Annotated in this window: 183 protein-coding genes and 2 tRNA genes (2 of these 185 running past the window's edge); 125 read left to right on the top strand and 60 right to left on the bottom strand. The window is 71.5% G+C overall.

Features of this window, described 5'->3' with window-relative positions:
* The 14 genes from D458_RS0113625 to D458_RS34850 form a co-directional block, all read left to right on the top strand.
* Positions 1-899, top strand: partial view of a UDP-N-acetylmuramoyl-tripeptide--D-alanyl-D-alanine ligase gene (locus tag D458_RS0113625; protein ID WP_017587308.1) — the 3' portion only. Its footprint begins 550 nt before the window's first position; only the last 899 of its 1,449 coding nucleotides appear in the window; the start codon falls outside the window, past its left edge; its stop codon occupies positions 897-899.
* The gene (gene mraY / locus D458_RS0113620; protein ID WP_017587307.1) at positions 896-1,969 is read left to right on the top strand and encodes a phospho-N-acetylmuramoyl-pentapeptide-transferase; all 1,074 of its coding nucleotides are present in this window, start codon (positions 896-898) and stop codon (positions 1,967-1,969) included. The genes D458_RS0113625 and mraY overlap by 4 nt, the downstream gene beginning before the upstream one ends.
* Before the next feature lie 4 nt (positions 1,970-1,973).
* Positions 1,974-3,443, top strand: a complete 1,470-nt coding sequence (murD, locus tag D458_RS0113615) for a UDP-N-acetylmuramoyl-L-alanine--D-glutamate ligase (RefSeq protein ID WP_017587306.1) — start codon at positions 1,974-1,976, stop codon at positions 3,441-3,443.
* 227 nt (positions 3,444-3,670) lie between these two features.
* Entirely contained in the window at positions 3,671-5,113 is a 1,443-nt protein-coding gene (gene ftsW, locus D458_RS0113610) for a putative lipid II flippase FtsW (protein ID WP_026119278.1), read from the top strand.
* Entirely contained in the window at positions 5,110-6,270 is a 1,161-nt protein-coding gene (gene murG / locus D458_RS0113605) for an undecaprenyldiphospho-muramoylpentapeptide beta-N-acetylglucosaminyltransferase (protein WP_017587304.1), read from the top strand. Before ftsW ends, murG begins: the two co-directional genes overlap by 4 nt.
* The gene (murC, locus tag D458_RS0113600) at positions 6,267-7,730 is read left to right on the top strand and encodes a UDP-N-acetylmuramate--L-alanine ligase (RefSeq protein WP_017587303.1); all 1,464 of its coding nucleotides are present in this window, start codon (positions 6,267-6,269) and stop codon (positions 7,728-7,730) included. Before murG ends, murC begins: the two co-directional genes overlap by 4 nt.
* A gap of 12 nt (positions 7,731-7,742) precedes the next feature.
* Positions 7,743-8,495, top strand: coding sequence for a cell division protein FtsQ/DivIB (locus D458_RS0113595; protein WP_017587302.1), 753 nt, complete (start codon positions 7,743-7,745; stop codon positions 8,493-8,495).
* 497 nt (positions 8,496-8,992) lie between these two features.
* Complete coding sequence (gene ftsZ, locus D458_RS0113590; RefSeq protein ID WP_017587301.1) at positions 8,993-10,474, top strand: cell division protein FtsZ; 1,482 nt, start codon at positions 8,993-8,995, stop codon at positions 10,472-10,474.
* A gap of 139 nt (positions 10,475-10,613) precedes the next feature.
* Positions 10,614-11,333: a peptidoglycan editing factor PgeF gene (gene pgeF, locus D458_RS0113585; protein WP_017587300.1), complete on the top strand. Its 720-nt coding sequence runs from the start codon at positions 10,614-10,616 to the stop codon at positions 11,331-11,333.
* A gap of 128 nt (positions 11,334-11,461) precedes the next feature.
* The gene (locus D458_RS0113580) at positions 11,462-12,190 is read left to right on the top strand and encodes a YggS family pyridoxal phosphate-dependent enzyme (protein WP_017587299.1); all 729 of its coding nucleotides are present in this window, start codon (positions 11,462-11,464) and stop codon (positions 12,188-12,190) included.
* Positions 12,191-12,325: 135 nt separating this feature from the next.
* Positions 12,326-12,853: a cell division protein SepF gene (locus D458_RS0113575; protein WP_017544502.1), complete on the top strand. Its 528-nt coding sequence runs from the start codon at positions 12,326-12,328 to the stop codon at positions 12,851-12,853.
* Between the two features lie 39 nt (positions 12,854-12,892).
* Positions 12,893-13,192, top strand: a complete 300-nt coding sequence (locus D458_RS0113570) for a YggT family protein (protein ID WP_017587297.1) — start codon at positions 12,893-12,895, stop codon at positions 13,190-13,192.
* A gap of 128 nt (positions 13,193-13,320) precedes the next feature.
* Complete coding sequence (locus D458_RS0113565; RefSeq protein WP_017587296.1) at positions 13,321-14,208, top strand: DivIVA domain-containing protein; 888 nt, start codon at positions 13,321-13,323, stop codon at positions 14,206-14,208.
* A 72-nt stretch (positions 14,209-14,280) separates the two neighbouring features.
* Positions 14,281-15,645: a hypothetical protein gene (locus D458_RS34850; protein ID WP_152521128.1), complete on the top strand. Its 1,365-nt coding sequence runs from the start codon at positions 14,281-14,283 to the stop codon at positions 15,643-15,645.
* An 84-nt stretch (positions 15,646-15,729) separates the two neighbouring features.
* On the opposite strand, the gene ileS is transcribed toward D458_RS34850, so the two are convergent.
* Positions 15,730-18,930 (bottom strand): isoleucine--tRNA ligase, encoded by a 3,201-nt coding sequence (gene ileS, locus D458_RS0113555; RefSeq protein WP_026119277.1) that lies wholly within the window; start codon positions 18,928-18,930, stop codon positions 15,730-15,732.
* A 367-nt stretch (positions 18,931-19,297) separates the two neighbouring features.
* On the opposite strand from ileS, the gene D458_RS0113550 reads away from it, so the two are divergent.
* The 5 genes from D458_RS0113550 to D458_RS0113530 all read left to right on the top strand — a co-directional run bounded on the left by D458_RS0113550 (position 19,298) and on the right by D458_RS0113530 (position 22,340).
* Positions 19,298-19,558, top strand: coding sequence for a divalent-cation tolerance protein CutA (locus D458_RS0113550; protein WP_017579795.1), 261 nt, complete (start codon positions 19,298-19,300; stop codon positions 19,556-19,558).
* A gap of 75 nt (positions 19,559-19,633) precedes the next feature.
* The gene (locus D458_RS0113545) at positions 19,634-20,158 is read left to right on the top strand and encodes a GNAT family N-acetyltransferase (protein ID WP_017587294.1); all 525 of its coding nucleotides are present in this window, start codon (positions 19,634-19,636) and stop codon (positions 20,156-20,158) included.
* 144 nt (positions 20,159-20,302) lie between these two features.
* Entirely contained in the window at positions 20,303-20,713 is a 411-nt protein-coding gene (locus D458_RS0113540) for a TraR/DksA family transcriptional regulator (protein ID WP_017587293.1), read from the top strand.
* A gap of 29 nt (positions 20,714-20,742) precedes the next feature.
* A complete protein-coding gene (lspA, locus tag D458_RS0113535; protein WP_017587292.1) occupies positions 20,743-21,417 on the top strand; it encodes a signal peptidase II in 675 nt (224 codons plus the stop codon).
* Positions 21,414-22,340, top strand: a complete 927-nt coding sequence (locus D458_RS0113530; RefSeq protein ID WP_017587291.1) for an RluA family pseudouridine synthase — start codon at positions 21,414-21,416, stop codon at positions 22,338-22,340. The genes lspA and D458_RS0113530 overlap by 4 nt, the downstream gene beginning before the upstream one ends.
* On the opposite strand, the gene D458_RS0113525 is transcribed toward D458_RS0113530, so the two are convergent.
* Positions 22,337-23,374 carry a DMT family transporter gene (locus D458_RS0113525; RefSeq protein ID WP_017587290.1) on the bottom strand — a complete coding sequence of 346 codons (1,038 nt, stop codon included), beginning with the start codon at positions 23,372-23,374 and terminating at the stop codon, positions 22,337-22,339. The genes D458_RS0113530 and D458_RS0113525 overlap by 4 nt on opposite strands.
* A 73-nt stretch (positions 23,375-23,447) precedes the next feature.
* Between D458_RS0113525 and D458_RS0113520 the strand changes: the two genes are divergently transcribed.
* Positions 23,448-24,368 (top strand): LysR family transcriptional regulator, encoded by a 921-nt coding sequence (locus D458_RS0113520; RefSeq protein ID WP_017587289.1) that lies wholly within the window; start codon positions 23,448-23,450, stop codon positions 24,366-24,368.
* Between the two features lie 100 nt (positions 24,369-24,468).
* Here D458_RS0113520 and D458_RS0113515 read toward each other — a convergent pair whose 3' ends face one another.
* Both D458_RS0113515 and D458_RS0113510 read right to left on the bottom strand, forming a co-directional pair.
* Entirely contained in the window at positions 24,469-26,151 is a 1,683-nt protein-coding gene (locus tag D458_RS0113515) for a thiamine pyrophosphate-dependent enzyme (RefSeq protein ID WP_017587288.1), read from the bottom strand.
* A 201-nt stretch (positions 26,152-26,352) separates the two neighbouring features.
* Positions 26,353-27,318 carry a LysR family transcriptional regulator gene (locus tag D458_RS0113510; protein WP_017587287.1) on the bottom strand — a complete coding sequence of 322 codons (966 nt, stop codon included), beginning with the start codon at positions 27,316-27,318 and terminating at the stop codon, positions 26,353-26,355.
* Between the two features lie 86 nt (positions 27,319-27,404).
* Between D458_RS0113510 and tdh the strand changes: the two genes are divergently transcribed.
* Together tdh and D458_RS0113500 are read left to right on the top strand one after the other, a co-directional pair.
* Positions 27,405-28,475, top strand: coding sequence for an L-threonine 3-dehydrogenase (tdh, locus tag D458_RS33470; RefSeq protein WP_040702439.1), 1,071 nt, complete (start codon positions 27,405-27,407; stop codon positions 28,473-28,475).
* 28 nt (positions 28,476-28,503) lie between these two features.
* Positions 28,504-29,685 (top strand): glycine C-acetyltransferase, encoded by a 1,182-nt coding sequence (locus tag D458_RS0113500; protein ID WP_017587285.1) that lies wholly within the window; start codon positions 28,504-28,506, stop codon positions 29,683-29,685.
* Here the strand turns inward: D458_RS0113500 and D458_RS0113495 are convergent.
* From D458_RS0113495 to D458_RS0113485, 3 genes are all read right to left on the bottom strand, one after another.
* A complete protein-coding gene (locus D458_RS0113495; protein ID WP_017587284.1) occupies positions 29,682-29,996 on the bottom strand; it encodes an AzlD domain-containing protein in 315 nt (104 codons plus the stop codon). The two genes, D458_RS0113500 and D458_RS0113495, sit on opposite strands and share 4 nt — an antisense overlap.
* The gene (locus tag D458_RS0113490; protein WP_017587283.1) at positions 29,993-30,730 is read right to left on the bottom strand and encodes an AzlC family ABC transporter permease; all 738 of its coding nucleotides are present in this window, start codon (positions 30,728-30,730) and stop codon (positions 29,993-29,995) included. Before D458_RS0113490 ends, D458_RS0113495 begins: the two co-directional genes overlap by 4 nt.
* A 75-nt stretch (positions 30,731-30,805) precedes the next feature.
* A complete protein-coding gene (locus D458_RS0113485; protein ID WP_017587282.1) occupies positions 30,806-31,663 on the bottom strand; it encodes an AraC family transcriptional regulator in 858 nt (285 codons plus the stop codon).
* Between the two features lie 96 nt (positions 31,664-31,759).
* On the opposite strand from D458_RS0113485, the gene D458_RS0113480 reads away from it, so the two are divergent.
* From D458_RS0113480 to D458_RS0113470, 3 genes are all read left to right on the top strand, one after another.
* A complete protein-coding gene (locus tag D458_RS0113480) occupies positions 31,760-32,197 on the top strand; it encodes a GNAT family N-acetyltransferase (RefSeq protein ID WP_017587281.1) in 438 nt (145 codons plus the stop codon).
* Positions 32,198-32,370: 173 nt separating this feature from the next.
* Positions 32,371-33,033, top strand: a complete 663-nt coding sequence (locus D458_RS0113475; RefSeq protein ID WP_017587280.1) for a PaaI family thioesterase — start codon at positions 32,371-32,373, stop codon at positions 33,031-33,033.
* Between the two features lie 251 nt (positions 33,034-33,284).
* Positions 33,285-33,608: a chorismate mutase gene (locus D458_RS0113470; protein ID WP_017587279.1), complete on the top strand. Its 324-nt coding sequence runs from the start codon at positions 33,285-33,287 to the stop codon at positions 33,606-33,608.
* A 118-nt stretch (positions 33,609-33,726) separates the two neighbouring features.
* On the opposite strand, the gene D458_RS0113465 is transcribed toward D458_RS0113470, so the two are convergent.
* Positions 33,727-34,920, bottom strand: a complete 1,194-nt coding sequence (locus tag D458_RS0113465; RefSeq protein WP_169556874.1) for an endonuclease/exonuclease/phosphatase family protein — start codon at positions 34,918-34,920, stop codon at positions 33,727-33,729.
* Between the two features lie 204 nt (positions 34,921-35,124).
* On the opposite strand from D458_RS0113465, the gene D458_RS0113460 reads away from it, so the two are divergent.
* From D458_RS0113460 to D458_RS0113450, 3 genes are all read left to right on the top strand, one after another.
* Complete coding sequence (locus D458_RS0113460) at positions 35,125-36,000, top strand: hypothetical protein (protein ID WP_017587277.1); 876 nt, start codon at positions 35,125-35,127, stop codon at positions 35,998-36,000.
* 200 nt (positions 36,001-36,200) lie between these two features.
* Positions 36,201-39,764: a DNA polymerase III subunit alpha gene (gene dnaE, locus D458_RS0113455; protein ID WP_017587276.1), complete on the top strand. Its 3,564-nt coding sequence runs from the start codon at positions 36,201-36,203 to the stop codon at positions 39,762-39,764.
* Between the two features lie 168 nt (positions 39,765-39,932).
* On the top strand, positions 39,933-40,829 hold the full coding sequence (locus D458_RS0113450; RefSeq protein WP_017587275.1) for a PadR family transcriptional regulator: 897 nt from the start codon (positions 39,933-39,935) through the stop codon (positions 40,827-40,829).
* Positions 40,830-40,931: 102 nt separating this feature from the next.
* Here D458_RS0113450 and D458_RS0113445 read toward each other — a convergent pair whose 3' ends face one another.
* Complete coding sequence (locus D458_RS0113445; protein WP_017587274.1) at positions 40,932-41,465, bottom strand: DinB family protein; 534 nt, start codon at positions 41,463-41,465, stop codon at positions 40,932-40,934.
* A gap of 78 nt (positions 41,466-41,543) precedes the next feature.
* On the opposite strand from D458_RS0113445, the gene D458_RS0113440 reads away from it, so the two are divergent.
* The gene (locus D458_RS0113440; RefSeq protein WP_017587273.1) at positions 41,544-42,308 is read left to right on the top strand and encodes a hypothetical protein; all 765 of its coding nucleotides are present in this window, start codon (positions 41,544-41,546) and stop codon (positions 42,306-42,308) included.
* Between the two features lie 9 nt (positions 42,309-42,317).
* Here D458_RS0113440 and D458_RS0113435 read toward each other — a convergent pair whose 3' ends face one another.
* From D458_RS0113435 to D458_RS0113420, 4 genes are all read right to left on the bottom strand, one after another.
* Positions 42,318-44,186 carry an AMP-dependent synthetase/ligase gene (locus D458_RS0113435; RefSeq protein ID WP_026119274.1) on the bottom strand — a complete coding sequence of 623 codons (1,869 nt, stop codon included), beginning with the start codon at positions 44,184-44,186 and terminating at the stop codon, positions 42,318-42,320.
* Between the two features lie 145 nt (positions 44,187-44,331).
* Positions 44,332-44,814, bottom strand: coding sequence for a Cys-tRNA(Pro) deacylase (ybaK, locus tag D458_RS0113430; protein WP_193374613.1), 483 nt, complete (start codon positions 44,812-44,814; stop codon positions 44,332-44,334).
* Between the two features lie 93 nt (positions 44,815-44,907).
* Positions 44,908-45,690, bottom strand: a complete 783-nt coding sequence (locus tag D458_RS0113425; RefSeq protein WP_017587270.1) for an LON peptidase substrate-binding domain-containing protein — start codon at positions 45,688-45,690, stop codon at positions 44,908-44,910.
* A gap of 67 nt (positions 45,691-45,757) precedes the next feature.
* Positions 45,758-46,318: a ferritin gene (locus tag D458_RS0113420; protein ID WP_017587269.1), complete on the bottom strand. Its 561-nt coding sequence runs from the start codon at positions 46,316-46,318 to the stop codon at positions 45,758-45,760.
* A 250-nt stretch (positions 46,319-46,568) separates the two neighbouring features.
* Here D458_RS0113420 and hisD point away from each other — a divergent pair, with 250 nt between their 5' ends.
* The 10 genes from hisD to D458_RS0113370 all read left to right on the top strand — a co-directional run bounded on the left by hisD (position 46,569) and on the right by D458_RS0113370 (position 57,676).
* Positions 46,569-47,882 carry a histidinol dehydrogenase gene (hisD, locus tag D458_RS0113415; RefSeq protein ID WP_152521127.1) on the top strand — a complete coding sequence of 438 codons (1,314 nt, stop codon included), beginning with the start codon at positions 46,569-46,571 and terminating at the stop codon, positions 47,880-47,882.
* 266 nt (positions 47,883-48,148) lie between these two features.
* Entirely contained in the window at positions 48,149-49,231 is a 1,083-nt protein-coding gene (locus D458_RS0113410) for a histidinol-phosphate transaminase (RefSeq protein ID WP_017587267.1), read from the top strand.
* A gap of 43 nt (positions 49,232-49,274) precedes the next feature.
* Positions 49,275-49,868: an imidazoleglycerol-phosphate dehydratase HisB gene (hisB, locus tag D458_RS0113405; protein WP_017587266.1), complete on the top strand. Its 594-nt coding sequence runs from the start codon at positions 49,275-49,277 to the stop codon at positions 49,866-49,868.
* Positions 49,869-50,030 (top strand): hypothetical protein, encoded by a 162-nt coding sequence (locus D458_RS36980; RefSeq protein ID WP_017587265.1) that lies wholly within the window; start codon positions 49,869-49,871, stop codon positions 50,028-50,030.
* Positions 50,031-50,065: 35 nt separating this feature from the next.
* Positions 50,066-50,719 carry an imidazole glycerol phosphate synthase subunit HisH gene (gene hisH, locus D458_RS0113395; protein ID WP_040702385.1) on the top strand — a complete coding sequence of 218 codons (654 nt, stop codon included), beginning with the start codon at positions 50,066-50,068 and terminating at the stop codon, positions 50,717-50,719.
* A 258-nt stretch (positions 50,720-50,977) separates the two neighbouring features.
* Positions 50,978-51,736: a bifunctional 1-(5-phosphoribosyl)-5-((5-phosphoribosylamino)methylideneamino)imidazole-4-carboxamide isomerase/phosphoribosylanthranilate isomerase PriA gene (priA, locus tag D458_RS0113390; protein ID WP_017587263.1), complete on the top strand. Its 759-nt coding sequence runs from the start codon at positions 50,978-50,980 to the stop codon at positions 51,734-51,736.
* Positions 51,733-52,506 carry an imidazole glycerol phosphate synthase subunit HisF gene (gene hisF / locus D458_RS0113385; RefSeq protein ID WP_017587262.1) on the top strand — a complete coding sequence of 258 codons (774 nt, stop codon included), beginning with the start codon at positions 51,733-51,735 and terminating at the stop codon, positions 52,504-52,506. The genes priA and hisF overlap by 4 nt, the downstream gene beginning before the upstream one ends.
* A 198-nt stretch (positions 52,507-52,704) precedes the next feature.
* Positions 52,705-53,514, top strand: coding sequence for a peptidoglycan-binding protein (locus D458_RS0113380; protein WP_017587261.1), 810 nt, complete (start codon positions 52,705-52,707; stop codon positions 53,512-53,514).
* A 293-nt stretch (positions 53,515-53,807) separates the two neighbouring features.
* Entirely contained in the window at positions 53,808-55,829 is a 2,022-nt protein-coding gene (locus D458_RS0113375) for an ABC transporter ATP-binding protein (RefSeq protein ID WP_017587260.1), read from the top strand.
* Positions 55,826-57,676, top strand: coding sequence for an ABC transporter ATP-binding protein (locus tag D458_RS0113370; protein WP_017587259.1), 1,851 nt, complete (start codon positions 55,826-55,828; stop codon positions 57,674-57,676). Before D458_RS0113375 ends, D458_RS0113370 begins: the two co-directional genes overlap by 4 nt.
* Positions 57,677-57,692: 16 nt before the next feature.
* Here D458_RS0113370 and D458_RS0113365 read toward each other — a convergent pair whose 3' ends face one another.
* Positions 57,693-58,694: a hypothetical protein gene (locus D458_RS0113365; protein ID WP_017587258.1), complete on the bottom strand. Its 1,002-nt coding sequence runs from the start codon at positions 58,692-58,694 to the stop codon at positions 57,693-57,695.
* A gap of 123 nt (positions 58,695-58,817) precedes the next feature.
* On the opposite strand from D458_RS0113365, the gene hisI reads away from it, so the two are divergent.
* The 15 genes from hisI to D458_RS0113290 all read left to right on the top strand — a co-directional run bounded on the left by hisI (position 58,818) and on the right by D458_RS0113290 (position 71,710).
* On the top strand, positions 58,818-59,162 hold the full coding sequence (gene hisI / locus D458_RS0113360) for a phosphoribosyl-AMP cyclohydrolase (protein WP_017587257.1): 345 nt from the start codon (positions 58,818-58,820) through the stop codon (positions 59,160-59,162).
* 86 nt (positions 59,163-59,248) lie between these two features.
* A complete protein-coding gene (locus D458_RS0113355; protein ID WP_051049686.1) occupies positions 59,249-59,917 on the top strand; it encodes a Trp biosynthesis-associated membrane protein in 669 nt (222 codons plus the stop codon).
* On the top strand, positions 59,917-60,204 hold the full coding sequence (locus D458_RS0113350) for an HGxxPAAW family protein (RefSeq protein WP_017587255.1): 288 nt from the start codon (positions 59,917-59,919) through the stop codon (positions 60,202-60,204). Before D458_RS0113355 ends, D458_RS0113350 begins: the two co-directional genes overlap by 1 nt.
* Before the next feature lie 266 nt (positions 60,205-60,470).
* Positions 60,471-60,893 (top strand): CD225/dispanin family protein, encoded by a 423-nt coding sequence (locus tag D458_RS0113345; RefSeq protein ID WP_017587254.1) that lies wholly within the window; start codon positions 60,471-60,473, stop codon positions 60,891-60,893.
* Positions 60,894-61,037: 144 nt separating this feature from the next.
* Positions 61,038-61,541, top strand: coding sequence for a DUF2752 domain-containing protein (locus tag D458_RS0113340; RefSeq protein WP_017587253.1), 504 nt, complete (start codon positions 61,038-61,040; stop codon positions 61,539-61,541).
* Positions 61,542-61,603: 62 nt separating this feature from the next.
* The gene (locus D458_RS0113335; protein ID WP_017587252.1) at positions 61,604-62,080 is read left to right on the top strand and encodes a CD225/dispanin family protein; all 477 of its coding nucleotides are present in this window, start codon (positions 61,604-61,606) and stop codon (positions 62,078-62,080) included.
* Positions 62,081-62,197: 117 nt separating this feature from the next.
* A complete protein-coding gene (locus tag D458_RS0113330; protein WP_017587251.1) occupies positions 62,198-62,710 on the top strand; it encodes a DUF2752 domain-containing protein in 513 nt (170 codons plus the stop codon).
* 173 nt (positions 62,711-62,883) lie between these two features.
* Complete coding sequence (trpC, locus tag D458_RS0113325) at positions 62,884-63,690, top strand: indole-3-glycerol phosphate synthase TrpC (RefSeq protein ID WP_017587250.1); 807 nt, start codon at positions 62,884-62,886, stop codon at positions 63,688-63,690.
* A gap of 454 nt (positions 63,691-64,144) precedes the next feature.
* Positions 64,145-65,362, top strand: a complete 1,218-nt coding sequence (trpB, locus tag D458_RS0113320; RefSeq protein WP_017587249.1) for a tryptophan synthase subunit beta — start codon at positions 64,145-64,147, stop codon at positions 65,360-65,362.
* Positions 65,362-66,174, top strand: coding sequence for a tryptophan synthase subunit alpha (gene trpA, locus D458_RS0113315; RefSeq protein ID WP_017587248.1), 813 nt, complete (start codon positions 65,362-65,364; stop codon positions 66,172-66,174). The genes trpB and trpA overlap by 1 nt, the downstream gene beginning before the upstream one ends.
* Before the next feature lie 330 nt (positions 66,175-66,504).
* Positions 66,505-67,020, top strand: coding sequence for a MauE/DoxX family redox-associated membrane protein (locus D458_RS0113310; RefSeq protein WP_017587247.1), 516 nt, complete (start codon positions 66,505-66,507; stop codon positions 67,018-67,020).
* Between the two features lie 59 nt (positions 67,021-67,079).
* On the top strand, positions 67,080-68,063 hold the full coding sequence (locus D458_RS0113305) for a DsbA family protein (protein WP_017587246.1): 984 nt from the start codon (positions 67,080-67,082) through the stop codon (positions 68,061-68,063).
* Positions 68,064-68,118: 55 nt separating this feature from the next.
* Entirely contained in the window at positions 68,119-69,231 is a 1,113-nt protein-coding gene (gene lgt / locus D458_RS0113300) for a prolipoprotein diacylglyceryl transferase (protein WP_017587245.1), read from the top strand.
* Between the two features lie 105 nt (positions 69,232-69,336).
* On the top strand, positions 69,337-70,518 hold the full coding sequence (locus D458_RS0113295) for a hypothetical protein (protein ID WP_017587244.1): 1,182 nt from the start codon (positions 69,337-69,339) through the stop codon (positions 70,516-70,518).
* 355 nt (positions 70,519-70,873) lie between these two features.
* Positions 70,874-71,710 carry a hypothetical protein gene (locus tag D458_RS0113290; RefSeq protein ID WP_017587243.1) on the top strand — a complete coding sequence of 279 codons (837 nt, stop codon included), beginning with the start codon at positions 70,874-70,876 and terminating at the stop codon, positions 71,708-71,710.
* A 131-nt stretch (positions 71,711-71,841) separates the two neighbouring features.
* On the opposite strand, the gene D458_RS0113285 is transcribed toward D458_RS0113290, so the two are convergent.
* A complete protein-coding gene (locus D458_RS0113285) occupies positions 71,842-73,719 on the bottom strand; it encodes a bis-aminopropyl spermidine synthase family protein (RefSeq protein ID WP_017587242.1) in 1,878 nt (625 codons plus the stop codon).
* Positions 73,720-74,298: 579 nt separating this feature from the next.
* Between D458_RS0113285 and gltB the strand changes: the two genes are divergently transcribed.
* The 4 genes from gltB to D458_RS0113265 all read left to right on the top strand — a co-directional run bounded on the left by gltB (position 74,299) and on the right by D458_RS0113265 (position 82,002).
* Positions 74,299-78,855, top strand: coding sequence for a glutamate synthase large subunit (gene gltB / locus D458_RS0113280; protein WP_040702382.1), 4,557 nt, complete (start codon positions 74,299-74,301; stop codon positions 78,853-78,855).
* A gap of 27 nt (positions 78,856-78,882) precedes the next feature.
* Positions 78,883-80,337 carry a glutamate synthase subunit beta gene (locus D458_RS0113275; RefSeq protein ID WP_017587240.1) on the top strand — a complete coding sequence of 485 codons (1,455 nt, stop codon included), beginning with the start codon at positions 78,883-78,885 and terminating at the stop codon, positions 80,335-80,337.
* A 258-nt stretch (positions 80,338-80,595) separates the two neighbouring features.
* Positions 80,596-80,979, top strand: a complete 384-nt coding sequence (locus D458_RS0113270; protein ID WP_017587239.1) for a DUF2784 domain-containing protein — start codon at positions 80,596-80,598, stop codon at positions 80,977-80,979.
* 129 nt (positions 80,980-81,108) lie between these two features.
* Complete coding sequence (locus D458_RS0113265; protein WP_017587238.1) at positions 81,109-82,002, top strand: hypothetical protein; 894 nt, start codon at positions 81,109-81,111, stop codon at positions 82,000-82,002.
* Positions 82,003-82,222: 220 nt separating this feature from the next.
* On the opposite strand, the gene D458_RS0113260 is transcribed toward D458_RS0113265, so the two are convergent.
* Positions 82,223-82,927 carry a maleylpyruvate isomerase N-terminal domain-containing protein gene (locus D458_RS0113260; RefSeq protein ID WP_017587237.1) on the bottom strand — a complete coding sequence of 235 codons (705 nt, stop codon included), beginning with the start codon at positions 82,925-82,927 and terminating at the stop codon, positions 82,223-82,225.
* Between the two features lie 163 nt (positions 82,928-83,090).
* Here D458_RS0113260 and pyk point away from each other — a divergent pair, with 163 nt between their 5' ends.
* Positions 83,091-84,524, top strand: coding sequence for a pyruvate kinase (pyk, locus tag D458_RS0113255; protein WP_026119273.1), 1,434 nt, complete (start codon positions 83,091-83,093; stop codon positions 84,522-84,524).
* A 211-nt stretch (positions 84,525-84,735) separates the two neighbouring features.
* On the opposite strand, the gene D458_RS0113250 is transcribed toward pyk, so the two are convergent.
* The 3 genes from D458_RS0113250 to bla (D458_RS0113240) all read right to left on the bottom strand — a co-directional run bounded on the left by D458_RS0113250 (position 84,736) and on the right by bla (D458_RS0113240) (position 88,223).
* Positions 84,736-85,707 carry a DUF1266 domain-containing protein gene (locus D458_RS0113250; RefSeq protein ID WP_026119272.1) on the bottom strand — a complete coding sequence of 324 codons (972 nt, stop codon included), beginning with the start codon at positions 85,705-85,707 and terminating at the stop codon, positions 84,736-84,738.
* Between the two features lie 256 nt (positions 85,708-85,963).
* On the bottom strand, positions 85,964-86,878 hold the full coding sequence (bla, locus tag D458_RS0113245) for a class A beta-lactamase (protein ID WP_239647952.1): 915 nt from the start codon (positions 86,876-86,878) through the stop codon (positions 85,964-85,966).
* Between the two features lie 448 nt (positions 86,879-87,326).
* Positions 87,327-88,223: a class A beta-lactamase gene (gene bla / locus D458_RS0113240; RefSeq protein WP_040702380.1), complete on the bottom strand. Its 897-nt coding sequence runs from the start codon at positions 88,221-88,223 to the stop codon at positions 87,327-87,329.
* Between the two features lie 137 nt (positions 88,224-88,360).
* On the opposite strand from bla (D458_RS0113240), the gene D458_RS0113235 reads away from it, so the two are divergent.
* The 4 genes from D458_RS0113235 (at position 88,361) to D458_RS0113220 (ending at position 91,802) form a co-directional block, all read left to right on the top strand.
* Positions 88,361-89,227, top strand: a complete 867-nt coding sequence (locus D458_RS0113235) for a LysR family transcriptional regulator (RefSeq protein WP_017587232.1) — start codon at positions 88,361-88,363, stop codon at positions 89,225-89,227.
* Positions 89,224-90,111 (top strand): serine hydrolase, encoded by an 888-nt coding sequence (locus D458_RS0113230; protein ID WP_017587231.1) that lies wholly within the window; start codon positions 89,224-89,226, stop codon positions 90,109-90,111. The genes D458_RS0113235 and D458_RS0113230 overlap by 4 nt, the downstream gene beginning before the upstream one ends.
* A 147-nt stretch (positions 90,112-90,258) precedes the next feature.
* The gene (locus tag D458_RS0113225; protein WP_017587230.1) at positions 90,259-90,834 is read left to right on the top strand and encodes a DUF3887 domain-containing protein; all 576 of its coding nucleotides are present in this window, start codon (positions 90,259-90,261) and stop codon (positions 90,832-90,834) included.
* A gap of 38 nt (positions 90,835-90,872) precedes the next feature.
* A complete protein-coding gene (locus tag D458_RS0113220) occupies positions 90,873-91,802 on the top strand; it encodes a CPBP family intramembrane glutamic endopeptidase (protein WP_026119269.1) in 930 nt (309 codons plus the stop codon).
* Between the two features lie 87 nt (positions 91,803-91,889).
* On the opposite strand, the gene D458_RS0113215 is transcribed toward D458_RS0113220, so the two are convergent.
* Both D458_RS0113215 and D458_RS0113210 read right to left on the bottom strand, forming a co-directional pair.
* A complete protein-coding gene (locus tag D458_RS0113215) occupies positions 91,890-92,696 on the bottom strand; it encodes an LAGLIDADG family homing endonuclease (protein ID WP_026119268.1) in 807 nt (268 codons plus the stop codon).
* Between the two features lie 94 nt (positions 92,697-92,790).
* Positions 92,791-92,866: transfer RNA gene (locus D458_RS0113210), tRNA-Leu, on the bottom strand.
* Positions 92,867-93,027: 161 nt separating this feature from the next.
* Between D458_RS0113210 and D458_RS0113205 the strand changes: the two genes are divergently transcribed.
* The 5 genes from D458_RS0113205 to D458_RS0113185 all read left to right on the top strand — a co-directional run bounded on the left by D458_RS0113205 (position 93,028) and on the right by D458_RS0113185 (position 98,215).
* On the top strand, positions 93,028-93,591 hold the full coding sequence (locus D458_RS0113205) for an ANTAR domain-containing response regulator (RefSeq protein WP_017587227.1): 564 nt from the start codon (positions 93,028-93,030) through the stop codon (positions 93,589-93,591).
* Positions 93,592-93,926: 335 nt separating this feature from the next.
* Positions 93,927-95,486, top strand: a complete 1,560-nt coding sequence (locus D458_RS0113200; RefSeq protein WP_017587226.1) for a branched-chain amino acid ABC transporter permease — start codon at positions 93,927-93,929, stop codon at positions 95,484-95,486.
* A gap of 12 nt (positions 95,487-95,498) precedes the next feature.
* The gene (locus tag D458_RS0113195) at positions 95,499-96,491 is read left to right on the top strand and encodes a branched-chain amino acid ABC transporter permease (protein WP_026119267.1); all 993 of its coding nucleotides are present in this window, start codon (positions 95,499-95,501) and stop codon (positions 96,489-96,491) included.
* The gene (locus D458_RS0113190) at positions 96,481-97,362 is read left to right on the top strand and encodes an ABC transporter ATP-binding protein (protein WP_026119266.1); all 882 of its coding nucleotides are present in this window, start codon (positions 96,481-96,483) and stop codon (positions 97,360-97,362) included. The genes D458_RS0113195 and D458_RS0113190 overlap by 11 nt, the downstream gene beginning before the upstream one ends.
* Positions 97,355-98,215, top strand: coding sequence for an ABC transporter ATP-binding protein (locus D458_RS0113185; RefSeq protein ID WP_017587223.1), 861 nt, complete (start codon positions 97,355-97,357; stop codon positions 98,213-98,215). Before D458_RS0113190 ends, D458_RS0113185 begins: the two co-directional genes overlap by 8 nt.
* 108 nt (positions 98,216-98,323) lie before the next feature.
* Here D458_RS0113185 and D458_RS0113180 read toward each other — a convergent pair whose 3' ends face one another.
* From D458_RS0113180 to D458_RS0113170, 3 genes are all read right to left on the bottom strand, one after another.
* Entirely contained in the window at positions 98,324-99,565 is a 1,242-nt protein-coding gene (locus D458_RS0113180) for an ABC transporter substrate-binding protein (protein WP_017587222.1), read from the bottom strand.
* 333 nt (positions 99,566-99,898) lie between these two features.
* On the bottom strand, positions 99,899-101,155 hold the full coding sequence (locus tag D458_RS0113175) for an ABC transporter substrate-binding protein (protein ID WP_040702379.1): 1,257 nt from the start codon (positions 101,153-101,155) through the stop codon (positions 99,899-99,901).
* Between the two features lie 395 nt (positions 101,156-101,550).
* The gene (locus tag D458_RS0113170) at positions 101,551-101,976 is read right to left on the bottom strand and encodes a PaaI family thioesterase (protein ID WP_026119264.1); all 426 of its coding nucleotides are present in this window, start codon (positions 101,974-101,976) and stop codon (positions 101,551-101,553) included.
* Between the two features lie 117 nt (positions 101,977-102,093).
* Here D458_RS0113170 and polA point away from each other — a divergent pair, with 117 nt between their 5' ends.
* The 5 genes from polA (at position 102,094) to coaE (ending at position 108,680) form a co-directional block, all read left to right on the top strand.
* Positions 102,094-104,856 carry a DNA polymerase I gene (gene polA / locus D458_RS0113165; protein WP_017587218.1) on the top strand — a complete coding sequence of 921 codons (2,763 nt, stop codon included), beginning with the start codon at positions 102,094-102,096 and terminating at the stop codon, positions 104,854-104,856.
* A gap of 44 nt (positions 104,857-104,900) precedes the next feature.
* Positions 104,901-105,344, top strand: a complete 444-nt coding sequence (gene arfB / locus D458_RS0113160) for an alternative ribosome rescue aminoacyl-tRNA hydrolase ArfB (RefSeq protein ID WP_017587217.1) — start codon at positions 104,901-104,903, stop codon at positions 105,342-105,344.
* Positions 105,345-105,788: 444 nt separating this feature from the next.
* Positions 105,789-107,288 (top strand): 30S ribosomal protein S1, encoded by a 1,500-nt coding sequence (gene rpsA, locus D458_RS0113155; protein WP_017587216.1) that lies wholly within the window; start codon positions 105,789-105,791, stop codon positions 107,286-107,288.
* 258 nt (positions 107,289-107,546) lie between these two features.
* A complete protein-coding gene (locus D458_RS0113150) occupies positions 107,547-108,044 on the top strand; it encodes a GNAT family N-acetyltransferase (RefSeq protein WP_017587215.1) in 498 nt (165 codons plus the stop codon).
* Between the two features lie 33 nt (positions 108,045-108,077).
* Entirely contained in the window at positions 108,078-108,680 is a 603-nt protein-coding gene (coaE, locus tag D458_RS0113145; RefSeq protein ID WP_026119263.1) for a dephospho-CoA kinase, read from the top strand.
* Between the two features lie 44 nt (positions 108,681-108,724).
* Here coaE and D458_RS0113140 read toward each other — a convergent pair whose 3' ends face one another.
* The gene (locus tag D458_RS0113140) at positions 108,725-109,081 is read right to left on the bottom strand and encodes a hypothetical protein (RefSeq protein WP_017587213.1); all 357 of its coding nucleotides are present in this window, start codon (positions 109,079-109,081) and stop codon (positions 108,725-108,727) included.
* 130 nt (positions 109,082-109,211) lie between these two features.
* On the opposite strand from D458_RS0113140, the gene D458_RS0113135 reads away from it, so the two are divergent.
* From D458_RS0113135 to der, 17 genes are all read left to right on the top strand, one after another.
* The gene (locus tag D458_RS0113135) at positions 109,212-109,652 is read left to right on the top strand and encodes a MarR family winged helix-turn-helix transcriptional regulator (protein ID WP_017587212.1); all 441 of its coding nucleotides are present in this window, start codon (positions 109,212-109,214) and stop codon (positions 109,650-109,652) included.
* A 187-nt stretch (positions 109,653-109,839) separates the two neighbouring features.
* The gene (gene uvrB, locus D458_RS0113130) at positions 109,840-111,933 is read left to right on the top strand and encodes an excinuclease ABC subunit UvrB (protein WP_017587211.1); all 2,094 of its coding nucleotides are present in this window, start codon (positions 109,840-109,842) and stop codon (positions 111,931-111,933) included.
* Between the two features lie 157 nt (positions 111,934-112,090).
* On the top strand, positions 112,091-112,567 hold the full coding sequence (locus D458_RS0113125; RefSeq protein ID WP_239647951.1) for a DUF3060 domain-containing protein: 477 nt from the start codon (positions 112,091-112,093) through the stop codon (positions 112,565-112,567).
* A gap of 403 nt (positions 112,568-112,970) precedes the next feature.
* Positions 112,971-113,966 (top strand): GNAT family N-acetyltransferase, encoded by a 996-nt coding sequence (locus D458_RS0113120; RefSeq protein ID WP_026119261.1) that lies wholly within the window; start codon positions 112,971-112,973, stop codon positions 113,964-113,966.
* 151 nt (positions 113,967-114,117) lie between these two features.
* Complete coding sequence (locus tag D458_RS0113115) at positions 114,118-115,041, top strand: hydroxymethylglutaryl-CoA lyase (protein WP_017587208.1); 924 nt, start codon at positions 114,118-114,120, stop codon at positions 115,039-115,041.
* Between the two features lie 343 nt (positions 115,042-115,384).
* A complete protein-coding gene (locus D458_RS0113110; protein ID WP_083936300.1) occupies positions 115,385-117,025 on the top strand; it encodes a CTP synthase in 1,641 nt (546 codons plus the stop codon).
* 44 nt (positions 117,026-117,069) lie between these two features.
* On the top strand, positions 117,070-117,738 hold the full coding sequence (locus D458_RS0113105) for an NUDIX domain-containing protein (protein ID WP_017587206.1): 669 nt from the start codon (positions 117,070-117,072) through the stop codon (positions 117,736-117,738).
* A gap of 7 nt (positions 117,739-117,745) precedes the next feature.
* Complete coding sequence (locus D458_RS0113100; RefSeq protein ID WP_083936299.1) at positions 117,746-118,792, top strand: site-specific tyrosine recombinase XerD; 1,047 nt, start codon at positions 117,746-117,748, stop codon at positions 118,790-118,792.
* 291 nt (positions 118,793-119,083) lie between these two features.
* Positions 119,084-120,043 carry a ParA family protein gene (locus D458_RS0113095; protein WP_017587204.1) on the top strand — a complete coding sequence of 320 codons (960 nt, stop codon included), beginning with the start codon at positions 119,084-119,086 and terminating at the stop codon, positions 120,041-120,043.
* Entirely contained in the window at positions 120,040-120,441 is a 402-nt protein-coding gene (locus D458_RS0113090) for a hypothetical protein (RefSeq protein WP_017587203.1), read from the top strand. Before D458_RS0113095 ends, D458_RS0113090 begins: the two co-directional genes overlap by 4 nt.
* Positions 120,442-120,559: 118 nt before the next feature.
* A complete protein-coding gene (locus D458_RS0113085; RefSeq protein WP_017587202.1) occupies positions 120,560-121,429 on the top strand; it encodes a segregation and condensation protein A in 870 nt (289 codons plus the stop codon).
* Positions 121,426-122,016 carry an SMC-Scp complex subunit ScpB gene (gene scpB / locus D458_RS0113080; RefSeq protein WP_017587201.1) on the top strand — a complete coding sequence of 197 codons (591 nt, stop codon included), beginning with the start codon at positions 121,426-121,428 and terminating at the stop codon, positions 122,014-122,016. Before D458_RS0113085 ends, scpB begins: the two co-directional genes overlap by 4 nt.
* A gap of 1,054 nt (positions 122,017-123,070) precedes the next feature.
* Positions 123,071-124,072 (top strand): pseudouridine synthase, encoded by a 1,002-nt coding sequence (locus D458_RS38085; RefSeq protein WP_338036992.1) that lies wholly within the window; start codon positions 123,071-123,073, stop codon positions 124,070-124,072.
* A 115-nt stretch (positions 124,073-124,187) separates the two neighbouring features.
* Positions 124,188-124,550, top strand: a complete 363-nt coding sequence (gene aroH, locus D458_RS0113065) for a chorismate mutase (RefSeq protein ID WP_026119259.1) — start codon at positions 124,188-124,190, stop codon at positions 124,548-124,550.
* A gap of 226 nt (positions 124,551-124,776) precedes the next feature.
* Positions 124,777-125,946: a prephenate dehydrogenase gene (locus D458_RS0113060; RefSeq protein ID WP_017587197.1), complete on the top strand. Its 1,170-nt coding sequence runs from the start codon at positions 124,777-124,779 to the stop codon at positions 125,944-125,946.
* 154 nt (positions 125,947-126,100) lie between these two features.
* Positions 126,101-126,796: a (d)CMP kinase gene (gene cmk / locus D458_RS0113055; protein WP_017587196.1), complete on the top strand. Its 696-nt coding sequence runs from the start codon at positions 126,101-126,103 to the stop codon at positions 126,794-126,796.
* Positions 126,797-127,035: 239 nt separating this feature from the next.
* Positions 127,036-128,478, top strand: coding sequence for a ribosome biogenesis GTPase Der (gene der, locus D458_RS0113050; protein ID WP_017587195.1), 1,443 nt, complete (start codon positions 127,036-127,038; stop codon positions 128,476-128,478).
* Between the two features lie 102 nt (positions 128,479-128,580).
* Here der and D458_RS0113045 read toward each other — a convergent pair whose 3' ends face one another.
* Positions 128,581-129,768, bottom strand: coding sequence for a DUF418 domain-containing protein (locus tag D458_RS0113045; protein ID WP_017587194.1), 1,188 nt, complete (start codon positions 129,766-129,768; stop codon positions 128,581-128,583).
* 135 nt (positions 129,769-129,903) lie between these two features.
* On the opposite strand from D458_RS0113045, the gene D458_RS0113040 reads away from it, so the two are divergent.
* Complete coding sequence (locus D458_RS0113040; RefSeq protein WP_017587193.1) at positions 129,904-130,200, top strand: AbrB/MazE/SpoVT family DNA-binding domain-containing protein; 297 nt, start codon at positions 129,904-129,906, stop codon at positions 130,198-130,200.
* Positions 130,201-130,285: 85 nt separating this feature from the next.
* Here the strand turns inward: D458_RS0113040 and D458_RS0113035 are convergent, their stop codons facing one another.
* On the bottom strand, positions 130,286-131,731 hold the full coding sequence (locus D458_RS0113035) for an MFS transporter (RefSeq protein WP_017587192.1): 1,446 nt from the start codon (positions 131,729-131,731) through the stop codon (positions 130,286-130,288).
* Between the two features lie 98 nt (positions 131,732-131,829).
* On the opposite strand from D458_RS0113035, the gene D458_RS0113030 reads away from it, so the two are divergent.
* Positions 131,830-132,348 carry a DUF523 domain-containing protein gene (locus tag D458_RS0113030; RefSeq protein WP_026119258.1) on the top strand — a complete coding sequence of 173 codons (519 nt, stop codon included), beginning with the start codon at positions 131,830-131,832 and terminating at the stop codon, positions 132,346-132,348.
* Between the two features lie 127 nt (positions 132,349-132,475).
* Here the strand turns inward: D458_RS0113030 and D458_RS0113025 are convergent, their stop codons facing one another.
* The 4 genes from D458_RS0113025 to D458_RS0113010 form a co-directional block, all read right to left on the bottom strand.
* Positions 132,476-133,024 (bottom strand): dihydrofolate reductase family protein, encoded by a 549-nt coding sequence (locus D458_RS0113025; protein WP_017587190.1) that lies wholly within the window; start codon positions 133,022-133,024, stop codon positions 132,476-132,478.
* Complete coding sequence (locus D458_RS0113020; protein WP_017587189.1) at positions 133,021-133,992, bottom strand: helix-turn-helix domain-containing protein; 972 nt, start codon at positions 133,990-133,992, stop codon at positions 133,021-133,023. The genes D458_RS0113025 and D458_RS0113020 overlap by 4 nt, the downstream gene beginning before the upstream one ends.
* Positions 133,989-135,203, bottom strand: a complete 1,215-nt coding sequence (locus tag D458_RS33465) for an MFS transporter (RefSeq protein WP_017587188.1) — start codon at positions 135,201-135,203, stop codon at positions 133,989-133,991. The genes D458_RS0113020 and D458_RS33465 overlap by 4 nt, the downstream gene beginning before the upstream one ends.
* 141 nt (positions 135,204-135,344) lie before the next feature.
* Positions 135,345-135,941 carry a TetR/AcrR family transcriptional regulator gene (locus D458_RS0113010; protein WP_026119257.1) on the bottom strand — a complete coding sequence of 199 codons (597 nt, stop codon included), beginning with the start codon at positions 135,939-135,941 and terminating at the stop codon, positions 135,345-135,347.
* A gap of 203 nt (positions 135,942-136,144) precedes the next feature.
* Here D458_RS0113010 and D458_RS0113005 point away from each other — a divergent pair, with 203 nt between their 5' ends.
* Entirely contained in the window at positions 136,145-137,392 is a 1,248-nt protein-coding gene (locus D458_RS0113005; RefSeq protein ID WP_017587186.1) for an MFS transporter, read from the top strand.
* Between the two features lie 210 nt (positions 137,393-137,602).
* Positions 137,603-137,676 (top strand) — tRNA-Pro (locus tag D458_RS0113000).
* A 335-nt stretch (positions 137,677-138,011) separates the two neighbouring features.
* On the opposite strand, the gene D458_RS0112995 is transcribed toward D458_RS0113000, so the two are convergent.
* The 15 genes from D458_RS0112995 to eccD all read right to left on the bottom strand — a co-directional run bounded on the left by D458_RS0112995 (position 138,012) and on the right by eccD (position 159,552).
* On the bottom strand, positions 138,012-138,698 hold the full coding sequence (locus D458_RS0112995; RefSeq protein ID WP_083936297.1) for a class F sortase: 687 nt from the start codon (positions 138,696-138,698) through the stop codon (positions 138,012-138,014).
* 35 nt (positions 138,699-138,733) lie between these two features.
* Positions 138,734-139,501: a hypothetical protein gene (locus D458_RS0112990; protein ID WP_017587184.1), complete on the bottom strand. Its 768-nt coding sequence runs from the start codon at positions 139,499-139,501 to the stop codon at positions 138,734-138,736.
* A gap of 632 nt (positions 139,502-140,133) precedes the next feature.
* On the bottom strand, positions 140,134-141,354 hold the full coding sequence (locus tag D458_RS0112985; protein ID WP_026119255.1) for a cation:proton antiporter: 1,221 nt from the start codon (positions 141,352-141,354) through the stop codon (positions 140,134-140,136).
* A gap of 138 nt (positions 141,355-141,492) precedes the next feature.
* Positions 141,493-142,560, bottom strand: a complete 1,068-nt coding sequence (locus D458_RS0112980) for a DUF2157 domain-containing protein (protein ID WP_017587182.1) — start codon at positions 142,558-142,560, stop codon at positions 141,493-141,495.
* Positions 142,561-142,838: 278 nt separating this feature from the next.
* Positions 142,839-143,324, bottom strand: coding sequence for an SRPBCC domain-containing protein (locus tag D458_RS0112975; protein WP_017587181.1), 486 nt, complete (start codon positions 143,322-143,324; stop codon positions 142,839-142,841).
* Positions 143,325-143,471: 147 nt separating this feature from the next.
* Positions 143,472-146,771: a right-handed parallel beta-helix repeat-containing protein gene (locus tag D458_RS0112970; RefSeq protein WP_017587180.1), complete on the bottom strand. Its 3,300-nt coding sequence runs from the start codon at positions 146,769-146,771 to the stop codon at positions 143,472-143,474.
* A gap of 86 nt (positions 146,772-146,857) precedes the next feature.
* On the bottom strand, positions 146,858-148,510 hold the full coding sequence (locus tag D458_RS0112965; protein WP_026119254.1) for a hypothetical protein: 1,653 nt from the start codon (positions 148,508-148,510) through the stop codon (positions 146,858-146,860).
* The gene (locus tag D458_RS33460; protein ID WP_063825718.1) at positions 148,507-148,863 is read right to left on the bottom strand and encodes a hypothetical protein; all 357 of its coding nucleotides are present in this window, start codon (positions 148,861-148,863) and stop codon (positions 148,507-148,509) included. Before D458_RS33460 ends, D458_RS0112965 begins: the two co-directional genes overlap by 4 nt.
* Positions 148,864-148,905: 42 nt before the next feature.
* The gene (locus D458_RS0112955) at positions 148,906-149,241 is read right to left on the bottom strand and encodes a YbaB/EbfC family nucleoid-associated protein (RefSeq protein ID WP_239647950.1); all 336 of its coding nucleotides are present in this window, start codon (positions 149,239-149,241) and stop codon (positions 148,906-148,908) included.
* On the bottom strand, positions 149,132-152,893 hold the full coding sequence (locus tag D458_RS37565; RefSeq protein ID WP_026119253.1) for a hypothetical protein: 3,762 nt from the start codon (positions 152,891-152,893) through the stop codon (positions 149,132-149,134). The genes D458_RS0112955 and D458_RS37565 overlap by 110 nt, the downstream gene beginning before the upstream one ends.
* Positions 152,894-152,937: 44 nt before the next feature.
* The gene (locus D458_RS36740; RefSeq protein WP_017587177.1) at positions 152,938-155,730 is read right to left on the bottom strand and encodes a prolipoprotein diacylglyceryl transferase; all 2,793 of its coding nucleotides are present in this window, start codon (positions 155,728-155,730) and stop codon (positions 152,938-152,940) included.
* Between the two features lie 209 nt (positions 155,731-155,939).
* Positions 155,940-156,236 carry a WXG100 family type VII secretion target gene (locus D458_RS0112940; protein ID WP_017587176.1) on the bottom strand — a complete coding sequence of 99 codons (297 nt, stop codon included), beginning with the start codon at positions 156,234-156,236 and terminating at the stop codon, positions 155,940-155,942.
* 117 nt (positions 156,237-156,353) lie between these two features.
* Positions 156,354-156,677 carry a hypothetical protein gene (locus D458_RS0112935; protein WP_017587175.1) on the bottom strand — a complete coding sequence of 108 codons (324 nt, stop codon included), beginning with the start codon at positions 156,675-156,677 and terminating at the stop codon, positions 156,354-156,356.
* 24 nt (positions 156,678-156,701) lie between these two features.
* Entirely contained in the window at positions 156,702-158,150 is a 1,449-nt protein-coding gene (eccB, locus tag D458_RS0112930) for a type VII secretion protein EccB (RefSeq protein ID WP_017587174.1), read from the bottom strand.
* Position 158,151: 1 nt separating this feature from the next.
* Entirely contained in the window at positions 158,152-159,552 is a 1,401-nt protein-coding gene (gene eccD / locus D458_RS0112925) for a type VII secretion integral membrane protein EccD (protein WP_017587173.1), read from the bottom strand.
* A 212-nt stretch (positions 159,553-159,764) separates the two neighbouring features.
* Between eccD and D458_RS0112920 the strand changes: the two genes are divergently transcribed.
* Positions 159,765-163,736: a type VII secretion protein EccC gene (locus tag D458_RS0112920; RefSeq protein ID WP_017587172.1), complete on the top strand. Its 3,972-nt coding sequence runs from the start codon at positions 159,765-159,767 to the stop codon at positions 163,734-163,736.
* On the opposite strand, the gene D458_RS0112915 is transcribed toward D458_RS0112920, so the two are convergent.
* Together D458_RS0112915 and D458_RS0112910 are read right to left on the bottom strand one after the other, a co-directional pair.
* A complete protein-coding gene (locus D458_RS0112915; RefSeq protein WP_017587171.1) occupies positions 163,729-165,072 on the bottom strand; it encodes a S8 family serine peptidase in 1,344 nt (447 codons plus the stop codon). The genes D458_RS0112920 and D458_RS0112915 overlap by 8 nt on opposite strands.
* A 253-nt stretch (positions 165,073-165,325) precedes the next feature.
* The gene (locus D458_RS0112910; protein ID WP_152521126.1) at positions 165,326-176,386 is read right to left on the bottom strand and encodes a hypothetical protein; all 11,061 of its coding nucleotides are present in this window, start codon (positions 176,384-176,386) and stop codon (positions 165,326-165,328) included.
* A 641-nt stretch (positions 176,387-177,027) separates the two neighbouring features.
* On the opposite strand from D458_RS0112910, the gene D458_RS0112905 reads away from it, so the two are divergent.
* From D458_RS0112905 to D458_RS0112850, 12 genes are read left to right on the top strand one after another with little or no spacing between them, the layout of a single operon-like run.
* Entirely contained in the window at positions 177,028-177,540 is a 513-nt protein-coding gene (locus D458_RS0112905) for a hypothetical protein (protein ID WP_017587170.1), read from the top strand.
* Positions 177,534-178,412: a hypothetical protein gene (locus tag D458_RS0112900; RefSeq protein WP_017587169.1), complete on the top strand. Its 879-nt coding sequence runs from the start codon at positions 177,534-177,536 to the stop codon at positions 178,410-178,412. The genes D458_RS0112905 and D458_RS0112900 overlap by 7 nt, the downstream gene beginning before the upstream one ends.
* A 26-nt stretch (positions 178,413-178,438) precedes the next feature.
* On the top strand, positions 178,439-179,107 hold the full coding sequence (locus tag D458_RS0112895; protein WP_239647949.1) for an SAF domain-containing protein: 669 nt from the start codon (positions 178,439-178,441) through the stop codon (positions 179,105-179,107).
* Positions 179,107-179,874 carry a hypothetical protein gene (locus D458_RS0112890; protein WP_017587167.1) on the top strand — a complete coding sequence of 256 codons (768 nt, stop codon included), beginning with the start codon at positions 179,107-179,109 and terminating at the stop codon, positions 179,872-179,874. Before D458_RS0112895 ends, D458_RS0112890 begins: the two co-directional genes overlap by 1 nt.
* The gene (locus D458_RS0112885) at positions 179,871-181,229 is read left to right on the top strand and encodes a CpaF family protein (RefSeq protein WP_017587166.1); all 1,359 of its coding nucleotides are present in this window, start codon (positions 179,871-179,873) and stop codon (positions 181,227-181,229) included. Before D458_RS0112890 ends, D458_RS0112885 begins: the two co-directional genes overlap by 4 nt.
* Complete coding sequence (locus D458_RS0112880) at positions 181,217-182,074, top strand: type II secretion system F family protein (protein ID WP_017587165.1); 858 nt, start codon at positions 181,217-181,219, stop codon at positions 182,072-182,074. The genes D458_RS0112885 and D458_RS0112880 overlap by 13 nt, the downstream gene beginning before the upstream one ends.
* Positions 182,071-182,964, top strand: a complete 894-nt coding sequence (locus D458_RS33445) for a type II secretion system F family protein (protein ID WP_017587164.1) — start codon at positions 182,071-182,073, stop codon at positions 182,962-182,964. The genes D458_RS0112880 and D458_RS33445 overlap by 4 nt, the downstream gene beginning before the upstream one ends.
* A 21-nt stretch (positions 182,965-182,985) precedes the next feature.
* Positions 182,986-183,159 carry a hypothetical protein gene (locus D458_RS36975; protein WP_017587163.1) on the top strand — a complete coding sequence of 58 codons (174 nt, stop codon included), beginning with the start codon at positions 182,986-182,988 and terminating at the stop codon, positions 183,157-183,159.
* 9 nt (positions 183,160-183,168) lie between these two features.
* Positions 183,169-183,531 carry a TadE/TadG family type IV pilus assembly protein gene (locus tag D458_RS0112865; RefSeq protein ID WP_017587162.1) on the top strand — a complete coding sequence of 121 codons (363 nt, stop codon included), beginning with the start codon at positions 183,169-183,171 and terminating at the stop codon, positions 183,529-183,531.
* On the top strand, positions 183,528-183,938 hold the full coding sequence (locus D458_RS0112860) for a TadE/TadG family type IV pilus assembly protein (protein ID WP_017587161.1): 411 nt from the start codon (positions 183,528-183,530) through the stop codon (positions 183,936-183,938). The genes D458_RS0112865 and D458_RS0112860 overlap by 4 nt, the downstream gene beginning before the upstream one ends.
* Positions 183,935-184,345 carry a pilus assembly protein TadG-related protein gene (locus D458_RS0112855; protein WP_017587160.1) on the top strand — a complete coding sequence of 137 codons (411 nt, stop codon included), beginning with the start codon at positions 183,935-183,937 and terminating at the stop codon, positions 184,343-184,345. The genes D458_RS0112860 and D458_RS0112855 overlap by 4 nt, the downstream gene beginning before the upstream one ends.
* Positions 184,346-184,376: 31 nt before the next feature.
* A complete protein-coding gene (locus tag D458_RS0112850) occupies positions 184,377-187,391 on the top strand; it encodes an OmpA family protein (RefSeq protein ID WP_051049668.1) in 3,015 nt (1,004 codons plus the stop codon).
* A gap of 111 nt (positions 187,392-187,502) precedes the next feature.
* On the opposite strand, the gene D458_RS0112845 is transcribed toward D458_RS0112850, so the two are convergent.
* Positions 187,503-187,853 (bottom strand): hypothetical protein, encoded by a 351-nt coding sequence (locus D458_RS0112845; RefSeq protein WP_017587159.1) that lies wholly within the window; start codon positions 187,851-187,853, stop codon positions 187,503-187,505.
* A gap of 137 nt (positions 187,854-187,990) precedes the next feature.
* The gene (locus D458_RS0112840; RefSeq protein WP_020480266.1) at positions 187,991-199,708 is read right to left on the bottom strand and encodes a WXG100-like domain-containing protein; all 11,718 of its coding nucleotides are present in this window, start codon (positions 199,706-199,708) and stop codon (positions 187,991-187,993) included.
* Positions 199,709-200,027: 319 nt separating this feature from the next.
* Here D458_RS0112840 and D458_RS0112835 point away from each other — a divergent pair, with 319 nt between their 5' ends.
* On the top strand, positions 200,028-201,116 hold the full coding sequence (locus D458_RS0112835; protein WP_051049667.1) for an FAD-dependent oxidoreductase: 1,089 nt from the start codon (positions 200,028-200,030) through the stop codon (positions 201,114-201,116).
* Between the two features lie 80 nt (positions 201,117-201,196).
* Positions 201,197-201,580, top strand: a complete 384-nt coding sequence (locus D458_RS0112830) for an Imm32 family immunity protein (RefSeq protein ID WP_017587157.1) — start codon at positions 201,197-201,199, stop codon at positions 201,578-201,580.
* Between the two features lie 25 nt (positions 201,581-201,605).
* Here the strand turns inward: D458_RS0112830 and D458_RS0112825 are convergent, their stop codons facing one another.
* From D458_RS0112825 to D458_RS0112815, 3 genes are all read right to left on the bottom strand, one after another.
* Positions 201,606-202,286, bottom strand: coding sequence for a GyrI-like domain-containing protein (locus D458_RS0112825; protein WP_017587156.1), 681 nt, complete (start codon positions 202,284-202,286; stop codon positions 201,606-201,608).
* The gene (locus D458_RS0112820) at positions 202,270-202,803 is read right to left on the bottom strand and encodes a PadR family transcriptional regulator (RefSeq protein ID WP_026119249.1); all 534 of its coding nucleotides are present in this window, start codon (positions 202,801-202,803) and stop codon (positions 202,270-202,272) included. Before D458_RS0112820 ends, D458_RS0112825 begins: the two co-directional genes overlap by 17 nt.
* A 71-nt stretch (positions 202,804-202,874) precedes the next feature.
* The gene (locus D458_RS0112815) at positions 202,875-203,876 is read right to left on the bottom strand and encodes an ArsR/SmtB family transcription factor (protein ID WP_017587154.1); all 1,002 of its coding nucleotides are present in this window, start codon (positions 203,874-203,876) and stop codon (positions 202,875-202,877) included.
* Between the two features lie 151 nt (positions 203,877-204,027).
* Between D458_RS0112815 and D458_RS0112810 the strand changes: the two genes are divergently transcribed.
* The 3 genes from D458_RS0112810 (at position 204,028) to D458_RS0112800 (ending at position 206,728) form a co-directional block, all read left to right on the top strand.
* The gene (locus D458_RS0112810) at positions 204,028-204,384 is read left to right on the top strand and encodes a cupin domain-containing protein (RefSeq protein WP_017587153.1); all 357 of its coding nucleotides are present in this window, start codon (positions 204,028-204,030) and stop codon (positions 204,382-204,384) included.
* Between the two features lie 252 nt (positions 204,385-204,636).
* Positions 204,637-205,575 (top strand): class I SAM-dependent methyltransferase, encoded by a 939-nt coding sequence (locus tag D458_RS0112805; protein WP_017587152.1) that lies wholly within the window; start codon positions 204,637-204,639, stop codon positions 205,573-205,575.
* Positions 205,576-205,663: 88 nt separating this feature from the next.
* Positions 205,664-206,728 carry a glutathione S-transferase family protein gene (locus D458_RS0112800; RefSeq protein WP_017587151.1) on the top strand — a complete coding sequence of 355 codons (1,065 nt, stop codon included), beginning with the start codon at positions 205,664-205,666 and terminating at the stop codon, positions 206,726-206,728.
* Between the two features lie 126 nt (positions 206,729-206,854).
* On the opposite strand, the gene D458_RS0112795 is transcribed toward D458_RS0112800, so the two are convergent.
* Positions 206,855-207,265 (bottom strand): arsenate reductase ArsC, encoded by a 411-nt coding sequence (locus D458_RS0112795; RefSeq protein ID WP_017587150.1) that lies wholly within the window; start codon positions 207,263-207,265, stop codon positions 206,855-206,857.
* 279 nt (positions 207,266-207,544) lie between these two features.
* Here D458_RS0112795 and D458_RS0112790 point away from each other — a divergent pair, with 279 nt between their 5' ends.
* The 3 genes from D458_RS0112790 (at position 207,545) to D458_RS0112780 (ending at position 210,106) form a co-directional block, all read left to right on the top strand.
* On the top strand, positions 207,545-207,829 hold the full coding sequence (locus D458_RS0112790) for an ArsR/SmtB family transcription factor (protein ID WP_017587149.1): 285 nt from the start codon (positions 207,545-207,547) through the stop codon (positions 207,827-207,829).
* On the top strand, positions 207,829-208,911 hold the full coding sequence (arsB, locus tag D458_RS0112785; RefSeq protein WP_017587148.1) for an ACR3 family arsenite efflux transporter: 1,083 nt from the start codon (positions 207,829-207,831) through the stop codon (positions 208,909-208,911). Before D458_RS0112790 ends, arsB begins: the two co-directional genes overlap by 1 nt.
* Before the next feature lie 109 nt (positions 208,912-209,020).
* Entirely contained in the window at positions 209,021-210,106 is a 1,086-nt protein-coding gene (locus D458_RS0112780; protein WP_017587147.1) for an ArsO family NAD(P)H-dependent flavin-containing monooxygenase, read from the top strand.
* A 24-nt stretch (positions 210,107-210,130) separates the two neighbouring features.
* On the opposite strand, the gene D458_RS0112775 is transcribed toward D458_RS0112780, so the two are convergent.
* The 3 genes from D458_RS0112775 to D458_RS0112765 all read right to left on the bottom strand — a co-directional run bounded on the left by D458_RS0112775 (position 210,131) and on the right by D458_RS0112765 (position 214,029).
* Positions 210,131-211,180: a flavin-containing monooxygenase gene (locus D458_RS0112775; RefSeq protein WP_017587146.1), complete on the bottom strand. Its 1,050-nt coding sequence runs from the start codon at positions 211,178-211,180 to the stop codon at positions 210,131-210,133.
* Between the two features lie 123 nt (positions 211,181-211,303).
* Positions 211,304-212,536 carry an MFS transporter gene (locus D458_RS0112770; RefSeq protein ID WP_017587145.1) on the bottom strand — a complete coding sequence of 411 codons (1,233 nt, stop codon included), beginning with the start codon at positions 212,534-212,536 and terminating at the stop codon, positions 211,304-211,306.
* Between the two features lie 5 nt (positions 212,537-212,541).
* Complete coding sequence (locus tag D458_RS0112765) at positions 212,542-214,029, bottom strand: NAD(P)-binding domain-containing protein (protein WP_017587144.1); 1,488 nt, start codon at positions 214,027-214,029, stop codon at positions 212,542-212,544.
* A 94-nt stretch (positions 214,030-214,123) separates the two neighbouring features.
* On the opposite strand from D458_RS0112765, the gene D458_RS0112760 reads away from it, so the two are divergent.
* The gene (locus tag D458_RS0112760; RefSeq protein WP_017587143.1) at positions 214,124-215,020 is read left to right on the top strand and encodes a helix-turn-helix domain-containing GNAT family N-acetyltransferase; all 897 of its coding nucleotides are present in this window, start codon (positions 214,124-214,126) and stop codon (positions 215,018-215,020) included.
* A gap of 69 nt (positions 215,021-215,089) precedes the next feature.
* Here the strand turns inward: D458_RS0112760 and D458_RS0112755 are convergent, their stop codons facing one another.
* The gene (locus D458_RS0112755; RefSeq protein WP_017587142.1) at positions 215,090-216,016 is read right to left on the bottom strand and encodes a LysR family transcriptional regulator; all 927 of its coding nucleotides are present in this window, start codon (positions 216,014-216,016) and stop codon (positions 215,090-215,092) included.
* 126 nt (positions 216,017-216,142) lie between these two features.
* Between D458_RS0112755 and D458_RS0112750 the strand changes: the two genes are divergently transcribed.
* Complete coding sequence (locus tag D458_RS0112750) at positions 216,143-217,051, top strand: EamA family transporter (protein WP_040702424.1); 909 nt, start codon at positions 216,143-216,145, stop codon at positions 217,049-217,051.
* Between the two features lie 61 nt (positions 217,052-217,112).
* Here the strand turns inward: D458_RS0112750 and D458_RS0112745 are convergent, their stop codons facing one another.
* Both D458_RS0112745 and eat read right to left on the bottom strand, forming a co-directional pair.
* Complete coding sequence (locus tag D458_RS0112745) at positions 217,113-217,856, bottom strand: FadR/GntR family transcriptional regulator (protein ID WP_017587140.1); 744 nt, start codon at positions 217,854-217,856, stop codon at positions 217,113-217,115.
* A 97-nt stretch (positions 217,857-217,953) separates the two neighbouring features.
* On the bottom strand, positions 217,954-219,411 hold the full coding sequence (gene eat, locus D458_RS0112740; protein ID WP_017587139.1) for an ethanolamine permease: 1,458 nt from the start codon (positions 219,409-219,411) through the stop codon (positions 217,954-217,956).
* 233 nt (positions 219,412-219,644) lie between these two features.
* Here eat and D458_RS0112730 point away from each other — a divergent pair, with 233 nt between their 5' ends.
* The 8 genes from D458_RS0112730 to D458_RS0112695 all read left to right on the top strand — a co-directional run.
* Positions 219,645-221,063, top strand: a complete 1,419-nt coding sequence (locus D458_RS0112730) for a glutamine synthetase family protein (RefSeq protein WP_017587137.1) — start codon at positions 219,645-219,647, stop codon at positions 221,061-221,063.
* A 93-nt stretch (positions 221,064-221,156) separates the two neighbouring features.
* Complete coding sequence (locus tag D458_RS0112725) at positions 221,157-222,557, top strand: aldehyde dehydrogenase family protein (protein WP_017587136.1); 1,401 nt, start codon at positions 221,157-221,159, stop codon at positions 222,555-222,557.
* Positions 222,558-222,571: 14 nt separating this feature from the next.
* Positions 222,572-223,336, top strand: a complete 765-nt coding sequence (locus tag D458_RS0112720) for a 3-oxoacyl-ACP reductase (protein ID WP_017587135.1) — start codon at positions 222,572-222,574, stop codon at positions 223,334-223,336.
* A 72-nt stretch (positions 223,337-223,408) separates the two neighbouring features.
* Positions 223,409-224,107: a gamma-glutamyl-gamma-aminobutyrate hydrolase family protein gene (locus tag D458_RS0112715; RefSeq protein ID WP_017587134.1), complete on the top strand. Its 699-nt coding sequence runs from the start codon at positions 223,409-223,411 to the stop codon at positions 224,105-224,107.
* 142 nt (positions 224,108-224,249) lie between these two features.
* A complete protein-coding gene (locus D458_RS0112710) occupies positions 224,250-225,968 on the top strand; it encodes a hypothetical protein (RefSeq protein WP_152521125.1) in 1,719 nt (572 codons plus the stop codon).
* A gap of 168 nt (positions 225,969-226,136) precedes the next feature.
* Positions 226,137-227,837 (top strand): hypothetical protein, encoded by a 1,701-nt coding sequence (locus D458_RS0112705; RefSeq protein ID WP_239647948.1) that lies wholly within the window; start codon positions 226,137-226,139, stop codon positions 227,835-227,837.
* Between the two features lie 90 nt (positions 227,838-227,927).
* Positions 227,928-229,805 carry a hypothetical protein gene (locus D458_RS0112700; RefSeq protein WP_017587131.1) on the top strand — a complete coding sequence of 626 codons (1,878 nt, stop codon included), beginning with the start codon at positions 227,928-227,930 and terminating at the stop codon, positions 229,803-229,805.
* A protein-coding gene (locus D458_RS0112695; RefSeq protein WP_017587130.1) for a PQQ-binding-like beta-propeller repeat protein crosses the window boundary here: on the top strand, positions 229,805-230,686 show its start. The gene runs 882 nt beyond the window's last position; only the first 882 of its 1,764 coding nucleotides appear in the window; the start codon lies at positions 229,805-229,807; its stop codon lies off the right edge, out of view. The genes D458_RS0112700 and D458_RS0112695 overlap by 1 nt, the downstream gene beginning before the upstream one ends.

Genomic DNA, 230,686 nt, shown 5'->3' with positions numbered 1-230,686 from the left:
TGTGCCGCGTGGCCCCGCCCCGGATCGGTGTCGTCCTCAACGTCGGCAGCGCCCACATGGGTGAGTTCGGCGGCCGGGAAGCCATCGCCAGGGCCAAGGGCGAGCTCGTCGAGTCCCTGCCGTCCGGCAGTGACCGGCGCGGCGAGGGCGGCGTGGCCGTCCTGAACGCCGACGACCCGCTCGTGCGTGCCATGAACTCCCGCACCGACGCCCGTGTGGTGCTCTACGGCACCGCCGAGGACGCTCAGGTGCGTGCCACCGACGTCGTCCTGGAGACCGACGGCGCTCCGTCCTTCACCCTGAACCTGCGCGGCCGCACGGCCCGGGTCCGGCTGGGGTTGGTCGGAGCCCACCAGGTCAGCAACGCGCTGGCGGCCGCGGCCGTCGCCGACGACCTCGGCATGGACATCGAAGACATCGCCGCGGCCCTCGGCGCGGCGACCCCGGTCAGCCGTTGGCGGATGGAGGTCACCGAACACCTCGGTGTCACCTTCGTCAACGACGCCTACAACGCCAACCCCGAGTCGGTGCGGGCGGCGCTGACCACCCTGGGCGCGCTCGCCCGGGACCGTCGGTCCATCGCCGTGCTGGCCCACATGGCCGAGCTCGGCGACGACGGCCACGCCGAACACGAGAGCGTGGGTGAGCTGGCCGCCGAGACGGGTGTGGCCCACCTGGTCGTGGTCGGCCCGGCGGCCGAGGGAATCGCCGTCGGCGCCGAACGCGCCGCCCAGCAGGGGCGGTGGCGCGGTGAGAGCATCCGGGTTCCCGACGCGGAGGCGGCAGCCGACGCGGTGCGCGAACGGATGCGCACAGGAGACGTTGTCATTGTGAAGGGATCGCGCGTGGCTGCGCTCGAAAGGGTTATCGACCTCATCACCAAGGGTGATGTCCAGTGATCGGCATCACCATAGCGGCGGCGTTCTCGCTGATCATCTCGATGGTGCTGATGCCGCCGCTCATCAAGCTCCTGTACCGGTTCAAGTTCGGCCAGGAGGTCCGCGACGACGGCCCCGAGGGCCACAAGACCAAGCAGGGCACGCCCACCATGGGCGGCATCGTCATCATCCTCGGCGCGGTGGTCGGCTACTTCGCCTCCCACCTGGTGCTGTGGCTGATCCAGCCGACCGCCTCCGGGCCCACGGCCTCCGGCCTGCTGGTGATGTTCCTGTTCGTCGGCATGGGCTGTGTCGGCTTCCTCGACGACTTCATCAAGATCTACAAGCGCCGCAGCCTGGGCCTGCGCAGCGGCGCGAAGATGGTCGGCCAGGCCGTCGTCGGCGTCGGCTTCGCCTACGGCGTCACCCAGTTCCCCAACGGGTACGGCTACACCCCGGCAGCCCCCCAGCTGTCCTTCCTCCGTGACTTCGGGCCGCCGCTGATGATCGGCGTGTTCGTCATCTGGGCGCTCTTCCTCATCGTCGGCTTCTCCAACGCGGTCAACCTCACCGACGGCCTGGACGGCCTCGCCACCGGCGCGGTCATCCTGTCGCTGGCCGCCTACGTGATCATCGGCAACTGGCAGCTGCGCCAGTCCTGCGTGGAGGCCCTCACCTCCAGCTGCTACACGGTCCGCGACCCCCTGGACCTGGCCGTGGTGGCCTCCGCGGTGCTCGGCTCGTGCATCGGCTTCCTGTGGTTCAACGCCCCGCCCGCGAAGATCTTCATGGGCGACACCGGTTCGCTGGCCCTGGGCGGCCTCATCGTGGGCCTGGCCATCACCACCCGCACCCAGCTCCTGCTGCTGATCATCGGTGGTCTGTTCGTCATCATCACCCTGTCCGTGATGATCCAGATCACCTCGTTCCGCCTCACCGGCAAACGGGTGTTCCGCATGGCACCGCTCCAGCACCACTTCGAACTCAAGGGCTGGGCCGAGACCACCATCGTCATCCGGTTCTGGATCATCCAGGGCCTGTTCATGGCGGTCGCCATCGGACTCTTCTACCTGGAATGGATGCCAAGCTAGAGGCATGCCGCACCACCATCCTTCCGACAGGTCCCACGCCGCCGCGCCCGCAGGGGACGACAACCCCTTCGCGGGCGCGCTGGTCTGCGTCGCCGGTCTGGGTGTCTCCGGGCCCCCCGTCGCCAGGGCTCTCCTGGCCCGGGGTGCCCGGGTGGTCGTCGTCGACGGACGCGACGACGACACCACCCGTCCGGTGGCCGCCGCCCTGACCGAGGCCGGAGCCGAGGTCGTCCTGGGCGACACCCCGCTGCCCGAGGACTGCGACCTCGTGGTCACCTCACCCGGCTGGCGCCCCGACTCCCCGCTCCTGGTCCGCGCCGCGGAGGCCGGGGTCGAGGTCATCGGAGACGTGGAGCTGGCCTGGCGGCTCAAACCCGCCGACCAGGTGTGGCTCGCCATCACCGGTACCAACGGCAAGACCACCACCGTGCGCATGCTGGAGTCCATCCTGCTCGCGGACGGCCGTGACGCGCTCGCCGTCGGCAACGTCGGCACCCCGATCGTGGACGCCGTCCTCCCCGACGCCGACGGCCACGTCCACGACATCCTGGCCGTGGAGCTCTCCAGCTTCCAGCTGCACTGGTCCAGCAGCGTCCGCCCGCACGCCGCCACCGTCCTCAACATCGCCTCGGACCACCTGGACTGGCACGGCGGGCTGGAGCCCTACGCCCGCGCCAAGGGCCGCGTGTTCGCCCGCGGCACCATCCGCGTGGTCAACACCGCCGACGCCTGGTCCACCCGCCTGGCCGAGGAGGAGGGCGACCCGCACACCCCCGTGGTGGGTCTGCGCCTGGACACGCCCCGCGCCGGTGAGTTCGGTGTGGTCGAGGACCTGCTGGTGGACCGGGCCTTCGTGGCCGAGCCGCACAGCAGCGCCGAGGAGCTCGCCACGCTGGGCGACGTGCGCCCGGCGGCGCCGCACAACGTCGCCAACGCCCTGGCCGCCGCCGCCCTGGCCCGCTCCGTGGGGGTCGCCCCGGCCTCGGTCAAGGCCGGCCTGGCCGCCTTCGTGCCCGAACCCCACCGCATCGCGCACGTGGCCTCGGTCGCGGGCGTGGACTACGTGGACGACTCCAAGGCCACCAACCCGCACGCCGCGGCGGCCTCCCTGAACTCCTACGCCTCGGTGGTGTGGATCGCGGGCGGCCTGCTCAAGGGCGCCGAGGTCGACGACCTCGTGGCCGGTGCGGCCCGCCGCCTGCGCGGCGCGGTGCTGATCGGCGCCGACCGGGAGCGCATCCGCGAGGCCCTGGCCGAGCACGCCCCGGAGGTCCCGGTGGTGGAGGTCGAGGGCCCCGAGCCCGACGCCCCCGCCGGGCACACCGTCATGGACGCGGTGGTCTCCCGGGCGGCGGCCCTGGCCGAGGAGGGCGACACGGTGCTGCTGGCCCCGGCCGCCGCCTCCATGGACATGTTCACGAACTACCCCGAGCGGGGCCGCCTCTTCGCCGACGCGGTCCACCGCCTGGGCTGAGCGGACACGGGGAGCCGCCGTTCTCCCGAACGGCCGGCTCCGCCGGACCGCCGACCCCTTCTGGTCACCAAGGGTCGTCCGCACGTCACCAAGGGTGTGCGGGCGGCCCTTCTTGTGCGGTGCGACACCCCGTGTGACGCCAAAGATGGCCAACACGCGGGAAATGTCCACGGTTCCCGACCCGCCGGTACGCAAGTATTGAGGCGCGAATCGTGCGGAGGGTGTGGATGGCGGCGACGACAACGGTTCCCGGGGTGCCCCGTTCCCGGGCACGCACGGCGGCTGGCGGGCGCGAAAGAGCGCTCTGGCGTGAGTGGGCCCGGTCCCTGGACCGACCCCTCACCTCCTACTACCTGATCCTCAGTACCGGGGTGATGCTCATCGCCCTGGGACTGGTGATGGTGCTGTCCTCGACGATGGTCAACTCCATCACCGAGACCGGCTCGGCCTTCTCCGTGTTCCAGCGCCAGCTGGTCTCGGCGGTGATCGGTCTGCCGCTCATGGTGATCGCCTCCCAGACGCCGCTGTGGGTCTTCCGCATGGTCGGCTACCCGGCGATGATCCTCTCCGTGGCGCTGCTGCTGCTCACGGCCTTCCAGGGCACCGAGGTCAACGGCGCGATCCGCTGGCTGGAGATCGGCGGTCTGCGCATCCAGCCCTCCGAGCCCGCCAAGATCGCCTTCGCCCTGTGGGGCGCCAACATCCTGGCCCGCAAGGAGGAGCTCAAGGAGCTCACCGAGTGGCGGCACCTGCTCATCCCGCTGCTGCCCGGTTGCGGTCTGCTCGTGCTGCTCGTCCTGCTGGGCTCGGACCTGTCCACCACCCTGGTCCTGCTGCTGGTCTTCCTCGGCCTGCTGTGGGTCGCGGGCGCTCCCGGGCGGCTCTTCGTGGCCATGTTCGGCCTGGTCCTGGGTCTGGCCGCGATCGTCATCGCGATCGAGCCCTTCCGTATGGCCCGCATCACCGCCTTCCTGGACCCCGGTGCGGACCCGTCCGGCTCCGGCTTCCAGTCCCTGCACGGCCTCTACGCCCTGGGCACCGGCGGGATCTTCGGGGTCGGCATCGGCGCCAGCCGGGAGAAGTGGGGGTTCCTCCCCTTCGCCGAGTCCGACTTCATCTTCGCCATCATCGGCGAGGAGTTCGGTCTCATCGGCACCCTGCTGGTGCTCGGCCTGTTCGGCATGCTCGGCTACGCCGGGCTGCGCGTCGCCTTCCGCGTCAAGGACCCCTTCTCGCGGCTGGCCGCCTTCGCCATCGTGACCTGGATCATCGGCCAGTCCATGATCAACATCGCCGCCGTCATCGGTCTGGTGCCGGTCACCGGTATCCCGCTGCCGCTCGTCTCCTACGGCGGGTCGGCGCTCATCCCCACGATGATCGCGCTCGGGGTGCTGCTCGCCATCGCCCGCAGCGAGCCCCAGGCACAGAAGGCCCTGGCCGCTCGGGGTCCCAGTTGGGCCCAAAGGGCTCTAAGCTGGCTTGGCCTGGAGAACATCGTCGCTTCCGTCCGGAATCGGAGCGGTTCGACGGCCTCCAAGCGCACCACCACGCCGCGCGCTCCGCGCAAGTCGGAGAACCGCGGCGCCAAGGCGGGTGTCAAGACCACGGCCAAGAACAAGAGCGGACCGGTACCGGCTGGTGACCGGCCAAGGAGGAATAGGCGACGATGAGGGTAGCCCTAGCCGGAGGCGGCACGGCCGGGCATATCGAGCCCGCACTCTCCCTTGCGGACGCGCTCCGGCGCATCGACCCCAACACGGAGATCCTCTGCCTGGGAACGGAACGCGGCCTGGAAACCCGGCTCGTCCCCATGCGCGGCTACGAACTGGGCCTGATCCCGGCGGTTCCCCTGCCGCGCCGGCTCACTCCGCAGCTGCTCACGGTCCCCGGCAAGCTCGCGAGCGCGCTCAGCGCCGCGGGTGAACACCTGGACAAGCTCCAGGCCGACGTCATCGTCGGCTTCGGCGGCTACGTGGCCACCCCCGGCTACCTCGCGGCCCGGCGGCGCAAGATCCCCATCGTGGTGCACGAGGCCAACCCCCTCCCGGGACTGGCCAACCGACTCGGCGCGCGGATGACCCCGCACGTGTTCACCGGCCACCCCCACGCCCAGATCCGCAACGGCCGCTTCATCGGCATCCCCCTGCGCCAGCAGATCACCTCGCTGGACCGGCTGGCCATGGGAGACAAGGCCCGCGCCTACTTCGGCCTGCGCCCCGACCTGCCGACCCTGCTGATCTTCGGCGGCTCCCAGGGCGCCCAGCGCCTCAACGAGACCGCCTTCAACGCCGCCGCGGCCTTCCGTGACGCGGGTGTGCAGGTCCTGCACGTCGTCGGCCCCAAGAACGCCGACGAACCCCAGGACCTCACCCAGGACGGCATCCCCTACGTCGCGGTCCCCTACGTGGACCGCATGGACATGGCCTACGCCGCCGCCGACGTGGCGATGTGCCGCTCCGGGGCGATGACCTGCGCCGAACTCACCGCGGTGGGCCTGCCCGGCGCCTTCGTGCCGCTGGCCATCGGCAACGGCGAGCAGTCCCTGAACGCCCAGCCGATCGTCCAGGCGGGCGGCGGCCTGATGGTCAACAACGCCGACGTCTCGGTCGAGTGGATCACCGGCCAGCTCATCCCGCTGCTCACCGACACCGACCGTGTCGTGTCCATGTCGGAGGCGGCCGCCCGGATGGGCCGCCGCGACGCCGACGCCGAGCTGGCCCGCGAGGTCATGGCGATCGCCCGGGGCGACAAGCCCACCCCTGAACTACCCCTGCCCGACGACGACCACGACGACGCTTTCTACGACGACGGGAAGGACGCACGATGAGCCTGGTCCAGCCGACCGACCCGGTCCCCGTCGACGAACTCGGCCGCACCCACTTCATCGGCCTGGGCGGGGCCGGCATGTCCGGTATCGCCCGTGTGCTGCTGCAGTCCGGTGCCGAGGTCTCCGGCAGTGACGCCCGCGACAGCGACACCCTGCGCGAACTCGAGCAGATGGGCGCGCAGGTCTTCGTCGGCCACGCCGCCGAGAACCTGGGCAAGGCCGAGACGCTCGTGGTCTCCTCCGCGATCCGCGAGGACAACCCCGAGCTCGTCGAGGCCCGCGCCCGCGGCATCCGCATCCTGCCCCGCGCCGCCGCCCTGGGCGCCCTCCTGCTGGGCCGCGAGGGCATCGCGGTCTCCGGAACCCACGGCAAGACCACCACGACCTCCATGGTCACCGTGGTCCTGCAGCACCTGGGCGTCGACCCCGGCTACGTGATCGGCGGCAAGCTGGTCACCACCGGCCTGGGCGCCGACGCCGGGATCGGCGAGGTCATCGCGGTGGAGGCGGACGAGAGCGACGGGTCCTTCCTGATGCTCTCGCCCAAGATCGCCGTGGTCACCAACGTCGAGGCCGACCACCTCGACAACTACAGCGGCATCGACGAGATCCACGCCAACTTCGCGGACTTCGTCGACCGGGTCGAGCGCACCCTGATCGTCGGGATCGACGACCCCGGTGCCCGCACCGTCGCCGAACTCGCCCGTGAGCGCGGCAAGAAGGTGCTCACCTACGGCGAGGCCGAGGACGCCGACTACCGGATCACCCGGGTCCGCGCCCGCGGCTTCACCACCGAGTTCACGCTCACCACCGCCGCTGGAGAGCCGATCGACGGCACCCTGGCCGTCCCCGGCCGCCACAACGTCCTGAACGCCGCCGCCGCGGTCGCGGTCGCCGACGAGCTCGGCCACGACCTGGAGGTCGCGGTGGAGGGCATCGCGGACTTCGCCGGGGCCGCCCGCCGCTTCGAGCTCAAGGGCGAGGGCAACGGGGTGGGTGTCTACGACAGCTACGCTCACCACCCCACCGAGATCGACGCCGACCTGCGCGCCACGCGCGCCGCGTTGCGCTCCTTCTCCGAGGACGCGGCGGATAATGGGGAGGAGATCCCCGAAGGGCGGGTCGTCGCCCTGTTCCAGCCGCACCTGTACAGCAGGACCCGCATCTTCGCCGAGGAGTTCGCGACCGCCCTGAGCCTGGCCGACGAGGTCGTGGTGATGGCGGTCTACGCGGCCCGGGAGGACCCCGAGCCCGGGGTCACCGGAGAGCTCATCACCTCCAAGGTCTCCCACGACCGGGTCCGGTACGTACCGGACCGCGAGGAGGCCGTGCACCGGGTGGCGGAGCTGGCCCGCCCCGGGGACATCGTTCTCACCATGGGCGCCGGTGACATCACCGAGCTGGGACCGCTGATCGTGGAGGAGCTGGCGCGGGCCGCCGACGCCGCACACACCAGCTAGAGAGGCACACACGTGGCCGCTGACCGGCACAGGGCGAAGACCACGACGGGGGGCGGGCCGGGGGCCGCGACCGCGGCACGCGCCGGCTCGGACCCCTGGAAGGTCGCCTTCGCGGTTCTGCTCGTCGTCTCACTGGTCTGCGTGGTCACGTGGGTGCTGCTCGGCTCCCGCCTGCTCGTGGTGCGCGACGTCGCCGTGACCGGTCTGGACCGGGTGTCGCAGGAGGAGGTCGTCGCGGCCGTGGCCGTGGACACGGGTACCCCGTTGATACGGGTGGACCTGGACCACAGCCGCGACCGCGCCGAGAGCCTCGACCTGGTCGAGTCCGCGAAGGTGACCCGCGGCTGGCCCGCCACCCTCAGGGTGGAGGTGGTCGAGCGGCGTCCCCTGCTCGCCATCCGGGTGGGGGAGGAGTACCGGCTCGTCGACGGGGACGGAGTGCGGATCGAGGACTCCCCGACCCGGCCCGGCACACATCCGCTGGTCCGGGTCACCGGGGAGATCGAGGGCAACGGGGCGGTCCGGGCCGCGGCGGACATCGTCGAGGAGGCCCCGGACTCCCTCATCGCCCAGATACAGCTCATCGACGCCACCGACACCGAAGAGATCACCGTCGAACTCGGTGACGGCTCCTTCGTGGAGTGGGGCGACGCGCACAACACGGCTGACAAGAGCGACGTCCTGCGCGTGCTGATGCGCGAGCATCCGCCCGAGGAGGGGCGCGTCTACGACGTCGGATCCCCCGACTTGGCCATCGTCAGGTGAAGGGCGCGCCAAGGAACGGGCTGCGGGCGGAAGAGGTGGGGCAAGGGCCTCTTCCGGGTACAAGTGGGTCCGGAGCTCCCCGAACCGATGCACCGCGAGGACATTCCAGACGCGACGCGCCGAGTGCGCACTTCGCTTCCTTGCGTTATACGCCGTTAGGCTGAAGCTGTCATCGGTTGCTCGTACCCGGCGGTCCGCTTACTGTCGGGAAGCACAACCACCGTCAACAACGCAGTAAAACACGCTTTCAGGGGTACGCAGGAACTGTTTTTCCCGCTTCGCGGAGCGGGTCGAGGCCGACCCGAGGGTCGGCCCGGCAAACGGAGAACGGTATTCGGCCGCCCCGGGTCCCCCACAGACAGCCCCGCACGGGCGCTGGTCGGGAACACCCGAAACGCACACTGTAGAACCGGATGCCGGACCGCCGGCGCACCTGCTGGCCACAGCCAGCACACGCGAAGACGGAACGGCGTATGCGAGCGGAAAGGCCCCTCGTCGTGGCAGCACCGCAGAACTACCTCGCGGTCATCAAAGTCGTCGGCATCGGCGGCGGCGGTGTCAACGCCGTCAACCGAATGATCGAAGAGGGGCTCAAGGGCGTCGAGTTCATCGCGATCAACACCGACGCCCAAGCGCTGCTGATGAGCGACGCGGACGTCAAGCTCGACGTCGGCCGCGAGCTCACCCGTGGCCTTGGCGCAGGCGCCAACCCCGATGTCGGCCGAAAGGCCGCCGAAGACCACCGTGAGGAGATCGAGGAGGTCCTCAAGGGGGCCGACATGGTCTTCGTCACGGCCGGAGAGGGCGGCGGCACCGGCACCGGAGGAGCCCCGGTCGTCGCCAACATCGCCCGCTCCCTCGGGGCGCTCACCATCGGTGTGGTCACCCGTCCCTTCGGTTTCGAGGGCAAACGGCGGGCGACCCAGGCCGAGTCGGGGATAGCGATGCTCCGCGAGGAGGTCGACACCCTCATCGTCATCCCCAACGACCGCCTGCTGTCCATCTCGGACCGCCAGGTCAGTGTGCTGGACGCCTTCAAGGCGGCCGACCAGGTCCTGCTCTCCGGTGTTCAGGGCATCACCGACCTGATCACCACGCCGGGCCTGATCAACCTGGACTTCGCCGACGTCAAGTCGGTCATGTCCGGGGCGGGATCGGCGCTGATGGGGATCGGATCGGCACGAGGGGACGACAGGGCCGTGGCAGCGGCCGAACTGGCGATCTCCTCGCCACTGCTCGAAGCCAGTATCGACGGTGCGCACGGAGTGCTGCTGTCCATCCAGGGCGGCTCCGACCTCGGACTGTTCGAGATCAACGAGGCGGCGCAGCTGGTCGCCAACTCCGCGGCGCCCGAGGCCAACATCATCTTCGGTGCCGTCATCGACGACGCCCTGGGCGACGAGGTGCGGGTCACCGTGATCGCGGCCGGCTTCGACGAACCGGAGGTCACCGGCCCGGTGGTGCGGGAGCGCCAGCCGGTGGACCCTCCTGAGGCCGTCGCCCCCACGGCAGGCATCACGTCCGGCAGGGAGGGTTCGCCGGCCAAGGCGACGCCGTCCGCCGCGGACGCGAGCGGGGCGCCGGCCACCAGCATGCCGTGGATCGCTCCGTCCCGTCCGGCCGAGCCCGTCCAGGAGGCGCCCCGGCCCACCATGCCGCCGGTCCAGCCCGCGGTGACCCAGGAACCGGTCCGCCAGGAGCCCCAGCAGGTCCAGGCCACGGCCCAGAACGGCCAGGTCGAGGGCAACGGCTACCCGGTCTCCCACAGCGAGCCCGAGCCGGTCGCCCAGGAGCCGCAGCAGCAGGCGGCCCCGGTCGAGGAGCACGCGCCCGAGCCCGAGCCGGAGCAGGAAGCCCAGCCGAGTCACATCCACGCGGTCTCGGACGCCTCGGACCGCCGGGGTGAGGTTCCCACGCCCCGCCGCCGGGTCATCTTCGACGACCCCGACGACCTGGACGTGCCGGAGTTCCTGAAGTAGTCCCTCACCATCCCGGTACCATCGACGTGTCAGCGGCCCCGACCCTTGTGGCGGGGCCGTCGCCGCCCCCGGAGGAGCAGCCCGGCAGACCAGCCGTCCGGTGCTCCCACGGGGCAGAGGGAAGGTCCGCGTCGCGCCGATGGGCAACATCATCGACCTGGGGCACGGTGTCCGTGCCGCCGTCACCGAACGCAAGGGCGGCGTGAGCCGGTCGCCGTTCGACTCGCTCAACCTCGGGTTGGGGACGGGTGACACCCGCGAGGCGGTCACCGCCAACCGCGTACGCGCGGCCCAGGAACTCGGGTTCGACGTCGAGAAGGTCGTGTGGATGAACCAGGTCCACAGCGCCGACGTGCTCGTGGCCACCGAGCCCGGCGGGGTCGGCACCTGCGACGGGGTGGTCACCACCCGGCCGGACCTGGTCCTGGCCTCGATGGCCGCGGACTGCCTGCCCGTGCTGGCCGCCGACTCCGGAGCCGGTGTGCTGGGAGCGGCCCACTCGGGACGTCTGGGCACCGCGCACGGGGTGGCCGCCAACCTGGTCGACACGATGGTCGCCCAGGGCGCCCGCCCCGACCGCATCACCGTCTTCCTCGGCCCGGCCATCTGCGGCGGATGCTACGAGGTCCCGCCGCGGCTGCAGGCCGAGACGGCCGAGCGCACCCCCGAAGCGGCCTCCACCACCCGGCAGGGCACCACCGGCGTGGACATGGTCGCCGCGGTCACGGCCCAGCTGCGCCGTTCCGGAGTCACCGACATCACCGCTGACGGCCGCTGCACCCTGGAGAGCCCCGAGCTCTTCTCCCACCGCGGGGACGCGCCCACGGGACGGTTCGCCTCCTTCCTCTGGCGCGTGTGACCCCGGAGCACCTCGACTCCGGAGCCCTCGGAACCTCCGGGGCCACTTCCGGTCACGTGTGTCCCCCTGGCGGCCCCCGCCGTGCCGCACCTCAGATCCACAGCAGTCCCACAGCAGAAGGAACACCCGTGTCACAGACCGACCCCGCGCGCACCGAGCAGATCCGCGCCAACCTGACGGCCGCGCGGGCCAGGATCGAGGCGGCCTGCGCCAGGGCCGACCGCGATCCCTCGGAGGTGTCACTGATCGGAGTGACCAAGACCTATCCGGCCAGTGATGTGCGCATTCTCGCCTCTCTCGGTGTCACCGACGTCGGCGAGAACCGCGACCAGGAGGCGGCGCCGAAGGCAGCGGAAACCTCTGACATCGCTTTGACCTGGCACTTCGTCGGTCAGCTCCAGACCAACAAGGCCCGTTCGGTGGCCTCCTACGCGGACGTGGTGCACTCGGTCGACCGTGCCAAACTGGCGCGGGCGCTGGGGGACCGGGCCGCCGCGGCGGGCAGGCGTCTGACCTGTCTGGTACAGGTCAACCTGGACACCGACTCGAGGGCCGGGGTCATCGGACCGCGCGGCGGCGTGGATCCCGGCGACGCACCCGGGCTCGCCGAGCGCATCGCCGAACACGAGGCGCTCACACTCGGCGGTGTCATGGCGGTAGCCCCCCTCGGGGGCGACCCGGACGCGGCCTTCGCCCGGCTTTACCAGGTGGCGGGGCGGATCCGGGATCGCTACCCTCAGGCAACAGTGATCTCCGCGGGGATGAGCGGGGACCTCGAAGCCGCGGTCGGGCGAGGCGCGACACACCTGCGACTCGGTACGGCGTTGCTCGGCGCTCGGGGACCGATCGTGGGGTAATGTCCCCACATAGACCTTGGGGCCTGTCTGTGGCGTTCGCCCGAATGGACGAACACCCCGCGTACGCGGGGCACAGGGGCCGAAGACGGAGGAGTCGGCTGCGGTGAAGACCGCGGGGACGACGGAGGACATGAGATGGCCGGCGCAATGCGCAAGATGGCGGTCTACCTCGGCCTCGTGGAGGACGACCGTTACGATCACCGCTATGCGGACGAATATGATGAGTTCGACGATTTCGACGAGGGCGTGGAAGAGCAGCGTGACCGCGACGCTGACACCCCGCGAGGCGAGGAAACACGAGGCGACGCTGTGACGGACACCGGCGACTACCTGGGAACGGGTGAGCGACGCGGTGGTACGACCACGACTGCCTCAACCGCCGACCTGGCTCGGATCACCACGCTCCATCCACGTACCTACAACGAGGCGCGTACGATCGGAGAGCACTTCCGGGAAGGTACACCGGTGATCATGAACCTGACCGAGATGGTCGACAGCGACGCCAAGCGTCTGGTCGACTTCGCGGCTGGTCTGATCTTCGGTCTCCATGGCAGTATCGAACGCGTGACCAACAAGGTGTTCCTGCTGTCCCCGGCCAACGTCGAGGTGACCGCCGAAGACAAGGCGCGGATCGCCGAGCGAGGGTTCTTCAATCAGAGCTAGATCATCACATTTGTCCAGAGATTGGGTCGGGGAACGACCGTGAGTATCGTCCTGTACGTGCTGTCACTTCTGCTGCAGCTGTTTGTCTTCGTGCTGATAGCGAGGGTGGTTCTGGAGATGGTTCAGTCCTTCTCCCGGACCTGGCGGCCCACCGGGTTCGTGCTTGTGCTCGCTGAGATCGTGTACACGATCACCGACCCGCCACTGAGGTTCCTGCGCAGGTTCATCAAGCCGATCCGGCTGGGGAGCATCGCACTCGATCTGAGTGTGCTGATCCTCTTCTTCGCCGTGATCATCCTCCAGAGCATTCTGGGAAGCCTGATGCTGAGCGTGGGATAAGAGGAGCAGAGGCAGAAAAGACAGCCCCTGATTCCGATATGTGGTCTTGGTCATGATCTGGATTGCCGTAAGGTCACGATCAGGTAGCGTCCCTACGGACAGACTCCAAGCGCGCCAAGGAGACGAACATGCCGCTGACACCCGCCGATGTGCGGAACAAGCAGTTCAGCACCACCCGGCTCCGACCCGGGTACGACGAAGAAGAGGTCGACGCCTTTCTCGACGAGGTCGAGTCTGAGCTGGACCGACTGATCCAGGAGAACGAGGAACTGCGCGGCAAGCTTGCCGAGTGCCTGCGGGGCAAGGTCCCCAACGCCGGCATGCAGGACTTCCAGCAGCAGGAGCAGGCTCCCGAGGCCCCGCAGCAGATGGAGCAGATGCGCCCGGAGCCCGTCCAGGCGCAGCAGCCCGTCGAGCCGCCGCAGCCGCCTGCCCAGCAGCCGCAGATGGGCATGACCGGTGCCAACATGGCCATGGGTGGCGAGGAGAACATGGACACGGCCGCCCGTGTCCTGGCGCTCGCCCAGCAGACCGCCGACCAGGCGATCTCCGACGCCCGCCGCGAGGCGGACGAGACCCTCGGCCGCGCCCGCCACGAGTCCGAGGACATCCTCGGCAAGGCGCGCCGCCAGGCCGACCAGATCATCGGTGAGGCCCGGGCCCGCTCCGAGAACCTCGACCGTGACGCCCAGGAGCGCCACCGTCAGGTCATGGGCAGCCTGGTCCAGCAGCGCGAGGAGCTCGAGCACAAGGTCAACGTGCTCAAGGACTTCGAGCGTGAGTACCGCAGCCGCCTGAAGGACTACTTCGAGCGTCAGCTGCGCGAGCTCAACGAGGAGGGCAAGTCCATCGAGCCCAACCCGAACACCACGGGCGGTTTCCAGACGATGGCCCCCCAGTCCGGCGGAACCCCCGCGCTCCAGCAGCACGGTCCCGGCGGCAACCCGTTCGGTCAGCCCGAGCCCGCCCAGCACGGTGGTTTCCACCCGGGTGAGGCCCCGCACGAGCGTCGCTGATCTCATCGCGGCAGTGCGGCTCCGAACAACTGAAGACTCCGGCTCCACACGTGTAAAGGCCCTGGTCGACCCGTGATCCTTAGCCTCCTCGCCACTGTGGCGGTGTTGGCGGCCCTTGCCGCCATCGCTGCTGCCCTGGTGCTCGCCGAACCCGCCCTGGTGTACATCGCCCTGGGGCTCGGCGGGCTGAGCGTCCTCCTCCTGCTGGGCGCGATCATCCAGGGACGGTTCAGCGGAGGCAGAGCGGATACGGAACGGACGGACGGTTTGGGGAAGTCGTCCGTCCCCGTGGCGGCCGCCGCAACCGCGGCCGGCACGGTACCGGCCCCACCGTGGGTACCGGAGGAGTCTCGGCGCGTGCCCGCACCGGCTGAACAGCCGGTGCGGGAATCCGCTGTTTCGGGGCACCACCCCGTACCCCTGGAGCACCCGGTCGGAGAGCCGCAGCCGACGGCCGCCGACGAGAGCGAAGAGGAACCGGAGTTCGAGGTTCCCCGCTGGCAGACCCCCACCGTGGGAAGTTGGCCGGAACCGGTCGCCGAGCCGGACGAGGCGGCCGTGGCCCCCGAACCCGTCGCGGATCCTGTCGAGGAGCGCGCCGCGGAGCCGGTCGAAGAAGAGCCTGTGGAAGAGGCCCGCGAGGAGGAGGCTCCCGCGGAGCAGCCCGTGGCGGCGGAGCCCGCAGAGGAGCCCGTCCAGGCTGAGCCCGCGGAGCAGCCTGCAGAGGCTGACACAGAGCCCGCGGAAGAGCCCTGGGCACCGGAGCCCGTCCAGGCTGAGGTTGAGCCCGCAGAGGAGCCCGTGCAGGCTGAGGCAGAGCGGCCCGCGGAGGCGTTCGCCTACCGGATCCCCACGCTGACCACTCGCGAGGACCGCGAGGAGACACCCGACGAGGACGCGCCCCGCCGCGAAGCCCCCCACGAGGAGGCGGAGCCCGCGGAGGAAGCCCTCGCCGAGAAGCCCGCAGAGGACGCCGCGGAGGACGCCGCGGGGCCCGGGGCCGAGGACACGGTTCCCGAGAAGGGATCCGCCGAGGAGCCGTTCGAAGCCGCCTCCGTCCAGGAGGAGACCTCCGAGGACGGTCCGGGCGAGACGGAACCCGTCATCGCGGAGGAAGAGGCCCGGGAAGCCCCCGAGGACGACAACGCGGCCCCCGCCGAGGAGCAGGATTCGGAGAGCGAACGCCCGGAGGCCGGACCCGAGGGCGACGAAGCGTCCGCAGCAGGGGCCGAGGACTCGGCCCTGGCCTACGCCGCCCTCCTCGACACCGACACAGAACCCGACACCGAACCCGATGCCGGAACCGGAACCGGCTCCGATGCCGAGACGGAACCGTCGGAGGGACCGGAGGACTCGGAGGAGTCCGCAGGGCCGGACGACGGTGAGGCCTCCGCGGAGGACCGCACGAAGCAGCCGGACTCCTCCTACTCCGGCTGACCCGCGCACGCAGGCACCGCACAGACACCACGAAGGGCCCCGCTCCGAGGAGCGGGGCCCTTCGTCGCGCTGACGCGCTGAGAATCAGGCGCGGCGGAAGCTGAAGGCCACGCCGAACTCCTCCGACTCGGCGGAGTGCGGGGCGTCCTCGCCCGGACCGGCCACGAAGGCGTCGGCGAGCACCTCACCGGCGATCATCCGGCCGTGCTCGGACAGGGCCCTGCGCACGGACTCGTCCTCGGTGGTCCACCACACGTGGATGCGGTCCGACACGTCCAGGCCGCTGTTCTTACGGGCCTCCTGGAGCATCCGGACCATCTCGCGGGCCAGACCGGCGCGGCGCAGCTCCGGGGTCAGCTCCAGGTCCAGAGCCACCGTCTCACCGGCCTCGGAGGCCACCGCCCAGCCCTCACGGGGCTGCTCGGTCACCAGCACCTCGTCGGCGTTGACCTCGACCGGCTCGTCCTCGACCCGCACCTGGGCCCAGCCGGTCTCCCGGACCTGCTCGACCAGGGCGGCCGGGTCGGCGGCCTGGATGGCCTTGGCCACCAGCGGCGTGCGCTTGGCGAACCGCTTGCCCAGAGCGCGGAAGTTCGGCTTGACCACGTAGTCCACGAGGTCGCCGCCGACCGACGAGAGCGCGTCCAGACCGGCCACGTTGAGCTCGTCGGCCACCTGCGCGCGCAGCTGCTCCGGCAGGTCCGCGAAGCCCGGGGCGCCCACCAGCGCGCGGGCCAGCGGCTGGCGGGTGCGCATGGCGGAGTCCACCCGGGCGGACCGGCCCAGCTCCACCAGGCGGCGGGTCAGCGCCATGTTCTTCGACAGCTCGGGGTCGATCAGATCCTCGTCCACCTGGGGCCAGGACGCCAGGTGCACCGAGTCCGCCGCGTCCGGACGGCGCAGCGCGGACCACACGTGGTCGGTCAGGAACGGGACGACGGGCGCCATCAGCAGGGTGACGGTCTCCAGCGCCTCGAACAGCGTCGCGAAGGCGGCCGCGCCCTCGGGGGTGTCCGCCCCGCCCCAGAACCGGCGGCGGGAACGGCGCACGTACCAGTTGGACACGTCGTCGACGAAGGCGGTCAGGCGGCGTCCGGCCCCGGTCGTGTCGAAGGTCTCCATGGCCGTGGTGACGTCGCGGACGACCTCGTTGAGCTCGGACAGCAGCCACCGGTCCAGCATCGGGCGGTCCTGCGGAGCGGGCGCGTCGGCCAGCTTCGAGTGGTCCCAACCGTTCCCGGCGTTGGCGTACAGGGTGAAGAACGACGTGGTGCTGTAGTAGGTCAGCAGCACCTTGCGGACGATCTCCTCCAGGGCGGCGTGGCCGACCCGTCGGGCGGTCCACGGCGAACCGCTGGCCAGCATGAACCAGCGCAGGGCGTCGGCGCCGTGCCGGTCCATCACCGCGATGGGCTCCATGACGTTGCCCAGGTGCTTGCTCATCTTGCGGCCGTCCTCGGCGAGGATGTGGCCGAGCACGACCACGTTCTCGAACGAGTTGCGGCCGAACACCAGGGTGCTCACCGCGAGCAGCGAGTAGAACCAGCCGCGGGTCTGGTCGATGGCCTCGGAGATGTACTGCGCGGGGAAGTTCTCCTCGAACGTCTCCTTGTTCTGGTGCGGCGCGCCCCACTGGGCGAACGGCATGGAACCGGAGTCGAACCAGGCGTCGATGACCTCGGGCACGCGGCGGGCGACCCGCTGGTCCTCGGGCAGCGACGGGTCGGCGTCGGGGTCGGGGATGACGACGTCGTCGACGTAGGGGCGGTGCGGGTCCAGGTTGGACAGGTCCTGGCCGCTGAGCTCGCTCAGCTCCTCCAGGGACCCCACGCAGATCTGGCGGCCGTCGGGGAACTCCCAGATCGGCAGCGGGGTGCCCCAGTAGCGGTTGCGGGACAGCGCCCAGTCGACGTTGCCGCGCAGCCACTCGCCGAAGCGGCCCTCCTTGACGTTCTCCGGCACCCAGTTGGTGACGTCGTTCTGCGCGAGCAGCTCGTCCTTGACCGCGGTGGTGCGGATGTACCAGGACGGGACCGCGTAGTAGAGCAGCGCGGTGTGGCAGCGCCAGCAGTGCGGGTAGGAGTGCTCGTAGTTCAGGTGGCGGAAGAGCAGGCCGCGGTCCTTGAGGTCGCGGACCAGCGTCTTGTCGGCCTCCTTGAAGAAGACCCCGCCCACGAGCGGGAGTTCGGCCTCGAAGGTGCCGTCCGGACGGACCGGGTTGACCACGGGCAGGCCGTAGGCGCGGCAGACCGTCATGTCGTCGGCGCCGAAGGCGGGGGACTGGTGGACCAGGCCCGTACCGTCCTCGACCGTCACGTAGTCGGCGAGGACCACGTAGTGCGCGGGCTCGTCGAAGGGCACCAGGTCGAAGGGGCGCTGGTAGGTCCAGCGCTCCATCTCGTCGCCCTCGTAGCTCTCGCCGGTGAGCTCCCAGCCCTCGCCGAGGACCTTCTCGAACAGGGGCTCGGCGACCACGAGGCGCTCGTCGCCGTCGGTGGCCACCACGTACTTCACGTCCGGGTGCACGGCCACCGCGGTGTTGGACACCAGGGTCCACGGGGTGGTCGTCCACACCAGCAGCGAGGTGGGGTGATCGGGCGAGGCCAGCGGGCCGGAGGTGACCGGGAACCGCACGTACACCGAGGGGTCGGTGACGGTCTCGTAGCCCTGGGCCAGCTCGTGGTCGGACAGAGTGGTGCCGCAGCGCGGGCAGTACGGGCTGATCCGGTAGTCGCGGACGAGCAGGTCCTTGTCCCAGATCTGCTTGAGCGCCCACCACACGGACTCCACGTACTGCGGGTCCATGGTGCGGTAGGCGTCGTCCATGTTCACCCAGTAGCCCATGCGCTCGGTCATGGAGGTGAACGCGTCCACGTTGCGCAGGACGGACTCGCGGCAGCGGTCGTTGAACTCGGCGATGCCGAAGGCCTCGATGTCCTTCTTGCCGCTCAGGCCGAGTTCCTTCTCCACGGCGACCTCGACGGGCAGGCCGTGGCAGTCCCAGCCGGCCTTGCGGTCCACGTGGTAGCCGCGCATGGTGCGGAACCGGGGGAAGACGTCCTTGAAGGCGCGGGCCTCGACGTGGTGCACGCCGGGCTGGCCGTTCGCGGTGGGCGGGCCCTCGTAGAACACCCAGTTCTCGTTGCCGCGGGTCTGGTCGAGCGACCGCTGGAAGACGTTCTCCTTCGACCAGCGGCCGAGGATCTCGCGCTCCGTCGCGGGCAGGTCGATCTGAGCGGGCAGCTGGGGCAGCGCGCGGGATTCGGGCCGGGGGTCGTCGGTCACCGTCGTACCTTTCTCCATCAGGGGTGTTCCTGACGGAGGGACGAGGCGAAGCCCCGCGGTACCACCCTCCTTGGAGCCGCGTCCCGAGTCCGCTGGGCGGTCGGTGGCGGGTCCCACTTCGTTGCGTTCGTGCCGGTTCTACTGGGGTGCGCAGCGATGCGCGCGACCTGTTCTTCCGACGGCTCCGGGGTGATCTTCGCGCTGGTCGTTGCCCCCGGGCTCCCACCGTCCCCGGGTCGCTTGGGCGGTCCAGCCCCCTCTAGGCTGTCTCCGTCCGGTCGGGGCCAGCGTTACTCGTCCCCATCGACACGACTTCAGGATAACGCAGTGCGGCCAGGCGTGCCGCGTATTGAGTGAGGGGGCGGCCGTGGCGGAACAGACGCGGGGCGCGGTCCTGGTGACCCTGCCCGACCGCGAGGACGCGGACGAGCTCGCCGAGCAGCTCCTGGAGCAGGGGTACGAGCCCTGCCGGGTGTACCGGGACATGCTCGCCGGCGAGGACGACGCCGAGGACGTGGACTGGGTGATCGAGGTGCTGACCGGACCGCACGGCGGCCCGGCCACCTTCGACGAGCCCCACCTGCTGCTGCTCGCCGAGGACTACGGCGGCTTCGCCGTGGCGGAGTGAGCCGGGGCGCTCGCTCGGGGCGGACCGGCTCCGCCCCCTGGCCCCGGGCGGCCACGGCGGCCAGGATGGGTCTCCATGACGATCCGTGAGGCACGACCCGATGACGCTCCGGCCATCGCCGGGGTGCACGTCCGCTCCTGGCAGGCCGCCTACCGCGGCATGATCCCCGACTACGCGCTGGAGAACCTGGATCCGGAGCGCTTGTCCGGGGTCTGGGCCGGGCGGCTCACCGGTGACCTCACCGCACCCGGGGCAGGGGTGCTGGTCGCGGAGGAGGACGGCGCCGTGGTGGCTTTCGCGGGTTTCGCGCCGGGCCCCGACCCCGAGGACGAGAGCCGTTCGGTGGTGGACCTGGAGACCTTCTACTCCGTGCCCGAGGTGTGGGGGTCGGGCACCAACCAGGAGCTGGCCCGGACGCTGCACGAGGCGATGGCCGACGGTAGGGCCGACCAGGCCGTCCTGCGGGTCCTGGCCGCCAACACCCGCGCCCGGCGCTTCTACGAGGGTCAGGGCTGGTGGGACACCGGTACCGTCACCGAGGAGGCGATCCTGCGCGGGACCCTCGTGGTGCCCACGGCCCTGTACCGGCGCTCCCTCTGACCGGTCCGGCACCGCACCGCCCCGATCATTGCCTTGGGGCGGTGGATTGCCTAGGCTCGCGGCACCACTCACAGCCTTCTCGAAGGGGAGATCCCGCAGTTCACGCGGGGTAGGGGGCCGTGGGACGCTTGGAGGGGGAGTGCGATGAAGGCCACCGAGACGGCGGCGCTGCCGGTCCTTCCGGGGGAGGAACCCTGGACCCAGGAGGAGCTCGCGCAGGTCCGGAACCAGCTGGAGACCGAGATCGAGGCGCAGCGCGAGGAGCTCCGCGAGAACGAGATCGAACTCGCCGAACGGCTCACCGACCCGGTCGAGGGGGCGGGGGACGACCCCGCGGACGCCGGAGCGAAGACCTTCCAGCGCGAACACGATCTGGCGTTGGCCTACAATACTCGTGACCTGCTCGCCAAGAACGAGCGGGCGATCGAACGGATGGACGCGGGGACCTACGGGGTCTGTGAGTCATGCGGCCAGGCCATCGGGAAGGCGCGTCTGGAGGCCTTTCCGCGTGCCACCCTGTGCGTCACCTGCAAACAGCGCGAGGAGCGTCGCTGACTGAGGTAGAGCCCTCCGGGGACAGCAACATGACCACGACCGACAACACCGTTGCCCGGCCGCGCAGGTACGCACTCCTGTTGCTGGTCGCGCTCGCCGCGATCGTCGCCGACTTCCTGACCAAGGAGTGGGTGCTGGCGGTCTTCTCCCAGGGCGAGCGCCTCGATGTCATCGGCAGCCTCGTCCAGTTCACGCTGGTGTACAACACCGGTGCGGCGTTCTCGCTCGGCACCGGGTACACCTGGGTGTTCACCGCCATCGCCACCGTCGTCGTCTTCGCCATCGGCTACATCGGTTGGCGGGTGCGCAGCCTGTGGTGGGGCGTCACGCTCGGCCTGATGATGGGCGGCGCCGCCGGCAACCTCGTCGACCGCTACTTCCGGGGCGAGACGCCCGGGCACGGCGCGGTCGTCGACTTCATCAGCGTCGGGACCTTCCCGGTCTTCAACATCGCCGACTCCTGTGTGGTGGTCGGGGCCTGCCTGGTGGTGGCACTCACCTTCAAGGGCCTCAACCTGGACGGGACGATGGTCGCGGACGAGGCGCCCGAGCGGGAGAAGGGCGCCGACACCGGCGCCGACGACTCCGCCGCCGGCGCGAGCACCGCCGACACCGCCGACACCGGTGACAGGAATGACACCGGAGCCACCGGCGACGCCGCCGACAAAGACGGCGGCGAGAACGACAAGGGGAACGGCGCATGAGCGACACAAGGAGCCTCCCCGTCCCTGACGGACTGGAGGGCGACCGGCTCGACTCCGCGATCGCGCGGATGTTCGGGCTCTCCCGGACCAGGGCCGCCGAGCTGATCGGGGACGGCAGCGTCCTCCTCGACGGCGCCGAGGCGGGCAAGTCCGACCGGGTGCAGGCCGGCGCCTGGCTGGAGGTCACCCTCCCGCCGCCGCCCACCGCCCCGGTCCCGAGGGCCGAGGCCGTCCCGGGCATGCGGATCGTGCACGAGGACGCCGACATCATCGTGGTGGACAAGCCGGTCGGCGTGGTCGCGCACCCCACGGTCGGCTGGACCGGCCCCAGCGTGCTGGAGGGCCTGCTGGCCTCCGGCGTGCAGCTGGCCACCAGCGGTGCCGCCGAGCGGCAGGGCATCGTGCACCGCCTGGACGCCAACACCACCGGCCTGATGGTGGTCGCCAAGAGCGAGACCGCCTACAGCGTGCTCAAGCGGGCGTTCAAGGAACGCACCGTGGACAAGCGCTACCACACGCTGGTCCAGGGCCACCCGGATCCGTTCCGGGGCACCGTCGACGCCCCGATCGACCGCCACCCCGCGGGTGACGGCCGCTGGGCCGTGGTCGCGGGCGGACGCCCCTCGGTGACGCACTACGACACCCAGGAGGCCTTCCGGGCCGCCAGCCTGCTGGAGATCAAGCTGGAGACGGGCCGCACCCACCAGATCCGGGTGCACATGTCCGCGCTGCGCCACCCCTGCGTGGGCGACCACCTCTACGGCGCCGACCCCACCCTCGCCGAGCGGCTGGGTATCAGGCGCCAGTGGCTGCACGCGGTGCGGCTGGGTTTCGAGCACCCCACCGAGCACCGTCCGGTGGAGTTCTCGAGCCCCTACCCCGAGGACCTGGAAGCCGTCATGGAGAAGCTCCGCGAGGACTAGCCCCGCGCGCCGCTCCCGCGCCGCCTCGAAGACCTCTCCGCCGTCCTGCCCCCGTTCGGGGCCGGGCGGCGGACGCGTAGGATCCCCTGGCACAGGGCGGCGCCCAGGATGATGACGAGCGCCCCCAGCGGCTGGTTCCAGCTCAGTGTCTCGCCGAGCAGGACGACCCCCGCGGTGACCGCGACCACCGGAACCACGTAGGTGACCGTGGTGGCCACGGTCGCGCCCGCGGCCCGGACGATCGCGTAGTTGAGGATGTAGGCGAACCCGGTACCGAAGACGCCCAGCACGGTCACCGCCAGGGCGGCCTTCCAGGTCAGTTCGGTGGGCGCGCCGGTGAGCAGCGGGGCCAGCACCAGCAGGGGCAGGGTGCCGAGCAGCATCTGCAGGGCGCTCAGCTCCAGGGCCGTGTGCGGGCTGCCCGCGACGAAGCGCCGCAGGTAGGGCGTGCCGATCCCGTAGCAGGCGGTGGCCGCCACGACCAGCAGCATCCCCAGGAGCGCGTCGGTGTCGCTGACGTTCACCTCGCCGAGCGAGTTCCACACTCCGAAGACGGTGAGGACGCCGAGGAAGCCGATGCCCAGCCCGAGGACCCGGGTCCGGTCCGGACGCTCGTCGGACAGGATCAGCATCGCGAACACCACCCCGAACAGCGGGGTCGAGGCGTTGACGATCCCCATCAGCGCGGACGGGATGAGCTGGCCGGCGTACCCGAACAGGGTGAAGGGCACGGTGTTCAGCAGCAGGGCGGCCACGAACACGTGCCCCCACAGGCGGGGCGAGGACGGCAGGCGTCCGCCGCTCAGGAACAGGACCGCGAGCAGGGGCAGGGCGCCGGTGGCCATGCGGCCCAGGGCGAGCTGGAGCGGGGCCAGGACCTCGGCACCGATCCTGATGAGGACGAAGCTCATGCCCCAGATGAGCGCGAGGAGCACGAACTTGGCGCGCCAGCCCAGGAGCGGGGTTCGGGCGGGTGCCGGGGCGGGCGCGGGTACCGGGGCGGAGGGCGCCGCGGCGATGGAAGGAGTGGACATGGGATGTTTCTATCCGTGCACGATCCCTTAGGTCTACTTCGTATTTCTTAAACCATCCCTTAGCGTTGCTTACATGCTCAGTGTCGACAGGCTCCGTGTCCTCCACGCCATCGCCGCACACGGCTCCCTCAGCGCCGCCTCCCAGGCCCTGCACGTCACCAACTCCGCCGTCTCCCAACAGCTGACCAAGCTCGAACGCGAGGTCGGCCAACCCCTGGTCGAACGCAACGGACGCGGCGTACGCCTCACCGACGCCGCCGAACTCCTCGTCGAGCACACCTCGCGGATCCTCTCCCTGGTCCACCGCGCGGAGGCCGACCTGGAGGCCCACCGGGGCGACGTCACCGGCCACCTGCGCCTGTCCGCCACCCCCACAGCGGTGCGCGGGCTCCTGCCTTCCGCCCTGCCCGCCCTGCGCGAGGCCCACCCGGCCCTGCGGGTCGAACTCCTGGAGGAGGAACCCCAGGAGAGCGTCTCCGCCATGGCACGCGGCGACGCCGACCTGGCCCTGGTCGTGGACTGGATGGGCGCGCCGCTGGAACTGCCCCCGGGGATGACGCGCGCCTCGCTGATGGAGGACATAGGGGACATCGCCCTGCCCGCCGACCACCCCCTGGCCCACCGGGAGATCCTGGAGCTCGACGAGATCCTGGACCTGCCCTGGATCAGCTGGACCAAGGGGTCCATCTGCGACGACTGGCTGAACGCCATCATCCGCGGCCGGGGCGCCGAACCCGAGATCATCCACTCCGTGGAGGAACACCAGACCAAGCTGGCCCTCATCGCGGCCGGGATCGGCGCGGCCGTCATGCCCCGCCTGGGCCGCGGCCCCCTGCCCGAGGGGGTCCACGTGGTCCCGGTCCAACCCGCGCTGATCCGCCAGGTCTACGTGTTCTGGCGCACCGACGCCTCCCGACGCCCGGCCCTGCGCGCCGTCGTGCGCGCGCTGCGCGAGGCCGCCTCCGCCTACACGGACGGCCCCGGGCCGGTCTGAGGCCCGCCCCGAAGCGCTCCGCCGCCACGGGCACGCCGGGCACGGCCCGGTGCCCGCGGCGGGCACCGGGCCGTGCCCGGCCGGGGCCGCCCCGGCCGGGTCAGGCCCGGCCGAGCAGGTCCGTCATGGTGGCGGTCGGGCTGATCACCTCCGGATCGGTGCGCACGTCCACCAGGGTGGGCAGGTCGGCCCCCACCGCCTCGGCCAGCGCCTTCTCCAGCTCCTCGCGGGTGTGCACGGTGGCACCGCGCGCCCCCAGGGAGCGCGCGTAGCCCGCCAGGTCCAGGGGCCCGCTGATCTCGGTCCCCGCGATCCTGCCCAGCTCGCGGGCCTGGTGCATGGCGATCGTTCCGTAGAGACCGTTCTGGAACACCACGACGGTGATCGCCGCGCCGTGGCGCACCGCCGTCTCCAGCTCCTGACCGGTCATCAGCGCTCCGCCGTCACCGGCCACCGCCACCACCGTCCGCTCCGGGGCGGCGATCTTCGCGGCCACCGCGGCGGGCACGGCGTAACCCATGGCCCCGCTGGTCGGCGCCAGTTGGGTGTCGGGGTGGCGGAACCACCAGCCGCGGTGCAGGAAGGACGCGAAGTTGCCCGCGTCGTTGGTGATCAGGGTGTCCTCGGGCAGGGCCTCGCGCATCCCGGCGATCACCGACCACGGGTGCATGCGGTTCCCCCGGTGCCCTTCGGCCTCGGGCGGAACGGCCGTGCTCTCCACCCAGGCCCGGCGGGCCCCGCTCCAGTCCCGGTAGGGCACCTTGACCGGCGCCCCGGCCAGTGCGCGCAGGGCCTTCCCGGCATCGGCCACCGCACCGAGCCACACGTCCTTGGTGGCGCCCACCTGTTCGGGGTCGATGTCGATCTGCGCCACCCGGGTGCGCCCGTCGGACTCGGGCAGCCGGTACCCCTGGGTGGTGGTCTCGCTCATCCGGCACCCCACCACCAGGACCGCGTCCGCGTCGGCCAGGGCGCCCAGCACCGCGGTCGGCGCGCCCAGTCCCAGGTGCCCGAGGTAGAGCGGGTGGTCGTTGGGGAACACGTCCTGTCGGCGCCAGGCGGCGTACACCCCGGTGCTGTACTGCTCGGCCACGCGCACCAGGTCCTCGCGTGCGGCCCGGGCCCCGCCGCCGGCGATGATCACCGGACGCACCGCTCTGGCCAGCCAGTCGGCCAGCCGGTCCCGCTCGTCCCCGCCCAACGAGGGCCGGGGGACCACCGCGGGGCGCGGCCTCGGCCGGGGGCCGACCCGTCGGCCGAACAGGTCGCCCGGCACCGCGATCGCCACCGGGCCCGGCCGGCCGGTGGTGGCGATCCGGATCGCCCGCGCGGTGACCTCAGCCAGCCGGTCGGCCCGGTGCACCGTGGTGGACCACTTGGTGATGGGCGCGTAGAAGGCGGTCAGGTCCACCTCCTGGAAGGCCTCGCGGCCCAGGTGCTCGGTCTCGGCCTGGCCGAGGAAGACGATCATCGGGGTGGAGTCCTGCATGGCGGTGTGCACGCCCACCGCGAGGTTGGCCGCGCCGGGGCCTCGGGTGGCCGCGGCCACGGCGGGGACACCGGTGAGCTTGGCCTCGGCCTCGGCCATGAAGGCGGCGCCGCCCTCGTGCCGTGTGGAGACCAGGGCCATCTCCGGATGCTGGTCGACGGCGTCGGCCAGTTCGAGGAAGCTCTCGCCGGGGACGGTGTAGCACCGTCTGATCCCGGCGGCGGCCAGGACCTCCACCACCGCGTGTGCGGCGGTGTCGGTGGGGGGTTGGGGCCGTTGTGCGGCAGGGGCCATGGAGGCGGGTCCTTCCATCGTCGCAAGGTCCACTCGGTGCGCGCCGGAGTCGGGGTGTGCCCCGGAGCACATGCGGCTGACTCTCGCAGGCGGCCCAGGGCCGGTCAAGGCCGGACGCGACGGCCTGTGGACAACCCCGCCCAACCCGTACCGAACCCTCGCCCGGGTGCCGTGTGCCCGGCCCCGCCCGGCCCCGAGCGGTCAGTCGGAGTCCTCGTCCCCGTGCTTCCGGTGCGGCACCGCCGGCCGTCTCCGCAGCGGCTCGAGGGCGCGGGCGTGGTCGTGCAGAGCGTTGAGCACGGCGTTCACCAGAGGGTGCCCCTCGGTGCCGTGGCGAACGGAGACGAACACGTGCCTTCTCGGGGGTCGCCCCCGCAGCGGAACGACGCTGACGCGCGGCAGGTCGACGGCGGCGATCGCCGACCGCGGAGCGAGGGCGATCCCGACACCGGCGCCGACGAGCGCGCTGACGGCGCGGAAGTCGTTCGAGACCGACTCCACGCGCGGCTGGAAGCCCGCCTGCTGGCACGCGAGGAGCGTCAGGTCGTGGATCGGGTTCCCCGGAAGCGGGGTGACCCACGCTTCACCGGCCAGCCGGGACAGCGACAGCTGGGCGCTGGCCGCGAGGTCGCTGTCCGAGGGAACGAGCACGTCCAACGGCTCCGAGTACAGGCGGGCGTGACTGAACGCCTGGGCGGTCGGGACCGTGGCCTGGGGGTAGTCCACGGACACGGAGACGTCCACGTGGCCCTCTGCCAGGAGCCGTTGCGCGGCGGCGCCCTCCGCGTCGGTGACGTGCGCGCGCAGGTGCGGTGCCGACGTGCGGAGCGTGCGGAGGGCGGGAGCCACGACCTCGGTGATCGCCGACGGGAAGGCGGCGATGCCCACAGTGCCCACCTCACCGAGCGCCGACGCGGCCAGGTCGGCCTCCGCCTGCTCGAGGATCGCGGACACCTGCACGGCGTACCCGGCGAGCACGGTCCCCGATGCGGTGAGCCGGATGTTGCGTCCGTGGCGTTCGAAGAGGTCGAGTCCCACCTCCCGCTCCAGAGCCGACAGCTGCTGGGAGACCGCGGACGGGGACAGGTAGAGGGACCGGGCTGCGGCAGTGACCGTGCCGTGGAGCGCGACGGCCTGGAGTACGCGCAGGCGGCGTGGGTCGATCACACGATCCCCTTTTAAGTAGAACTGGAAGCTTCTCTGCAGGTCTTCGTGATGGACTTAATGATATCCAGTGCGTGATGATCGGGGGCATGAAGGCTCTTTCCAAACTCCGGGGCGAACCCGGGTTGACCCTGGCCGAGGTCAAGGACCCGGTGATGGGCCGCGACGAGGTGCTCATCAAGGTCCTCCGCACCGGTATCTGCGGAACCGACCTGCACATCAGCGCCTGGGACCACTGGGCGCAGACCGTGATCCAGCCGCCGCTCGTCCTCGGGCACGAGTTCGTCGGTGAGGTCGTGGACGTCGGCGGGGGCGTCACCGACGTCAAGGCCGGCGACCTGGTGAGCGGTGAGGGCCACCTGGTCTGCGGCAAGTGCCGGAACTGTATGGCCGGCCGCCGTCACCTGTGCATCCGGACGATCGGCCTGGGGGTGAACACCGACGGCGCGTTCGCCGACTACGTCGTGCTCCCCGAGGAGAACGTCTGGGTGCACCGCATCCCGATCGACCTCGACGTCGCCGCCATCTTCGACCCCTTCGGCAACGCCGTGCACACGGCCCTGTCCTTCCCCGTCATGAACGAGGACGTCCTGGTCACCGGAGCCGGGCCCATCGGAGTCATGGCCGCTGCGACCGCGCGCCACGCGGGCGCGCGCAGCGTCGTCGTGACCGACCTGAGCCCGTACCGGCTCGAGCTCGCACGGAAGATGGGTGCGACGATCGCCGTGGACGTGTCCCAGGAGGACCTGACCGATGTCATGACGGCGAACCACATGAAGGAGGGCTTCGACGTCGCGTTCGAGATGTCGGGGCAGGCCAAGGCCCTCGCCTCGGCGATCTCGACCATGAGCCCCGGGGGCCGCATCGCGATCCTCGGCCTGCCGTCCGACGACGTCTCGGTCGATCTCGCGACCGTGGTGACCCGCATGCTCACGCTCAAGGGGATCTACGGGCGGGAGATGTTCGACACCTGGTACGCGATGTCCGTGCTGCTCGAGAACGGCCTCGACATCAGCCCGATCATCACCCACCGGTTCGGCTACGAACAGCACGAGGAGGCCTTCGCGGTGGCTGCCTCCGGCCGGTGCGGGAAGGTCGTGCTCGACTGGACCACGCCGACGATCCCGCAGGACCAGACCGTCCAGACGACCAGCGAATAGTTAGTAGGAGACCGACGTGTACGCAGCGATGCGCGACCATCTCGCGCAGGAACTCGAGGGCATCCGCGAGGCGGGGCTGTTCAAGGACCAGCGGCTGATCAGCGGCCCCCAGTCGGCACGGATCAGCGTCGGTGACGACACCGTCCTCAATTTCTGTGCGAACAACTACCTGGGCCTCGCCGACCACCCCGACCTGATCGAGGCCGCCAAGCGCACCCTCGACGAGGCGGGCTTCGGGATGGCCTCGGTGCGGTTCATCTGCGGAACCCAGGACCTGCACGCGCAGCTGGAGCGCCGGCTCTCGGAGTTCCTCCAGGTCGACGACACCATCCTCTACAGCTCCTGCTTCGACGCGAACGGCGGAGTCTTCGAGACGCTTCTCGGACCCGAGGACGCGGTGATCTCGGACGAGCTGAACCACGCGAGCATCATCGACGGGATCCGGCTCAGCAAGGCGGCCAGGTTCCGGTACAAGAACCGCGACATGGCCGACCTGGAGAAGCAGCTCGTCGCCGCCGCGGACGCCCGCCACCGGCTGATCGTCACCGACGGCGTCTTCTCGATGGACGGATACCTCGCCCCGCTGGACGAGATCTGCGACCTGGCGGAGCGGCACGACGCGCTCGTCATGGTGGACGACTCCCACGCCGTCGGTTTCGTCGGGCCGAACGGGCGGGGAACCCCCGAGCTGTTCGGCGTCCAGGACCGGGTGGACATCCTGACCGGAACGCTCGGCAAGGCGCTCGGCGGAGCCAGCGGCGGATACGTGTCCGCACACGCCGAGATCGTGGAGATCCTCCGGCAGCGGTCGCGGCCCTACCTCTTCTCGAACTCGCTCGCCCCGATGATCGTCGGAGCCTCCCTGCGGGTGCTCGACATGCTCTCCGAGGCCGACGACCTCAGGACGAGGCTGAAGCGGAACGCGGAACTGTTCCGGGAGTCGATCACGTCCGCGGGCTTCGACGTCCTGGACGGGGAGCACCCGATCGTGCCGGTGATGATCGGGGACGCGGCCGAGGCGGCCCGGATGGCGTCCGCCCTCCTGGAGAAGGGCGTGTACGTGACGGCGTTCTCCTACCCCGTGGTCCCCATGGGGCGGGCACGCATCCGGGTCCAGCTCTCGGCGGCGCACAGCGAGGACGACATCCGCGAGGCGGTGGCGGCGTTCGCGCAGGTCCGGGACGAGCTCCGGGAAGGCAGCGCCTCCTAGGCGATTCCGATGGCGCGCAGGGCGGCGGTGGTTCCGGCGGCGGCGACCACCACCACCAGGAACGGGGCCCGCAGTACCAGTGCGAGCAGGGCCGCACCCACCCCGGCCATGCGGGCGGTGTCCCAGCTCAGGGACTGTCCGTCGCCCAGCGCCTGCACGGCGATCAGCGCGGCCAGCAGGGCGAGCGGGACAGCCGTGGCGAACCGCTGCAGCCAGGGGTTGTCCAGCAGCCGCCGTGGGGCCGCCAGACCCGCGTACTTGAGCAGGTAGCACCCGGCGGTGGTGGCGATCAGCGCGATCCACAGAGTCATGACCGGATCCCCTCGGCCTCGTTGGAGCCGGCGGCCCCGTCGGCCGGCTCCACCGGCCGGTCAGCGGTGCCGAAGAACGACAGCAGCGCGGCCGAGGCGGCCAGCAGCACCGGCACCCCCGGCGGCAGGAACGGGGTCGCGGCCAGTGCCAGCCCCGCGCCCAGCCCCGCGATCAGCCAGGTCCGCGGGCCGCCCTCGCGCAACCGGGGCCACAGCAGTCCCAGGAAGATGGCCGGGCCCACCGCGTCCAGCCCGAACGCGTCGATGTCGCTCACCCGGTCGGTGGCCAGCGCGCCAGCCAGGGTCGTGGCCACCCAGAAACCGCCCAGGACCACGTAGGTCGTCATGAACGCGGTACGGGCGGACTCCTTGTCCGGCTGGACGAGTGTCACGGCCGTGGTCTCGTCGATCACCCCGTGCGCGGCCAGCGCACGGCGGGCACCGCGGTACCCCAGCACATCGGCCAACCGCAGCCCGTACAGGGTGTTGCGGGCGCCCAGGAGCAGGGCGCCCAGCGCCCCCGCGACGAGGCTCCCGCCGCCCGCGATCACCCCGACCAGGGCGAACTGGGAGGCGCCGGTGAACATGAACAGGCTCAGGAAGAGGGCTTGGGCGGGGGACAGCCCGGCGGCCACGGCCGCGGTCCCGAAGGCCAGGCCGGCGGCGCCCACGGCGACACCGATCCCCAGGCTGTCCCGTACCGCCGGTGAGCGGAGTGCGGAGAAGGTCTTCACGTTCGCCCACGTTAGGCGGGTCCGGACGGGCCGTCTTGTACGTTCTTGCACGGGGCCGCGGGACCGGAGGGCGGGTCAGGAGGCGTGCAGGGCGCGCTGGTAGGCGACCGGCGGCACACCCAGGTGGCGCCGGAAGTGGCGGGTCAGGTGGGGCTGGTCGGCGAAGCCCACCTCCACGGCGACCTCGCTCGCCCGCCGCCCCTGGAGCAGCAGGGCCCGGGCGCGGTCCACCCGCATCTGGTTCAGGTAGGCGTGCGGGGGCAGGCCGTAGGCGGCCCGGAAGGCCCGTGCCAGGGCGAAGGGGCCGATCCCCGCGTAGGCCGCGAGTTCCTCCAGGGTCGGCGGGTCCACCAGGCGTTCGGCCAACAGCTCCCGCGCCCGGACCACCTCCGGCCGCGCCGCGTGCTCGGCGCCCTCTGCCCCGCGCTCCCTGCCGTGCGACCGCAACAGCATCGCGATGCCCTGCCTGGCCAGCGAGGACGCCGCCAGGCGTTCCCCCCGCTCGGCCGCCGTGTGCGCGCTCACCAGCACGCGTGAGACCTCGGGGGCGTGGATCCCGGAGTCGGTGAACCACGGGGTGCCGCGCATGCCGAGTTCGCGGCCGATGCCCTCCACCACCTCGGGCGCCGGGTAGAACACCCGGTACCCCCACCCCTCGGGGATCCCCGCGTGCCCGGTGTGCACCTCGCCCGGACCGACCACGGCCAGTCCGCCCGGCCCCACCCGTGAGCGCCCGCCCGGGTGGGAGTACTCCTCCACCCCGGCAGTGATCATGCCGATGGTGTAGGTGGGGTGCGTGTGGCGGGTGAAGGCGGTGGTGACGAACCGGGCGGTGAGGAGCTCGGTGTCGGGCAGCCCGGAGAAGCGCCAGTACCGCGCGCGCTCCACGCGCGGGTCCTCGACGGTGGGGTGGATCTCGCTGGGCAGTTCCATACGTCCAGGTTAGGGCGCCTGGAGAAGGGCGGGCGGCCAGGGGCAGAGGCCGGGGCCGGGTGGGGGTGAGCGGGTTCACGCAGATAGTCTGCGCGGATGAGCAAGCCACAGATTCGCCGGGTCCTGGACGAGCGGGACCGCGCGGCCGTCTTCGTCATCCGGGGCGCCGTGTTCGTCGCCGAGCAGCAGGTGCCCATCGAGGAGGAGTGGGACGAGCGGGACAGCACCGCGTCCTTCCTCCTCGCCCTCGTGGACGGGGTGCCGGTGGGCACGGTCCGCCTCGTGGACCAGGGTGACGGTGCCGGACTCCTGGGCCGGATGGCCGTCCTGCCCTCCGGCCGGGACAAGGGGACCGGGGCCGCCCTGGTCCGCGCCGCCGAGGAACTGGCGCGGGAGTCCGGGCTCGACCGGGTGGAGCTGCACGCGCAGACCCACGCACTGGGCTTCTACGAGCGGCTCGGCTACACCGCCCACGGCGAGGAGTTCATGGACGCGGGCATTCCCCACCTGCACATGGAGCACAAACTCGGCTGACCCGGCCCCCGACGACCGTGGCTCCCCGTTCAGTGTGACGGGGAGCGCACCTCCCGGCACCGTTCCGCCGGAATACTACCGAGTACGATTCGGTTTTGACGTTGGCGTCCCCCCGGCGCGCGCCGTGCGCGCACCAGCCGACCGAGAACGAACACCGATCCGACGAGGAACACATGACGGTCAACACGCAGCCGGTCACCGAGAGCCCCGACGACCCCCGAGCCTACGGGCTCCCCCTCGTCGACGCCCACTCGATCCCCGCCGAACTGCGCACGTTGGTCTCCCGCGTCCACGACCTCGTCGACGCCGTCGCCAACACCGAGGTCGACACCGACACACTGGCCGAGACCGCCGCCACCGTCGAGGAGCTGACCGGCCGGCTCAACGTCGCCCGCCGCCAGATCGGCACCATGGTCCGCCGCGAACTCGGTGACGGCACCACCCTGGTCGGCACCATCACCAACATCGTCGAGGGTGAGACCAACCCCGCCGCCCCGCAGCTCTTCCTCGACCGCACGGACGAGGGCCTGCGCGCCGAGGTCACCCTCAACACCGTCTACCAGGGCCCTCCCGGCCTGGTGCACGGCGGCTGGATCGCGGCCATGCTCGACCAGGCCGTCGGCAGCGTCTCCGCGGTCGAGACCAGCCCCGGCCTGACCGCCAACCTGGAGATCAACTACCGACGCCCCACCCCGCTGTTCACCCCGCTGGAGATCACCTCCTGGGTGGAGCGGGTCGAGGGGCGCAAGGTCTTCGTCGCCGGTCGGATCCGCGCGCACGGCAAGGTCACCGCCGAGGCCACCGGGCTCATGATCCAGGTCGAGGCCGCGGAGTGACCCGGGCACGGCCCTTCGCCGTGTAGTACCATCACCACCGTGACCCACCGCTATTTCGTGTTTAGCCAGCCGACGCACCCGTCGGCCGCTTTCACGTAGGCGGAAACGGGAACGTCGGCAACAGAGCACTCGGGCAGCAGCCCGGTGCTCTTTCGTCTTTTCGGGCGGCCGACGCCCCAGCACAGGGTCCCCTGACGGGACGTACGGCCGCGCCGCATCCGCGAACGCATCCACACCCGAGAGGGACCACCGTGCACGACCGCCACAGCGACACCGCGCCCGCCACCGAACCGCGGACCGCCGAGCAGATCCTCCACCTGCGCGGACGCATCGACCAGATGGACGCCGAGCTCGCCGAACTCCTCGAACGCCGCGCCCTGGTCGCCGCCCGGGTCCAGCGGCTCAAGCCGGTCGGTTACTTCGCCGGACGCGACATGGGCCGCGAGCGCGAACTGGTCGAACGCATGGCCGAGCACGCGCCCCGCCTGGGCGCCGACCGCCTCGCCGCCATCATGGACCGCGTGATCAGCGCGGGACTGGACGCCGCCCAGGAGGAGGCGGCCCGCGTCAGCTGACCGCTCCCGGCCGGGCGGACCGTGCCACGCGGCCGCTCCGGCTCCCGGCGCCTCCCGGACACGGCGGACCGGGACCCCCGCCCCCGGGCGGCGCCGGCAGCGGCGGGGAGCCCGCCGCCTACGGCCGCACCACGTCCACCCACACCATGCGGTGGTCCGAGCTCGGGAAGGGGTAGTCGCCGGTCAGCCGGAACAGCGGGTCGTCCGCGGTCGGCCAGAACACGCCCGAACCCCGCGCGGGCAGCGAGCGCGAGGGCAGTACGTAGTCCACCCGCAGGTTGCCCGGGCCGGGCTCGTCGGCGAAGTCGGCGCTGTCCCACTCCGGTGCGCCCGAGTGCTCCTCGTTGGCTCCGCCCTGGCGCTGGGCCGCGCCGCGTCCGCCCTGGCTGGAGGGGCGCACGTCCACCACGTGCCGGTGGTTCAGCAGCTGGGTCACGGCCTCGGGGTGCCCGTCGCCGTCGTTGGGGTCGGCGTTGAGGTCACCCGCGATCACGAACGGCGATCCGGGGGCGAGCCCGCCCCGACCGCCCTGGTCGTCGTAGACGTACGAACCCGCGCGCGGACTCACGTAGTCGGCCCAGAAGCGGATCTCGTCGTGGTTGCGCGCCACGTTGCGCTTCTCCGGACCGTCGAAGGTCGGCGGCGTCGGGTGGCTGGCCAGCAGGTGCACCGGGCGGCCGCGGCCGGTGTCGATCGGGATGTCCCAGTGGCTCTTGGAGGACAGCCGCAGCACCTCCAGGGCCTCCTCGGAGTAGTACGGCTCACCGGTTCCGGGATCGGTGGGCAGCATCGCGTCGGGCATGTCGGCCCAGAGGAAGTTCTGGAAGGTACGCACCTCGTCGGTGACGATCGGGTACCGCGAGTACACGACCATCCCGTACTGGCCGGGGAAGAGCCCGTAACCGAAGGCGTCCTCCGCGTACCCGGGGCTGCCCGGCTCGGTCACGGCCTCGCCGTCGCCGTTCAGGTCCACCCCCGAGGCCACCCCCGTGTTGACCGGCGCGGTGTACACGTACGGGTAGTCGATCGGCTCGGCGCCGTTCTGCCCCACGGACAGGTAGTTGTCCTGGAACCGCCGCGCGCCCACGCCCTCCTCGTCGTGGTCGAACTCGTTCACCAGCAGCACGTCGGGCCGCACGTGCTGGATGATCTCGGCGACGTTGCGGGCCTGCTCGCTCCCTGCCGTGGCCAGCTCCTCGGCCAGGGCGCCCTGCTCCGGGCGCTCCAGAGCGGTGTTGAAGGTCGCGAAGCGGACCTCGTGCGCGCCCGGCGGGGCGGGGACCGACGGGGACTCCGAGGCGGAGGCGGGCATCGCCACCAGCGCGGAGGCGGCCAGGACGAGAGTGGCGGTGGAGGCGATCCGACGGGGTGCGGTGGTCACGGAGGTGGTCCTCTCAGCGGGGGTTCACGCGCCGGAGATTAACAGGGGAGCGTGTCCGAACGGTGTACCGCCGCTGTCCGAACAGCACCGAAATTCCCTTGGCGGGGCCTCCCTGCCTTGTTTGACTGGGTTCCTATGGCACACAAGGAACCCAACCTCCCCTTCCGATGGGACATCCCCGGCGGAGACCGGACCGGCTCCCTCACCGAGGGCGTCGACCACGACTGCTCCTACGCCGACGTGCTCGCCGAGTGCGCGGCCAAGGTCCTGGCCCGAAGCGCCGACGGCGACCTGTACTTCGTGGGCCGCTCCCCGGACAGCGTGTACGACCTGCTCAGCGGGGTGCTCGCCGACACCTCCCACCACACGCGGCTGCACCGCCTCCCGCTGTCCCTCTACGGCCTCGACGGTGAGGGCCTGACCCCCGACGAACGCGCCCAGCTGCGCGCCAACCTCGCCGCGACCGGCATCAGCCCCCGGACCCTGGCCGCCCGCGAGCGCCCCGTGGTCTTCGCCGACCTGGTCCTGCACGGTTCCACCTTCGGCAACCTGCACCACCACCTGCGCGCATGGATCGACGACGAACGCGCCGCCTGGAACGTGATCCGCCGCAGGGTCCGCTACCTCGGCATCACCGCCCGGGAGAAGACCAGCCCCAACACCTGGCGCTGGCAACAGCACGCCGCGTGGACGGACGACCTGCCGCCCAGCGCCGTGCGCAACGTCTCCGTCGACGGCTTCGTCTGGAGTCGCCTGGGCAACTCCCAACCCAAGACCGAGCACTCCTTCCGGCGCACCCGCTGGGCCGATCCCTCCGTCACCCGCCCCCGCCACGACAAGGAGGCCCGCCAGGGGCTCGCCGAGGCCCTGAGCTTCCACGAACACGGCCGCACCCTGCGGATCCGATCCCTCGTCCACCGCGTCCTGACCGGTGAGCCGGCCTTCCGCGACCCCTGGCTCCGCACCCTCGCCCACGACCTCCGCGCCTCCGGCGGAACCTCCCCGGCCTGACCCGCGCCGACGGTCGCCGCACGACGCGCCGCGTGTGGGGTCTCACGCCGGATCGGCGAACCCCGAACCCGCCTGCGTAGCCCGGGTTCTCCCCGCGTCGGGTGCCCCGAGTTGTGCACAGGCGTCTCCGAGAGTCACAGGAAAGTCGTAGTCTCAGGAGTCACCACCCGTCCGTCTACCCGCCTGGGGGCACCCGCGTCATGGCCGACTCCTTCGCTCATCTGCACGTCCACACCGAGTACTCGATGCTCGACGGGGCGGCGAAGTTGAAGCCCTTGTTCAAGGAAGCCGCGCGGCTGGAGATGCCGGCCGTGGCCATGACCGACCACGGCAACATGTTCGGGGCCTACGAGTTCTACCAGCAGTCCAAGGGCTCGGGCGTGACCCCCATCATCGGTATCGAGGCCTACGTCGCGCCGGAGTCGCGCTTCCACAAGAAACGCGTCTTCTGGGGGCGGTCCAACACCTCCGACGACGCCTCGGCCGAGGGCGGCAAGGACATCTCGGGCGGCGGCCGCTACCTGCACATGACCATGCTCGCCCAGAACGCCCAGGGTCTGCGCAACCTCTTCCGGATGTCCTCCCTGGCCTCCGCCGAGGGCTACTACATGAAGCCCCGGATGGACCTGGAGCTGATGCAGCAGTACAACGAGGGCATCATCGTCTCCACCGGCTGCCCGTCCGGCGGTGTGCAGACCCGCCTGCGGCTGGGCCAGGAGAAGGAGGCGATCGAGTACGCCGCCGGTCTGCAGGACATCTTCGGCAGGGAGAACGTCTTCCTGGAGCTGATGGACCACGGCGTGCCGATCGAGAAGGAGGTCCGCGACGGCCTGCTCAAGGTCGGCCGTGAGCTGGACATCCCGCCGCTGGTCACGAACGACTCCCACTACGTGTACGAGTCCCAGGCCTCGGCGCACGACGCCCTGCTGGCCGTGGGCGTGGGCAAGAACCTGGACGACCCGACCCGGTTCCGGTTCAACGGATCGGGCTACTACCTCAAGACCGCGGACGAGATGCGCGGGCTGCTCAACTTCGACGAGTGGGCCGAGGGCTGCAAGAACACCCTGCTCGTCGCGGAGCGGATCGACCCCCACGCCTACGACGAGGTCTTCGCCCACCGCGACCTGATGCCGGAGTTCCCCATCCCGGAGGGCGAGACGCAGGCCTCCTGGCTGGCCAAGGAGGTCGAGCGCCTCCTCCCCACCCGCTACCCGGACGGGACGAGCGACGAGGTCCGCCGGCGGGTGGAGTTCGAACTCGGCATCATCAACGAGATGGGCTTCCCCGCCTACTTCCTCGTGACCGCCGACATCTGCCAGTACGCCCGCAAGAGCGGGATCGCGCTGGGCCCGGGCCGCGGTTCGGCGGCGGGGTCGATGATCGCCTACGTCCTGGGCATCACCGACCTGGACCCGCTGGAGCACGGTCTGCTGTTCGAGCGGTTCCTCAACCCCGAACGCGTGTCCATGCCCGATGTCGACCTCGACTTCGACGAGCGCAGGCGCGGCGAGATGATCGAGTACGTCACCCGCCTGTACGGCGAGGAGCGGGTGGCGCAGATCCTCACCTTCGGCACCATCAAGGCCAAGGCCGCGGTGAAGGACTCCACCCGCATCCTGGGCATGCCCTACTCGGTGGGCGACCAGATCACCAAGGCCTTCCCGGCGGCGGTCGGCGGCAAGGAGATCCCGCTCGACGCGGTGTTCAACACCGAGAACGAGCGCTACGGCGAGACCACCGAGCTGCGCAGTCTGGTCGACAACGACCCCCAGGTCGCCAAGGTCATGGAGACCGCGCGCGGTATCGAGGGCCTGACCCGCGGCACCGGTGTGCACGCGGCGGGCGTCATCCTGTCCAAGGAACCCCTGCTCGACGTCATCCCGCTGCACAAGCGCGACTCCGACGGCGCCATCATCACCGGCTTTCCCTATCCTCAGTGCGAGGAGATGGGTCTGCTCAAGATGGACTTCCTGGGCCTGCGCAACCTGACGATCATGGATGACGCGGTCAAGAGCATCAAGGAGGCCGAGGGGACCGACATCGACCTCGCGAAGCTCCCGCTCGACGACAAGAAGACCTACCAGCTGCTCTCCAGGGGCGACACCCTGGGCGTGTTCCAGCTGGACGGCGGCGCCATGCGCAACCTGCTCAAGCGGATGGAACCGAAGAAGTTCGGTGACATCGCGGCCGTCCTGTCGCTGTACCGTCCCGGCCCGATGGCGGCCAACGCGCACAACGACTACGCCGACCGCTCGAACGGGCGCCAGGAGGTCACCCCGATCCACCCCGAGCTCAAGGACGCTCTGGAACCGATCCTGGGGGAGACCTTCCACCTGCTCGTGTACCAGGAGCAGATCATGGCCATCGCCCAGCAGCTGGCCGGGTACACGCTGGGCGGCGCCGACCTGATGCGGCGCGCGATGGGCAAGAAGAAGAAGGAGGCCCTGGAGGAGGAGGAGGCCAAGTTCTTCCCCGGCGCGATGAAGCGCGGCTTCTCCAAGGAGGCCGTCCAGGCCCTGTGGGACGTCATGCTCCCGTTCGCGGGCTACGCGTTCAACAAGTCGCACGCAGCCGGGTACGCGCTGGTCTCCTACTGGACCGCCTACCTCAAGGCCAACTACCCGGCCGCCTACATGGCCGCGCTGCTGACCTCGGTCAGTGACGACAAGGACAAGATGGCGGTCTACCTGGCCGAGTGCCGGACCCAGGGCATCAAGGTGCTGCCGCCGGACGTCAACGAGTCCGGTCTGCGCTTCACCCCGGTCGGCAAGGACATCCGCTTCGGCATGGGCGCGGTGCGCAACGTGGGCGCCAACGTCGTGAACTCGGTCGTCAAGACCCGCACGGAGAAGGGCAAGTACACCTCCTTCACCGACTTCCTCTCCAAGATCGAGCTGGCGGCCTGCAACAAGCGGGTGATCGAGTCGCTGGTCAAGGCGGGCGGGTTCGACTCGCTGGGCCAGCCCCGGCGGGAGCTCTACCGCCACCACGAGACCGCGGTCGAGGGCATGATCAGCTCGAAGAAGCAGGAGGCCAACGGCCAGTTCGACCTGTTCGGAGGCGGGGACGACGACGGCGACTCGACCCCCATCGGCCTCAACATCCAGTGGGGTGACGAGGAGTGGGACCGCAAGACCAAGCTGGCCTTCGAGCGGGAGATGCTGGGCCTGTACGTGTCCAGCCACCCCCTGGCCGGCGCCGAGCGGGTCCTGGCCCGCTCCCGGGACACCTCGATCGCGCAGATCGTGGCCGGCGACCTGGCCCGCGAGCGCGGGGAGGTGCGCATCTCCGGTCTGATCTCCAAGGTGGACAAGCGCACCAACAAGGCGGGCAACCAGTGGGCGATCGCCACGGTGGAGGACCTGGACGCCTCCATGGAGGTCCTGTTCTTCCCCAAGACCTATCCGCTGTACGTGGAGGCCCTGCTCGAGGACACCGCGGTCACGGTCAAGGGGCGGCTCAACGACCGGGACGGGACCTTCTCGATGTTCGCCTCGGAGATGTCGATCCTGGACATCTCGCACATCACCGAGGGCGAGCCGCCGGTGCTGCTGTCGGTCGCGGAGGAGCGCCTGAACCCCGAGCTCATCGACGACCTGCGCCAGGTGCTGAGCACCCACAAGGGCGACACCCCCGTGCGCATCCGGGTGGACAACCCGGTGCGCTCCCGGATCTACGCGGTGGACCGCTACTCGGTGCGGATCTCGCCGGAGTTCAACGGTGAGATGAAGAGTCTGCTGGGGGCGTACGCGGTCGACTACTGATCCTCTGACCTCCGGAAATCCCCGTGTGCGGCACCGCGCACGGGGATTTTTCCGTCTCCGCCCTTGTCGAGACCAAGTTAGCGATATATCTTTGAGCTATCGGTTCACGAGATGACAGTCGTGAACTATCGGTATCACTGGATATCGATCGATGCGAAGGAGAACGACATGACCGCGATGGCACTTCCCGGCCCCTGGCCCTGGGGCGGGCGGCGCACCGAGCGCCCCCGACCGCCCTGGTCCTGGCGGCCCACCGACACCCCCGACGCACACCGGGGCCCGCGGCACGGGCACGACGACCACGACCGGCAGGGACCCCGGTGGGACGGCTTCAGCCCTCCGCCGCCCCCGCCGCCCCCGCCGCCCCCACCCGGGCAGGGGCCGCCCCGGCCGCCGTGGGAGGGGGACGACGGCCTCTTCGGGCAGGACGGGCCGTTCGGTCCCGGAGGGCCGATGGGCCCCGGAGGCCCGTTCGGCCCCGGAGGCCCCTTCGGGCCGGGTGGCCCCTTCGGGGGCGGGCACGGCCGGCGCGGACACCGGCGCGGCGGCACCCGGGCCCGGCGCGGTGACGTGCGCACCGGGATCCTCATGCTCCTGGCCGAGGAACCGCGCAGCGGCTACGAGATCATCCGCGAGGGCCGCGAGCGCAGCGGCGGGGCCTGGCGCCCCAGCCCCGGCTCCGTCTACCCCATGCTCCAGCAGCTGGAGGACGAGGGCCTGGTCGCCCAGATCGAGGGGGAGGGGCGCCGCCGTCCCTACCAGCTCACCGACGAGGGCATCGCCTACCTCGAGGAGAACGGCGCGGACCTCACCCCGCCGTGGGAGGCGGGCGCCGACGCCTACGCCGACGCCAGGTCCCGCTACGAGGAGATCAGCACCCTGGCCTACCAGCTCTCGGCCGCCGCGTCCCAGGTCGCCCAGGCCGGGACCCCGGAGCAGCTGGAGCGGGCCAAGCGCCTCCTGGCCGAGACCAGGCGGGGGCTCTACCTGATCCTCGCCGATGAAGGCGCCGAGGGCACCGGTGTCCCCGACGCCGAAGCGGAGGCGGACGCCGACGAGGACTGAGCGGCCGGGCCGCGCAGGCAGATCCGGACAGCACGGGGGCCCGGGACGGACACACGCCGTCCCGGGCCCTCGTGCTCCGGAAGAGCCGGTGTTCGCGGCCGGCTACTCGCCGGTCACGCCGTCCGCGAGCTCCCGGAGGACGTCCAGGTGCCCGTTGTGCCGGGCGGTCTCCTCGACCATGTGCATCAGGACCCAGCGCAGGGTCGTCCGCCCCCGGTGGTCCGGGATCCTGCGCGAGGAGTTGCCCAGCTCCAGGTGGGAGGTGATCTCCCGGGAGCGTTCGCACTGGGCGGCGTACTCGGCGAGGAGCTCGTCCAGGGGGCGCTGCGCCCCGAGCCTGAACTCCGCGTCGGGGTCCTCGGCCGAATAGGGCGCCACGTCGGGCTGGTTGAGCATCACCACCTCGAACCAGAACGCCTCCACCCAGCGCAGGTGGGACACGATCCCGCCGATGGTGGACATCGGTGACGACGGCAGCGGCGCGGTCGAGGCGAGGTCGGCGGCCAGACCGGCGCATTTGCTGTGCACCGTGGCCCGGTGCCAGTCCAGCCAGGCCAGGAGCATCGTGCGCTCGTCGGCGGCCATGGGAGGATCGACACGCTCGGACCGGGTCAGGGAACTGCTCTTGTCGCTCATGGCGGTATTCTCCTTCGGGTCATGTCCGGTATCCACTGGTTTTCGGCAGGTCCGGGCGGCGACGAGAAGGAGCGGTCGATGGCGGAGCAGAGCGACACGGGTGCGTCGGGAGCGGGGCGCGGCCTCGCTGTGGGCGCGGCCTTCCTCGGGGGAGTGGTCCTGCTGGGCGCCCTCCTGGGGCCGCTGTGGTGGTGGCTCGCCCCGCGACCCGAGGTGGTGGTCCTGCCCGACGGGGGTGTGTTCACCGGGGCCTCCGAGACCGTCTTCGCGGGCGAGGGCTACTTCGCGGTGATCACCGCGGTGGCCGGTCTGGTCACCGGATACGTCACCTACATGGTGCAGTTCTCCCTGGCCCGGCGCCGCTTCGAGGACCTGCGCCTGGTCGGCCTGGTCGCGGGGGCGCTGGGTTCGGCCGCGGCCTCCGTCCTGCTCTGGCGGATCGGCGTCGCCCTGGACGCGTCGGCCCGGGAGACGGTTCTGGCCGCCGACGCCGGTGACACCGTGGTCGCTGCCCTCCAGCTCCAGGCCACCGCTTTCCTGGTCGTGTGGCCCTTCGTGCACATCCTCCAGTACGGGCTGCTGGACGCCTTCAGCCTGCTGCGCGGCGACCAGCCCGGTGTCCCCGAACCCGTCCGCGCCGAGGCGCCCGCCCCAGGCGTCCCGGTCACCGGAACACCGGTTTCCGGTGACCCGGTCCCCGGGGCTCCCGCCTCCGGTCCCCACACGGGTGATGCCTCAGCGCCCGCTTCCCACGGCACGGCGGCGACCCCCGACCCGGAGGGGTGGGAGCCGCCGGTCGCGGCGGAGGGGGAGCGCCCCGGCCCGGAGGGGCCGCGGGGCTGACCCCGCCCCTCACAGGGACTGGATGGAGTCCTTGTACATGCCCTCGAGCAGGTCGCTGTACCGTTCCTCCACCGCCCTGCGGCGCATCTTCAGGCTCGGCGTGATCTCACCCTGCTCCACCGTCAGCTCGCTCGGCAGGATGGCGAAGTCCTTGACGGTCTCGTGCCTGGGCAGGTCCTTGTTGAGTTCGTCGATGGCCTCCTGGACCATCGCCCGGACCTTGGGCTCCTTGGTCAGGCCGCCGTAGTTCAGCGCGCCCAGGCCGTTGGCCTCGGCCCAGACCTCGATCGCCTCGGGGTCCAGGGTGACCAGGGCCACGCAGTAGGGCCGGCGGTCGCCGTGCACCACCAGGTTGCCCACGTAGGGGCAGAGCGACTTGAAGCGGCTCTCGATCCCCTGCGGCGCCACGTACTTGCCGCTCGCGGTCTTGATCAGTTCCTTCTTGCGGTCGGTGATCCGCAGGCGGCCGTGTTCCAGGACACCGATGTCGCCGGTGGCGAACCAGCCCTCCTCGTCGAGCACGGCCTCGGTGGCGCCGGACAGATTGTGGTAACCGCTCATGACGCTGCCGCCGCGCAGCAGGACCTCGCCGTCCTCGGCGATCCTGACCTCGGTCCCGGGCAGGGGCAGACCGACGCTGCCGAAGCGGACGTCGCCGGGCCGGTTGAGGAAGGCGCCGGCGGAGGTCTCGGTCAGACCGTAGCCCTCCAGGATGGTGATCCCGGCGCCGTAGAAGAACCGGCCGATCTCGGGGGCCAGGGGAGCGCTGCCGGACACGAAGAACTTCAGCCGGTCACCGAAGCGGGCGCGCAGCTTTCCGAACACCAGCCGGTCGGCGACCCTGTACTGGGCGGCCAGCACACCGCGGGGCTCCTTGCCGTCCTCCTTCAGCCGGGCCACCCTGTCGCCCACGCCGACGGCCCACCTGAAGATCCGGTACTTGGCCGGGCCGCCCTCCTTGGCCTGCATGACGACCTTGTTGTACACCTTCTCGAAGATCCGCGGGGCGGCCGCCATGAAGGTCGGCCGCACGACGGCCAGGTTGTCCACGATCCTGTCGACGCGGCCGTCGATGGCGGTCTCGAAGCCCATGCGCAACTGGGCGACCTGCATGACCTTGCCGAAGCTGTGGGCCAGCGGCAGCCACAGGTACTGCACGTCGTGCTCGTCGAGCATCTCCCAGCCCTGGGCGCGCATCTCGTCCCCCATGACCTTGAGCGCCTCGGCCTCGTAGAGCCAGTTGGCGTGGTCCAGGCGCACGCCCTTGGGGCGGCCGGTGGTGCCGGAGGTGTAGATCAGCGTGGCCAGGTGCTCGGCCCTGACCGAGGAGACCAGCTCGTCGAACAGCTCCGGTTTCTCGGCGTGCAGCTCGGCGCCGAGCGCCTCGAGTTCGGCCAGGCCCATGACCCAGTCGTCGTCACCCCCGGCCCCGCCCTCGAAGGCGATGACCCTGGAGAGCCCGGGCATGGCGCCGCGCTGCTCGACGAGCTTGGCGACCTGCTCGTCGTTCTCGGCGAAGGCCACCATGCTGCCGGAGTCCGAGACGATGAAGGCGCAGTCGGGAGGCGTGGAGGTGGGGTAGATCGTGGTGGAGGCCCCGCCCGCGCACAGGATCGCGAGGTCGGCCAGAACCCACTCGATGCGGGTGCTGGAGGCGATCGCGCAGCGGGCCTGGGAGGTCACTCCCAGCGAGTGGAGGCCCAGCGCCAGGTCGCGTACGCGATCACGGGTCCGGTTCCAGGTGAGGCTCTCCCACTTCTCGCTGCCTCCGGTGGGGGAGGGGACCGGATAGGTGAACGCTTCCCGCTCGCCGGATTCGGCGACGCGGGAAGCGAACATGTCGGGAACGGACTTAAAGGGGGATGAAGTGTTGCCCATGTCACAAAGCTACCCCTGGGTAGTGGGGGCGGCAACACTCCGTGGGCGAATGTGTGGAGGTCCACCGACCCCTGTGGCGCAGGGGACTCCGGGTCCGAGGAGCGGACGACCGGATCTCCCCCCGCGCCTCCGGGGCGGGGCCGACTCAGTCCGCCCCGATGGGAGCGGTGACCGCCTCGGTCAGCGCGATCAGGTCCTTGGGAGTCAGCTCCATCTGGAGGCCCCGGCGCCCGGCGGAGACGTAGACCGAACGCAGCCCGGTGACGGAGGAGTCGATCACCGTGCGTAGTCGCTTGCGCTGTCCCAGCGGGCTGATGCCGCCGCGGACGTACCCGGTGATCTTCTCGGCCCTGGCCGGGTCGGCCATCGTCGCGCGCTTGCCGCCGACCGCCGCCGCCAGCGCCTTGAGGTCGAGCGACGCGCTGACCGGGACCACTCCGACGGTGAACACGCCGTCCACCTCGGCCACCAGCGTCTTGAACACCTGCTCGCGGGGCACCCCGATCGCGTCGGCGGCGTCGGTCCCGTAGGAGTGGCCGTCACCACCCTCCACCTCGTAGGGATGCAGGGTGTAGGTGGTCTTGGTGCGGCCGGCGGCCACGGTCGCGGGCGTGGCTTTTCCACTCATGCGTTACCTGGGCTTTCCACTTCGCTGCTTCCAACCTTCCGGGCAGGCTACTCCCACCGTCCCGGGAGGCGCGCCCAGCCGTGCGGGGAGTGCCTAGTTGAAGGAGACACCGTTGTTGAGGAAGGGGCCCGCGGGGAGGTTGGGCAGGTCCGGGGCGGCCACGATGCGGTTCTCCCTGCGCAGGAAGCGGGCGGCCACGGCCAGCCGGGTCGCGGCGTCCTCGGCCTCCAGCAGCCGCTGCTTCTCCGCCGAGTCCAGCACGATCGATGCCGCCACCGCGTGCGACAGGCCGACCGGGTCGCGGGGCAGGTCCCGCGAGGTCTCCGGGGCCATCCCGATCGAGGAGAGCCGCTGCCGGTACACCTCGTACAGGTCACGCACCCGCTCGGCGTGTTCCTTGGCGTCCGGGCCCAGGGCCTCGGGCAGGAGGGAGGCCGACGCGGTGGAGTAGTCGTCGGGGGAGGAGGGGTCCACCTCGGTCAGATCGGTGATCGTGAACCGGGTACCGCCCTCGACCACCAGGTCGTACCGGCCGTCCTCGTAGGTGCGCACGTCCCGCACCACGGCCGTGCACCCGGTCGCGCTGACCAGGGGCAGGGAGGGGCGGGTGCCGGAGCCGGTGGTGCTGGGCACCCCGGTGTCCGTGCCGCCCGCGCCCTGGCCGGACTCGCTGGCCACCTCGTGCCCCAGTTCGATCCACACGACACCGAACCGGGCGGGTCCGCGGTCCCGGCCGCCCGCCTCACCTCCGGCGAGGGTCGGTCCGAGCAGCTCGGAGACCAGCCGACGGTACCTCTGCTCGAACACGTGGAGAGGGATCGTCATGCCGGGGAACAACACGGTGTTCAGCGGGAAGATCGGCAGTGCCTCTGGCATGGTCCCAGTATGCCTCGCGGCCCGGGGGCGCGTACGCCGCCGGGCCGCGGGATGGATCGTGCGGGTGTCAGGACACCGCGGGGCCGGCCGTGCCGGGCGCGCCCTGGCTGCCGTCGCCCTCGCTGGGCATGTCGCGGGCGACGAAGGTCTCCACGTCGAACAGGTTGCCGTTGGCGCGGTCCACGACGTTGAGGAGGGTCGACATCTTGGCGACCTCCTCCACCTGCTCCTGGATGAACCACTGGAGGAACTGCTCGCCGGTGTAGTCGTCCTCGTCGCGGGCGACCCTGGCCAGGCGCTGGAACTGGTCGCTCACCTCGCGCTCCTGGCGCAGGGCCAGGGCGACCAGGTCGCGGGGGACGGCGAAGTCGGTCTCGATCTCGTCCACGCCCGGAAGGGCGAACGTGATGTCGCTGTCGAGCAGGTACCGCACGATCATCATCGCGTGGTCGCGCTCCTCGAGCGACTGCTCGTAGAAGACCCGGGCCAGCTGCGGCAGGTCCTGGTCGTCGAACCAGGCCGCGATCGCCACGTACTGGTGCGAGGCAGTGAACTCGTGCCGTACCTGGTCGACCAGGAGGCGGTGGAACTTGGAAAGGCTGCTATCGCTGGTCTTGTTCGAAGTCATGTCACCACAATAACGCATTCAAAAGCATATTGCGAAACGCCACTAAAGGCTCTTGAATTTGTTAGGCAAGCCTTTCATTGGCTTCATTAGGTTAGGTGTTCCAAACTTAGGTGACGCTTATGCCGGGTATTTGTGGGGGAGTGTGCGCACATGCCTGCCGAGGCGGGGTTCACGCCGGTCGCACGGGTGTGGTGTCCATCATCCGGACGTCACTGCCCATGGATGGGGTGTCGCCCCCTAGACTGGGTCCGTGATCAGTCGAATCGACCTCCGAGGCTCCTCAGGCGACCCGCGCGACGCTCTTCCGCGCGCCGAAATCGATGTGGCGGACGCCACCGAACGCGTCCGGCCGCTCTGCGAGGACGTGCGCCATCGCGGAACCGAGGCCCTGGTCGAACTCACCGAGCGCTTCGACGGTGTGCGGCTCACCGACATCCGCGTCCCCAAGGACGCCATCGACACCGCGCTCGCCGAGCTGGCCCCCGCCGTGCGCGCCGCGCTGGAGGAGTCCATCCGCCGCGCCCGCAAGGTCCACCGCGAGCAGCGGCGCCGGACCCACACCACCCAGGTCGTGCCCGGCGGCACCGTCACCGAGAAGTGGATCCCGGTCAACCGCGTCGGCCTGTACGTGCCGGGCGGCCGCGCCGTCTACCCCTCCAGCGTCATCATGAACGTCGTCCCCGCCCAGGAGGCGGGCGTGTCCTCCCTCGCGGTCACCTCGCCGCCCCAGAAGGACTTCGGCGGTCTGCCGCACCCGACCATCCTCGCCGCCTGCGCCCTGCTCGGCGTCGACGAGGTCTACGCGGTCGGCGGCGCCCAGGCCGTGGCGATGTTCGCCTACGGCACGGACGACTGCGAACGCGTGGACATGGTCACCGGTCCCGGCAACATCTGGGTCGCCGCCGCCAAGCGCCTGCTCAAGGGGGTCATCGGCATCGACGCCGAGGCCGGCCCCACCGAGATCGCGATCCTCGCCGACTCCACCGCGAACCCCGACTACGTCGCCGCCGACCTCATCAGCCAGGCCGAGCACGACGTCGTCGCCGCCTCCGTCCTGGTCACCCCGGACGAGGCGCTGGCCGAAGCCGTCACCGAACGCCTCACCGCGCGCGTCGCCGCCACCAAGCACAGCGAGCGCGTCCGACAGGCACTGTCCGGTCCGCAGTCCGGCATCGTCCTGGTCGACGACCTCGAACAGGGCCTGGCCGTCGTCGACGCCTACGCGGCCGAACACCTGGAGATCATGACGGCCGACGCCCCGGCCCGGGCCGCGCGCGTGCGCAACGCCGGAGCGATCTTCGTCGGTGACCACTCCCCGGTCTCCCTCGGCGACTACGCCGCGGGGTCCAACCACGTGCTGCCCACCGGCGGCTGCGCCTGCCACAGCGGCGGCCTGAGCGTGCAGACCTTCCTGCGCGGGGTGCACATCGTGGAGTACGACCGTGACGCGCTGGCCGACGTCGCCCATCACGTCATCACCCTGGCCGAGGCCGAGGACCTGCCCGCGCACGGCGAAGCCGTCGCCGCCCGCTCGGGCCATGCTGAAGAAGAGGCCAAACCTTAGCCAGAGGGGGTTGCCGTGAGGGCGCCGGCAGGGTTCTGGAGGTGCCGGAGGTGGGATTGCGAGGCACGAGCCATCACACCGTAGGCGCCGAAGGTTCCTGCCCTTCTTGGCGCCCGAACACTGGCCGAAGCGAAGCGGAGGCCACAGATCAACACAGCCGAAGGCCGACCGCCCGCGGGGCAGGTGTCCGGGGCACTCTGTGACCACGGTGGTCACAGGGGTCCCGCACGTACGCCCCGCCACAACCGACCACGAGTGTGAAACCAGTGAGCTTCACTCTGAACGACCTGCCCCTGCGCGACGATCTGCGCGGGCGCGCGCCCTACGGCGCACCCCAGCTGGACGTGCCGGTGGTCCTCAACACCAACGAGAACCCGCACGCCCCCTCGCCGCGCCTGGCCGAGGCGCTGGCCGAGGCGGTCGCCCAGACCGCCCTGGGCCTCAACCGCTACCCCGACCGCGACGCGGTCCGCCTGCGTGAGGGGCTGGCCGCCTACCTCGGCCACGACCTGACCTCGTCCCACATCTGGGCGGCCAACGGGTCCAACGAGATCCTCCAGCAGCTGCTCCAGGCCTTCGGCGGTCCCGGCCGCACGGCGATGGGCTTCGAACCGTCCTACTCCATGCACCCGATCATCTCCCGGGGCACCGGAACGGGTTGGGTGTCCGTGCCGCGCGACGCCGACTTCCGTGTCGACGTCGACGCCGCGCTCGCCGCCATCGCCGAGCACCGGCCCAGCGTCATCTTCCTGACCTCGCCCAACAACCCCACCGGCACCGCCCTGGAGATCGCCGACATCGAGCGCATCGCCCGCGCCGCCCCCGGCGTGGTGGTCGTGGACGAGGCCTACGCCGAGTTCCGCCGCGAGGGCACTCCCAGCGCCCTGACCCTGCTCTCGGATCACCCCCGGCTGATCGTCTCGCGCACCATGTCCAAGGCCTTCGCCCTGGCCGGCGCGCGCGTGGGCTACCTCGCCGCGCACCCCGCCGTGGTCGATGCCCTCCAACTGGTCCGGCTGCCGTACCACCTGTCCGCCGTCACCCAGACGGTCGCCCTCACCGCCCTGGACCACGCCGACGAACTCCTCGCGGCCGTCGACGACCTGCGCGACGAACGCGACTCCCTCGTCAGCTGGCTGCGCGAGCAGGGCCTGTCCGTCGCCGACTCCGACGCCAACTTCGTCCTGTTCGGTGAGTTCGAGGACCGCAGCAGGGTCTGGCAGGACGTGCTCGACCAGCAGGTCCTCATCCGCGAGGTCGGTCCGCCCGGATGGCTGCGCGTCACCGTCGGCACCCCCGAGGAGATGGCCGCCTTCCGTACGGCGCTCCTCAAGGCCATCGGCCGGTAACCACCACAGATCCACCACCGCACCACCGAGAAGGACTGGCACCATGAGCCGCACCGGGCGCGTCGAACGCGCAACCAAGGAAACCAAGGTCCTGGTCGAGGTCGACCTGGACGGCACCGGCGTCGCCGACGTCTCCACCGGGGTCGGCTTCTTCGACCACATGCTCGACCAGCTCGCCAAGCACGGGCTGTTCGACCTCACCGTGCGCACCGAGGGCGACCTGCACATCGACTCGCACCACACCATGGAGGACACCGCCCTGGCCCTGGGCGCCGCCTTCCGCGAGGCGCTCGGCGACCGGGCGGGCATCCGCCGCTTCGCCGACGCCAAGGTGCCCCTCGACGAGGCCCTCGCCGAGGTCACCGTCGACGTCTCCGGCCGCCCCTACCTGGTGCACACCGAGCCCGAGGGCATGGCCCCGATCATCGGTCGCGACTACGACACCACGATGACCCGCCACATCTTCGAGTCCTTCGTGGCCCAGGCCCGCGTGGCCCTGCACATCCACGTGCCCTACGGCCGCAACGCCCACCACATCGTCGAGGCCCAGTTCAAGGCGTTCGCCCGCGCCCTGCGCGCGGCCACCGAGAGCGACCCGCGCGTCACGGGGGTTCCCTCGACCAAGGGTGTCCTGTAGATGGACACCGACCTGTGGGGCCTGCTCCTCCTCGTGCTCGGAGGCTTCCTCGCCGGAGGCGTCTACGCGCTGTGGAAGATCAACCGGGCCCTGGCCGCCGCCCTGGGCGCGTGTGTGGCCCTCGCCGTGGTCTCCGGTGTCATGCGCCTGGGTTACTTCTAACCCGGCTACTCCTAGTCTGGAAGGGACGGACCCGAATGCCGTCACGAGTGGTCGTCTTCGACTACGGGTCGGGCAACCTCCGCTCGGCCCAACGCGCCATGGAGCGCACCGGCGCCGACGTCACGGTCACCTCCGACCCGCACGCCGCGCTCGACGCCGACGGACTCGTCGTCCCCGGCGTGGGCGCCTTCAGCGCCTGCATGGCCAGCCTCAAGGCCGCGGGCGGCGACCGGATCATCGGCCGCCGCGTGGCCGGGGGACGCCCGGTCCTGGGGATCTGCGTGGGCATGCAGGTCCTCTTCGACCGGGGTATCGAGCAGGCCGACGTCCACTCCCAGGACCGCGCCACCGAGGGCTGCGGCGAGTGGCCCGGCACCGTCGAGCGCCTCCAGGCCCCCGTCGTGCCCCACATGGGCTGGAACACCGTCACCCCGCCCGAGGACTCGCGCCTCTTCGAGGGTGTGGGACCGCAGGACCGCTTCTACTTCGTGCACTCCTACGCGGTCCGCCGCTGGGAGTTCGTCAGCGGCAGTGAGCGCATCCGCGGCCCGCAGGTGACCTGGTCCGAGCACGGTGAGCCGTTCGTGGCCGCCGTGGAGAACGGGCCGCTCAGCGCCACCCAGTTCCACCCGGAGAAGTCCGGGGACACCGGCGCCCGCGTCCTGGCCAACTGGGTCGCCACCCTTTAGGAGGTGTTTGTTTTGGGCCTCCGCTTCGCTTTGGCCCACCCGTCGCCCGCCACCGCCCTCAACGGACGCGCTGGCACGCGACGGTTCCTTCTGTGTTCGTGCGCCCAGAAGGGGAGGAACCTTCGGCGCCTATGGTGTGATGGCTCGTTCCTCGCGATCCCACCTTCGGCACCTCCAGAACCCTCCCGGCGCCCGAACGACGCGAGTCTCCGCGTTCCCACACCCGAATCCGTACCGAACCGAGAACGAGTAGGCACCATGACCGGCGAGCACACCCCGTCGACCCCCGCACTCGAACTGCTTCCCGCCGTGGACGTGGCGGGCGGGCAGGCCGTCCAGCTCGTCCAGGGCAAGGCCGGCTCCGGCGGGCAGTACGGCGACCCGTTCGAAGCGGCCACGGCCTGGCAGAACGCCGGTGCCGAGTGGATCCACCTGGTGGACCTCGACGCGGCCTTCGGTCGCGGACACAACCGCGACCTGCTGCGCGACATCGTCGGCCGCCTCGACGTGAAGGTCGAGATGTCCGGCGGCATCCGCGACGACGAGTCGCTCGCGGCGGCCCTGGCCACCGGCTGCACCCGCGTCAACATCGGCACCGCCGCCCTGGAGAACCCGGAGTGGTGCGCCAAGATCATCGTCGAGCACGGCGACAAGATCGCCATCGGCCTGGACGTGCGCGGCACCACCCTGGCCGCCCGCGGCTGGACCCGGGACGGAGGCGACCTGCTCCAGACCCTGGAGCGCCTGGAGTCCGAGGGCTGCGCCCGCTACGTGGTCACCGACGTCAACAAGGACGGCACCCTCAAGGGCCCCAACCTGGACCTGCTGCGCACCGTGTGCGAGCGCACCGACAAGCCGGTGGTCGCCAGTGGCGGCGTGTCCAGCCTCGCCGACCTGGAGGCCATCTCCACCCTGGTCCCGCTGGGCGTGGAGGGCGCCATCATGGGCACCGCCCTGTACGAGGGCGCCTTCACCCTCGAGGACGCCCTGGCCACGGTGCGGAGGGCCGACCGGTGAGCCTGGCCATCCGCGTCATCCCCTGCCTTGACGTCGACGCCGGACGCGTCGTCAAGGGCGTCAACTTCGAGAACCTGCGTGACGCCGGCGACCCCGTCGAACTCGCGGGCACCTACGACGGCGGCGGCGCCGACGAACTCACCTTCCTCGACGTCACCGCCTCCAGCGGGGACCGGGAGACCACCTACGACGTGGTGCGCCGCACCGCCGACCAGGTGTTCATCCCGCTGACCGTCGGGGGAGGGGTCCGCTCCACCGACGACGTGGACCGGCTGCTGCGCGCCGGCGCCGACAAGGTCGGGGTGAACACCGCGGCCATCGCCCGACCTGAGCTCATCGAGGAGATCGCCGAGCGCTTCGGCCGCCAGGTCCTGGTGCTCTCCGCGGACGTGCGCCGGGTGCGCGAGGGCGGCGAGCCCACTCCGAGCGGGTTCGAGGTCACCACGCACGGCGGGCGCAGGAGCACCGGCATCGACGCCCTGGAGTGGTGCGAGCGCGCTGCGGAGCTGGGCGCCGGGGAGATCCTGCTGAACTCCATGGACGCCGACGGCACCAAGGCCGGGTTCGACCTGGAGCTCATCCGGGGCGTGCGCGCCCGGGTGGACGTCCCGTTGATCGCCTCCGGCGGCGCGGGCGCGGTGGAGCACTTCGTCCCGGCCGTGGCGGCGGGCGCGGACGCGGTCCTGGCCGCGACCGTCTTCCACTTCGGGGAGTTCACCATCGCCGACGTCAAGAAGAGCCTGAGCGAGGCCGGATACGCCGTCCGCTAGCGGTCACCCGGCACAGGAACACGACGCGGAAACCGGCCCCGGCAGCCTCTGGAACACAGGCGCTGTCGGGGCCAGCGGCGCGTGAACTCACCAATGATTACTGTAAGTATCCAAAGCGTGTCACTGGGTTAACAGAATCATGATCCGTGTGAGCATGATGCGGTCTCACCCGCCACGACAGGGAGATCTTCGCCCATCATGTCTCAGCAGCTCATCACCGGCTTCTCTCGCCGGATCGCCTCCTTCGCCACGGCCGGTGCCATCGCCCTCGGAGGGGTGGCCCTCATGGCACCGTCCGCGTCCGCCGACGACTACGAGCGCACCCCGAGCGAGGTGATCGAGCGGATCGAGGCCCAGTCCTGGCCGGTCTACTCGGTGGACCAGCCCGGCCCGAGCGTCGACATCGAGTTCGCCCAGCACTTCATGAGCCAGCTCGGGTACCTCACCCCGGACCCGGGCCGTGAGTTCACCGAGGACGTCGAGGCGAAGGTCGTCGAGTTCGAGGAGGGCGTGGAGACCATCTCGGTCAACGGCGTCCTCGAGTCGGAGACCTGGATCAAGATCCGGAACATGAACTTCCCGGGCCAGTTCGACTCCTACCAGCGGGGCGACCGCGGCCACGCGGTCCTCGGCATCAAGGCGATCCTCAACGAGAAGTTCGGGGCGGAACTCGACGAGGAGAACACCCTCTACGACGCGGCCACGGTCGAAGCGGTCAAGGCGGCCCAGAGCGAGCTCGGACTCGCGCCCGACGGCGCCTTCGGCCGCCTGAGCTACAAGGGCATCATCACCTATCAGGAGGGCGAGAGCGCGGCCGCCGACGTTCAGGCCCCGGTCGAGAAGGCCCCCGCCGAGGAGGCTCCCGCAGAGGAGGCGCCCGTCGAGGAGGCTCCTGCCGAGGAGGCACCCGTCGAACAGGCCCCGGCCGAGGACGCCGAAGGCAGCGGGGAGGCCGCCGACGCCGAGCGCGCCGAGGAGCTCGAAGGGACGCACGGCTACCAGTACTAGGGTCCGCCGACTTCTGACACGAGCCCCGACCCCGCCGTAACAGTATTCCGGGCCCGGTACGCCGCCCAGGGCGTCCCGGGCCCGACCCGTGCACACCCTGACCTCCCAGGCAAGTTCCAGTTGTACGGAATAGCACGGATGAGTCCCGCGCTGAAACAATCCGGTGGAAGCTGTCGGTGCCGCTGGATAGGTTGGCCCGACACGCGCCCCGTGTTCTTCGGCATGCCCGGGACCGGACGGGGCGCTGTCTGCCGGGGCCGGAGCGACCGGCCGAGGAGAGGAAGCGGGGGCGTATGGCGCAGGGCACCACGACGGCTGACCAGGGAACGCGGGGGGAGGCCTCAGCCGGCGGTCCGGCCGCCGAGAAGCCCCCGTCCCCACCAACGGACGCCCAGTACAAGGGCGTCTTCACCCGAGGGGTGCGCGTCCTCACGGTCGCCGCCCGCACCGAACCGTGGATCTTCCTGGCGGCCGTCTCCGGAGCCATGCTGCACGCCGCCGTCACCGTCGGCTCCGCGTCCGTGCTCGGACACCTCACCGACAACACCATCCTCCCGGCCTTCGACTCCGGCCAGACCACCACGGCCGCCCTCCTCGCCGCGGCCGCCCTGCTCATGGCCGTCGGCCTCGGCAAGGCCGTCGGACTGGCCGTGCGACGCCTCCTCGCCGGACTCATGCAGTTCCGCATGCAGGCCCGCTACCGCCGGGCCGTCGCCCGCAAGTACCTCGAACTGCCCCTGTCCTGGCACCACCGGCACCCCACCGGACAGCTCCTGTCCAACGCCAACGCCGACGTCGAGGCCGCCTGGCAGCCCCTCGCCCCGCTGCCGATGTTCGTCGGCAGCGTGTTCATGCTGGTCATCGCCTCCATCGCCATGATCGTCACCGACCCGGTCCTGGCCCTGGTCGCCTTCGTCGTCTTCCCCGCCCTGGCCGCCGCCAACGTCATCTTCCAGCGCCGCGTCTCCCCGATGGCCTCCCGCGCCCAGGCCCTGCGCGCCGAGGTCAGCGGGGTCGCCCACGAGTCCTTCGACGGCGCCCTCGTCGTCAAGACCCTCGGCCGCGAGGACACCGAGACCGAGCGCTTCACCCAGGCCGCACACCGCCTGCGCGACGCCCTCATCCAGGTCGGCCGCATGCGCTCCATGTTCGACCCCTTCATGGAGGCCCTGCCCAACTTCGGCGTCCTCGCCGTCCTCCTCGTGGGCATGTGGCGCCTGTCCACCGGCGCCATCGAACCCGGTGAACTCGTCCAGATCGCCTTCCTCTTCACCCTCCTGGCCATGCCCATCCGCTCCTTCGGCTGGCTCCTGGGCGACCTGCCCCGCAGCGTCGTCGGCTGGGACCGCGTCCAGTCCGTCCTCAACTCCGGCGGCGCCATGGAACACGGCGACCGGACCCTCGAGGACTCCCCCCGCGGCCTCGCCCTGAGCGTGCGGGACGTCACCTTCTCCTACGCCGACGCCTACGACGCCGACGGCGGAGGCCGCGACCTCATGGACGACACCGTCTCCGGGGTCCGCACCACCGTCCTGAACGGGGTCGACCTCGACATCGAGCCGGGACGCACCGTCGCCCTCGTCGGCCCCACCGGATCCGGCAAGTCCACACTCACCACCGTCCTGATGCGCCTGGTCGACCCCGACACCGGCACCGTCACCTACGACGGCGTGGACCTGCGCGACCTCGCCCGCGACCAGATCCCGCGCCACGCGGCGCTCGTACCCCAGGGCACCTTCGTCTTCGAGGACTCCGTCCGCGACAACATCACCCTGGGCACCGCCGGCATCGACGACGAGCAGGTCTGGGCCGCCCTGCGCCTGGCCCGCGCCGACGGCTTCATCGCCGAACTCGACGGCGGGCTCGACGCCAGGCTCGGCGAGAAGGGCACCACCCTCTCCGGCGGCCAGCGCCAGCGCCTGGCCCTGGCCCGCGCCGTCGTCCGCCGCCCCCGGTTGCTGATCATGGACGACGCCACCTCGGCCGTGGACCCGCAGATCGAGGCCCAGATCCTCGCCGGGCTCCGCGAACGCGACGACGCCGCGACCGTGGTCGTGGTCGCCTACCGTCGCGCCACCATCGAACTCGCGGACGAGGTTCTCTACCTGGAGGGCGGCCGGGTCCTGGCCCGCGGCACCCACACCGAACTCCTGGCCTCCTCACCCGGCTACAACCGCCTCGTCACCGCCTACGAACGCGCCTCGGCCGAGACCGAGGCCGAGCGCGAACCCATCCCGGAGGAGCCCGGACCCGCGGAACCGCACCGCCCCGCAGGAGGACACGGAACCGACGCCACCGAGGAGAGCAGCCGATGAGCGCACCGACCCAGGACCGCACCGACGACAGGTCGGAACAGGCGGTCGGCGGGGGGCGCCCCGAACGTGATCCGGTCCTCTCCCTGCACCGCAACGAGGACTCCGCGCTCGACACCGTCAAGCGCGGCCTGCGCCTGTCCCCGGAGTTCGCCAAGGGGCTCTGGCTCACCCTGGCCTTCGCCGTGGTCGCCACCGCGGGCAAGGTCATCGTCCCCATCGCCGTCCAGCAGATCATCGACAACGGCCTCACCGGTGAGGGCGGACCCGACCTGGGCTTCGTCGCCCGCATGGTGTTCGTCTGCGCCGGGCTGCTCGCGGTGACGATGGTCTGCTCGTACCTGATGAACCTGCGCCTGTACCGGGCCACCGAGTCCGGCCTGGCCACCCTGCGCCGCAAGGCCTTCCGGCACGTCCACGACCTGTCCGTGCTCACCCAGAACAGCGAGCGCAAGGGCGCCCTGGTCTCCCGCGTCACCGGCGACGTCGACCAGATCAGCACCTTCATGCAGTGGGGCGGCCTGCTCCTGCTGGTCAGCACCGGCCAGCTCCTGGTCGCCACCACCCTCATGGCGGTCTACTCCTGGCAGCTCGCCATCGTCGTGTGGGTCTGCGTCCTGCCGCTGCTCTTCGGCGTCCGCTGGCTGCAGAAGCTCCTCTCCAAGGCCTACCTCAAGGTCCGCGAGCGCACCGGCGAGATGCTCGGCGCGATCGGCGAGACCGTCATGGGCGCCGCCGTCATCCGCGCCCACGGCACGGAGGAGCGCACCGCCCAGCGCATCGACACCACGGTCCTCGCCACCCGCAAGGCCCAGGTCCGCGCCCAGCGCCTGTCCATGGCCGTCTCGCCCTTCGCCGAGATCGTCGCGGCCGTCGGCAACGTCGCCGTCGTCCTGGTCGGCGTCTGGCTGGGCATCGGCGGCGACCTCACCGCCGGCCAGCTCATCGCCTTCCTGTTCCTCATGACCCTCTTCATCCAGCCGATGATGCTGGCCACGGAGATCTTCAACGAGGCCCAGAACGCCATCGCGGGCTGGCGGCGCGTGCTCGGGGTCCTGGACACCGCCCCCGACATCTCCGACCCCGGGGAGGCCGGGCGGGTGCTGCCGCGCGGACCGGTCCGGGTCGGGTTCGACAACGTCACCTACTCCTACCCGGAGGGCCCGGTCGTCCTGGACGACGTCGACGTGGAGATCACCCCCGGCACCCGGGTCGCCGTCGTCGGCGAGACCGGGTCGGGCAAGACCACCTTCGTCAAGCTCCTCACCCGCCTGATGGACCCCGCCGCCGGAACCGTCCGCCTGGACGGGGTCGACCTGCGCGAGGTGGCCTTCTCCTCACTGAGGGGCCGGGTCGTCATGGTGCCCCAGGAGGGTTTCCTGTTCGACAGCTCCCTGGGCGACAACATCCGCTTCGCCCGCCCGGAGAGCACCGACGCCCAGCTGGAGACGGCCATCACCGAACTCGGCCTGTCCGACTGGCTGGGCAGTCTCGCCCACGGCCTCGACACCCCGGTGGGCCAGCGGGGCGAGTCCCTGTCGGCGGGGGAGCGCCAGCTCGTCGCCCTCGTGCGCGCCTACATCGCCGACCCGGACCTGCTGGTCCTGGACGAGGCCACCTCGGCGGTGGACCCGCACACCGAGGTCCGTATCCAACGGGCCCTGGACCGGCTGACCCGCGGCCGCACCTCGGTCGCGATCGCCCACCGCCTGTCCACCGCCGAGGCCGCCGACCGGGTCCTGGTCTTCGACAACGGCCGGATCGTGCAGAGCGGCTCCCACAGCGAGCTCGTGGACGAGCCCGGCGTGTACGCGAACCTGTACGCCTCCTGGGTGCGCTCCTCCGCCTGACGAGCCGTCCGGGTCGTCAGCGGCTCGTTTCCTTCCACCAGTGGGCGGCCAGGAGCTCCGCCACCAGCGGTTCGGTCAGCAGGCTCACGTCCGGGTCACCGTCACCCGGGTAGCGCACGGTCAGCGCCGCCCCCGGCACGCGTTCGCGTCCGGGGGTGGGGCCCACCGCCACGAACGCGCCCCGCAGCTGCACCAGGTGCTCGGCGAACCGCTGGTCGTAGCTCGAGCCGGCGAACAACAGGGCCCGGTAGTCCGTGACCGCGGCCAGGTACCGGTCCGTGTGCGACCACTCACCGGTCTCCGCGGCGTGCGCGACACGGATCGGTCCACGGCGCAGCACCTGAACCCCCTGCTCGGCCGAGGCCGTGCGCTCGGCCGGAGCCACCAGGTGCACCCCGTTCGGGGAGTCCAGCACCTTCGCCGCCTCGGGCACCCAGTCCGGGGCGCTCTCCAGCAGCGCCCGCGAGGCGTTGGCGGCCCTGCGGACCAGCCCGGGGAAGTTGGCGCTGCTCCCCGAGGGCGGCGCACCCAACCGGTGCCCCAGCAGCAGGAGCAGTGCCAGGGCGTGCTGGTAGGCGCGACACCTCAGGCCCGCGCGTTCCTCACCGGCCCGCAGCGGGACCAGCAGGTCCGCGTACCGCCCCACCACCGCGTCCTGGTCGGGCGCCAGCACGATCACCGGAGAGCGCCCCACGTAACGGTCCAGGACCGCGTGCAGCTCCCGCTGTCCGTCGCCCAGGCTCACGGCCACCACCAGCGTCTCCGGGCCCGAGGGCGGCTCCTCTGCGGAGGAGGAGAAGTCGGCGTGGGCCGCGATGCCCGCGCGCCGGAGCCGGGCCGCGGCCACCGCACAGGCGTGCCGCGCCGCGCCCAGGCCGAGGAACCGCACCGACGCGGGTTCGTCCTCCAGCAGCGCGGGCAGCGCGGCGTAGGGGTCCCAGCGCGGGAAGCGCTGGGCGAGCTCGGTCAACGCGGCGGGTTTCCCCGCCAGGTCGGCGGCCAGGTACTCGGCGGTCACGAGAAAGCTCCCAAGCAGGCAGAACCGTCGGAACGGCGACGTCACGGACGCACGAACTCTAGCCCTCCCGCAAACCCTCCACCCGGTGACCGGAGCCCCGGCGGCGGCCATAACCTGGAGAGCATGAGCGTCACCAACCTCGACCCGGCCATCGCCGCACGTCTGAAGCGCAACGCGGACGGCCTCGTCCCCGCCGTCGTACAGCAGCACGACACCGGGGAGGTGCTCATGATGGCCTGGATGGACGACGAGGCCCTGCACCGCACCCTCACCACCCGCGACGCCACCTACTGGTCCCGCAGCCGCGGCGAGTACTGGGTCAAGGGCGCCACGTCCGGCCACACCCAGCGTGTGGTGTCCGTCGCACTCGACTGCGACGGCGACACCCTCCTGGTCCGAGTCGACCAGACCGGCGCCGCCTGCCACACCGGCGACCACACGTGCTTCGACGCGGGGCGGCTGCTGTGAGCCCCGCCGAGCCCTCCGTCCCCCCGGCCCCGGGCGGGGCCGCCGCCAAGGCCGCCTCGCGGGTCCGCCGGGAGTACGGCGTGAGCATGCTCGCCATGGGCGGGGGAGCCGCACTCATGCTGGCCGCCTCCGGCCGGGTCTGGGTGAGCGGTCAGCTGAGCTCGCCGGGTCCGGTGGCCTCCGTCACCGTCGACCTCACCGGCTCCGACCTCACCGGAGCCCTCAGCGGCCTCGGCCTGGCCGGTCTCGCCGGGATCGTCGGCCTGTACGCGGCCCGGTCCTGGGCGCGCCGTGCCGTCGGCCTCCTGGTCGCGGCCTGCGGTGTGTTCGCGCTCACCGCACTGTGGTCGGCCACCCGTCCCGGCGCCCTGACCGACGCCGTCGTGGAGCTGGCCACCGACACCGCCGGAGCCGCGGAGGGCGTGGGCACCCCCGGACTCCACGCTCTGGGCCCCGTCATGGGCGCGGCCGGAGCGGTCCTGCTGGTCCTGACGGGCCTGGTCGCGGTACTGCGTGCCCCTGCCTGGCCCGGCATGGGAAACCGGTACGATCGGGACGCCGCACCGCGTCCGCGCCAGGCGGAGACACCTGCCGACCTGTGGAAATCGCTGGACGCCGGTGACGACCCCACACTTGGCGCCCCGGATGACGGCGGGCCGCCGGAACCGAATCGGCGGACCCGTACCGAACCCGGTGACGACACCGAACCCGCACAGCTGGCCGAGCGGTCAGCCCAACCCAAGGAGAGTCCCTGATGGCCGACGCTCACCACGAGGAACACGACGACCACGGCAACACCCTGTCCGCCTGGTTCCTCACCCTTTCCTGGATCATCGCCTGGACCGTGGCCGCCGTCGCCATCATCTTCGGTGGTGACCTCGTGACCTGGACCGTCATCGCACTGATCGCCAGCATCGCGCTCGCCGTCGTCGCCGGTGTGATGAAGAAGATCGGCCTGGGCCGCAAGGAGCCGCGCCCGATTCCCCCGACCCGCGAGCAGTGGGAAGCGGACCGTAAGGCCGGCGCTGCGGGCGGTAAGTAGCCGAAAGCCCGGTTCGGATGCGAAAAACGCAGCTCACAACGGGTCAGTAACGAGAAATGGACGAAGGTCCCATAGGACGGGTACATTCTCCACACCGGTTCAGTTGCCGTCTTGAGCCGGTTCGGCGCTGTCTCGCCGAACCGGGGTCATTCTCATCCGGCCGCCCGTAGGCCCGGTTCGATCCCTCCCTGCCCCCGTCGGGCACGCGTGTGCTTCGGTCGTGCCGGGCCAAACCCCTTGTCCTCTTCTGGAAAGACTCTCCACTCATGAGCTATGGTCCCCCGCCCCCCGGCAACCCCGGCCCGCCTCACGGAGGCGGCTACGGTCCGCCCACCGGTGGCTACGGTCCGCCCCCCGGCGGTCCCGGCGGCTACGGGCCTCCCAGCGGCGGTCAGCCCGGCTTCGGCGGCCAGCCGCCCTCGACCGAGCCGCCCAAGAACTACCTGTGGATGAACGTCATCGGCATCTTCGGATGCACGATCGCGGGCATCATCGGCCTGATCTTCGCCCTCCAGGTCTCCAGCAAGTGGCAGATGGGCGACTACGCGGGGGCCGAGTCCTCCGCCAAGACGGCCAAGATCTGCGGCATCATCGGTCTGGTGGGCGCGGCTCTCTGGATCCTCTACATCATCTTCCTCATCATCGTGACGGTCGTGGCCGTGAACTCCGGCCCGACCTACTACCCGTAGCCGGGCCCGCGCCTAACCGGCGCACAGACGCACCCCGAGGCCGGTGCGGTGACCGTGGCACTGCCGACGGCCACCGCACCGGCCCCGCTGTTCTCCAGGGCCGCTGTTCTCCAGGCCCGGCCCACGCCGAGTAGGCTCGCAACCGTGCAGCACGAAGACACCCCCGCGACGGCGCCCCCGCGCCCCACCCTGGCCGACCGGGTCGGGGCCCTCGGCGCGCGCGTACACCCGGCCGTCTGGCCCGTGTCCCTGGGCGCCCTCGGGCTGGCCGGTGCCGTGCTGCTCCACTTCGTGGACCCCAACGAGTCGGGCAGCCCGTACCCCACCTGCCCCTGGCTGATGGTCACCGGCACCTTCTGCCCCGGCTGCGGCACCACCCGCGCCCTGGCCGCCCTGACCCACCTGGACGTGGCGGGAGCGGCGAGCATGAACCTGCTGCTCCTCGCCTGCCTGCCCTTCCTCGCCTACGCCTACCTGTCCTGGCTGAACCGCACCCTGCGCACCGCACCGGCGCGAAGACGTGTCCTCGTGGTCCGCCCCTGGCTCGCCCGGACCATCGTGGGCGGCTTCTTCCTCTTCTGGGTGCTGCGCAACCTGCCCTGGTTCTCCTTCCTCGCCCCCGGCACCCCGCTCCTCCCGGGCGGGTGACCCGCCCCGCCGCGGGCCCCGCCGAGTCAGACCCCCGTCCCCTTCCAGAAGGAAACGCACGCGTGAGCTACGGACCTCCACCCCCAGGCAACCCCGAAGGCCCTCCGCCCGGCGGAGGCCACGACCACGCCACGGGCGGATACAGCCCGCCCGCCGGAGGCTACGGCCAGCAGTCGGCTCCCTACGAACCCGGCGCCTACGGCCACCCCCAGGCCCCCTACGGCCAGCCGCCCGTCCCCTACGGGCACGGCGCCTACGGCACGCAGCCGCCCGCGTCCGAGCCGCCCAAGAACTACCTGGCGTTCAACATCCTGGGCATCTTCGGGTGCATCAGCGTCGTCGGGATCATCGGCCTGATCTTCGCCCTCCAGGTCTCCAGCAAGTGGCAGATGGGCGACTACGCCGGCGCCGAGTCCGCGGCCGGCACCGCCAAGATCCTCGGCATCATCGGCCTGGTCGGCTTCGTGATCATGGCGGCCTTCGTCGTCTTCTACATCCTCATCTTCCTCGGTGCGGGCCTCATGGCGGTCACCATGTAGCACCGGACCTCCAGGGCTGAGGGCCCTGGAACCGGGACCCACGGCCCCGACCCCGGCGCGGGTCGGGGCCGCCCGCGTCCCGCCCCGCGGAGGGACCGCCGACAGTAGGCTGACAGCGTGCAGCACGACGACGAACCCGCCGCCCCCGCCGCAACGGGAGAGCCCCCGGCACCCACCCTGGCCGACCGGATCGAGGCGCTCAGCGCGCGCGTCCACCCCGTCACCTGGCCGCTCGGACTGGCGGCCGTCGCCCTGGCGGGAGCCACCCTCCTCCACTTCGTGGACCCGGGCGAGGCGGACAACCCGTACCCCACCTGCCCCTGGCTGATGCTCACCGGAACTTTCTGCCCCGGCTGCGGCACCATGCGCGCCGTAGCGCTCCTCACCCGCCTGGACGTCGTCGGCGCCCTGGGCATGAACCCGCTCCTCATGCTGATGCTGCCCTACCTCGCCTACAGCTACGTCACCTGGCTGGTCGGCACCCTGCGGCCGAGAAGGCGCCCGCCCAGGCCCACCCCCACCTGGTTCGTCCTGGCGATCCTCGCCTCCTTCGTCGTCTTCTGGATCGTCCGCAACCTGCCCTGGTTCTCCTTCCTCGCACCGGGAACCCCGCTCCTGCCCACCTGGTGACACGGATTCGCCCGGCGTGGTGACATGGGGGCGGCGGCCCCCCGGTCCCCAAGGGTGGATACGATGACCAGCACACGGTGTGACAGCCGAGCGGCCGAGTACGCTCGGCGCCACAGGGTCCGATCCGGGCCGGCCGCCGTGAACCGAAACCATGGACGAGGGAGCTAGAACTGGTGAGCGTGCTCGACGAGATCCTCGACGGAGTACGCGCTGACCTGGCGCAGCGACAGGCGGAACTCCCCTTGGACCGCCTCAAGGCCCAAGCCGAGTCGGTGCCCGTCCCCAAGGACGCCGAAGCCGCCCTGCGCCGCCCCGGAGTCCACGTCATTGCCGAGGTCAAGCGGGCCAGCCCCTCCAAGGGGCCGCTCGCCTCCATCACCGACCCCGCGGCCCTGGCCCGTGACTACGAGGCCGGCGGCGCCACCCTGATCAGCGTGCTCACCGAGCAGCGCCGGTTCAACGGCAGCCTCGACGACCTGCGCGCCGTCCACGAAGCAGTGGAGACCCCGCTGCTGCGCAAGGACTTCGTCGTCAGCTCCTACCAGCTGTGGGAGGCCCGCGTCTTCGGCGCCTCCGCGATCCTGCTCATCGTCGCGGCCCTGCCCCAGGAGGCCCTGGTCTCCCTGGTCGAACGGGCCCGCTCGCTGGACCTGACCCCGCTGGTCGAGGTCCACGACGAGGAGGAGGTCGCCCGCGCCCTGGACGCCGGAGCGACCGTCATCGGCGTCAACGCGCGCAACCTCAAGACCCTGGAGGTCGACCGGGACACCTTCGCCCGGCTCGCCCCCCTCATCCCGGCCGACCGCGTCAGAATCGCGGAGTCCGGGATCCGCGGCCCGCACGACCTGCTGGCCTACGCCGGAGCCGGAGCCGGAGCCGTCCTGGTGGGCGAGAGCCTCGTCCGCGGACGCAACCCGCGCGAGGCCGTCGCCGACCTGGTGACCGCCGGTGCCCACCCCGCACTGCGCGACCGGAACTGACGGGGAAACACACGATGGGAACGACGAAGGCGCACACGGAGCGCACAGGGCGCGCGGGATCGACCGCCGCGTACCCGCTCCGGCGTCGATGGCGATGGCTCTAGGCCCTGTTTTTCTGGATGCTTTCGCTCGTGTCGGCGGAGCCGACATCGATGCGAGCGGCCGTCCAGGCAATCTCTCGCCAGACGATGAGCGAAGGTCAGCCCGGGTTCGGCTGTCCGAGCGACATCGGCGCAGCGAGAGGCCGCCTGGTGGCCGCGAGCGCGGAATGATCCAAAAAGCAGGGCCGAGGGAGCCCGTAGGCACAGCCCACGGGTTCCCGTCGCCGCGTTGACCCGAACCAACTCACGCCGCCGGAGCCAGGCGGCGCACAGCCGGTCGGCGCGCGGCCCCCCGCGGCGCGACGCCCCGGGGGACTCCGCGGTCGACCTCTTCTTTCCCAGGAGAACTTCCCATGAGCCACGCCCAACCGGTGCCCGACGACCGAGGGCACTACGGCCGCTTCGGTGGCCGGTTCGCCCCCGAGGCCCTCATCGCCGCCCTCGACGAGGTCGAGGCCGAGTGGGCCAAGGCCAAGGACGACCCCGCCTTCCACGCGGAGTTCGACGAGCTCCTCAAGAGCTACGCGGGCCGTCCCAGTCTGCTGACCGAGGCCCGCAACTTCTCCCAGCACGCGGGCGGCGCCCGGATCCTCCTCAAGCGCGAGGACCTCAACCACACCGGCTCGCACAAGATCAACAACGTGCTGGGCCAGGCGCTGCTCACCAAGCGCATGGGCAAGACCCGCGTCATCGCCGAGACCGGGGCCGGCCAGCACGGTGTGGCCACCGCCACCGCCTGCGCCCTGATGGGCCTGGACTGCCGCATCTACATGGGGGAGGAGGACACCAAGCGCCAGGCGCTCAACGTCGCTCGCATGGAGCTGCTCGGCGCCGAGGTCGTCCCGGTCACCATCGGCAGCCGCACCCTCAAGGACGCGATCAACGAGACCTTCCGCGACTGGGTGGCCAACGTCGACCACACCCACTACCTCTTCGGGACCGCGGCCGGACCGCACCCCTTCCCCAAGCTCGTGCGCGACCTGCACTTCACCGTGGGCGCCGAGGCCCGCGAGCAGGTCCTCGAACTCACCGGGAAGCTTCCCGACGCGGTCGCCGCCTGCGTCGGCGGCGGATCCAACGCCATCGCGATCTTCGCCGCCTTCATCCCCGACGAGAGCGTCGCCCTGTACGGCTTCGAGGCCGGGGGAGAGGGCGCCGACACCGGCCGCACCGCGGCCTCCATCACCGCGGGCAGCCACGGCGTCTTCCACGGGGCCCGTACCTTCGTCCTCCAGGACGAGTACGGCCAGACCCTGCCCAGCCACTCCATCTCCGCCGGGCTCGACTACCCGGCGGTGGGCCCCGAGCACGCCCACCTGGCCGACACGGGCCGCGCGTCCTACGAGGCCGTCACCGACGCCGAGGCCATGGAGGCCTTCCGCCTGCTCTGCCGAACCGAGGGCATCATCCCCGCGATCGAGAGCGCCCACGCACTGGCCGGAGCGCTCAAGCTCGGCCTGCGCCTGGGGCCCGACGCCGTCATCCTGGTGAACCTCTCCGGGCGCGGCGACAAGGACGTCAACACCGCGGCCGCGTACTTCGGCCTCGTCGACTCGGAGGGACAGGCGTAATGGCCGCGACCACACTCCAGACCAAACTCGCGGAGGCCCGCGAGGCCGACCGCGCCGCGCTCGTCGGCTACCTGCCCGCCGGGTTCCCCGACGTGGAGTCCTCGATCCGGGTCATCCAGGCCATGGTCGAGGGCGGCTGCGACGTCATCGAGGTCGGTCTGCCCTACTCCGACCCCATGATGGACGGCCCCACCATCCAGCGCGCCGCCGACCAGGCGCTGGCCTCGGGCACCACCACCGACGACGTCTTCCGGGTGGTGGAGGCCACGGCCGCCACCGGGGCTGCCGCCCTGGTCATGTCCTACTGGAACCCGATCGAGCGCTTCGGTGTGGAGCGCTTCGCCACCGAGCTGGCCAAGGCGGGCGGGGCCGGGGTCATCACGCCCGACCTCATCCCCGAGGAGGCCGACGAGTGGTTCGCCGCCTCCGACCAGGCCGGACTGGACCGCATCTTCCTCGTGGCGCCCTCCTCCACGGATCGCCGCCTGGAGCTCACCACCCGCGCCTCCAGCGGGTTCGTGTACGCGGCCTCCCTCATGGGGGTGACCGGCACCCGCACCCAGGTCGCCGACACCGCCGCGACCCTGGTGCGCCGCACCCGTGAGGTCACCGCCGAGTCCGGCCTGCCGATCTGCGTGGGCCTGGGCATCTCCACGGCCTCCCAGGCCGCCGAGGTCGCCGCCTACGCGGACGGCGTCATCGTGGGCGCCGGGTTCTGCCAGCGGATCCTGGACGCCCCGGACCTGGAGACCGGACTCATCGCGGTCCGCTCCTTCGCCGAGGAGCTCGCCGGGGGCGTCCGGTCCCGGTAGTGCTCGTTCCGGGCCCTCGGGCCGGCGGGGGGGCACACCTCCGGGGCGGCCCGCCGCTTCTGTGTGCCTGGTCAAGCACACGGTTAAGAGAGTGAGAATCGGGTGAGAGCACCCCCCGAAACCCCCTGAACCGGCCACGGAGCCGACGATTCGGTGGTGTGATGGCAGTGCTCCGACCGCCCGGGGGTGCCCTGGCTCCGCCCGGATTCGCCTCCCCGTGTCACAAGGTCACTACACACAGTAGGCTTTGTTCCGATACCCAGAGCGACGGCAGGCGCACCCAGCGCCATGCTCGCGGATGACCGACCCCCTCTCCCGAAGGCCACACAGATGACGGACACCAACGACGGCTACCCCGCCCCGGCCCCCCAGCCGCCCACCCGCTGGGAGACGGTCCAACCCTGGATCACCCTCGCCTGCCGGGTCGGCCTCGCCGCCGTCCTCATCACCGCCGCCGTCACCAAGTTCCCACCCGCCCTCTCCGTCCAGGCGGTCGAGGCCTACGACCTCTTCCCCACCGAGGTCGCCCAACTCATCGGCTACACCCTCCCCCTCTTCGAGCTCGCCCTCGCCCTGCTGCTCCTCGCCGGACTGGCCACCCGCTACGTCGGCGCCGCCAGCGCCCTCCTCATGGTCGTCTTCATCGCCGGAATCGTCTCCGCGATGGTCCGCGGCCTGAACATCGACTGCGGCTGCTTCGGCGGCGGCGGCCAGGTCGATCCGGGGGAGACCACCTACGGGCTCTCCATCGCGCGCGACATCGCCTTCGCCGCCATGGGCGCCTTCGCCGCGATCTGGCCCCGTTCCCCCTTCGCCCTCGACCGCGCCCTCGGGCTCTTCCGGTGACCTCCGGGCCCGGGGCGACGACCGACCACCTCCAGTAAAGTCAGAAACAGAGGAAAGCCATGGGGAGTGAAGCGCGCAAGCGCTCCCGCGAAAAGCTCAGGGAACAGCGGGAGAAGGAGAAGCGGGCCGCCAAACGCAACCGGACCCTGATCGTCGTCGGCGCCGCCGTGGCCGTGGTCGTGCTCGTCGTCGGCATCGGCTACGCGATCCTCAACTCCGACCGCAGTGACGGCTACGACGGTCCGATCGCCGCCCAGACCCTCCAGGACGACGGCAGCGTCGTGATGGCTGAGGAGGGCGTCTCCGCTCCCGTCGTCGAGGTCTACGCCGACTACCAGTGCCCGGCCTGCCGCCAGTTCGAGCTCCTCAACGGAGACGTCCTCAAGGAGCAGGCCGCCGAGGGCAACGCCGTCGTCCACTTCCGTCCGGTGAGCATCTTCGCCCAGCAGCCCACGCCCATCAGCTCGAACTCACTCCGCGCCGGGGCCGCCGCCCGCGCCGCCGCCGACCATGGTGTCTTCGTCGACTACAACGACACCCTCTTCGAGAACCAGCCCGCCGAGGGGCGCGAGGGCTTCAGCGTCAGCGACCTCAAGGAGTGGTTCCGCGAGACCGACGCCACCGATGACCAGGCCGGCGAGTTCGACGAGCGGATCGACGCCGAGGACGCCGTCGTCACCGAGTTCACCGAGGATTTCCTGCCCGCTCTCACCGCTGACGCCACCGAGCAGATCGGCGAGGCCAACATCGGCACCATGGTCCTGACCGACCTCATCGCCTGGGGAGCCGACAACGGGCACGACCCCTCCTTCCTCGAAGGCACCTACACGGGCGAGATCATCGACGCCACCGGGACGGCCTACACTCGCTACAGCGGAGAGAACGAGTTCCGCGGCACACCCTCCGTCTACATCAACGGCGAGTTGCTCGACAACAACACCGCCATGACCGCCAGGGGCCTGACCGAGGCGATCGCCTCCGCGGGCGACGGCGAGGTCGACACCCGGCCCATGGGTGAAGACGACGGGGGTGAAGCGGAGTAGAACCCCTGAACAGACCCCCCGCGTGCGGGGCGAACCCGAGAGCAGAGCAGTGACATTGTCGTCGACAGCTTCCGAGGGTGCGGCCGAGTTCGGTCGCGCCCTCGCGGCCATTCCCAGCCCCGAGATCAACGCGATCCCCATCGGGCCGTTCCAGATCCACTTCTACGCCCTGTGCATCCTGGCCGGGGTCATCGTCGCGGTCTTCTGGAGCGAGCGCCGCTGGAAGGCGATGGGGGGCGAGCCCGGCACGATCATGGACATGGCGGTCTGGGCCGTGATCCTGGGCCTGATCGGCGGCCGTCTGTACCACGTCATCAGTGACGCGCAACTGTACTTCGGCGAGGGCAAGGAACCCATCCAGGCCCTCTACATCTGGAACGGCGGCCTGGGTATCTGGGGTGCCGTCCCCCTCGGCGCCGTCGGCGTGTGGCTGGTCGCCCGCAAGCGCGGACTGTCGATGTCCAAGCTCTCCTTCGCGATCGCCCCCACGATCCCCCTCGCCCAGGGCATCGGCCGCTGGGGCAACTACTTCAACCAGGAACTCTTCGGCCGCCCCACCGACCTGCCCTGGGCCCTCGAGATCTACCCCACCCCCGAAGGCCACATGCGGGCGGGCATGGAGGTCGGCGTCACCACCTACCACCCGACCTTCCTCTACGAGTCCCTGTGGTGCGTGGCCCTGGCCGTCCTCCTGGCCTATCTCGGGCGCCGCTTCGAGAACTCCCTCCAGGGCGGCCGCCTCTTCGCCCTCTACGTCATGGGCTACTGCGTCGGCCGGTTCTGGATCGAGTACCTGCGCGTCGACCCGGCCAACGACTTCTTCGGCCTGCGCCTGAACAACTGGACCTCCGTCGCCGTCTTCGTCGGCGCTCTGGCCTACTTCGTCTGGGCCGGCCGCCGCATCGACTCCTTCTCCACCGCCGTCGTCCCCCACGGTCACGACGCCGGAACCCAGGTGTTCGGAGACACAACCGACGGCGCGACCACCGAGGAAGGCACTGTCTACAGCGCGGTTGACACCGACGACTCGGTGTTCGACCAGGCCACGGGCTCTTCCGAGGGCGCCGGCACGGAATACCACCCGAGCCCTGAGCGATCTAGTAGCGAGGGCTCGACGGAGGACGACGCCGACAAGGGCGGGGACAACTCCGGGTCGAAGCCCGAGTAGAGCGGGACAACACCGAACCGAGGCGCACCGGCCCGTGGCCGACCGCGCCGTACGGCTTTTCCCGCACCAGTCGAGCAGACCACGGGTTGACGATTGAGAAAGACCGTGAGCAGAGCCGAGTCCGGATACGGACGCAGACGTCGGCGCGGCGGATCCCGCCGCGCCGCCAGCGCCCGCACCGAGGAGCACGTCGACGACTACGGCCCCGAGGACGGGTACGAGGACCAGTACGACCCGGAGGAGGACTTCTCCGCCGAGTACGGTCACGCCCCGGCCCGGGCCGAGGCCGACCACGACGGCTATGACGACGACCCCGACTCCGGGTACGGGGACGACCAGGACACCGAGGAGGACCGGGCCCACGAGTCCGGCCGTGCCGCGGGCCGCCAGGGGCGGCGCAAGGGCAAGGACAGGAAGGGCGTGGGACGCGTCTCCGCCTTCTCCGCGTCCGCGATCAAGAAGGTGTCGGTCCTGGGTGAGCGGCCCAACCAGATCGTCTACACCCTCGCCGAACAGAGCAAGCGCAAGCGCGGCACCGCCGTGCTGGGCGTGCTGCTGGGCGCCTTCGGTATCGCTCTGGTCGCCCTCCTGGGCGTGCTGACCTACCAGCTCGTCACCGGGACCGGCGGCAACACCGCCGGAGGCGAGGACAGCGTCGTCGCCCCGCCCGAAGGGCACAGCACCATCACACCGGAGCTCTACCTGTTCGAGCCCGACCGCCCCGACGTGTTCGGCTCCATCGACCAGCGTCCCGACGACGTCGAACCCATGACCCAGGAGGCCGTGTTCGGTCCGGTCGAGGAGCTCGACATGGCCGGGATGGACCTGCAGCTGCGCGACTCCGAGGTCACGGACTCCTGCACCTCCCTGGTGTGGGGCGAGGAGCTGGGACAGAGCCTCCTGGACGCCAACTGCCTCAACGCGGCCTCCGGTGTCTACACCGACTCCGATGAGGAGTACGTCGCCCAGGTGACCCTGTTCGACCTCTCCGACAGCGAGAGCGCCACCGAGGTGGCCGCCGCCATCGACCCCGCCAACACCGAGACCGGGCCCGGGTTCCTGCTGCCCCGCGAGGTCGAGGGCGTCGAAGGGCTCCAGGACGGCTACAGCCAGGCCACCACCCAGGTCATGGGCCACTACCTGGCCGTGTACTGGGTCGCGGCCGCGGACGGCTCCCCGCCCGGGGACGACGCCGGCATCGCCACCGCGAGCGTGGTCTCCCAGAGCGCGTTCTCCTTCGTCTACGACGAGGTCGTCGCGCACAACCCCGAGGACGAGGGGGAGTAGGAACGGAACTGTCCGGCCCTGTCGGGCGCCCCGATAGGATCTCGGACAGATCGACCCGCCCGCTAGGGTGTGTTCCGCGGATGCTCCAGGAGCACGGCCCTGGGTCGTGACGAGGCGGGAGACATCCCCCTCGACTCCCGAGCGCAACCGGGCCGGTCACCTCGCGTGACCGGCCCGCATCCACGGAAAGGTCCTTTGGGTGTCCCCTTCTGAACCGCCGACGCCTGGCAGGCCGGGCCGCCGGAGGAAAAGCAGCGAGTCCGACGAGCTCCCAGCCCCGTCCACCGACAGCCGGGCGGGTGGGCGCCGCAAGAACGGCGGCCGACGCAAGAAGGAGCCCCGGCGCTTCGGCCGGATGCTGCCCCTCCTGATCGGCGCGCTGGTCGTGGCGCTCATCGCCCTTGGCACGGTGCTGTACTTCCAACTCTCCGGAGACGACGCCGGGGAGCAGGCCGCCCAGGAGACCCGCCCGGCCCTGTACAAGGTCCAGGACTCCCAGGACAGCAACATGAACACGGTGCTGGCCTCCCGGGAGGACGACTCCCGCCCCCTGAACGAGGGCGAGCTGTTCGAGCGGCACAACTCCGAGATCTCCGGCCAGAGCCTCGACTTCACCATGCGTGAATCGGAGCTGACCGAGGACTGCTCGGCCGCGGTCTGGGGCGAGCAGGTCCAGCAGGCCCTGGCCGACGCGGACTGCACCCAGGCGGGACGCGCCACCTACCTCTCGGACGACGACGTCTTCGGTGTGGTCGCGGTGTTCAACCTGGCCGACATCGAGGCCAGCCGCGCCGTGGCCCGTGCCATGGAGCTGCCCGAGACCGAGGAGGGCGAGGAGCCGGTCGACCCGGGCTTCGTCCTCTCACCCACGGGCAACGACCCCTTCGACCGCCTCGGCAGCGGTTACAGCGCCGCCGACGCGATCATCACCGGCCACTACCTCGTGGTGATCTGGGTCCAGCCCACCGACTCCGAATCGGTCGAGGAGCGGGTCAGCCTGGTCACCCCCCTGGTGACCCTGGCCAACTTCCGCAACCCCTTCTTCCGGCGCCTGGGCGAGCTCGACAACGGCGAGCCGACCGAGACCGGCACGGAGGAGGGCACCGAGGAGGGACTGGTCGAGGACCCGCCCCTGGAGGACCAGCCCCCGGCCGACGACCAGGTCGAGGCCCCGGTCGGCCCGGGTGAATAAGGGCCTGGCTGGATGAGGGCGCAGGTGGACAAGGGCCCAGCCGGATAGCTGGGCGCGGATACGGAAGCGGGGCCCGGGGGACACACGTCCCGCCGGGCCCCGCTTCCGTGCACGGGCCCTGCGCCCAGGCCCTAGGTCCGGCTCTCCGCCTGGATCTCCTCCACCCGCGCCACCAGTTCCGAGGCCAGGACCCGCAGCTCCGAGAAGCGGTGCTCGGGCAGGTCCAACAGGCTGTGCCCGGCCACCCAGTCCGGAGCCGACGCCACCGCGTGCCGGGCCGTACGCTTGTTGGCCGGTCGCCCCCGCCAGGCCGACACCTCCACCAGACCCGTCCGCAGCGTCGTGGTCAGCGTGCCGTGCGCGCTGCCCTGCACGTGGGCCAGCAACCGGCCGGTGCTCCCGCCCGGCTCCGGGTTGCGCGTCAACCGGATCGCGGTCAGGTCCGGGGCGCCCAGCCCCCGCAGGAACCGCACCCGCCTCCCGGGCTCGACCATGGCGCGGAACGCGCGCTGGCCCGCCTCGTCGCGCACCCAACGCGAGGACGAGGGCACCAGCACGAAGGTGTCGTCGGTGGTCGCGGCCAGCGCCGCCCGGGCGGCCAACCGCTCCCACCCGCCGGTGAGGTTGACCACCGCGCACGTCCCGACGGCGGTGGGGGAGTTCATCCACGTGGAAAGGCGTACCCGCACCTCCTTGGTGACCTCCCGCGGCCAGTCGCCGACCAGGGCGGGGACAACGCCCTCGTCAGGCCCGGCGCTCTCGACGGCCTCGGCGCTTCCGTCCCCCGAAGGGCCCTCTGCGCCCTGCGCGCCCCGGGCGCGCACCAGCTCGGTGACCCGGTCCAGTACCGCCGAGGCCCGCTCCACGTCCAGCCCGCCCCGCGCCTCCTTGGCGTTGACCCCCTGGCTGTACACCCGGGAGGCGTCGCCGCCGGGGGAGGGCAGGGTGCGTGCGAGCGGCCGCAGCACGTACAGGTCGCTGGCGGCGCCGATCGACTCCGCGCCCAGGTACCGGTTGAAGTCCGGCCACACCGCCTCCATGAGCAGCCCCGACCGCACGAGTCGCGCCTGGGTCGCGGCGGCCAGCTTCGGGGTGGTCTCACTGGCCCCGTAGGCCACCAGCACCCGGCTGCGCTTGGGGTCGGACAGACCCTCCACCCCGCGCCGTACGAACAGCTCCACCCCGTCGGGGGTGTAGGGCGGGTCGGTGAACACCAGGTCGGAGCTCTCCCTCAGCACCGGGGGCAGCCCCAGCCGCAGGTCGGCGCTGTGCGTGCGCACCGCCAGCCCCAGCCGGTCGGCCACCGCGTCGATGTGGGCCAGCACCCGCTCGTCCAGGTCCACGACCTCCACCCGCGCCCCGGGCTCCACCAGGGTCAGGGCCACCGACGTCAGGTCGTGGTCGCCCACGCACAGGACCGTGCGCTGGCGCAGGTCGAACCGGGTGGCCAGGAACAGCGCCCGGCGAAGGGCGGTCTCGGCGGTCGCGGACACGTGGTCCAGGTCCAGGTCCGAGGAAGGTCCTTCGGCGACCGCCCGCACGAGTTCCGCGGCTGCCCGGGGATGGTCCGAGAGCAGGTGGGCCACCGGGTCGGCGAGCACCGGGGCCGTCGCCCCCGTGTAGTGGCCGGGGCGGGCCAGCCGGCACCGGTCGCCGCCGGGTTCGCGCACCAGCTCCCCGGCGGCCTCCAGCTCCTTGAGCAGGGAGGACACCACGGCGTACGCGACACCGCCCGCGCGCACCAGGTCGTTGGCGCTCCACCACCGCCCGTCGGAGAGCAGCGACAGGATCAGCCTGGGCCGCGGGGCGTCGGGGCCGTGCGCGCGCAGGAAGTCCTGCGCCGCCTCGGGGAGGGGCGGGTGGGGAGGGCCGGATAGCCGGGACGGGCGTTCGTCGGGCCGAAGGGCCGCGGGTGTCTCCAGAACCGGGACTCCGGGTACGCGGGTGGCTTCGTTCGGGGTGTCGGCTCCGGACTCGTCCGGGCCGGGGGAAGTCGGGTGTCCTGCCATTCCGCGATCCTCCCACGCCTCGCGGGCCACACCGGTGACGCAGGTCAGGGTGGTTCGTCGCGGATGAGGGAGATATCACTCCTCGCGTCACTTCCTCCCCCCTTGGGCGCGGCGTTAACGCCGGGGTAATGTGGGTGAGCGGCGCGCTTCGCCGTGCTGCCCGGGGTGAAGAACCGACCTCCAGTCGGGGTTTTACCCACTTTGGGAGGTTTAGCAGGGTTCCCTCGTGGAAAAACCGGCTAGGCCAGCTCTCATCGGACCTGAATCCGAGAGGGACGCGTGTCACCTTCCACAGATCGGGCACGCAAGAAGCGACGGCGCACCGCGGCGCCACCTGGTCTAGACCTTCGATTCGCATCGGGGCTGGACCAGCATGTATAAGAGAACCTGCCCGCAGCGGGCAGCCCGACCACCACCGGCGACACGAAGACGTGCACGCAACACGGTGAACCGGACCGGGCACCCCGCACAGCCGGGAACCCCGCCCCAGGCGGACACAACAGCATCACGCACGCAGCAGGGCCAACGTCGTCCCGGATGCGCTTTTCACGAAGCCGATCTAAGACGACAGGAGGGTAGATGCCTGCTGGAAACGTGCGGCGTTCGTCCGTCCGAACGAACGCGACCGCCACACCCCAGGGCCTGTACGACCCCACCTTCGAGCACGACGCCTGCGGAGTGGGCTTCGTCGCCGACCTGACTGGACGTCGCAGCCACGACATCGTGCAGAAGGCGCTCACCGTACTGCGCAACCTGGACCACCGCGGAGCCTCCGGCGCCGACCCCGACGACGGCGACGGCGCGGGCATCCTCACCCAGGTTCCGCACGAGCTCTACACCGAGGTCTGCGACTTCCCGCTCCCCGACGCCGGCGCCTACGCCACCGGCATCGGCTTCCTCCCCTCCGACGCCGCCGAGCGCGCCGCCGCCGTGGAGAAGATCAACGCCATCGTCACCGACGAGGGCCTGACCCTCCTCGGCTGGCGCGAGGTCCCCTTCGAGCCCCAGTACAGCGGGCCCGCCGCCCGCGAGGTCATGCCCTACTTCGGGCAGATCTTCATCGCCGGCACCGAGGGCACCCCCACCGAGGGCCTCACCGGAATCGCCCTCGAGCGCCACGCCTACTGCGTCCGCAAGCGCGCCGAGCACGAGACCGACGTCTACTTCCCGAGCCTGTCCCCGCGCACCATCGCCTACAAGGGCATGCTCACCACCCCGCAGCTGGAGCCGTTCTTCCCGGACCTGTCCGACCGCCGCTACAGCTCCGGCCTGGCCCTGGTCCACTCCCGGTTCTCCACCAACACGTTCCCGTCCTGGCCGCTCGCCCACCCGTTCCGCTTCGTGGCGCACAACGGCGAGATCAACACGGTCAAGGGCAACCGGAACATGATGCGGTCCCGCGAGGCCAAGCTCGCCACCGACCTCATCCCCGGCGACCTCGACCGCATCTTCCCCATCGTCGACCCCGACGACTCCGACACCGCGTCCTTCGACGACGCCCTGGAGCTGCTCCACCTCGGCGGCCGCTCCCTGCCCCACGCCGTCCTGATGATGATCCCGGAGCCCTGGGAGAACCACACCGAGATGGACCCGGCCGTACGGGCCTTCTACGAGTACCACTCCACGCTCATGGAGCCCTGGGACGGCCCCGCCTCGGTGTCCTTCACCGACGGCACCCTCGTCGGCTCCGTCCTGGACCGCAACGGACTGCGCCCCGGCCGCTACTGGGTCACCGACGACGGCCTCGTCGTCCTGGCCTCCGAAGCCGGCGTCCTCGACATCGACCCCGCCACCGTCGTCCGCAAGGGCCGGCTCCAGCCCGGCCGCATCTTCGTCGTCGACACCGCCCAGGGGCGGATCATCGAGGACGAGGAGATCAAGGCCGAACTCGCCGCCGAACACCCCTACCAGGAGTGGATCGACTCCGGCATCCTGCGCCTGGCCGACCTCCCCGAGGCCGAGCCCACCCCGGTCACCGACCTCAACCGCGCCCAGCAGGTGTTCGGCTACACCGAGGAAGAGCTCCGCGTCATCCTCACCCCCACGGCCCGCACCGGCGCCGAGCCGATCGGCTCCATGGGCACCGACACCCCCGTGGCGGCCCTGTCCGACCGCTCGCGCCAGCTCTTCGACTACTTCTCGCAGAACTTCGCGCAGGTCACCAACCCGCCGCTGGACGCCATCCGCGAGGAGATGGTCACCAGCCTCTCCACGCTCCTCGGCGCCGAGCACAACATCCTCGACGCGGCACCCGGCGACACCCAGCGCCTCGTCCTGCCCACCCCGGTCGTCGACCAGGCCCAGCTGGCCTCCATCGTCGCCGCGGGGCGGACCAACCCGGCACTGAAGACCTACACCGTCGACGGCACCTACCCCGTCGACGGCGGCGGCGACGCCCTCTCCGCCCGCCTGGACGAGATCAACACCGAGGTCTCCGCGGCCATCGCCGACGGCGCCCACATCCTCGTCCTCAGCGACCGCCGCGCCGACGCCGAGCGCGCCCCCGTCCCGTCACTGCTCCTGACCGGCAACGTCCACCACCACCTGGTACGCGAGAAGACCCGCACCGAGGTCGGCCTGCTCATCGAGGCCGGCGACGTGCGCGAAGCCCACCACGTGGCCCTCCTCATCGGCTACGGCGCCTCCGCGGTCAACCCGTACCTGGCCCTGGAGACCGTCCGCGACCTCGTCGAGCGCGGTGTCATCGGTGGCATCGAAGCCGACCAGGCCGTCGCCAACGTCGTCAAGGCGTTCGGCAAGAGCGTCCTGAAGATCATGTCCAAGATCGGCGTGTCCACGGTCAGCTCCTACACCGGCGCCCAGATCTTCGAGGCCCTCGGCCTGGGCCACGAGGTCATCGACCGCTGCTTCACCGGCACCACCTCCCGCCTGGGCGGCGTCGGCTTCGACGTCCTCGCCGAAGAGGTCGCCATCCGCCACCGCCGCGCCCACACCGCCAACCCCAGCGCCCACCGGCGCCTGGAGGTCGGCGGCGAGTACCAGTGGCGCCGCGAGGGCGAACCCCACCTGTTCAACCCCGAGACCGTCTTCAAGCTCCAGCACTCCACCCGGAGCCGTTCGTACGAGATCTTCAAGGAGTACACGAACAAGGTCGACGACCAGGCCGCCGAGCTCATGACCCTGCGCGGGCTCTTCCGCCTCAAGGAGGGCGTGCGCGAACCCGTCCCCATCGACGAGGTCGAGCCCGTCTCGGAGATCGTCAAGCGCTTCTCCACCGGCGCCATGTCCTACGGCTCCATCTCCGCCGAGGCACACGAGACCCTCGCCATCGCGATGAACCGCCTCGGCGGCAAGTCCAACACCGGCGAGGGCGGCGAGGACCCCGACCGCTTCACCCGCGACGCCAACGGCGACCTGCGCCGCAGCGCCATCAAGCAGGTCGCCTCCGGCCGCTTCGGCGTCACCTCGCACTACCTCAGCAACGCCGACGACATCCAGATCAAGATGGCCCAGGGCGCCAAGCCCGGCGAAGGCGGCCAGCTGCCCGGCCACAAGGTCTACCCGTGGGTGGCCGACACCCGCCACTCCACCCCCGGCGTCGGCCTCATCTCGCCGCCGCCCCACCACGACATCTACTCCATCGAGGACCTCGCCCAGCTCATCCACGACCTCAAGAACGCGAACCCGTCCGCACGGGTCCACGTCAAGCTGGTCTCCGAAGCGGGCGTGGGCACCGTCGCCACCGGCGTGTCCAAGGCGCACGCCGACGTCGTCCTCATCTCCGGCCACGACGGGGGCACCGGCGCCTCGCCGCTCAACTCGCTCAAGCACGCGGGCACCCCCTGGGAACTCGGCCTCGCCGAAACCCAGCAGACCCTGCTGCTCAACGGCCTGCGCGACCGCATCGTCGTCCAGACCGACGGCCAGATGAAGACCGGCCGCGACGTCGTCGTCGCCGCCCTGCTCGGCGCCGAGGAGTACGGATTCGCCACCGCACCCCTCGTCGTCTCCGGCTGCGTCATGATGCGCGTCTGCCACCTCGACACCTGCCCCGTGGGCGTGGCCACCCAGAACCCCGCCCTGCGCGAGCGGTTCTCCGGCAAAGCCGAGTACGTCGTCAACTTCTTCGAGTTCATCGCCCAGGAAGTCCGCGAATACCTCGCCCAGCTCGGCTTCCGCAGCCTCGACGAGGCCATCGGCGCCGTCGACCTGCTCGACACCGCCGAGGCCGTCGGCCACTGGAAGGCCCAGGGCCTGGACCTGTCGCCGATCCTGCACGAGGTCGAGCCCATCGCCGGCGACCACCGCTCCCACCGGCGCGGCCAGGAGCACGGCCTCGAAAAGGCCCTGGACAACACCCTCATCCAGCTCAGTGAGGGCGCACTCGACTTCGGCCAACCGGTCAGGCTCGAACTCCCGGTCCGCAACGTCAACCGCACCGTCGGCACCATGCTCGGCCACGAGGTCACCAAGCGCTACGGCGCCACCGGCCTGCCCGCCGACACCATCGACGTGTCCTTCACCGGCTCCGCGGGACAGTCCTTCGGCGCCTTCCTGCCCAAGGGCATCACCCTGCGCCTGTCCGGCGACGCCAACGACTACGTCGGCAAGGGCCTGTCCGGCGGCCGCGTCATCGTCCGCCCTGCGCAGACCTCCACCCTGGTCGCCGAGGACCACATCATCGCCGGAAACGTCATCGGCTACGGCGCCACCTCCGGAGAGCTCTTCCTCCGCGGCATCGTCGGCGAACGCTTCTGCGTCCGCAACTCCGGCGCCCTCGCGGTCGTCGAAGGCGTCGGCGACCACGGCTGCGAGTACATGACCGGCGGCCGCGCCGTCATCCTCGGCCGCACCGGACGCAACTTCGCCGCCGGCATGTCCGGAGGCATCGCCTACGTCCTCGACCTGGACACCGAACGCGTCAACGGCGAAATGGTCGACATCGAGGAGCTCACCGGCGAGGACCGCGAGTTCCTCACCGACGCCCTCACCCGCCACCACGCCGAAACCGGCTCCGCCGTCGCCGAACGCCTCCTGGCCCAGGGCGACAAGGGCCTCGACCGCATCGCCAAGGTCATGCCGCGCGACTTCAAGCGCGTCCTGCTCGCCCAGGCCGAGGCCGAACGCGAAGGACGCGACGTCAACGAGGCCGTCATGGCCTCCGCGCAGTCCTGAAGTCAGCACACGAAAGGAGGAACGACCATGGCTGACCCCAAGGGTTTCCTGAAGATCACCGAGCGCGAGCTCCCCAAGCACCGCCCCGTCGACGTCCGCATCCAGGACTGGCGCGAGGTCCAGGAGGACTTCGACCGAGGCACCGTCACCAAGCAGGCCTCACGCTGCATGGACTGCGGCATCCCCTTCTGCCACAACGGGTGCCCGCTCGGCAACCTCATCCCCGAGTGGAACAACCTCGTCCACACCCACGACTGGGCCGAGGCGATCGAACGGCTCCACGCCACCAACAACTTCCCCGAATTCACCGGCCGCCTCTGCCCGGCGCCCTGCGAATCGGCCTGCGTGCTCGGCATCAACCAGCCCGCCGTCACCATCAAGAACGTCGAGGTCTCCATCATCGACCGCGCGTGGGAGGAAGGCTGGGTCAAGCCCCTGCCCCCCACCCACCGCACCGGCAAGAAGGTCGCCGTCGTCGGCTCCGGCCCCGCCGGCCTGGCCGCCGCCCAGCAGCTCACCCGCGCCGGACACGACGTCACCGTCTACGAGCGCGCCGACCGCATCGGCGGCCTGCTCCGCTACGGCATCCCCGAGTTCAAGATGGAGAAGCGGCACATCGACCGCCGCCTCGCCCAGATGACCGCGGAGGGCACCACCTTCCGCACCGGCGTCGACATCGGCGTCGACATCACCGTCGACCGGCTCAAGGCCGACAACGACGCCGTCGTCCTCACCGGCGGCGCCACCAAGTGGCGCGACCTGCCCGCCACCGGCCGCGAACTCCAGGGCATCTACCAGGCCATGGAGTACCTGCCCCTGGCCAACAAGGTCCAGGAGGGCGACCTCGACCGCGCGCCCATCCACGCCGAGGGCAAGCACGTCGTCGTCATCGGCGGCGGCGACACCGGCGCCGACTGCGTCGGCACCGCACACCGCCAGGGCGCCGCCTCGGTCACCCAGCTCGAGATCATGCCCAAGCCCCCCGCCCAGCGCCCCGACCACCAGCCCTGGCCCACCATGCCGATGCTGTACAAGGTCACCAGCGCCCACGAGGAGGGCGGCAAGCGGATCTACTCCGTCAACACCCTGGAGTTCCTGGGCGACGGGAACGGCAACGTCCGCGCGCTGAAGCTCGTCGAGGTCAAGCGCGGCCCGAACGGCTTCGAACCGGTCGAGGGCACCGAACGCGAGATCCCCGCCGACCTCGTCACCCTCGCCATGGGCTTCGTCGGCCCCGAGAAGGAGGGCATGCTCGACCAGCTCGGCGTCGAACTCGACGGCCGCGGCAACGTCGTGCGCGACAACGACTACCGCACCACCGTCGACGGCGTCTTCTGCGCCGGCGACATGGGCCGCGGCCAGTCGCTGATCGTCTGGGCCATCGCCGAGGGTCGCTCCGCCGCCGCCGGCGTGGACCGCTACCTCACCGACGACACCGCCCTGCCGGTGGCCATCCCGCCCACCGAGCGCCCGCTCGTGTAGCGGGAACCCACAGGGACGGACACGGAACACACCGGGCGCGGGGGCCACCCCCGCGCCCGGCGCCGTCCCACCACCCGGGCCCCGCCACGAGGGCCCGGGCCGTCGAGCGTTGTCCACCCGTGACCCGCCCGTGCCGGAGTCCCGACCTCCGACCGGCAGGATCGGTACCGAAGGCGAGCCGCACAACGGGGCGGCCCGCGCCGACCAACACCCCCACGCCCCTGGGCCCGACGGACTCCCCACCCCCAGGAGAGGCGAATGATCTACCGCATCATCGGCGACGCCGCCATGATCGTCCACGCGGCCTTCATCCTCTACATGGCCATCGGCGGCTTCCTCGCCTGGAAGTGGCCCCGCACCTTCTGGCTCCACCTCGGCTGCGCCCTCTACGGACTCAGCATCAGCGTCGTCGGCTGGATCTGCCCCCTCACCTACGTCGAGAACTGGGGCCGCGAGAACGCCGGGCAGGCCGGACTCCCCGAAGAGGGCTTCATCGACCACTACCTCACCGGCGTCATCTACCCGGCCGACCACCTCGTGACCGTTCAGGCCGGTGTCGGCGCGGTCGTCGTCCTGTCCTGGGCGGGCCTGGCCCTGATCACCCTGCGCCGACGACGCACCGGACAACCCGAGCCGGTCTGAGACACCCCGCGCCCCGCACCGCCGAACCGGCGCCGCTCCGCGAAGGACCCCGCGTAAAGATCGCGAATGGATCCCGGTCCAGCTGTTCACCCTCGGCTCACAGCCGCCTACCGTCGAACTATGACCGTTGTGACCTGGGACTCCTACCGCGCAGCCGACCACTTCATCATGCGCAGCGCCCGGCTCATCGACCGGCACCGCTTCGCCTACCACTTCCAAGCAGGATCCGCCGAACCCGTACGGGTCGCCCTAGCCGCCCACCGCAACCTCGACGGCGGCTACGGCAACGGCCTCGACCCCGACCTGCGGGGCCACGGCAGCCAACCCGTGGCGACCGAGATCGCCCTGCGGTACCTGGACGAACTCGGCCCCGTTCCGACCGACCTCGGCAACGGCGTCTGCCGCTACCTCGCCTCGGCCACCAACGACGACGGCGGCCTGCCCGCCGTCCTGCCCAACGTCCGCCACACCGAGGCCGCCCCCTGGTACCAGAAGACCGACGACTTCAGCAGTCGGCTCGACGTCACCACGATGATCACCGGCCTGCTCCACAAGAACAAGATCACCCATCCGTGGAGGGACACCGCCACCGCCTACTGCTGGAAGCACATCGACTCCCTCAACTGGACCGACCCGCACGAGGCCATCGGTATCTGCTGCTTCCTCCAGCACGTCTCCGACCGCGAACGCGCCACCGACGCCATGAACCACGTCGCCCGCATGATCCGCGCCGTCATCGACGTCCACCCCCGGGCCACCGGCCACGTCCACACACCGCTCGACCTCGCCTGCCACCCCGGCCACATCGCCCGACCGCTCTTCACCGACAACGAGATCGAACGCAACCTCGAAGCCTTCGAACAGCAGCAGCGCGCCGACGGCGGCTGGGACGCCTGCTGGGACCACTGGGACACCGCCGCCACCCTGGAACGAGAGGGCATGCGCACCATCCAGCGCCTGCGCATCCTGCGCGCCTACGGCCGCATCCAGTTCGACCTGCCCCGGCCCCGCCGCACCGCCTGAGAGGCACCATCGGGCCGCGGAACCACCGGAGGAGAGCGCCCGAGGACGACAGAGAACAGAGCAGACGGAGCAGGGCAGAGGGCACCAGCGACACGGGCGCCCCGCACACACCACGCGGGGCGCCCCACCACGACCCCGTGCGACCGGGGGACCCGACCACGGCCCCCGACCGGCGACAGGCCCTCCGGCCGCAGGACCCACGACAGCGGCCGGACCCGGATCAGCCCAGAGCCAGCGCCCGCACCCCGACACCCTCCAGAACTCCGCGCTCCAACCGCTCCGGCGCACGACCCGTCACCACACGCACCGCGGCCAGCGAACGCGCACCCAACGCCCCCGGCAGCACCCGCTCCAGGGCCTCCCGGTCCGCGGCGCCGAACAGCACCTCGCGCACCAGCGCCAGCCCCTCCGCCGAGGTCCACGGCTCCCGTCCCAGCGCGTCCGCCAGGTCCACACCGTGCAACAGCACCTCCACCACCCGGGTCACCAGGTAGTCCGTCAGCAGCATCGGATCACCATGACGCGTCATCATGGTCCGGCCCTCCGGCTCCTCCGCCAGACGGGACCCCAGCGCCCGCCAGACCCCCCGCAGCACCCGACCCGGTTCGGTCGCGTCCGACCGGCGCGCCGCCGACGCCACCGCCCCCTGGACCCGCTTCGTGTTCACCTCCGGCGAGAACCGCACGTCCGGCGCGTAGTACCCCGCCGCTGAGACCAGCGACAGGCCCGGATCCGGCACCTCCCCGTCCAAAGCCACCGTCACCTGGTGCAACGAACCCACCGTGTGCACCGCCAACGCCGCCGCGTCCCACGGAACACACCGCGTCGGCAGCACCGCCTCCGCCTCGGACAACCCCAGCAGCACCTCCTCCAACGCCGCAACCTCCGCCGCCAGAGCCGTCACCACCACAGAACGATCGAACACCCCAAAACCCCCTCGCAGACGCCGAACACGGCCCACCGGCCGCGCCCCACATCCAACACCCCTCACCCAGGGTCACCGCGTTCGCCCCGACTCCACCTCAGATACGTGTATTCGCAACCTGGTTTAGACCACTCCATCCCTCAGACGCTCTAAAGTGATACTCGTGACACGTCGAGCAAAAATCGTTGCGACCCTTGGCCCCGCGACCTCGAGCCTGGAGACACTCCGGCGACTCGTCGACGCGGGCCTCGACGTCGCCCGACTCAACCTCAGCCACGGAACCCACGACGACCACAGCGCCAGCCTGGCCAACCTCAGGCAGGCCGCTGAGGACGCCAACCGAGCAGTGGGGGTCCTCGCGGACCTCCAAGGACCCAAGATCCGCGTCGGGACCTTCCCGGACGGACCCGTCGAACTCGAAGCCGGAGACGAGTTCACGATCACCATCGAGGACGTGCCCGGCGACAGCACGCGCGTCTCCACCACCTACAAGGGGCTTCCCAGCGACGTCCGCCCCGGCGACCGCGTCCTCATCGACGACGGCCGCGTCGTGCTGGAATGCACCAAGACCACCAGCACCGAGGTCCACACCCGGGCCATCTTCGGCGGTACCGTCTCCAACCACAAGGGACTCAACCTCCCCGGAGTCGCCGTCAGCGTCCCCGCCCTCACCCAGAAGGACGAGGACGACCTGCGCTGGGCCCTGCGACAGAACGTCGACATGGTCGCCCTCTCCTTCGTCCGCAGTCCCGCGGACGCCGAGGAGTGCCACCGCATCATGGACGAGGAGGGCGTCACCGTCCCCCTCATCGCCAAGATCGAGAAGCCCCAGGCGGTCGAGCGCCTCCAGGACATCATCGAGGTCTTCGACGGAGTCATGGTCGCCCGCGGCGACCTCGGCGTCGAACTGCCCCTCGAGAACGTCCCCATGGTGCAGAAGCGCGCCGTGGAACGCTGTCGCGACAAGGCCAAGCCGGTCATCGTCGCCACACAGATGCTCGAGTCCATGATCAGCGCGCCCCGGCCCACCCGCGCCGAGGCCTCCGACGTCGCCAACGCCGTCCTCGACGGCGCCGACGCCGTCATGCTCTCCGGCGAGACCAGCGTCGGCAAGTACCCCATCGAGACCGTCGAGACCATGGCACGCATCGTCAGCGCCGCCGAGCAGGAGTCCCTGCGCGCCTCGCACATCCTCAACCGGGTACCCGAGACGACCGGCGGGGCCATCGCCCGCGCCGCCGCCGAGATCGGCGCCACCGTCGGAGCCAAGGCCCTGGTCGCCTTCACCATGTCCGGTGAGACCGCCCGGCGCCTGGCCCGCTACCGCTCACCCATCCCGCTCCTGGCCTTCACCACCGAAGCCGGCACCCGGGGCAGGCTCTCCCTGACCTGGGGCGCCGAGACCAACCTGGTGCCATGGGTCGACAACACCGACGACATGGTCCGCCAGGTCGAGACCGAACTGCTCCAGCTCGGCGACTACCACAAGGGTGACAAGGTCGTCATCGTCGCCGGCAGCCCGCCCGGAACCACCGGTTCCACCAACTCCCTGCGCGTCCACCGACTCGGCGACGCCGTCGCCCTCGGCAACAGCTGACGCGTGACCAGGCGCCCTGACGGGCGCCGCCGACGGGCCGCATCAGGTCCGGCCCGGAGGAAGGCGTACTGAGCCGCGCCGACCTCTCCGGGCCGAACCGGTGCGGCCGATGTCGTTTCCGGAGAACCCTCGTTCCGGGGGAGCGCGCGCCATCGTTCCCGGGGCCACCCTGTCGGTCCCGGGGCGCCTCCCGCGGTTTCCGGGGCGGACCTCAGTCCTGGTTGGAGGAGACCCCGCCCTCGAACGTCACCCGCTCCAACGGCATGTCCCACGGCAACAGGTTCCACGGGCTCCTGGCGTCCTCGTCCAGCAGGCCCAGGGCCACCCACACCCGGTCCGCGTCCGGACGGTCGCCCTCCACCTGGTCGCCATCCACACCCTTGTCGGGCCACAGCAGGTAACCGGCGTGGAAGGCCGTGGACAGCTGCCCCCAGGACGAGTAGCGGCGCTGGAGGTCCGACGCCACCCGCCTGAGCAGGGTCTGCGTCTCCACCGGGCTCAGCCAGTCCAGGGACGCCCCACCGCACACCAGCCGGATGACGTGCACCGACTTCCACCACTGGTAGGCGCCGATGATCACCGTCTCGTCGCCCTCGGCCACACCCGTGACCGCACGCAGCCGCTCCACCTGCTCGGGAGACAGTTCCACCGTCTCACCGGTGTCGCGGCCGCCCTGCTCCGAGGGCAGCCGCGACCGGGCCGTGCCCGCCCGCAGGTCCACCGCCAGGTCCAGGCTCGGACCCGTGTGCAGGTCCGTGAGCAGGTGGTCCACCGCCGCCAACAGCGACTCCCGGTCCACCACCGACCACTGGCGCTCCAGCATCCGCCGGTAGCGCCGCCGCAGGTTCGGCCGGGCCACCACGTCCCAGGGTTCGGCCAGGGCCACCCGGAACGGGGCCGCCACCGCGGCGGCCCACCGCTCCGTGCTCAACGGGGCCTCGGGGTCCTTGGTCCGGATCGCGGGCGACTCACGCGATCCCACCACCAGTTCGGCGAAGGAACCCACCATCAACGCCACCATCGGCAGGAACGACCACCAGGGAAGATCCAGGGCGACCAGCAGCACCGCCAGCAGGGCGACAGGGGTCCACAGCCACGGCTGCCGCCGCCGGGACCCCCAGGCCACCACGACCCAGGCCCCGATCACCAGCGCGCCGATCACCCCGGCCACCGCGGTCAACAACCCTCGTCCCTCTTCCGTACCGAGCCCGTCCTGACAGGGCTTTCTGCCATCAAGGATCAGGGACGCGGCACCTCGCAAGCGACCGAACCCACGGGTTGTACTCAGGTTGTGGCCGTGATGTGACCGGTTCAGCCCGCTTGCGCCTACATAAAGTGACAAAAGGCCTATTTGGGGTCGAAAAGGTCGGGTAGTTACAGAGGTTCTGGCCAGTCTGTCCCAGACTGACCAGAACCCCGCCGCAACCGCCCGGAAGCGCCTAGTCCAGCGCCTCCACCACCACCTCGGTCGCCTCCGCGATCAACGCGTCATCGTGCTCCGCGTCCTCCACACCGACACTCGACATCACCGCCAGCACGATCGGATCACCCTCCTCCGGCCACAGCACCGCGATGTCGTTCCGCGTCCCGTAACCGCCGTTACCGGTCTTGTCACCCACGACCCAGCCCTCCGGCACACCCGCCCGGATCAGGTCGTCCCCCGTCACGTTGCGCACCATCAGATCCACCAGCACCTCACGACGGTCCTCCGGCAGCACATCCCCCAGAGCGAACGCCTCCAGACTCCCCGCCATCGCCTTCGGAGTACTCGTGTCCCGCACCTCACCCGGGACCGCCGAACTCATCTCCACCTCGTACCGCTCCAGAATCGTCACGTCATCACCGGTCAACTCACCCAACGACTCCGTGAACCCCTCCGGACCACCGATCTCCTCCAACAACAGATTCGCCGCCGCGTTGTCACTGAACCGCACCGTCGCATCACACAACTCCAACAACGACATCCCCGAATCCAGGTTCTCCTCCACCACAGGGGAGTGCGACACCAACACCCCCTCGTCGAACGTCACCACCCGCTCCATCTCCTCCAACGAGTTCTCCGACAACACCACCCCCGCCAACAACGCCTTGAACGTCGAAGCGAACGCGAACCGCTCACCCTCCTGGAACGCCACCTCCGCACCCGACCCCGTGTCCAACGCGTACACACCCAACTGAGACCCGTACTCCTCCTCCAGAGCCTCGAACTCCGCCGCGTAGTCCACCACCGCGGCCGACTCCGACCGCGCCGCCTCGCCACCGTCCGCCCCCTGCGGACCACACCCCACCACCGGAACCAGCGCCACCGACGCCACGAATCCGCGCCACCACGCACCGCTCACAGAAACACGCACAACAAACCCCACAAGAAAAGGAGAACGAGCCACAACCAGCCCGCCCCCGCAGTCTCACCACCCGCATCCCATGCTGTCCAAGACAGAAACAACCACTCTCATGCAGACTCGGCATGACCTGAGTACATGGACCTCATAGGAGCCCGCACAGCCTTCGTCCACGCCAGCGACCGCGGCAGCTTCACCCACGGCGCATCCCCGACCCATCGCCGGCCACCGCATCGCCACACTCGAAAATCACCTCGGCGCACCCCTCTTCGGCCGCACGACGCGACGCGCCACCCTCCCCCCACGACCTCCTCCTCTGCTCACCCCGCTTACGCCTACACGACGTGACAAGAGGTCTACGCGGGGTCGAAAGGGTCGAGTAGCCGCAGAGGTTCTGGCCAGTCCGCCCAAGACTGACCAGAACCCCGCCACAACAGTCTGGAACTCGGACCGGAAGCGCCTAGTCCAGCGCCTCCACCACCACCTCGGTGGCCTCCGCGATCAACGCGTTGTCGAACTCGACCCCCTCCTCATTGCGGGTCGTCAACACCGCCATGACGATCGGGTCGCCCTCCTCCGGCCACACCACGGCCACGTCATTGCGCATGCCGCCACCGCCGCCGGTCTTGTCACCCACGACCCACCCCTCCGGCACACCGGCCCGAATCAGCTCGTCCCCCGTCGTGTTCCGCACCAACAGGTCCACCAACACCTCACGGCGGTCCTCCGGCAGCACGTCCCCCAACGTGAACGCCTCCAGGCTCCCCACTAGAGCCTCAGGCGTACTGGTGTCCCGATCATCACCGGGACCGACATCGTTCAACTCCGTCTCCCACCGCACCGGGTTGGTCACCTCGTCACCGGTCAGCTCCACCAGGGACTCCCCGAACCCCTCCGGGCCCCCGATCTCCTCCAGCAACAGGTTCGCCGCCGCGTTGTCGCTGAACCGCACCGTCGCATCACTCAACTCCATCAACGACATCCCCGAACCGAGGTTCTCCTCCACCACGGGGGAGTGGTCCACCAGATCCTCCTCCCCGTACTCCACCACCCGATCCATCTCCTCCAACGAGTTCTCCGACAACACCACCCCCACCAGCAAGGCCTTGAACGTCGACAGGAAGCCGAACCGCTCATCCGCTCGGAAAGCCACCTCGGCCTCCGACCCCGTGTCCAACGCGTACACACCCAACCGCGCGTCGAACTCCTCCTCCAGAGCCTCGAACTCCGCCGCGTAGTCCACCGCCGCAGCCGACTCCGACGGCGACGGTGCTGCCCCCGCAGCCCCACCGGCCTCAGCCGCACCACAACCCACCAGCGGAACCAACGCCACCGAAGCCACGAACCCGCGCCACACCGAACCCCGCACAACAACCCCCAACAATCGAAAGGACGAACCGGAGCCGGCCCGCCCCCGCAGTCTCACCACCCACCATCCATACTGTCCAAGACAGAAACAACCACTCTCATGCACATTCGGCATAACATGAGTACATGGACCTCCTAGGAGCCTGCGCAGCCTTCGTCCACGTCAGCGACCGCGGCAGCTTCACCCTCGGCGCCGCCGCCGCACGCATCCCCCAACCCGTCGCCAGCCGCCGCATCGCCGCCCTCGAGAAACACCTCGGCGCACCCCTCTTCGACCGCACCACACGACGAGCCACCCTCACCCAGTTCGGCCACACCGTCCTGCCCACCGCACGCCGCCTCGTCCACCTCGCCCACACCCTCGAACACGACGCCGCCCAAGCCCGCCACACCCCCCTGCGCCTCGCCGTCCCCACCACCTGCACCACCCACGACCTCGCCCACCTCACCGCACAGGCCCGCCGACACGAACTCCACCTCGACCCCCACCCCGCACCACCCGCCCAACGCGACGAACTCCTCCACACCCAACAAGTCCGCACCGCCATCACCGCCGTCCCACCCGACCAGGCCCACTGGACCGTCCCCCTGGGCCTCGCCACCCACCACCCACCCCACGCCAACACCCACTACCTCGAAACCCTCCGACCCCACCGCGACGACACCACCCCGCCCCGCCGCCTCTGGATCCAACCCGAAGACGACACACCCCACATCCGCGACCCCCTCACCCACACCGGCGACACCGTCGGCCTCCACCCCACCCAGATCACCCACGCCACCACCCTCACCACCGCCACCGCCGAAATCCTCACCACCCACGACCTCCTCCTCTGCTCACCCCGCCAAGCAGACGACCTCAACCTCCACTGGCGCCCCATCGGCGAAATCCAACCCGCCCGCACCTACACCGCCACCGGCGAACAAGCCGAGACCCTCCGCACCCACCTCCACACTCACATCGCCCACTGCCTCGGAGCACCCACCCCGTGATCACCCAACGACTCCAGACCGAACTCGACAACGCCGGCCTCCAGGCCTCCTTCCTCGTCCGCGACCTCAACACCGGCCACGAAATCGGCATCGAACCCGACACCCCCTACGCCACCAGCTCCCTCGTCAAAATCCCCCTCGCCCTCGCCACCCTCCAACGCCTCCACCAAGGCGAACTCACCGGTGCCACCCCCGTCCACATCAAGCCCGACGGGCCCACCATCGGCCCCGTCGGCCTCGGCCAGTACCGCCACCCCACCACCGTCGCCATCGACGACCTCCTCTACCTCGCCACCTGCGTCAGCGACAACGTCGCCGCCGACGCCCTCTTCGACCTCACACCCCCCACCCACGTCACCCAAGCCCTCCACCAACACCACGTCCACGGCATCACCGTCCGCCACCGCGTCCGCGACCTCAACGAGACCCCCGCCGAACGCCTCGCCCCCCACGAAACCCACCTCGCCCACACCCTCGCCATCCAGGCCCAGACCGAGGGACGTGGCCACCGAATCCCCCAACTCGACGTCACCCAGGCCAACTCCGGCACTGCCCGAGCCCACGTCGACCTCCTCCAGGCCCTCTGGAAACCCACCACCATCCACCCCGACGTCGCCGCCCGCCTACGCGAACTCATGGCCCGCAACGTCGTCCGTCACCGCCTCGCCCCCGAATTCGACACCGACGCCAGCATCTGGTCCTCCAAGACCGGCAGCGTCCTCAACCTCCGCCACGAAATCGGCGTCGTCGAACACAAGAGCGGCGAGGCCTACGCCATCGCCGCCCTCACCGCCTCAACCGTCCCCGCCCGCATCCAACCCGCCGCCGAAGCCCTCATCGGCCGCACGGCCCGCACCCTCCGCGACCACCTCCGCGCCAACTGACACGACGGCACCACCCGCGAACGCCGCGTCCACGCCGCCCCGGCGGTCCACGAACCCCCTCCGGTTCAGGAACAGGGCTGGCGCGAACACCACTTGTAAAGCTATGCTTTACACGTGCAAGAAAACTTGACGGATGCGCTTCGGGCGTTGAAAACCCACACCGACGCACTCCTCGCCTCACGCGTCCTCACCACGGACCACGACTGGACCCACACCATCGGACACGCCGTCAGCATCCAGACGGCAGCCGACGACGTCGTACGCGCAGTCGTCCGACAAGCACGCCGCAACGGCGCCACCTGGCAGGTCGTCGGCGACGCACTCGGCGTCAGCCGACAGGCGGCGTTCCAGCGCTACGGCAAACCGGTCGACCCCCGAACAGGAGAACCCATGAACACCACCCCGCTCCCCGGCACCACCGAACTGGCCGCCTCGACCGTCGAGGACCTCGCCGCCGGCCAATGGGCACGCGTCACCGAACAGTTCGACCCGACCATGCGCGACGGCCTGCCCGAGGACGCACTAGCGGCCGCATGGGCCCAGATCATCGGCCTGGCCGGAGCCTACGAAGGACACGGCGAACCCGAGGCCGCCCGGGCCGGCGACATGACCGTCACCAACACACCGCTCACCTTCGAAGCGGGCGACTACACCGCACGCATCACCTTCCGCGACGACCGCACCATCGCCGGCCTGCACATCCTCGAAAGGCAGACGCCGTGACCCACCAGACCCGCACCACGCCCACGACCCACCCCCGCATGAGCGGGCACGACCTGCGATCCATCGGCGTGTTCACCGCCCTCGCGTTCGCCCTCGCCTGGCTCGTCGCCCTCCCCCTCTGGCTCGGCGACGGACTCACCAGCCCCCTCTTCCCCCTCGTCTCCGTCGCCATGATGACGACCCCCGCCATCGCCGCACTCGTCGTCGTGTTCCTCATGGACAAGCCCCGACAGAAGGCGTGGACCCTCGGACTGTGGCCGCTCAAACCGGCCCGAAGACTGATCGGCTACGCCGCCCTGGGCATCTTCGGGTCCATCGCCCTCGTCCTGGCGGCCCTCCCGATCGGCGCACTGCTCGGCGTCTACCCGGCCGACTTCACGAACTTCTCCGCGTTCCAACAGGTCCTCGACGAACAGGCGGGCACCGCGGGACCGGGCGAGATCCCGATCCCGACCGGCGCGCTCATCGCCCTCCAGCTCGCCGTCCTGCCCCTGGCCGCGTTCATCAACCTCATCCCGGCCCTGGGAGAGGAACTGGGATGGCGGGGATGGCTGCTCCCCAAGCTCATGCCCCTCGGCACACTCCCCGCCCTCCTGGCCATGGGCGTGATCTGGGGCCTCTGGCACGCCCCGCTCATCCTCCTCGGATACAACTACGCGGACGCCCCCGGCTGGCTCGGCCTGACCGCGATGGTCGTCATGTGCATCCTGGTCGGCGCGCTCTTCGGCTGGCTGCGGCTCCGGTCGGGATCCGTGTGGCCCGCCGCCCTCGCCCACGCCGCGTTCAACGGGGCGGGCGGAAGCTACCTCCTCTTCGCCCGGGCGGGGGAGCACGTCGACACCACGCAGGCGACGATCCTCGGCTGGAGCGGGTGGATCCTGCCGCTCGCCCTCGTCGCTGTCCTCATCGCCACCGGACAGTTCTCTCCCGCGAAGCACCCGGCCGGCCCGCAGCCGAAACCCGAGTAGTGACCGTGCTGGAGGACGTGGCTCTCATCCACCGGACACGAACGCCGGATGAGAGCCGTCCTCGCTGGTCTACGAGCCTGGCCCGCCTCAGTACTTCGGTCCGACGAACGAGTCCATGCGCGCTACCGCTTCCCGCTGGGACACGGACACGACGTACGTGTCCTTGTACGACTTCCCTCGCTTCTTGGTATGGACTTTCCAGGGGATCTCCAACCGGTCTAAGGCTTCGGTGAACAGCCTGATGATGTCGGTGGAGACATTGGTGAAGTGGTAGCGCGGGTACTCGTAGTACTGCTCGCCGTCACCCGGGAGCTTCCTCTTGATCCGGTTGAGCACCCGGCTGCCGTCCGAGTGCACCAGTCCCCGTACGAACTCCTTGGTGTGCTTCTCGACGATGGCCTGCTGCCAGGGCTCCAGGGCGATGGTTCGGTCGTGCTTCTTGCCAGGGCCGTGCTGGGGGAACAAACAGGGCCAGTGCTTCCAGTTGCCGTGTACCTCGGTGCAACCGGTGGAGGGAACCCGGGACACCTTGTGGTCGGGGCGAATCGCCGCCATGGCGCCTGCGCAGAGTTCGATGAGGCCCGGCCAGGTGTCCGAACACATCACCCTGAGCCGCCAAACCCCTTTCCTGGGGTCTCCCGCCGGGGTGAGGCATCCGTCGCCGAGATAGAGGCCCAGCAGGTAGCTGTAGGCATCCAACGGCTCGGGTGGGCTGGAAACGGGTGTGCAGCGGGGACAGAGATCGGTGCCCAGGTACTTGTCCACGAGTGAACGATCACGCATCCAACTCTGGAGTGTGGACCGGTTGATCCCCATCCGGCGGCTCACTTCGGTGAAGGAGATTCCAGAGTCGATCAGGGAAGTGGCTTCGCGCCTGACATGTGGTGAGTACATAGGGTGTATGTTCGCTCACGCATATGACATTTCCTGGCGAGGTAGCCCCTGGGCAGCAAAAAAGCCACTCGCGCTTGGCGAGTGGCTGTTTCAGTGCCCCGGGTGGGACTCGAACCCACACTGTATGGAGTTTGAAGCCATTGTCTCCTGCCTGATTGGACTACCGGGGCTAGGCGACTTTGTCAAGTCATTCTCTGAAGTTTTTTCTACTGTCGGTCCGGCGACGCTCCGCCAACAGTGCAGTCACGATTGACCTGCATTGCCGGGGCCGACGGTCAGCATACTAGCTGATCTCTGTAACCTCGTGTACGTGACGAGGACGCAGAGCCGTGTGGTGATCGCGGAAGACGAGGCCCTGATCCGCCTGGATCTCAAGGAGATGCTCGAGGAGGACGGCTACGCCGTCGTCGGAGAGGCGGGCGATGGTGAGGCCGCCATTCGGCTTGCCCAGGAGCTGAGGCCCGACCTGGTGATCACCGACATCAAGATGCCGGTGCTCGACGGCCTTTCCGCCGCCGAGCGCATCGCCGGGGAGCGCATCGCCCCGGTCGTGATCCTGACGGCCTTCTCCCAGCGGGAGTTGGTCGAGCGGGCTCGCGAGGCCGGGGCCATGGCCTACCTGGTCAAGCCCTTCAGTAAGTCGGACCTGGTTCCGGCGATCGAGATGGCCACCTCCCGCTACGCCGAACTGGCGGCGCTGGAGGCCGAGGTCAGCAACCTCACGGACCGGCTCGAGACGCGCAAGCTCGTCGAGCAGGCCAAGGGGTTGTTGCAGAGCCGCCACGGGATGAGTGAGCCCGAGGCGTTCAGGTGGATCCAGAAGAACTCCATGGACCGTCGGCTGACCATGCGCAAGGTCGCCGAGACGGTCGTCGAGACGCTCGGCGGACAGTAGGCCTAACCGACCTGCCGTAGAAGCGCTGAACAGGGGCCGCACCCGATCGGGTGCGGCCCCTGTTCGTGTGCCCCGGGTGGTGGGAGGCGGAGGAAACCTACAGATCGTTCACCTGGGGCGTCGGAAGCTGGACGCATGGTCAGGGTCAACGCGTATCTTGTACCGGTTTGATCTCGGTAGCGCACAATGGGGTGACGGTTGGGTCACGTGGCTTAAGCATCGCTGAATGACCAGCCTAAACCGGGCTAAACTCACCCCACCGAACAGCTAAAGGACAGCGGGACCCGAATGCTCTCATCCGGGTCGCGCCAACCTCAGATGCGCAAGGAGCGCGCGTGCGCACACGCCTCGTGACCGTGTTGCTCGCCCTGATCACCGCATTCCTGGTGATTCCTGGGGCAGTGGCGACGGCAGACGAACAGGGCGGTGAGTCGCTGCACGGTCAGATCGGTCAGCCGGACGATCGGGACCAGGGTGTCGAAGGCATCCTGATCACGGTCTTCCAGGGTGAGGACGAGATCGATGCGGTGGAAACCGACTCTGATGGAATTTGGGAAGTGGAGTTGCCCGAACCGGGTGGCTACCGCCTAGTACTGGACCAGGAGTCCGTCCCCAGCGAGTTCGCCGTACGCGAGACGACACTCGTCGTCGATGGTGTGGCCGAGGTCGAGGTCGAGGCCAACGAGCAGCGGCGCGTCCTCATCGCGTTGGAGAACCCCGGCGAATCGGCCGGGCAGGACGAGAGTTCTCCCTCGCCGGACGACGAGGCGACGGAGGACGACGACGCGGCCGCGGACGAGGAGGTCGTCGCGGTCGAGGGTGTCAGCGGAGGGTTCGGTGAGCGCTTCGTGCAGCTCACCGCGGCCGGTCTCCTGTTCGGCCTGGTCATCGCGATCTCCGCGATCGGCCTCTCACTGATCTTCGGTACGACGCAGGTCATCAACTTCTCGCACGGTGACATGGTCACCTTCGGCGCGATGATGGCGCTGCTGTTCAGTACCGGCGCCGCGGGGCTGGGCAACTCCCTGCTGGCGATCTTCGCGGGCCTGGGGATCGCGATCCTGTTGGGCGCCTTCATGGAGGGCAAGCTCAACCGGACGACGCTGATCATCCTGCAGTGGGCCTCGGTCTTCGGCGGTATCGCCCTGGCGACGCTGCTGGGCGTGATGGGTGACGACCTGGGCTGGCAGGTGCCGCTGTGGGCGGCGGCCGGCATCTCGGTGGTCATGGGTGCCGTCCTGGGCGGCACGATGGAGCGTTACCTGTGGCGGCCGCTGCGCAAGCGCAACGTGGCCCTGATCCAGATGTTCATCGTCTCGATCGGTCTGGCGCTGGTGGTGCGGCACGTGATCCTGGTGCTCTTCGGGGCGAGCCGGACGCGTTACGCGGGTTACCAGGTGCAGGAGCTGGTGCACTTCGGGCCGATCTCGATGCCGCCGCGTGACCTGGTGATCATGGCGGTCGCGATCGTGGTCCTGGTGCTGGTGGCGTGCCTGCTGCAGTTCACCCGCATCGGCAAGGCGATGCGCGCGGTCTCGGACAACCGGGACCTGGCGGAGTCGTCGGGTATCGACGTGGACCGGGTGACGCTGTACGTGTGGTTCCTCGGTGGCGGCCTGGCGTCCCTGGGCGGTGTGCTCTTCGGCCTGAACCAGGTCGTGGACTACGAGATGGGCTTCCGTCTTCTGCTGCTCATGTTCGCCGCGGTGATCCTGGGCGGCCTGGGTACGGCCTACGGCGCGATGGTCGGCGGTATCACCGTCGGTCTGGTGGCGATGCTGTCCACCCTGTGGTTCCCCACACAGCTCATGCAAGCGTGGGCTCTGGCCCTGATGATCCTCATGCTGCTGGTCAGGCCCCAGGGTCTGCTCGGTCAGCGCGAGCGGGTCGGCTAGGAGAGGTAGACGATGGATATTTTCTTGATCCTCGCCGAGGCCGCCCGATCCGCGGTGGGGCCGGTTGCCGCGATCTACGCGTTGGCCGCGATCGGGCTGAACCTGCACTTCGGTTACACGGGGTTGCTGAACTTCGGTCAGGTCGGCTTCATGCTGGTGGGCGCCTACGGCGTGGGCATCAGTGTCACGGTGTTCGAGTTGCCGCTGCTGGTCGGGTTCCTGGTGGGCCTGGGCTGTGCGGTGGTGTTGGCGCTGCTGTTGGGTATTCCGACGCTGAGGTTGCGTGCGGACTATCTGTCGATCACGACGATCGCGGCGGCCGAGGTGCTGCGGCTGGTGTACCGGGCCGGGTTCGCGGAGCCGCTGACCAACGGTGTGTACGGCATCCAGAACCTGTCGGGTGAGTTCCGTACGTGGAACGTGTTCTTCGATCCGGGTGAGCGTTACGGGTTCGGCGCGTTCTCGTTCAGCGGCAACCACATGTGGCTGATGACGGTGACGTGGGGTCTGGTGGCGCTGATGGCGCTGCTGACCTGGTTGCTGATGCACAGCCCGTGGGGTCGTGTGGTGAAGGGCATCCGTGAGGACGAGGAGGCGGTGCGCAGCCTCGGTAAGAACGTGTTCGCCTACAAGATGCAGATCCTGGTTCTCGGCGGTCTGATCGGTGCCCTGGCGGGTTCGATGATGGCGGTGCACCAGGGTGCGATCCAGCCGGACCAGTTCAAGCCGCAGGTGACGTTCTTCCTGTGGGTGATCCTGCTGCTGGGCGGGGCGGGCCGTGTGTTCGGTCCGATCCTCGGTTCGATGGCGTTCTGGTTCCTGATGAACTTCACGGACAAGTTCCTGAGGGCGTTGGGCGCTGAGGGTTACCTGCCGTTCCTGTCGGGTCCGGACTACGGTGCGATCCAGTTGGCGTTCGTCGGTGTGATGCTGGTGCTGCTGATCGTCTTCCGGCCGCAGGGTCTGATCGGTGACCGCAAGGAGATGTTGATCAATGTCAAGTGACGAGGTGAACGCCTCCGGGGCGGGTGTCGAGGTCGACCGGATGGCCGGGGCGGTTCCGGAGCCGGGTTCGGTGAAGTCGGATCCGATCCTGATCGCTGACGGTGTGCGGCGTTCGTTCGGCGGTCTGACCGCTGTGGACGTGAAGCACCTGGAGGTGCAGCGGGGGACGATCACGGCGCTGATCGGTCCGAACGGTGCCGGCAAGTCGACGATGTTCAATCTGCTGACCGGTTTCGACCGGGTCGACGGCGGCCGGTGGTCGTTCGAGGGCAAGCAGATCAACGGTCGCCGCGGTCACCAGGTGGCGCGGGCCGGGATGGTGCGGACCTTCCAGCTGACCAAGGCGCTGACGCGGATGACGGTGCTCGACAACATGTTGTTGGGTGCTCCGGGTCAGGTCGGTGAGCGGATGGCCGGGGCGTTCCTGCGTCCGGTGTGGGGTCGTCAGGAGAAGGCGAACACGGTCAAGGCGATGGACCTGCTGGAGCGGTTCAAGCTGATCGACAAGCGCCAGGACATGGCGGGTTCGTTGTCGGGTGGTCAGCGCAAGCTGTTGGAGATGGCTCGTGCGCTGATGACCGATCCGAGCATGATCATGCTGGACGAGCCGATGGCGGGTGTGAACCCGGCGTTGGTGCAGTCGCTGTTGCACCACATCACGTCGTTGCGCGACGAGGGCAAGACGGTCCTGTTCGTCGAGCACGACATGGACGTGATCATGGGGATCAGTGACTGGATCGTGGTGTTGGCGCAGGGTCAGGTGATCGCGGAGGGTCGGCCTTCGGACATCCGGTCCAACCAGCAGGTGATCGACGCCTACCTGGGTGCCCAGGAGGTCGAGGGCGAGGCCCAGGGGAGTGGCGATGACTGAGGAGAACGGGAGCCTGCGCCCGGACCCGGAGGAGATTCCGGTGGAGGCGGAGGAGGCCGCGGCCGTCCAGGAGCACCGTGAGGAGCTTCTGGAGCAGGCTGAGGCGGAGTCCTTGGAGGTGGGTGGTCCGGAGGACTATCTGCTGTTGGCCAAGGACATCGTGGCCGGTTACGTGCCGGGGGTGAACATCCTGAACGGGTGCACCCTGACTCTCACCGAGGGTGAGGTCGTGGCGATCATCGGTCCGAACGGTGCTGGTAAGTCGACGCTGATCAAGACGATCTTCGGGTTGATTCCGGTGCGTGAGGGCGGTCTGACGCTGCGGGGTTCGAGTATCTCGGGGTTGGCGGCGCACTCGTTGGTGGAGCGGGGCGTGGGTTACGTCCCGCAGACGCGGAACGTGTTCCCGTCGCTGACGATCGAGGAGAACCTCCAGATGGGGGCTTTCCTGCGGCCGCGGACGTTCTCGGAGCGGTTCGGTGTGGTGGCGGAGCTGTTCCCGCTGCTGGCGGACCGGCGCCGGGCGAAGGCGGGTTCGCTGTCGGGTGGTGAGCGCCAGATGGTGGCCATGGGCCGGGCGCTGATGATGAACCCGTCGGTGCTGCTGCTGGACGAGCCGACGGCGGGTCTGTCGCCGATCTACCAGGAGGAGGTCTTCCAGCGGGTCAAGGAGGTCAACTCGACCGGTGTCTCGGTGGTCATGGTGGAGCAGAACGCGCGGCGTTGTCTGCAGATCTGTGACCGCGGTTACGTGTTGGACCAGGGCCGGAACGCGTACACGGGTACGGGTCGGGACCTGTTGAACGATCCGAACGTGATCGAGTTGTACCTGGGGACGCTCGCGAAGGGCTGATCCGGGGGAGTTGTGGGGGCGGGACCCGTTGCGGGTCCCGCCCTCTTCGTGTGGTCCGGTTGTGCTGTGTGCTCCGGCCGGGTGGCCCGGCCGGGCTGTGGGGCCGGGTCAGTCGCCGGTGGTGTACTCGATGTATTCGAGGATCTCGTAGCCGTCGGGTCCGAAGTGGAAGATCTCGAAGGTGGCGGAGGTGGGGTCTCCGTTGTCGTCGAAGTCGATGTTGCCGCTGGTGCCCTGGTAGTCGATGTCCTGGCCTTGGCCGAGGAGGTCCCGGCACTCTTCGAAGCTGTTGCACTCGGTGCCGTCGGGGCGGCTGATCTCGGCGATGTGGTCGACGTATTCGGAGGGGTTCATGGACCCTGCGGATTCGGCGGCGAGGGCGATCGCGGTGACGCAGTCGAAGATGTGCGGGGCGAACTGGAAGACGTCGAGGTCGGGGTCGAACTGGCGCAGGCCGTCGTTGAAGTCGGGGTTGTCGGCGCTGGGGGCGACACCGGTGGTGCCGGTGATGGCGTCGGGTGAGGCGACTCCGATGGCCTGGCCGAGGTCGGGGTCGTTGAGGCCGTCGGTGATGTAGAACTGGCTTTCGATTCCGCTCTCGATGAGCGCGGCCATGAGCTGGGTGCCCTCTTGGAAGGAGATGAGGGCGACGGCGTCGGCGTCGGCTTCGACGGCGGAGCTGATGACGGCGCTGAAGTTGGTGGCGTCGGGGTCGTAGGCCTCGCTGAGGACGATGTTGGCGCCCAGGGCGGTGAGTTCGGCTTCGACGGCGTTGAGGTAGCCGTTTCCGTAGTCGTCGGCGCGGGCGATGAGGGCGATGTCGGCGTGGTTGTCGTCGAGGATCTGTTGGGCGAGGACGGGGCCGGCGAGGAGGTCGCTGGGGGCGGTGCGGAAGAAGTAGCCGTTGTCGTCGACCTGGGTGAGGTCGGGTGAGGTGCTGGAGCCGGAGCACTGGACGATCTGGGCGCCGGTGACGGTGCCGTAGGTGGCTTGGGTCATGGCGGAGGCGGCGGCGCCGATGACGGCGTTGACGTCGTCGGCGACGAGGTTGTTGGCGGCTTCGTTGGCCTGTCCGGATTCGCCTGCTTCGTCGGCTTCGACGGGTGGGGGGACCTCGGTGCCGAGGATGCCGCCGGCGGCGTTGATCTCGGAGATGGCGTATTCGACGGCGGCGACCTGGGGCGGGGCGAGGAAGGCGAGGCTGCCGGTCTGGGGGTAGAGGAGCCCGTAGGTGAACTCGGAGTCGTCGTCGCTGCCGAAGTCGAGGTCGAGGTCGTTGCCGCAGGCGGTGAGGGTGAGGCTGAGGGTGAGGGCTGCGGCGGACAGGGCCAGGGCCTTGTGGGTTGACATGGTGGTTGTGGTCCGTTCGGGAGGCTGGGTACGGCCGGGGTGCTGGGGCCGTGGGGTGGCGCGGGCGGTGGGACCGGGGCCGCTGCCACACCGGGCGAGGTGGTGCGTGCCATGGCGCGGTCACGCCGTTCGTATACGACGACGCACGGCGCGCTGGGGTGCGGCCGTGCCGGGGGACGGGGTGTTCGCGGTGGTCCTGCACGGGGGTACGGAGACGGCCGGGGGTGCGGGGCTGGTGCCCCGCACCCCCGGCCGGTGTGAACGGTGTGCGCCGCTGACGGTGTCTCCTACCGGGGAGCGTGCGTTCTCCGGTCGGTCACGAGGTGTTCGCGGTTACTCTTCGGCGGAGTACTCCTCGTAGCCGAGGGTCTCGTAGCCGTCGTCACCGAAGTGGAAGATCTCGAAGGTGGCGGAGGTGGGGTCTCCGTTGTCGTCGAAGTCGATGTTGCCGCTGGTGCCCTGGAAGTTGATCTCCTCGCCGTCGCTGAGGAGGTCACGGCACTCTTCGAAGCTGGTGCACTCGGTGCCCTCGGGGCGGCTGATCTCGGGCAGGTGCTCGACGTAGTCGGCCGCGTTCACGGACCCGGCGGACTCGGCGGCCAGCGCGATCGCGGTGACGCAGTCGAAGACCTGCGGGGCGAACTGGAAGACGTCGAGCTCGGGGTCGAACTCGCGCAGGCCCTCGTTGAAGTCGGGGTTGTCGGCCCCGGGGGCGACACCGGTCATGCCGTTGACGACCTCGGGGTCGTCCTCGTTGACGGTCTCACCGAGGTCGGGGTTGTTGAGCCCGTCGGTGATGTAGAGCTGGTCGCCCTCGACGCCGGCCTCGATGAACTCGGCGATGACCTGGGCGCCCTCCTCGAAGGAGATGAGCGCGATGGCGTCGGGGTCTTCGCTGGTGATCCCGTTGATCACGGAGTCGAAGTTGGTGGCGTCCGGGTCGTAGGACTCGGTGGCGACCACGTTGGCGCCGATGGCGTCGAGCTCGGCTTCGACGGCCTTGAGGTAGCCGTCGCCGTAGTCGTCGGCGCGGGCGACGATGGCGATGTCGAAGTGGCCGTCGTCGGTCATCTTGCGGGCCATGACCGGGCCGGACATCAGGTCGCTGGGCGCGGTGCGGAAGTAGTAGCCGCCGTCGTCGATGTCGGTCAGGTCGGGGGCCGTGTTGGACCCGGAGCACTGGACGGTCTCGGCGGCGGTGATGGTGTCGTAGGTGGCCTGGGTCATGCCGGAGGCGGCTGCGCCGATGACGGCGTTGACGCCGGCCGAGACGAGGTCGTTGGCGGCCTCGTTGGCCTGGGCGGCGTCGCCGGCCTCGTCACCCTGGGTGATGTCGGGGACCTCGGTGCCGAGGATGCCGCCGGCCGCGTTGATCTCGGAGATCGCGTACTCGGCCGCGGTGATCTGGGGCGGGCCGAGGAAGGCGAGGGCGCCGGTCTGCGGGTAGAGGATGCCGAAGTTGAACTCTTCGCCGGCCTCGCCGCTGCCGCCGTCTCCGCCGTTGTCGCCGTCTCCGTTGCCACACGCCGTGAGCCCTAGCACGAGGGCCGCGGTTGCGGCAGTGAGGCCTAGGAGCTTCTTGCTTGCCATGATCGTGGTCACTCCGTTCAACCGGCTGTTCTGCGCAGCCGTGTCGATAGTGCTGTGTGTCCTGATGCCCGTGATGTGTGGCATGACTTAATCAGGAGCGTTAGCGGAGCTTAATCACGGAAGTTCGGGTCCGGGAAGTGGAAAGAGTGCGTTGGTGCCAACTCGCCTCTGTGCTGTTATGAAGCTGTGGTCATGATGGGGACTTTTGGCCGCTTGCCTGGACGAATGTGCGCTGTCAGTGCACGGGTCGGAGCAATCTGTCGTGGAGAGTGGGGACGGCGAAGCCCGGCCGTCAAGCGGGTGGTGCCGCGGCGGCGGGCGTCGGCGCTGGTTGGCCGGGATTCGCGTAGTGGTGTTGCGGTTGCGTGTGAAGCGTGGCTTGTGTTCGGAGGGGCCTACTGGGGCGCGTCGCGCAACATGCAGGTCAGCCGGGAGGTGCACACCTTCTTGCCGTTGTCGTCGGAGATGGTGATGTCCCAGGTGGCGAGGGTGCGGCCCAGGTGGACGGGGGTGGCCACACCGGTGACGTGGCCTTCGGTGGCGGAGCGGTGGTGGGTCGCGTTGATCTCGATGCCCACGGCGACGCGGCCGAACTGCTGGGCGTGGACGGTGGAGCCGATGGAGCCCAGGGACTCGGCGAGGACGCAGGAGGCGCCGCCGTGCAGGAGCCCGAAGGGCTGGCGGTTGCCCTCGACGGGCATGCGGCCCACGACGCGTTCGGCGGAGGCCTCGGTGATCTCGATGCCCATGGTCTTTCCCAGTCCGCCGATGAGCGCGCCGGAGTCGAGGAGTTCGCGCAGTGTGTCGGCGTCTGTGGTCATGGTGTTGCCTTCCGATCCGCTCAGGTGGCCCCGTACCCGGTCGAACCGACCGGGGCGGGGCGGTGTTCCCGCGGTGATGGCCGCGGGGTGTCTGTAGCGCATCCTAGGATTTGTTCTGTGGTGACCAAGCGAGAGACCCCCGAACAGACATCCCAGGCCGACGGCGGGCGCCCCCGCCTGCTTCTTCTGGACGGCCACTCGATGGCCTTCCGTGCGTTCTTCGCGCTTCCGGTGGACAAGTTCGGTACCAGTACCGGGCAGTCCACCAACGCGGTGTACGGCTTCGCGTCGATGCTGGTGAAGTTGTTGCGTGATGAGGAGCCGACGCATGTGGCGGTGGCGTGGGACCTGTCGGGTCCCACCTTCCGGGACGAGGAGTACGAGGACTACAAGGGGGGCCGTTCGGAGACCCCGCCGGAGTTCCCCTCCCAGGTGCCGCTGACCCAGGACCTGATGCGGTTGATCGGTGTGGCGAACCTGTCGGCGCCGGGTTTCGAGGCGGACGACGTGATCGCCACGCTGGCCCATCAGGGCGGAGAGGCCGGTATGGAGGTGCTGATCGCCTCCGGCGACCGGGACGCCTTCCAGCTGGTGACCGAGCACTGCACGGTGCTGTACCCGGGCAAGAGCCTGTCGGACCTGCGCCGGATGGACCCGGAGGCGGTCGAGGACAAGTACGGCGTTTCCCCGGAGCGGTACCGGGACCTGGCGGCGCTGGTGGGGGAGAAGGCCGACAACCTGCCCGGTGTGCCGGGGGTGGGCCCCAAGACCGCGGCGAAGTGGATCCAGAAGTTCGGTTCGCTCGAGGAGCTGGTGGCCCGGGCGGACGAGGTGCCGGGCAAGGCCGGGCAGAGTTTCCGTGACCACATGGACGACGTGCTGCGCAACCAGCGGCTCAACAAGCTGGTCACCGACGTGGCGTTGGACGCCGGTGTGGCGGAGCTGGCGCTGGGCGAGGCCGACCGGCCGGGGATCGACGCGCTCTTCGACAACCTGGAGTTCGCCTCCAACCTGCGTGAGCGCCTGTACGCGGTGATCCGCTCGGGCGGGGACGAGGGTGAGGACGCCGGAGCCGGTGAGGCCGGCGAGGGTTTCGCCGTGGACGTGACGGTCGCGGGTACCGGCGAGGTCGCGGCCTGGCTGGTCGAGCACGCCGCCGCCGAAGGGCTCACGGAGGAGGCCCCGGCCGGCCTGGCGATCGACGGCTCCTGGGGTCAGGGGAGCGGCCGGGTGGACGCCCTGGCCGTCTCCGTGCCGAGCGGGGCCGCGCTGTTCGTGGACCCCACCCAGGCGGACGCCGCGGACACCGAGGCGCTGGGGGCCTTCCTGGCCGACCCGGAGCGGCCCAAGGTGGTGCACGAGTACAAGGGCGCCCTGCTGGCCCTGGGCGCCCACGGCTGGGCGCTGCGCGGGGTGGTCAGCGACACGGCCCTGGCGGCGTACCTGGCGCAGCCGGGGCAGCGCCGGTTCGACTTGGCCGACCTGTGCCGCAAGTACCTGGGCCGGGAGCTGGAGGAGGACACCGACGGCGCGCAGATGACCCTGGACCTGGGTGAGGAGGGCGGTTCGGGGCGCGGTCACGTCCTGGCGGTGCGGGCCGCGGCCACCCGGGACCTGGCGGTCGTGCTCGCCGCGGAGCTGGGCAAGCGGGGCGGTACCCACCTGCTGCACGAGGTGGAGCTGCCGCTGGTGGACGTGCTGGCGCGGTTGGAGCGCGCGGGTATCGCCGCGGACCGCGAGTACCTGGAGGGGTTGCAGGGGGAGTTCGCCTCGGCGGCGCGCAGCGCGGTGGAGCGGGCGCACGAGGTCGTGGGGCGCGAGTTCAACCTGGGTTCGCCCAAGCAGTTGCAGCAGGTGCTCTTCGAGGAGCTGGAGCTGCCCAGGACCAAGAAGATCAAGACGGGGTACACCACCGACGCGGACGCCTTGGCGTGGCTGGCGACGCAGACCGACAACGAGCTGCCGGGCGTGCTGTTGCACCACCGGGACCAGACGAAGCTGCGGACGACGGTCGAGGGCCTGATCAAGACGGTCTCGGACGACGGCCGGATCCACACCACGTTCAACCAGACGGTGGCGGCGACGGGGCGGCTGAGCTCCACCGACCCCAACCTGCAGAACATCCCGGTGCGCACGGACGTGGGGCGCCGGATCCGGCGGGCGTTCGTGGTCGGTGAGGGGTACGAGGAGCTGCTCACGGCGGACTACAGCCAGATCGAGTTGCGCATCATGGCGCACCTGTCGGGTGAGCAGGCGCTGATCGACGCGTTCAACAGCGGGTACGACTTCCACGCGCAGATGGCCTCGCAGGTGTTCGGGGTCGCGGTGGAGGAGGTCGACGGCGAGGCCCGCTCCAAGATCAAGGCGATGAGCTACGGGTTGGCGTACGGGCTGAGCGCCTACGGTCTGTCCCAGCAGCTGGGGATCGAGCCGGCGGAGTCGAAGAAGTTGATGGACGACTACTTCGCGAGCTTCGGCGGGGTGCGCGACTACCTGCAGACGGTGGTGGCGGAGGCCCGCAGGGTGGGGTACACCGAGACGATCCTGGGGCGTCGCCGTTACCTGCCGGACCTGACCAGCGACAACCGTCAGCGTCGGGAGATGGCGGAGCGGATGGCGTTGAACGCGCCGATCCAGGGATCGGCGGCCGACATCATCAAGGTGGCGATGCTGCAGGTGGACGCGGCGCTCACCGAGGGCGGGTTCGACTCCCGTGTGCTGTTGCAGGTGCACGACGAACTCGTGGTGGAGGTCGCGCCGGGTGAGCGCGAGGCGGTCGAAAAGCTCGTGACGCACGAGATGGGCTCCGCTTATGATCTGCGTGTCCCGCTGGGCGTTTCGGTCGGCAGCGGGCAGAACTGGCACGACGCCGCGCACTAGGCCGTAGAGGGCCCGGGGCGGCGCTGAACTCGGAGGTGGGGACGGTGGCGGGGCAGGAAGAGACCACGGGCGGGCTGGCCGTGGGGCCCGTGACCGTTCCCGCCGACGCGTTGGTGTGGAAGTTCTCCCGGTCCTCGGGGCCGGGAGGGCAGCACGTCAACACGTCGGACACCAGGGTGTCGCTGTCGTTGGACGTGGCCTCGTGCCGGGCGTTGGGCTCCACGCGGCGTGCGCGTGCCCTGGAGCGGCTGGAGGGGCGTCTGGTGGACGGTGTGCTGACGGTGTCGGCGCAGACGCACCGGTCCCAGGTCCGCAACCGGGCGGAGGCGCGTGAGCGGCTGGCCGAGATCCTGGCGGAGGCGATCGCTCCACCGCCGCCGGAGCGCCGCAAGACGCGGCCGAGCCGGTCGGCCAAGCGCCGCCGGCTGGAGGCCAAGCGTCGCCGGAGTGACGTGAAGAAGGCGCGTTCGCGGCCTCCGATGGACTGACGAAGGGCCGTCGGGTGTCGGACGGAGCGCCTCTTACGGACTTTTTTCGGGACGTCCCCCTCGGCCCCGGCGGGGGAGGGGCGGAGCGCGGCAGGCCCTGTCGGACATGGGCGGGGGCCTGGTTGATCTTCCCTGCCGAAGTCGGGTAAATTGCGGCCACTACGGCCTTCGCCGGGTTGGTGGCCCGGGATTCCGATTGACCAGGACGCCCTTGTCTCATATTCTGGTGTCATCGTTGTGGGTTCGTGCGGGCGTCCGCTGTCTCCGTAGGGGGCAGGAGGGTTGCACCGCTTCGGTCTCCACTCTGGACCCGGCGGCTGGCGGTCACGGACGGCTCGTTCCGTAATGTGATCCTCGCTTCTTACTTCTGGATGCGGATCGACGGGCTCGAACCTACGGCGTGCCCATTTCCTGTTCCTGTCCGTATCCGGAGTCCACCCACAAATGACGAGCAGCACCGAGGCCACCTCGACACCCCAGGTAGCGGTCAACGACATCGGGTCCGAGGAAGCCTTCCTCGCGGCGATCGACGAGACCATCAAGTACTTCAACGACGGTGACATTGTCGAGGGCACCATCGTGAAGGTCGATCGAGACGAGGTCTTGCTCGACATCGGCTACAAGACCGAGGGTGTGATCCCCTCCCGGGAACTGTCGATCAAGCACGACGTCGACCCCGGTGAGGTCGTTGCTGTCGGCGACCAGGTCGAAGCCCTCGTTCTCCAGAAGGAGGACAAGGAAGGCCGTCTGATCCTGTCCAAGAAGCGCGCGCAGTACGAGCGCGCCTGGGGCACGATCGAGAAGATCAAGGAAGAGGACGGCGTCGTCACCGGCACCGTCATCGAGGTCGTCAAGGGCGGCCTCATCCTCGACATCGGCCTGCGCGGCTTCCTGCCCGCGTCGCTGGTCGAGATGCGCCGCGTCCGCGACCTGCAGCCCTACGTGGGCCGCGAGCTCGAAGCGAAGATCATCGAGCTGGACAAGAACCGCAACAACGTGGTCCTGTCCCGTCGCGCCTGGCTGGAGCAGACCCAGTCCGAGGTTCGCCAGACGTTCCTCAACACCCTCCAGAAGGGTCAGATCCGCAAGGGCGTCGTCTCCTCGATCGTCAACTTCGGTGCCTTCGTGGACCTGGGTGGCGTCGACGGTCTGGTGCACGTCTCCGAGCTCTCCTGGAAGCACATCGACCACCCGAGCGAGGTTGTCGAGGTCGGCCAGGAGGTCACCGTCGAGGTTCTCGACGTGGACATGGAGCGCGAGCGCGTCTCCCTGTCGCTCAAGGCGACCCAGGAAGACCCGTGGCAGCAGTTCGCCCGGACCCACCAGATCGGCCAGGTCGTTCCCGGCAAGGTCACCAAGCTCGTTCCGTTCGGTGCGTTCGTCCGCGTCGAAGAGGGCATCGAGGGTCTGGTCCACATCTCCGAGCTGGCCGAGCGCCACGTCGAGGTGCCGGAGCAGGTCGTCCAGGTCGGCACCGAGATCTTCGTCAAGATCATCGACATCGACCTCGACCGCCGTCGCATCAGCCTCTCGCTGAAGCAGGCCAACGAGAGCGTCTCGCCCGACCAGGTGGACTTCGACCCCACCCTGTACGGCATGGCCGCGGACTACGACGAGCAGGGGAACTACAAGTACCCCGAGGGCTTCGACCCCGACAGTGGCGAGTGGCTCGAGGGCTTCGAGTCGCAGCGCGACGAGTGGGAGCGCAGCTACGCCGAGGCGCAGGCCCGCTTCGAGGCTCACCGCAAGCAGGTCGAGGAGGCGCGTGCGGCCGAGGCCGACGCCGCCAACGCTCCTGCTCCGGAGGAAGAGGAAGAGGACTACACCGGTGGTGCCCCGAGCACCGGCGGTTCGTCGTCCAGCTCCGACTCCACCAGCGGCGCGCTCGCCTCTGACGAGGCGCTGGCCGCTCTCCGCGAGAAGCTCGCGGGCGGCGAGGCCTAAACGCCTCTTCGCCGGGCTCCGGCCCGAGTGATGGTTTGCCGAAGGGCCGTCCCCACCAGCGGTGGGGGCGGCCCTTCGCCGTGCCCGGGAACGGGAGCCGGTCCTTCCCCGGGAGTTCGGTCGGCCGGGAGGCGGCGTCGCCCGCTCTGCCGTTCACCACGGGCCGACGCTGTGTCCGGGGATGCTGTGTCCGGGGAGGTCGCGGCGCTCTAGGGTGGTCTCCTGTGGGCCCCGGGCGGGGCCCGTCGAGGAGACGACGTGTTCGACATCCACCCGGCCACCCCCGACGACGCCGGTGAGATCTTCACCCTGCAACGTGCCGCCTACGTCGACGAGGCCCAGGCCTACGGCGACCCGTTCATCCTGCCGCTCACCGAGGGCCTGTCCCGGATCGAGGGGCTTCTCGCCGATGAGAGCGCTCTGGTGCTCAAGGCCGTGGTCGGGCACCGCCTGGTCGGGGCGGTGCGGGCCGGGACGACGGAGACCACCGGGGTGATCGGCCGCCTCGTGGTCGCCCCCGACCTGCGTCGGCGGGGGATCGCCCGGGCGCTGCTGACCCGGGTGGAGGACGAGCTGCGCGAGCGCAGGCCCGAGCTGACGGCGCTGACCCTGTTCACCGGGGCGCAGAGTGCGCAGAACCAGCGCCTGTACCGGGCGCTGGGGTACGCCGAGACCCATCGGGAGAGGGTCGCCGACCACCTGGTCATGGTGCACATGCGCAAGGAGCTGGAGCAGGTGACCGTGGGGTCGGCGTGACGCCGCGGTTTCCCGACCTCTAGGGTTTGGCCCATGCTGAAAGTGGGACTCACCGGTGGGATCGGTTCGGGCAAGAGCGCGGTGGCGTCAGCGCTGTCCTCCTACGGCGCGGTGGTGATCGACGCCGACGCCATCGCCCGGGAGGTCGTCGAGCCGGGAACGCCGGGGTTGGCGGAGGTCGTCGCCGAGTTCGGGGAGGGTGTGCTCACCCCCGAGGGGCGGCTGGACCGGCCCCGGCTCGGTGAGATCGTCTTCGCCGACGAGTCGCGGCTGGCCGCTCTCAACGCGATCGTCCACCCCCTGGTGGCCGAGCGCAGCGGTCGGCTGATGGAGGAGGCGCTGGCCTCCGACGCCGGGGTCGTGGTCTACGACGTGCCCCTGCTGGTGGAGAACGGGCTGGCCTCGCTCTACGACGTGGTGGTCGTGGTGGACACCCCCGACGAGGTCAGGGTGGAGCGGGTGTCGCGGGACCGCGGCATGCCGCGTGAGCAGGTGCGGGCCCGTATCGACGTCCAGGCCGACCGGGAGACCCGGCTGGCCGCGGCCGACCTGGTGGTGGACAACTCCGGTACCCGCGAGGAGCTCGACGACCGGGTCGCCGAACTGTGGCGTGAGCTCCTGGAGCGCGCCGGTTAGGGTTCGGCGCCTGCCGGGGGGCAGGCGGGCCCGGAGGCCGGGTGTCACTGCCAGAGGGCTGCGACCAGGACGTTGACGGTGGCCAGGCCCCCGGCGGTGTGGAACAGGGGCTTGACCCTGCCCTGTCCGCGCTGGGCCCGTGCGGCGAGGACGGCCGCGACGAGTACGGCGCCCCCGATGCCGATCTTCACGGCGATCTTGACGTGGTTCACCTCCAGGTCCGAGGCGTAGCGGGCGCCGACCAGCGCGATGCCGGTGGCGACCTGGACGATCGCTCCGCCGAGTACGAGGTTGGTGGAGAAGCCGCTTCTGTGGCGCATCTGCACGAAGAACGTGCCGACGACGGCGGCCATGCCGAACAGGTGGGCGGTCAGGAGGAGCAGTCTGATGATGTCGAGCACGGCCAGGGGTCCTGTTCGGTGGGGAGGGCGGTGGGACGGCGGGCGCACCGCCCACCTTCAGTAAGGCTGAAGCTTAGCAGTGGTGTCCCGAGGACGGCGGCCGGGGACCCGGGCAGGGGAGAATGGGGGCATGGCTGACGAAGACGCGCGCCCCGACGCCCCCGTGACGAGCACGTCGGTGCTGCTGCTCACCCTGACCCGGCGGATCGAGTCGGAGCTGGGCGAGGCCCTCGCCGGGCTCGGTCTGACCGTGGGCCGGCTCGGGATGCTCGGGCACATCGCGGGTGTCCCGGGCATCTCGTTCAGCGACCTGGCCCGGATGTCGCGCATCACCGTGCAGAGCGCGCACACCGCGGTGAAGGCGCTCAAGACCGCCGGACTGGTGCAGGACGACACGGCACGCGCCGGGGCCGCCTCCACCATCTCGCTCACCGACGAGGGCCACCGCGTTCTGCGGGAGGCGATGGGAGCCGTCAGCGGGGTCGACGAACGGCTGTTCGGCGCGGAGGCCGATCCGGCCCAGCGGCGGATCGGCGAGGCCGTCCGGAGCGCCTTCGCCGCCGGACGGTAGGGCGCGCGCTCCGCGGTGGAGGCGGGGCTGGAGGAGCGGATCACGGCGTGCGCCCCACCCGTGGGCGCAGGGTCTGCGGGCGCTCCTTCCCAGCGGTGACTCGGTGTGGTTCCTCCGGACCGGGATGTCGCAGGTGGTCTGTAGCGTTGGGTGGAGAGGGCGTGTTCCGTCGGGGAGAAGAGGGCAAGTGCGACCGGTCAGTGACATCAAGCGCAGTGAGGCGCCCTTCGAGGTCATCTCGGAGATGACGCCCGCGGGGGACCAGCCGCGCGCGATCGAGGAGATCACCCGCCGGGTGCGCGCGGGTGACGACCACACCGTGCTGCTGGGCGCCACGGGCACCGGTAAGACGGCGACGGTGGCGTGGACGGTCGAGCAGCTGCAGCGGCCGACGCTGGTCATGCAGCCGAACAAGACCCTGGCGGCGCAGTTCGCGAACGAGTTGCGGCAGATGCTGCCGAACAACGCGGTCGAGTACTTCGTCTCCTACTACGACTACTACCAGCCCGAGGCCTACGTCCCGCAGAGCGACACCTTCATCGAGAAGGACTCGTCGATCAACGACGAGGTGGAGCGGCTGCGGCACTCGGCGACCAACTCGCTGCTGACGCGGCGGGACACGATCGTGGTGGCGTCGGTCTCGTGCATCTACGGCCTGGGCACCCCGCAGGAGTACGTGGACCGGATGGCCCAGCTGTCGGTGGGCATGGAGGTGGACCGGGACGATCTGCTGCGCCGCCTGGTGGAGATGCAGTACACGCGCAACGACATGGCGTTCACGCGCGGGACGTTCCGGGTGCGCGGGGACACGATCGAGATCATCCCGGTGTACGAGGAGCTGGCGATCCGCATCGAGATGTTCGGTGACGAGGTCGAGCGGCTGCTGACGCTGCACCCGTTGACCGGTGAGGTGCTGGGGGAGAGCCAGGAGATGTTCATCTTCCCGGCCTCGCACTACGTGGCCGGTGAGGAGCGCACCGAGCGGGCGATCGGCACGATCGAGGCCGAGCTGGGTGAGCGGTTGGCCGAGCTGGAGGGCCAGGGCAAGCTGCTGGAGGCGCAGCGGCTCCGGATGCGCACCACGCACGACCTGGAGATGATGCGCCAGCTGGGCAGCTGCTCGGGGATCGAGAACTACTCACGGCACTTCGACGGCCGTGAGCCGGGCAGTGCGCCCAACACGCTGCTGGACTACTTCCCCGAGGACTTCCTGCTGGTCCTGGACGAGTCGCACGTGACGGTGCCGCAGATCGGTGCGATGTACGAGGGTGACGCGGCGCGCAAGCGGACCCTGGTCGACCACGGTTTCCGGCTGCCGTCGGCGATGGACAACCGGCCGTTGAGGTGGGAGGAGTTCACCAAGCGGGTCGGGCAGTCGGTGTACCTGTCGGCGACGCCGGGCAAGTACGAGCTGCGGCAGAGCGGCGGGGACGTGGTCGAGCAGGTCATCCGGCCGACCGGGCTGGTGGACCCGCAGGTGGTGGTCAAGCCGACCGACGGGCAGATCGACGACCTGGTGCACGAGATCCGGGAGCGGGCCGAGCGCTCGGAGCGGGTCCTGGTGACCACGCTGACCAAGAAGATGGCCGAGGACCTCACGGATTACTTCGCGGAGCTGGGGATCCGGGTGCGGTACCTGCACAGCGAGGTGGACACGCTGCGCAGGGTGGAGCTGCTGCGTGAGCTGCGGGTGGGCGAGTTCGACGTGCTGGTCGGCATCAACCTGCTGCGTGAGGGGCTGGACCTGCCGGAGGTGTCGCTGGTGGCGATCCTGGACGCGGACAAGGAGGGCTTCCTGCGTTCGGAGACCTCGCTGATCCAGACGATCGGCCGTGCGGCGCGCAACGTCGACGGCCAGGTGCACATGTACGCGGACAACGTCACCGACTCGATGCGGGCGGCGATCGACGAGACGACCCGGCGGCGGGACAAGCAGCTGGCGTACAACGCCGAGCACGGGATCGACCCGACGCCGCTGCGCAAGCAGATCGCGGACATCCTGGACACCCTGAACCGGGAGGACGTCGACACCGAGGAGCTCATGTCGACGGGCTACCGCCAGGGCGGCAGGTCGGCGAAGGCGCCGGTGCCGGCGTTGGGCGAGCGCGCGGACGTGTCGAGCATGCCGAGGGCGGAGCTGGCCGGGCTCATCGAGCAGTTGAGCGAGCAGATGCACCAGGCCGCGACCGACCTCCACTTCGAGCTGGCGGCCCGGTTGCGGGACGAGATCGGTGAGCTGAAGAGGGAACTTCGGGGGATGGACGCGGCCGGGGTCCAGTGAGGGACGCGGTGGCGGGAGCGCCTGCCGGTGCGGGGGTCCGGTGGTTCGGAACCCCCGCATCAGCACTCGTTTCAGTATCGAAAAGAGAACGATCACAAAACGGTTAGGTCGCGAAGTTACCTCCACGTGACATACTCTTGTGCTTTGCGTAAGGCGTATGTCGCTTTTGTCTTTTTTGGGCGTGGGGGAGTTCATGTTCGGTCGGCTACTGGGCATCGCGAGTGGCGCGGTGCTGGCGGGTCTCCTGGTGACCGGGTGCGGATCGGCCCCGGGCGGCGGCGACCCCGACGAGGTGGCCCCCACCCCTGAGCTGGGCCAGGAGCAGGAGGAGGGGGCGGAGGGCGGCGTCACCGACGCCGAGGTGATCGTGGTGTCCGACGACGGCGCGGAGATACACGAGGACTGCGCCGACCGCGAGGTCGTGGTCACCGCCGACGACGCGGTGGTCGTGCTGGACGGCGACTGCGGCCTGGTGAAGGCCACCGGGCGCAACTCCGTCGTCGAGGTGGGCACGGCAGTGAAGATCGTGCTCGTGGGCGTGGACAACCAGGTCTCCTTCGCCTCCGGAGAGCCCGAGGTGGTCAACCACGGGCGCAACACCACCGTCAGCGAAGGCGGTACCGCCCAGTACTGAGCCCGGTGCGGAACGGGCGCCGGACGTCTCCGATTCGTGTGCCGGAGCCGCCCGCCGCGGGGGTGACCGATCCCCGGAATCCGTCGTAGTGACGGATTGACCGCCCCGCCGCCGGAGAGTGACCTTCGTCCGTTACCGTTGTGCGCGTCCGTTCGCACTCGCGCCCGGGTGTGCACGCCACCGACCGGAAGACAGTGAACCGCCCTGAGTTCTCCGATTTCCGGTCACCTGTGCGGCTTCGAGGAGGTACGGTCGATTCCGTCCCGCCACTCGGGTTCGTCGGATGCGACGGATGCGACGGCCGTGCGGGGCACCGTGACGAGACTGGACCCGTCAGTCCGGCCGGGAACATGCGCTTGACGAAGGACCCGCTAGGGGAGGGATGCATGGAGGGGTGGGGCGGGTGAGCGGTTATGTCGCGCGGGTGCGACACGACGAGTCGCCCGGAGGCGACGTCGGACTCGACCCGCTGGTGCGTTCCGCCGCCCAGCGCTGGGCGGAGTCGGACCACCTCCTTCCCGAGCCCGTGGGGTTCGCGCCCAACTCCTATCCGCTGCTGACCGTCAGCGACGAGGACGGCCGTACGGTCGCCGCGGGCAGCATGCACTACACCTGGTACCAGCCGGGCGAGGTCGGCCGGATCTGGGGCGTGCCCGACCAGCACTGGCTCACCCCCATCGTCGGCGGCCCCGAGCCCGCCCGCGCCCTGGACTCCCTGCTGACCAGCTGGCGCGACCAGCTCGAGGACCTGCCCACGGGCACCGGTTCGGAGTCGGCCGCCCTGGTGAGCTGGCCCGCCCGTGACGTGGCCGGCATCATCCCGTTGCAGCGCCACGGCCTGCAGCCCTACACCGTGCTCGCCGCCCGCCAGCGCCGCCGCGGGGTTCCGCCGTCCCTGCCGCCGCGCGACGTGGCCATCCGGCTGGCCGACATCAGCGACCTGACCCAGGTGGTGGGCCTGCTGATGGAGGAGCACCGCTACGAGCAGAACTTCGGCGGGGTGTTCCTGCAGCCCGACACCGCCGAGCAGACCCGAAAGGTCGCCGCGCGGGCGCTCAACCGCTCGCGTTCGTGGATCTGGCTGGCCGAGCGCCGGGGCCGGGCCGTGGGTCTGCTGTGGGTGTCCCCGCCGGAACGCTCCCGTTGGGCCAAGTCCCTGGTCAAGGCGCGCCCGATCGCGCACATCGGCTACGGGGTGGTCTCCGCGGCCGAGCGCGGCCACGGGATCGGCACGGCCCTGGTCAGTCAGGCGCACCAGGCGCTGGACAGCCACGGGGTTGGGGTGTCGGTGCTCAACTACGCCGCGATGAACCCGCTCTCCGGCCCGTTCTGGCACCGCATGGGCTACCGCCCGGTGTGGACGACCTGGGAGGTCCGTCCCGCCCTGGCGTTGCGCTGACGTCCGTCTGAGCCGCTCCCAGGGGTCTCCGGGGCGGCTGGAGGCCGCCGCCTCCCCGCCCCCGCGGGACGGCGACCCGGTGACGGGGATCACGTCGGCTCTCCATTAGCCTGGGCGCGCAAGCGCGACGGGGCGTGGAGAGGTGGAGACGATGACCGCTGACGACCGTGGGCCCGAGGGTGCCGAGCACGTGGAGATCGTCGAGGTGGGGCCGCGCGACGGCCTCCAGAACGAGGCCGCGGTGCTGTCGGTCGAGGACCGGATCGAGCTGGTCGACCGTGCGGTGGCCGCCGGGGTGCGCCGGATCGAGGCGGTCAGTTTCGTCAACCCCAAGCGGGTGCCGCAGATGGCCGGGGCCGAGGAGGTCATGGCCGGGGTCGAGCGGGTGCCCGGGGTCTCCTTCATCGGATTGGCGCTCAACCGGCGCGGCCTGGACCGGGCGCTGGAGGCGGGCGTGTCCGAGGTCAACGTGGCGGTTCCGGCCACGGACGGGTTCTGCACGCGCAACCAGGGCTGCACGGTCGACGAGATGCTGGACTCCCTGGTCGAGATGGACCGGGCCCTGGAGGGCACGGGGGTGCCGTTGAGCGTCACCGTCTCCACGGCCTTCGGCTGCCCCTTCGACGGTGAGGTCGAGCCGGAGCGGGTGGTGGAGGTCGTGCGGCGGATCGCCGACACCGGTGCCGTGGAGGTCGCCCTGGCCGACACGATCGGGGTGGGGGTGCCCGCCCAGGTGCGGGACCTGCTGCGCCGCAGCGCCGAGGTCGCGGGAGGCCGGACCCTGCGTTGTCACTTCCACAACACCCGTAACACGGGTTATGCGAACGCGCTCGCCGCGGTGGAGGAGGGGGTGCGGGTGCTCGACTCCAGCCTGGGCGGTTTCGGCGGTTGTCCCTTCGCCCCGGCCGCCACCGGAAACATCGCCACCGAGGACCTGCTGTACCTGTTGCACCGCAGCGGCCTGCACACCGGGGTGAGCCTGTCCGGGGCGGCCGCGCTGGGCGACTGGATGGGGGAGCGGCTCGGCAAGCAGCCGCCCGCCTACCTGGGTCGGGCCGGGGGCTTCCCCGCCTGAGGTTCCGGGCGGGCGTTGGTCACATTCGACGCTCCCGCCCCCGGGGTTTCGCGGGGCGGGGGAGGATTCCGGGGCGGTGTTGCCTTCGCCACCCGGGGCCCGGCCGGTGGCGCCGGAGTGCCGTGACAGCAGGGGTTCACGGCCTTCGCGCAGGTCGGGGCAGGGAACACGGAGAGGCCGGTCGGCGTTCCCTGGTGTAGGTGAACGGGGGGCCTGTTATCCTGGTGCCCCGTGGAGTCCGACGTGTTGGAGCGGCATCAGCCGCCGCGCGGAACCGGACCGCCGCACGGCCGCTCAGCTCGTCCGAGCCCGCCGTAGCCACTCAAACCACGGGAGCAACACTTTGGCATCCGCCGCGAGTACCAAGCACCTTTTCGTTACTGGCGGCGTCGCCTCCAGTCTTGGCAAGGGCCTGACCGCCTCCAGCCTGGGTCGACTCCTGAAGTCGCGGGGCCTGCGGGTCACCATGCAGAAGCTGGACCCCTACCTCAACGTGGACCCCGGGACGATGAACCCGTTCCAGCACGGTGAGGTCTTCGTGACCGACGACGGCGCCGAGACCGACCTGGACGTGGGCCACTACGAGCGCTTCCTCGACGTCGAGCTGTCCGCCTCGGCCAACGTCACCACCGGACAGATCTACTCCAGCGTGATCGCCAAGGAGCGCCAGGGCGCCTATCTCGGTGACACCGTGCAGGTCATCCCGCACATCACCAACGAGATCAAGTCGCGCATCTACGCGATGGACGCCCCGGACGTCGACATCGTCATCACCGAGATCGGCGGCACGGTCGGCGACATCGAGTCGCAGCCCTTCCTCGAGGCGGTCCGTCAGATCCGGCACGAGATCGGCCGGGAGAACTGCTTCTTCCTGCACGTCTCTCTCATCCCGTTCCTGGGCCCGTCCGGTGAGATGAAGACCAAACCGACCCAGCACTCGGTCGCCGCCCTGCGCAGCATCGGCATCCAGCCCGACGCCATCGTGTGCCGTGCGGACCGCCCCATCACGCAGAGCCTGAAGTCCAAGATCAGCCTCATGTGCGACGTGGACGAGGCCGGTGTGGTCTCCACGCCCGACGCGCCCTCCATCTACGACATCCCCAAGGTGCTGCACCGCGAGGGTCTGGACGCCTACGTCGTGCGCCGTCTCGGCATGCCCTTCCGGGACGTGGACTGGACCGAGTGGGACGAGCTGCTGCGCCGCGTGCACCAGCCCGACCACGAGGTCACCATCGCCATGGTCGGCAAGTACATCGACCTGCCCGACGCCTACCTGTCGGTCAGCGAGGCCCTGCGCGCCGGCGGTTTCGCCACCAACACCCGCGTGAACATCCGCTGGGTGGCCAGTGACAACTGCGCCAGTCCCTCGGGTGCGGCCGCCGAGCTCGACGGCGCCGACGGCGTCCTCATCCCGGGCGGCTTCGGCGTGCGCGGCATCGAGGGCAAGCTCGGCGCGATCCGCTACGCCCGTGAGAAGGGCGTGCCGCTGCTGGGCATCTGCCTGGGGCTGCAGGGCATGGTCATCGAGTACGCGCGCAACGTGCTCGGGCTCGAGGGCGCCAACAGCCTGGAGTTCGACGACAAGGCGATCGACCCGGTCATCGCGACCATGGCCGACCAGGAGGACGTGGTCTCGGGCGACCGCGACATGGGCGGCACCATGCGTCTGGGCCTGTACCCGGCCGACCTCGGCGAGGGCACCCTGGCCCGGGACCTGTACGACGGCGCCGACCAGGCGTCCGAGCGCCACCGCCACCGGTTCGAGGTCAACAACGCCTACCGGCCCAAGCTGGAGGAGGCGGGCCTGGTGTTCTCCGGCCTCTCCCCTGATGGCAAGCTGGTGGAGTACGTGGAACTGCCCCGGGACGTGCACCCGTTCTTCATCGCGACGCAGGCGCACCCGGAGCTGCGCTCCCGCCCGACCAACGCGAACCCGCTCTTCCGCGGCCTGGTCTCCGCCTCGCTGGAGCGCAAGCGCTCCTAGCGGGAACGGCCAGGCGGGTGGGGCACGAGCCTGAGAGGGGCCGCATGGCCAACCACACCCGCCCGGTCGCCGACGAGACGACGGGGGCGTACGCGAAGATCGCGGACGCCCCCGAGTCGTGGCCGGTGGAGCGCTCCGAGGAGCGGTACCGGGGAGCCAAGTCCGGGATGGTCACGGACTGGGTGCAGATGCCCGGTGCCAACGGCGAAGGCAGCACCCTGGCTGCCCGCGACTACATGGACCACCCGGGTGCCGCGGCGATCGTGGCCCTGGACGCTCAGGGGCGGGTGCTGCTGCAGCGCCAGTACCGGCACCCCACCCAGCACACGCTGTGGGAGCTGCCGGCCGGGCTGATCGACGGCGAGGGCGAGGGGCCGCTGGCCACCGCCCGGCGCGAGCTGGTGGAGGAGTCCTCACTGCGCGCCGCGACCTGGCACAGACTTCCGGACTTCTTCCCCAGCACGGGTTTTTCCAACGAGCGCATCCACGTGTTCCTGGCACGGGACCTGAGCGAGGTGCCCGCGGAGGAGATCGACTTCGTGCGCGAGCACGAGGAGACCGACCTGGCCGCCGAGTGGCTGCCGCTGGAGCAGGCCGTGCGCGCGGTTCTGGAGGGACGCCTGCACAACGGGGCGACCGTCATCGGGATCCTCGCCGCGCACGCCGCCTCCCAGGACGGGTTCGCCTCCCTGCCCGCGGCCTCGGGCGCCTGAGCCGCCGATGAGGAGGGAACCGGGGGAGGCCGCACCGGTGACGGAACCGGGGGAGGGCGCACTCGACGCGAGCCCGCTGGGCCGGGTGCGCTCCGCCTTCCTGGACCACCTGAGCGCCGAGCGGGCCCTGGCCGACAACACTCTGCTGGCCTACCGCCGTGACCTGGGGCGTTATGCCGAGTACCTGGACGGTCAGGGGCTCCGCGACCTGGCGGGGGTGACCCCCGCCCAGGTCGGTGCGTTCCTGGGCGCCCTGCGGGAGGGCGACGGCGAACACGCTCCGCTGAGCGCGTCCTCGGCCGGACGCGCCCTGGCTGCTGTGCGGGGGCTGCACCGGTTCGCGGTGCGCGAGGGGTGGGCGGCCACCGACCCGGCCGTCGAGGTGGCTCCCCCCGCGCCGCCGATGCGCCTGCCCAAGGCGGTCCCCCTGGACACGGTGGAGCGGTTGCTGGACGCGGCCGGCCCCGCTCAGGCCCCGGCCTCGGCCGACCGCGCCGACCTGCTGGCCCAGCGCGACCGCGCCCTGCTCGAGGTGCTCTACGGCACGGGAGCGCGGGTGTCGGAGGCGGTGGGGCTGGACGTGGACGACGTCACCGAGGCGGTGGACGCGCGGGGTTCGGTCGGGCTGGTGCGGTTCCGCGGCAAGGGCGGGAAGGAACGCCTGGTGCCGTTGGGTTCCTACGCGCGCCGTGCCCTGGGCGGGTACCTGACCCGGGTGCGGCCGGTACTGGCCGCGTCGGGCAGGGGAGGGGCCGCGCTGTTCGTGAACGCGCGCGGCGGCCGACTGACCCGCCAGGGCGGTTGGGCGCTGCTGTCGGCGGTGGCCGAGCGGGCCGGGGTGGAGGGCATCTCGCCCCACACCCTCCGGCACTCCTTCGCCACCCACCTGCTCGACGGAGGGGCGGACATCCGCATCGTGCAGGAGCTGTTGGGGCACAGTTCGGTCACCACCACACAGGTCTACACGTTGGTGACGGTGGAGCGGTTGCGTGAGGTGTACGCCTCCAGCCACCCCAGAGCGCGTCGCGCGGGGGGTACGGGTGGTCCGCGGTGACAGGAGGGCCTTGCTGGTGGGGGAAGCGCTGGAGCGTTCCGGGTGAGTCCGACGTGCGGCATGTGTACCCTTCTCCTACGAGAAGAAAGGGTACGTGCGAGCAGTTCCTCCTAGTTGTGCAGGCAGGGGAATCCTCGTCGGATCATGTTGAAGTGCGCCGTGTCGTCGTTCTAGAGTCGCCGCACAGAGGTACGTTGCTGTCGACATATTGAGTTTCCGACGGCGGCCAGTCGTGGGAGGCGTCAAGAGTCCCATCGGGCCGTGGCCGGTCCGTAGGGGAGGTCAAGGGTTGTGAACTGGTCGGAGAACGACGAGGCGGCGAACACCGCACCCGTTGGCGGGGATGATCTCGCCGACCCGGTGAGCAACCCGTGGGGGACGACACGCAACACGGGGGCGGATCTGCACACCAAGAGACCCGTGCGAACATATCCGGAGCCGACGCCGCTCGACGAACACGGCCCGGCACGGATTGTAGCACTCTGTAACCAGAAGGGTGGGGTCGGTAAGACCACCACCACCATCAACCTCGGCGCCGCCATCGCCGAGTACGGCAGACGGGTGCTGCTGGTCGACTTCGACCCGCAGGGCGCGCTGTCGGTGGGCCTGGGCCGCCTGGACCCGCGCGAGCTGGACCTGACCGTCTACAACCTGCTCATGCAGCGTGACGTGACGGTCGAGGACGTCCTGCTCAAGACGGACATCGACGGACTGGACCTCATCCCGAGCAACATCGACCTGTCCGCCGCAGAGGTGCAGCTGGTCGGCGAGGTGGCCCGTGAGCAGATGCTCGGGCGCGCGCTGCGCCCGGTCATCAACGACTACGACGTCATCCTCATCGACTGCCAGCCGTCGCTGGGCCTGCTGACCGTCAACGCGCTGACCGCCGCGGACGGCGTCATCGTGCCGCTGGAGTGCGAGTTCTTCGCACTGCGCGGTGTGGCGCTGCTGATGGACACCATCCAGAAGGTCCAGGAGCGCCTCAACGAGGACCTGGTCATCGACGGTTTCCTCGGCACCATGTACGACCCGCGCACCCTGCACGCCCGCGAGGTGCTGTCCACGATCGTGGACGGGTTCGGCGACAAGGTCTACGGCACGGTGATCAACCGCACCGTGCGCTTCCCGGACGCCACCGTGGCGGGCGAACCGATCACCAGGTTCGACTCGTCCTCGGCCGGGGCCAACGCCTACCGGTCCCTGGCCAAGGAGGTGCTGGCGAGGTGGCCTCTCAGCGGTCACGACGTGTGACGCTACCCGGGGCGGACGAGCTGTTCTTCCGCCCCTCCGGCCCCGAAGAGGAGCCGGTCGAGACCGAACGCCAGTACCAGGTACCGGAACAGGACCGACAGAGCACGACCGAGACCTCGTCGGAACGGCCCGAGCGCAAGTCGAACGGTCGCGGCAAGGCCAAGGTGCGCCGCGCGCCCAAACCGAGTGGACGCCAGCGCCACGACGAGAAGATCACCGTCTATGTCTCCGGGCCCGAACTGCTGGCCCTGGAACAGACCCGGCTCTCGCTCCGCGCGGAGCACGGGTTGTCGGCCGACCGCGGCCGCCTCGTACGCGAGGCCGTCGCCGTGCTGCTCGCCGACTTCGAGGAGCACGGCTCCAGCAGCATGCTGGTGCGCCGGCTGACCGAGGAGTGACCGTCCCTTTCCGACCGCTGGGGGAGCGGACGGGAACGGGGACGACAGGCGAGGGTGTCACCGGCTGGTCCGAGCCGGTGACACCCTTGTGTCATGAGTGAAACGACGTGGACCCGTCATGGTGACTGACCGGAAGGGGAGGCCCTCGCCGACCGAGGGTGCCGACGAGGTCGACGAGAACGCCTTCCAGGTGCACCTGGAGAACTTCGAAGGGCCCTTCGACCTCCTCCTCGGGCTGATCTCCAAGCACAAGCTGGACATCACCGAGGTGTCGCTGTCGAAGGTCACCGACGAGTTCATCGCGCACATCCGCACGTTCGGCGATGACTGGGACCTGGACCAGGCCAGCAACTTCCTGCTGGTGGCGGCCACCCTGCTCGACCTCAAGGCCGCCCGGCTGCTGCCGCGCGGCGAGATCGAGGACGAGGCCGACCTGGCGCTGCTGGAGGCCCGCGACCTGTTGTTCGCCCGCCTGCTGCAGTACCGCGCCTACAAGGAGGTCGCCGCGTTCATGCGCGAGCGGTTGGCCGCGCAGGGGCGCCGGTACGCGCGGGCGGTGCCGCTGGAGGAGCGGTTCGCGGGGATGCGTCCGGACGTGCTGTTCAAACTCGGCCCCCAGGAGTTCGCGGCCCTGGCCGGCATGGTGTTCACGCCGAAGGAGCCGCCGAGCGTCTCGGTCACCCACATCCACCTCACCAAGACCTCCGTCAAGGAGCAGGGCGAGCTGATGGCGGTCGAACTCCGAGAGGCCGGACAGCTGACGTTCGCGCAGCTGACGGTCGAGTGCACCGGTACCTTCGAGGTCGTCGCCCGGTTCCTGGCGCTGCTGGAGCTGTACCGCGCATCGAACGTCGGCTTCGACCAGCCCGAACCGCTGGGCGAGCTGACCGTCACCTGGACCGGCGGCGACGTGGACGTCGAGCTGGAGTCCGAATACGACGACGAGGCGGCACCGACCGCCGAAACGACACCGGGGGAGCAGCCGTGACCGTAGAGCACACCGCCGATGTGGGTGATGTCTCCGTTCCGCCCACCCTGCGCCGCGACCTCGAGGCGGTGCTGATGGTGGTCGACCAGCCGGTGTCCGAGTACGACCTGGCCCGTGCCATGGACGTGCCGTTGGACGCGGTCACCCGCACCCTGGAGGAGCTCTCCGGGGAATACACCGCGCAGGGCCGTGGTTTCGACCTACGGGCGGTGGCCGAGGGATGGCGTGTCTACACGCGGCCCGAGTGCGCCGACATCGTCGAGCACTTCCTCAGGGAAGGGCAGGAGGTGCGGCTCACCCAGGCCGCACTCGAGACGATGGCCGTCGTCGCCTACCGCCAACCGGTCTCACGTGGCAGGGTCTCCGCTGTTCGCGGGGTCAACTGCGACGGGGTTATGCGTACCCTCGTACTGAGGGGCCTGATCGAAGAGGCCGGACACGATTCCGAGTCCGGTGCCCTGCTGTATCGGACCACCTCCTATTTCCTGGAACGGCTGGGCCTGCGAGGCCTGGACGAACTGCCTGATCTGGCGCCGTTCCTCCCCGACGACATCGAAGGTCTTGACGACACCGGTGAGCACACCTAACAACGAACGTTCCCGTGGTGCACGGGACGGACACGCCCCGCGCGGTGAGCGCGGCGACTATGACAACCGCGGCGGCCGAGGCCCCCGCGACGACCGAGGCAGGGACGACCGCCGTGGTGGCGGACGTTATGACAGGGACGACCGTCCGCGTCGGGACGACAGTGGTCGGGACGACCGCTCCCGTGGCGGCTACCAGGGTCGCGATGACAACCGTGGCCGTGGTGGTTTCCAGGGTCGCGACGACAAGCGCGGTGGTGGTTACCAGGGTCGTGATGACCGTGGTGGCCGTTCCTTCGAGCGCCGTGATGACCGTGACCGTCGTCCGCAGGGCCGGGACGACAACCGCGGCGGCCGGTTCGAGCGCGATGACCGTCCGCGTCGGGACGACAGTGGTCGGGACGACCGCTCCCGTGGCGGCTACCAGGGTCGGGACGACAACCGTGGCCGTGGTGGTTTCCAGGGCCGTGACGACAAGCGCGGCGGTGGTTACCAGGGTCGCGACGACAAGCGCGGTGGTGGTTACCAGGGTCGTGATGACCGTGGTGGCCGTTGCTTCGAGCGCCGTGATGACCGTGACCGTCGTCCGCAGGGCCGGGACGACAACCGGGGTGGCCGGTTCGAGCGCGACGACCGTCCGCGTCGGGACGACCGGAGCCGTGACGACCGCGGTCGTGGTGGTTTCCAGGGCCGTGATGACAAGCGCGGTGGCGGCTACCAGGGTCGCGATGACAAGCGCGGCGGTGGTTACCAGGGCCGTGACGACAAGCGCGGTGGTGGTTACCAGGGTCGCGATGACAACCGTGGCCGTGGTGGTTTCCAGGGCCGTGACGACAAGCGCGGTGGTGGTTACCAGGGTCGTGATGACCGTGGTGGCCGTTCCTTCGAGCGCCGTGATGACCGTGACCGTCGTCCGCAGGGCCGGGACGACAACCGCGGCGGTCGCTTCGACCGTGACGACCGCGGCCGCGGTGGTCACCAGGGACGCGACGACAAGCGCGGTGGCGATTACCAGAACCGCGAGGACCGTCCCCGCCGGGACGCCCAGGGCCGCCGTATGCAGGGTGGCGACAAGCGCGGCGGCGGCTACCAGCGCCGTGACGACAACCGTGGCGGACGTCCGCAGAACCGCGACGACCGTCCCCGCCGCGACCAGGGCCACGACCCCGACGAGCGTCCGATCCGCCGCGACCACGCGCCCGTCAGGGACGCCAAGAGCGAGAACCAGCTCTCCAAGGCGGCCCGCGAGCGCCTCGCAGCCCTGCGCGCGGACTACAACCCGCGCGACGAGGACCGGCACAGCGGCGACCCCCGCGACACCTACACGGACGTGCCCAACGGCATCCGGCTCCAGAAGGCGCTGGCCGCGGCCGGTGTCGCCAGCCGTCGGGCCAGCGAGGAGATGATCGCGGCCGGCCGGGTCAGCGTGGACGGCCAGATCGTCCGGCGCTTCGGTGCCCGGGTCGACCCGGACGCCTCCGAGATCCGCGTCGACGACATGCGCGTGGTCACCGCCCCGGACAAGCTGTACTTCGCGTTGAACAAGCCGCGCGGTGTGGTCAGCACCATGTGGGACCCGGAGGGTCGCCCGACCCTGGCCGACTACGCCGGTCAGACCGCCGAGCGCATCTTCCACGTGGGTCGGCTGGACACCGAGACCGAGGGTCTCATCCTGCTGACCAACGACGGTGACCTCGCCAACCGGCTCACGCACCCGCGCTACAAGGTCGTCAAGACCTACGTCGCGAAGGTGGACGGCCCGGTGCCGCACCGCGTGGTGCGCGGGATCGAGAAGGGCGTGGAGCTGGAGGACGGCCCGGTCAAGGTCGACTCCTTCCGCGTGGTCGACAACGACTCCGACCAGGCCATGGTGGAGATCCGTCTGCACGAGGGGCGCAAGCACATCGTGCGCCGTCTCATGGAGGCGGTGGGCCACCCGGTCGCGGACCTGGCGCGTACCCAGGTCGGCCCGATCGACCTGAACAACCTGCGCCTGGGCACCATGCGGGCGCTCAGCTCGCGTGAGGTCGGCGAGCTGTACAAGGCCGCGGGCCTCTAGCCGCGAGGTCTGTCGATACAGTTGACGGCGGTCGCCCCCGAACCCGGGGAGCGGCCGCCGTCTCGCTTATCTCCACGGCGGCGGCACGACTGACGAGGTGAAGGCGGGATCGAACGTGGCGGTACGGGCCATTCGCGGTGCGGTGCAGGTCGACGCGGACGAACGCGAGCAGGTGCTGGAGGCCACGGCCGAACTGGTCTCCGAGGTGATGGGGCGCAACGGGCTCACCACGGACGACGTGATCAGCGTGCTGTTCACGGCCACGCCCGACCTGACCAGCGAGTTCCCCGCGCTGGCTGCCCGCAAGCTGGGTTTCGCCGACGTTCCGCTGATGTGCGCGTCCGAGATCGGCGTCCCGCACGCCCTGCCGCGGGTGGTGCGGCTCATGGCGCACGTGGAGACCGACCGTCCGCGCGCCGAGGTCCAGCACGTCTACCTGCGCGGCGCCCAGGCGCTGCGCCTGGACATCGCCCAGTAGGCGACCGGGCCGGGCGTTCGGCCGGGAGCGGAGCTCTGTCCGCGGTCCCGGGGATCCGAGGGTTTCCTGGGCCGGAACGGTCGTGGGGCCGTCGGATTTCCCGGGCGCGGACTCCGCGCTCGCGGTGTGAGGCGGACGGGCGCCCTGGTCACGAGGTCGTAGTCTGGGAACACGCCTTCGGCACACGTGGGCGTACACGGGCACGCGTGGGAGACGAGGGAGTGTTGTGGACGAGGAGACGGCCGGAGCAGGACGGACGGAACTGCGTCGGGTCACGGTGGTCGGCACCGGCCTGATCGGAACGTCGATCGCGTTGGCCCTGCGCGCCCGCGACGTGGACGTCACCCTCACCGACCCCGACCCCGCGTCCCTGCGGCTGGCCTGCGACCTCGGCGCCGGGCGTCCGCTGGACGAGGCCGGGGACGGTGCCCCCGCGGACGTCGCGGTGATCGCCGCCCCGCCCGCCGTCGTCCCGGCCGTACTGCGCGACCTGCAGAACCGCGGCCTGGCCCAGGTGTACACCGATGTGGCCAGCGTCAAGGCGAGCGTGCTGGAGGGCGCCGAGCGGCTCGGCTGCGACATGGCGACCTTCGTGCCCGGACACCCCATGGGCGGTCGGGAGAAGCACGGCCCCGGCGCCGCCCGCGCCGACCTGTTCCTGGGCCGCTCCTGGGCGCTGTGCCCCACCGGCAAGGCCGACCCGGTGTCCGTCGCGGCGGTGACCGAACTGGCCCGCCTGTGCGGGGCCGACCCGCTGGTGCTGGAGGCGCGTGCGCACGACCGCGCGGTGGCGCTGGTCTCGCACGCCCCGCACGTGGCCTCCTCGGCCGTGGCCGCCCGGCTGCTGTCCGGGGACGCGACCGCGCTGGCCCTGGCCGGTCAGGGCGTGCGTGACGTCACCCGCATCGCCGGCGGGGACCCGGCCATGTGGATGGAGATCCTCACCCACAACGCCGGACCGGTGGCCGACGTACTGAGCGAGATGGCCGCGGACCTGGCCGCCACCGCCGAGGCGCTGCACGCCCGGTCCGCCGATCCGGCCGTGCGGGACCCGGAGCGGACCGAACCCCCTGCCGGGGCCGGGGACGGCCTGGCACCCGTCAGCGACCTGTTGGCCCGCGGTCGTTCGGGGCACGGGCGCATCCCCGGAAAGCACGGATCGGTCCGCCGTCCCGTCTACACGGTGATCCCCGTGGTCATCCCGGACGAGCCCGGCGCGCTGGGCCGCCTGTTCGCGGCGGCGGCCACGGCGGGCGTCAACATCGAGGACGTGCGGATCGAGCACACCCCCGGCCTGCCGCTGGGTGTGGCCGAGCTGTACGTGCTCCCCGAAGCCGTGGACACGCTCGCCGAGGGACTGTCGGCCGACGGCTGGTCGGTGCACCCGGGCGTCTGAGCGCGGTGCCGAGCGGCTCGGTGCGCGGCCTGCGCGGAGCCTCGCACCGGCTGCGCTCTGGTACTGCGAAGCCTCGCGCGAAGGTAGGCTGAGGCGTCGGCGCCGGCAGTACGCGCCGTCACCCCATACACAGTGATTCCGGGAGTCAGCAGCAGTGAGCGCGCAGGGCAAGGGCATCGTCATCGCCATCGACGGTCCCTCCGGGTCGGGCAAGTCGAGCACGGCCAAGGGTGTCGCCAAGGCGCGGGAACTGCGCTACCTCGACACCGGGGCCATGTACCGGGCCCTGACCTGGTGGATGCTGGACAGCGGCATCGACGTCAACGACACCGTCGCGGTGGCCGCCAACGTCGAGCGTCCCGTCATCACCATGGGCACGGACCCGTCCGCCCCCACCGTGACGGTGGACGGCCGCGACGTGGCCGCCGAGATCCGCGGCAAGGAGGTCACCACCAACGTCAGTGCCGTCTCGGCAGTGCCCGAGGCGCGTGAGCTGCTGGTGCGGACCCAGCGCGAGGTCATCGAGGCCGCCTGCGACGAGAGCGCGGGTATCGTGGTCGAGGGCCGTGACATCACGACCGTCGTCGCCCCCGACGCCCCCGTCAAGCTGTTCCTGACCGCCAGCGCCGAGGCGCGTGCGCAGCGGCGCAGCAAGGAGGTCCGGACCGTTGACGTCGCGGCGACCCAGGCCGACCTGGCCCGCCGGGACCAGCTGGACTCCAGCCGCAAGCACTCGCCGCTGACGCAGACCGCGGACGCCACCGAGCTCGACACCACCGGCCTGAGCCTCGACGAGGTCGTCGCCCTGGTCGTCAAGCTGGCCGACGAGGCCCGCGACAACCAGCGCTGAGGTGTCGCCCGCCGAACCCGTCAGAGGGTGGGAGCGGCGGGAGGCCGGGGAGAGACCGGCCACACCACCCCCGCGAGGGGGAACACACGAACATCCACGGGGGTTGCCCCTCGTGGCAGGACACGGGCGCCCGTATCGGCGCCCGTGAGTGATTCACGTGGCGATCGCGTCGAATCCTTACACATCCTCACGGCACGCATCCTGGGCGCGTGGGGACCTGGAACCGGGAGTACGAGTACATGAGTGAGTTCGACGTGTCCGACGTGGGCACGGCACCCGAGGGTGAGGACGCGGCACTGCCCGTCGTCGCCGTCGTCGGCCGCCCCAACGTCGGCAAGTCCAGCCTGGTCAACCGGATCATCGGCCGCCGCGAGGCGGTGGTCGAGGACGTCCCGGGCGTGACCCGGGACCGGGTGGCCTACGACGCCGAGTGGCAGAACCACCGCTTCACGCTGGTGGACACCGGCGGCTGGGAGACCAGTGTCAGCGGCCTGGCCGCGATGGTCGCCCGCCAGGCCGAGTACGCCGCGCAGACCGCCGACGTCATCCTGTTCGTGGTCGACGCGACCGTGGGCATCACCGACGCCGACGCCGCGGTCACCCGCGTGCTGCGCGCCACCAAGAAGCCCGTGGTGCTGGCCGCCAACAAGGTCGACGGCGGGCAGCAGGAGGCCGACGCGCTCGGCCTGTGGAACCTGGGTGTGGGTCAGCCCTTCGCGATCAGCGCCCTGCACGGACGCGGTACCGGCGACATGCTGGACGCCGTCGTGGAGGCCTTCCCCGAGACCCCCGAGGGTCAGGGGGAGGACGACGACGAGGACGGCCCGTCCCGCATCGCCCTGCTGGGCCGCCCGAACGTGGGCAAGTCCAGCCTGCTGAACCGGCTCGCCGGTGAGGACCGCGTGGTCGTGGACTCCGTGGCGGGTACCACCCGTGACGCGGTCGACGAGCTGATCGACCTGGGCGGCAAGACCTGGAAGTTCATCGACACCGCCGGTATCCGCCGCCGGTTCCGTGCGCTCCAGGGCGCCGACTACTACGCGACCATGCGCACCGGCACCGCCCTGGAGCGGGCCGAGGTGGCCGTGGTGCTGATGGACGTCAGCGAGCCGCTGGCCGAGCAGGACATCCGGGTCGTGGAGCAGGTCGTCGAGGCCGGCCGCGGTCTGGTCCTGGCCTTCAACAAGTGGGACATCCTCGACGAGGAGCGCCGCGTCTACCTGGAGAAGGAGATCGACCGCCAGCTGGCGCGGGTCTCCTGGGCCCCCAGGGTGAACATCTCCGCGGCGACCGGCCGCCACATGGAGCGGCTCGTTCCGGCGATCGAGACCAGCCTGGCCGGTTTCAACCAGCGCATCTCCACGGGTCAGCTCAACAACTGGCTCAAGGAGCTGGTGGCGGCCACCCCGCCGCCGGTGCGCGGCGGCAAGCAGCCCAAGATCCTGTTCGCGACCCAGGCCGGTGCGCGTCCGCCGCACTTCGTCCTGTTCACCACCGGGTTCCTCGAGGACAACTACCGCCGCTTCATCGAGCGCCGGCTGCGTGAGGACTTCGGTTTCGAGGGGACCCCGGTGCACATCAGCATGCGGATCCGCGAGAAGAAGGGCGGGCTCCCGGGACGCGCCTCCAAGGGCAGCGTGCGTCCGGACCGCAAGCCGCGCGGTGGCGGAGGCCGCCGCTAGCGGTCAGCCGCCGGGACCCGCTCGGAGCGGGTTCGGCAGGTGAGAGGTGAAGGGGGCGCCCCGGCGGGGCGCCCCCTTCGTCATGTGCTCACGGTCGTGTGCTCACTCGGTGGAGGAGAGTTCCTTGCCCGACGCCGACCCGGCCTTCGGGCGGACGGGGCCGACCAGGCGGCGCAGCAGCTTCTCCGCCGGGCCGCGGTGCCCCCGGCGCCGCATCAGTTCGGCGGCGGCCACCGACACCAGCCAGGTCAGCGCGGCCACCACGAAGGATCCGGTCAGCCCCACGCGGTCCTGGAAACCCAGGACGAAAGGCGAGAAGACCACCATGAACACCACGCTCTGGAACAGGTAGAAGGTCATCGAACGCTGCCCGAGCGCCGCCACGGCCGTGGTCACCGGCCCCCGGGTGCGGGCCGCGCGGATGGAGATCAGGGCGATCGCCCCGGCCATCCCGAAACCGCCGAAGTAGCCGGTGAGCGGCTGGGACAGGGCCGTTCCCCACACCGCGGCCGCGGACTCGGGCGTCCACAGGCCGGTCTGGGCGAGGATCGACGGCAGGGCGCCCAGGACGGAGACCGTCATGGTGATGACGACGGCGCGGGTCAGGAACACGCGGTGGCGTTCGGGCCGGTCCAGCAGTCCGCGCCGGGCCGCCCACATGCCGATGATCACGCCGGGCACCACCAGGACCGTTCCGAACGCCAACCCGAACGGTGTGCCGGAGAGGCGCTGCAGGTAGTGGGTGCCGAGGTCGGTCCCGACGGGCACGGCCACGTTGCCGATGTCGAAGGTGGTCACCCCCTGGCCCAGGGCGAGCATGAGGGGAATCGAGGAGACCAGGGTTCCGGGGACCAGGGTGAGGGCGCCGACCCACAACAGGGTGCGGTCACGGACCTTCAGCAGCCCCACGAGCAGCAGTGAGGCGACGCCGTACGGGGCCAGGATGTCGAGGGGTGCCAGCAGGAGGTGGGCCAGCCCGAAGACCAGCAGCCACAGGCCCCGGCGGCGCAGCATGGAGCGGACGTCGGCGGGATCGTCGCCGTGTGCGGTCCGCCGGTCCAGCATCTGGACGAGGGCGTAGCCGAACAGGAGCGCGAACATGGGCCGGGCGTGGTTGCCCACGAACACTTCGTGGAAGGCGTGGGAGACCCCGTTGGCCAGTGCCGGGCCGTGGTCCACGGCCAGGACGAACAAGGGGGCGTGCGCCAGGGCGATGGCCAGGAGCATGGCGCCCCGGGCCAGGTCGGGGGCGAGCGCACGCGGTGCGCCGGTGGTCGTGGGGGCGGTCACAGGTCCTCCTCGACGGGATGCTTTCTTGCATGCTACGTCATGTAAATCATGTAAAGCATGCGCGAGCTTCGGTCGGAAGGCCACATGATCCGCTTGATACGCTGTGTAAAACGTGTGCGAGAAAGCGGTGACCAGGTGGCTGAGAAGGCGGACGGTGCGCCCTACGGGCCCGGCGGCCGGGGGTTCTACGGTGCGGTGACGGTCAGCGAACGCGGCCAGATCTCGCTCCCGGCTCAGGCCCGCCGTGACCTGGGCATCTCCCCGGGTGACAAGCTGCTGGTCCTGGGCGACCCCGAGCAGGGGCTCGCCCTGATGACGGTCGACCGCATCCTGGGGAACGTGGACTTCTCCCCGGTCCTGAAGTCCGCGGTCCGAGAGCACATCGACGAGGAGGATCCGGAGGCCGGGCCCAGGCCCGAACCGGGCCCCTAGTCACAGGCCGGATCCTCCGGACACACGGAAGGGGCGCCCCGCCGCACTGGCGGGACGCCCCTTCCGTGTGCGCGGGCCGGGCCGGTCAGGAGTCCGAGGGCAGGCGGCGGACGTTGCTGCCCCGGATGCCCGAGCCGCTCCCACCGCTCCTCGGGTAGGGCAGTCTCCCCGTGGCCTTCGGAGCGCGTTCGGGGACCGGGATGGCCGGGGCGCCGGGCAGCGGCTTCCCGGCGCTCTCCTTCATCCGCCAGACCACCAGGACGCCCACGGCGCCGGCGGCCATCACCAGCCAGGCGGGCGAGTACAGGTTGCCGGTGGACTGCACCAGCGACTCGGCGATCAGCGGGGTGGTGCCGCCGAACAGGGCCACCGAGACGTTGAAGGCGATGGCCAGGGCACCGTAGCGGACCTTGGTCGGGAAGAAGGCCGGGAGCGCGGCGGGGGCCGCACCGGAGAAGTGCACCAGGGTGACCGCCAGCACCACCACCCCCAGGGTCGCGGTCCACGGACTGCCCTGTTGCAGCATCCAGAAGGCCGGCAGGGACAGCACGATCGCGAAGAGGCTTCCGGAGAGCAGGACCGGCCTGCGGCCCACCCTGTCGCTCAGGCGGCCGAACAGGGTCACGGTCGCCAGCATGAACACCATGGCGCCCAAGGTCACCACCAGGGCCAGGGTCGTGCCGTATCCCAGCTCCGCCTCCAGGTAGGTGGGCATGTACGCGGTCACCATGTAGTTGTTGACGTTGAAGACCAGGACCAGGCCGATGCACAGCACCATGGCGTGCCACTGGCCCACGACGGTCTCCCTGAGCTGGCCCTTGCGCCGCTCGCCCCCGGCGCCCTTGGCGAAGCCGTCGGTGTTCTCGTTGAAGACCGGGGTGTCCTCCAGCTTCACCCGGAGGTAGAGGCCGACGGCGCCGAGCGGCAGGGCCAGCAGGAACGGGATGCGCCAGCCCCAGGCCTGCATGGCGTCGGCGCCCAGGAGCAGGGTCATCACGGTGACGACGGCGGCACCGCCGACGTAACCGCTGACCGTGCCGAACTCCAGCCAGGAGGCGAGGAAGCCGCGGCGCCTGTCCGGCGCGTACTCGGCGATGAACGTGGTGGCCCCGCCGTACTCACCGCCGGTGGAGAAGCCCTGGAGCATCCGGGCCACCAGGAGCAGGATCGGCGCGGCGATGCCGATGGTGGCGGCCGAGGGGATGAGGCCGATCGAGAACGTGCTGACGGCCATGAGCAGCATGGTGAACGCCAGGACGTGCTTGCGGCCGATCCGGTCGCCGAGCGGGCCGAAGAACATGCCGCCGAGCGGGCGGACGAGGAAGGCCGCGGCGAACGTGGTGAAGGTGGCGATGAGCTGCACGCCCGGCGACTGAGACGGGTAGAAGACCAGCCCGATGGTCACCGCGAGGTAGCTGTAGACACCGAAGTCGTACCACTCCGTCGCGTTGCCGATCGCCGCGGCGGTGACGGCCTTGCGAGTGGCCTTGTGATCGGTTCTCAGGGTCCGCCGGCCCGGTTGTTCGCTCACGTCTCTCCTTCGGTGAAATCACCTGAAGTACATAGATAAGCACCTGGGGTGACGAAAGGGTGGGAGGTGTACGTGTCGCCCGGCGGTAGCGTGGCAGCATGCGTAAAGTACTGGTCAGCGCGTGTCTGATGGGGCGCAGGGTTCGCTACGACGGACAGGCCAAACCGGTGGGGGACGACACGGTCACCCGCTGGCGTGAGGAGGGCCGCCTGGTCGTGCTCTGCCCCGAGATCGCCGGCGGACTGCCGGTGCCCCGGCCGCCCGCCGAGATCGAACCGGGCGCGGACGCCGCCGACGTGCTCGCGGGCCGGGCCCGCATCCTCACCCCCGAGGGCGCCGACGTGACCGACCACTTCGTGTCCGGTGCGCGTTCGGCGCTGGCCACCGCCCGGGCGCACGGGGTGGAGGTGGCCCTGCTCAAGGAGTCCAGCCCCTCCTGCGGGCTGCACGAGGTGTACGACGGGACCTTCGGGGGCCGCAAGACGCCGGGTGAGGGTGTGACCGCGCACCTGCTCCGCGAGCACGGGGTGGCCGTGTTCAACGAGAACGAGGTCGCCCGGGCGGCGGAACGGCTCAGGGCTCTGGAAGCGGACGGGGCGAAGACGGGAACCGGCTGATCCCCTCTGGCACGCCGAGCCCCGGGCGCGCTCGGCGGGTCCCCTCCGCCTTTCGGCTTTCCCTGGTACACGCCGAGGGGCGCCGCCGGTACGGCGACGCCCCTCGGCCACCGGGGTCGGGGCCGGATCAGTCCTTGACGACCTCGTAGTTCAGGCAGGCGAAGGCTCCCGCGAGCTTGGCACCCAGCGGCCGCAGCTGGACCCGCCCGTCGAGTAGGGGAGCCCCGCCGCCCAGGCTGACCGGCGCGACGGACACCCGCACCTCGTCCAGCAGCCCCAGCCGGGCCAGGTTCGCGGCGATCCGTCCGCCGCCGACCACCCAGATGTCGCGGCCGTCGGCGGCCTCGACCATCTCCGCGTGCAGGTCCCGCAGTTCCTGGTCGGTGTCGGCGCTGGTGAAGCGGAGGTCGCCCTCGACCCGGGGGAGCTTCCGGTGGGTGAGCACCCAGGTGGGCACCTCGTACGGCCAGGGCTTGTCGCCCTCGTGCTCGTTGATCCACTCGTAGGTGGTCGCGCCCAGCACGATCGCCCCCGCGTTCTTGATGAACTCGGCGGTCGAGTCGATCGCCTCGCCCTCCTGTGCGCCCTCCACGGCGAACAGCCACTCCAGCGAGTTGTCCTCGTCGGCGATGAACCCGTCCAGGCTGGTGGCGGTCTCGTACACGGTCCTGCTCATGTTGTCTCTCCCCGTTTCCTCGGTGCTTCGTTCCGGTGCTGCTCGTGCCGTTCCTGCAACCACTCCAGCGGGTCACCGTGGCCCACCTCGACCCCCGCCGCGCGCAGCATGTGCCGCACGCTCTGCCTGCGGTGCGCGGAGTAGGTGAGCACGTGGGCGACCACCCCGCCGAGCAGGAAGCTCTCCGGGGGGTCGCACAGCGCGTCGATGAGCCGGTCACCCCAGGCGTCCCGCCGCCCGATGTCGGCGACGGTGGCGATCCAGCGCGCCGCGGCCTCCTCGTGCCGGACCCGCAGCGACTCCGGGTCGTCGGCGCCGTGGGCGGGGAGGTCGGCGCCCTCGATGGAGGCGAGCCAGACCTCCTTGGACCACACCAGGCGGTCCAGGGTGGTGGCGATCGACTCCTCGGGCCCGTCCCAGACCAGCACGGTCCGGCCCGGTTCCCGGACCTTCCTGTACTCCTCCTCGGGCAGATCCGCGGCGAGCCGGATGAGCAGGGCGGTGTCGTCCACGTCGTGGTGGGTCTGGAGCGCGGTCACGTCCATGCCGGGGCGTCCTCTCGGTTTCTCCTCCACCCACAGGTGGATCGGCGGGTGGAAGTGGACGCCGTTCGGTGCGGGCAGCCATCGGCCGCTGCCCGCCGTGGTGGCGCTGGGCGGATGACCGAAGGCCCGCGCGAAGGCCCGCGTGAACCCCTCCACCGACGCGTATCCGGCCTCGAACGCCGCGTCCGTGACGCTGGTGCCCTGCCCGATCTGCCAGGCGGCCCGCTCCAGCAGGACCCGGCGGCGCAGTGCCACCGGGGACTCACCGGTGTCGCGGGACAGGACCCGGCTGAAGTGGAAGGGTGAGGTGTAGGTCTGCCCCGCCATCTCGCTCAGCCGGGTGTTGTTCTCGTCCAGGACCGCGTCGAGCAGTTCACGCAGACGGTCACGCCCTGAAGCGGGCGTGGCGGTGGGTTCGGTCATGTGACCAGTATGTTCTCCGGACCCTCGCCGCCGCTTGACCGTTCTTGCGCGGTGTCCGCGGCCTCGTGTCCGACCCGCACCGCTCTGAGCGCGGGCGGCACCATCGCCAGCAACGCGAGCAGGGCGAGGCCGACGCCGACCCACAGCGGTGCGCGCAGGCCGAAGGCGTCGATGCCCATGCCGCCGAACCAGGAGCCGAGTACGACGCCCATGGTGATGAACGAGGAGTGCACGGTGTTGACCAGGGCCCGCGGGTTGCCCGCGCGCTGGACACGCGTGATCATCGCCGGGTTCAGGGGGATGCCGACCAGGCCGATGCCCACCATCGCCAGCAGGGCGAGCGCCGCGACATCGGCGAACAGGGCGAAGACGACGAGGAAGGCCGTATTGAGCGCCAGGCCCGCGACGATGACGGTGATGGTGTGCGACATGGCCAGGCGTCCGACGACGGCGTTGCCGATCACGGTCGCGCCGCCGTAGGCGAGCAACAGCAGCGGCACGAGGTCACGGGAGAACCCGGTGATCTCGGTGAGGACGGGCGTGAAGTAGGAGAAGGCCGCGAAGGTGGCGCCGATGACGAGGGTCGAGGTGCCCATGACCAGCCACAGCCGCGGCCTTGTGAACACCTCGATCTCGGTGCGCAGCCGTCCGGCGTCATCGGACCTGTCCAGGCGGGGCAGCGCCGGCACGGTGGCGACCGCGACGACCAGGGTCAGCGCTCCGACGAAGACGAAGGCGGCCCGCCAGCCGAACTGGCCGCCGATGAGAGAGGACAGCGGAAGGCCCAGCAGGGTGCCCACCATGAGGCCCTGCAGGGCCAGGCCGGTGGCGCGACCGCGCAGGTGTGCGGGGGCGACCTGGGCGACGGCGGACAGGGCGACGCCGAAGAACGCTCCGGCGGCGGCGCCGGTGACCACTCGTGCGGCCACCATGGGCCAGTACTCCGTGGACAGCGCGGCCAGGGCGTTGCCCGCGAAGAAGAGGGCGAACAGGGTCAGGAGCGCGTGGTGGGTGCGCAGTCTCAGGACCGCGAGGGCCACGATCGGGCCGCCGAGCGCCATGGCCAGGGCGAACGCGGTGATGAGGTAACCGATCTGCGGGATGGTGGCACCCAGGGCATCGGACATCTGCGGCATGAGTCCGCCAACGAGCAGTTCGCTGGTGACCATGGCGAAGATGCCGAGCGCCATGAGGTACACGGACTTGGGCATGGAGGTTCCGCCTTTTTGTATTGATCGGTCCAAAATGAGGGCGTGCGGGGTCACGGCTCGCCGAGCGGGGCGGTCAGGGGAGGGTCGGTCGGTCGAAGGGGGCGAGTCGGCTGGGAGGAAGGGTGGTCCCGGGCGGGCGCTTCAGGGGGTGAGCGCGGCGACACCGGTCGAGGCGATGCCCTCCAGGGTCCGGCGTCCGGCGCCCGACTGGGCAGCGACCCGCATCCCGTAGATCAGGGAGGTCACGTACCAGGCCAGTTCCCCGGGGTCGCGGTCGGCGGCGACGGAACCGTCGAGCTGGCCGTCCATGAGGGTCAGGCGCAGACCGGAGAGGCGTCGTCGCAGGTCGGCGTCGACCAGCTGGGCGATGTCGGGGTTGCGTGAGGCCACAGTGGTGATGGTGTTGACGGTGAAGCAGCCCGCTCCGCGGCCGTTCGCCTGGTTCGCGGCCTCGTCCTCGACGATCACGGCCAGGAGGGCGCGCACGCGCTCCAGGGCAGTGGTCCCGGGGGTGTCCAGGACGGCGCTCTGGCGGGCGGTCATGGTGGTGACGTAGTGCGCGAGCGCCCGCCGGAACAGGTGCTCCTTGGAGTGGAACGTGTTGTAGAGGCTGCTCCGGGGCAGTCCGGTCGCCCGGCACAGGTCGGCCGTGGACGTACCGTCGAACCCCTTGTTCCAGAACTCGCCGTAGGCGGCCCGGACCACTCGCTCCTCGTCGAACTGGCGCGGTCTTCCCATGGGGAGACGGTAGCAGGTTTTGGACTGAATTGAACAAAACTCTGGCGTGAGAGAGCGGCCGCAGGGGTGGAGGCCGGTTTCCGCCCGCCTCCGGGGAGCTCGGGGCCTCCGGCGTTATTCGCTGGATCCCGACGAACACCCTCAGTACGCTGACCCGTACGTCGGCGACCCGCTGCCGTGTGTCGAACACCAGAGGACGGCGAATGGGAGCCCCGGCCCCCGCACAGGTGCGAAGGCTGTTGCGGCAGCGCTCCTTCCGCACGGTGTGGTTCGGCGAGATGCTGGCCCTGCTGGGCGACTTCAGCTTCACGGTGGTCTTCGTCTGGCTCGTGTTCGCCGAGACCGGATCAGCCGGAGCCCTCGCCGCGATCATGATGACGCAGGCCGTGCCGCGCGGGGTGCTCCTGCTCCTGGGCGGGGCCGTGACGGACCGGTGGTCGCCGCGCACCGTCATGTTCTGCTCGCACCTGACCCGGGGCGCCGCCGTCGGGCTCCTCGGGCTGCTGGCCCTGGCCGACTCCGTCCAGGTGTGGCACCTGTACGCCCTGGGGCTGGTCGCCGGAGTCGCCGAGGCCTTCTACTGGCCCTCCAGCAGCAGCATCCTGCCGAGCCTGGTACCGGCCGCGAGCCTGGACCGGGCCAACGCCATGATGGGGTTCAGTGAGCAGATCGGCCGCCTGCTCGGACCGGCGCTCGGCGGCGTGCTCATCGTCGCCGCGGGGGCGGCTCCGGCCGTTGCGCTGACCTCCGCCACGTTCTTCGCGGCGGCGCTCAGCGTGCTCGCCGCCCCCCGCAGGCCGCCGCCCGGGCACGGGGCCGAGCCGGTCCGCGCCGTGGTCCGGGAGATCGTGGACGGCCTGGGGTACGCGCGCCGCAGCCGCGAGATCCGGACCGTGCTCCTGCTCATCGGCGCGGCGACCCTGAGCTACAGCGGGCTCTTCGCCGTGGGGCTGCCCGCGCTCGCGCAGAGCCTTCCCGGCGGGGCCCTGGGGCTCAGCCTGCTCCTCTCCGCCTGGGGCCTGGGGCAGTTGGTCGGGACCGTCTCCGCCGTGTTCACGGGGCTGCCCCGCCGCTGGGGCCTGCTCATCATCTGTATGACCCTGGTGGAGGGGGCCGCGTTCGCGTTCCTGGGTTTCCTGCCCCACGTGTGGCTGGCCGCGGCCCTGCTCGCCGTGCTGGGCGTGGGTGTGGCCTACTCCACGGACGTCGCCCTGCCGACCTTCGTCCAGACCCGCACGCCACCGGAGGTCCTCGGCCGGATCAGCAGTGTGCTGAGCCTGCCGCGCGTGGTCCTGGAACCGGTCTCCCTCGGGTTGATGGGGCTCCTGGTCACCGGGGACGTGCGCTGGGGTTTCGTGATGGCGGCGGTCCCGATGGTGCTGGTGGGCCTACGGCTGGCCTTCGACCGCCGGGCCAGGTCCCTGACCACGGCGGTGCCGGAGGCCGCCTGAGGCGGAACGCTCCAGCCGGTGACCGTCGGGACGGACGGCGGGCCGCCGCCCCTGAGCGGGGACGGGAGCGCGGGCCGACAGGGCCGGAAGGGTGTCGCGAGGGGGTGGTGCGCCCGTCCGCGGGGGCCGGAAACGGTGGTGCGAACGCCTCAGAAGATGCGATAGAGTCGTCCCCGTTGGTGACGCCGGGGACGGCGTCCCACCAGCGGCCGGGACGTAGCGCAGTTTGGTAGCGCACTTGACTGGGGGTCAAGGGGTCGTGGGTTCAAATCCCGCCGTCCCGACAGAGAAGTAGCAGGTCATAGAGGGGTCCACCATCTGGTGGGCCTCTTTCTGCGTTCCTGGTGGGGTAAAAGTGGGGGAGGACCGGGTTGCGTGGGGCGTGAGCCCACGTCGTGCAGGATCTCGTTCATCGCGGTTGCCGCGGATCGGCGTACCGGCCGCATTTGGCGGCGGTAGACACGTTCGGTGGTGCCGGTGCCGTTACGGCCGACCAACAGGGAGATCTCCTCGATATGGTGGCCGGTGTCCGTGGCGAGGCGAGCCGCACCGCTTCCGTGTCGATCATCACGCCCGGTAGCAGAACCCAGAGCAGGTGGGAGTGTCCTGCGCTGGAGGTTCAGGACTCCGGGGCCAGTTCCGCGTAGACCACGGTATTGCTCTGGTAACTGCGCGTGGCCTCGTCGAACCGTCCGCTGCACGTGATCAGTCGTAGCTCGGCACCGCCGCCGGTGGGTCCGTAGACCCGATCGGTCGGAAAGCCGTTCTTGGGGTACTGCTCGACCGCGTAGACGGTGAAGGTCGCCGTGGTCTCATCGGTGCGCTCCACACGGACCACGTCCCCGGGCCGGAGTTCGCCCAGGCGGTGGAACACCGCCGGTGCGGTCCGCGAGTCGACGTGGCCGCCGATGACGGCGGGGCCCGCCTGTCCGGGGGTGGGACCGTGTTCGTACCAGCCCGCCGCGTCGTAGTCCTCGGGCGCCTCGATCTCACCGTCCTCTTCCAGCCCCAGGCGGACGAGGCCGTCGACGTCCACACCGATCGTCTCGATCTCCAGCCCTACCGGTTCGGAGTACGGGAACACCCGCGTACGGGTTTCGGGTCTCGGCGGGGAGGTGCGCTCCGCCTGTGGCCCCTCTCCGGTGCTCCGCTGGGTCTGGACGCCGTCACTCGCCGGCGGTGCCGAGTCGCGACCCGGGGTGAGCGCGGAGGCGATCAGCAGGGCTCCCACTGTCGCGGCCACGGCGAGAGCCACCGCAGGGACCCTGCGGCGGCCCTCGCGGGTACGCGGGCCTTCAGAACTCATCGGCCGAGCCTTCGGACGATGCGTGCCCGCTCATGTCAGTGCCCCTGGACCATGCGCCGACGGAACAGGAAACCCGCGCCCGCACCCGCCGCGGCGACCAGGGCCGCACCGGAGCCGAGCATCAGGGCGTCAGGGCCCGCGGAGCCGGCACCGCCGCCGCCCGCGGCCATGCCGCCCTCTGGTGCCGGCGTGAGCTTGCCGCACGTGGCGGGGTCGGTGGCCTCTGCGGGCAGCTCCGGGTCCAGGTCGCTGGCGCCGCCGCCGTCGGCGTCGTACTCGCCGTTGCCGTTGTAGTCCAGGCCGTGCTGGACGATCACGGCCTCACCGGCCCTGATCGAGGAGGCCACGTCCTCGGGCACCTCGAAGGTCCGGTGGTAGGTGACATGGCCGTCGGCGCCGGCGACGGGGAAGCGGTCGACCGCCAGACCGCTGTCGGGTGAGGTGTCGCCCTCGGTGGTCAGCGAGGTCTTGATTTCCCCGTAGAAGGGCTGCCCCTCGGTGGTGCTGAGGCGGTCATCGTCCTCGATGTCGTCAGCGACGTCCGGGCCCGGGCACATGTTCGTGCCGCCGATGTGGAAGTGCTGGGCGTGCGGCTGGTCGGCCAACAAACCGGACGACTCGATGTCGACGGTGACCCTGGTGCCCTCGATCGTCACCGTGGAGGTGCCGTGCGCGCCGGAGTCGTTGAGCGCGGTGAGGTCGGCGTGCAGCGTCATCGCCTCCTCGGCCGAGGCCGGCGCCGCGGCGGTGAGTACGCCGGCGGGCAGAGCGAACGCCAGCAGGGCCAGCTTCCGGTACTTCATGGATTCTCCCTCGAAACAGCCCCGGGTCCTCGGTGGAAGCGGGGCGGTGAGTCGAGCTTTGAGGCAGAACCCTGGCCAGGCGAACCTTCACACGCCTGCCTTTCCAGATCCTGGGTCGTTGTTTGCCCCCTGGACGAGCAGATCCGGAGTTCGGACCCGTCAAAGCGGCGAGGGTGCCCGTGATCCGTGTGTGACGACAGGCCTGAACACCCTCTTGACCGTGCTGAACGGGGAAGGGCTTCGGGCCCTCCGGTAGCGCAGGGACGTAGACGCCGCCGGATCCGCTCAGCGGACTCGTAGGACCCGTGACGGACCGTTCGGTTCCAGGGAGGCACTCCTGGAGCAGACCCCCGACCGGGCCGTCGACATCTTCCGCGCGGCGGTCATCGACCCTGCCTCAGGAGGGCCGCCCGGACCGGAACGGCTCGCCCGGCTGATCGAACTCCGGGTCGGCTACCTGGAGGACTGCCCCTTCCCCGGCGGCGGTTCCCCCGGGGACCTGGCGACCGTGCTGGTCGGTATCTCCATGGCCGCCAACCACAGATCCAACTGCTGGCGGACCCGGGCGCTCCGGCCCGCGCCCGCCGACTGATGCGTGCCGCGGCGGGCCTGGAAACCGGATGAGCCGGCGGTTACCGGAAGGGCCGCCCCCCGTCCGCCTCCTTCCGCGCGATGCGGGAGGCCGTGTACGGGAAGAGCAGGACCGTGAGGGCGCCCGCGGTGACCATGACGGAGGCGACGGTGTCGTCGATGATCTCCGAGGACACCGCGACCTGGGTCACGGCCACGATGATGGGCAGGCCCGTCGCGGCGTACAGGCCGAGGGCGGCGTGATCGCCCGTCGCGGTCAGCCCGGAGTGCGTCGTGGTCCACCGTTCGCGGAGGAAGACCGGTAGTCCGCGCACCAGCAGGATCACGGCGACGAAGCCGAGCAGCAGGGGCCACCGGGAGGCGACGGCCAGGAAGTCGATGCTCATGCCGCTGGTCACGAAGAACACCGGGATCAGCAGGCTGAACCCGACGATCTCGACCTTGTGCATGATCTCGGCCGCGTGCTCGGGTGCGGTGGCGTTGAGGGCGGTGTTCAGCAGCAGGCCCGCCGTGAAGGCGCCCAGGGCCACGTCGAGTTCGAGGACGGCGGTCAGCAGCATCAGTGTGACCAGGAGAAGCACGGTGGCGCGCAGGGTGGTCTGCATGGTGGTGTTGGAGGCGCCGGCGAAGGCCCGCCTCAACAGGGGGACACGGCTGAAGAAGCGCCCGGGGACCACGACGACGAGCACCGCGACCGCGGCGAACAGGATCAGGACCGCCGCGGCCTGCCAGGTGCCCCGGGAGGACAGCAGCAGCGACATCGCCACGATCGGCAGGAGCTCGCCGTAGGCGCCGTGGACCATGGTGGCCCGGCCCAGGGGCGTCCCCAGCGCACCGGAGTCCTTGACGATGGGCAGCAGGGTGCCCAGAGCCGTCGACGTCGAGGCGATGGCCAGCACGATCGCGACGTGAGTGTCCCCCTGGACCAGGAGCATCGCCGCGCCGAACCCGAGTACGGCGCACAGCCCCCAGGTCAGCGCCGCGTTCCTGCCCTGCCGTCCGCGCATGTCGGTGGTGTCGACCTCGAAGCCGGCCAACAGGAACAGGAACCCCAGGCCGAGTTCCCGCAGGAACTGGACCGATTCGGTCTCGGCGGCCAGTCCCAGGGCGTGGGGGCCGATGACCGCACCGAACACCAGCAACCAGACCACGTCCGGAACCTTGCGCCGTGTGACCAGCGCCAGCACAGGGCCGAGGACCGCCGCCAGGGCGATCCACCACATCGACATCAGGTTGTCCACCAGCATGTGTCCCTCGGCCATGCTGGAATGCTAACGAAGAGGGCGCTGACCAGGGAGTTGGCGCGTTCGTCCTTGACCGAATACCTGCCTTGGAAGCTGTTCTCCGCGCAGGGGTGACGGGCAGACCGCCGGTCGGATCGCCGGGGCCGGCGGCCGGGGCTAGGGGGCGTCCGGCTCCGCTCTGGGGAGGGGCGGCTGCGCGGCGACCCGGCGGCGCAGCCGGAGGCCGACCGCGCTGGCGACGAGCAGCACGGCGCCGGCGACGAGCAGGACACCCGCGGCCGACACCTCACCGTCGGTGAGCTCCCAGACGAGCCGCGGAACCGCGACCGTGGCGGCGAGCACGCCGAACACGAGCGCCGCACCGGGGCCGCGCGACGCCGAGCGCCACAGCGCGAACAGGGTGAACAGGCCTGCTGCGACGGCGAGCTCCGCGACGTAGTCCATCGGCGTCTCCAGCATCAGGGCTCCCGCGTACGCGGTCACCGCGCCGAGCCCGACCGCGGTCCCCTGCTCGCGCAGCACGCCCACCACCGCGAGGGCGATCATCGCCGCGCCGAGGAGGACCAGGCCCGCGCCGGCCGCGGTGAAGGCCACCTGCCATCCGTCGGAGGAGTATGCGCTCCCACTGTTCGATCCGACGAGTTCGTAGACCACCTCCTCCACCCCGTAACCGATGAGGAAGGCGCTCATGCCCCAGGCCGCGACCAGCCCGGGTGCGGAGCGCAGCAGCACATAGGCGGTCAGGGCGACCACCAGTCCGGCAGCGGACGCCAAGGTGGTCGGGCTCGGTACGGACTCGTAGGACAGCGCTCCCTCCGCGGCCTCGGCGACGGCGAAGGCCGTGGAGAGCGCCGCCAGTCCGAACAGGGCACCGCCGAGCCGACGGCGGGCCGGGACCGTCTCCGCCGACCGGCGGAGCAGGGCCGGGCCGCCGGCCATCCCGAACCCGGCTGCCGCGAGCGCGGCGGCGACCACCACGAGCAGCGTGACCCGGACCCCGAGCTCCAGGACGTCCCACGCGGTGGCCACGAACGTGCCCACGGCCGCGAGCACGAGCCCGCCGCCGACGTAGCCCAGTACCTCCGCCCAGCGGATCCTCGTCCCCGGGCGCCCGGCTGCCGACTCCAGGGCTGCGGCGACCGCGTCGGCCTGTCCGCGGTCGATCACCCCTTGTTCGACGAGTCCGTCCAACGCCTCGGCGCGGGTCCCATCGCGTGCCTCCATCGGGCACCACCTTCCCGTCGACTCCGAACTGCCCACTGCCGTCCGCCCCTGCGCCCGGGGCCGACGCCCCCATCCCAACGCACGACGGCCGTGCTGTCCTGAGCAGGAGTACTCAGAGAGCCGATCATCGTCCGGTGCGGCAGCGCCAGGGGATCGGATGCCACGTACGGCTCATGGCGCCGGGCGGCGCCGCCGGTGCACGGGTTCGCGGTGCCTTCGCGCGCCTGTGCCTCCCGGCCCCTGACCGGGGTCGAAGTGCCGGTGCCCGTCCGCCGGGGTCACTCGACCACGGCGGCCAGGCCGTTGAGCCGCAGCCGGGTCGCGCCCTCCAGGTGGGCGCGGTCCTGGGTGCCGTCGCCGGTGAGGACCAGGAAGGCGTACTGCTCGGTCCAGGTCAACAGGGTGCCGGTGTCCTCGGGGGTGAGCTCCACGGTCGCCAGTGACACCCACCGGGTGAGCCCGTTGACGCGCGCTGTGTGCGTGTACACGATCCGCCGCTCGGGGACGATGTCGTGGAAGTGGTCCAGGGACTCCAGCTCCTCCGGGCCCCCGAGGCCGGGGAAGGTGTTGGTCGCGTGCTCGATCCCCCCGACCCTGAAGTCGAGTTCGTGCCGGGAGGAGGCGGAGGGTCCGGGCAGCCGTGACCAGAGCTTTCGCAGGTTGAGCTGGGAGAAGGCGGCGAACACCGCGTCGGGGGAGGCCTTCAGGGGGTAGTCCAGAGTGAACGTGCCGTGCAGCGCGGGTGCGTTTCCCGTGTGGGCCATGGCGCTCCAGTCCGTGCGGTGGCAGCGGGCACAGGGCCGGACCGCGTGAGGGGTTCTGCTCGTACGAACAGGACAGCGCCGGAGGTGTCGGTTCTATTTCCGCCGCCGCGCCCGGTCCGCGCGGGCCGACGCCTGCGCCGCCCCCTCTCACGGCACGTCGACGGGCAGCAGGGCCGTGAAGTCCTCCCGGGTGGCGGGGGTCTTCTGCCCCATCAGGCGGCCCGCCTGCCGGGTGATCATCCGCTCCAGCACCTGGCGGGCGTATCGGGCGTTACCGAACGACCCGTCCCGCTCCACCGTCGAGAAGTGCGCCGCGAGGGTCCGCAGGGTCTCGGCGCCGCACTCGTAGCCCGAGGAGGCCGCCATCCGGGTGACGATGGTGACCAGCTCGTCGTCGTTGTAGGAGGGGAACTCCACCCGGTGGTTGAAGCGGGAGGCCAGACCCGGGTTGGAGTCCATGAAGCGGTCCATCTCGGCCGGGTACCCGGCGACGATGACCGCCACCTCGTCGCGGTGGTCCTCCATCAGCTTCAGCAGGGTGTCCACGGCCTCCTGCCCGAAGTCGTTCCCCTCGCCCCTGGGCGTGAGGGTGTACGCCTCGTCGACGAACAGCACCCCGCCCCTGGCCTGTTCGAAGACCTCGGCGGTGAGCTGCGCGGTGTGTCCCACGTAGCGGCCGACCAGGTCCGACCGGGCGGCCTCCACCACGTGGTCGCCCGGCAGCACCCCGAGGGTGTGCAGGAGCCTCCCGTACAGGCGCGCCACCGTGGTCTTACCGGTGCCGGGAGGGCCGGTGAACACCAGATGGTGGCTCATCTGGGAGACGGGCAGCCCCATCGACCTGCGCTGCTCCGTCATGAGCAGCAGGTTGGCGAGGTCGTTGACGGTGTCCTTGACCTGGCCCAGGCCCACCAGGGCGTCCAGTTCCTCCCGGAGTTCGGAGACCTGCTGTGCGCGCTCGTCGGGGGAGACCGCCCGTTCGGCGCCCCGCGTCCCCAGGTCCTCCGGCAGCAGGAGGGTGAGGGAGTCGTGGTCCTCGGGGGAGGAGGCGCTCAGGCGCTGCGCCTGCCGGTCGATCATCTCCTCGAAGACCTTGCGGGCCTCACGCGCGTTGCCGAACGCCGGCCCCTTGGGCATCTGTTGGAAGAGGGCGGCCAGCGCCTCCTCGGTCTCGGCCGCCAACCGGTAGCTGTGCCCGTCGCAGAGCTTGCGCACGATCTCGGTCAGTTCGTCCACCGAGTAGTTGACGAAGTCGACGGTCTTGCTGAAACGCGACGCCAGGCCGGGGTTGGCCTCCAGGAAGCGCTCCATCTCCTCCGTGTACCCGGCGACGATCACCACCACCTCGTCGCGGTGGTCCTCCATGAGCTTGACCAGGGTGTCGATGGCCTCCCGGCCGAAGTCGGGGCCCTTGCCCGAGTCCGCGCCGCTGGAGAGGGTGTAGGCCTCGTCGAGGAAGAGCACGCCCCCCTTGGCCTGCTCGAACACCTCGGTCGTCTTGATGGCGGTCCCACCGACGTACTGCGACACGAGGTCGGCCCTGGCCACCTCCACGACGTGCCCGTAGCGCAGCACGTCCAGCTCGGCGAGGATCCGCCCGTACAGGCGGGCGACCGTGGTCTTGCCCGTGCCGGGCGCGCCCCCGAACACCAGGTGGCGGCTCATCGGCGGGGTGGGCAGGCCCATCTCCGCGCGCCGCTGCGCCATCTGGTTGCGGGTGATCAGCGTCCGCACCTCCTGCTTGACGTTGGCCAGGCCGATCAGGGACTCCAGCTCCAGCAGCGGTCCCGAGGTCCGGTCGCCCTCGTCCTCCTCCTCCGGAAGCGGGGCGAGGGGCACGGCCGTCCCGGCCTGTTCGCCGAACGCGTCGGGTGAGCCGTTTCCCTGGCTGAGCAGGTCCTCGGTACGGGCCCGGTCGCTGGCCGTGGTCTGCCGCAGGCCGGAGCGGCCGTTGTCGCGCACCGTGCAGTCCTCGACCACCACGTCCTCGGTGGAGTGGACGAGCACGCCGTCGGCGCGGTTGCCGAACACCTCGCACCTGCGCAGGGTGGCCCGGGCCCCGGCCGCCAGAAGCACGCCGTTGCGGCGCCCCTCTCGCACCCGGGTCCGCAGCACCGTCGCGCGGCTGCCGTCGCGCACCGAGATCCCGTCTCCCGAGCAGGAGGAGATCTCGCAGTCGCGCAGGTCCGCCTCGCCGTCAGGGCCCACCGCCACGCCCGCGTCACGCGCGTCCGTGATGCGCGCTCCCTCCAGTTCCAGCCGCCCGCCCTCGCGCACCGCCACGGAGGCGCTGCGCGTGCGCTCCACCGTCATCCCCTCCAGCCGGCCGCGGGCCGAACCCTCCAACAGCGCACCGTGCCCACCGGTGTCCGTCACCGTCATGCCGCGCAGGAAGGGCGCCCCGCCGGTGATGACGACACCGTGTCCCTCGGTGCCGTCGATCGTTCCGCGGTCGAACTCGACGACGCTGTCCTCGGCCAGCAGGAGTCCGCGGCCGCCCTTCACCCGCAGGCCCAGGAAGGTCGTCGACGCGCGCCCCCCGGAGCGGACCGCGTCCCCCCGGGAATCCTCCACCCCGCAGTCGCTGAACATGCCGCGGGCCCGTTCCGTGACGTGCACCCCGGCCCCCGCCGATCGGATCACCTTGGAGCGGGACACCTGGGGGTCGCAGCTGCCGCGGACCACGATCCCGTCACCGCCCGCCTCCTCGACCGTGCAGTCCTCGATCACCGGGCGGGCCCGGCTCGCCAGGGCGATGCCGTCCTTCTCGGTGCGGTGCACGTACAGTCCGCGCAGGGTCGTCGAGGCTCCGTCCTCCAGGGCCACCCCGGGCTTGCCGGTCGCCGTGATCTCGCACCCCTCCAGCAGGCCCGCGGCCTCACCGCTGGCGAAGAGCCCGTTGCCGCCCGCGTCGCGGAACACGCAGGAGCGGACCACCGGCCGCCCCTGCTCGCCGAGGACCAGGGCGCTGGTCGCGACGTCCTCGATCACGCACTCCTCGATCAGGCTGCGCCCGGGGGAGACGATGACCACGCCCGCGCCCTCGGCACAGCTGACCCGGCTGTCGCGCATCGCCACGGCCCCGGTGCCGCGCACCGAGACGGCGGCCCAGGACGTCCCGGCCACCTCGCAGTCGGCCATCTCGACCTGGCCCGCGGGGACGTCCACGGTGGGGCGCTTCTCGTCGCGGCCGCGCAGGACCAGTCCCGAGAGCTTGACCGCTTCCGCGCCGGAGAGCACGGTGCTCCCGGAGGAACTGGTGACCTCCACGCTTCCGCGCCCGTCGCGTGCGACCAGGGTGACGACCTCGCGCAGGACGAGGTTCTCCTCGTAACGGCCGGGGGCGATGGTGATCAGGGCACCGCCCGAGGCCGCTTCCAGCGCACCGGAGATCGTCTCGTGCGCTCCCTGCGCGCCGGGGTTGACGGTGAGGAGCTGCCTGCTCATCGTGGCCTTTCGTGTTCGCCGGGCCCTTGTGCGGCCCGGATGGGGGAAGGCGGGGCGGTCTGCTGCGACCGCCCCGCCGAGCTGTGTCAGGAGCAGGAGGCCCGCACGGCCGAGGCGGCGACGTGGCTGCTCGTGCCCTCCTCGGCCGCGAGGGGGTCCGCGCCGGTGTTGGTGAGTTCGATGCTGAACTCCTCCGCGGGCGTGACGAAACCCGTGACCTGGACCCAGCCGCCGCGTACCTGCGACTGGTCGAAGCCGAAGACCGCGGCGGGCGGCTCCTCGGTGCCGGAGCCCGGACGGATCAGGTAGCGGGACTCGCCGGGGGCCACCCACAGGGGGCTCTCGTCGTCGGGCACGTGGACGTACAGCTCGCAGGAGACGCCCTCTCTGCCGGGGGAGAAGGTCCACACCGCGTACTGGCCGTTCCCCTGCTCGGGGTCGCCGGAGACGGGGACGGCGTCGTAGTCGCCCGCGCACCCCTCCCCTCCGTACCCGCCGGGCCGGGTCGCCCAGCCGTCGGTCCCCTCGGCGGTGTCCCAGCGGCCCTCGTGACCGTAGGAGGCCTCCGTCGAGGCGGGGCATCCGGGCCCTGCGACGGCGAGGTAGGACTCCTCGGCCGGGCCGAAACGCTCGGTGACGGCTTCCATCACCGACGAGTTCGCGCCGCCGTCGTCGGTGACCGGGGGGTCCTGGGGGCCGACGGCCTCGGGGCCGGTCGTGCCGTCCCCGTGCGGCGTGTCCGGTGGGGAGCCCTCGGTGGAACCGGGTTCGGAGAGGGCCTCCGCCGGGGTGTCGTCGCTCTGACCCCCACCGCTCCCTGCGGTGTCTTCGGCCACGGTCCCGTCGCCCTGTGCGGGGGCCTGCCCGTCGGCCGCGCCCTCCGCCGGAGCATCCCCTGCCGGGCCGCTCTCCGCCGGATCGCCCTCGGCCGGAGCCCTCTCCGCCGGGCCGCCGTCGGCCGTGTCGTCGGCGGCCCCGGAACCTTCGGGAGCGGCCGCCGCGTCCGTGCCGTCCCGCGGTGTGTCCGCCGTGCCCGGTCCGGTCGCACCGGGGTCCGGTTCCGTTCCCGTCCGCACGGGCGGTTCGGCGCCGACCGCCTCTCCACCGGGGGAGGAGGTGTGCACGGCCGAGCCTCCCCCCGCGTCGCCCGGGTCGGGCATGGTCGGGGCGGACAGGTCCTCGCGGACCTCCGGCACGTAGCCGGTGTCCGGCGGGGTGTCGGTGACGGGGGACCCGTTCCCGCCGTCCGCAGCGGCCGAACCGGTGCTCCCGGTCTCACCGGAGCTCCCGCCGTCACCCGACACATCGTTCTGGGACTGGCCGGAGAGGGACTCCGCGATCGGCTCGCCCCCCGCCGTGACGTCCAGGGACACCGCCCCTCCTCCGGTCACCACGGCGAAGGGGGCCGCGACCAGGATGAGACCGGCGATGGCCGCGCCCGCCAGCACGGGCGCCCCGGGGCGGTCGAGGGCGGGTTCCGCCTCGACCGCGGCCTCCCGCTCGGATCCGACCACCGATCCCACCCGGCGGACGGGAACCTCCGCCTCCGCGGGCGCCTCGGCGGCGACCGGGGCCGCCTCGGGGAGGGCCTCCGCAGGCTCTCCGGCGGCCGCACCGCTGACATTGAGCACCGAATCGAAGTCCTCGGCGGCGGAGGACTTCTCGGACGGCGGCGCGGGGCGGGCGCCGACCGGTGGCTGTTCGGCGGGGCCGTCCCCGGCCGCGGCGCGCGGACTCATCTGCGCCCTCCGGGGCGCTCGGTTCCGTCGAGGTCCGTGCCGGCGGCGATGTCGAGGTTCGCGTCCTCTGCACCCTGGAATCCCGAAGCCGTTCGGACGGTGCCGTCGGCCGCCTGCCGCTGGGCCACGGCGATGTGGTCCAGCAGGAGGTAGAGGGTCTCCTCGGCCTCCCCGATGGCTTTCTGCATCTGTTCCGCGTACTCGCCCTTCTCCCCCCACGGCGTACCGAGGGACTCACGCGCGGCGCGGGTGCGCGCCACGAGTTCGTCGGTGTAGTCAGCCGCGTCGTGGATACGCGAACCGTCCCTGGTCATGCCTTCGGGGAAGGCGGACAATCCCTGTCCCGGTGACATCAGTTCTCTCCTGAAACTCTGTGGTGGGCGGCGCGACGGCCGTTACTTGAGGTCGTCCAGGGAGACGCCCATGCGGCGAAGGGTCTCCTCCGGGTCCAGTTCGCCCCTCATGGCCGCATGCGTGTCGACGCCCTCGGGGGCGAAAGGCTCGTAGATCTGTGCGACGCGGTCGGCCATCTGCCGTTGCGCGCGGCCGACCACCTCGACGATCGCCGCGGACAGTTCGGCCGGAGCCATGCTCCGGTACCCGTCGGTGTGGAACTTCAGCTCAGTCAGCTGACCCGTCCCGTCCACCGTCGCGGTCACGAGCCTGTTCTTGGCCACGGCTTCTTCGGTTGCCGACTCCAGGCTTGCGCTTGCGTCCGAGATTTCCCTCATCGTCGTGTGAAGCCGTTCCAGTTCGGCCTCCATCTGCTCCCGCATCGATGAACTCATGGCGCGATGTCCCCTTCTTCTGCTGTCCGGGTACGGGCCGCCCGAGTACGGCCCTCTGCTCGTTCTTGTCGGTGCCCCAGACCCTCTCGTCCTCGGAGAGCCAGGTGGTCCTGTTGCGGGTCTCGTTTCCGCCGCCTCCGCCTCCACCTCCGCCCATGCCGCCCATCGGCGGCATCATGGGCGGCATCATCGGGGACCCGGCGCCGCCCGCACCCGGCTGGCCGCCGGCGCCTGCCGCGCCTGCGGAGTCGACGGCGCCACCGCCGGCCTGCGCCTGGGTTCCGGCGCCCGCGGTCGTGGGCGAGGCGAACATGGACGTCTGGTCCGTGCCTCCGGAACCGGTCCCCGAACCCCCGGGCCCTCCGGAAGCCGGGAGGCTGCCGTTGCCCCCGCTGAAGTTGAGTCCGTCGGGGCCACCGCTCTCGAACCGCGGGTACGCCAGGTCCAGGGGAGGTGCCTCGAAGCCGTCCTTGATCGCCTCGCCGGTCTCCGGGTCCACGGGGTAGGGCAGACCGGTGTCCGGGTCGACCTCCGCAGGCTCTCCGGTGACGGGGTTGGTCGGGTTGCTGTCCTCCCAGGACGGGAAGTCGGTGTCCAGGCCGGGGAGGGAAGGGGGAGAGAAGGAATCGGGCGGGACCGGCTGGCCCGTGAAGGGGTCGAGGGGCGCGACCTGGCCGGTCACCGGGTCGTAGTCGATGGGGAGCCCGTTGTCGGGGTTGAAGGGGAGGCCGGTTTCGGGGTCGACGGGGAAGGGTTGGCCGGTGTCGGGGTTGAGGGGCAGCCCGGTCGCGGGATCCGTGTCCAGGCGGGTTCCGGGACCCGTGGTCGGTTCGCCGGTGATGGGGTCGATGGGGAGTGGCCGGCCGGTTTCGGGGTCGTAGGTGATCGGGAGTCCGGCGTCGGGGGAGACGGGTGCCCCGGTGATGGGGTCGATGGGTGTGACCTGTCCCGTGGCGGGGTCGAAGTCGATGGGGAGCCCGTTGTCGGGGTTGAAGGGGAGGCCGGTTTCGGGGTCGACGGGGAAGGGCTGCCCGGTGTCGGGGTTGAGGGGCAGTCCGGTCGCGGGGTCGAGCTCCAGGCGGCTTCCGGGACCTGTGGTCGGTTCGCCGGTGACGGGGTCGATGGGTGTGACCTGTCCCGTGGCGGGGTCGAAGTCGATCGGGAGACCGGTGTCCGGGTCGAAGGGCACACCTGTCTCAGGGTTGACGGGGAAGGGCTGCCCGGTGTCGGGGTCGAGGGGCAGCCCCGACTCGGGATCGATCTCCACGCGGCTCGCCGGGCTCGTGGTCGGTTCGCCGGTGACGGGGTCGATGGGTGTGACCCGCCCTGTGGCGGGGTCGAAGTCGATGGGGAGCCCGTTGTCGGGGTTGAAGGGGATGCCGGTTTCGGGGTCGACGGGGAAGGGCTGCCCGGTGTCGGGGTTGAAGGGGATGCCGGTTTCGGGGTCGACGGGGAAGGGCTGCCCGGTGTCGGGGTTGAGGGGCAGTCCGGTCGCGGGGTCGAACTCCAGCTGGGTGGCGCCGCCGGGGGAGACGGGTTCGCCGGTGACGGGGTCGATGGGTGTGACCCGCCCCGTGGCGGGGTCGAAGTCGATGGGGAGCCCGGTGTCCGGGTCGAAGGGCACACCTGTCTCAGGGTTGACGGGGAACGGCCGTCCGGTGTCGGGGTTGAGGGGCAGCCCCGACTCGGGATCGATCGCCAGTCCGGTGGGCGGAGGGAAGCCGGTCCCGGGACCACCGTTCTGCTGGCGACCGCCGCCCGGGCCGCCCATGCCGGGACCGGTGAGGCCGAGGGGTGGTGGCACGACGGCGCCCGGGCCGCCCACGCCTCCGGAGCCGGGGCCGTCCAGGCCGAGCGGGGGCGGTGTCCCACCGCCGCCAGGGCCGCCCAAGCCCGAGCCACCCGTGCCGGGGCCGCTGAGGTCGAGAGGTGGTGGTACGACGGCGCCCGGGCCGCCCACGCCTCCGGAGCCGGGGCCGTCCAGGCCGAGCGGGGGCGGTGTCCCACCGCCGCCAGGGCCGCCCAAGCCCGAGCCACCCGTGCCGGGGCCGCTGAGGTCGAGAGGTGGTGGTACGACGGCGCCCGGGCCGCCCACGCCTCCGGAGCCGGGGCCGTCCAGGCCGAGCGGGGGCGGTGTCCCACCGCCGCCCGGACCTCCCATACCCATACCCAGGCCCGTGCCGGGGCCGGTGAGGTCGAGGGGTGGTGGGGGCGTGACGGCGTCCGGGCCGCCCTCGCCTCCGGAGCCGGGACCGTCCAGACCGAGGGGAGACGGACCCGCGGAGCCTTCGCCCCCGGAACCGGGGAACTCGTTGTCCGGACCGCCGAGCAGGCTTTCGGGTCCCGGACCGCCCTCGAAGTCCAGGTCAGGGCCGCCGTTGCCGTAGTCCCCGTCGCCGTCCGGGCCGCCGGTGTACAGGCCGGGACCGTCCCCGGGACCGTCGTAGGTCAGCTCCTCCGGCCCGTCGGGGGGAGGCTCCTTCAGCCAGTCGGGTATCTCCGGGCCGTCACCGCCGCCCGGAGGGCCGTCGCCCCAGTCGATCTTGATCTCTTCGGGGCCGCCTTCGCCGTCGCCGCCGCCGCCGTAGAGGTCGTCGTACGGATTGTCGATGTCGTTGATGTCGGGAACCATCTCGAGGGGGAGGTCCCCCTGAGGCGGCTTGATCGTCTTCAACTCCGTGAACGCGGAGGTGTACTCCTTGCTCATCTGCGTGTACAGGTGGTCCGCGGCGTTGATGACCCCGCGGAAGCCCTCCACCCACCGGTTCTTCAGTTCCTGGTTGACGTTGTAGTCGGTGATCGGGTCGCCGACGATGCCGTAGACGCTGCCGTGGATGCGGACCTGGAACTGTTTGCGCGGCCCGTTCCACTGCTCACTCCCCGCGGAGACGTGGAAGTACCAGTCGTCCAGGATCCGGCCCATGCCGGTGGAGGGGTTGCCGAGCGCTTTCTCGACTTCCGCCCTCAGCTTGTCGGCCGCTCCCTTGATCGGAGCCAGGACGTCCTTGATGGCGTCGTGGTTGTTCTTGACGTCGTCCCGGAGGTTCTCCAGCCGGGTCGAGAAGTCGAAGAGGCGTGCCGCGTAGGCCGAGGCGGCCGCACCCGTCATCGGGCCCTCGGGAACGTCCAGCCCGTTGTACGCGGTGCGCATGCTCTCGCTCTGCTCGCCCAGGAGTGTGACGAGCTGGGCGAGGTTCTCGACGAGTTCGCCGACGGGCTGCCAGCGGAAGGTGGACGATCCGGCTCCGGCGATCGAGTTGGGGATGACGGTCGACAGTTTGGCGAGTGCTTCCCTGAACTTCCACTCGACCGAACCGGGCGCGTTCCACAGCTCGTCCATCATCAGGTAACCGGCGTAGTCCCACTGGTTCCACAGGCCGGCGAAGCCCGGGTTGGGGGACCGGTGACGCCACCAGCGGTTCATGTCCTTGAAGTCGAACCCGGTGATCTTCGTGGTGCGGGCGAAGTGGTAGCGCCCCTTGTCGACCCACTTCACATCGGGGCCGATGATCGTGTTGACGCTCGGGAGCGGGGGATAGGTCCCCTCCTCGTCGGCGTCGGCGACGATGTTCATGATCTGGTGCAGCGGTGGCACGCGTCCTCCTCTGGCCCGGGGCCGTAGACGTGAGGGAAGGCCCTCTAGGGGGTGGGGGCTCCGCCGCCCGCCGCGGAGGGGCTTCCGATGAGGTAGATCACCTGGCTGGCGGTGAGGACCTGGCCCTCCTCCAACTTCTCGAACGCGTCGGTGTTCGCCCTGAGGCGGTCGTTGATCGCGTCGAGTTCGTCACGCATGCCGTCGAGGATCTCGTACAGCTTGCCGATGGAACCGTCGATCTTCCCGGCCAGCCGACCCGCGATCGGCAGGAGGGCCGGGTCGCCCAGGAGGGTCATGCCGGTGCCCTGCCCGCCCCCGGCGCCCTCGTAGAGGGCGAAGTTGTTGCCGTGCGTCCCCAGCGCGTTGTACAGGGGGGTGACGAACTTCTCCTGGAACTCCCGGAGCTTGGGCACGTCGATCTTCGTGCCCTCCTCCGACTTGTCGCCGCCCTTGCCGTCGCCTGACCCCGACCCCTCACCACCGGTGTCACTGCCGCCGTCGCCGTCGCCGTCGGTGTCGTCGTCCTCCTCGTCCTCCTCCTCCTCTTCGTCGTCGTCCTCTTCTTCGTCCTCTTCCTCGTCCTCTTCCTCGTCCGTGCCGCCCTCGATCTCCTCTTCCTCGTCGTCCTCTTCGTCGGTGCCGCCCTGGTCCTCCTCCTCTTCTTCCTCTCCTTCTCCGTCGCCCTGTTCTTCGTCCTCTGTCTGTTCGGACGCCTCTTCGTCCTCGCTGTCGTCGCCGGTCGGATTCGGGCGCGGTGTCCCGCCGCCGACCGGGAACTCTCCGAAGTCCGTCTCCGGGGCGGGGCCGTACATTCCGTCGGTGTCGAGGTGGTCGCCTTCTCCGCCGGTGTCGCCGTTGCCGGTGTCTTCGTTCCGGCCCTCGTCGACCGTGGTGTCGTGCTGATCGGGAGTGGGGTCGGGGTCGGTGGCTTCGGCGGGGTCGGGGGCCGTGTACTCGGCTGGGTCTTCGTCGTGGGCGTCGTCGCCGGTCGGATCCGAATGCGGTGTCTCGCCTCCGGCGTTCGCCTCGCCGCCGACCGGGATTTCCTCGAAGTCCGTTTCGGGGGCGGGGCCGTACATCCCGTCGGTGTCGAGGGGATCGCCCTCTCCGCCGGTGTCGCCGTTGCCGGTGTCTTGGTCCTGGCCCTCGTCGACCGTGGGGTCAGGACCGGGGTCAGTGGTTTCGGCGGGGTCGGGGGCCGTGTAGTCGGCCGGGCCCTCGTTCTCGGTCCCGTTCTGGTCCGAAGCGCTGCCTCCGGCGTTCGCCTCACCGCCGCCGACCGGGAACTCTCCGAAGTCCGTCTCCGGGGCGGGGCCGTACATCCCGTCGGTGTCGAGGTGGTCGGTCCCGTCGGCGCCGTCGCCTCCGCTTCGACCGTCTCCGTCTCCGTCGCCGACTTCGCCTCGGCCGACCTCGTCCCCGCCGTCCTGTTCCTGTTTCCCGTCCTCGCTGCCGTAGCCGCCCCGGGGGACCCCGGGGGCGCCCGGCACGCCTCCCGGCCCTCCGCCGTCGGCGCCGTGATGGCCGGGGCGGTCGTCCCTGCTCTCCTCGCCGGGCAACAGGTCCCGATCGAGGCCGTCCTCGTCGCCGCGATCACCGTCGACGCCGGGGGAGTGCTCCTCCGCGCGGTCGTCTCCACCGCCGTGGCCGTCCCCGCCGTCCGTGTGGTGCTGTTCCTCGTCCTGCCCGGGTGAGTGCCCCTCTCCGCGGCCCTCCCCGCCGTCCTCCGCGCTGTCCTCGTCACCGCGCTCGCCCTTGCCCTCGCCCTCGTCGTCCTGGGAGGGGGACTCCTCCTGGCCGGCCGGTGGTTCGACGGTCACCAGGCCGGTCTCGGGGTCGACGGAGACGGAACCCTCTCCGGGGTCGATGGCGATCTCACCTGTCTCACCGTCCATGACGATGCGCAGGTCGCCGACCTCCACCGTGACGTCGGCGAACTCGCCCTTGATCGGGTGCACCTCGAGCGTGCCGGTCGCCGGGTCGATCACCATGGTCAGGCCACCGGCGTCGACCGTGATCGGGGACGCGTCGGGGGACAGGGGGACATTCTCGTCCGAGGGCTCGATCCGCACCGCGCCGTTCTCGGGTCCGACCGTGATCCGCAGGTCCTCGGCGAGGATGACGGTCTCACCCGTCTCGGGGTCGACGGTGACGATCGGGCCGGAGGCGTCGGCCGGGGCGTTCGCGTCGTCCGCCGGGGCGCTGATGGGCACCGCCTCCACCGGGGCCGACACCGGAACGGCCTCCGCGGCCGGAATGCTCTCCGCCATCGGGGTGAACTGGGCCGGCACGGCCTCTGCCAGGGGCGTGCCCTCCGTAGCCGGGGCGCCGCCGGAGAAGCCCTCTCCGAGTTCGGAGGTCGAGGGCTCCCTGACGGACACGACGTGGACCGGGTCCTCCACCGGTTCGGTCGTCTCGCCCTCGGGGACCGTCCCGGCGGAGGCGGGAACGGCCTCGGTCACCACCGCGGGCCGGAGGGGTTCGCCTTCCAGGGGCTCTCCCACCAGTTCCAGGGGCTCTCCCACCGGCAGCGGGGAGCCCACCTCCGCGGCGGAGCCCAGGACGATGTCGCCGTCGCGCTGCCCCACCTGGGAGGGCGACTCGGGGTCGATGACCACCCGCTGGTCCGAGGTGTCGACCTCCAGTGAACCGGAGCGGTTGCCCATGGTGAGCAGCCCGGTCGCCAGGTTCAGGCTGAGCGGAGCGCCCGCGTCGGATTCGGAAGAGGACTCCTTGGAGTCCGGCGCGTCGAAGAGCTGCGGCTGCTCCTCGTCCCCTGGCGGGGTCTCCGGCTGACCGGAGAGCGCGGCGCGAAAGTCGTACAGCGATTCGGACACTTTCTCTGTCTCCTTGCCGCCCGCGGGCGGGTGTCATCCGAACGTAGGGGGAGGCGGGCCGGACCCGTGGACGGACGGGTCCGGCCCTGGGACGGCCGGGCGGGCAGCGGTCCGCCGCCTGTCCGGCCGTGGTCGTGCCGGGAACCGGAAGGGCCGCCCCGACGCCGGACGCCCAGCCGCGGCGTCCGGGAGTCCGGCCCGGCGGGGCGTCAGAGCAGGGCGGACCAGTTCATGGCCTCGCGGCGGTCGGTGCCCGAGTAGTTGTTGCGGATGTCGTTCAGGGCTCCCTGCGCCTTGCCCAGCAGGGTGCGCATGTCCGCCACGTTCAGACGCCAGGAGCTGACCTTCAGCTCGTAGTTCTCCTTGGTCTCACCTTCGAGGTCGCCGAGCAGGACCCGCATCTTGGCGTCGAGCGCCTCGATCTGCCGGGCCACCTCCTCGGTCTGCTGGCCGAGGCGCATCGTGGCGTCGTCGACATGGCCGTAGCTGACATCGAATCCGTTCATGGGTTCCGCCTTGGTGTCGTGGGGGTACCGGGGGTGGGGCTCACCGCGTCCGCGCGTCAGCGCGCGGACGCCGTTCCACGGGGCTCGGGCCCCGGCGCGCGGGGCCGCGGCCGGGAGTCAGCCGGTCTGGTTCGGGTTGAGGTCGTTCATCCACCGCGAGCCGTCCATGACGGCCTGGTCCTCGGTGGCGTTCATGGCCTGCACCGTGCCGCCGAAGGTGCCGATCATCTGGTTCATGTCGTTCGTGATGAGCCGCAGCTCCTCCAGCCAGCCGACGAGGGCTTCGCTGTACCGGTTGGAAGCGGCGCCCTGCCAGCTTCCGCGCAGGCCGTCACGGGTGTCGTCGACGTTCCGGTAGATGTTGTTGCACGCGTTGTGGGCCTCCTGCATCGCCTCCTGGGCGAGCCGGTTGGCCTCATCGGTACTACGTGTCCTCTGCATGTGCATCTCCTCTGGTGTTGGGCGCTAGGGGCACAGCGTGCCCCCGCCTCGGGGCGAGGCCGACAGGGGTAGCGAAGCGGCCTCCTGGTCCAGGAACGGCCCGGTGGGCAGAACCCGCAGCAGCGAGGTCGGCAGGGGAACGGCTTCGTCCTCCGTGTAGCCGAGTGCTGCCAGAGCGGCGGTGTCGGCGACCGGGTACTTGGCCGCTGAGTCCGTCACCACGTAGTAGGTGGGTGCGGCGTCGGTGCCCGCCACCGCCCGGCTGCGGACCACGCCGCCCTGACCGGCGGGGACGCCGACCAGGTCGGGTGTGGGACAGCCGGGTTCGACGAACGGCCGGTCCTGGACCGGCCACGCGGCGATCTCGGAGGGGGCGTCGAAGGTCATGGTCATCGACCCGTCCGTCTCCCAGCGCAGGCAGGGAGCTCCGGAGTCCGCCTCCAGCGGTGCGGGCGGCGCCGGCGGCAGCCCTTCCGCGTCGGCTCCGGTGGTCGGCGCCTCCGCGAGATTGGCGTGCACCTCCGAAGCGGGGAGGGCGATCGCCTCGGGGGGCTCGCCGTCGTAGGCCGGGCCGGAGACCTCCGTGTCACCGAGGAGCAGCAGTGCCTGCGTGGGTGTCAGGGGAGCGAGGCCGTCCCGGGTGAGGAGGTAGTGCTGATCCTCCTGCCCGGGTGTGGACACGGCGAACACCTGGCCCACGGACCGGCTGGCTCCCGCCAGTTCGCGACCCGGCTCACCGACGCCGGGCACGGTCAGGGCGACCAGTTCGGGGCCCTCGGGGACGGCGTTGAGGAAGGCGCTGGTCACCGGGAGAACGGGGGTCGTCCCGTAGCCGAGCGCCTGCAGCCCGCCGGCGTCCTCGTCCATGCGCAGCCGCGTGCCCTGCCACAACAGGTGCACGGTCCCGTCCGTGTCGGAGACCAGGACGCCGTCGCGGGATCCTGCGGCCTCGGGCGGCGGTGCCTCGCCCACCACGAGGGCGGTCCGGCCCCGCCGCGCCTCACCCTCACCGGTCGGCTCCACCGCGCACAGCCGCCACACACCCTGGGCGCCCTCTGCGGGGAGGGAGTCCGGGGCCCCGGCGATGCCCACCGGGCCACCGAGCGTCTCGCCCTCCAAGGACTTCTGGGAGACGAGGCTGGTGGTGGAGTCCCCGCCCAGGATCAGGCGGGCCGACGCGAGGTTGGCGACGGGGCGCAGCACATCGCTCGAGTACAGGTACGTGGCGCCGCCGTCCCGGTCGATGACGATGCGCCCCTCCTGCCGCCAGGAGGTGGCCCCTCCGGGGAAGATCAGGCCGAACACGAGGAAGCCGACGCACAGCAGCGCACCGATGCCGATGCCGACGTAGGTGCCGCCTCGGGTGCGGCGCATCGGGGCGTCCACGGCGTCGGGGTCCGCTTCGAGCATCGCGGTCCCCAGTCGGCCCACCGTGAAGTTGTGGGCCATGACGCGGTCGCGGCGTGACTGCATGTCAGCCCCCGATCCCGCGCAGGAGGCCGAACACCCCGAACTGGGCCAGCACCAACGGCACGAGCGCCACGCACAGCACCAGCTGGATGATCTCCGCAGCCCGGCCCCAGTGCGGCAGGGCGCGCCGTCCGGGCAGGCTCCACGAGATCACGGCGAGGACCGTGGTGGCGGCGAACAGGCCCAGGACCGCCAGCAGCCGGCCCAGGGGGTCGGCGCTCCAGGCGAGACCGAGCGCCAGCGTTCCGAGGCCGATCCAGGGCGGCGCGACCATGAGGGCGCGCTGCCAGGCGCTGCCCAACCCCCGCGCCTGGAGCAGCATCACGAGGGACAGGATCACGACCAGGGTCTTGGGCACCCAGCCCGGCGTCAGGGCGAGGACGACCGCGCACAGTGTGATCACGGCGCCGCTGGAGGCGTACAGGGCGGTCTGGAAGCGGTCGGCCAGGGCGGTCCGGTCCAGGACCCGCCGGGCCGGGAGGGGGTCGATCTCCTCCTGCAGCTGCTGCGGGTTGGACGGCAGCGCCGGGAGTTTCAGGCCGGAGAGGCGAAAGGCCAGCTGGGGGGCGTAGGTGCCGAGGAACAGCGCCAGGAGCGCCACCAGCGCGGCGGTGTCGGGGGCGGAGGTGCCCGGCAGGAACATGAGGAGCAGCCCGCCCACGACGCCCAGTGCCTCGACCACGAACAGTCCGGTGAAGAACGGCACCGAGCCCGCCACGGCCGCGACCCCCAGCACGCTGGCGCCGGCGGCGGTCACCGAGGCGGTCAGGACCACGGCGCCGAGGAACAGCGTCCCCGGGTCCCCGGTGGGGATAAGGGCGCCGGCCAGGCCCATGGCCAGGGTGGCGCAGCCCGCCAGTCCGGTGGCCGCGGTGAGGTCGGCCATGGCCCGGGAGGCGGCCCAGGCCGACAGCAGCATGAGGCCGGCGGAGCAGGCCGCTCCCAGCGCGGTGAACAGGTTCCGGCCGCCGCCGGCCAGCACACCCAGCCCCACCAGCAGTACCGCCAGGCCCAGGACCTGCAGCAGGACCCGGGTGTGCGCCGGGGACCACAGGTCGTCCCTCTCCGCCATGCCCTTGGCCACGCCGTCGACGATGTCGTCGAAGTGGACCGGGGGGAGCTGGTCGCGCCGAGGCCTGAGGTAGAGGGTCTCCCCGTGGCACAGGCCGAGGGACGACAGCGTCTCGTCCTCGTCCAGGGGTTCGTCCCCCAGCTGTTGGAGGACCCACCCGTCGTGCTCCAGGCCGCTTTCGTCCAGGTCCTCTCCGTCGTCACCCTCGGCGTACAGCACGAGGGTGGGGATGATCTCGGACAGGGGAACCTCGACCGGTGCCGCGATCTCGAACGCGCGCTCGGGGGCGCGGATCATGAGGCGGCAGTGGTCGACCGCAGAGAAATCGTTCATCTGGGGCCGTTCGACAGGGGGCTACGGAACGGAGCGAACACTAACACTCAGATATCGGTTTCTGGTGTTGCGTTGGTTTAAGTATCCGAATTTGTGACTTTGTTTGGTAACAGTAGCTTTTGTGGTGATCTGTTGGCTACCGGGTCGTGGTCTTCTCGTTCCGATGGCCGAGAGGTTCCCCGCCCGGCTCCGACCAAGGAGGCCCCACCCCCGTGAGCACCATCCGCGTACGGCGTCCACCGAGGCGCCCCGGCCCCGAGCTGCCCTCCGGGGAGATCTCCCTCCAGGAGCCGCCGGAGCTGACCGAGCAGCAGTCCAGCATGTCCTCGGTCTTCATGTACATGCCGATGGCGCTCACTTCACTCGCCATGCTCATGATGTTCATCCGGCCCGGGACCATGGGCAACAGCGTCATGCCCTTCATCGCCGGCGGCATGATGCTGGTCGGAGCCGTCGCGATGCTCGGCGGGCAGTACCTGCGCGCCGTCCTGGAGCGGCGCAGCAAGCTCAACGACGACCGCCGCGACTACCTGCGCTACCTGCGGCAGATGCGGACCCGTCTGCGGCAGGTCGTCACCGAGCAGCGGGACGCCATGCTCTGGCGCGCACCCCACCCCGACGCACTGTGGTCCGTCGTGCGCACCTCCCGCCTCTGGGAGCGCCGGGCCGAGGACGAGGACTTCGGTGAGGTGCGCATCGCCGTCGGCGAGCAGGCCCTCTCCATGAAGATCTCCCCGGTCTCGTCCAAGCCGGTGGAGGACCTCGAACCCCTCAGCGCGCACGCCCTGCGCCGCTTCATCCGCGCCTACGGCACCGTCGAGGACCAGCCCGTCCAGGTCTACCTGCGCGGTTACGCCAGGGTGACCATGCGCGGGGACCTCGCCGCGTCCCGGGCGCTGACGCGGGCCCTCCTCGGCCAGTTCGCCGTCTTCCACTCCCACGACGACCTCCGCGTCGCCGTGTGCGCCTCGGCCGCGGCCATGCCGCACTGGTCCTGGGTGAAGTGGCTGCCGCACAACCAGCACCCCACGGCCCGTGACGGCGCCGGGCAGGCCAGGCTGCTCTGCACCGACGCGATCGAACTCGAACAGCTGATCGGCGAGGAGTTCTCGGACCGGCCCCGCTTCGACCCCGCGGCCGTGCCCGGCCGGGAGGAGCCCTTCGTCGTCGTGGTCGTCGACGGCGGAAGCGTCCCCCCGGGGTCCCGACTGCTCGGCGGCGGCTACCGCAACGCCGTGGTCGTGGACGTCGCCGACCCCATGCCGCCGGAGGACGACCCCTACACCCTCGCGCTGCGGGTGGAGCCCACCCGCCTGGTCATGCTGGGGAGCGACAACACCGGCCGGGACACCGAGGAGGAGCTGGGCCGCCCCGACGCGCTCAGCCCGGCCCGGGCGGCCGCCCTGTCCCGGCTGCTGGCCCCCTACCGGGCCAGCGGCGCCGCCGCGGAGGTGACGGAGCCGTTGACGACGGACTTCGAGCTGACCACGCTGCTCGGCGTCCGGGACCTGCACTCCCACGACCCCGAGCGGATGTGGGGCGAGCTCCACCCCAAGAACCGGCTCCGGGTGCCGATCGGGATGACCTCGGACGGGGCGCCCCTGGAACTGGACCTCAAGGAGTCGGCGCTGGGCGGGATGGGCCCGCACGGCATGCTCATCGGCGCGACCGGTTCGGGCAAGAGCGAACTGCTGCGCACGCTGGTGCTCGGGCTGGCCCTGACCCACACCCCCGACACCCTCAACTTCATCCTGGTGGACTTCAAGGGCGGCGCGACCTTCATCGGCCTGGACGGGCTGCAGCACACGTCGGCGCTGATCACCAACCTCGCCGACGAGGCGATCCTGGTGGAGCGCATGCAGGACGCCCTGCACGGCGAGCTGGTGCGGCGGCAGGAGCACCTGCGGGCGGCGGGCAGCTACAGCTCGGTGCACGAGTACGAGAAGGCCCGTGAGTCGGACCCGTCCATGGAGCCGCTGCCGACGCTGTTCGTGGTGGTGGACGAGTTCAGCGAACTGCTGGCGGCGCACCGGGACTTCATGGACCTGTTCGTGATGATCGGGCGGCTGGGGCGCAGCCTGGGGGTGCACCTGCTGCTGGCGTCCCAGCGCCTGGACGAGGGCCGGATGCATCAGCTGGAGAGCCACCTGTCCTACCGGATCGCGCTGCGTACGTTCTCCGCGATCGAGAGCCGGGGGGTGCTGGGCGTACCCGACGCGCACCGGCTGCCGTCGGCGCCGGGCAACGGGTACCTGAAGACCGACACCGAGACACTGACCCGGTTCAAGGCCGCCTATGTCTCGGGGCCCTACCGGGTGAGCCCCCGGGCCGTCCGCAGGACCGGCGCGGTGGAGGCGTCCACGGTCCTGTTCACCGACGCCCCCGTCGCGATGCCCTCCAGCGAACCCGAACCGGTCGCGGAGGAACAGGCCCAGGCGGAGCAGGAGTCGCTCCTGGAGACCGCGCTGGAGCGCTTGTCCGGGCACGGTCCCGCCGCCCGCGAGGTGTGGCTGCCGCCGTTGGAGGTCCCCCCGCTGCTCGACGAGCTGCACCGGATGACGGGCAGCACCATCCCGGAGAACGGGGTGCTCTGGGACGAGCGGGGATCGCTCCGGGTCGCCGTCGGCGTCGTCGACCGGCCCTTCGAGCACCTGCGCCAGCCCCTGATCGCCGACCTCACCGGCGCCGGCGGCCACATCGGGGTCGCGGGCGGGCCCCAGAGCGGCAAGAGCACGCTCCTGGCCTCGCTCATCCTCGGTCTCGCCCTGCGCAACACGCCCGCCCAGGTGCAGTTCTACGGCATCGACTGCGGCGGCGGCCTGCTCCAGGCGCTCAAGGGCCTCCCCCATGTCGGCAGCGTGGCGGTGCGCACCGACGAGCGGCGCATCGTCCGCACGGTCATGGAGGTGCACGAGATCCTGACCCACCGCGAGACGTTCTTCGCGGAGCACGGGATCGACTCCATGACCACCTTCCGGGCGCGGCGGGCGGCGGGGGAGTTCGCGGACGAGCGCCACGGAGACGTGTTCCTCGTGGTCGACGGCTGGGGCACCATCCGCCAGGACAACATGGACCTGGTCGCCTCCATCGTCCAGCTCGTGCAGCGCGGCCTCAACTACGGCATCCACGTCATGGTGGCCTCGCCCCGCTGGGCCGACTTCAACACCAGCGTCCGCGACCTCATGGGCAGCCGTTTCGAGCTGCGCCTGGGCGATCCGGTCGACTCACTCGTCCACATGCGCGCCGCGCAGACCGTGCCCCGGGTCGCGGGCCGCGGCATCACCGAGGACAAACACCACTTCCTCAGCGGACTGCCCCGGGCCGACGGCGTACCGGACCCGGTGACCGTGTCCGCGGGCATCGGGGAGATCATCACCCGGGTCAAGGACGCCTGGGACGGTCCCGAGGCCCCGCCCGTGCGCACCCTGCCGGCGATGCTCCGGGCTGCCGAGCTGCCCGCCTCGGACCTGGCCGGGACCAGCGGGGTCCTGCGCGTGCCCCTGGGTCTGGAGAGCCGACGCATGCAGCCCTTCTGGCAGGACTTCGGGGCCACCCCGCACCTGCTCGTGGTGGGCGACACCGAGTCCGGCAAGACCAACCTCGTCCGGCACATCACCAACGCGATCCGGAGCCACTACGGCCCCACCGAGGCCCGGGTCGTCCTGGGCGACCAGCGCCGGAAGCTCTACGACGCCGTACCCAAGGAGATGCAGCTGGGGTACGGGGTGACCGGCGACAGCGTCCGCGAGATGATGCAGGCCGCCGCGCAGGCGATGCAGGTCCGCATGCCCGGCCCCGAGATCACCCCCGACCGCATCCGGCTCCGCGACTGGTGGAACGGGCCGGAGCTGTTCGTCATCGTGGACGACTTCGAGCTCGTCGCGGGAAGCGGCCCCAGCCCCATGGCACCGCTGGCGCCCATGCTCGCCCAGGGCGCGGAGATCGGCATGCACGTCATCCTCGTGCACGCCGCGGGCGGTTTCGGCCGGGCCAGCGGCGACCCCTTCATCCGCTCGCTCATCGACCTCAACACCCCGAGCGTCATGCTCTCCTCACCGCCCTCGGAGGGGATGCTCTTCGGCAGCGTCCGGGCCCGCCGGATGCCGCCGGGCCGGGCCCTGTGGATCTCCCGCCGCGATCCGGTGGAGGTGCAGCTGGCCCTCGCCGAGGAGGAGGTCACCTGAGAGGGGCCGGAGCCTCCGGCGCGGCCGGGTCGGCCCGGACCCCCGGGTCCGGTTCGGCCGCGGAGCGGACCGGGGCCGCGTCCGGTCCGGTGCCGACGGGAACCGCCTCCCCCGGGCCGGCCGGGCGCCAGCCGCGGGCGCGGCCGTTGCGGACCACGGCGGCCCCCAGCACGCACAGCACGATCAGGAGGGCGGTACCACCGGCCACGGCCGCGGTCGGCAGGGCGTCCAGCGAGCCCCGTGGCGAGGGGTCGGGGGCGAACCGCTCCCCGGACACCGACGCCGCCTCGCCCACGGGCGCCGTGGTCAGCGCGGCCGTGGGATCCACACGGCCGCCGCCGCTCACCGGGTCCTGCGCCCCCGCGGGGGAGCGGTAGGCGGTGGCGACGAGCCGCTCCCGCAGCTCCTGCGGGGTGAGTTCGGGCGATCGGGCGGCCACCAGCGCCGCCGCCCCCGAGACGAAGGCCGCGGCCGTTCCGGGACCCGCGCCGATCACGTGGCCGCCCCCGGGGCCGGGTCCCACGGCCAGGTCGCCCGGGGCGAGGAGGTCGACCCGCACCAGTTCTCCGTCGGTCCGCAGCAGCGGCGACGCCACCACGGGCTCCCCCTCGGGATCGTGTGCCGCCACGCTCAACGCCTCCGGGTGCTGGGCGGGGTACCCGGCCCTCGGCCCCCGGACCGTGTTCACGGTCGCGGGGGCCACGACCAGGGAGCCCGCCTCGGAGGCGGACGCCACGGCGTCGTCGAGCTCCTGGCTGTTCTCCCACGACGCGGCGCTCACCAGGACCACCTCGGAGCCCGCGTCCACCGCGGCGTCGATACCGGACGCGATCTGGGCGGGGGAGGTCAGTCCGGTGGCCGGGTCCCCGGTCGGCACGAACCTCAGGGAGGCACCGGGTGCCACTCCCAGGGTCCCGCTCCCCTGGACCTCCCGCCCGCCGACGACGCCCGCCAGGAACGTCCCGTGCCCCAGGCAGTCCTCGGCGCCGCCCCCCTCCACGGCTCCGGCCAGGGCGGGACCGCCGGCGTCGAGTTCGGGCGCCAGCACCGCCACCTCCGCACCCGTGCCCGTGCTCAGCCGGTGCGCCCGGTCCAGCCCCAGGAAGGGCCGGGTCCAGGGTTCCCGTTCCACGACCTCGGTACCGGGGACGGCACAGGGCTGCTGCTCGGTCTTGAACTCGAACACCTGGGGCAGGGGCGGCGGCTCCTCGTCGCCGGTGTCCGCGGCGGCGGCGCCGGGGCCCGCCAGCGGGCTCAGGAGCAGGACGAGTGCGGCCGCCGTACGGCCGGCCGCACGGGCGCGCGAGGCACCGCCGGGAGCCGGGTTCTGTCTCAACGGGCTCTCCTGTGAGAGGGGAGGGGAGTGGAGGGGGTGCGGGAGCGGGGCGCCGGGCGCGGCGCGGGCTCGCCTGCCGATCCGCGAGTGCGGCGCGGGCGGTGTCCGGGGTCCGGTGTCCGGGGTCCGCGCACCACACCCTAACGGCTGGGCGCGGGCCGCGGGAGTGGCGTCCGTCTCGCCGCGCGGGCGCGTCCGCTCCGGCTCGGAGGAGGGCGCGGCGGAGCCGGGAGAGGACGTTTCGGAGCGGCGCTCACGCGCCCGTTCCGGTGTTCGGCGGGCGCGGTGCGCCCTGGGGCGGCGGGTTGAGCGCGTCGGCGAAGGACTCGTCCAGCGTCGGCTGAGCGCGCTCGGAGTCCGAGTCGGAACCGGAGTCCCCGGCGTCCCCGTCCGGACGCGGTGCCGCTTCGGGCACCTCCGCCCCGTCGAGCCGGGTACGCAGTCCGGACAGCTCCCGGTGGAGCGCCCGCAGGCCGTCCTCCCGCTCGCGCAGGCGGGCGAGGTCGTTCGTGAGGGCCCCGGTCCGCGAGGTGAGACCGTCCAGGCGCGTCTCCAGAGCGCTCCTGAGCCCGTCCAGCCCGGTCAGGGTGTTCCGGGCCCCCTCCAGCGAGGTCCGCAGGTCGGCGCGCGGGTCCAGGAACGGCGCGTACTCGGCGGTGATCCGGGCGGCCTCCGCGTGGAGTCCGCGCAGGTGGGCGAGGGAACCGTCCACCAGCTCGCGGACACGGCCGGTGCTCCGGACCACCTCGGCCAGCGCCGTCTCGGTGGCGCTCCGCTCACCGGAGACCCGTCGTCCGTGCTCGGAGACCGGGGCGCCGAGCGCCTCCGTCTCCTCCAACAGGGCGTCGCGCCGCTCCTCCATCCGCGCGACCTCGGCCGCGCTCCGGTGGGGAAGGGAGGCGAAGGCGGCCAGGTCGCGCTCCAGGGCCGCGACCCGCCCGCCCAGCTCGGCGGCCTGTTCGGGGGAGGCCGGGCCAGGTGCCGGCGGGGGCACCCGGGAGGCGGCGGCACGGGCCTCCAACAGCCGGGTGGCCGTGTCCAGGGAGTCGGAGGCCTCGTCGAAGGCCCCGCGGCCCCGCTCGCCCTCGCCCCGCAGGTCGGAGATGACGTCGGCGACCAGGGGACCGCCCAGGCGGAGGAGTTCGGAGGACAGCTCGTGCTGCACGCGCGCCCGCTCCTCGAACCGGGGCAGCTCCCGGCGGGCCACCGCGTCGGCGTCGGCGAGGACCTGGTCGATCCCCGGCCGGGCCGTGTGGTTGCGCGCGGCGAGGTCCCGGCCCCCGTCGTGGAGCGCGGTCAGCTCGCTCCCCAACCGCTCGACCTCGCCCCGGACCGCGGCGTGTTCGGGGTCCCGGACGTCCTCGGCCAGCGGTCGGTGCCGCGCCTGCGTGTTCAGGGTCTCCGTGCGCATCCGGCTGACGCGGTCGCCCGCGGCCTCCACCAGCGCGCGGGCGCGCCCCATGCGCTCGACGACCCGGTCCAGCCCCACGCGGGTGGCGCGGGCCAGCTCCTCCGCCAGCGCGCCGTGCGTCTCGGCTCCGGCGTGCAGTGTGCGGGCCTCCTCCAACAGGGCGTCGCGCCGTGCGTCGAGGGCGGTGACGTCCTCGTCGTTCTGGTCGTCGCTCGAGGCCAGCCGGGCCAGGTCGCGCTGGAAGGCCGTGGTCCTGGACCGCAGGTCCGCGACCCCGGCCGGGGTCGGCGCGGGGGAGCCGGGCGGGGCGTCGGCCAGGCCCGGACGCGCGGTCAGCAGACCGTCCGCGTCCCTGATCAGGGACGCCGCCCTGTCGACGTCCGAGCGTGCCAGCCCTTCCCGTCGGCGCAGATCGGCGACGGTCTCGCTGAGCCCTTCGGTTCTTCTGCGCAGGTCGGAGCCGGGGTCGGCCGGGTCACCGGTACGGGGGTCGAGCTCGGTGGCGACGGCATCGCGCAGGCTGGTCCCGGACGGGGCCGGGGCGTCGGAGCCCGCGGGTGCGGGAGCGTCGTCGGCGGTGGTGGCCCGGAAGTCCCCGCGCGCGGTGTTGAGGGTGTCCACCCAGGTGCGGGTGCTGTCCTCGTACTGCCGCAGGCTCCGCCGGTACCTGTCCTCCTGCTCGCGGTAGGCGTCCCGGGATTCCTGCAAGCGGTCCGCCGCCCAGTCCGAGGTCTGCGAGGACCCGTCCCGGGCCTCCCGCTCCGGGCGGCCGGTCCGGTCCTCCAGCGCGCGCCGGTGGACCTCGTGGGCGCGCAGGTAGTCCCGGACGGGCTCCTCCAGGCGCCCGCGTTCGCGGCCGTAGGCCTGCTCGTCGTCGCCCATCGTCTCCGCCGCGTCGTGGACCCGTTCGGCCTCGGCGTCCAGGCGTGCGGCCCGCTCGGGGGTGACCAGGCCCAGGCGGAGGGCGTCGGACCGGGAGACCCAGGCGCCCACGGTGCTCCGGGTGTGGCCGGCGTGGACGCCGCCCCCCTCGGAGGACGCGCTGACGACCCAGGCGGTGTCGAACTCGACGAGGTAGGCGGGGCCCAGGCGCTGGGTCTGGCGGGTCGGCGGACCGGAGGTGGCGGATCCGCGCCCGTCCGCGGCGGTGGCCGTGTTCGTGCCCAGAGGGGCGTTGACGGCGCTGTTCAGGACCCCGGCGTGGTTCTCGTAGACGTCCTTGTCGGCGGTCAGGCCCGCGGGGCGCAGGGACGGGTCCACGGCGGTTCCCCGCGCCTGGTCGGAGGACTCCGTGAGCGACCGCTTCTCTTCGGTGGTGGTGCTGAGGCGGGAGCCGGCGACCACGTCGAGGATCCGGGCGCCGGACAGGTCGGGCAGGGCGGTCAGGCGCCAACCGGTGGAGCCCAGGTCCATCAGGGCCACGCCGTCCTCGTGGCCGAGGGTGCGGGAGAACAGGGCCTTGAGGGCCACGGACTCCAGGCCGCTGTCGATCGGGGAGTGGCGGCGGTCCAGGTGCAGGCGCTGGGCGGTGAAGTCCCGGGCCTGCCTGAACCCTTCGTCCGTGTACCCGCCGGTCCCGGTGAGGTCGGCGGTTCCGGGCCGCCAGCCGAGGGACCTGGCGAGGACGACGGCCGCGGTGTCGCGGACGCCGCGACCGCCGTCCCCCACGGCGGCGGGCATCATGACCACTCCCTCGGGCAGGCGGGTGGCCTGCCCGCCGGTGAACAGGGTCCGGGCCCGGTCCGCCAGGGCCTGGGACGGGCTCCGGCCCGCCGCCGGTGCGTCGTCGACCGTCGTCGCCGGCCGCCGGTTCCCGGGGTCCGTCGCGGCCGTGGTGCTCGCGGCCCCCGCCCGCCCGTTCCCCGGCTCCGGGCCGGACCCGGAGACCGGGGGGCCCAGCTCGCCGTGAGGCCCCGGGCCCGTGCCGGCGCCGTCGGTGCGCGGGGAGAAGTCCAGGTAGGAGTAGGGATAGAGGGTGTGGATCGGCCCCGATGACTCCTGGGCCCCGATCTCCAGGCCGCGGGGGCCGCGCAGGGTCAGCACGAGGTCGCTGTCCTGTTCGACCTTGGCGTAGGGGCCGTTCATCTCCAGCTGCACGGTGTGGGTGCGCTCCTCGCCTCCTCCCCGGGTGGTCGTGTCCGAGGCGGAGGCGCCGCCCGAGACGGCCGGAGAGACGAACAGCGGGCGGCTGTCCGGCTCCGACCCGGGCGGGTTGTCGTCACCGTCGAAGGGGGTCGGCTGCAGCAGGACCCCTTCGCCGCCCACCGTGTTGCCGGTGCCGCTGGAGCGGCTGCTCCCGGTGGCTGCCGTCCAGGTGTGGGACTCGATGACGGCGTCGCTGGAAGCCAGGTACTCGACCTTGCGCGCCGTGGTGCGCAGCTCGACGTGCACCAGCGCGTCCTGAGAGCGGTGCCCCGAACGGGGTTCGCCGGACGAGGAGGTGCGCCGCACGCGCACGGCGACCGGTTCGCTCGTACCTGAGGCGTTGCCCAACCGGGTGGTGAGCGCCTCGAACAGGCGCTCACGGCTGCCGGCGGTCAGCTCGTGCCCCCGGGCACGGAGCTGTTCGACCAGTGACTCGAGCGCAGCGGTGGGGTCCGCGGGCCGTACGCGCTTGCCGGAGTCCTCGAACCCGGGCCGGATCCGGACGTCGGTGATGTCCGCCGGGTTGTCCTGGGCCGAGAGCTCGACGCGACCGTCCTCGTGCTCCACCACCCGGTCCTGGACGATGCCCGCCTCCTGGGCGTCGCGCGCCGGGATGTACCCCGAGACGAGGTCGTGGACCCGCGCCGTCCACCCGCGGAAACGCCTCTCCCAGGAACCGGGCCGGGTCAGCCCGCGCCTGTGCGCCAGTTCCACGGCCTGGGTCGCCCGGCCCGCCAGCCGGAAGGCGTACCCCAGAGCCGCCTTGGGGACGATGGTCGTGGAGGAGACGAAGGAGGCGCCGGCGGACGTGCCCCGCCCGGAGCGGAAGAAGTTCCAGGTGTCGTTGGCACCCGCGACCGGGGTCGGCCCCACTGCGTCCTTCGGCGGGACGGCCGTGGCCGGGTCCTTCTGGGCCGCCTCGTCCACGATCCGGTTGCCGGTGCCGCCCACCGTGCCGCCCACGCGGGCACCGGCGCTCCAGGTGACCGAGTCCGTGGCACCGATCTCGACACCGGTCTCGCCGTGCGCGATCACCTGCATCTCGACCTGCTGGAACTCCGCGATCCGGTCCGGTTCGACGCGCGTGGCCGTGGTGGCCCGCAGGTCCCCCGGCGAGCGCACCCCTCCGCTCATCTCCGGGCGGCCGCGCCGACCGCTGGGCGCGGTGGTGGAGGGGTCGTCGGCCATGCCGACGGGGGAGAGCAGCTCCTGGAAGTAGGTGCGGCCGCCGGTGGTGTTGAGGTAGTTGCGCAGCTTGCGCTCGAACCCCTGGAACAGGCCGCGCCGGAAACCCGAGAACAACTCGAAGGTGCGGCTCGTCGGGCCGATGCCGATCCGTTCGACGAAGCCGCCGGCCCGGACGAGGTCCTCGGCGCGGCGGCGTTCGCGCGCCTGCTCGGCGGACTCGCCGTCGCGGCCCCGCGAGGCGTCCCCGGCGGGCGCCGAGGCGAAGGGGCCCTCGATCAGGGAGCGCGCCTGCTCGGCGGACAGCTCCTCGTGCCCGGGGTCGGGGTCCCGGGGCGCCGACGGTGCGCTCTCGGTCAGGACCCGCGGCGTGATCACCGAGTACTCGGCCCGGATAGGCCCGGTGAACAGGTCCTTGCTCTGATCCGTCCCGCGGGCCTGGGCGGAGCCCTCGTAGTCGCTCAACCGGGCGGTGAACCCGACCGGGCCCCGCCAGACGTCGGAACCGCCGGGGAAGAGGATCGTCTCGTCCGAGGTGTGGGCGACACCGCGCGAGGTGCCCGAGGAACGGGCCCGGGAACCGCTCAGCGCGGCGCTCACGCCACCCATCCGGTGACCCATGCCGCGGGCGTCGGCCTCCTTGGACCGCAGCAGGCCGGCCCCGGCGGTCAGGTTGAGCGTGTGCGAGGACCCCTTGCCCCGTGCGGCGCCGCTCCTGGCCTCGCCGCCCAGGCGCACACCGGTCTCGGTGGGCGTGCGGCCGTCGAAGGTCAGCCCGCCGAAGCGCGCGTGGACGTGGACGGTGACGTTGTCGGGGCGCAGGACCTCCGCGCCCTTGGCCGCCAGCGAGGGGTCGACGACCGCGTTCTCGGTGAGGTGGATCATCAGGCCCTGGTCCGAGGTGAGTTCCGCGTCGCGCGCGTGCAGAGCGTCGGGGGTGAGGGCGTCCAGGACGCGCAGGGTGTTCTCGCGCGCCACGAGGTAGTTGCGCCGCAGGCCGTAGGTCTCCCGCCACATCCGCTCCCCGGGCGGGACGCCCTCGCGGGCCGGGCGCAGCGCGTAGTCGGCCCGGCTGCGGGCCAGGTCGGGGATGACCATGCCCGGGTGCTCGCGGGCGACGGAGTCCAGCACCTCCTGCTGGAGGCGCTCGTACACCGTGGGCTCCTCGGACCGGGGCCGGTCCTCGGAACCGCTGCCCTCCGTCTCGGCGTCCGCGGACCGTTCGGGCCGGTCGAAGCCGAGGACGGTCGCGCCGCTGAGGTCCGTGACGGTGTCCCCGCGCAGATGGGCCAGGGGAGGCCGGTGGTGCTCGCCGGAGTCGCGTCGGCGCGGGCCCGCGCCGGAGGCGTCGTTCAGCGACTCCGCGTCGTGCCGGGAGACGATCTCGACGGTCTCGCCGGTGAAGGCGTGCGGTGTCGGCTCCCCCTCCAGGTGGACGAAGAGGTCGCGTTCGACGCGGTAGGCGAGGAAGTCCTCGGTGCCGGCGATGTCACGCGCGAGCGTGCGGCGGGAACCGGTCCGGGAGAAGCTGTGCGTCTCGGCGTCCAGGGTGCGCGAGTGGACGTACTCCAGGGTGGGGACGTCGATGCGGGTCATCCCGCCGCCGGGGAGCGAGAGCTCGATGTTCACACCGGCGCCCACGGAGAAGCCGATGGTCCTGCTGCGGCTCCCGGAGGAGTTCACGGCGTGCTCGGAGCCGTCGTGCCGGGTCAGCTCGCCCAGGTGCGGGGCGTGGCCGAGCGCGCGGTACTCGTTGGCCGACGAAGCCAGGCGCATCATGCGGAACGAGCCGTCGCCGTTGGCCACCTTGAGCGTGAGGGGGCCCCGGGACAGGTGCGGCAGGTACTCCTGGAGGGAGTCGTTGTCGAACAGGGCCCGGAGCGTGCGGTGCAGGTCCCGCGCCGCCCTGCCCTCGGAACCCGGGGTGGTGGCACTGTCTGCTCCCTTCGGAACGAGGCGGTCGGCGAGCCAGGAACCCAGGTCGGTGTGGGTCGGCGGCGCGTCGGCCGGCCCGCCCTGCGGGACGATCCGTTCGATCTTGACGGGCAGTCCGCCGTGCAGGGTCCGGGGGTTCCGGCGGGGTGAGCGGTGGTCGGCTCCGGTCGGGCCGTCGTCCGGAACCGCCGCACCGGCGGGCCGTCGGGTGAGGCTGATGTGGTCAGGGGTGTCCTCGGGGCGTTTCTGGGCTTTGCCGGACAGGATCAGGGCCATGCCGTCGCGCACCACGGCCGGGTGCGGGCCCCGGGTCACCGGGCCGACGGGCGGGGTCACGCCGAGGTCCATGCGCAGGTCCGCGGTGTAGACCTCGGCCGCGGCGCTGTTGTCCATGGCCTGGACCGCGGTGGACCGCGTGGAGCCACCGCTCGTGGAGCCGCGCAGCCGGGTACCGCCGCTGGCGCCCACGGTGAAGCTGGGCCCCACCGGCTGGTCCGCGAAGGTGGGACCGAAGTAGAGCGGGTTGGCGGTGAACTTGACACTCAGACCCCGGCGGGCGCCGCGCGTGACGGTGTCGCCGGAGCCGACCGTGCGGGTGCGTTCCTGGCCGCTGATGACGGTGGCGTCGGTTCCCTCCCCTGTTCTGATGTTCACGTGCCGGTAGACGGGCGGCTCGTCGGCCGAGGGGCGGTCGGCCGCCAGCCTGACCCGGACCCTCCAGGTGTCGTCCCCCGTTCCGACGGTGATCTCGTGGCCGTCCCCGGTGAAGAAGGGAGCCATGCCCCGCTCGACCGCGGTGCGTTCGACCTCGGCCAGGACCTGATCGCGCAGGTGCCGGGGCATGCGCGGTCCCATCTCGCGCAGGGACCGCTCGATCGCGTTCGGGACCCCGTCGGTGCGCAGGCGGTCCGGGCCCACCAGACGGGAGCCGACCAGGTAGTCGAGGTCGTGGGCCTCGCCGTCCCGGTCCACCGGGAGCGAGCCGTTCCACACGTGCGGCGTGTTCGGGTCTCCGCCGTCCGCGGTGTCGGCTCCGTCGCTCGCGGCATCGGAATCCGTGCCGGCGGTGCCGTCCTCGGGAGCGCCGGGACGGTCCTCGCGCCCTGTCCCGGGGGGAGCGCTCTCGGGGCTGGGTCCTCCCTCGGGCGAACGCTCTCCGGGGCCCCGGCGCGGACCGGGGTCCTCGCCTGTCGCGGTCACCTCACCCGTGGGCAGGGCCCGTCCGTCGGGTCCCAGGGGGCCCAGGGGGACGTCGGCCATGAACACCTGGATGTCGGTGGGCGCGGGCGGGGGCAGCACGGAGCCGGGGTTCAGCAACCACTTGAGGTCACCGACCACGGCCGGGTCGGGTGAGGGCGGACCGGGCACCTTGGTCCGGAGGGCGTCGAGCAGTTCGGTGAAGGGGTAGGGCGGCGGTGAGGGCTGCGCGTCGTACGCCGGCGGCGGGGCCTCGTCCGTTTCCCCGGTGTCCTCGGCACGCTCGGCGCCGTCGCCGGAGGCCCGGTCCGCCACCGCGCCCCGCTCGTCACCGGACCCGGGCCGGGGAGCGCCGCCGTCGGCGCCGTCTCTCCCAGGGGAGACCGGTTCGGGGGCGTCGTCGGTGGTGGCGGGCCCGCCCTCGGGGGCCGACCGCTCTCCGGGAACGTCCTCCCGGTCGGTGCCGTCCCGGTCCCCGGATCCTTCGGGCCGTGTGTCGTTCCCGGGCGGCGGCACCTCCGCGGGTTCGGTGCGCGCGATCGGGAGGTCGTCGATACGGCTCTGGGTGGCCGGCGGCTCGTTCCGCGTCGGCGAGGTGTTCCCGCCGGGCTCCGGGGCGCCCTCCCCGGTCGGCGGGGCGGCGTCCCGCTCGTCCGGCTCTCCGGTCCGCGCGGAACCGGGCCGTGACGGGTCGGCGTCCGGCGGGACCGGCCGGCCGTCCCTGTCGAACCTGCCCACGGGGGCGTCGGCGGCGGGGACCTGCGCGGTGGCGGGCAGGGGCGGGGGCAGAAGGGAGTACGGGGGCGGCGCCCACGCGAGGTCACCGGCCACCGGGGGCGACGGAGCCGGCGCTTGGGCCTCCTCGGCCCCGGGGGCGCCGGGCAGTTCGCTGTGCGGGTAGGTCGGCGGAGAGGGACGGGCGTCCTCGTGGGAGGGCGGCGCCTGTCCGGGCTCCGTGCCGTCGAACAGGCTCCCGTCGCCGACGGGCGCCGGGTCCGCGTTCTCGCCGAACGAGTCGTCGCGGCCGGGCTCCGGGCGGCCCGGTTCGGCGCTCCGGCCGTCCGGGCCGGGGGGCGCGGGCGCGTCCGGATGCCCGCCTCCCGGGTTGAGATGGGTGCCGAAGGAATAGGCAGGGGGAGGGGCGGCCGCGACGGGAGACTCCTGGGGACCGTCCCGGCGCACCGCGTCCGCGTCATCGCTGCCGGAGCCCTCGGGCGGCGGTGCGGGGGCGGTGTCCCCCGTGGTGGTGCCCTCCGTGGGGTTCTCCGTGATGGTGCTCCCCGTGGCGGTGCCCTCCGCGGGGCTCTCCGTGGTGGGGTTCTCCGTGGGGTTCTCAACCGGGACGTCGGACCCGGTGCGCTCGGGTGAGCGGTCGCCCTCCGTGCCCGGGGCCCGTACGTCCTGCTCCTGGTGGTCGCCGCCGGACCGAGGAGGGAGGGCCCCTCCGCCGGTGCGGTCGGCGGTGCCGGTTCCGGGCGCGGTGTCCTCGTCCCGGGCGGGAAGGAGTGCGGGGCCGTCGTCCCGCTCCCGGTGCGCGCCACGGGCGCCGTCCTCACCGCCGGAGGGCGTCGCGGTGTCGTCCGCCGACGGTCCGTCGGCGAACTCCGGGACGCGCGCGGGACCGCCCGTGTCGGGCGGTGCGACCGGGGCGTCCGGCCCGCGGGACGGACTGACGCGGACGTCCTCGTCGTCCGCCCGGGTGTCCTCCGCCCGGCTGCCGTCCGACCCCGTCGCCGCACCGGACCCGCTGTCGGAGTCCGGGTCGTCGGGCCCCTTCGCCGGTCCGGTCCCGTCCTCGCGTCCGGATCCCACGACGAGGGCCGCTCCGTCCCACCCGGTGCCGGACCCCTCGGGCCGTCCGGTGTCCACGCCTTCGGGGGAGCGCTGCGGGGGCGTGTCCCGGGGCCGTTCGGAGGCCTCCGGTGAGGGCTCGGGGCGTGTCTCCCCTTCGTCCGGGGGCGGGACCACCGGAGGGGGCGGGGCGGACGGACCGCTCACGGCGTCGATACCAGTGAGGGCCCCGTCGGTGGACACCTGCTGGACGGTGTTCATGCTCGCACCGGACGTGGCGGAGTACACCGAGGCGCTGAAGCCCTGGCCCATGGCCGCGTTGCCCAGCCCTTCGCCCAGGTAGCCCTCGGTCGCGCCCGAGGCCGCTCCGGCACCGAGCCGGGTGAGGTAGGTGCCCTTGCTCCCGAAGTGCTGGTGAACCGGAGCGAGTACGTCACCGGGAACCCGTGCCAGGTGGTCACGGACGGGCGGGGGCAGACTGTCGCCGAGGGTCCGCGACAGCTGGGCCCCCATGTCCGGCGAGTTCCACGTGCGCACCAGCGTCTCGGCGTAGTCGGAGCCGAGACGGCGCGCCTGGTCCCGTCCCAGGGAGTGCCCGAAGTTGCGCTCGAACACGCCCGCCACGTCCTCCCGGAACCGGGCGCGGTTCGCGGCGTTGTTCCAGGCCGTCGCCCCGGGCGGGGCGTTCGAGCCGAACGGGACCGCCATCTCGTCCCGGTGCCGGGCGAACACGTCGGCGAGGTCCCGGTTGAGGCCGTTTCCGCCGGTTCCGGTACCCGGCACCGGCGACGGCGGCCCGTCGGGGGAGGGCACGGGGTCGGGCCGCCCCGTCCCCGAGGGGGAGGGGACGAGGTCGTCGATCTCGCGCAGGGGCCCGGGCGGGGGCACCGGGTCGGGCACCCCCTTGCCCACCGGTGGCACGGGCACGGGGTCGGGCAGGCCCCGCAGGAGGTCGATGCGGTTGGTGATGAGTGTGGCGATCTGTCGGTCGAACGCCGCGCCCAGCGCCCCTGACAGGCCGGCGGAGACCAGCCCCTCGACCACGGCGCCGACGTGGGCGCCCTTGGTGAGGTCGTGGTCCCAGGTGTCGCGCGTGCCGTTGGCGATCTGGATGCGCTGGATCACGCTGTCCATGCTCGCGAAGAGCTGGCTGATGATCTGGTGCCCGGGCACCGTGATGAGGAACCAGGCCAGGATCCGCTGCATGGCCAGACTGCGGATCATCTTGAAGATCGGGATGTACTTCAGCGTCGCGCCGAAGGTGAACTTGGCGGAGGCCACGGCCCAGGCGATCTCCACGAGGAGCTGGACGAACTGCACGATCACCATCGCCGACATGTACTCGGCGTTGGCGGCGCCCTTGCGCAGCTCCACCGACAGGGACTGCGAGATGGTCGCGGCCGAACCCAGGTAGTCGTTCTCGCCCCGGGTGAACTGGTTGAGTGACCGGTCGTAGAACTCCGATGTCTGACCGCCGAAGTTCCGGCGGACCCGGCCGCGCACGGTGTTCATCAAACCGGTGAGGTCCTCGCGCAGCTTCACCGAGAGCCCGTCGTAGACCTCGGCCGCCGCGCGCATGGCCTGAGGGTTCGCGGTTGGCACTTCGATGCCGGTCAGGACCTGGATGGCCTTGCGGCTGGAATCGGACATGTTGGGGTCCAGAGGCACGCGCGAACCCCTTTCCCCTCGACCCGTCCGCGGAGAGCGGTCACGTTAGCACTGCGAACCGCTCATGTGGAAGTGGTGGTGGTTCGCCTTCTGCTTGTGTGGGTGTGTCACGTAACCGTTGGTTTTGGTCCGAACGAAGCGTCGGGGTGGCGGGAGGTGGGTGGTCGCACCCTGCTCTCCCAGAGGTGGGTCCCTGCCCTCCCGTGGGCGGGCTCCGGCCCTGTCGGAGGCGCGCGCCACCCCGTTGCCTCGGGGATGCCGCTTGCGCCGGGCCGGTGCTCACCGCTGCTCGCGGGGGAGTCTTCACGAACCGCACCTCCGTGGGAGCGCGCTTGGTTTCGTGTGGTCAGGTGTGGTTTTTGTGTGTGCCCGCCACCAGCGCCGAAGTTTCGGACGGGCTGTACGCCCAGTGTTAGGGGTTTATTTCTCTCTTCGGGGGTTGTTGTGCACTGTGTGCTGTCAGTATTCTCAAGCCGAGAGAGCACAAACACACGCAAAACCACATCAGTTGGTGTCGGCCTTCGTTCCCCCATGGACCCGTCTCGGCGTCTCGCCGTCGCGACGTCCGTTCCCCCGCACCCCCGTCCCGCCCGGACGGAGCACATCGAAGGGAAACAGCCGCGATGAGATCCGGCTCGACCCGTCTGGCGTTCGCTGTCTGCTTCCTGCTCGCGGCCACCGCCGGCTGCGCCACCCCCGCCACCGACCCCGGTGCCGAGGGCACAGCCGCGGACACCGAACCGCGCCCCACCCCGACCGTGTCCGGTGACGAGGGCGCCGCCCTGGCCGCCTACACCGGCATGTGGGACGCCGTGGTGGCGGCTTCGCACGGCGACGAGGACGCTTCGCGCACCCTCGACGACCACGCGGTCGGCGGCGCACGCGAACTCATGCGGACCGCGCTGGAGGAGGCGGCCCCGGGCGGCGCGGCCGACGGCGAACCCGTCCTCGACCCCACCGTCAGCGTCGAGAGCCCCGAGCTCGCGGTCGTCGACGACTGCGTCGACGACTCCGCCTGGCGGGTCGGCGGGGCCGGGGAGACGGCCGGCCCCCGCCGGGTGGACGCCACGCTCATCCACGACGGGCTCGCCTGGCGCGTGTCCGAACTGCGTATCTGGGAGGCCGGATCATGTTGAGACCCCTGACCCCCGCGGCTTCGGCGGTCGCCGCGGCTCTGGTGTTCACCACCGTGGGCGCCGCACCGGCGGCGCACGCCGACGAGAGCTCCTTCCTCGGCAGCGTCGAGTGCGGGTCCTCCGGCGGCAACGGCTGCCAGATCCTGCTCCGCTGGCTCCTGGAACAAGGAGGCGTACCGGGCAGACCCGGAGGAGGTGGCTCCGGCGGAACGGGCGGTACCGGCGGGGCCGGCGGCACCGGCTCGGGCGAGTACGACGACGTCGACTGGGACGCGATCGACTGGAACGCGATCGACTGGAACGACATCGGTATCGACTGGGAGAACGACTTCGACTGGGACGCCATCTTCGCCGAGGCGGCCGAGGGCGAAGAGGGCACCGACCCCCTCAGGTCCCTCCAGGAGACCATGGCCTCCTTCGAGCTGCCCGAGCCGCAGATCGCCACCTCCCCGGGCACCGACTCCCTCGTCCTGGTCAACACCCCCCTGTGGCTGTGGGTCGAGCCCGAGACCTGGGACGCCGAGTCCGTCTCCGCCCAGCTGGGCTCCGCGTCCCTCACCGTCACGGCGGCCCCCGTGCGCACGGCCTGGAGCATGGGCGACGGAACCACCGTCGAGTGCGAGGGCCCCGGCACGCCGTTCGACCCGGCGGCGCACGATGCCGCCTCGGCCTCCCCGGACTGCGGGCACGTCTACACGGCGGCCTCCGACACGGCGTCCGAGGGCACCCGGACCGTCACCGTCCGCGTCCTCTGGGACACCGAGTGGAGCTTCTCCGACGGCGGCAACGGGACCCTGGACCAGCTCACCAGTACCTCCGAGGTCGACCTCACCGTCCGTGAGTCGCACGGACTCGTCACGGACACCCACTAACACCGAGAAGAACTGAGACAGACGTGGTGGAGACGACGACGGCCCCGCCCCCCGGGGCGGGGCGCCAGAAGCAGCAGCCCCCAGCCGTGCGGCTCGCCGGCGGGGGAGCCAGGCGCTGGCGCTGGCTGGTCCTGGCCCTGACACTGACGACGGCGGGCGCGCTCAGCGGGGTCATCGCCCTGGAACGCCTCGACGAGCGGACCGGTGTCGTGGTCGCCGACAGCGACCTGCCCGCGGGCCACGTCCTCGACGTTTCCGACCTGCGCGTATCCGCGATGACCGTTTCCTCCGACGTCTCCTTCGTGGCCGCCGAGCGCCTGGAGGAGATCGTCGGGCAGACCCTCACCATTCCCGTGGTCGAGGGAGGACTCGTTCCCGAGACCGTGCTCGGCGCCGACGCCGAGTTCCCCGAGGCCGATCGCGCGATGGTCGGCGCCACTCTCCAACCCGGACGCTTCCCCGCGTCCCTGGGCGCGGGCGCCGCCGTATCGGTGGTGGTCAGCGCGGACGAGGACGCCGAAGGCGGCCCCCAGGCCTACGCGGCACTGGTCCGCAGCCTCACCCCCGACCCCGGGGTCGAGGGCGCGGTCACCGTCGAGCTGCTGCTCGCGTCCGCGGACGCCGCGCGTGTCGCCGCTGCCGCCTCCGCGGGGCAGATCAGCCTCGTCCAGGTCCACCCGCGCGGAGGAGCGTGATGACCCGCACGGTCGCCGTCTTCTCCCTGGGCGGGGCCCCGGGAGTGACCAGCGTGGGCATGGCCCTGGCCGCTGTCTGGCCGGGGGAGTCGCCCGGCCTGCTCGTCGAGGCCGACCCCGCCGGAGGGGCGGTCGCCGTCTGGCGCCGCGTCCCCACGGAACCCGGCCTGACCAGCCTCGCCGCGGCCACGCGCGGGGGCGGCGGCGCGGACCCCGACCAGCACACCCAGGCCCTGCCCGGCGGGCTCCTGGTCTGCCCCGCACCCGTCACCGGCGACCCCGCCGAGGGCGCGGTGCGCCTCCTGGGCCGACAGCCCCTGGAACTCGGCGCGGTCTCGGCCCCCGTGGTCGTCCTCGACCTGGGGCGCCTGACCGCGTCCTCTCCGGCCCGGGCCCTCGTTCCAGCCGCCGACCACACCGTGCTCGTGGTCTCCGAACGGCTCACCGACCTGCGGCGCGCCCGCGAGCACCTGCTCGCCCCGTCCTTTCCCACCCGCGACCTCAGGATCGTCGTCTCCGGCGGCCGGGGTGGTGTGGGGCAGATCGTGGGAGCCCTCGGAACAGCCGTATGGGGTCGCATCCCCGACGACCTCCGGTCCGCGGAGTTCCTGCGGGGCGAACGCGACCTCGCCCGGCCCCAGCGCCGTCCCCTGTTCAGGGCGGCCGGCCGGCTCGCGCGCGCACTCGCCGAATCCGTGCCCGTGCCCGCCTCCGAGCCCGAGCGGCACGCGGTACACGCGCCCCTGCCCCCGGGGGTGAGGGCATGAGCTTTCCCGACGACATCGCCGCCCGCACCGTCGAGCGCTTCCTCGACCCGGAGGCCGACCGGGTGGAGACCCAGTGGGTCGCCTACGTGTCCGCCGAGACCGCTCGGCGCATCAGCGCGGAGACGCGCGGCGAGGAGCCGGACACCCCGCAGGCGCATCGCGTCCGCGCTGAACGGATCATCGCCAACGTCCTCGACGAAGCGGCCCGGGCCGCCCTGGCCGAGGGCCGGCCCCTGCTGGACTCCGAGACCGAGTCGGCGATCGCCTCCGCCTCGCTGGCCCAGGTCACCGGGGTCGGGGCGCTCCAACCCCTGCTCGACGACCCTGAGATCGAGAACATCAACATCAACGGTGTGGACGCCTGGGTGCGGCTGGCGGACGGCAGCCGCCGCCTGCACGCCGACCTGTTCGCCGATGCCGGTGAGGTGGTCGCCCTGGTCCGCCGCCTGGCCGCCGAGTCCTCCAACGGAGAGCGCCGCTTCGACCCCGGAGCGCCCATCCTCGACCTCCAGCTCCCGGGCGGCGAGCGCCTCAACGCGGTCATGGAGGTCTCCCGCCAGCCCTCGGTGTCGATCCGCCGCCACCGGTACACCCACTCCTCGCTGCGCCGCCTGGAGAAGCTCGGCACCCTCGATCCGGCACTGGTGTCCCTCTTCCGGGCCGCCGTCGCCGCCCGCCGCAACACGGTCGTCACCGGCGGCACCGGTGCGGGCAAGACGACGCTGCTGCGCGCCCTCGCCTCGGAGATTCCGTCGTCCGAGCGCCTGGTCACCATCGAGGACGTCTTCGAACTCGGGCTGGACCGGGACCGCGACGCCCATCCGGACTGCGTCGCGCTCCAGGCCCGCCCCGCCAACATCGAGGGGGTCGGGGAGATCACCATCGCCGACCTGGTCCGCACCGCCCTGCGCATGTCGCCCGACCGCGTCATCGTGGGGGAGACCCGCGGCAGCGAGACCGTCCCCCTGCTCAACGCCATGAGCCAGGGCAACGACGGCAGCCTCACCACACTGCACGCGGCCAACTCCGCAGGCGCCTTCACCAAGCTGGGCGCCTACGCCGCCCAGTCCGCCGAACGCCTGCCGTTGGAGGCCACGGCCTCGCTGGTGGCGTCCGCGGTGCACCTGGTGGTGCACGTCTCGGCGCTGCCCACCGGTGAGCGCCGGGTCACGAGCGTGCGCGAGGTCGTGGGCGCCGAGGGGCAGAACGTGATCTCCAACGAGATCTACCGCTACTCGCCGCGCCAGGGCCGCCTGGCCGCCGCCCCGCCCAGCCCCGACACCCTCGACGCGCTCGCGGACCACGGCTTCGACCCCGTGGCCCTCCAGCCCGAGACGGCGGGGTGGGGCCGGTGAACACGCTTCTCCTGGCCACCGCCGGAGGCACCGTCGGCTTCGGTCTCTTCCTCCTGTGTGTCTGGGCCGTTCCCCTGGTGGCCCACCGCGTCCGGAGCCGTAGGGCGCTCCGGCTCCCGCGTCCGGGCAAGGTCGCCTTCGCGGCCGCCGCCGGGCTCGGGGTGTGGTTCCTCACGGGCTGGCCCGTGGCGGGGGCGCTGGTCGCGGCCGCCGTCTGGTGGGCTCCGCAGGTCCTCGGCAACGACGACGAGCACAGGGAGCAGGTCGAGGGGGTCGAGGCGGTGGCCGCCTGGACCGAGATGCTGCGCGACCTCATGGCCGGGTCCTCGGGCCTGCACCAGGCGGTCGCGGCCACCGCGCCCATCGCCCCCGAACCGCTGCGCGAGGCCGTCCAGCGGCTGGCCGACGACATGCGCGGCGGCCGCGACCCCCGGGCCGCCCTGCACGCCTTCGCCGAGACCGTCGACAACCCCACCGGCGACCTGGTCGCCTCCGCGCTGTCCATGGCCGCCACCCGGCACGCCACCGACCTGGGCGTCCTGCTCGGCGCTCTGGCCGAGTCCGCCCGTGACCAGGCCGCGATGCTGGTCAAGGTCTCGGCCAGCCGGGCGCGGTTGCGCACCTCCTCCCGGATCATCATGGGCGCCACCCTCGGGATGGCGGCGTTCCTGTTCCTGTTCAACCCCGAGTACCTCGCACCGTTCGACGGTTTTCTGGGCCAGGTCGTCCTCGCCGGCATCGGTGCCCTCTGGGCCACCGCCGTGGTCTGGATGACGCGTATGTCCCGTTTCTCCCTCGGCCCGCGCGTGCTCGCCCCCGAACCGGCCAAGGAGGCCGTCCTGTGAATCCCGTGACCGCGGCGGCCCTGGCGGGCGCAGCCCTGGGCCTGGCCCTGTGGGCGCTGGCGGCCGCACGCTGGGCCAGGCCGAGCCTGGCCGAGCGCCTGGCGGGGCCGCGCCCTCCCGCGCGGACCGCGCTGCGCTCCTCCGGGGACGGGCTGCTGTCCCGGCTCGGCCGGGTCGGCGCCCCCCTGCTGCACGCCGCCGGGCTCCCGGGGCCGCGTGCCGAACGGAACCTGCGCGTGTGTGACAGGGAACCCGGGAGCTATCTCGCGGAGAAGTTCACGAGCACGCTCACCGGTCTCCTCCTCCCGCCGCTGCTGGGCATGCTCCTGGCCTCCTTCGGATCACTGCCCGCGCCGTCCCTCTCCCTGCTGTTCTGGGCGGGGTTCGCCGTGCTCATGTGGTTCGCCCCGGACCTGTCCCTCAACGACGAGGCCACCAAGCGCCGCGAGGAGATGCGCCGGACGCTGTCGGGCTTCGCCGACCTCGTGGTGGTCTCCCTCGCCGGTGGCGCGGGCGTCAGCGGTGCCCTCACCGACGCCTCCGCGCACGGCGGCGGCTGGGCGATGGCGGCTGTCCGCGACGCCCTGCGGGAGTCCTCCCTCACGCGTGTCCCCGTCTGGCAGGCCCTGCGGGACCTGGGAGAGCGGTACGACACCCCCGAGTTCGCCGAGCTCTCCGCCAGCCTGCACCTGGCCGGTACCGACGGCGCCCGGGTACGCAGCTCCCTCTCCGCCAAGGCCAAGACCCTGCGCGTGCAGTTCCTCGCCGAGATGGAGAGCGAGGCCCAGTCCGCCACGGAGCGGATGAGCCTGCCCGTGGTCCTGCTGTTCGCCGGGTTCCTCGTCCTGCTGGGCTTCCCGGCCATGAGCCTCATCCTCTTCAGCACCTGATCCCTTACCTGGAGAAACACCGTGAAAGAGCTCTACTACCGCGTCCTCACCGCACTGACCCCGCCCAAGGAGGACGACGGCTACTCGACCGAGACGGTGATCATCATCGCGGTACTCGTCGCGGCCGCCGTCGCCGCGGGGGCCGTCATCACCGAGTTCATCGCAGAACAGGCCGGAAAGATCGGTACCGAGTAAGGAACCCCGTTGCGACAGCCGAAAGACGACAGGGGCAGCGCCGAACTGGCGGTCGCCGCCCCGGCACTGCTCCTCCTCGTCATGCTGGTCGTGCAGGCCGCCCTGTGGATGCACGGCGAGCACGTCGCCGCCGACCTCGCCCGCCGCACCGCAGAGCAGGCGCGCACCGTGGAGGGCGGGTCCGCTCCGGCGGCCCCGTCCTCCGGGTCGGTCCTGCGCGAGGTCGGCGTCTCCGTCGACCGCGGAGCCGAGGAGGTCCGCGTCACCGTGAACGGCACCGTCCCGAGCCTGGTCCCCGGGATCTCCTGGACCGTGGAGCACGTGTCGGTGGCCCCCGTCGAACGCTACGTCCCCGGAGGTGCGACCCCATGAGGAACCGTGACCGGGGCTCCGCCGCGGCGGAACTCGCCATCCTCACGCCCGGCCTGCTGGCCCTCGCGATGCTCATGGTCTTCGCCGGACGCGTCGTCGACGCCCGCTCCACCGTGGACGAGGTCGCCCACTCCGCCGCACGCGCCGCCTCCCTGGAGCGCACGGCCCCGGCGGCCTCGTCGACGGGCACGGCGATCGCCGCCGCCACCCTCCAGGAGCAGGGCCTGGCGTGCAGCGATCACACCACCGCCGTCGACCACGGCGGACTCGTCCCCGGCGGAGCGGTCACGGTGACGGTCCGCTGCACGGTCTCCTTCTCCGACCTGTTCGGTGTGGCCTTCCCCGGCAGCCTCGGCGTCGAGGGCGGCTCCACCGTCGCCGTGGACACTTTCAGGGGGAACCCGTGAAGACCGCCGATCCCGCCGACGACCGCGGCCAGGTCACACCCTTCGTCGTCGTCATGGCCCTGAGCTTCATCACGTGCCTCGGCCTCGTCTACGAGGGAGGGGAACTCCTCCGGGCCCGGAGCCAGACCTCGACACTCGCCCAGGAGGCCGCCCGGGTCGGTGCCCAGCAACTCGACTGGGACGCCTACCGCGAGGGGGCCGACGAGGTGCCCCTGGACGCCTCCGCGGCCGCAGCCGCGGCACAGGCCTTCCTCGGCTCCGCCGGGGCCGCCGGCACGGTCACGGTCAGCGGCGACACCGTCACCGTGACCTGCACGCTGGCCTATTCGTTCACCCTCCTACCGGCGGGCTCGACCACCGTGGAGACGACGGCCAGCGCGCGCCCGCACACGCAGTCGACCTCTTGACCCCCACCCCTGTGAGGCGAAGATGCACGTTATGAGCAGGCTCGGCGCGGCCGTGTTCGCGCTCGCCTTCGTGGTCGGTGTCCCCTGGGCGCTCCTGTGGCACGTCCCCTGGCCGGAACTTCCCCAGTCGTGGGAGGTCGCGTCGGCGCACCTGCGCGGTTGGCGGTTGCCCCCCGGGGTCCTCCCCGCCGCGATGATCACGGTCCTGTGGGCGCTGTGGGGCCTGTTCGTGCTGGCCCTCGCCGCCGAGGGGGCGGCACGCCTGCGCGGAGCTCCCCTGCGCCTGCGCCCGCTCGGCCCCCTGCAGGCGATCGCCGCCACCGCGGTCGCTGCCACCGCCGTCACCCCCGCCGCGGCCTTCGCCGACACCGTCGCCCCGGCGGACGACCGCGCGGAGGAGGCCCCGGACACCGACTCCGGGTACGGCGCGCCGCAGGCCCCGCACCACCGGACGGAGCAGGGCCCGATCGAGCGCACCCGCACCGTCAGCGGCTTCGAGCTCGGGTCGGCCGAACTCACCGAGCAGATGCGGGAGGACCTGGCGCCCACCCTGGAGATGCTCGCCGACCACTGGGACAGCGACGTCCCCGTCGAGATCACCGGCCACACCGATCCCAGCGGCGACCCCGACCGCAACCAGGAGCTGTCCGAGGAGCGTGCCCGGGCGGTGGCCGACCACCTGGCCGAGTCGTTGGGCGAGGACGCTCCCGACACCGAGGTCACCGGCTCGGGCTCCGACCGTCCGGTCGAGGGGCCGCCGGAGAGCCAGCGCCGCGTCGAGATCTCCTACACCCTGGCCCCGGCACAGGCACAGCAACCGAGCGGCGCGAGCACCGACGAGGAGGCCGGAACAGCTGGGGAGGGGGCCGAAGCGGCGACGGAGGAAGCGGACGAGGACACGTCGTCCGTCGTCACCGTGGAGAACGCCTCCGCCCTCTCCGAGGAGGCGCAGGACGGTCCCCGCGTCGTGGTCCTGGAGATCCCCGACGGCGCGGTCGCCGGGGCCGTGGGCTTCGCCGGACTCGCCGGAGGCTTCCTGCTCGGCAAGAAGGGTTCCTTCGTACCGAGGACGGCGCTCAGCCTGCCCCGGCCGCGTCTGACCAGGCGCCCGCGCCGCCTGGCGCTTCCGGCGCCGCCCGCCCGCCCCGTGCCCGGCGACGACATCGACGAGCGCGTGACCGTGGAACTCGACCACGTCCCCGGCCTCGGCCTGACCGGCAAGGGAGCGGACGGGGCGGCCCGGCGCCTGATCGCCAACGCCCTGGACCCGTCCGAACCCCTCGCGGTGCGCGTCCTGATCACCGAGCGCGAGGCCGCCAGACTGCTCGGCGGAACCGGCCGGGACCTGCTGCGCGACCGGCCGTGCGAACCGGTCACCATGGTGCCCGCGACCGAGGACGCGATGGCGGTCCTGGCCGCCGAACTGCACGCCATGGCCGAGGAGGAGCGGGCCCCGCTCGTCCTGGTCACCTCACCGGACCCCTCGCACGAGCAGGCGCTGTCCGGGCTGTTGCTGCACGGCCAGCACCGCGGCCTCACCGCCGTCATCCTGGGGAGATGGCCCCTGGGCGGCAACTGCGCGGTCGACGGGGACGGACTGATCTCGCAGACCAGTCAGCCGCTCTCCACCCTGTTCCACTGCTCCTGGCCCGGATCGACCGCGGAGGAGGTCCACGAGGCCGTGCGCGCCTACCACCAGGCGGACCACACGTTGTCGGAGAGGCCGGGGCGGACCGCCTCACGGGCCGGCGCCGGCCGGAAGGACAAGGGTGCGCGGGAACGCCCGGTGCTCGTGGCCGAGGACTGGGACGATGACGACGCCTTCACCCGGGTGGGCGACGCCGCCGCCTGGGAGCGGCTCACCCGCTTCTGGGACGAGGAGTCCGGAGCCTTCGGAGAGGACGGCGCCGAGGCGGCCGACACGTGGGCGGCCGGGGACGACGAGTCCTGGGACGCCGACACCGCCGGCGCGACGGAGGGCGGCACCGCCGACGGCGGCGCGGTCGCGGACCGCGACGGCGGACGCGGCGCCAGAACCGCCCCGGACGACAGCGCGTCCGTCGAGGCCGCCTTCCAGGGGTTCCAGGAGAAGGACGCGGACGACGGCGCGGGCACGGGTGTGCCCGTGCGGGAGGCGGCCGGTGTCGCCGGAGCCGACGACCACGACGACTCCTGGTGGGACGAGACCGAGCCGACCGCCGGCGCGGGTGAAGCGGAGTCGGCCGACCGGACAGGAGAGGCTGGGCCCGCCGCCGAGGACTCGGACGAGGTGCCGACCCCGGCGGCTGAAGGGTCCGGCACCGCCGCGGAACCCACTGCAGCAGGGGCGGTCCGCGAGGAGGCCGGGGAGGGCACGGGTCCGGAACAGGGCGCTGAGAAGGCCGCCGAGACCATCGAACCCGCCGAGCCCGCCGAGCCCGGTGCGGCCCCCGCCGCCCCGTCGCCGACGAACTCCGGTGAGGCCGCGTCCGGCACCGCCGCGGAGCCCGCTTCCGCCTCCGCTTCCGCCTCCGCGTCGGCTTCCGCGTCGGCTGCGAGCGCCGAACCGAAGAGACCCGCCACCGCACCGGCCGACGGTGGTCAGGGTCAGGGCCGACAGGACACCGCTCCGGCCCCCACCCCCGCCCCGGCCGCCGACCGGACCGCGAAGGCCGTTGACCGGCGTTCCCCGGGCCCCGTCGGAGAGCGACAGGCCCCGGTGGAGAAGAGCTCGGAGGGCCGCAGGACCGAGGTCCGACACGCACGTGTGCCTGGGCGCAAGGCCGGGCGGGTCCGCGTGGTCAGGGTGGAGCGACCGACGGCGCCGGAAGAGGGGGAGCGGTCGACCCGCGGCCCCGAACGGTCCGGCTCGGCCCCGGCTCCGCGGGAAGCCGTCGCGGCCCGGCGGGCGGCACGGGAACCGCGGGCGCGCACCTCCGTGACCGAACCGGTCCCGCCCGGAAGGGCCGTGGACGGCGAGGAGGCCCCGCCCTCCCGCCGGCCCCAGCCGGTCAAGCCGCACAAGGCAGGCAGGGGACGGGTGTGGAAGCCCCGCGGCGAGGAGTGAGTGCGGCGCCGGCGGATCCGGCACCCGACGGCCGCCCGGCGGTGCCCCGGCCCCGGGCGCGGGTCCGCGGGGGCCGCCGCGCCGTTCACCGGGCGGGCCGGGCGGAGGGGGTCAGCGCCGCCCGCCGCCGGGGCCCGTCGGGAGGTCGAGGTTGTTGCTGATGTCGAAGGCTTCCTCGTCGGAGACCTGGTAGTTGCGGGCCGAGCGCAGCACCTCGTCGGCGGTGCGGTCGAAGGCGACGGCCAGCGCCTCGCCGAACTGGTCCAGCAGGTCCACCCGGGGCGTGAGGTTCTCGTTGAGCGAGTCCGAGATGTCGTCGCCGGACTCCCAGACGGTGCCCATCGCCCGGCGCTCCGAAGCCAGGCGCGCGAACGTCTCGCGGACGAGCTGACCCGGTTCGCGCAGCGCCTCCCCGGCGCGGGCCATCTCCTCGGGGTGCACTGTCAGGTTGCCGTCGGGCATCGTCGTCCCTTCCCGTACGGGGCGCCGTCCCGCCGCCCGGGAACCGGTGCGCGCCCGCTCCCCTCACGTTGTAGCGCCGGACGGTGAAGGGAACGCGTGCGCTCGTCGACGACCGGGTGTACACGGGGGAACGCGCGTCACGACGCCGGGGGAGGGCTCAGGGCGTCGGAGAACACCGTGTTCAGTTCCTCCTGCCGGGACCGCCCGCCCCCCTCTCCCGTCCCCGGTTCCCCGGTGGACCCGGCACCGGTGCCGGAGGAGGGCCGCGGGGCGTGCTCCGTGGGAAGGACCTCGGCGTGCAGGACGTACCCGCGGCCCCACGGTTCGACGGAGAGGATCCGGTAGGAGGTGCCCCGGGCGAGGATGATCTCGCGTTCACTGGGGTGCAGGCTCCGGTCGCCCACCCACAGGCCCCGCGTGCCCGGTGGGAGGGAGAACCGTACGAGGTCGGTCGGGGAGCCGCCCGCCGCGCCGGGGCGGGCGCCCAGGGAGACGGACATGTAGCCCGGATCCGTGTAGGTCCGCCCGATCAGGGACGAGGGGTCGAGTGTCGCGCCCGGGGCCAGGTGCTCGAAGCCGAACACCCCGCGTACCGTCTCCACCCCTTCCGGCAGGCTCCGCCCGGTGGCGCGGTCCAGGTGCTCGATGAGGTTCAGGATGTCCTGCGCGTCGGGGTAGCTTCCGCGGCCCCTCTTGTCGCGGAGCGTGTCGGCGATCTGGCCCGCGCTGCCCGCGCGGTTCCGGAGGCCCTCCAGAGCGGAGTCGGGGTAGGGGGCTTCGACGACGCTCCGGACGACCGCCTCCTGCTCGGGGGTGAGCCTGTTGCTGCCGAGCAGCTGGGGAAGGGTCTCCAGGGTCGGCCACCGGCCGCCGTTGATCTCGTAGAGGGTCCAGCCGGGCTGCCCGGCGCTCTCCTGCCGCCGCCGGTCGAGTTCGGCCTGTACGGTCGCCTCGTCCAGCGGCCGCAGCCGGGAGAACTCGGCGACCCAGCTCTCGGCCGTGTAGGCGTCGACGTATCTCCGGGTCCGGGGCGGGAGCGCGTCGTAGGTGTTGGTGTTGAAGCCGGGGTCGTGCAGGAGGTCGCCGTAGCCGACGACGTCCGCCTCGGAGGGGAAGCGGAGGATTCCCGTGGAGTCCCGGCGGCCCAGGCCGTGGGCGGGGGAGGCCACCGCCTCGTCGGTCGGGCCCCTGTCACGGGCGTAGGCGTCGGAGTCGTCGGGTCCCGCGGTCTCCCGGAGAGGAGGCGGCGGTGTCCCGGGAGCGCCGAGTCCCTCGGTCCCGGTGCTCTCCCCGGCGGTTTCGGTCGCGTGCGGGTCCGGTGCGGGCCGCGGGGGCCCTTCCCCGGTCGTGGGGTCCGCTCCGGGGCGCGGTGCGGGCGGGCTCTCGTGGGCGGTGGTCTCCTCCGGGGTTGCGGCCTCAGGTGGCGCGGCTTCGGGTGATCCGGCCTCGGGTGTCGGGGGACGGGGCGGCGCGGCCTCGCTGTCGGTTCCGGGGACCTCCCGTGTGAGTCCGGTGCCGGTCGGGTCGGGACCGGCGGGCTCCGGGTGGTTCAGGAGGGCCGGTGACGGGCCGTGTACGGGCTGTGGGCGGGGCGAACCGGGCGGGGTGGCGTCGTAGATGTCGGCGTCGTCGAAGGGGACCCCGGTCGCGGGCGCAGGCGTCGGTGGACCGCCGGTCGTCAGGCCCTCGCGCCCGTCGCCCTCCTCCGCCGGGCCGGTCGGTTCCGCCGGGTGCGCCGGGCCCGTCGGGTCCGTCGGGGATGTCGGCAGCCCGGTGTCCGGCGCGGACCGCTCGGTGCCGCCGACACCCTCAGGGGCGGGAGGGCCTTCGTGGAGCGGCTGTTCCGGCGGCCGGGGGGCGGGTTCACCGCCGTGCGGCGGTTCACCCCCCGACTCCGTCCGAGGCGCGGCGAGGGGCTGCGGTTCGGCCGGGGGCCGTGTCTCCCGCAGGTCGCGCAACGCCTTGACCAGATCCCGCATCGTGGAGTTCCGGGTCCTCTCCAGATCGCGGTAGGCGTCCTCCAGTTCCTGGTAGCGCTCCTGGAAGACCTCTCCGCCGGCCCCGGGTTCGTCGATGCGGCCGACGAAGGAGAAGAGCTCTCCGCGCGCCTTGAAGTAGGCCGCGTCCGCCTTGGTGAACGCCGCCTCCGCCTTCGCGTACCGCTCGATCGCCGGGGCGTCGGTGTCCAGCCCCCAGGAGCGGGCCTGGTCGGCGTCGATCCAGCGCAGTACCGAGGAGTCGGCCTGTCCCCCTCGGGGAGGGGCCGTGCCGTCGGTGCTCTCCGCCCAGACGAGCCAGCGCGCCGGAACGCGGACGAGGAACATCCGCTTGGTCCCCGGACCGCTCGCCACGGCCCCGTGCCGCTGTCCGGCGGAGCTGCCGCCGCGGGCGCCGCTCAGGGCCGCCGACTCGGCCTCCGCCGCCTCGCGGACGCGGTCCGCCGGGCGCCCGGTCTCCGTGGCCTGGCCGCCCAACCCGAGGTTGTTCGCCCGCTGCTCCGCTCTGGTGTGCGACTGCCGGCCGCCCTCCTGGTCCGAGTCGCGGGCGCGGCTGTCGTTGCTGACCCCCTCGATCGTGGCCGACCCGGTGTCGAGCAGGGCACGCGTCCTGACCACCGTCCCCCCGAACTCGGCCAGCACGGTGGGTCCCCGCGTCGCGTCGGGGGTCAGCGCCAGCAGCAGCGTCTCGTCCTTGCGCGCGGTGATCCCCGCGGCCCGCTCGATGTCGGAGATGCGCTGGTCCAGGTACCGGGTGGCCGACGCGACCTCGGCGTCGTCGAGGTCGAGCCTGCCGTTGGGGCTCGTCCACCCGTCGACCAGGGCGGCGTTGACCACGGCGGCGTCGAGCAGGACCTTCGCCTCGCCCTCGATGGCGAGGGGGACCGCGGAGAGGCCGCCCTCGCCGTCCTGGAAGCCGGTCCCGTCCGGTCCCTTGCGGCTCCTCGCCCAGGTGACGGCGTAGGAGGAGGCGTCCAGGTCGATGGTGGCCGGTTCGTAGTGCGGCCCGGTTCGGGGGGCGCCCGCGGGCGCCTGCGTCTCCAGGAAGGGCAGGGGGTAGACGCTCTCCTGCGCGGTGTCGTCGGCCGTGGCGGTGTACACCTGGTCGCCGAAGGACAGGTGCGCGGTCACCCGGGTCGGGGTGGTGACCTTGGCGTAGGGGGAGAACAGCACCCGCTCCTGTGTCTCCTCGCGCGCGGTGCCCGCCGACGAGGAGTCCTCGGTGACCGACTGCTGCCGGAACGCGGGGGTGCCGCCCGCGCTGACGGCGCCGGTCTGCCTCCCTGTCGCGGGGTCCTCCTTGTTCCCGATCGGGGCGAGCAGGTCGACCGCCCCGCCGAAGCCGTGTCCCCGGATCGTGGTGTTGGTCTGGGAGAGGCCGGTCGCCTTGGTGTTGCGGTCGACGTACTCCATCTGCCCGCCGAACTGGTCGACGCGGGCCGGCGCCCGTTCGATGTCGAGGGTGAGCCTGGCCACGCGTGAGCGGTCCTTGAGCCGAGGGCTCGGATCGAGCGGGTTCAGTCGCGTCTCCAGGGCTTTGACGCGCACCTCCCTGCCCGACCGGTCACCGTTGACGTGCTCGCTCACCTCCTTGACCAGGTCCTCTCGGGAGTGGACCGTCAGCCCCCACCCGTCCCGGTTCAGCTGCCGCTCCAGCTCGTCGACCAGGGAGGGAACGCGGGCGGGACGGGAGTCGAACCCCTTGCCGGCCAGGTCCGGCTTGGTGCCGAGCCCGGCGGGCGGGCTCTGGGGAGGCGGCTGGGTACCCAGTTCCACCCCGCCGTCGGCCCGCCAGGTGAGGCGGTCGGGGACCAGGCCCTGGGAGAACACCCACAGGGCGGGGACCATCATCTTCTGGGCGTCCGTCACCGGCGTGTACCAGGCCGAGTAATCGCCCTGCTTCGTGGACCTGGGGACGGAGAAGAGGAAGTCGAAGTCCTTCTTGTGCTCGGTCGCCTGGAGGACCACGCCGTTGGTGACGAACTCGAAGGTGGCGCCGGTGAACTTGACCTCCCGACGGGTCCGGTACGACACCGAGGACGACTCGCCCCGGCCGTGCCCGTGCGGTGTGTACCGCGCCTCCAGACCGGGTTGGACGAGGGGGCCGACGGCGCCGCGCGGGGCCTGTTCGGGCGTCTCGGCCGTCGGCTGGGGGTTGAAGGCCCCCCGGGCGGCGATCGAGACGGTGAACGCGGACTCGTGGGAGAGCCCGTCGCCGAAGGAGATCTCCCGCACCCGGTTGGGCTCCATCACGGCGAACTCGCGCAGGGCGGCCGAGACGACGTGGGTGGGCACGTACCAGGTCGCCGTGGTCGGCCGGGTCCGTGACGGCGCGATGCCGTCGTCGAGTTGCACCCGGAACCGGTCGCCGGTGCTCTGCGTGAGGCCGGGCGAGGCCGCCAGTGTCTGCGACGACGTGTGGGCGGCGATGAGGGCCGCGCTGCCGTCGCGGGAGGCCACCGACCGGGAGAAGGCCCAGTGGTCGCGGTCCAGGGCCCCGTAGGTGAGCGACCCCACGGTGATCACGTGCTCGCCGCGGCGGAAGACCGCGGGGTTGAAGGCCTGGACCGTGCCGAAGGTGCCGGACAGCAGCTCCGCCCGGGGAGTGCGTCGGATCGCCAGGGGCGGCGGCGCGTCCTCGTCGGTGCGCGGGGTGCGGCCCGTCGTGTCGTTCCCGGTGGTCTGCGGGCGGGCTCCCTCCTGTCCGTCCGTCGTCGTTCCGCCGGTCCCTGCCGTGTCGCCCTGGTTCTCGGTCCGGGGCGGGGCGCCGGTCGTCGGGGGCGGGTTCGCGTTGCCCGGCCGGGGCGCCGGATCCTGGGGTTCGGGCACCTCCGTGACCGTTTGCAGCCCCTGCGGGGTCGACCGGTGGATCCGGACGGTGCGCGGACCGGTGGTGACGAACTCGTCGGGGCCTCCACCGAAGAGGCGGGAGGCCGTGGCGGCGGGGAGTCTCCGGGGCGGCGCCGGGTCCTCGGCGGGCGGGGTGTCGAGCGGAACACGGGGTCCCACCCGGGGGGCGTGCAGCTCCACCCGGGCCCTGGGCGGGGGGCGGTCCCCGCGGCCGTCGCCGAAGGCCTCGCGCCCCAGGCCCGTTCTGGACGGGGCCTCGAACCGCGAGGAGCGCGGGACCAGGCCGTCCTTGGGTCCGAACCACGCCGAGAACTCCGCGTCCGCGAAGAGGCGGCGGCTACCGCTCTTGTCCTTGACGTTGGTCTCGGCGGTGGACGACGTCCCGTGTTCGCTCCGCTGCCTGCTGCGGAACTCGTTGGCGGCGCGGGCGTACACGCCGCCCGCCTGGGAGGGGTGGCCGAAGGAGTCGAGGCCGCTGCTGACACCGCGGGCCGTGAAACCGAACCGCCCCTCGGCGGTGACCGAGGTGACCTTGCCCGCCTGGCGGTTCATGCCGGAGGACGAACCGGTGGTGGTGCCGGTGTGCGACTTCTCGAGCGGCTCGGCCTCGGAGTAGCCGGTGATCCTGGCCCGGGGCCACACGGAGATGTGGTCGTGGACCCCCACGCGGCGTTCCCTGAACTCGTTGAGCCAGGGCAGGACCTTCGTCTCGACCAGCTTGATCTCCATCTGCCCGGACAGCCAGGCGTCCGGGTCGGCCCGGAAGGAGGCCGCGTTGACCTTGGAGAGGAGGATCTCGGTGTTCTCCCGGGCCTGGTCCCGGTTGCGCCGGTGGTTCCAGCCCGCGTGCGAGCGCGCGGGCGCCGGGGTGCCCGGCAGGGCGAGGTGCGGGAGGACCAGGCCGGGGTACTGCCGGTCGATCTCCGTCAGGAGCTGGTGCGCGTAGTCCCGGAAGAAGGGGCGCGTCGGGTCCCCGTCGGGGGACCGGACCTCGGTGCCGTCGGCGTGGGTCACGTCGCGTACCAGGGAGTCGCCGAGGTGGGTCGGACCCCCCTCGCGGTCCAGGAAGGGGTCCCCCGTCCGCTCGACGGGATCGGCGGCGGGCCTGCCTCCGGCGAGCCGGCGGACGTCGTCGGCGGTGAGGGCCTCGGTCGCGGAGACGTCGAACAGCGTGGGCTCGGTGTCGTTGTCGAGCCAGACGGCGGTCGTGCGCCGCGTCCTGTACACGGCCGTGTCCGTGCTGTGGAACAGGTGCGAGTCCCACGCGTTGTCCGAGCGTCCCCGGCCGCGGGTCCACACCTTCTGGAAGCGCGCTTCGAAGGAGGGCGCCTCCACCCGGAACGCGTCGCCGGGCAGCCGCGAGACCACACCGGCGGACACCGCCGCGAAGAAGCCCTTGAGGCGGTTGGCGAGCAGCCCGGAGCCGCGGGTGAGGCGGTCGGTCAGCTTGATGTTGAAGTTCTTGGGGGTGTCGGGGACGAGCTCCATGGACACCGGGTAGGACCAGAGCGTGACCAGCCGGGACCCGCCCCCGGCGTCGGGAACGCTCACGGTCCGGGGCTCGCTCGTCATGGTGGGCAGCTGGGTCATGAGGATGTCGTCGGAGAACACCTCCATCACGCCGCGCCGGTCCAGTTCGCGCTGCTGCGCCCGCGACCCGGTCTTCGGCTGGGACACCACGGCCGGGGTGTCGGGGTTCCCCCGGGTGCGGTGGAGCACCCGGCGCGTGTTCGAACCCGTCCCGGGCGGATCGAACCCGAGGCGGTCCGCGAGCCAGGAGTTGAGCGCGGTGGGCGCTCCGTCGTCCTGCTGCCGGGGCGTGCCGCCTCCTTCGGGACCGCTCCCGTCGGTGCCGGTGCTGTCGGAGGCGGTCCCATCGGTGCTGTCGGAGACGCGGCGGGTCACGGAGTCGATCGCGATGGGGTGCGAGTTGGCCAGGTAACCGCCGTGCCTGCGGCCGTCCCGGTTCGTCCCGTCCTGGTTCGTACCGTCGCGGTTCGTTCCGTCATGGTTCGTACCGCCGTGGTCGGGGCCGTTGCCGTCGGAGGGCGGCGCGGGTGCGGTCGGGGACCCCCACAGGTCCGTGAAGGTGATCCGTGCGGGCAGGTCGTCCCGGTGTTGCACACCGCCCATCAGCACCAGTTCCACGCCTCGCTCGAGACGGGTCGGCGGCGGGGTCCGCGGGGCGCTCCCCTCGGACCCGTCACCCCCCTCGGTGACCGCGGTCGGCGATACCTCGTCCTGGGTGCCGCGCCCGGTGCCGTCGGTGCCGTCGGTGCCGTCGGTGCCGTCGGTGGCGGGCGGGTCCGGCGGAGGGTTCTGCCGGGTGGGCAGTTCGATGCCGTCGGCCCCCTCGGTGGCGGCCGCGGCCGGTGGCGGGTTCTCCGAGCTGTCGCGCCCCGCCCCGCCGTCCGCCTCGGGAGCGGGCGAGGCCGGGGGCGGGGGCGGGCCCCCCTCGACCCGCCAGGTGACCGTCAGATCACTGCTGTAGGTCTGCCCCTCACCGGTCATCTCCGTGGTCAGGAGCTGGGTGTGGCTCGTGTCCCCGGACTGCTGCTGTACCGCCGAGCCGCCGAAGGCCGACACCCGGCCGCCCACCGCGGGAGCCGGGATGGCCTCCACCCCGAAGAGGTTGGCCTGGAAGCCCACGACCGGCCGCCGGGCCTTGCCGGAGAGCCCGGAATCGCCCTTCGACGTCTGGGTCTGTTCGTCGTGCAGGCCCTTGTACTTGGCCTTCGCGGCGCCCGGCCGGTCCCGCCCGCCGCTGTGCCAGGCGTCCTCGGAGCTCAGCCGCAGCTCGTAGGTCCTGCCGTCGGAGGAGGCCCGGCGGACGCCGTCGGCGGAGAAGAAGTCCCGGGGGTCGGTGGAGAGGCCGTGCCCCAGGAAGACACGGACGTCATCGGGCAGACCCGGGAAGGTGTCCAGGACGGTGTCGGGATCGACCCGTACGCCGTAGGACTCGATCCATCGGGACTCGATCAGGTAGTTGAGCCGCAGGGCGTCCGGGTCCCCCTCGGTACGTGAGGGGGCCGCGGGCGGTGCCGGAACCCTGTCCGGAGGCCCCTGCGCGGGTACGGGGACCTGCGGGGTGTGCTGGGGCGCCTCGGTTCCCCGCGGCGTTTCGCCGGTTCCCGGCGCCGGGTCGCCACTGCTCTCCCCGCCTCTGTCCGCGTCCGTGTCCGGGTTTCCGGCCGTGTCCCCGCGTGTGTCCGCGGTCTCGGTCCGCTCAGTCGTCGGCTTCTCCGTCTCGGGGCGCTCGGCGGCAGGCTCTTCGGACTCGACCGCCTCGTCCTTGACCGCCTCGCCCTTCGGATCCCGGCCCTCCGGCTCCCTGCCCTCCGGTTCCGGGGCTTCGCGTCCCTCCGGCCCGGATTCCGGTGTTTCCGCGGAAGGGTCCGCCAGGCCGCCGCGCTCGTCCCGGGGGTCTGCCGACTCGCTCTCGAAAGCGGCGGGCCCCTCCTCCGACGCGGACTCCGTGTCCGGGGGCGTGCGCGGGTCCGGCTCCCTGGTGAGGCCGCTCGTGTCGGCCGCGTCCTCGGACCCCTGCGGAAGGTTCCGGTCCCTTCCACGGTCGGTCGGCCCCTGGAGCGGATCGCGGCCACCGCCCGGTTTCGGGGAGCGCGGGGTCTCCGTCTCGGCGCCGCTCCTGCGGTGGGAGGGCTCGGCAGGGGGAGCCGCTCCCGCGACGGGGCCGTCGGTCACGGCCGCCTCGGCGGACTCGTTCGAGGCGGGCGGGGCGCTCCCGGTGTCCGGCGACTCGTCACCGTCGGCGTCCGGGGCCTCCCGAATGAGCGGTGCGGAGCCGTCCGTGGCGTCGGCTGTCACGCTCCCGGCGCCGGTCGAAGGCTCCTCCACCCCGTCGGGGTCCTCGGCCCGGTCCGCGTCGGGCACCTCCCGCTGCTCTCCGTCCCGTGAGTCCTCGTTCCGGGAGGCAGGGCCCTCCCCGTGCCCGGCGAGACCGTTCTCCGGATCCGGAACCGGAGCCGGAGCCGGGGGCTCCGCGTCCTCCTCCCCGGCTGGGGGGACGGGACCGCCCTCCTGCCCGGCGGGCGGCGTGTCCTGGAAAGAGGTGTCCTCCTCCGGGCCCCGGTTGCCCGGCGACGGAGGCTCCGGTACCGGCTCGGCGGGGACCGGCGCGGGGGGAGCGGGCGCGCTCTCCGTCCGCGGTGCGCGTACCTCGTCCGAGGTGTGCTCCGCGTCCTCTGAGACGGGGCCCGTCTCCGTGAGTGACGGTCCCGCCTCCGACACGGGCGAAACCTCGGGGGTCGGCACGCCCTCGGCCACGGCGCCCTCGGAGCCGTCCGGCCGCGCCTCGCCGTGGCCACCGTCGCGTGACGGGCCCGAGCCCGTGCCCTCAGCACGCCCGGAGGACGAGGACACGGCCCCCGGCGCGTTCGAGGACGGGGGCGGGGACGCGGGCGGTACGGAGGGCGGCGGTACGGGCCCGGCCACCACAGGAGGCGGCACGGGCGCACCCTCGGAGCCGGTCCCGGCGGCGTCACCGTTCAGGGAGCGGAAGAACTCGCCGAGATCGATGCTTCCGGCCGGGGTCTCCGGCGAACGCGTGCCGGACCCTTCGCCTGCGCTGTCCGGGGGCAGCTGCGGACCGGCCTCTCCGTTCCCGCCGCTCGGGGACAGGCGCGGACCGGCCTCCTCGGCGTTCGTGCCGAACGTCGGCGCCGCCTCCTCCGGGCGCTCCCGGCCTTCCGGCGGTGCCTGCACGGACCGGTCGCCGCCGGTGTCCGGCCCCGCGGCGGGCGGTTCCACCACGGTGACCGCGGGCGTGGGCCCGGTACCGCCGGCGCGGCTCCCGTCCGAGGCTTCGGCCCGGGAGGCCCCTTCGGGCTCCGGTACCGGAGAGGGCGGCCGACCGGGCTGTCCCCGGTTCGCCTCACCGGAACCGACCGCCCCGTCGGAGCGGGGTGCGGGGCCCTCCCCGCCGCGTCCGCCCGCGTCCGGCCCCTGTCCCGCCTGCGAGGAGCCAGGGTTCTGCTGCCCCGGGACCTCACCGGCTCCCGGGCGCGGGGCGGACTCCTGCCCGCCCCGTGACCCGTCCTCGCGGGCTCCGCCGTCGTCGTTCCCGCCGTCCTGGCGGGCCCCATCGCCCTCGCTCCCGCCGTCCTCGTTCCCTTCGCCCTGGCGGGTGCCACCGCTCTCGTTGCCCTCACCGGCGCCGCTGTCCTCGCCGGCCTCGCTCTCCGGGCGCTCAGACGGGGCGAGCGTCGACACGTCGCCGTCCCCGTCGTAGCTCTCGAAGGACGGCGTGCTGTCCCCGCCACCGCCCCGCAGGCGCAGCACCGGAGCGTCCTCGGACTCGAAAGCGCTGCCCCCGTCCCGGCGCGGGGGCCGGGCCTCCTCCTGTGACGACACATCGGAGAAGCCGTCGTCGGAGCCGGACTCCGAGGAGCTGGACTCCGAGGATCCGGTCGTGTCGAAGTCCGGCGCCGGGCGGTCGTTGAGCCCTCGCAGGTCGCTGAGGGAGTCGAGGCCCTTGAGGCCACCGGTCACGGCCAGGTCGTGGACCACCGAGCTCGAGGCCCCGGCGACCGCCGACATGCCCGACGCCTCCCACTTCTGCTCGGGTGAGAACCACAGGTTGGTGAGGCCCTCGCCCACGTACCCCTCGAACGCGCCGGAGGCCGCGCCGATGCCCAGCGCCGTGGCCCGGTCGCGCCAGCGGTTGCCGAAGTCGGCCACGGTGCGGCCGAAGGCGTCCGGTACGTCCCGGGCCAGGTGGTCCCGGGTGCTCCGGGGGAGGGGAGCGGAGCCCAGTACATCGTCCAGGGCGGAGTTCGGGCGCGGCGTGTTCCACGTGCGCAGCAGCGTCTCCGCGTAGTTTCGCCCCAGGCCCCGGGCGGCCGCCTCGCCCAGCGTGTCCCCGAAGTGCCGGGCGAACACGTCGCCCGACCCGTCGACGAACCGCCCGGCGTGGCCCGCGCCCTGGCTCGTGGTGTTGGGCCGCTGGGCCGGGTTCAGGAACTCGTTGGAGTTGCGTGCGAACAGGTTGACCAGGTCGCGGTTGAACTCCGGGGTGATGCTCCCGGGGGGCGGCGGGACGCGCACCGGGGGAGCGCCGGGCCCGCCCCCGGACCCGCCCCCGCCGCCGGGCGGGTCCCGTGGCGGGGGCGTCGGGTCGGGACCGGGGGTGTCCCGTGGCGGAGGACCCGTGAACGTGTCGGGGGCGTCCCTCGGCGGCGGCGTGAACGCGTCGGGACCCGCCCCGCGTCCGGGCGGACCGGCAGGGGGGTCGCCGAGGAGGTCGCGGACGGGCGGAGGCGGGGGCGCGGGCGGGTCGGGAAGGTTCTTGCTGAAGAGCTTGGCCAGCTGGCCGCTGAGGAACAGGTCCGCGCCGAACGACAGGCCCGCGCTGAGCAGCCCCTCGACGAAGGCGCCCGCGGCGGCCATCCGGGTGAGCTCCTTGTCCCACCCCTCCCGGTTCCCCTGGTCCATCTGGATGCGCTGGATGAGCAGGTCCATGGTCACGCCGAACATCTGCGCCACGAACAGGTGGCTGAGCAGGTTCCACACCAGCCAGTTCAGGATCCGCCGGATCACCTGGTTGCTGATGAACTTGAACAGGGGGATCATCTTGAGCGAGGCGCCGAAGGTGAACTTGGCCGTCGCGATCGCCCAGGCGATCTCCAACGCCAGCTGGATCAGCTGGCCGATGATCATCCACTTGGCGTACTCGACCTGGTTGGCCGCGTCCTTGGCGTACTGGCGGATCTCGCCGGCCAGTTCGGCGGCCTCGCCGATGTAGTTGCGTTCCCCCGCGGTGAACTGGGCCAGGGAGTTCTCGAAGTACTCGGTGGTGCGGCTGTCGAACGTGGACTGCACCTTGCGCCGCAGGACCAGTACCAGTTCGGGAAGCTCGGTGGCCAGGATGTACTCGGCGGTCGCGTACGCGTCGGAGAAGTCCCGCAGCCGGTCCTCGTCGACCTTGGGCCACTGGGTTCCGGTGAGCCCGTAGAAGAGATTGGCCAGTTCGTCGGGGATCTCCATCCCCATGGGCGCCCTCGCGTCCTGCCGCTCCGATGCCGTCGAAAGGCCGGGGGCGCTCGGCCCTCCGACGCGACGATCCTAGGGCGGACGAACCCGGGTGCCGCCGGGCCCGGGCGCCCCTTCCCGCATTGTTCGCCGTCCGGTCACCGCGGACGCACCGGTTCGTGGCCGCCCCGTCGCGAAGCCCTTCCGTGGCGGGCGATCCGTCACACCGGCCGCCCCGGCCCGATCCCGGCCACGCCGGTTCCGGGTCCCTCGTCCCCGCCGGCATGAACCGGGCCCCGCCGTTGTTCCCCACCGGTGACGGACGAGGAGAGGAGCGGTCGTGGCGGGTGTCGGGGATGGTGTGCTGCCGGGTTCGGCGGACGTCGTGATCGTGGGGGCCGGTCAGGCCGGGCTCTCGGTGGCCTGGCACCTGCGGCGGCTGGGGCTCGAACCCGGAGCCGACTTCGTGGTCCTGGACCGGGGGCCCGACACCGGGGGCGCCTGGCAGTTCCGCTGGGAATCGCTGCGCCTGGACGACGCGCACCGGGTCAACGACCTGCCCGGCATGGGTGAACTCGGACTGAGCTTCGACACCGCGGACGCGTCGAGGCCCGCCCGCGACGTGGTGCGTGACTACTACGCGCGCTACGAACAAGGGTTCGGGCTGAACGTCGCACGGCCGGTCGGGGTCACCGGAGTGCGGGAGGAAGGGGAGGGGTTCCTGGTCGAGACCGACAAGGGCGATGTCGCGGCGCGGGTCGTGGTCAACGCCAGCGGCACCTGGGCACGGCCCTTCCGGCCCTACTTCGCCGGGGCCGCGGACTTCCGCGGCGTGCAGGTCTCCACACCCGGGTACCGGTCGGCCGAGGACTTCGCGGGCATGCGGGTGCTGGTGGTGGGCGGTGGCACCTCCGCCGTCGGTTTCCTGCGCGAACTCGAGGGTGTGGCCGCGAGCACGGTCTGGACCACCCGTCGGCCGGTCGAGTTCACCGACGACCCCGAGGGCGGGGTCCGCGCCGTGCGGCAGGCGGACGAGGCGGCTCGGGCGGGCCGTCCGCTGCCCAGCATCATCCACGGCACCGGCCTGCCCGCCACCCCGGAGAACCTCGCCGCGCGGGACCGGGGGCTGCTGGTGGCCCGGCCCCTGTTCAGCGCGATCGAACCGGACGGGGTCCGCTGGGCCGACGGCTCCTTCGAGCCGGTCGACGCCATCATCTGGGCGACCGGTTTCAGGGCCGAACTCACCCACCTGGCGCCGCTGCGGCTGCGCGAACCCGGCGGCGGGGTCCGGGTCGAGGACGGCCGATCGGTACGGGAGCCGCGCCTGTTCCTCGCCGGGTTCGGTCCGCAGGCCAGTACCATCGGCGCCAATCGGGCGGGGCGCACCGTCGCCCGCCAGGTCCTCGCCGAACTGCGTTCGGACTCCTGACCGGGTGGATCCGAAGTGCCCGACGGCATTCGCCGGACGGCAGGCATCATGGGGGGACCGACCTCGAGGGAGCGCTGCCAGTGATACTCAGCCGTGACACCGCGTGCGACGAGGTGGATCTCAAGGCGTCGGCGGAAGAGCTGACCCGTCTGGCGGATGCGGTGGCCGAGGGCGAGGGACTGCTCGGTTCCACGGCGCCGGTCACGGGCGCCCTGGCGGGGGTCGAGGTCGAGAAGACGCCCGGTCCCGGCGTCCTCATCCACGTCGATTCCGAGCGGCGGATCCTCGTGATCAGCGGTGACGCCGTGGGGAGGGAGGTGCTCGCGGACAATGTGCGCGCCATGGCCTCCGCCGAGGACGGAGGCCACCTCCACATCGACTACTACCCCGGGCACTTCTACCTTGCGGAAGGGTCTGTGCCGTTGGTGGTCAACAGTCCGCACGGAGGTATGCCGACCCGGTGAAGTGGGGACGGTGCCGGTCCGGCAGTCACTGTCCGTTGCGGGTTCCCGGATCGAACGCTTGCCCAGTGGAGGCGCCGCGCGGGTTCTCCCGCTCCGTGACCGGCTGGCGGAGGATGGTCCGCTGCTTCTCGGGCGCGACCCTGCGGAAGTCGCTGAGGTAGATCTCGTGGTGCGTGCCGGTCATGCGCAGCCCCTGTCCGGGGATGAACTCGTGGTGCATCCGACGGAGCACGTCCGCCTCGTCGTCGAAGGAACCGACGTGCAGCGTCTGCGCGCACCGGCCCTCGGACAGGGTCTCCATTCGGAGGCCGTCGAGGAGCTTCGGGCGGTTCTTCGCCCCGGCCAGTTCGACGGCGGCGGTGAACAGGGGCCGGTCGATCCAGTCCGGGACCATGAGCATCAGCGTCCAGTCCCAGCGCGACTTGTCCCGCGCGGTCGTGAACGAGTCCATGTCCTCGGCCCACCACAGCCCTTCCAGGGGCGGAACCACGTAGTCGCGGCCGAGGTCCCGCTTGCTGGCGAACTTCAGCTTGTACGCCACCGGGTAGAGGGTCTGCACCGCGTCGGCGAAGGCGGTCGAGGTGTTGGGGTCGCCGTGCCCGTCGACCATGAGGTACCGCAGGTCGGGGACGTCCACGATCCGGAACCGGTCGCGCCTGGCCTGGTAGGAGTCGAGGGACTTCTTGAAGTCAGTCTTGGTCGTCATCGGTGACCTGGGCCCGGGCTGCGAGCCACTGCCTTTCCGCCTCCAGGAGGCTTGTCGAGTACGAGAACACCTCGCGCGCCGCCATCGGGAGCGGCGCCTGTGACCGTTGGGCCTCCCGGACCGCGGCGATCCGGGCCTCGACCGCCGCCAACCGCGTGCGCAGCGCCTGCCGGTACTCCTCCTCCGAGAACAGGCCCAGGTTGGCGATGCCGACCAGCAGCGGCTGTGGAGCGGGGCCCGCCTCCGCGATGAGCGCCAGGGCGTTGCGCGCCGCGGCCTCACGGCCCTCCGGGGTGGCGTGGAAGACGCGGCGGGACTTCGCGGCGGCGGGCACCTCGGGGACGTGGACCAGGCCCCGGCCCTCCAGCTTGGTGAGCAGGTAGTAGATCGAGGAGAACCCGATCTCGGTCCACTGCCGGATGCCGCGCCGGTCGATCACCTGCTCCAGGTCGTAGCCGTGCTGCGGACGCTCGACGACCAGACCCAGCACCGTCGTTTCGGCGGGAGTCAAACGCATGCAGGTATTCTAGCACTAGAATACCAACGAGGCCGGAGTGTCCGTTCGAGTGCGTGTTCGTCACGACCGGCTCAGCCGCGGCCGAGGAGGGCCTCACCCAGCGGGGTGCGGGTGTGCAGGACCCGGTTCCCCTCGCGGCGGGCGTGCACCAGACCGGACCGGCGCAGCACCGCCAGGTGGTGGGAGACCGTGGACACCGCCATCGCGCACGCCCGCCCGGCCTCGGAGGTGGTCCGGGGGCCGTCCAGGCAGGCCAGGACCCGGGCCCGGCCGGAACCCAGCAGGTCGGCCAACGCCTCCTCGGCGGCCGCACCGCGGATCCATGTCTCCGCCAGCCCGTCCACCGGGTAGAAGAGGGTCGGCTGCACCGGCGGTTCGGTGAGCACCGCGCACCGGGCGGTGCCCATCACCGACGGGACGAGCACCACACCGCTGCCCTCGCAGCGCACGTCCTCGTCGTGCAGCCGCAGCGACACCTCGATGCTGTTGCGGCGCCAGCGCACCGTCTCGTGCAGGGTCGCCACCATCGCGCCCACCCCGCCCGCGCCCATCCGCCGCATCCGCAGGTCGATGTCGGCACCCAGCAGGCGGCGGATCTGCGGCCAGTGCGCGGCCATCGTCGCCTGCCACACCTGGTCCCATGCGTCGGCGATCATGTCCCGGGCCCGCTCCGGCTGTTCGATCATGCCCGCCACCAGGGCCCGAGCGCGCCCCTCGGAACGCACGAGCACCTTGCCCAGGTCCGCCCGCACCGCGTCCGGCGGCACCCCGCGCAGCCGCTCGAACTCCTCCCGCGGTGTCATGTCCCAGGTCGGGGCCGAGGTGAGGAAGTCGGGGAGGTAGCCCTCCTCGCGGATCACCACGGCCAGCCGGTCCAGGGCAGCCCCGGGTACCGAGGCCCGTACCGAGCGCAGCCACCCCCACTGGAGCGGATGCCGCTGGGGGGTCAGCAGGACGCGGACCGCATGGGCCAGCTCGTGGCCGGGGGACACCCCGAACCGGATGGCCGAGACGTCGTCCGCGCCGATGTGGAAACGGGCGCTCCTGTGGAAGCGAGCGCTCTTTCGATCCATGTCGAAACAGTAGAGCCCGGTGGGGGCCGAAAGCCAGTCTGGAGTCATCAGCCGGAGGCCCGCCGCCAAGGGCCGCGCGGCCGCCCCGACCGGAGAGGGCCGCCCGGAGAAGCCCCGGAGCGGAGCCCTCCGGAGAACAGGAGAAGGACCCATGGACACCACCGCCCCCCGCACCGTCCCGTTCGAGGAGATCGCCATCGGCGAGGCCCGCCGTACCGCGCTCTTCGAGGGGCGCGAGTACGGTTCCGGAATCAGCTTCTTCCTCGTCGACAACGACCCCGGCCAGGGCCCCGGCCTGCACCGGCACCCCTACAGCGAGACCTGGACCGTGCTGGAGGGCGAGGCGGCGATCACCGTCGGCGGGGAGCGCCTGGTGGCCCGCACCGGGGACACGGCGGTGGTCGGTCCGAACGTGTGGCACCGGTTCGTCAACTCCGGAACCGGGCGGCTGCGCATCATGTGCGTGCACGCCTCCGACACCCTCATCCAGGAGTTCGCTGACGAGTAGCGGCCCCCGGCCGGCCCTCCCCGGTGGTCCGGGTGGAGCCCGGTCGGCCGCTTCCGGCCACCCTCGTTCCACGGCCGTCAGACTCTTGGGGCGTGCGGGACGCAGGAGTAAGATATCCGGTTATCCACGTCGTCCGGAGAGGCCCGACCCCACAGCGGTAGGGCCGTGACACGAACTCCCACACCCCCGGTGCCGACCAGGTCGACAGCCCGCCCCCGTGCGGGAGAACCACCCTCGGTGAAGGAGTCCGTGATGACCACCCAGACCACCGGGGAGATCGCCGGCGCCGCCCGGCTGGACGAACGCTACGTGCGCGAGTGGCTGGGCGGTGCTACCACCGCCCGGCTGGTCGAGTACGACCCGCGCGCCGACACCTACCTCCTGCCCGCCGAGCACGCGGTCTGCCTGACCCGCGCCGCCGGGCCGGACAACCTCGCCCGCCTCCTGGGCTTCCTGCCCCAGCTCGCCCTGGTCGAGGACCAGGTGGACGAGGCCTTCCGGCACGGCGGCGGGGTGCCCTACAGCTCCTACCCGAGGTTCCAGGAGGTCATGGCGGAGGAGAGCGGCGAGGTGGTGGACGCCTCCCTCGTCGACACCACCCTGCCCCTGGTGGAGGGCATGACCGAACGGCTCGCGCTGGGCGTCGACGCGGCCGACGTCGGCTGCGGGCGCGGCCACGCCGTCAACGTGCTGGGGCGGACCTATCCCCGGAGCAACTTCACCGGCTACGACTTCTCCGAGGAGGCGGTCGCCTTCGCCCGGGGCGAGGCCGACGCGATGGGCCTGGACAACGTGCGGTTCGAGCTGCGCGACGTCGCCGAGCTGGGCGTCGAGGAGTCGTTCGACTTCGTCACGGCCTTCGACTGCGTCCACGACCAGGCCCGACCGGCGCAGGTGCTCACCGGGATCCACCGCGCACTGCGCCCCGGAGGGAGGTTCCTGATGGTCGACATCAAGGCCTCCAGCAGACTGCACGAGAACCTGGACCTGCCCTGGGGCACCTTCCTCTACACGGTCTCGCTCATGCACTGCATGACGGTCTCCCTCGCCCTGGGCGGCGACGGCCTGGGCACGGTCTGGGGCGAGCAGAAGGCCCTCGCCATGCTCGCCGACGCCGGCTTCGACGAGACGGAGGTCAAGGGGATCGACACCGACCCGTTCAACAACTACTACGTCTGCGCCAAGTTCTGAAGACGGCCTGTGGACAACCGGATCCGGTGCCCCTCCGGGACCTAGGATCGAAGTCGGACCAGTTCCCTGAGCGTCGGAGGTAGCCGGTATGCGGGCCAACAAGCTTCCCACCGAGGAGATCAAACGGGATCCGGCGGCCTTCGCCGACCGGGTCACCGAGGACGGCCGCTTCGGACGCACCGCCGAACCGGGGCGCTACCGGCTGGTCGTCAGCCGGGCCTGCCCGTGGGCGCACCGGGTGGTGATGACCCGACGGCTCATGGGTCTGGAGCGCGCGGTCTCCCTGGCCGTCACCGACCCGGTCCAGGAGATCATCGAAGGCGACCCGCACTGGGTGTTCACCGAGGCGACCGGCAGTCCGGGCGGCGAGGACCCGGTTCTGGGCATCCACGCCCTGCGGGAGGCCTACCTGGCCCGCGACCCCGAGTACGACGGCGGCGTGAGCGTGCCCGGGCTGGTCGACGTCCCCAGCGGGCACCTGGTGTCCAACGACTACGACCGGATCAGCGTGGACATGGCCACCGAGTGGGGCCACCTGGTCCGGGAGGGCGCCCCGGAGCTGTACCCGGTGGCGCTGCGCGAGGAGATCGACGCCGTGAGCGCGCAGGTCTACCAGGACCTCAACAACGGTGTCTACCGTTGCGGGTTCGCCCCCGACCAGCGGCGTTACGACAGGGCGGTCGCCGCCGTCTTCGCCCGGCTGGACGCCTTGGAGGAGCGCCTCACCGACCGCCGCTACCTGGTGGGCGATCACCTCACCCTGGCCGACCTGCGGCTCTGGGCCACCCTGGTGCGGTTCGACGCGGTCTACCACGGCCACTTCAAGTGCAACCGCCGCAAGCTCGTCGAGTACCCGGCGCTGTGGGCCTACGCGCGCGACCTCTTCCAGACCCCGGGGTTCGGGGACACCGTCGAGTTCGAGCACATCAGAGTGCACTACTACCGGGTGCAGACGGCGATCAACCCGGCCGGTGTGGTCGCGGTCGGTCCCGATCCCCGGGGCTGGCTCACCGAGCACGGCCGGGAAGCGCTCGGGGGGAGCCCCTTCGGCAAGGGCACCCCGCCCGGCCCGGTCCCGGAGGAGGAGCGCCTCCCGTCCCTGGAGGAGCAGGACCGTCCGGCCGGAGAGGGGTGGGACGCCCCGGAGAGCTGACCGGTCAGATCAGCTGACCGCCGGGACCGGGCCCGCAGCCGTGGCCGCCCTCGGCGCCCGTGGTTCTCGTACGAGGCGCCGTGCGGGGTGGGCGGCCGTCCGGTGCGGCTGTTGCCGTGCCGGCGGTCAGCGGGGCAGGAGTTCACCGACGAGTTCTTCGACGCGCTTGCGGATGTCGTCGCGGATGGGGCGGACGGCTTCCACGCCCTGTCCGGCGGGGTCGGGGAGCTCCCAGTCGAGGTAGCGCTTGCCGGGGAAGAACGGGCAGGTGTCGCCGCAGCCCATCGTGACGCACACGTCGGAGGCCTCGACCGCGTCGACGGTGAGGATCTTGGGGTGCTGGTCGGTGATGTCGATGCCGACCTCGGCCATGGCCTCGACGACCGCGGGGTTGAGCGTGTCCGCGGGGGCCGATCCCGCCGAGCGGACCTCGATCCGTCCCTCGGACAGGTGGCGCAGCCAGGCGGCGGCCATCTGGGAGCGCCCGGCGTTGTGGACGCAGACGAACAGGACGGACGGCTTTCCGGTACCGGTCATGGCGGGTGTTCCTCTACTTCGGACGGGCTGCGGCGGGTGTGGACGCAGGTGCTGTGGTCAGGGACGACAGTCGCTGACGTGGGTCTGGCTCACGTCCCGGACGCGTCGCGGCCCGGCGGGCGGGGCTCCGCGGGTGTCTGCCGCACGGTGGCCGGGGTGTCCGGCCGGCGGGTGTGGTCATGATCCGGGCCCCCGGAAGGGAAGGGCAGGCGGGCGACGCATCAGGGTCGAGTGATGCGATAATATCAGCACATGCTGATGTCAGTCGATGCTGATCTAATGAAGGTCCTGGCCGACCCGCTCAGGATGCGGATCGTGTCCCTGCTCGCCCACGAGACCCTGTGCACCACGCACCTGATGGAGGAGACGGGCGCGCGCCAGACGAACCTGTCCAACCACCTGCGTCTGCTGCGTGAGGCCGGAGTGGTGGAGACCGAGCCGTGCGGCCGGTACACCTACTACCGTCTGCGCCCGCAGGCCCTGGAGTCCCTCTCCGAAGGGCTGTCCGCGCTGGCCGACACCGCCCGCTCGACAGCCGCCGCGCAGAACAAGCGGGCCTGTTGATGGGCCGCCCCGAGAGCCCCGCGCGGGAGGTCAGCGCCTCCGCGGTGGCGAAGCTGTCCACCCTCGACCGCTTCCTGGCCGTGTGGATCCTGCTCGCCATGGCGGTGGGACTGGGGCTGGGCCGCCTCGTCCCCGGTCTGAACGAACTCCTGGCCGCGATGGAGGTCGGCGGGATCTCCCTGCCGATCGCCCTGGGGCTGCTGGTCATGATGTACCCGGTGCTGGCCAAGGTCCGCTACGACCGCCTGGACACCGTCACCCGCGACCGCCGCCTCCTGGTCTCCTCCCTGGTGATCAACTGGCTGGTGGGGCCCGCGGTGATGTTCGCGCTGGCCTGGATCTTCCTGGCCGACCTGCCCGAGTACCGCACCGGGCTGATCATCGTCGGCCTGGCCCGCTGCATCGCCATGGTCATCATCTGGAACGACCTGGCGTGCGGACACCGCGAGGCCGCCGCCGTCCTGGTGGCCCTGAACTCCGTCTTCCAGGTCCTGCTCTTCGGTGTCCTGGGCTGGTTCTACCTGGACCTGCTGCCCGGTTGGCTGGGCCTGGACACCGGCGGACTGGACGTCTCCCCCTGGCTGATCGCCCTGAACGTGCTGATCTTCCTCGGCATCCCCCTGGCCGCGGGGTTCCTCACCCGCCGGACCGGTGAGAAGCGGATGGGAAGGGAGCGCTACGAGGCCCGCTTCCTGCCGCGGATCGGACCCTGGGCGCTGTACGGACTGCTGTTCACCATCGTGCTGCTCTTCGCCCTGCAGGGGGAGAGGATCACCAGCCAGCCGCTGGACGTGGCCCGGATCGCCGTGCCGCTGCTGGCCTACTTCGTCCTGATGTGGTTCGGCACCTTCGCCTTCGCCAAGGCGATCGGGATGGACTACGACCGCACCACGACGCTGGCCTTCACCGCGGCGGGCAACAACTTCGAGCTGGCCATCGCGGTGGCCATCGCCACCTTCGGCGTCACCTCCGGCCAGGCCCTGGCCGGAGTGGTCGGACCGCTGATCGAGGTCCCGGTGCTCATCGCCCTGGTCTACGTGTCCCTGGCCTGGCGCAAGCGCTTCGTCCCCGAACGCCGGTAGGAGAACACCCGCGGGAGCGGGGTCCGCACAGCGCGGGTCCCCGCTCCCACGCCCCTGCCCCGGACCCCACAGGCCGTGGGGCGGCCGGCCACCCCGAGAAGGAACCACCATGCCCACCGAAGAACACCTCGTCGACGTCGCCGTGATCGGCGGCGGTCAGGCCGGACTCGCCGCTGGGTACTTCCTGCGCCGTGCCGGGGCCGACTTCGTCATCCTGGACGACCACGACCGTCCGGGAGGGTCCTGGCCCGAGTACTGGGACTCGTTGCGGCTGTTCTCCCCGGCCGCGCACAGCATGCTCCCCGGATGGTGGATGCCCGAGGAGGAGGGGCAGGAGTACCCTTCGGCCGCGCATGTGGCCTGGTACCTGGCCGAGTACGAGCGCCGGTACGGGCTCCCGGTCCGCCGTCGGGCACGGGTGCGACGGGTCGAGCGCGCCGAGGACCGGCTACGGCTGGTGACCGGCGGGGACCGTTGGCTGGCCCGGCGGGTGATCAGCGCCACCGGCACCTGGGACGCCCCGTACGTCCCCGACCTGCCGGGTCGGGACGTCTTCGTCGGAGAGCAGCTCCACACCGTGGACTACCGCGGCCCCGACCGGTTCGCCGGACAGCGCGTCGTGGTGGTGGGCGGGGGCAACTCCGCCGCCCAGATCCTCGCCGAACTCTCCACGGTCGCCCGGACCACCTGGGTCACGACGCGCCCGCCCCGGTTCCTGCCCGACGACGTCGACGGGCGGGCGCTCTTCGCCATCGCCACCCGGGCGCAGCGGTCGGAGGCGGCGGGTGTCGGCGACCTGGGCGACATCGTGGTCGTTCCCGGTGTGCGCGAGGCACGCGAGCGCGGAGACCTCAAGGCCCAGCCGATGTTCGACCACCTCACCCGGACCGGGGTGGCCTGGTCCGACGGCACCACGGCGGAGTGCGACGCCGTCCTGTGGTGCACGGGGTTCCGCCCGGTCCTGGACCACCTCTCCGACTCGGGACTCGTGGACGACCGGGGGCGGGTGGCGGTGGAGGGAACCCGGGCGGTGGCCGAACCCCGTTTGCACCTGGTGGGCTACGGGGACTGGACGGGGCCGGCCTCGGCCACCCTCATCGGCGCGGCGCGCACCGCCAAGGCGGCCGTCGCGCAGATCACCCGGGATCTGGAGCCCGAGCCACGGCAGGGAACGGACCGGGGGAGCGGCCGTTAGCGGCGGAGGGCGCTCGTGCCCGCGTCAACGGCGGGTTCCGGAGAGAAGCCGTCGCAGCACGTGCCGCGCGTCGCGTCCGACCCCGCGCAGGGTGGCCGAGGAGAAGCTGCGCTGGAACTCCAGTCCCACGTATCCCAGCCCGGGGGCCGTGGTGGACACCCCGCCGCGATGCAGTGGGCGCCCCCGGGCGTCGAGTGCGCCGGTCGGCGCCAGGTAGTCCAGGGCGGGACGGTACCCGGTGGCCAGGAGCAGCGTGTCGACCTCCTCCGCGGTGCCGTCGGCCCAGGTCACCTCGGAGCCGTCCAGGCGGGTGAACATATCCCGGCGGTCGGGGTCGCCCGTGGCGAAGGCCGCACGGTAGCGGCCGTCGTCGTTGACCAGGGTCGGACCCTTGGCCCACACACCGCGCAGCGGGGCCGTGTCCAGACCGGTGCGGGTGAACCACCAGTGGATGTCCCGGCCCAGGGGCCGCTGGTCGGCCCACGCCACCGGGGATCGCGTGGCCAGGCTCACCCGGGCCGCCCCGGCGAGTTCCGCGGCGATCTGCACCCCGGAGTTGCCGCCGCCGACCACCACCACGCGCTGACCGGCGAAGGGTTCGGGGGAACGGTAGTCGGCGGTGTGCAGCACGGTCCCGGTGAAGCCCTCCAGCCCCGGCAGCGCGGGGCGGTGCGGCCGGGTGAAACCTCCGGTGGCCGCGACCACCACCGGTGAACGCACCCTTGAGCCGTCGGCGGTCGTGAGGACGAACCCGCCCCCGTCGTGTTCGACGCTCTCCACGGCCCGCCCGTAGCGCAGGTCCGCGTCCAACCGGGGGGCGTAGTCGCGCAGGTAGGCCACCACCTCGTCCCTGCGAGGGTAGCGCTCCGGGTCGCCCGGCATCGCGTGTCCGGGCAGCGCGGAGAAGCGTGCGGGGGAGAACAGGGTCAGGCTGTCGTAGTAGTGCGGCCATGAACCGCCCGGCCGGTCGGCCGCTTCCAGCACGAGGGGGCGGACGCCGCGGCCGTTGGCGGCCCAGGCGGTGGCCAGACCCGCTTGGCCGGCACCGATGACGGCGAGGGGGACCTCTTCCATGGCAGGGACCTTTTCGTTGTCGTGAACGCGGAAGCGTTGTGCTGGGGAAGTGGGTCAACGGGGAAGTGGGGCAGCGCCGGGGGCACGGGACACCGGGCACCGGGACACCATGCGCCGGGGCGCTCAGGCGCGGGAGGGCTCCTGGACCCGCGTGCCTTCGGTGCGAGTGGCCGGAGCGACCACCGCGCCGAGGGCCGCCAGCGCCCCCAGGGCGACGAACACCGCTGTGTAGCCGCCCAGCGGTCCGGCCAGCGCCGCGCCCGCCCAGGGGGCGAGTGCGACGGCCAGCATGAGCGGGGTGTGCATCACGGCGTTGAGGGTGGCGTAGTGCGTGGTGCCCCACCGGTCCGAGACGGCGGTGGCGTGGAGGAGGGTGAGGATGCCCCGGGCCGTGCCCGCCAGCACGGCGACGGTCAGGACCAGACCGAGGGGCCCCGGCAGCAGCGCGAGGAGGAGGGTGGTCACCGCGCAGGCTCCCAGCACGGCCAGGGTGCGCGTCACCGGGCCGGTCCGCCGTTCCAGGGGCGCGTAGGCCAGGCGGCCCAGGACCTGGCCTATCCCGCCCACCCCCAGCGCCCAGGCGGCCTCCGTCGTGCCGAATCCGCGTTCCTGGAGGAGGGGGACGAGGTTGACCACGACCGCGTGGACGGTGAAGGAGCCCAGGGTCAGGGACGCCGCCAGAGCCCAGAACGCCCGGCTGCGCACCACGGCACGGGCTCCCCGGCGGCTCTCCCCCGGCTGCCCGGTACCGCTGGGGGCCCAATGCCGTGGCAGGGCGAAGGCGTGCAGGGGCACGACCACGGCCGACAGCACGAGGGCGAGCACCAGGTAGGTTCCCCGCCAGCCCCAGGCCCCTTCCAGGAACGCGGTCAGGGGAGCGAAGACGGTACTGGCCAGCCCGGCCACCAGGGTCAAGGCGGTCAGGGCCCGCACCTTGGCCTCCCCGTACCAGTGGGTCAGGGCGGCGAAGGCCGGAGGGTAGAACAGCCCGGCCATCGCCGCTCCCGCCACCAGCCAGGCGGCGGCGAACACCCACGGATTCGGGGCCAGGGCGATGGCCGCCACGGCGGGCACCGCGATCACGGCCGCCGCCGTCATCGCCGGACGCGGGCCCCGGGCCTGCACCCAGCGCCCGACCGGGATCCCCGTCAGCCCCGCCACGACCTGGGACGCGGAGAACAGCGCGGTCACCACGGCCAGGGACCATCCGGTGTCGGCGGCGATACTCGGCGCCAGTACGGGGAAGGCGTAGAACAGCACCCCGTAGCCGGTGGTGACGGTGACGCACAGGGTCACCAGGCCCCGGCGCGCCCCGACCACCGTGGAGGCGGGCGCGCCGGAGACCCGAGCGGACACAGGGGTCACGAAACCCGAGCCGGTTCACCCGACTCGGTCCGCTGCGCCGGGCCGGAGCAGCAACCGCTCCCGGAAGCCGTCTCCGGCGCCTCGGAGGACCCCGCGGGGACGGCACCCGAAGAGATGAGGGGTAGCTCGGAAACGGTCAGGCCGCCGCCCCCGTCCTGCCGCGCCGCGGGCTCCTCCGCGACCTCGGGGGTGGGCCCGCAGCAGCCGCCGGCGTCGGCCTTGGAGGCGGTGGGGTCGTCGAACAGCCCCGCGCCGCCGCACACCCCGGTCTCGGGCAGGACCAGCTCCACACGGGCCGCGCCCTCGTGGTCCCCGGCCAGGTGAGCGGCGATGCTGCGCACCTGCTCGTACCCGGTCAGAGCCAGGAAGGTGGGCGCGCGTCCGTAGGACTTCATGCCCGCCAGGAAGAAGCCCTCCTCCGGGTGGGAGAGCTCGGCCGCGCCGTGCGGGTAGACGGTGCCGCACGAGTGCTGGTTGGGGTCGATGAGCGGGGCCAGTCGCACCGGCGCCTCAAGCGTGGGGTCCAGGTCCAGACGGACCTCGGACAGCGGGGACAGGTCGGGCCGGAAACCGGTCAGGGCCACCACCTCGTCCACCGGCCCCAGTTCCCTGCCGCCCTCGCCCACCAGAACCGTGCCGCCGTCCCCTGATCGCACCTGTGCGGTACGGAATCCGGTCACCACCTCGACGTCCCCGGCCTCGACGGCCGCGCGGGCCCGCTGTCCGAGGGCGCCCCGTGCGGCGAGCTGGTCGGCCGCGCCCCCGCCGAAGGCGTCCCCGACGTCTCCGCGGCGCAGCACCCACAGCGCCTTCGTGCCCGGGACCTCCTGGGCCAGCGAGGCCAGGGCGACCAGCGCGGTCAGCGCCGAGTGCCCGCTCCCGACCACGGCGGTGGTCCGTCCGGCGTAACGCGTGCGGGTCCTCTCGTCGCCCAGGTCGGGGACCCGGTAGGAGATCCGCTCGGCCGCGGCGGCTTCGCCCAGAGCGGGCAGGCCGTCGCCGCCCACCGGGTTGGGTGTGCCCCAGGTGCCCGAGGCGTCCACGACCGCACGGGCCAACAGCCGTTCCTCGCCCTCGCGGGTGTGCACCCGCACGGTGAAGGGCTGCTCGGTGCGTCCGGCGTCCACGACCCGGTTCCGGCCCAGTCGGCTCACCCCGGTCACCCTCGTGCCGAAGCGCACCCGGTCACCGACGGCTTCGGCCAGGGGAGCGAGGTACTCCTCGACCCATTCCCGGCCGGTCGGGTACCCGCTGTCGTCCGGACGCCGCCAGCCGGTGGCCGAGAGCAGCTTCTCCGCCGCCGGGCCGACCAGGTCGCGCCACATCGAGAAGAGCCGTACGTGCCCCCACTCGGACACCGCGGCCCCGGCCGTGTCGCCACTCTCCAGGACCAGGACCGGGAGGTCGCGTGCCACCAGTTCCGCTGCCGCTGCCAGCCCTGCGGGTCCGGCTCCGATCACCACGACGGGACGTTCGTCGGCCATGACACACCTCTTTCATCGATTGGTGTCTATGAATGAGGACTCTATCGACACACATCGATGGACGCAACCATAGATCTTCGTCGATAATGAGGGCATGACCGTGACACCGCTCGACCACGCCGCACGGCTGCTGCCCCAAACGGACGCCGAAACCTACGCCGCCTGGTTCGCCTGCCTGGCCGAACCCACCCGGGTACGCCTCCTCCACGTCATCGCCACCACCCCGGGGTCCATCAGCGTGGGCGAACTCGCCGACACGGTGGAGATCCGACAGCCCACGGTCTCCCACCACCTGCGCAAGCTCGCCGACGTCGGCTTCGTGACCCTGACCAAGGTCGGCACCTCGACCCGGGTCGCCATCAACCCCGCCTGCTGCACCGGCCTGCCGCACGCCGCCGACATCGTCATGGGCGTCCTCGACGCCCGACCGTGCTGCCCCACCGACCTGCCCGCCGACGTCACCACCCGGCCCATGGCCGACGCCGACCTCGAGAGGGTCCGGGAGATCTACTCCCAGGGCATCGCCACCGGCGACGCCACCTTCGAGACCCGGGCTCCCGACACCGACTCCCTCAGAACCGCGTGGATCCCCGGTCACCGCTGGGTCGCCGAAGCAGACGGAGCCGTGGTCGGCTGGGCCGCCGCTTCCGCCGTCTCCACCAGGGAGGCCTACGCCGGCGTGGCCGAGACCTCCGTCTACGTCGCCGAGGGAGCACGCGGCCGCGGCGTGGGCAAGGCACTCCTGTACCGCCAGGTCACCGAGGCCGACACCGGCGGCCTGTGGATGCTCCAGACCTCGGTCTTCCCCGAGAACAGGGCGGGCCTGGCCCTGCACCACCAGGCAGGGTTCCGCACGGTGGGCGTGCGCGAACGCATCGCGCGGCACCACGGCCGCTGGCGCGACACCGTCCTGCTGGAACGGCGCCGGGGCACCGGATCGGAAACGGGCACCGCGGCCTCCTGCGGCGACGGGGAGTGCCCGAGCGCGTAGGCGTCCCGCCCGGCGCCGGTCACCCGCGGAGGCCGGGCCCCGGGATCGGCGCGGCCGCGAAGCGACCCGTCACCCGTGTCCCCGGCGGTCGACCCGCGACGGGAGGACCGCGTGTTCGTGGAGCAGCCGGACGGCCTCGGTGATGGCCGGGCGGCGTGAGGTGCCCGCGCGCCAGAGCGCGGACACGCCCCGGACCGGGACGGGCTCCAGGGGTTTGACCACCAGGGTGTCCGGGAGCGCGCCCCGGCCCAGGCAGGGGACCAGCGCGATGCCCAGGCCGACCTCGACCAGGGCGAGCTGGGTCTGGTACTCGGCCACGAAGTGGGCGACGTCCGGCTCGGCCCGGACCGAGTGCAGGGTGCGCATGAGCCAGTCGTGGCAGACCGTGCCGGGCGGCTGGCAGATCCAGCGGGCCCCGGCCACGTCCTCGCGGCTCAGCACCGGCAGCGCGGCGAGCGGGTGGTCGCGGGGGAGGACGACGTCGCACCGGTCCTCGCCGATCACGTCGCGCACGACCCCGTCGGGGACGGTCATCGGTGCGATGTCCCAGTCGTGCACGACGGCCAGGTCCACCGTGCCCTGCGCGACCATGTGCGGGGTGGCGTGCGGGTCCTCCTCGACGATCCGCAGGTCCAGGTCCGGGTACTTCCCGGCGAGCTCGGCCAGGGCCCGGGGGAGCAGGCCGCGGGCCGCGGTGGAGAAGGCGGCCACGGTCAGGCGCCCCGAGGGCCTGCCGCGCTGTTCCTCCAGGGCCACCTCGGCCGTCTCCATGATGCTGAGCATCCGGGCGGCCGTGCCCACGAGCATCCCGGCGGCCTCGGTGAGCACGACCCCGCGCCCCCGGCGTTCGAGGAGAACCGTCCCGGTCTCGCGTTCGAGCTTGGTGACCTGCTGGGAGACGGCCGAGGGCGTGTAGCCGAGTGCCTTGGCCGCTGCGCTGACCGAGCCGTGGACGTGGACCGCGTGCAGTGCCCTGAGGCGGGCGAGGTCGAGCACGGGACTCCTCCTGAGGGGTTTCGGGGGAGGGCGGTCGGTGGTGCACCCATCGTTAAGCGGTGCTGAAACCAACCTAGTAGGAGGTTTCGCTGGTGCTGAAACCGGGGCGGCGGGATGATCGGATCCATGCGCTTCTCCCACTCGGTTCTGGCTGTGCTCGTCGCAGCCGTCTGGGGGGTCAACTTCGTCGTCATCGAAGTCGGCCTCGACCACTTCCCGCCGCTGCTGTTCTCCGCCCTGCGGTTCCTGGTGGCCGCCCTGCCGGCGGTCTTCTTCGTGCGCCGCCCCGGAGTCGCGTTCGGCTGGGTCCTCCTGGTGGGGCTGGTGCTGGGCGTGGCCAAGTTCGGGCTGGTCTTCACCGGTATGGACCTCGGCATGCCCGCCGGGCTCACCTCGCTGGTCCTGCAGGTGCAGGCGGTGTTCACCGCCTTCTTCGCGGTGCTCTTCCTGAGGGAGAGCCTGCGCCCGGTCCGCTACCTCGGGATGGGCGTGGCCCTGTGCGGGATCGGCATCGCCGCCTACGACCACGGCGGTTCGGGTCCGCTGACCGCGTTCGCGCTGGTCATCGCGGCCGCCGCGTTCTGGGGCCTGTCCAACGTGATCACCCGGAAGGCGGCCCCGCCGGACGCGCTCAGCTGGATGGTCTGGGTCAGCGTCGTGCCGCCGCTGCCGCTGTTCGCGCTGTCTCTGCTGGTGGAGGGGCCCGAGGCGGGTCTGGCCGCGCTCCGGGGCCTGGACCTGGCGGGAGTGGGTGCGATCGTCTTCGTCGCCTGGGCCGCCACGGTCTTCGGCTTCGGCGCCTGGGGCTACCTGCTCCGCCAGAACGAAGCCTCCGCCGTGGCGCCCTACTCGCTGCTGGTTCCGGTGTTCGGCATGGCCTCGGCGGCCCTGTTCCTCGGCGAGGACGTCAGACCGCTGAGCCTGCTGGCGGCGGTGTTCCTCGTGGGAGGGGTGGCGCTCACGGCCCTGAGCGGCCGACCGCGCCAGGCGAGGGAGACCGCGGCTTCCCCGGAACCCTCCGGGAAGCCGAGCTGAGTACCGCCGCCGGGCACGGGGCCCGGACCCGTAACCCTTCCGGACCCGCGCCGGCTCCGGCTCAGGTGAGGAAGCCCCGGAGGAGCGCCTCGCTGCCCTCCAGGTGTTCGCGCACCGCCCGACGCGCGGCCTCGGGGTCGGAGTCCCGGATCGCCCGGACGATCTCCAGGTGCTGCGCGTTGCTGTGCTCGAGGTTCCTGACCAGCATGGGCATGGCGTCCAGCAGGCCGTTGACGCGCATCCGCGCCTCGGTCAGTGCGGTCGACAGCGAGGGCGAGCCGGTGAGCTCGGCGAGGGTCAGGTGCAGCACCGTGTCCAGGCGCCGGTAGTCGTCGACCTCGGCCTCCTCCACCGCGGTCAGGCGTTCGGTGAGCAGCCGGTCCTGTTCGGGGGACAGCCCGGTCTCGGCCAGCAGCACGGCGGCGCCGGTCTCCAGGACGCGGCGGAAGGCGAACAGGTCGTCCAGGTCCGTCCCGGTGTCCCGCAGGACCCTCTGGGCCTCGCTCCGGCTCGGCTTGGGGCGCACGTACGTGACGAAGGTGCCGCCGAACCGCCCCCGCCTGGACTCCACGTACCCGGCCTCCTGGAGGGCGCGCAGCGCCTCCCGGAGGGTGATCCGGCTGACCCCGAGCCGCGCGGCGAGTTCGCGTTCGGAGGGGAAGCGCGCACCGTGTGCGACGACGCCGAGCCGGATCGCCGACAACAGCCGCTCGACCGTCTCCTCGAACGGGTTGGCCGTCCGGACCGGGCGGAACACGGCCTCGGCCGCGGGCCCGACCCCGGTGTCGGTGTTGGTCGTCACCACCCCTGCCTCTCCACGCTCGGCCGCACGTCTGGGTTCCCAGCGTACGGCCGGAGCGCGGACGGGGCGGTACGCGGGGCCGCGCCCGGCCCGGGCAGGGTCACTTGAGGTCGGCCTCGGCCTGCTCGATCAGGGCGAACTCCTCCTCCGGGGCGTCGGCGACCAGGTGGTGGCGGGAGTAGAACCAGAAGTAGGCCAGGAAGGCGACGAAGATGCCCGCGGTGATCGCCGCGCCCACCATGTCCACGAAGAACGTGGCGGCCACGGCGCACAGGGCGAGCACGAACGCGATCCCCGTCGTGACCGCGCCGCCGGGGGTGCGGTAGGGGCGTTCGAGGCCGGGTTCGCGGCGGCGCAGCACCATGTGCGACAGGGTCATGAGCACGTAGGAGACGGTGGCGCCGAAGACCGCGATGTTGATCAGCTGGTCACCGTTGGCGACGGTCACCGCCAGCAGGAAGCCGACGGTGCCGGGGACGATGAGGGCGAGGTAGGGGGTGCGCCTTTTGCCGGTGACCGACAGCCAACGGGGCAGGTAACCGGCTCGGGAGAGGGCGAAGAGCTGGCGGGAGTAGGCGTAGATGATGGAGAAGAACGACGCCACCAGCCCGGCCAGGCCGACGTAGTTCACGAAGTCGGCGAGCAGGGTGTTGCCGCCGTAGGCCTCGCGGAGGGCCTCGGGGAGCGGGTTGTCCGAACCGGCCATGACGGAGGCACCCGCCCCGCCGGGGGCGAGCGTGAGCATGGCCGCGGCGGTCAGCATCAGCACGCACATGGCCGCGATGATGCCGCGCGGCATGTCCTTGCGCGGTTCACGCGCCTCCTCGGCCGCGAGGGGCACACCCTCGATGGCCAGGAAGAACCAGATGCCGAAGACGAACGCGCCGAGGACACCCGCGTAGCCGTAGGGCAGGAACGAACTGGCGCCCAGCGCCGCGGTGGGTTCGATGTCGAGGAGGTTGGCCGGGTCGAACTTGGGGATCATCCCGACCACGAAGGCGATCAGCGCCACCATGGCCACACCGGTGATCACGAACATCACCCGCAGCGCCTCGCCCACGCCCCACAGGTGGATCCCGACGAACACCAGGTAGCAGACCAGGTAGACGGGCCAGGCGTTGGTGAGGCCGAACAGCCCCAGCGCCTCCACGTAACCGCCGATGAACACCGCGATCGCGGCCGGTGCGATGGCGTACTCGATGAGGATGGCCGTTCCGGTGGCGAAACCGCCGAAGGGCCCGAGAGCGCGCCGGGCGAACCCGTAGCCCGCGCCCGAGGTGGGCAGTGCCGAGGCCAGTTCGGCCAGGCCCAGCACCATGCACAGGTACATGGTGCCCATCAGGAGGGTGGCGATCAGCAGACCGCCCCAGCCGCCCTCGGCCAGGCCGAAGTTCCAGCCGGCGAAGTCACCGGAGATGACGTAGGCGACGCCGAGCCCGGCGAGCAGGACCCATCCGGCGGCGCCCTTGCGTAGTTGTCGTTTGCGGAGGTAGTCGTCTCCGGCTGGGGAGAAGTCGGCCCCTTGGATGTGGACCGGGCGTTTCGCGGAATCGGACATGGGGGCTCCCCTGGGGGTCGGTGTCCCGTTGTTGTCGCCGCACAAGGACCTTCAATGGTTTGCCGATGGTCCTTTCGTGATAACGGAGATGGTGTGCCCGTATGTGTTCCTGCGTCAAGAGGGGTAACCCGGTATTGACAGGGAAGTTCGCCGCTGGTTGCATGTTCCACCATTGGTCTGAATGCGAACCAAACTCCCAGGCGTCGCGTCGCGGCGCGGACAAGGAGCCCCAGGTGCGAGCGAACGACAGCCTCCCCCCACTGTCGCTGGACCAGCTCAGGATCGAGGTCGGGGCCGGAGCGGTGGACACCGTCCTGGTCGCCTTCACCGACATGGAGGGCCGCCTCCAGGGAAAACGCCTCTCCGCCCGCTTCTTCCTGGAGGAGACCCTCGAACACGGCACGGAGGGCTGCAACTACCTGCTCGCCGTGGACGTGGACATGAACACCGTCGACGGCTACGCCATGTCCTCGTGGGAGATCGGATACGGCGACTTCGTCATGGCCCCGGACCTGTCCACCCTGCGGCGCACCCCGTGGGCCGAGGGCGCCGTCATGGTCACCGCCGACCTCGCCTGGCACGACGGGACCCCCGTCGCGGCCTCGCCCCGGCAGGTCCTGGACCGCCAGCGCCGACGCCTGGCCGAACGCGGCTGGCACGCCTACTCGGGCACCGAACTGGAGTTCGTGGTCTACCGGGACTCCTACGAACAGGCCTGGAACAGCGCCTACCGGGACCTCACCCCCGCCAACCAGTACAACGTCGACTACTCGGTCCTGGGCGGCGCCCGCGTCGAACCCCTCCTACGGCGCATCCGCAACGAGATGACCGGCGCCGGACTGTACGTGGAGTCGGCCAAGGGCGAGTGCAACCTCGGCCAGCACGAGATCGCCTTTCGCTTCGACGAGGTCCAGCGCACCTGCGACCAGCACAGCATCTACAAGAACGGTGCCAAGGAGATCGCCGCGCAGGAAGGCGTGTCGCTCACCTTCATGGCCAAACCCAACGCGCGCGAGGGCAACTCCTGCCACGTTCACCTCTCGCTGCGCGACGGCTCCGGAGCCCCGGTCATGGCCGCGGCGGAGGATCCACCGGCGGGAACGGGGCCGGGCGCACCGGAGGGCGCGGGTCCACCGGCAGGGCTGTCGGAGACCGGCCGCCACTTCCTGGGCGGGCAGCTCGCCGCGCTGCGCGAGTTCACCCTGATGCTGGCGCCCAACATCAACTCCTACAAGCGCTTCGTCCCGGGCAGTTTCGCGCCCACCGCGGTCGCCTGGGGGCAGGACAACCGCACCTGCGCGCTCCGGCTGGTCGGCCACGGGCCGTCCCTGCGGGTGGAGAACCGGGTGCCCGGCGGGGACGTCAACCCCTACCTGGCCAACGCCGCCCTCATCGCGGCCGGGCTCCACGGGGTCGAGCACGGCATCGAACCGGGCCCGCCCCTCACCGGCAACGCCTACACGTCCGACCTGCCCACCGTCCCCACCACCCTGCGCGAGGCGCTGGAGCTGTGGGAGGGCAGCGAACTCGCCCGCGAGGCCTTCGGGGAGGAGGTCGTCGCCCACTACGCCAACCGCGCGCGCGTCGAACTCGCGGCCTTCGACGCCGCCGTGACCGACTGGGAGCTGTTCCGCGGCTTCGAGCGGATGTAGACCACCCCGGCCCCGGTGCGGACGGAGCCGATCCGCACCCGGTCCGGAGCGACAGGGAAACAGGGCAGACGAGGTACCGGGAGTGACCCCATCGTGAACACCAGCCACCGCGGCACCGCGGCGACCGAACGGGCGACCGAACAGAAGGTGGTCGACCCGACCACGGAGAAGGTCATCGCCACCGTCCCCCTGGCCTCCGCGGCGGAGACCGACGCCGCCGTCGCCCGCGCGGCCGCGGCCTTCCCCGACTGGCAGGAGACCCCGCCCGCCGAACGCGCACGCCTGCTGCGCGCCCTGGCCGACCGCATCGACGCCCACGCAGAGGATCTCGCCCAGCTGGAGGTGCGCAACGCCGGGCACCCGATCGGCCAGGCCCGCTGGGAGGCGGGCAACGCCAGGGACGTGTTCACGTACTTCGCGGCCGCGCCCGAACGCGCCACCGGTCGGCAGATCCCCGTCCCCGGCGGCTGGAGCGTCACCTTCGCCGAACCCCTCGGCGTGGTCGGCGTCATCGTCCCCTGGAACTTCCCCATGCCGGTCCTGTCCTGGGGCGTCGCGCCCGCCCTGGCCGCGGGCAACACCGTCATCGTCAAACCCGCCGAACTCACCCCGCTCACCGCGCTGCGCATCGGCGGGCTCGCCCGGGAGGCGGGACTGCCCGAGGGGGTCCTCCAGATCCTGCCCGGCGCCGGACCGGTCGCCGGGGACCGCCTGGTCCGCCACCCCGACGTCGCCAAGATCGTCTTCACCGGCTCCAACCGGGTGGGCAAGGGCGTCATGGCGGCCGCGGCCGAGGACCTCACCCGCGTCACCCTCGAACTCGGCGGCAAGAGCGCCAACATCGTCTTCGAGGACGCCGACCTGGAGAAGGCCGCGGCGGCCGCACCCATGGCCGCCTTCGACAACGCCGGACAGGACTGCTGCGCCCGCTCCCGCCTGCTCGTCCAGGAGGACGTGTACGAACGCTTCCTGGAGCTCCTGCGCCCGGCCGTGGAAGGCATCACCGTCGGCGACCCCCGCGACCCCGGCACCGCCATGGGGCCGCTGATCAGCGCCGCCCAGCGCGACCGCGTCGCCGCCTACACGGACGGCGCCACCGTCGCCTTCCAGGGGAGCGCGCCCCAGGGGCCCGGGTTCTGGTTCCCGCCCACCGTGCTCGCCACCCAGGACCCGGCCGAGCCGGCCTTCCGCGAGGAGATCTTCGGCCCGGTCCTGTCCGTACTGCCCTTCGAGACCGAGGCCGACGCGGTGCGCATCGCCAACGACACCGAGTTCGGGCTGGCCGGGTCGGTGTGGACCCGCGACATCGGCCGCGCCCTGCGGGTCTCCCGCACCGTCCGAGCCGGGAACCTGTCGGTGAACTCGCACTCCGCCGTGCGCTACTGGACGCCCTTCGGCGGCATGGGGCAGTCCGGCATCGGCCGCGAGCTCGGCCCCGACGCTCTGGACGCGTTCACCGAGACCAAGACCGTCTTCCTGTCCGACGACACCTGAACCGGAGGAACACCATGAACCGCTTCCAGAACCGCGTCGCCGTCATCACTGGGGCGGCGGGCGGCATCGGCCGCGCGACCGCGCTCCGCCTGGCCCGGGAGGGCGCCACCGTCATCGCCGCGGACCTCGACGAGGAGGGCGGCAAGCAGGTGGCCGAAGAGGTCGGCGGCGGGTTCGTCCGGGTCGACGTCACCGACGAGTCCGAGGTCGAGGCGCTGTTCTCCCGGGTCAAGGACGAGTACGGCAGCGTGGACGTGGCCTTCAACAACGCCGGGATCTCACCCCCCGACGACGACTCCATCCTCACCACCGGTCTCGACGCCTGGAAGCGGGTCCAGGAGGTCAACCTCACCTCCGTCTACCTGTGCTGCAAGTACGCCCTGCCGCACATGCGCGAACAGGGCAGGGGCTCGATCGTCAACACGGCGTCGTTCGTCGCCACCATGGGCGCCGCCACCTCCCAGGTCTCCTACACCGCCAGCAAGGGCGGGGTGCTGGCGCTCAGCCGCGAGCTGGGCGTCCAGTTCGCACGCGAGGGGATCCGCGTGAACGCGCTCTCCCCGGGGCCGGTGAACACGCCCCTCCTCCAGGAGCTGTTCGCCAAGGACCCCGAACGCGCTGCCCGCCGCCTGGTCCACGTCCCGCTGGGGCGCTTCGCCGAGGCCACCGAGATCGCCGCCGCCGTGGCCTTCCTCGCCAGCGACGACGCCTCCTTCATCACCGCGTCCAACTTCCTCGTGGACGGCGGCATCTCCGGCGCCTACGTCACCCCGATCTAGGATTCACCGCCGCTGTCCGTCCGCCGGACCCGCACCCTGAACCCATCCGCACCCGGAAAGGGGGTCGGCCCCGTGCCACCCGTCGTCGGGATCACCGCCTACGAGGAACAGGCCCGCTGGGGCGAGGCCTGGGACCTGCCCGCCACCCTGCTGCCCCGCCACTACGTCGACTCCGTCGCCGCCACGGGGGCGGTACCCCTGCTGCTGCCGCCGGTGGCCGGGATCGCCGGGGCCCTGGACCGGCTGGACGGGCTGCTCCTGGCCGGCGGCGGCGACATCGACCCCGGTCGCTACGGCGCTCCGACCGGTACGCACACCGCCGGTGTCCAGACGGCCCGTGACACCGCCGAGGCGGACCTTCTCACCGGGGCGCTCACCCGGGGCCTGCCCGTGCTGGGGGTGTGCCGGGGCATGCAGCTGCTCAACGTCTGCCGCGGCGGCACCCTGCACCAGCACGTGCCCGACGTGGTCGGCAGCACCGAGCACCGCCGGCGGACGGGGATCTTCGACACCCACCCGGTCAGCGTCGCCGAGCACTCCCGCACCGCCCGGATCCTGGGCCGCACCAGGCTCGACGTACCCACCTACCATCACCAGTCCGTGGCCGACCTGGGGCGGAACGTCACCGCCACCGCCTGGGCCGGGGACGGGACGGTGGAGGCGCTGGAGTACACGGACGTGCCCGACGTGCTCGGCGTGCAGTGGCACCCCGAGATGGGCACCGACCCCGCCCTCTTCACCTGGCTCACCGAACGCGCCGCCGCACGCTGAGCCCGAGCCGCTGACCCCGTCACCATTCACCGAACCCCGCTTCTTCACCCTGAGTGACCGGCTGTTAGGTTCTCCGGCGGCATGTCGGACGTCGGTGGAGAGTGAAGTGGCCCGGGTGGCGGAGGAGAAGGAGCACGGTCGCGTGCGGAGCGCGTTGGTGTGGATCGGGGCCGGGCTGCTCCTCGGGTCCGCGGTGTGGGCGCTGGTCACCGGTTTCGCGATCGGTGAGGGGCTGTTCGAGGAGGTGGGCGGCTGGTGGGTCCCCGCGGTCGCCATCACCTTCTTCGTGCTGGTGTTCGGGATCCGCTGGCAGGAACACCCGCACGTGTACGTGAGTGAGTACAGCACCGTGCTGTACCGGTCCTGGATGATCCTGTTCTCCCTGGTGGGACTTACCCTGCTAGGGCTCTATTCCACAGCGGACCCCTTCGGGTTCCTCGACGCGAAGCCGCTGTTCGACACCCTGTCGCCGTTCGTGCACCTGTGGCTGGCGATGTGTGCCTTCGCTCTGGGAACCGTGTTCATGCTGCTCTCCTGGCGGGTCCCCAACCCGAGGCCGTTCGGACGCAGCATGACCCTGCTCGGCGCCGGCGCGCTGGCGGTGGTCGTTGTCGGGGCCATGATCGTCCTGGTCGTTCCCCGGGAACAGCACCGGGTCGCGAACGAGCTCGGTGAGACGGCCCCGGCCCCGGCCGAGGTCTCCCGAGTCGGCTGGGAGTGGCAGCCGCCGCAGGGCGCCTCCGTGGTCGAGGTGCGGGTGGGAAGCCATGGGCCGCTGGTCCTCCTCCGAGGCGGGGTGGTGGCCCTGAACGGCGAGACCGGCGAGCAGCTGTGGTCCTACCGGCGCCCCTACGGTCCGATCGCTGATCCCCGGCGTGACAGCGGCTCGGACGTGTGGCGGGAGGACGGCCACGTGCTCGTGCGTTACGAGACCGGAGACACCTGGGGTGGCTCCCAACAGCTGGTGACGGTCCGACTGGACGAGCAGACCGGAGAAATGACCGGTCGGGAATCCGACAGCCTCTCTCCTGAGACCGGCCCGGACGATTCGGGTGACCTGGAAAATGGGCCTCCACGTGCGCAGGTGCGTGAGGCGCTGTCTCTTTCCGACGAGTGTGTCGTCACCTCCGACTACCAGGAGCATGACGGCTTCCTGGCAGCTGTCATCGGGTGCCCCGTCGACGTGGACGCGGAGAACACCGAGAAGTCGATTTCCTCTGAAGACCCCTTCGGCTGGCCGGAGGGCGAGGTCGACGCCATGCTGGTTGCCGTGGACCAGGCAGCGAACCGTGAGCTCTGGCGGCAGGAGTGGACGCTGCCGACCGAAACCGAAGTCAGGAGACCCTGGTTGGACCTGATCTCGGGACCCACGGGTGAGAGCCGGCTCGTTGTGGAAGGCGGGCCGGAGGAGCGGACCGTGGTTCTTGACCTGCGGACCGGGGAGGAGCTCGCGGCACTCCCGAAGGACCTGATGAGCAGCAGGGACCTCATCGGGGTGGCGTACGCCGACGCGGACAGGGCCGTGATCGCCACGGACACCGGCGACCGGAAGAACTCAGCCGGACCGCAGACCACGTTTCACCAGGTGAATGCCGAAGGAGAGATCACTGACACGGCCGTGGTCCAGGGGGCATATCTGAGAGACAGCGTTGGTACCTCCGGCATCGCCGTGTTCGAGGGGTCCCTGCTCATCAACTGGGACGAGCACCTGGTGATCGCACCCTTCGGGGAGACCACCCGGTGGGGAGAGGAATCCTTCCTGCCGGTCTCGGGAACTGTGCGTACGGATCTGAGGCTGGTCCCCGGTGCGGTCGTGGTCAGCGAACACGGAGGGTCGGGCCTTGTAGGCCTGGTGCCCTGAGCTGCGGACGGGAGCCCGGCCCACTTGGTTACACGTCGCTCCAAGGTGAAGGCTCTCGTGAGGGGAGCTGATCCGGTGACCGTAGGGTGGCCCCGCGTTCCAGTGGGTTCCGGCACTGCTAGGTTCTCCGGCGGAGTGTCGGACATCGGACAGGTGCGGAGTGGATCGGTGACGGGGGAGAGGGAGCCAGGACGCCGACGAGGTGCCCTGGCATGGGCCGGGGCCGGGCTGCTGGTCGGAGCCCTGGTGTGGGCCGGCGTAGTGGCCTGGGCGTACGACGGCGAACGCCGGCCCGAGGAGACGGGAGGCTGGTGGCTCCTGTCCCTCCTGATCGCCCTGCTCGTGCTCGCACGCGGGGTGGCCTGGCGGCGCGGCGGGCCGGCGGCCGAAACCGGGCGGTACGTGTCGTGGATGTGCGCGGCGGCCGGGCTCGGACTGCTGGCGGCCCTGTTCGCCTTCCCCAGGGACGCCTTCGAGGCCACCACACGCGACCCCTGGGCCTTCACTCCCGCACCGTTCGCCGTGCACCTGTGGCTGGTGGCGTGCGCTGTCGGGACGGGCTGCGTGCTGATGCTCCTCGGCCGGCGCGGCCCCGACCCGAGGCCGCTCCGCAGGTCGCTCCCCTTCCTCGGCGCCGGGGCGCTGGCCGTGCCCCTTGCCGGAGTCCTGGTCGCACGGTTCCTCGTCCCCTGGGTACCGCACCACGTCGCCGACGGGCTCGGGGAACCCGCCCCCGTCCCGGCAGAGGTCTCCGAAGCGGGCTGGGAGTGGCGGACACCGATGGGCACCGAGGTCGACACCGTCCGCCCCGGGAGCCACGGGCCGCTCGTCCTGCTCTATGACGGAGCCGTGGCCCTGGACGGCGGGACCGGCGAGGAACTGTGGTCCTACCGGCGCCCCCACGACCGCGTCGAGAAGGTGTGGGTCGCGGACGGCCGCGTCCACGTGAGGCACGGGGCCGGCACCGACGACTCCGGCGAGCAGGTATGGGAGACGGTGGTGCTGGACGCCGGGACCGGGGAGGTCCTCGAGGAGGGTTCGGAGGCCGCGGTGCCCTCGACCGGTTGGATGAACGAGCACGGCCGCGCACTGGTGGAGGACCTGCTGGAACTGCCCGACCACTGCGTGGTCGCGCATACCCAGAGCTACGGTCACCGCCTGGTGGGCGTGGTCGGCTGCCTGGAGGTCGCGGACGAGGAGACCGTCGAACAGTCGGTCAGGTCCGCGGACCCCTTCGGCTGGGAGGACTTCAGGACCGAGGTCGCGGTCGTGGCCGTCGACCCGCTCGAGGGCACCGAACTCTGGCGCACCGGGTGGACGGCGCCTCCCTCGGCCCCGTCGCCCCGGTTGGGGAAAGCCCCGGGAGGTACGGCCGGGTCGGCGGTGATCGTGCAGCACGGACCGGAGGGGCGCACAGCCGTCCTCGACCCGGGGACCGGGGAGGAACTCGTGGCGCCGCCGGAGGAACTGGCGAGCAGCGAGGACCTCATCGGGGTGGCGTACGCGGACGCTGACAGAGCCGTCTTCGCGGTGGAGACCGGTCATCTGGAGACGACGTTCCACCGGGTGGACGCCGCAGGGGAGACCACCGGCACGGCGGTGGTCGAAGAGGCTTACCTCGGCTACACCGTCGGCTCGGAGAGGATCGCCCTGCTCGACGGGGCCTTGGTGATCGCACGGAGCACCGATGTGGAGGATGTTTCCAAGACGGTGATGGTCGCACCTTTCGGGGAGACGACCCGCTGGCGTGACGGAGTGCTCCTTGAGCTCGAACGGGAGGGCGACCTCGACGTGCTGGCGGTCCCGGGCGCGGCCGTGCTGGTCGGCCAGGACGACCGTTCCCAGCTCCTGGAGGGTCTGGTCCCCTGACCCACCCGGAGCACGGACCCGGGACACTGCTAGCTTTTCGTGGCGAAGAGTGGCTCTTCGGTCACGGGGACACGGAGTAGGCGGTGCGGGGTGGCGCGCGAGCGGCGCACGGAGAACGTTCTGGTGTGGGTCGGGACCGGCATGGTCGCGGGGGCGCTGTTCCTGGCGGTGGTGGCCGCGGTCCTGCACTGGTCGGACCGGGGCTGGGGCCTGTTCGAGGCGGCCGGCTGGGGCTGGTTCTGGTCCTGCGCGATCGGCGTGATCTTCCTGATGCTCGGGGTGCGCTGGGGGCGCGCACACGCCGCTCAGCCCCCGGACGCGGAGAGCGGCTGGGAGTACGTGCTCTACCTGGTTCCGATGATCGTCCTGGTGTCGCTCGCGGCGGGCGGCGGCGCCCTGTTGGGGGCGGACGCGGAAGGACCGGGCAGCCTGGCCCCGAGCGAGCTGCGCATGGGGGTCGTGGTCTGCTCCGTGGCCCTCGGCCTGGTACTCATGCTCACCGCCGTGCGGCCGCCCCGCCTGTTTCCCCGGACCCGCTCCCTGCCCTTCTTCGGAGCGGGCGCGCTGGCCGTGGTCCTGGTCGGGGCGGGCGCGCCCGCGCTCGCCGGGGACCCCGGGGACGCCGACCGCTCCGAGGTCCGCCACGTCGTCGCCGAGAACCCGCCCGAGAAGGCGCCGGTCCCGGAACGGGTGCGGGAGGTCGGCTGGGTCTGGGAACCGGGCGGGGCGGCCACGATCCACTGGATTGGGAGCGGCGTCCACGGACCCCTGGTGGCGTTCGCTGACGGGGTGGTCTCCCTGGACGGGACCGACGGCTCCGAGGTCTGGTCGTACCGGCGCCCCGCCGCGGAGGAGGTCTCCGTCTGGGCCGGGAACGGGTGGGTGCTGGTCACCCACACCCCGGAGGGGGACCCCGATTCCGAAGACGGGCCTGATGATGCCGAGGAGGACGCCGAGGAGCCTGTCACCGAGGTGTTCGACCTGGCCACCGGCGAGTCGGCGGGCGAGTACACGGGGCCGCCGGAACAGGAACCGGACGGGGACACCGGTCAGCTCCTCGGGTGGTCGGACGGCATCGGAGTGCACACGGACTCGCGTGAGGGTGTTGACGAGTTCCTCGGATCGGCCGGGGTGAGCGCGTGGGACGGGGAGTCCGGCGAGGAGCTCTGGTACCGGCGGCTGGCCCCCGAGGAGGGTGACGTCTGCGAGGGCAGTCCGCCCCGGGTCCACACGGAGACGATCGTGTACGCCGTCGCCTGTGTCAGCGGGGACGAGTTCGCCGAGAGCCACGGCGACCTCTGGGGCCTCATCCGGCAAGGGGACGCGCACACGGAGTTCAGAGTGGTGTCCCTCGACCTGCGCACCGGGCAGGAACGGTGGAGCTACGAGCGCGACGACTGGGCGGGGGCCTACGTGCCCGAGCGTCCGTGGCGGGGGCGCGGGGGAGAGGGGAGCGCGGACGCGCTGGTCGTGCCGAGCCGCTGGTCGGGCCAGTTCGGCCTACTGCTGGACCCGGACACCGGCGAGGAGATCATGCACCTCACGGAGGACCTGCTCGGGACCGAGGACGGCTTCACCGCGGAAGAGGTGCTGGCCGCCGACGGCGACGGGGTGACCGTGCGTTTCCACCGCTCCGGCCAGGGAGCCGAGGTCCATCACGTCACCCCCTCCGGTGCGCGCACCGAACTGGTCGGGGCGGGCGGTGCCTATCTCTCGACCACGGTCGACAGCGGGGCTGCGGCCCTGGGTGGCCAGATGCTGTTCCCCGATCCCGAATCGGAGTACGAGGACCGCGCCCAGGTCCTGGTGGCCCCCCACGGCGGGCGGTTGGGCAGAGGACCGGACAACCGGATCGAGATGGAGAGCGGGGGAGGGGTGTCGCAACTCGTGAGGGTCTCCGGCGGGGTCGCCGCCCTGCTGCTGAACGAGACCGGCCGAGCTCACCGCGTGGAAGGGCTGGTGCCGTGATGGGCCGGATCATGCACCCGGACACGCTCTGGCGGCTGCTCTCCTGGGCGGGCACCGGGTCCGTCCTGGGTGGGGCCCTGGTAGTCACGGCAGCCGTGGTGCTGGGCCCCGCGGAGTGGGACGGCACCGCCGCGGTGCACTGGGCGCTGTGCGGCGCGGTGGTGCTGCTCGCCGTGGTCTGGGCGCTGGGCGCGGAGGGGCAACGACCTGAGGGCAACGAGTACTACTCCCTCCCGGGCGAGGGTTCGGGGCCGATCCGGGCGGCGGCCGTCCTGGTGGTGTGCCTGGCGTTGCAGGTGGTCCTGCGGGAACTCCCGGAGGCGGGAGAAGCGGGGGTGCGGGAAACCGGGTGGGAGGGTCCTCCGCCCGACGTTCTGGTCGACTTCGGGGCGGTCTCCCACCTCTGGTACCTGGCCGCTCTGGCCCTGCTGGCGGGCGCCGCGGTGCTCGCCGTCTCCGGCCGTCCCGAGCCCCTGCGGCCCGCCCCGGGCCAGCCCCGGATCGAGGCCCTGCTGGCCGGTCTGGCCCCGGTCGTGGCCCTCGCGGTGTTCGCCGTTCCCACAGCGCTGGAGCGGGACCGGTTCGTGCACACCCTCGCCGAACCCCTCAGCCCCGCTGAATCCCCCGTCCCGGCCCACGCCGACGAGGTCGCCTGGGTGTGGGAGCACCCGGAGGAGGGCTCGGCGGGTGAGGTCTCCGTGGCCGCCACGGATTCCGGCGTGCTGGTCCACGGCGCCCGTGGCGTGTGGGCGCTGGACAGCCGGGACGGCGCCGAACGCTGGCGGTTCCAGCCGCTCGGCGAGGTGCTCTGGTCCCAGGTCACTCCCGACGGCGGGCGCGTGGCCGTGCTGTACCGGGACGACACCCGCCCGGAACACGAA

This window comes from Nocardiopsis ganjiahuensis DSM 45031, from assembly GCF_000341085.1.
Taxonomy (GTDB): domain Bacteria; phylum Actinomycetota; class Actinomycetes; order Streptosporangiales; family Streptosporangiaceae; genus Nocardiopsis; species Nocardiopsis ganjiahuensis.
Note: the sequence above shows the minus strand (reverse complement) of the source record. Positions and strands in the feature narration are given on the sequence as shown.

What these genes read in the sequence shown, in the direction of transcription:
- murD (WP_017587306.1), top strand. Translation starts at nt 1,974, where the DNA reads ATGCCGCACCACCATCCTTCCGACAGGTCCCACGCCGCCGCGCCCGCA.
- ftsW (WP_026119278.1), top strand. Translation starts at nt 3,671, where the DNA reads ATGGCGGCGACGACAACGGTTCCCGGGGTGCCCCGTTCCCGGGCACGC.
- murG (WP_017587304.1), top strand. Translation starts at nt 5,110, where the DNA reads ATGAGGGTAGCCCTAGCCGGAGGCGGCACGGCCGGGCATATCGAGCCC.
- murC (WP_017587303.1), top strand. Translation starts at nt 6,267, where the DNA reads ATGAGCCTGGTCCAGCCGACCGACCCGGTCCCCGTCGACGAACTCGGC.
- pgeF (WP_017587300.1), top strand. Translation starts at nt 10,614, where the DNA reads ATGGGCAACATCATCGACCTGGGGCACGGTGTCCGTGCCGCCGTCACC.
- D458_RS0113575 (WP_017544502.1), top strand. Translation starts at nt 12,326, where the DNA reads ATGGCCGGCGCAATGCGCAAGATGGCGGTCTACCTCGGCCTCGTGGAG.
- D458_RS0113565 (WP_017587296.1), top strand. Translation starts at nt 13,321, where the DNA reads ATGCCGCTGACACCCGCCGATGTGCGGAACAAGCAGTTCAGCACCACC.
- D458_RS0113545 (WP_017587294.1), top strand. Translation starts at nt 19,634, where the DNA reads ATGACGATCCGTGAGGCACGACCCGATGACGCTCCGGCCATCGCCGGG.
- D458_RS0113540 (WP_017587293.1), top strand. Translation starts at nt 20,303, where the DNA reads ATGAAGGCCACCGAGACGGCGGCGCTGCCGGTCCTTCCGGGGGAGGAA.
- lspA (WP_017587292.1), top strand. Translation starts at nt 20,743, where the DNA reads ATGACCACGACCGACAACACCGTTGCCCGGCCGCGCAGGTACGCACTC.
- D458_RS0113530 (WP_017587291.1), top strand. Translation starts at nt 21,414, where the DNA reads ATGAGCGACACAAGGAGCCTCCCCGTCCCTGACGGACTGGAGGGCGAC.
- D458_RS0113525 (WP_017587290.1), bottom strand. Translation starts at nt 23,374, where the DNA reads ATGTCCACTCCTTCCATCGCCGCGGCGCCCTCCGCCCCGGTACCCGCG.
- D458_RS0113520 (WP_017587289.1), top strand. Translation starts at nt 23,448, where the DNA reads ATGCTCAGTGTCGACAGGCTCCGTGTCCTCCACGCCATCGCCGCACAC.
- D458_RS0113515 (WP_017587288.1), bottom strand. Translation starts at nt 26,151, where the DNA reads ATGGCCCCTGCCGCACAACGGCCCCAACCCCCCACCGACACCGCCGCA.
- tdh (WP_040702439.1), top strand. Translation starts at nt 27,405, where the DNA reads ATGAAGGCTCTTTCCAAACTCCGGGGCGAACCCGGGTTGACCCTGGCC.
- D458_RS0113500 (WP_017587285.1), top strand. Translation starts at nt 28,504, where the DNA reads ATGCGCGACCATCTCGCGCAGGAACTCGAGGGCATCCGCGAGGCGGGG.
- D458_RS0113495 (WP_017587284.1), bottom strand. Translation starts at nt 29,996, where the DNA reads ATGACTCTGTGGATCGCGCTGATCGCCACCACCGCCGGGTGCTACCTG.
- D458_RS0113485 (WP_017587282.1), bottom strand. Translation starts at nt 31,663, where the DNA reads ATGGAACTGCCCAGCGAGATCCACCCCACCGTCGAGGACCCGCGCGTG.
- D458_RS0113480 (WP_017587281.1), top strand. Translation starts at nt 31,760, where the DNA reads ATGAGCAAGCCACAGATTCGCCGGGTCCTGGACGAGCGGGACCGCGCG.
- D458_RS0113475 (WP_017587280.1), top strand. Translation starts at nt 32,371, where the DNA reads ATGACGGTCAACACGCAGCCGGTCACCGAGAGCCCCGACGACCCCCGA.
- D458_RS0113465 (WP_169556874.1), bottom strand. Translation starts at nt 34,920, where the DNA reads ATGCCCGCCTCCGCCTCGGAGTCCCCGTCGGTCCCCGCCCCGCCGGGC.
- D458_RS0113460 (WP_017587277.1), top strand. Translation starts at nt 35,125, where the DNA reads ATGGCACACAAGGAACCCAACCTCCCCTTCCGATGGGACATCCCCGGC.
- dnaE (WP_017587276.1), top strand. Translation starts at nt 36,201, where the DNA reads ATGGCCGACTCCTTCGCTCATCTGCACGTCCACACCGAGTACTCGATG.
- D458_RS0113450 (WP_017587275.1), top strand. Translation starts at nt 39,933, where the DNA reads ATGACCGCGATGGCACTTCCCGGCCCCTGGCCCTGGGGCGGGCGGCGC.
- D458_RS0113445 (WP_017587274.1), bottom strand. Translation starts at nt 41,465, where the DNA reads ATGAGCGACAAGAGCAGTTCCCTGACCCGGTCCGAGCGTGTCGATCCT.
- D458_RS0113440 (WP_017587273.1), top strand. Translation starts at nt 41,544, where the DNA reads ATGGCGGAGCAGAGCGACACGGGTGCGTCGGGAGCGGGGCGCGGCCTC.
- D458_RS0113435 (WP_026119274.1), bottom strand. Translation starts at nt 44,186, where the DNA reads ATGGGCAACACTTCATCCCCCTTTAAGTCCGTTCCCGACATGTTCGCT.
- ybaK (WP_193374613.1), bottom strand. Translation starts at nt 44,814, where the DNA reads ATGAGTGGAAAAGCCACGCCCGCGACCGTGGCCGCCGGCCGCACCAAG.
- D458_RS0113425 (WP_017587270.1), bottom strand. Translation starts at nt 45,690, where the DNA reads ATGCCAGAGGCACTGCCGATCTTCCCGCTGAACACCGTGTTGTTCCCC.
- D458_RS0113420 (WP_017587269.1), bottom strand. Translation starts at nt 46,318, where the DNA reads ATGACTTCGAACAAGACCAGCGATAGCAGCCTTTCCAAGTTCCACCGC.
- hisB (WP_017587266.1), top strand. Translation starts at nt 49,275, where the DNA reads ATGAGCCGCACCGGGCGCGTCGAACGCGCAACCAAGGAAACCAAGGTC.
- D458_RS36980 (WP_017587265.1), top strand. Translation starts at nt 49,869, where the DNA reads ATGGACACCGACCTGTGGGGCCTGCTCCTCCTCGTGCTCGGAGGCTTC.
- hisH (WP_040702385.1), top strand. Translation starts at nt 50,066, where the DNA reads ATGCCGTCACGAGTGGTCGTCTTCGACTACGGGTCGGGCAACCTCCGC.
- priA (WP_017587263.1), top strand. Translation starts at nt 50,978, where the DNA reads ATGACCGGCGAGCACACCCCGTCGACCCCCGCACTCGAACTGCTTCCC.
- D458_RS0113380 (WP_017587261.1), top strand. Translation starts at nt 52,705, where the DNA reads ATGTCTCAGCAGCTCATCACCGGCTTCTCTCGCCGGATCGCCTCCTTC.
- D458_RS0113375 (WP_017587260.1), top strand. Translation starts at nt 53,808, where the DNA reads ATGGCGCAGGGCACCACGACGGCTGACCAGGGAACGCGGGGGGAGGCC.
- D458_RS0113370 (WP_017587259.1), top strand. Translation starts at nt 55,826, where the DNA reads ATGAGCGCACCGACCCAGGACCGCACCGACGACAGGTCGGAACAGGCG.
- hisI (WP_017587257.1), top strand. Translation starts at nt 58,818, where the DNA reads ATGAGCGTCACCAACCTCGACCCGGCCATCGCCGCACGTCTGAAGCGC.
- D458_RS0113355 (WP_051049686.1), top strand. Translation starts at nt 59,249, where the DNA reads ATGCTCGCCATGGGCGGGGGAGCCGCACTCATGCTGGCCGCCTCCGGC.
- D458_RS0113350 (WP_017587255.1), top strand. Translation starts at nt 59,917, where the DNA reads ATGGCCGACGCTCACCACGAGGAACACGACGACCACGGCAACACCCTG.
- D458_RS0113345 (WP_017587254.1), top strand. Translation starts at nt 60,471, where the DNA reads ATGAGCTATGGTCCCCCGCCCCCCGGCAACCCCGGCCCGCCTCACGGA.
- trpB (WP_017587249.1), top strand. Translation starts at nt 64,145, where the DNA reads ATGAGCCACGCCCAACCGGTGCCCGACGACCGAGGGCACTACGGCCGC.
- trpA (WP_017587248.1), top strand. Translation starts at nt 65,362, where the DNA reads ATGGCCGCGACCACACTCCAGACCAAACTCGCGGAGGCCCGCGAGGCC.
- D458_RS0113310 (WP_017587247.1), top strand. Translation starts at nt 66,505, where the DNA reads ATGACGGACACCAACGACGGCTACCCCGCCCCGGCCCCCCAGCCGCCC.
- D458_RS0113305 (WP_017587246.1), top strand. Translation starts at nt 67,080, where the DNA reads ATGGGGAGTGAAGCGCGCAAGCGCTCCCGCGAAAAGCTCAGGGAACAG.
- D458_RS0113290 (WP_017587243.1), top strand. Translation starts at nt 70,874, where the DNA reads ATGCTGCCCCTCCTGATCGGCGCGCTGGTCGTGGCGCTCATCGCCCTT.
- D458_RS0113285 (WP_017587242.1), bottom strand. Translation starts at nt 73,719, where the DNA reads ATGGCAGGACACCCGACTTCCCCCGGCCCGGACGAGTCCGGAGCCGAC.
- gltB (WP_040702382.1), top strand. Translation starts at nt 74,299, where the DNA reads ATGCCTGCTGGAAACGTGCGGCGTTCGTCCGTCCGAACGAACGCGACC.
- D458_RS0113275 (WP_017587240.1), top strand. Translation starts at nt 78,883, where the DNA reads ATGGCTGACCCCAAGGGTTTCCTGAAGATCACCGAGCGCGAGCTCCCC.
- D458_RS0113270 (WP_017587239.1), top strand. Translation starts at nt 80,596, where the DNA reads ATGATCTACCGCATCATCGGCGACGCCGCCATGATCGTCCACGCGGCC.
- D458_RS0113235 (WP_017587232.1), top strand. Translation starts at nt 88,361, where the DNA reads ATGGACCTCCTAGGAGCCTGCGCAGCCTTCGTCCACGTCAGCGACCGC.
- D458_RS0113220 (WP_026119269.1), top strand. Translation starts at nt 90,873, where the DNA reads ATGAGCGGGCACGACCTGCGATCCATCGGCGTGTTCACCGCCCTCGCG.
- D458_RS0113215 (WP_026119268.1), bottom strand. Translation starts at nt 92,696, where the DNA reads ATGTACTCACCACATGTCAGGCGCGAAGCCACTTCCCTGATCGACTCT.
- D458_RS0113195 (WP_026119267.1), top strand. Translation starts at nt 95,499, where the DNA reads ATGGATATTTTCTTGATCCTCGCCGAGGCCGCCCGATCCGCGGTGGGG.
- D458_RS0113190 (WP_026119266.1), top strand. Translation starts at nt 96,481, where the DNA reads ATGTCAAGTGACGAGGTGAACGCCTCCGGGGCGGGTGTCGAGGTCGAC.
- D458_RS0113185 (WP_017587223.1), top strand. Translation starts at nt 97,355, where the DNA reads ATGACTGAGGAGAACGGGAGCCTGCGCCCGGACCCGGAGGAGATTCCG.
- D458_RS0113180 (WP_017587222.1), bottom strand. Translation starts at nt 99,565, where the DNA reads ATGTCAACCCACAAGGCCCTGGCCCTGTCCGCCGCAGCCCTCACCCTC.
- D458_RS0113175 (WP_040702379.1), bottom strand. Translation starts at nt 101,155, where the DNA reads ATGGCAAGCAAGAAGCTCCTAGGCCTCACTGCCGCAACCGCGGCCCTC.
- D458_RS0113170 (WP_026119264.1), bottom strand. Translation starts at nt 101,976, where the DNA reads ATGACCACAGACGCCGACACACTGCGCGAACTCCTCGACTCCGGCGCG.
- rpsA (WP_017587216.1), top strand. Translation starts at nt 105,789, where the DNA reads ATGACGAGCAGCACCGAGGCCACCTCGACACCCCAGGTAGCGGTCAAC.
- coaE (WP_026119263.1), top strand. Translation starts at nt 108,078, where the DNA reads ATGCTGAAAGTGGGACTCACCGGTGGGATCGGTTCGGGCAAGAGCGCG.
- D458_RS0113135 (WP_017587212.1), top strand. Translation starts at nt 109,212, where the DNA reads ATGGCTGACGAAGACGCGCGCCCCGACGCCCCCGTGACGAGCACGTCG.
- D458_RS0113125 (WP_239647951.1), top strand. Translation starts at nt 112,091, where the DNA reads ATGTCGCTTTTGTCTTTTTTGGGCGTGGGGGAGTTCATGTTCGGTCGG.
- D458_RS0113115 (WP_017587208.1), top strand. Translation starts at nt 114,118, where the DNA reads ATGACCGCTGACGACCGTGGGCCCGAGGGTGCCGAGCACGTGGAGATC.
- D458_RS0113105 (WP_017587206.1), top strand. Translation starts at nt 117,070, where the DNA reads ATGGCCAACCACACCCGCCCGGTCGCCGACGAGACGACGGGGGCGTAC.
- D458_RS0113100 (WP_083936299.1), top strand. Translation starts at nt 117,746, where the DNA reads ATGAGGAGGGAACCGGGGGAGGCCGCACCGGTGACGGAACCGGGGGAG.
- D458_RS0113085 (WP_017587202.1), top strand. Translation starts at nt 120,560, where the DNA reads ATGGTGACTGACCGGAAGGGGAGGCCCTCGCCGACCGAGGGTGCCGAC.
- D458_RS38085 (WP_338036992.1), top strand. Translation starts at nt 123,071, where the DNA reads ATGCAGGGTGGCGACAAGCGCGGCGGCGGCTACCAGCGCCGTGACGAC.
- der (WP_017587195.1), top strand. Translation starts at nt 127,036, where the DNA reads ATGAGTGAGTTCGACGTGTCCGACGTGGGCACGGCACCCGAGGGTGAG.
- D458_RS0113030 (WP_026119258.1), top strand. Translation starts at nt 131,830, where the DNA reads ATGCGTAAAGTACTGGTCAGCGCGTGTCTGATGGGGCGCAGGGTTCGC.
- D458_RS0113025 (WP_017587190.1), bottom strand. Translation starts at nt 133,024, where the DNA reads ATGAGCAGGACCGTGTACGAGACCGCCACCAGCCTGGACGGGTTCATC.
- D458_RS0113020 (WP_017587189.1), bottom strand. Translation starts at nt 133,992, where the DNA reads ATGACCGAACCCACCGCCACGCCCGCTTCAGGGCGTGACCGTCTGCGT.
- D458_RS33465 (WP_017587188.1), bottom strand. Translation starts at nt 135,203, where the DNA reads ATGCCCAAGTCCGTGTACCTCATGGCGCTCGGCATCTTCGCCATGGTC.
- D458_RS0113010 (WP_026119257.1), bottom strand. Translation starts at nt 135,941, where the DNA reads ATGGGAAGACCGCGCCAGTTCGACGAGGAGCGAGTGGTCCGGGCCGCC.
- D458_RS0113005 (WP_017587186.1), top strand. Translation starts at nt 136,145, where the DNA reads ATGGGAGCCCCGGCCCCCGCACAGGTGCGAAGGCTGTTGCGGCAGCGC.
- D458_RS0112995 (WP_083936297.1), bottom strand. Translation starts at nt 138,698, where the DNA reads ATGAGTTCTGAAGGCCCGCGTACCCGCGAGGGCCGCCGCAGGGTCCCT.
- D458_RS0112990 (WP_017587184.1), bottom strand. Translation starts at nt 139,501, where the DNA reads ATGAAGTACCGGAAGCTGGCCCTGCTGGCGTTCGCTCTGCCCGCCGGC.
- D458_RS0112985 (WP_026119255.1), bottom strand. Translation starts at nt 141,354, where the DNA reads ATGGCCGAGGGACACATGCTGGTGGACAACCTGATGTCGATGTGGTGG.
- D458_RS0112980 (WP_017587182.1), bottom strand. Translation starts at nt 142,560, where the DNA reads ATGGAGGCACGCGATGGGACCCGCGCCGAGGCGTTGGACGGACTCGTC.
- D458_RS0112975 (WP_017587181.1), bottom strand. Translation starts at nt 143,324, where the DNA reads ATGGCCCACACGGGAAACGCACCCGCGCTGCACGGCACGTTCACTCTG.
- D458_RS0112970 (WP_017587180.1), bottom strand. Translation starts at nt 146,771, where the DNA reads ATGAGCAGGCAGCTCCTCACCGTCAACCCCGGCGCGCAGGGAGCGCAC.
- D458_RS0112965 (WP_026119254.1), bottom strand. Translation starts at nt 148,510, where the DNA reads ATGAGTCCGCGCGCCGCGGCCGGGGACGGCCCCGCCGAACAGCCACCG.
- D458_RS33460 (WP_063825718.1), bottom strand. Translation starts at nt 148,863, where the DNA reads ATGTCACCGGGACAGGGATTGTCCGCCTTCCCCGAAGGCATGACCAGG.
- D458_RS0112955 (WP_239647950.1), bottom strand. Translation starts at nt 149,241, where the DNA reads ATGAGGGAAATCTCGGACGCAAGCGCAAGCCTGGAGTCGGCAACCGAA.
- D458_RS0112940 (WP_017587176.1), bottom strand. Translation starts at nt 156,236, where the DNA reads ATGAACGGATTCGATGTCAGCTACGGCCATGTCGACGACGCCACGATG.
- D458_RS0112935 (WP_017587175.1), bottom strand. Translation starts at nt 156,677, where the DNA reads ATGCAGAGGACACGTAGTACCGATGAGGCCAACCGGCTCGCCCAGGAG.
- eccB (WP_017587174.1), bottom strand. Translation starts at nt 158,150, where the DNA reads ATGCAGTCACGCCGCGACCGCGTCATGGCCCACAACTTCACGGTGGGC.
- eccD (WP_017587173.1), bottom strand. Translation starts at nt 159,552, where the DNA reads ATGAACGATTTCTCTGCGGTCGACCACTGCCGCCTCATGATCCGCGCC.
- D458_RS0112910 (WP_152521126.1), bottom strand. Translation starts at nt 176,386, where the DNA reads ATGTCCGATTCCAGCCGCAAGGCCATCCAGGTCCTGACCGGCATCGAA.
- D458_RS0112905 (WP_017587170.1), top strand. Translation starts at nt 177,028, where the DNA reads ATGAGATCCGGCTCGACCCGTCTGGCGTTCGCTGTCTGCTTCCTGCTC.
- D458_RS0112900 (WP_017587169.1), top strand. Translation starts at nt 177,534, where the DNA reads ATGTTGAGACCCCTGACCCCCGCGGCTTCGGCGGTCGCCGCGGCTCTG.
- D458_RS0112890 (WP_017587167.1), top strand. Translation starts at nt 179,107, where the DNA reads ATGACCCGCACGGTCGCCGTCTTCTCCCTGGGCGGGGCCCCGGGAGTG.
- D458_RS0112885 (WP_017587166.1), top strand. Translation starts at nt 179,871, where the DNA reads ATGAGCTTTCCCGACGACATCGCCGCCCGCACCGTCGAGCGCTTCCTC.
- D458_RS0112860 (WP_017587161.1), top strand. Translation starts at nt 183,528, where the DNA reads ATGAGGAACCGTGACCGGGGCTCCGCCGCGGCGGAACTCGCCATCCTC.
- D458_RS0112850 (WP_051049668.1), top strand. Translation starts at nt 184,377, where the DNA reads ATGAGCAGGCTCGGCGCGGCCGTGTTCGCGCTCGCCTTCGTGGTCGGT.
- D458_RS0112845 (WP_017587159.1), bottom strand. Translation starts at nt 187,853, where the DNA reads ATGCCCGACGGCAACCTGACAGTGCACCCCGAGGAGATGGCCCGCGCC.
- D458_RS0112840 (WP_020480266.1), bottom strand. Translation starts at nt 199,708, where the DNA reads ATGGGGATGGAGATCCCCGACGAACTGGCCAATCTCTTCTACGGGCTC.
- D458_RS0112825 (WP_017587156.1), bottom strand. Translation starts at nt 202,286, where the DNA reads ATGACGACCAAGACTGACTTCAAGAAGTCCCTCGACTCCTACCAGGCC.
- D458_RS0112820 (WP_026119249.1), bottom strand. Translation starts at nt 202,803, where the DNA reads ATGCGTTTGACTCCCGCCGAAACGACGGTGCTGGGTCTGGTCGTCGAG.
- D458_RS0112815 (WP_017587154.1), bottom strand. Translation starts at nt 203,876, where the DNA reads ATGGATCGAAAGAGCGCTCGCTTCCACAGGAGCGCCCGTTTCCACATC.
- D458_RS0112810 (WP_017587153.1), top strand. Translation starts at nt 204,028, where the DNA reads ATGGACACCACCGCCCCCCGCACCGTCCCGTTCGAGGAGATCGCCATC.
- D458_RS0112805 (WP_017587152.1), top strand. Translation starts at nt 204,637, where the DNA reads ATGACCACCCAGACCACCGGGGAGATCGCCGGCGCCGCCCGGCTGGAC.
- D458_RS0112800 (WP_017587151.1), top strand. Translation starts at nt 205,664, where the DNA reads ATGCGGGCCAACAAGCTTCCCACCGAGGAGATCAAACGGGATCCGGCG.
- D458_RS0112795 (WP_017587150.1), bottom strand. Translation starts at nt 207,265, where the DNA reads ATGACCGGTACCGGAAAGCCGTCCGTCCTGTTCGTCTGCGTCCACAAC.
- D458_RS0112790 (WP_017587149.1), top strand. Translation starts at nt 207,545, where the DNA reads ATGAAGGTCCTGGCCGACCCGCTCAGGATGCGGATCGTGTCCCTGCTC.
- arsB (WP_017587148.1), top strand. Translation starts at nt 207,829, where the DNA reads ATGGGCCGCCCCGAGAGCCCCGCGCGGGAGGTCAGCGCCTCCGCGGTG.
- D458_RS0112780 (WP_017587147.1), top strand. Translation starts at nt 209,021, where the DNA reads ATGCCCACCGAAGAACACCTCGTCGACGTCGCCGTGATCGGCGGCGGT.
- D458_RS0112775 (WP_017587146.1), bottom strand. Translation starts at nt 211,180, where the DNA reads ATGGAAGAGGTCCCCCTCGCCGTCATCGGTGCCGGCCAAGCGGGTCTG.
- D458_RS0112765 (WP_017587144.1), bottom strand. Translation starts at nt 214,029, where the DNA reads ATGGCCGACGAACGTCCCGTCGTGGTGATCGGAGCCGGACCCGCAGGG.
- D458_RS0112760 (WP_017587143.1), top strand. Translation starts at nt 214,124, where the DNA reads ATGACCGTGACACCGCTCGACCACGCCGCACGGCTGCTGCCCCAAACG.
- D458_RS0112750 (WP_040702424.1), top strand. Translation starts at nt 216,143, where the DNA reads ATGCGCTTCTCCCACTCGGTTCTGGCTGTGCTCGTCGCAGCCGTCTGG.
- eat (WP_017587139.1), bottom strand. Translation starts at nt 219,411, where the DNA reads ATGTCCGATTCCGCGAAACGCCCGGTCCACATCCAAGGGGCCGACTTC.
- D458_RS0112720 (WP_017587135.1), top strand. Translation starts at nt 222,572, where the DNA reads ATGAACCGCTTCCAGAACCGCGTCGCCGTCATCACTGGGGCGGCGGGC.